This is a genomic window from Sphingobacterium yanglingense (genome assembly GCF_004363245.1).
Lineage (GTDB): Bacteria > Bacteroidota > Bacteroidia > Sphingobacteriales > Sphingobacteriaceae > Sphingobacterium > Sphingobacterium yanglingense.
In genome coordinates, this window is sequence record NZ_SNYV01000011.1 from 1 (window position 1) to 230,686 (window position 230,686).

Below are 230,686 nucleotides of genomic sequence, written 5' to 3' on the forward strand. Positions count from 1 at the left end.
TATAGATTTTGCAGAAACATTACTATATTCGAATAGGCAATCTGACAATTTTTAAAAACAACCAACTGTCAGATCAAGTAGTGGCTATTACACTTTAGGCCGGATAAAAATTCACGATCATTACCTGCCGTTATTTTTCCTTCTTACCCTTTTCATAATACTGTAATTACACGCTCTGTTTTCTGCGTATTCAATTTTATGTTCAGATAGCAGCTGTACAATTATTTCGTTTGTTTCATCTTCATTAAGTCCCAATTTTTCTCCGAGGTCAATTTCATTGAGTTGACCGTCATTCTCTATTAATGCTCTGTAATATTTGTCTTTATTTTCCATAATTATTTCTTTTTTTGCACAGCTATCATCATGTGTGGGCTAAAGGGTAAAAGATAGCTATCGTTTTCCGTAACCTGAATTAATTCCATTAATGTTCCTCGCTTTTTGTTATTCAGCATATTGGCAAAGTATTCTTTATCCAACCATGCCATACCCTCGACCGCATAAGTATTTAGATAGGTCAAGCCTTGATTTATAAATTCATCTTTTAGCTGTTCTGGCTTATGATAAAATGCTTCCGCCAAAAGCCAAGGGGAATCATCCGGCGGATTGTGCATACCCCTTATCAATTCTTCTTTGCACATTTCAAAAAACGGTTTTTTGTGAATTAAGCCATTCAAAAGACCAACCAGTGTTGATGCCGTATAATTTATGGCAAAACCCAAAATAATCCCATCATTCTTTAAAACACGTTTAGCCTCACAAATAGCTAAATCTCTATCCTCCTTTTTTTGAAGATGATAAAGAGGACCATGCAGTATTATTAGGTCTGCATAATTATCTGGGAATTCCAATTTTCGAGCTTCACCCAAGTGTACAGAAAATCTATTCTTTAATCTATTCGCTCTGTTTTGGGCTATTTGTATATGTTTTGCAACTGGCTCTACCAAATGAACCTGATGTCCTTTTTTAGCAAGCCATTCCGAATACTTTCCCGTACCACCACCAATGTCTATTATTTTTGAAGATGAAGGTGGTATATATTTTTCTACGAGTGATTTGATTCTTTCAAATTCAAATACACCCATTCCTTTGTCAAGTCGAGTTTCTTCGGATGCTCTATTGTAAAATAGCTCTATATCTCTACTTATTAACTGTTTACTATTCATTTTTATTCATCGTGACACCACATTTTGAAATGTTGAATACACCGCAAACGTGATAATGCAATCGATTTGATAATCGTTTGTTTTGTTTAACATTAAGAAATAAGTCGATAGTATTATCTGTGCATTAAAAAGCTAAAAGATTTCAATGCATTAATCACTCTATTTTTAGAGTTGTCTTTCGAGTAAGACCAGATAATATGTTAGATATAGTATAACAGACCACAAAGATAGAAATTTTGGATTAATGTTTAACGTTGAATTGGCACTAATCACTAATACCGCTTTAGAGAAGATTACAGGTGTCCATCAGCGTCAGTTCCAACATTCCATCGGGATTGAAAAAGCCCCGTCAGCCTCAGTTTAAGAAGATAGTAGAGGGCCTTCACCGTCTGGCAGCAGAACTGCAGGCTGTAGAGTTGGTGTAAGGCTATTTCTCTTTTCCTACTTTAAATCCTACCTGCCTATGTTCGGGTATAGTCGGCTTTTGCACTTTTTCCTCTAGTTGATCAATGTAGCTAAATATGAGCTCGATATTCTTGTCATGCCCATCTTGCTTTTTGGATAAATTTTCTACCGCTAGTTTTACTTCTGTAAGCTCCAGATGTATCTGTGTTGTATCATTCAGAAACTGACGCATCTTAGTAAAGATTCGCATGATTTGGATATTTATCTGAATAGCTTGTTTACTTTTCAGAACAGATGATAGCATCGCTACTCCTTGTTCAGTAAATACCATTGGATAATATCTATTGCCACCACGCCCATTCTTTGAGGTCACAATTTGTGACCTCAAAGAATTAAATTCAGAGTCATCCAATTCAAACATGAAATCGGGAGGGAATCTTTCGATATTTCGTCGTATAGCTTGTTTCAAAACTTTAGTCTCCACTCCATAGAGCTCCGCAAGGTCACTATCGAGCACCGTGTCCGACTACCGGCGGATCACCTTCTGCCCACGAAAGACGTATATTCTACTCATCAGTACCTCATCGGGTAGGCTTTTTTGCACTGTATTGTCGATATGCTGTTCCATAATCTAGTTATTTGGTAATACTAAGATAAGGATTAAAAATTAGTAAAGCTAAAAATGTTAGTATTTCAAGGGCACGACTCTCGTTGCTGTAAAGATAGGTATGACGTAGATACTTATTTCGATAGTTTCACCACTCTTTAGGACGGATAAAAATTCTATCTTTAACCTATGTTCCTATTATCCCTTATTCGATTCCCAGTTGATGTACCTATCAGTAATATACAGCAATGGGTCCGTTCCTTGTTCATTACAATATTGACATTTTCTGTAATGGTAAGTTGTACAGATGTTACTGACACCTTCAACAGTAGAGAATTGATTTCGAGCACGGGTGAAAGAATCTATATCAATACGCTTAGTTGGGGTATCACAGACGATACACAACACACCATAGTTACAAAAGATAAGACGCGGTTGATGGAGAGAAAAGATACATTAGGGACTATCAAAGGCTTATCTCCATTCATGTATCGATTTGTGAATGATAGCTTGACAATCTACTCTCGCGAAAGTAATAAAGCAAAATTAGACGAAGGTTTCGAAAGCATACATGTTAGTTATAGGTATTTGAAAAACAGTGATTATATGGATATAACAAATAAGGCATTGCGAGGGATAGAAAGGTTACGATATTTACCTTGATTATACTTACAGGTTTCTATTATCAGAATCCACCATCTCCTTCGGCATCCGCTTTATTTTAAGCAGCAAGCCACAGATAACGCTAGCAATGATATAATAAGAACCTAGAGGCAAGATAAGCCCAGCGTCCAGCAGATACAGTGTCAGAGAAATACCTATCGTAGTCCACAAAATTACGATCAGCTTCACCCATATCGTCTTTAGTGTAGACTCAGCCGCTATATGGTAGACAAAAAGATAAAGTAACAGCGTTGGTAGGGAGAGCATCATACCTACCTGGAAAGCCTCTGGAAACATTTCGAACAATCCGATAGTTTTATCACGATGGATTATTCCTGTATCCTTTATAATCTGTGCAAAGATAGGAGCCAGTAGCAGTGTACCGATCCAATGTTTAAATATATATCCCCAGTCCATTTTCGATAGGTTAAAACATACGATATAACGTTCTCCAAGTAGGGCCAAACACTATTTCAATTCAATAAAATTCTTTTCAAACACCGAGAAGCTATCGTTATCCTTCGGCTCTCTAGCGAATTTAAGATTCAGGATCAGTGGGACACCCGTTACCTCCCCAAAACCGATGATGCGAAAAGTCCCGTCCTTCATCTCAAATCTTATTCCTTTGAAAGGTTGATTTTGAGACCAGAACTTGATCGTTGTTTTGGTTTTATAATCCAGCTGTTGCATCGTCTGATCTAGGAAACTTTTATGAACCCCTTGCTGTACCATTTCTTTACTCAGGTACAGCCATTGAGCCGAGAAGCCATTGCAGTCCAGCAGTTCGTAATCTTGATATTGGCATATTGCAATTCCTTGATGCGTTCCTGTGCCGATGTTAAGATGACGCATAGCAAGAGAGAGATTGTAAATAGAATGTTTTTCATTACTGTTCCATCATATATATCCCGAATATATCCAATCTTTCCTTGTATCACAACAGCATATTTTGTTATTTTTGGTCTTTAAGGGAGAGAACTTATTATGAGATTTGAAGACCTATATTGGCATGATTCCATAATCAAAAACGTAACGATAGACAGAACCAGGCCGGGATATCAGGATACCATTGTTTTTGACATAGATTGGTATGATACAGGCTTAGCAAAGCTTGTTTTCGAAGAGGTCTCTTGGGCACAGATGGAGATGAATTTTGGGATAGTATGCCATGAGGCGATAGACACAGCATTTGAAGCCCCTCCAGATGATACCGATTTAGTCCGTTTTACCCAAAGCCTGTTAGGCTTAGAAAATCCCGATGTGTCATGCTACGTTATCCGAACATCCTCTACAGGGAGTGTCTTCAAAATTATCGCGAAGAGGTTTCGCCTATGGTTATAGCATTTATTCAAATGCTATAACCCTAAGTATCGAAGATATTGTAAAGCAAAGAGCTCCCCTTAACTACCTGAGATAAAAATCAATTCCTGATAACGGATTTTTTTCAAAATATTTTTTCTGTTCATGTATTTTAAAAGCAAATTCAAAGACTGTATTCGCACGTTCAAGATCTTCCTGTTGTGGCATTACAAAATAGGAGGGAGCTTTGTTGATCCACTGTCTCAAATATACCATACTAATTTGTCTAATGTTGGCGTTTTCATCAACAGTACCTAACATAATATCTGCAATTACCTGCCACTTACCGATATTACTAAACAGTAGAAGTATTGATTTTTTTAAATCATCATTACCGTACTTATATACTTCCCTTGCTTTTTGCAGTACATCAGTAGTTTTATAGTTAGAAAGAAAAGCGACGACCAGCTTTCTTATTCCAGCATGTTCGCTATCGAGATTACTTAATGCGTAGTCATATGCACGACTTTCGTCCAATCCGCTTAGCGCCAGAAATGCTGCCTTTTTTACTTTAGCCTTAGGTGAATCAAGAAACGGTATAATCGAATTCACAAACTTCTTTCCATCAGTTTCTGCTAGTCCATATAAAGAGCTGATTACACTTTCATTATTCAACAACTTGTCATTATAGATCCTGGCAAAATCATCGACACTATGTTTCAACGAATACCTAGCTAGTTCACGGATAGACCTAGATCTATCCATTAGAAAAGGATAAACTATTTCTACAAAATTTGGATGATCTTTCAATCTGTGAAGTGTTTTCAGTCGAACCTGTGGAGACTTATCAATCAATAGGCAGTCGATCTGATGTTGGGTTAATTTATCGAAATGACATAACGCTATACTGCGGACTATAAAGTTTTTATCATTCAATAATATCGATAGCTTGTCCACTTCAATCTCCGTTACAATGACCATCTTCTTTGCGATAGTGATACGTACGTCGTCACTAAAGGACGCAAAGTATTCGTTCAAATAGTCCCCATGCTCCACAAGCACAAAATCCATAATCTCAGAATGTACTGCGCTAAGGTCCGCTCGTTGTACACTCTTAATCCATTCGAACAGAGGTAGGTTCTTAACCAATCCATTTACAAACTCATTTTTTTTATAGTTTTCAATTCCTTGTAGAGCCACCTTTCTAACCTGTTCTACCCAATCTGCCAATCTGTAAATGATAAAAGGAATAGCCTTTTCGTTTTTACTGTCGGTCAGATATTTTACAGCCTTTTCTCTCACGAAGCCTTTGCTGTTTAGGGAAGCTATCGAATAGAGCACGACACATTCTTCGTTAGAAAATGTCTGTTGATAGTAATCAATATCTGATTTCGAAATATCACAATGTTTTAATGCATTGTAATACTCCTTTTTAGATGTAATATTCTCAAATAGTTGTGTTATCACGTGATAGGTGCGATTCCGTATATCACTATTGGGATCTTTTAGATAAGGAATCAAATGTTGGATCGAGTACAGGGTTCCCTTTTCAAGAATTTGATCTAGGGCAATTAGTCTGTTCTCAAGATTATCCTTCCTCGCTAACCACCAGCCTTGGCGTTCTTGTCCTAAGATTTGTATGTAATTCCACAGTTCCATTAGTTGTAATATTTAGTCAGCTATTTTCTTTTTGATAATGCAAAGTTGCAAAGCTCTATACGCAGCCGACTTGCGTAGTGTTTATAAAGTAATGTTAGTTGAGTTATGTTATTGGTTATTAGGTTGATATTTATTGAGGTTTGGTCGTTGGCATTTTTGAATTTACAAAACTACGCAACTACATTGCGCAATATTAGTATATGTACATTTAATTTCTACTTTAAAAACTCCCGTATTATTTGGACCGCAGGGCTAGTCAGTTACTGGAGGGACGGATTATAGCAGACCATACTTTCATTTATTACGAGCTGATGAGATATAGCGAATCTATCTATGACCAAGAAGTTTAGCGAAAAAGCCTCTTTTCTTCTGCTGTTTTTCTAGTGCCCAGATTAATTCCGTTTCATGCCTTTTAACGTTATGTATTTCAGAACCAAATTTGCCCCATGCAAATCCAGTTTTATTTGGTTTCGTCCGTAAATCAACAAAGACAAAATTATCGTCGAAGTTTGCACCGAACTCTCGCAGTATTGTATCTTCAGTCTCATATAGCTCTCCATACGTCATAAAGCCATTATTTACCTTCCATATCTTATCCACGGCCTTTTCGTGAACGTCGTTCAAGTGAGATGCCCCTCTTTTTCTTCCAAACTCGTCTACATGCAAAATAAACTCGGCAAGATCATTCGAATGCTTCACCACCACAGCGGGATCATGACAGACATAGAACACATGTCCCCAATCCCCATTTTTAGAAATATCCAATATCCAAAAGTTTCCAAAACCATCACTAGCCAATGGTATAGAATTTGGGAAAAACTCTTCGAAACCAAACTGATTTATCGCATCAAATCGTATCTCATCAAGTCCTTGAAATTCAAAACCTCGACTATATAAAAGGAGTTCTTCAATACTTTGAGGCAAATACTTATCAGGTAGCTGTTCTTTTAACTCATTAATTTCGTTTTCGGTTAATCCCGGTAGCAGTTCGACTTTATATTTATCCCCATCTTCAGAAATATACTGCGTGCTAATAATTGATTCTAACGCTTCTTTTGGTTTCATAATTTCCTATTTATTATATCTAATATATCCAATAATTCCTTGCATCACAATAGGGGGAGAAGCTTTGTTTCAGACGACTGATAGTAGCTCCCATAGAGCAATCTAAAGCTTACTTAATCTCGTAGTACGTTCCTTAACATGGTTTCGACTTCTTTAGCATGAGATATGGTCATAAAATGCCCTGCATTCTTGATAATATGGGTTGGTCTAACATTTTTGATAGGAATGATATGATCCTTGTCGCCATGTATATGTATTACATTCTCAGGGACAATATCGTTTCTCCAATGTATAATCTGATCGATTGCCCATTTCAAAAAAACAGGATCCGTATCAGCTAGAATCTGTTTTAGCATCAAGCTCTCCTCTGGAGATGATGCCCCGAACAGATAGTCAATGAATCGACTATGGTGCTTCAAAACCGATTCCGGAAGGAGCCGATGCAGGTTTAGATTACCAAAAAACCTATTGAATCGAGGTAGTTCTCGATATCCTTTTGCCGAAGCAAGTAAGATAATCTTGTGTACATCGACAATCTTTGCAATTTCCATGGCTACCATACCACCAAACGAGAGGCCTATTATGATAGGATTCTTATCCTTGATCATCTCAGCTATTCTTTTTGCATACGATACCATACTCTCTTTGAGACGAGGAGGTATCCATTCTATATGCGTTACATCGTACATCGAGAGATCCATTTTCGCAAACACTCTACTATCGACGCCTAGTCCACTTAAAATGTATATCTTTTTCATCACCTTTTCTTACGTTTAGATTCCGCAAACAAGATCTTTAGTACATCCATACTATCAGTGTAGCTATCAGTAATGAAATAGTCAGAGCAACTTTAAAGAAATTTACTATCGTTAATGGTCTTATTATATTTAGTCTGATAATTACAAATAAGCCAATTAAGACAGCTAGAAGAGTCAGTGCAAACGATAGTCCGATAAGCCTACTACTAGAGTCAGCAATTGAATAAGGAAGGAGTATACAGCAAACAATCAGTCCTAAAATAAATATCCAGTTGCATACTCTGTTTTGAGAAAGAATATCCTCATTCGAAGATTCTGTCGAGTTATGTCCATTGAAAAGAAGTTCACCTATAGCTTCTAATATTGCTGCTATCATAGCCTGCTGTTAAATTCATTTCTAATATAATCATTCTTCCATTATAACCTCAGCCGTTTACTTCTCTTTCCCGACCTTATATCCGATTTTATCACGTTCAGGTACAGCAGGTTTTTCTATTTTGTCTTCTAGACGGTCTATATAATTAAATATAAGTTCGATATTCTTGTCATGTCCATCTTGCTTCTTGGCTAATTTCTCTACAGCTAGTTTTATTTCTGTAAGCTCCCGATGTATCTGTGTCGTATCATTCAGAAACTGGCGCATCTTAGTAAAGATCTTCATGTTTTGGATATTGACAGCAATTGCTCTCTCAGCATTGAGTACGCTAGATAACATAAGTACACCATGTTCTGTAAAGACTAGTGGTAGGTACCTGTTACCGCCTCGGGCAATCTTTGAGGTGCCAAATTGGCTCCTCAAAGATTGATGTTCTTTTTCCTTAAGCTCGAACATAAACTTACTGAGGCATATTCAGCTTGCTGATAAAGATGACTTAAACTAGGGGGGCAGCAGCAGTGGCTGCATCCGTTTATACCCGTTTATAAACGACTATAAACGTTTAATATACGGCTAATAATTTTAGTTTATGGAGGTTTGCTTTATGAGTTAACATACTATTTCAAAGTAAACTTCCATATTATGCAGAGACGAATTAAAACAAGGAGCAACACAAGCCGGTACATCGAAATCTTGACAGACTTTGGCTGGAAACACTATTTTGGCCGGGAGGAAAACAAAATCAACCTCATCAATTTTTTAAACAGCCTACTGGAGGGCGAGCATGTTATAGCAGATCTCCATTATGCTAATGTCGAAGAGGGAGGCGAGCATAGCGGTGAGCGTAAGGTCGTCTTTGATCTGCGCTGTATAGGGGAGGGAGGTGAGCATTTCCTGGTGGAGATGCAGTTACAGAACCAGGACTTCTTTTTCGACCGTGCTGTCACCTATACCTCACGCACCATCAGTCGTCTAGCCAAGAAAGGAGCTGAGGGCAATGGATATGAATTGCCACCGGTATATTTTGTTGCAGTACTAGGCTTTCAGCTGGACAAGGCCAATTATGAAAAATACTACTACAGCGCCAAGATCGTAGATCAGTTTGATAATGAACTATTGTACGACAAGCTCAGTTACAAGATGCTGGTTCTTCCCAATTTCAACAAGTCATTGACCAACCTATCGAGTATTATGGATCAATGGATGTACCTGATGAAGCATCTCAATGAGAATGAAGAACTACCTAACTATTTGGACAAAAGAATATTCTCTCGTATATTTGAGGTAGGAGAGGTGGCGAATTTATCGCCTGCAGAACACATGGCATACATATCGAGCATAGATCGCAAACGCGATTATAATAATACCATAGCTTATGCAAAGAAGGAGGCAAAAGCTGAGGGACATGTATTAGGTATTGCTGAAGGCGAACGTAAAAAAGCCCTTGAGACCGCTTTGAATCTGAAGAATATGGATATACCTTTCGACAAAATAGCAAAAGCTACAGGTCTGAGTGTCGAAGAAATAGAACGCTTGAAATAGATTCTTTCAACGTTATAAAATACAAAAGCTAGACCCAGGTCTAGCTTTTTGCTTTTACTTAATTTTCTGTAGCAACACTATCAGCTGTGTACTACTTCTCATCACAGCCTTTAATACCTACACATAAGATGATCAAGGTTGTGTTTATAGTCAGTGCTGCACTCGTGATGCTAGCTAGCGTTTTAGACCCACTAGATATAATCAATTTTGTGTTTATAGTCTCACTATTGGTAGCCAGCGCTGTTGCTTGGGTATTGCATAGATTGGCATCAAGTGGATAAGGAACTAAAAGCACTCCTTGCACAGGAGAGCTAGCTGGGTACCCAATTGGCTCCTTAAGATTGATATGTTACATTTGCGCTTGAGGCAGTCGTTTGGCTGCTAAGTTTTATGGAAAATCTCATAAAGCGACATCATTACATTAAATATGAAAACAATCCATATATACATCACAGTCCTGCTACTCAGCCTACCCATATTAGGGCAGGCGCAGACCTATATACAAGGAGAAGATTTTCTTCCTTTCTCTCAGGCTGCCACGAGCAAATATCTGAATCCAAAAACACAAATTTCTCTAGAGGAAGCCTTCATAAAACTTCAAGAAATTGAAGGGGATGAATTTAAAAAGACCTTATCCCAACTGCGCGGAGAGTATTACATGGTTGATAGTATGATGATCTCATTTAGTTGTTCAGAGCTTTCGACCCTTCGTAAACTTAAGTACAGAGGTATTCACTATAGCTATGAGTATATAAAATATGGTTTCGATACCGCCGAGTATTGGCATATCATGTATAAGGATTTAGATACACATAAAACATTGGTTTATTACTCTAGGAAAAGTCAAGTCCTATTTTTCGATCTCGAAAATGACACGTACTCTATCATGGGTACGGTATATGCTCCCGAAGGCAAGATCAGCGAGGCACAGGAGTTTATCGACAAACTAGTGGAGAGTATTTCATTTAAATGAAGAAATTAATGAAAAAATATATTGTAATAGTCCTCACTGTCGTTTCACTTATTTTATCCTTACAGACAAGTTTTGCTCAAGAGATAACTGCAGGAGAGCATACCATCAACAACTCAATTTATAAAGTGGCATTAAGCTCCGATAATTTAAGATTATTAATTGAACTTAAGAATAAACCTCATATCCCAGATAATAAAGAGATTATAGATGGCTTGTATTCCTACGTAATAGATGTCTATGCTACAAACAAAAAAGCATGGCACGAGTTAGTTTTAAATGCTTTGCCGAAAGAAAAAGTGGATAGTCTTAAACAGCGAAAAGAAAAACTAAGCATTTATTTTACAGCTAAACTGTAATCTTCCCTAAAAACAGCTATAATTGTTAATGTAGTTTTAATAAACTAGGGATAATGAAAAATATGTAAAAGCACTCCTTGCACAGGAGCGCTAGTTGGGTACCCAATTGGCTCCTTAAGATTGATAAGTTACATTTGCGCTTGAGCTAGTCGTTTCGCTGATAAGTTTTATGGAAAATCTCATAAAGTGACATCATTACATTAAATATGAAAACAATCCATATATACATCACATTCCTGCTACTCAGCCTACCCATATTAGGGCAGGCGCAGACCTATATACAAGGAGAAGACTTGCTCCCATTTTCTCAAATTGCAAAAAGCACTTATCTACAGCAAAGTAAGAGGATATCGTTGGATGAGGCTCGTGATGCTCGAAGAAAAATACAAGGCAGTAGATTTCGCGAGAACCTAATAAAACTCAATGGGGAATACTTTATGTATGATGGTTTTTTGATATCTGCAGTCTGTTCAGAACTTGCTGTGATCCAAAAGGAAAAATACCCAGGAATTTATTCTAATTATCTCTATTTAAAAAATGACTATAATCCGAAGGATGAATATCTTTCTTATGAAGATTTTGGAACATATAAGACGATGATATCATATAATAGGTCAAGTAATTATCTGTCTTATTATGTCGAAAATTCAACCTATTCGATTATTGGAGCTATATATTCATCGGATGATAAGGTGTCTGAAGCGCAGAAGTTTATAGAGAAACTAGTAGAGAGTATTTCATTCAATAAATAAAAGGGAATATTACATATTTCTAAGCAGATAAAAAGCTAGGCGTCAGTCTAGCTTTTTTTGATATAGGCATCTTGGTCAAGATAATTGATAACCGTTTCTGTAAAGGAATTAAGGTATGCCTGTTACTTTCTCTTGCAGCTTTTAATGCCTACACATAAGATGATCAAAGTTGTTTTTATAGTCAGTGCTGCACTAGTGATGCTAGCTAGCATTTTAGACCCATTAGATATAATCAATTTTGTGTTTATTGTCTCACTATTGGTAGCCAGCGCTGTTGCTTGAGTATTGCATAGATTGGCATCAAGAGGATAAGTAACTAAAAGCACTCTTTGTGCAAAGGAGCGCTAGCTGGGTACCCAAATTGGCTCCTTAAGATTGATATGTTACATTTGCGCTTGAGGCAGTCGTTTGGCTGATAAGTTTTATGGAAAATCTTACAAAGTGACATCATTCCATTAAAAGAAACTTCAAGATTTAGAACCGTGGCTTATACTTACACATGAGAGTAATTCATATATACATCACATTCCTGCTACTCAGCCTGCCCATATTAGGGCAGGCGCAGACCTATATACAAGGAGAAGATTTTCTTCCTTTCTCTCAGGCTGCCACGAGCAAATATCTGCATCCAAAAACACAGATTTCTCTAGAGGAAGCCTTCATAAAACTTAAAGAAATTGAAGGGGATGAATTTAAAAAGACCTTATCCCAACTGCGCGGAGAGTATTACATGGTTGATGGTATGCTGACCTCATTTAGTTGTTCAGAGCTTTCGACCCTTCGTAAACTTAAGTACAGAGGTATTCACTATAGCTATGAGTATATAAAATATGGTTTCGATACCGCCGAGTATTGGCATATCATGTATAAGGATTTAGATACACATAAAACATTGGTTTATTACTCTAGGAAAAGTCAAGTCCTATTTTTCGATCTCGAAAATGACACGTACTCTATCATGGGTACGGTATATGCTCCCATAGACAAGATCAATGAAGCACAGGAGTTTATCGAGAAATTAGTGGAGAGTATCACATTTAAGAACTAAAGAGATTAATGAGGAAATATATTTTAACCGTCCTAGCTTTCATTTCACTTGTTTTGTCCTTACAGACAAGTTTTGCTCAGAAGATAACGGTAGGCGAACATCGCATTAACAACTCAATTTATAAAGTGACATTAAGCTCGGATAAATCAAAATTGATTTTAAGTCTTAAGAATAAACCCTTCATTCCAGAAAACAAAGAGATAATAGATGGCTTGTATTCCTATGATGTCGATGTCTATGCTACAAACCGAACAGCTTGGCATCAATTAGTTTTAAATGCTTTGCCGAAAGAAAAAGTGGATAGTCTTAAACAGCGAAAAGAAAAAATAAGCATTTATTTTACAGTTAAACCGACTGGCGAAATGTATTTTAAATCCTATACATTACCTCACAACACTATATTGACCATGCAAGATTTATCCAATATGGACAGAAAACTGATGAACGATTTCAGGTTTGACTTTAAAAGTACAAAAAACCGGCATCTACAACTATCATTTGTAATGATGAATCTGGATTTGGATTTTGGCAAATTGTAGTTTGTGGTTAAAGCTGTGAAGTCAGATTTAACATCTAACTTTACAATATCGAGGGAAAAATAGACGTACCTAGTGATTCCGAAATTAGCGGAATAAAATACAACTGGGAATGTAATCTTCCCTAAAAATAGCTATGATTGTTAATGAGTTTTAATAAACTAGGGATAATGAAAAATATGTAAAGGCACTCCTTGTAAAGCAGCCCTAGCGGAGGTTTAGGTTTAAATGATTGATTAAGGGGGGATCTTTAACAGAACCTGAATCTATTGGAAATCTCTTAAAGTGTGAAATTAAGGAAAGAAAATAGCGAAACGGTTAGTGCAACTACCCAATTGAAAATTCTTATTTTTGAAACAAGTACAAGTTTAAAATATACCTGTACTTGTTTCTTTATTGAACTAGTTAAATGAATATTATCAGTCAGAATTATTTTGCAAAATCCAATTCTCCATTAATAGCTATCCAATATAGGTGCTTATGACCATTATCCAGACTGCTAAATGTGGCGATATAATTTTTGCGCAAGTCTCTATCTATAGAGGCTATATCAGCTAGTGTCAATACTGTGCCGGTCTTTACACTGAAAGCTATATTGAGTATCTTTCCATCCGGACTAAATTCAAATCTCAATATGAGTCTTTCGCCTGCACGGCTTAGCGCGTCTTGCTTAGTTTTTCCCAGCACCGCTTTGACTCTGTTTCTCCACATCTCATGGTTTGTCACTTTGGTTTCAATATAATCGAGTGCGATATTATCTACGAATTCTCTATTGGGTTTTAGCTTAGGTATATCTCGGCGCCAAATAGGGGTCGAACCATATCTGCTAGGAGCTCCTACTTCATAAGTGATGTCTTTTACGACATATGTACCTTTCTTTATAGCTGTTTCTTGTGCAAGTAGAACGTTCCATGCAAGCATTATAATAGAAAAAAACAAAACCAAAACAATATTATTATTTCTCATGTCTATTAATTTTTAATTTGAACAGTTTGGGCCCATATCTCCGTCAAAAAAATTTTTTAAGGCTTCGGGACCTATAGACTGTACTATATTTGTTTTTGAATATGTTGTATGTCCATACTTTTTAAACGCTTCGAGATGCTGGTGATATTCACTCACAAAGTTAGGATTTCCAGCTAAATTAGGATAAGTAGTCCCATTATTTGTAAGTTCATCTATCCACTTTGTGTAGCTGTCTTGTGCAGCCCGAAATCCATCTTTTTCGCGTTGATTGAACATTGTACCAACAGGATCGGGACCTATTGTTATTCTTTTTGAAATATCTTGAAATACAATCTGCTCAAATTCGATGTTTATATTGCCTGCTTGACCACTATGATAGTTAGAGAAGCTACTTCCATAAATAGCCTGATGCTGATAGGCATGAAACCCCTCATGGGTAAACAGTTCTCTGGATCTAAGGTAATTTTCATCATTGTATAATATTTCTTTTGTAGAAGGCTTATAAAATGCAGCCGTATCACCAGGAGATATTTTTATGGTAACTTCTCCACTATGCTGAAGAAAATCAATAAGTTTTCTGTAGGCACAGCTATTCTTAGCGTAGTCCAACATTTCTAAAAACTCTTCGGATTGTGTTTGAGTTAGAGTACTATCTATGATACCATTTCTTTGTGTCCCCCCCGTACTTCCACCATCACCACCAATTCCTCCACCTGTCCCACCTGGAGGAAATGGATCTGTGGGCGAGTTTTCCTTTCTAATCTCCTCATGACATAGATTAAGACTATTTTTAATCGAAGTAAAATAAAACTCATGTACATAGCACCCTAGATTAGCGCTAGAACCACTGTTATATGCATTTCTTTGATAATAGTCAATAATACTCCAATAATGGTGAATTAGGCAGTCTGGAAGTATTGCTGCCGAATTAATAGCATTCTGTGCTTGAAGGTACAATGGGTATATTTGGCTGAAAATTTCACATGCGTACACGTCTATTGGGTCCATAGATTTAAGTGCAATCTTCCCATTTTTTCGTAAAGATAATAATCCTCCTCTTTTGATAAATTCAAGATTCGAAGTTTTAGAGAGAATACTCATATTTATGCTACTAACGGTAGATGAGGGTTGGTTATTAATAATAGACCATAGAGAGTCCATAGTCGATATATTAGTTAAACTTTCGTTAATAGCTGGATAATGTAAACGATATAAATTATCTAGTTCACTTTTAGAATTTTCAGCTAGACCTAGTTTCTCTATTAGTTTCTTTCGAAGTTGCTTTTCGGCAAGATCTAAGCTAACCACATAACTCTCATAAAGATTATTCATGTCTTTAATCTCGTTTGTATTAGTAGCTTTCATTAGAAGATATGGATACCATCGGCCATTATTCAATTGTCCCCATTCCATTACCATTTTGTTTACCTCGGTCGAGTCAAGGTGTTCCATGTCATTATCGATGTTTTTTTTACACCCGCTTAGTAAGGCGAAAAATACCAGCATTACAGACCATAGTAGAAAGAGTGTTTTGTTGCTAGAAATCATAAAATAAATATATTTGAATATAATTTTATAGAGATATTATTTCATTTATAATCGCTTTGGTGTCTCTTTCAGAAGACTAAGAAGGCCACCGAGCAATCGCCCGAACTAGTCTAACCTAATGCTTTAATCACATCTAACTAGTATAACTGCCTCGAGTTTGTTCCAATAGTTTATTAGGTTGAGTTGTTGTTGTCATGATCAGTTTATTTTGCGTTTAATTACAGTATAATAACAGAAAGCATTATAAACTTACAGACAATAAATTGAGGACCAATACGGGTTCCCGTAAAGCAATAAGAATCATTCCTTATCTTTATTACATATTGATCAATAGCTACTTAAATAGCCTTAAGCTTAGTTATCGAGATTAGAGAAAAGATGCTACAGTCCTTCACCCAAGCAAGCAATGACTTTCGTCGAGGTGCTTTTATGTGTGATTTTAGTTCCTTTCTTCATATTGGGGTTATTAAATGTAAAAACACAATTTAGCGATAACCCACTGTATAATAAAAACCTGTAAAAAACATTTGGAATAATATTTTTTGAAATACAGTAGTAGATATACTACCTTTGTGTTGTGGAGTTCGAAATGTGATTGGTGGTTTAAGGCATAAATTATCCAGACACATTTAAAACTTTTTCGTTATGAAATCAAGTGAGTTCCACAGATTACTGCGAAACAATGGCTGGATCCATATCCGTACCAGAGGATCTCATTACATTTATGAGAAGGGTGGGAAGACCTATCCAGTTCCTTATCATGGTAGCAAAGAGATAGGAGAGGGTCTTCGCAAGAAAATCATGAAGGATCTGGGGCTTTAATTAGCTCCCGATCCCCGTGATATAGGAAAGGAGCAATACTATGAAAATTCTAAAAATCATTATCGAACGCAGCGAAGACATGTTCAGTGCCTATGCAGAGAATGCCGAAGGTATCTATGGAGGCGGTGATACCGTCGAGGAAGCCAAGCAATCTATCTTGGATGCGATAGCGATCATTACCGAGGAGTTCACTGGCGACAATGTACCGTCTATTCTCAAAGGTAAATATGAGATCGTGTACCATTTCGATGCAGAGAGCTTTCTCAATTATTACAAAGGCATCTTCACCAATGCCGCTTTAGAGAAGATTACAGGCATCAATCAGCGTCAACTGCAACATTACTCATCGGGATTGAAAAAGCCACGTCAGCCTCAGCTTAAGAAGATAGAAGAGGGGCTCCACCGTTTAGCTGCAGAGTTACAGGCGGTTGAGTTGGTTTAATAGTATCATTGATCTGGGATATCATCCTATATTTTAAACTATCCATTTCTAGGATGTTGATGGCTAAAAAAGAAAAAGCATGAATGAATTTTGTGCGGGTTGTGTATTTGGTAAACTTTTTTCCAGTTAATTCCTTATGTATTTCTTTTGACCAATTCATAATATTCGATTCGTCCATCTCAAAAAGCGCGTCGTGAGCTAGTTCGTTGCGAATCACATTCAATTGATTTAAACATTTTATTATGAAATTGTGTTTGGTCTTATTTTCGAATGACATTTCTTCGAATATTATTATTTTTTTGAAAAATGACAATTCATTAAACCTGCTTTCCATCTTCTTGGACAAACAAGCTTCCAAAGTACTTTCAATCATTAAATGTCCTTTAAGAAGAATCAATTCTAATTCCTTCTTGTTCGAAAGGTGTCCCCATACAGCCCATTCATATAAAGGATTTAGAGACGGTTTCTTGATTAGTTCATCACTCATCCTAAAATTATTACTTACAGTTCCCTCGCTATAGTTATAAAATCTCCAAGGGATATACCAAGAATAGCCAAGCCAGCGTCGTGTGGATTCTCTAATTTGTATCTACCTTTTGCGGAACCATTGAGCGCATACTGACGCCCTTCAATGATTATCGTACACCAAGTCTTTCGTTCACATTGTAGAGTTACTTTATCAGCGTAGAAGGGCCAGGTCCCTTGATATTCTTCTTTCTTTATCGTTTTGTATTTAACGTTAGGGTTTAAAAACCGATCGATTTCATTCTTAATAGTGAATGGCACTGCAGGTTTCAGCTTTTCGTTATAACTTGCTGTATTAGTTCTATAGTCAGTTAATCCAAACTTATCTTGGTAAAGTAAGCCAAAATTATAAAGCCCAGTTGAGGAAACTTGCTTACCATAGGCGCCTGCTGTATCAAAGATAATCTGTCGTCCGAGTGCTGATACAAAGCTTTCAAACTTTACAATGATATATCGGGCTATTTCAGCATATACTTCGTTTAGGGATTTTGGATCCGGATCAAATATTTTTTCAGCAGGTATTTCCAACCTTTCAATTAGTCGGCTTTCAAAATCCGTCCAAGATTTCACCGTATTGATACTTGGGTTTTTGTGTCCTGTTATAATATCAAAATGGTGATAACGAGCAAATTTGCCAAACTCAGATATAATTGAGAGTAGCTCCCGAAACTCTTTATCGTCATCTAACAGTTTCTGATCTAATAAAAACTGGTATCGATCACTTCTCTTATAATAATGTTCTATAATCTCGTTAAGTAATTTACTTAAATCATGACCTAGTGATTTTATGTATTCATAATTAGGGTATTCTTCATGACGGTGATAGTAAACAGCGCAGATATAAGCCTTCATGGTCCGTTCAAAACCCTGAGATAACAGCTGAAACGGGAGAAAATAGAAATCATTTGTTCCATCTATATTCTGCAGTTCACCAAATCCCAAGCGTATTAATTTATCCGCGGTTTTGAACTCTTCCAGTAGACTGCCATGCTTTTCAAAATCAATCATATTTCGACTGTATTCTATTTATTACTTCCTTATAATATTCCGCTTTGTCATCGATATCGATGACAATAATATTAACGTCATTAGCTTTCAATAATTGAATTTTGTCACTAGAGCTGTTGACATAATTATTTTGGATATAGTAGTATAGTTTATTTTCAATGAAGCTGCTTTTTTTATAATATTTACTGCGAGCCCGGTAAGTCAATAACCACCAAATATCTATTTCTACAAAATCTAACGATAGTCCAAAAATATGAACATCACTCGTGAAGAATAAATCAATCCAAGATTGGAGATTCAGTTTCTCTTGCATTTTAAGCCTTCTGATGAGCGATTCCTTATGTATTTTCTTTGAGGTATAGTTAGGGGCATTCACGACATAATCTCTCATCTTCTGTAGTTGACCACAGTAATGTTCATATCCAAGGTTTATAGAAGCAGGAACATTACAGTCGCCATGAATATGCCAGTAGGCTTTATTACCAACTTTGTACTGCCTAAATACACTGTAAGTAGTCTCTTTTATTAAACTGTTGTTGACTGTCGGAGTCGTTCCCTCAAGACTGAATTCATAATTTGTCGTAAGAATATTGTCAGTCGACAATTCTCTTATTAAACTGTGTATTTCATTTTGAGAGATCCGCGAAATTTCCTCTCCAATATAGATTTTTAGTTGTGTTTCATCAATATTGTTTTCTTTAATAGCATGAAGGAATATCTCCTCATATAGCATCGGGAATGGTTTGCTACCGTTAGCCAGAAGAGGAACGTTATATTTTGTTTTGATATTCGTTAATAAATCTCCCCAACTTACACCAGGGGTGATATTATTGATATCATTACCAACGAGTATAGTATATCTATCCATTCTTTATACCTAATTGTATTAATAAATCATGGGTTAATTTAGAAAGCGGCCGTTTGGAGTGATCATCTAGATAAGCGCTCCAAATAATTCTATCAATCTCTGCTTCGGTTTTTCCTAATCCATTAAAGCTATTGACTAATCCCTCATAGCTTGATTTGTTGTACTGTTGTGCTTTATCCATTAGTTCTTGAACATAATCTTTTTGGTGATTATAAATTTGCTTTAAACCAAGCTTGGTAATGTTGCATGACTCAAGATTTGCTTTTGTATACTCTGATTCCGGGGATATCTCAATATCATTATAGTTGTCACCGAGCCCCAATAGCTGAAGTTCCATCTTATCGTTTTTTCCATAGAGTCTAAATGTGGGCCTAGGATGAGAATCATCATAGGGGTTGTGGGAAATTTCCTTGTTACCCTTTAATTTATTACAAGTATTACAAATAGGAATTAAATTGTAAAAACTAAGAGCGACTAATGGATATTCAGATTTAGGAAAGAAATGATCAAAGTCAGGCTTAGCTTTTATTCCACCTTTATAGTCATTAATAGTAATAGTATAGTTATGGTTGCAAAAGGGACATACTGATAAGCCTAGTGATGATGAGAGCCATCTTCCTATTGATATGTGTGATCCATTCTCAATTATTTTTTCTTGAAAAAAGGATGAATAATAGTTAGTCATAGTGGTTTTGAACCTTCTGAATTGAACCTTATGATTGTCATCATGATTGTTGTATCCGACCGCAGTCAACATGTTTTCCTGCTTGCTTTTCAAATCAAGAGGTGCTGCCGTAATAATCTCTTTGAGATGATTTTGAAAATAATTGAACATGTCACCATACAAAGTACCCTTGTTTTTTCTTGCGAGTTTTTGTGGCTTGCTTCTATCATTGTCATTTTTTGGGTTTTGATTCCCATCATGGATACTTAAAAAGTTCTCTATATGAGAGTAAAACTTAGTCAATATCATTTTAGTCTTTTGGGAGTCCTTATTTATTCCTATCATGTATTATGCTTTCTAACTCTGTAATTCGCTTGATTAATGAGTCTATATTTTTCGATGGTATACGCTCATGGTATTTTTTTAATAGTTGGGATTTTAAGAACGGCTCACCCACCATTAATATCCTCTTTTCTAGATTCGGAACCAGATCAGTCTGTTGATTTAGAGTATCAAACAATTCATTTATTTTATTCTTTGCAAACTCACCTATAGGCACACTATTTAAGAAAAAACCATGCTGTAATAAAGTATGGATATTTGCTCCAAACGTATTCTCAGACATGGGATAGCTTTGTTTACCTTTCTCTAAAAACATCACATTGTTTTTCGGAATATCACTTAATATAAATGGGGAATGTGTTACGAATAGTAAATTAATTGCTTCCAACTGTCGGAAATTTACTTTGGATATCCTATCCAATAGGTCGCTAAGTAAAGTCCTTTGAAAATCTGGATGAAAATATAGCTCGATTTCATCCAGTATTAGTAGAACGTTTTTATATGTGTTTGCGTCACCGTGAAATACCTCTTGAATTGAATCTAAGTTAGTTAAATGATAAATTATAGAACTCAATAATCCTATTTTTTGGTATTCTCCCGAACTAATTGCTCCTAATTTAATAGTTTCTTTTTTATCAGCATCTTTGAGTATTATTGATTTCTTGAATATGCCTGGTGGGTTTAGATATATTTTTAAAATCTTATTGTCAGATAGTCCAATTGCTTCTTCAATAAATGACTTTAATTCAGGTAATTCTACATTAGTCTTCTCTTTTTCATTTTCGAAAAAATTAGAGTAAAATAGCGAAAGCTTACAATCTGGGGATTTTATTACGAGTTTGAGAAGATGTAAGGCTTGGTTGAATTTTAATGAGATGTGACTGTTTTCAAATTCGATGTTGTCAATAAATATATATATAGCATCTTGATATTTTTTGCTTTTTATGAAATTATTGACTGCTTTATATTGTGGATATCTAAGTATCTTGGTTGCTTTAATACAGAGGTATTGAAACAATGAATTGTGTAATTTGCTTTTTATGTCAAATTGTTTCACCATATCATATGCCAATTGAGACATTACCCACATATTTATGATTTCTTCTTTTCCTTGAATGTCTAACCAAGTAAGATAAGTTTTAATACGTTCAATTGGAGTTCCGTTAATAAACTTGAAATTATCGTCGTCAACTGAGACATAATCCATCCAATCTGACCTTCTGTACTCTGGAGGAGTCCAATCATCTATAAATCTATTTAATTGCTCAACAAAATATTTTGCTCCCAATCCTTCGGGGAGTAGATCTAAATTAAATTTATCCTGATCCATTTGCTTATCATGAGTGCTTTCTTCCAATTCATGATTATTTGTGAGATTAGTTAGATGGTTTTGGATCGGGGTTTTGTCAAATTTTTTAAACGAAAATGATTCTACTTTAAGATCTTTGTTTATAAATTCATAAGAAGGTTCAGTTAAGATAAGTGATATAAGGCGCTGATTAATCAGTTCTCGTTCAGTATTTATATCAATATTTCCTTTAATCCGATAGGGATGCAAAGTCATTGGAGTTTGATAACCGTCGTTTCTATGAAAAACTTTATCAATCCATGAGTGTTTTACTCGATTATTGTCTTGATGACTCTCTTTTATGAAATCAAGGCTATTTAAAGAATAGTGAGAATAGTTGACATTTATGACAAAGAAAAGTTGATCAATTATGTTGAGATCTATTACTTCTTTAATATCACCATTTTGATTTAATGTAAAAAGTTCGGCATGTACGTTTTTGTTATTGTCGGCACTTACACTAATACAATATGTTTTTTGATCATTTAGAAAATACAGTTCTGCATATAGATCCTCAATGAAAATTAGCCTTTCTGTTACCTCATGTACTTTTTTTGCTTTATAATAATTGTTGAAAATCCGTAGACATAATTCTGTAAGGCTACTTTTTCCTTCACCATTTTTTCCAACGAGCGCTTGAATATTCACGCTTTTTAACGAGGTATTTGAACTACCGCTATAGAAAAAATGTTCAGGGACGTAATTACTATTAGCTTCCTTTTTCTTTATCCAATCGTTATTTGTTCTGGGTTCATATCCACTGTCGAAAAAGTAGAATTGATCAGTTTTTAAAGCTTTTAATATATGTGAGCTGCATCCTTTTCTAGGACGCACTGCTATTAGTTTAAAATCAATCATTTAATTGTTTCTTAGTAAAAAATAAAATCATTATCCTTTGCGAAATTTCTCGCTTGGTTGAATGTAAAAGGTTTTGACATGTGTTTATAGATTACATTTCTGATACTATTCTTAAGTCCCTCATGATAGAATGTGTTATTTTTTTTAGCATCATCATAAGGTATAATAGCTTCTAAACCATTCAAGATCTTTTCGGATATTTCTAATCCATTTTTGTCTCCAATATTCACTAAAGCTTCAGACACCATATTTATTGGTTTGAACCAAGCATTGAATATCTTATCTAGGTCGTCCAGACTTAAGCAGTATTCAGCAATATCCAATAAAGTCTCTATAGAGGCTGGGTTTGAATACAGCTTATACTCCAAATCATAGTAGGTATCGCCAGCATTGTTAGTAATATTTTTTATAATCGTACTGATTTTTTCAAAGCCTAGAGTCTGGTTTGATTTAATCAAATATCTTATAGCGAGGGATTCTGCTAGTATGGCTTTATTAACAAGCTCCTCATAGTTGTCTGTTACGAAACTTGCAATAAAATCTTGTTCGTTCAGTTCAAATAGTCTAGTGATAATAAATGGGAGAAAATAGTAATCTTCTTCTTTTGTTTTGTATAAGTTTACTATAGATTTTAAAAAGGATACGTTATCAATGTAGAATAACTCAATAATTTTCCTAGCATAATCGTAATTCTTATCTAAGACAGCATTTTTAATTTCCTCTTCTAATCCAAACAGTTTTAAATTAAACGATATATTTTTTGACTTCAGATAGGATAGAAAGGTGATTCTTACTAAGGGTTGAGTCGATAATCTAAGTTCTTTTAGTACTTTTAGACTTACGATATCTGTGTCCAGCATTTCATCGATAAATCCAAAATCGAAGTAAGAGTACTTTATGAAATCGACCAGCTGAAGAAGGAAAATGTCTTCAAATCCTGCAGGTTTAAAATAACGGAGTAGATTTAAAAAAAGAGTTAGAGTCCTTGAGTCATTCTCACTAATGTCTTCTCGAGGACTATCTAAATATTTTTCTACAGTTATTTTATTATTGAACACCCATTCTTTAAGATAGGATTTTTGAGTCTCCGATATGTTCAAAAATGGTTCATCAGTTTTAGGTAGATTCTGATAGATGTCTTCTATTCTGTCTAGTTCGTGTTTTAATACCGACTCTTCAAGATCGTTAATACTTAGCTTTTCATCATTGGGATAGTCTTCTTTTAGAATTTCCCAGAGTAATCGCTTAGCATATTCACTTATCTTTTTCTGTAAGTCAAAATCGTTGTAGTATTTATCCCAGAAGCAATCTACATCTTCAAAAGATAATTCAGTAGCCTCGTAAAATCTAAAAATATTTTTCATTTGTTCTACCAGTAGAGGTAGATTGAACTTAACGTCAAATTCCCGTTGATAGGAGTTCTGGTTGAATAATCGTTTCTCCTCAACCTTAGAATCTTCAATTCTATCTGTATATACAAATGAGGTATTCTCTTCTATATAGTTTTGAAGTCTGATCGCTTCATTGAGATTATTGTATTGTAGTCTATTTCTGAGTTGAATCAAGAAACTAGCAGGCAAAGCACCTGATTTATAAGCTGAGGATATTGTGATGTAATGTTTTTGATTTAATATATCTTCTAAGAAATAGATGTTAGTGTTAGATTCAGTTTCCAACGCAAGTAAGCGGTCAAATAGTTCATCTTCAATAGCGGAATCTTTTACTAACGAGGCCAAAAGAAGCTCCTCCAAATGATAGATTTTCTTAGTTTTAATGATATTAAACACAATTTCTACTAGTTTCCTTTTATCTTTATCATTAGCACTCTGAAGTTTAGACGAACAGTATTGAATAAAGCGTTCTACATTTGCTTCACGAAGTCTATGGTTTGTAAGTCGTTTGCTAATAAAATCAAGTATACTAATCAAAGTTTTTGGGGCATCAATTTGGCAAAAGAGATCGAATATCATCGTTTTCGTGGAGAACACTGAGCCGTATTTCGATCTGTAACTCCATCGTATTTCACAGATTGATTTTTTGAAAATAAGAAAAACAAACTTTTTAAAGGTGTTAAAATTGTATTCGTTTATTAAGCGTATTGCAGTTTGAACAAATTCTCTATAGTCATACTCACTAACAAATTCTGTCACTACAGAGATAATCTCTGTTTTTGTTTCTTCTTTGAGTTTTTTTACTAGAGATAGCGTTCTTCGCATAATATTAAATAGGTCATTCTGATTAGCTTGGAATTCCTCCATGACTTGAACTAATAGTTCTTTCACCCTTTTAGAAGAGTTTTCTGTAGCCAAAGACATCTGCTCTAGTAATACAATTGCAGACAAACGCGTTCGTAGGTTTAAGGTCTTATTTAGGGCCTTGTCAATGAGGTATTCTATATTTGTAATAGTATCTCCAAATTTTCCTACCGAGCCTTCATTATCGATCCAGAGCGTCTTTTTAATACAGTAGCTATGAAAATAAGTCTGCAGGGTATCATTCCGTATTTCATCCGAAACAAGCTCTACATCTGCTTGAAATATTAGTTCAATATTATGTTTAATTAACCAACTTACTAGCTTATCATAAGTTTCTCTTTCCTCAAATTCTATAGCCAACAATAGCGTTATGACATTATGCCATGAAGGATGAACCTTATTAACATTACTATTTACCTTTATAATATTAATTAACTCTTCAAACGCCATTTTTGATAACATATCTGCAACGAGATACTCTTGGATACTTTTAAGTTCAAAGCTCCATTGTTTATCAGAAGATTGTTCTATAAATGGATTTTTAGCAAGGTTGCTCGTGTCATTTATAAATGCTCGTGTTCTTGATTCATCAATACTGGTCACTTGCATTGTCTCCATTGCCAGGGCGAGCGTCTTAGCTTCTTGCAGATGTAAAGTGCTTCTATCTATATCATTTCTGAATTTATCTTTATCGTCATGCTCTAATCTGTGTTTGATATATTGACGAATGAGTTTAGATCGAGACATCTCTAGTCTGCCTGTTTTAAGGTAGTTATTACCTATAAGCTCTAGGTAGAAAGGTGTGTCTAGTAAATCCCTATGTTTCCAAAAGTCAATCCCATGATTTGCTCTCACAAAATCTATGTCAAACTTATCTTTTAGATATCGTAAAGCTTGCCCTTCCGCGATTGGATTAAGATAAGCGGTAGTGAAGCCTTCTAGGTCTTTGACAATTTTGTTGTAGATAGACGTACGGCAACTGATTATAAATTTCAATGTTGTTTTAAGTCTTTCTTTCTTGTACTCTTCTATAAAGCTTCTTAGTTTGTTGCTAAAATCAGTAATGTCATATACTTCATCCAATCCATCCAGTATTATGACAAGAAAAGAAATCTGTCTATATTGAGTAGGAAGTATGCTTTCTATTGTCGAACTAGAATTAAAGTTTTTTAAAGATCTATAAAATGGGATTATTTCATTTTCACCGCGATTGTGCCACAAAGATATCGCTCTATGTTTTATCTCCGATGTCTTTCCAGAACCGGGATTTCCTAGTAAAACAATTCCGAGTTCGCAATCCATCATTATTGTATCAAACTCTACTGTAGTAGAGTTATTCCAGCCATAGATGCCTGGAATCGGATTGCTTCTAAAAGATCTTTCGATATAGTTACTTACAAGGTCTATTGAACCAATATATAATTCCCTGTCGCTATCTTCGATAACAACTTTTTGAAGATTTTTATCAGAGAAGATGACTTTATCGAATTGGTCAAGTAGTTCTTTTCTCTCCTCTACTGAAATAGGATAGGGGCTTTCTTTATATACTTTTTCAAATAGATCAGGATATAGGTTGAGATAATCTTTGATATGATATTCAGGGGTCAGGAATTGGACTGGACATTCAGGAGCTAACTTATCATAAAACCTACCAAGTTTAGCAGGTTCATTAGGATTAGAAAAGTCTTCATAAGGAGATAAAAAAAGCAAGAGATCAATCCTTTGATGAGTGGATACGATATGAGGTATCTTTTCAATTGCTTGTGCATAGCTTAAATTACTAGAGTAATCCTTACATTCAGCATAGATCGTATGGCTTTTATATTTACCTGTTACTATTTCAAGAAGTATGTCATAACCATCTTGAGTGCCAGATTTTTGATTACGCTTTCTAGTGACTGTGTACCCAAGTTCTTTGAAAATCTTTGATAAGAACTCTAAAGTTGTTCGTTCAAAATCTAGTCCTTTTTTTTGCATTATTTGGAATTTACTGTCTTTTTAGGGCTGTAACTGTTCTCATATTATCAAACAAAAAATATTTGATGCTCTTTCACAATAATTTCTTGATTTTCTAATTGAACTAAATATCTGTCATTGAATCTTCTAGCTAAGTCGGGGTTGTTTGGGAGGAAAGTATTAATGTAAAAGGTCCCTCCAAGGTTTTCCCTAAAATATACTTCATAGCCTTCCTTTTTCATAGATTGGTATATGCTTTCGATATTTACACAGTTTCCTGACAGCAACCACGATATTTCTATTTTTTCTGTCTGACCAGTTGGATTTTCAAATGTTTTTTTTACCTCTTCAATAACTTCTTTACCTATCTTAGTACCTACAAACTTGTTGGAAAACTCTAAAAATTGAAATGGCTTGTAAAAATGAATAGTTTGTGTCGTTATAGTTGAAAATTCTTTGATTAGCTCTGGACGTACCGAGATCGTTTTACCATCATTAATTAACCACCAATCTTCTTTTCTATCATCCGTTATAAAAATTATGTCAGTTTTTTCTTCTTTAGCCTTATTCATTATTTCTTTCCAAATAACTAGGTCATTGAATTTTTCAGGTTCTGGTTTATTATCATCTTTGTACCCAGGAGGAATTTTTAATTTATACCTTTTTAATCCATCTTTGTAAGTCTCATTCAGCTCATTTTCTGAGAGCATAGTTCCCACTTTCTTTTCAAACAAACTTTCAATTTTATCATTAATTCTATCATTTTCTCGTTGTTTTTGAACAGCGATAGAAGATAATTTTTGCTCCAATTCTACATCCATTTTATTTATAACAGATTGAAAATCATTTAACAATTTAGAAGAAAAATATGGTCCTCTGTGTTTATTTTCAATCTCTATTTTAATATCATTGATTTTTTTAATAAAATCAGAATATGCTTTTTCTTGTTCATTAAGAACAGTAAGTCTGTTTTTATAGAATTCTTTAGCAACTTGATAGGGAATCCATATTCTAGATTCAAGATTATCTAAAACGCTAAAAATTTCTTTAGAGGTCGTATCTGAGTATCTATAAAGAGATAGCAGTAAATTTGTATCGAAGACAAATAAACTATTACTCCACATTTGTGATATTTTTTCTTTATTAATTTGTTGGTATTCAGGGAATTTGTTTTTCATAATGAGTTTTTTAAAGTTATCTGCTGAATTTTAAAATTTCATTTTATGTGGTAATATTCATTGATAAAGCAATGAATATTAGTTCCATTATAAAAGATAATTTTTTACAAAATATTCTACAGTGTAGAAACCGTTTTGAATTTTTCTAATTATAATTAAATTATGATGTCAATTGATTATTATAGAAAATTTTCTGGACATTAAATTTAGCATTTGTGAAACCAAATTTCCCAAACTTGTAGAGCATGTAATTGGCAATATGCTCTTCATGGGTGGATATAATTAAGTGATAATCAATGAATTCATGACGTAATAGTTCAATAAATGAATGCACATTTAAGTCATCTAATGTTTGAACGGGGTCATCTATGGCAAGGAATTTAAAATGGTTAGGAGCCTCGTAAACTTTGTTCAATGCTAAACAGAATGCTAATGATACTACCGCAAGTTGGCCCGAGCTTAATTGGTGGATGATGTCGTGGTCAGTATCTTCGCTTGTGAGAAAACGGACGCGGCTTGTTGAATCCTTCACGTCTATAAAGATTCCATAGCCCTGTTGATAATGCTGTAAAATCTTTCCAGAATAGATGTAGAAAGGAATTTTTATCTTCTCGATCATCCGTTTCTTGTAATTTTTGATTACAGCCGCATATTGGTTTTTAAGCGAACTAGTCTGGTTGATAATATTTTCAACTAGATCCAATCGGGACCTAAGAATATTTAGTGAGAAAAATTTTGATTCGTTGAATTTTTGATTCAGAAACTGAAGCTTGGCTTCTAGCTGTGTGGGTGTTAATAGGCGTTTTGGGTTGCTGGTATAATATTGTTCATACAATTCGACATCTAACAAGCTACTTTCATCGACAACAATTTCATTGTTTGCATTTTCAAGTATTGTCTTAACCAGTTCTGTGTTTTCAGAAAATTTGCCCAGTGATACAGGTTGCTGTAGGATTAGTCCCGAAAAGTTGATGTCTTGGTTGGAGGCAATAACCATAAAACGCTGAATTGCTTCGAAATTTCCTTTTCTTTCAGAGATTCGTAGATAAAATTCCTGATCTATGAAATTTTCCGGTGCTGTTAGGTAATTGTTGACTGCTGTTTTAATGACACTGAAATATCCGGTTTCAAGAGCATCGTCGATACCTCTTAATATTTCTTGTTGGTTTTGATCAAAGCTGGATAAAAGAATGGTTTTTTGCTCAAAGGCAGAAAGGAGATTTTCTGCGCTTTGCCAATTACTATCACATAAAGGGCAATGGTGCGGTGAGACTTCATTCCCTTTTATAGCTTCGAAATGTTGGATAGTGTTCTGACGGACTGAGTTTAGTTGGCGCAACATTACAGTCGTTTTGTCCATCTGGCTCACTAATTCTTGCCTGGATAAGAGACGTTGTTTAAGCGCTTCGTTGAAATCCTTTCCTAATCCTAGCTGTGAATTAAGGTCATCATCTATATGAAAATTTGAAAGTTGGTCGAGATATTTTTTTAAGCGGTTATTAAATTGAAATTTATTTTGCAGTTCATTGAAAGGCTCTTCCCTAAGTAACGACTGGGCGACAATTGATTCCAGTAATTGTGGGCTTGATATTACTGATTGTAGCTGACGCTTCAATCGTTGCTTTTCGAACTCTTCTACTCTAAATGTCCTTGCAAAAGATAGTAGTCGTTGTATTATTTGTTGATAGCCCTGGTGTAAACTGTTAAGTTGTTCGTTTGGGGCATTTTGGAAAGGTTCAGGTTCATCAAATTGAAACAACTTATCTTCAAATAACCGCTCATGTATGATATTTTCATTTGGGGATACTACTTCTCCCAGTTCTTCGATACGCAATTTTAAGGTGTTGCGAATGGAGGTTGCCAGCCCCAATTTTTCAGTTATGTTATTAAGTTCGTCATCTTCTTTTTGTGTTTGAAAAAGAAACGAAAGTTCATTCTTCTTGCTGTTTTCATCTTTCTTCAAAAAATAGATATTGTCTTCCTGCTGGAGATAGTTGAACAGGGGATACAGTTTTGCCATACTTAGCCTCGCATCCTGGAAGAATAGACTATCTATAAATTGTTGATCAATGCTGCGAATATTGTCGTAAGAAGGGGGGGATTCGAAATCATTATCGTTTTCGCTATAATAGGTGTTGAGGATTTCCCATGAGTCTGGTCGGAAAGGTCGTGATGTTCCAATCTTACCGTCACTTGCTTTGTCTAGTCGTTTGACGATAATGTGGTTTCGATCGCTGTCTTTTAACCAAACCTTAATCAAAACGTCTTCTCCCGCCTTATGCTGATAGAATGGTTTTTTATGCCCACTATTCTTCATTGTCACAAGGTTGTTCGTCATAGTGCGCTCAATTTTTCCGCAGAGACATAGTTCGATGGCATCGAATATGGTGGTTTTTCCAAAACCGTTAGGGCCACTTAGAATTGTTAATTTTGTGGTGTCAAACGGAATAATTGTAGGGCTGTAAACACCCTTGAAATTTTGTATATATACTTTATGTAGCTGGAGCATCACCTATGAATGAATTTATGAATATGTCGAATGAATTGTCGTTGGGATCCAGTACCTTTTGCAGCAATTGGTCTCTTTCATTTTGTTCCAATTGAGGGGTGTCAAGGACGCGTGCTAAGAATAGTTGCTCATTGGTCCCTATCTTTTCCGAAAGCATCGCCGCAATTGTGAAGAAGTTTTCACTACGGTTTATGTTTAAGTTAAGAAAAGGCAGTTTTATATACAGCTGCATGGCAAAAAAATACGGCTCATTCTCGAACATATCGCTATTGAATGCGTCGAAGTTTTTTTCATTGGAAATGGTTTGCTCAATTGAGTTTACAAAATTGTCTTCTGCCGTGAAATTTGACAATGCAATTGGGGTATATGGAATAACGTATTTGCGATAGAAGTATTCATTTTCCTCTATCTGAAGTAAACGGTTCTTGTATTTTGGGCAATCTTCACGGTAACTTTCAAATTCTACAAATATAATCAGGGACGTATTTTTTTCAATGTCTCTTGATTCTCGTTTTTTGTTGTCGAATAGAGCATTAACTATTTCAAATTTTTGCTCTATTTCACTTACTAAACCCGTTTTGTTAATAATGAGTACCAGATAGTATTCAGCGCGATCCTCCTCTGTTCTTGTAAAAAACATGACTTCGCTGTCAGTTTGCGTGTTGGTAAAGCCAAAGGCAGAAAAAAGAGTAGTAATGGATTGTCTCATTTAATTTAGCTTGTTAACCGCGTCTTCACGGGTGATGAATTCAAGTTCCTTTTCGTCCATAAAAGTACCTGTACGAGGTATTTGTTTATTGGCAATCTCGCACAGTTTACCTGACAAGTGTTCATTAATGATATAATCCGTTTCGTATCGCTCAACGTTTAACTTGTCGTTTGTTAGTATCCCAATTGCAGCTTCGCCCTTTTTAATTTCGCGTTTGGCTAATGCCGTCGCTAGGAAATTTTTTTCAGTCTTGTAGTGGGGAAAGGTATCGTCCTCTAAAATAAGCGGCACTGTGTGTATTTGTATGACAGTAAGCAGGAAAGTGCTGGAAAAATCATCCGGCACGAAAAAGTCATGGGTGAGTTCGCAATTACCCAAGGATTTGCCGTGTGTAGTTGCTGGAAACAATTTACATAGGAAGCTTTCTAGCTGATTATCGTTTAGGAGGCAAATTTGGCGGATAAGATCGCTGACTGTCGTTTCATGTTCTTTAGTGATGGTAATACCATTGTCGTCAAGTAGATTTATGAAATTCAGATATTCTCTGTAAAGCTCGCGCCGGATAGCGCAGATTTTTGCATGTCTTTTTGCGCTAGGTGTTACTATGAAAGCTTGTATTTCATCTAATGTAAAGCCAACGTTATAATCAGCTTGATCTTTGGTGGCGTGTTCTATCCTAATGCGTTCATCGAGAAGAGCTAAGTATTCCTGGAAGCAGCCGAGGCACCAACCAGCATTCGCTGCTTCTGCATGATTCAGTGATGTCAAAACTGTTTTTATCTCGTCAACAATTAGGTTGTCAATATCATTAAGTGAGCAGAAACTTTGAGTTGCACGATAGGGATATCTTAGAACATTATATGGATTCTGCGCTGGAGTTAGGTCTGCCCAATTGGTGATTTCACAGATAGTATGCAGATAATTTGCGCCTGGGCATGCCTCGAAGGCGGCTAACGCTGACGTATAACTACCTATTGTACTTTTTGATGCATACGCCTTAACTTGATGTACTTCGAGTATTGTTGTGCCATGGGCTAGTTTAACATCCTCCCTAGTCTCTAGTTCTAGTCTATATTGTCCGAGGTTTTGGAAATTAACGGATTTCATTTGGCGCAGTGCGACAAGCAGACCAATCTTTCCTTGGTGAGCATAGCCACTCCAACTTGCAGTTGCATTTCTTGATGACATTAACTTTGAATAAATAGATTATGAATAAATAGTTTGTAGCTTTTTTTAAGTCATAGATAGCTATTGCTGCAATTTCGATTCAAATAGCTGTGCTTTTCCTGTGTTTAGTTTCGATAAATCCATAATTATTAAGTGTGAATTTGTTGAATAACCCTATGTTTATATGATTTTAATCACTCGGGTATTAAATTTTAACTAAATCAACTATCCCAATACAGTAAATTTCCTGTCTAACTTCTCCGCTTTTCCTATTTTGATTAAATCTTTTTCAATGAGGTTATATATGAACACCTGCTTCAAATAACTTATGCTTTTAGCACCAAAGTCCTTATTTAATTTATTTAATATTTTAAAATAAGCATTTTCATAAAAGCTAGTTTCAATGTATTGCTCTATTTTAGATTCAGTAAAGAAATAGTTGCTAACATCATATCTTGGATAATTAGTTTCATTGTTTTTTTTAAAAAAATCATTTAAAACTTTATTGGTTTTTAGCTTTTCTGCTATATTCAATACTTTAGCTAATACAAGTCGATTTATAAGAAAGTTTGTCACTACTAATAGAATTATTGAAAAAAAGAAAATGTTCAGATAGGTAATGTCAAATGGAAAAAACTCTGTAACATTCTGTTTGATTGATCGCATGTCTTTAAGTAGATTAATACTAATTATTGTTATGGTCGAAACTCCTAAGTATAATAAATTTCGAGGCTTAGGTTTGTAAAATTTTTCGATGTCTTTGCCTAGTTCATTTACATGGTTACCTCTGACCTTTTCTAAGGTGGCAATTAATTCTGAAAGTGTCGAATTCAATTCAGAAATCAGATCTTCCTTCTCTTTGAGTATACTTTTTAATTCGGATATCTGTTCCTCTAAATAAACTATATGACTTTTATCTTGAATAGATTCAATAGTATCTTCGAATAAAATTAACTCGCTTCCACCTTTTTCAAATTTTACTCGATCGATATAAAGTTTTAGTTCTTTTAGAAGACCTGAATATTCAATGAACTTTTCAGTAGCTTCTTTTCTGCTCTCGTTATCCAGGTATTTATCAGGATGGTAAATTGACCGCGTTTTAAAAACAAGATCATATAGATCTACTAGTTCAATTTCTGAATCTATGTTAAGACGCTTTTTAATTTTTTCAATTATAGAAATTTGAATTTCAGCACTCATAGGTTCTTAAAATCTGCTGTTAATATTTAGTTAGTAATCATAAACAAAGGACCATTACTTTTCTCTTATCTTCTTAGCTGAAGATTTTTTCCGATGTAACCTTCATTATTTGGTCTGCTTTTTACCTAAGAATATTATGAATAATAATTCATAATATTTTTTTACATCAGAAAGTCAACACTACTCAACATTTTCCTTAGTCGCGTCTTCCAATGTCAAATTTAGCGCGTCACACACATTTAAAAGTGTCGAAAAGAAAAAATCTTCCTTCCCATTTTCCATGTCGCTTATTTTAGACCTGTCCATTTTAGGAATCTTTTTGGCTAGTTGGTCTTGAGTTAACCCTTCAATTAATCTCTTTTTTTTGAGGTTTTTTCCTACTCTAGTGTAATATTTGGCATGTTTTTGATCCATTGGTAAATATATTTTGTGGTTTTATTGCCACATATTGTTTTTATTCTTATATTTGTTTTAACTAATTGATAATAAGCTGTTCTCTAGGAGGTCAGTTAAAATAATTTACAAGACTCGAAACTTGAGTAACGACCACATTCGAGACGGTAAGAATTGCCCTTTCATTGGAAAGTACTATCTTTGTGCTTCCCTCTAAAGGGGGCATGCCTTACTGGAAAGCTGGAGTGGTGGTCGTTATCAAGCACGAAGGTGAGTACAGTAGGGCTTTGCTTTTTGTACAACCTCTATGTCTTGTTCTACATAAACTAAATATTATGAGAACGAACTATTTAACCATCCAAAAGAAACCCTCAGACTCGATCTTAGATCGCAGTCACTGGTTTTGTCATTCATTACACGTAAAGAACATCATTTCACCACCGGAATAAAACTGCTATCACTGTAAACAGACAAGGGGAGTGAGGCACGGTTATTTTACAATATCTGCCTTTTAGCCCACAGCAACGCATTAAAAATGCCTGTTGTGTTCTTGTCTGCTGCCGACCTATCATACTTCATGCAAAAAGTTGTATAATAGAGCGATATCGCATCTTTATTCTGGAACCTTAAAGATAATGATTAGTTTCTATTGCTACAAATTGTTTTGTACGGAGCAGTATTGTTAGTACAATATGTGAAGGTCGGTTATTGTATTTTTCTTTTTCCTAAGTGTCATATTACCAATGTAAAAGACCAATTATAATTCACGAAAAGTGATGCTTGGGAATTTGTTTTATTTATTAATTGTGTGGCCTGATAGGGGACTGTATTGTCTTTAGACCCGTTCGACTTCTCTGCGTTCCGCTCAGGGTGACGGGGATAGTTTAGGTCGCACCAAAAGTAACCGAAAAATGAAACATTTTTTTAGGGGTGGGAGAGAAATGTCTTTTTGTGAAGGTGAACGTGTTAACATGTTAACCAGTTATCGAGACCTTTCTAGTCGCCCAAAGGAACAGAATTATGATTTTAGACTGCTTCGACCGCTTGGGCGGTCTCGCAGTGACGAAGGGGAAATGGAACGTAATGACGAGCGGGAGTGCAGTGACGAAGGTGGAGAAAGCCTTCATACAGTGTTCGGACTGGCTTCGCCTTTGCTTCGGCCGTACATCACATATTCATCACGTATTCAACACAGATTTAACACCCGTGCATCGAGAATACTCGATGAAAACGTGATAAAAAGGTGTTCCGGAGGTAATGAAACTCCGAAGCTGGTACGAAGCAGGTACGGATCTGATGAGGAGGCAATCGACCTGTCGTCCTTTGTTCCAACTGATTACTTGCCCTATAACTACGATGTCGGTAGGCGAGTGCAAGAAAATCGGAAGACAGTGACGAAAAGAGAGCCTAAGAAGCCCAGAGGCGAGTACGAAGAAAATCAACAAAGATTAATCAGGGAAGGAGTACGTTATGATTTCTAAGCTATTGGAAAAGAACTTCCATTTGATTCTGCCGTTCGAAATGGCATTCAATTTTCCGCATACAGAGGGGTATGACCCAGAGAAGGTTATTGAAGAGTTTTGGCAAAGGTATGACATTAACGATAGTCGAGATTATATCGTTTGTTTATATCTAAAAGCATTGGGTAAAGAGGTAAGTGATCCAGTAAAAGATTATAGTTATGATGAGCTTAAAAGCTATTCCTTAGAGTTAATGCACCTATTGGTGGCTTATTATCTCTGCCATATTCATAATGTGGACCTTTCAGAATTAGATGTGCCTAATCTCTCCCAGGGAAAAATAACAGAAGAAGAGTTGAAATTTCGACAGATTAATTTCGCGCTTTTTGGGAATAAAATAACTGCTAAATAACCTGAACAATGAAAACTAATAAAATTGATATATCCAAAGCTACAAGTAGAGTTTTTAAGTTGTTGTACAGTGCTCAAATAGAGCCGACTTCGAAATCAGCTCGGGGAATCAGTGATTCTGAAGCTCCCGACTTGGCACCGACTGTGTACCAACTTAGTTCTGCCCAGGTTCTACCTTGGTTCTGCTTTTGTTCGAACGTGCTTCGTTCAGCACGTGACCGTTCCGCGATGCGGCTCCGATCATCATCGGAGAACTATCGGAGCGCCATCGGGGAATCATCGGAGCAAGGTGGTACTTGGTTAGGTCTTGGTAGGTACCAAGTAGGGACTTTGTCTACTTATTTATCGCCTTTTGCTCGTGATTTCATTGCCTCCGAGGCAACGGATAGGCAAACAATAGGCAAAGAACAGGCAACGAATAAGCAGAGAATAACCGAAGAACAGGCAAACGAATACCAAACGAAGCCCAAGCCAAGTCCGAAGAAAGAGCAAGGAATCAGTAAGGCTACTGTATTGTCTTCTAATACACTCTTAATACACTGTTATTACTTCGAGCATACTTGGGTAATACTGAGGCAATACACTAGCCGTGCTTCGACTAAGGTAGCTGAAGTTATTGGCAGTGGCTCAGGACAGCGTCGTACCTGCATGCAGTCTTGTTCGACTGCTGTTCGACAGTTGTTCGGGTCCTGTTCGGCGGTACGTCGAAGCCCAGTCGAAGCCGAGTCGAACACCCCCCGAAGGAGTCTCGAAGCAGTCCCGAACCAGTCTCGAAGCGGTGCCGAAGCTGTGTCGAAGAGCTCTCGAAGGATAGTCGAAGAGGAGTCAAAGACCGCTCGAAGCGGGTGTGAAAATATCACTTTTCAAAAAGGGGTTCAAACTAAGGTTGAACTAGCCTTAACACAGCCTATAACTAAGGTTGAACTAGGAATAAACTACCAAACAACTAAGGATGAACTAACAACGAGCATAGAACGGACTAACGTTGAACTAGCAACAGCACAAGAACGAACTAAGGATAAGACAAGAACAAGACAAGAAACACCCAAGCGTGAGACAAGGATAAGACAAGAAAGTCGTAATTCTACTTCAAAAAATATACCCGAAAGGTACTGCAAAGGTACGGGAAAGGTACTGAATAGTGGGGGTAAAGGTACTGGAGAGGTACTAGAGAGCTACCAAAGAGGTACTAAGGAGGTACTAACTGGTAGTAGGACCGTGGTAGGTTTGGATAGGGATCGAGATTGCTTCGGCGTAGTTCCTACTTCTCGCAGTGACGAATCTGTGGTAAATGACCTTCGTATGAATCGATGGATTCTAAGGTCTTTTCGTGCGCTCTGTGAGGAGTTCAGTACCAAAGTGGAGTCTATGGTTCTAAAAGAAAATAGAGATCGGCAAATCGCTTTAAAACAAGCCGATAACAAATTTGTTAATATCCTCCCTCAAGCCGGGAGTGGCTCAATACTTTTCTCGCTCAAGCCGCGAGAGGCTCATACTTTCTTACTTGATAAAGAAAGTATGCAAAGAACTCAAGGCGTTGAATGCTCACCTAAATTTCGAAACAGTCATCTAAATCTCAAAAACTCTCCCAATAAATTGGGATCAAACAGTTTGAGATTTTATACGCCTCCTGATCCGAAATTCTTAACGGCTGCGCATTCAAAGGCCATGTATAGGTTTGCTGCTATTTTAATGATTTTCATGTTGTTTAGTTCGCTTGTAGGTATACAGGCGGTCGCTCAGGTCTCCCGAGGTGAACTCGGGACCTACGGGCGGTCCGGGCATGTACTTCAGGGTGAGGTACGCTCGGCTGCCGATGGGGCGATCATTGACGGGGCTACGGTCAGCAATGGCAAAAATACGGTACGCACGGACGCTAAAGGTATATTTAGTATTACTGTAGATAATCCTCATGGTGTATTAATAATTAGGTTTATCGGGTACAAGGAGCAGCATGTTTCTTATGAGAAGGGATCTACATGGATGCGGGTACTGCTAGAGGCCAATGAAACAGCGATTGAACAGGTGGATGTGGTGTCTACGGGGTATCAGAAGTTGCCGAAGGAGCGGGCTACAGGAAGTTTTGTACAGATCGATAATAAGCTGCTGAACCGCAAGGTGTCGACCAATGTGCTGGAGCGGCTGGCGGATGTGACGCCCGGGCTGATATTCAATAATGGCAAGGGCGGAGCTGCACAGATGCGGGTGCGTGGCGAGACGACATTGCAGTCGAATGCTTCGGTGCTGATCGTAGTGGACAATTTCCCTTACGAAGGGGATATCACCAATATCAACCCGAATGATGTGGAGACGATAACAGTGCTCAAGGATGCGGCCGCGGCCTCGATATGGGGTGCCCGTGCGGGCAATGGGGTGATCGTGATTACGACCAAGCGCTACAATGAGGCTACGGTTCCTCGGCTGAGCTTTAATGCCAATACAACACTGGGACAAAGGCCTGATCTGCATTATCAGCCATTGATGTCTATTCCCGAGTTTATCGAGACGGAGAAGATGCTATTTGGTCGTGGGTTCTACAATACCTACGAGAATTCGCTGAATAAGGTGCCCCTCAATCCAGTGGTGGAGCTGCTGATCGAGAAGCGCAACGATCCTTCCCGTGCGGAGGAGATAGACCGCGAGATCGAAAAGATGAAGGGTTATGATGTGCGCAGCGATTATGAAAAATACCTGTACCGCAGTCCGCTGTTGCAGCAGTATGCCTTACGGGCAGAAGGGGGCAATGGCAGCAACCGCTATTTTGCTTCCTTCGGTTACGACCGTAACCAGTCCGAGGTGATCGGCAATAGTAGTAGCCGCTTTACGGGGACGGCCGGTAATAGCATGGGATTCTTCAAGGATAAACTGACGGTGTCGGCCCAGGCTTCATTTTCCTTAAATAATATTGTTAATAATGGTTTGAAGGATGTTACCTATAGCAGTCATAGAGGTATTCCGAGTACAAAGATCTATCCCTATGCACGTCTGGCGGATGAGCAGGGCAATCCATTAGCTGTGCTCAAAAACTACAGTTCGCGCTACCTGACATCGGTAGCCAATGACGGACTGCTGGACTGGTCATATGTGCCGCTGGCAGATCGGGACGCGTTGGACAATACGACCGTAGCGAAGGATCTGCGGCTGGATGCGGGGCTGAGCTATAAGCTGCTGAAGGGGGTGAATCTGCAGGCGCTGTACCAGTATAGTACAAGCAATAGCCTGAACCGTGATCACAACAGTGTGGATACGTACTACACGCGCAATGAGATCAACCGCTTTTCGATTCGGGACGCGGCTACAGGGGCGATGCAGTACCCAATGCCGATGGGCGGTATATTGGATGAGAACCGCACTGAGGTGTATTCGCACAACCTACGGTTGCAGGGGGATTTTAATTTCGTACTGGCGGATGTACACAGCCTGAATGGTCTGGCGGGGTACGAGATCCGGAATCAAAGGGTGTCGGGTATGAAGTCGCGCCTATACGGCTATGATGAGGAGATCGGGCTGAGCAAATCGGTGGATTATACGAAGTACTATACAGCTTATTTCAATCCGTACAGCAACTATAACGTGATCCCGTATATGAATTCGGAGACGGGGGCCATAGATCGCTTCCGCTCGGTATTTGCCAATGCCTCGTACAGCTATGATGGCCGTTATCTAGCTACAGGAAGCCTTCGCTTTGATGAGAGTAACCTCTTTGGTGTCAACGCGAACCAAAAACGGGTGCCGCTGTATTCGTTGGGACTAGGGTGGAATATCACGAAGGAGGATTTCTTCAAGGTGGAGGGAGTGGATCGCCTGTATCTACGTGCCACCTACGGCAAGAGTGGTAATGTAGACCGCTCGCTCACAGCCTATACAACGGCATTCTACAGCCCGAATGATTACCTCACTCGGCTGCCCTATGCGAGTATCTGGACACCGCGCAATCCGGATCTGCGCTGGGAGAAGGTGGCTACCTACAATCTGGGGCTGGACTTTTCGGTGCTGAAGGGACGGATAACGGCTTCGGCAGACTACTATAATAAGGATGGCCGCGATGTCATCAGCCCGATGAGCATGCCTGCTACGGTGGGGATCAAGACGGTGACGGGCAATTTTGGTCGTACCAATGCGCGTGGATTTGAACTGGTGCTGAATACGGTTCCTATAGATGGGGCAGTACGCTGGAGCAATCAGCTGCTGTTCAACACAGTGCGGGACAAGGTGGTGGAGTATAAAGGGGCACCGCATTATGCGATTAGTGTAATGGGAAGTTCGGATGGACAAGCGGTTTATCCCATAGAAGGAAAGCCTTTATGGGCGTTATACAGCCTGCCCTGGGCAGGCCTAGATCCTACGAATGGTGATCCTATCGGTTATCTGAATGGAGAGCCTTCGAAAGAGTATGCGAAGATTATGAATGCCGTGAGTATGGAAAATATACAGTACAATGGCCCCGTACGACCTACACGCTATGGTTCATTCCGTAATACGATAGCCTGGAAAAGGGTGGAGCTGTCTTTTATGTTGACCTATAGAGGCGGGTATTATTTTAAGAAGGAGACACTCAGTCACTACGATCTGATGACGGGGGTTATTACGCATGCTGATTATGATAAACGCTGGCAACAGCCGGGTGACGAAACTCGTACGCAGATTCCATCGTTCGGAGATCAGACAAATACTCCTCGGGCTCAAATCTATACCTATTCGGATGCCCGAATATTTGCAGCCGATCATATCCGTCTACAGGATATTCGCCTGTCGTATGATCTGCCAATGCGCTATTGGGGCATCAAAGGGATAGAGCATGCCTCGGTATATGCTTACGCCAATAATCTTGGCCTGATCTGGAAAAAATCGAACACAGAATACGATCCGGATTTTGCCAATGTAGACTACCTGCCGATAGGCAGCTTTAGCATCGGTATCAATTTTACGCTGTAATAGGCGAACAACACAACACAACACAACACACAGAATATTATGGAAAGATATATAAAGGGGCTATTACTAGGTCTCGTTATGGCTTCCTCTAGTCTTTTATCCTGCTCAAAGGAATTTCTAGAAGCAAAGCCTCAAAAATCACAGGTTGTCGTCAGGACACTTGACGATATTGTTGCTCTGTTGGATAATGCAGGAGTGATGAACAGAACAGACTTTTTTAAGTTATTATCAGATGGCGATCTGTTCTTTACTGAAAGCCAATTGATGGCAAGTCAGGAGACCAATCGTAATCTATATCTGTGGAAAGCGGATTATGACCCCACGAAGTTCTACAGCTTTGGTTGGGATCTGCCCTACCAACAGATACTCTATGCAAATATTGCTCTAGAGACTTTAGACGAAATCAAACCGGATGCGACGAAGCAATCACTATATAACGAAACAAGGGGGAGGGCGCTGTTTTTCAGGGCTTGGGCACATTACCAGCTGTTACAGGATTTTGCGGAGGCCTATGATCCGCAGCGTCCTGAGCAGTTGGGGGTGCCCATTATTCTCGAAAGTACCTTTCCAAAGCAGGTAAAAAGGGCTCCATTGAAAGAGGGATATCAGGCAATAGTAGCCGATCTTGAAACGGCCGAATCACTGTTGTCGAATATTTCAACTATTAAAACAAGGCCTTCTAGACAAGCGGTGTATAGCTTGTTATCTCAAGTATGTCTTAATATGGCTGATTATCCGCTGTCACTGTCGTATAGCGATAAGGCATTGGAAATAAACAAGCAGCTACTAGATTATAATGAGCTTAGTCCAACAGGTATCATGCCTTTTGATCAATACAATGATGCTAGTCATCCTGAGATTGTCTTTTTTGCATCTTCAAATACATCTTTCGTTGCAAAAGAGGGAATTGAGTGTGTTGAGGATCTATATGATGATTATATGGTGAATGATCTACGCAAACGTGCTTTTTTTAATACGGCAAAGCAGTTCGTAGGTACTTATTCCGGGCGGGCAGACTATCAGTTTACGGGATTGGCGGTAGATGAACTTTACCTCACAAAAGCAGAATGTCTTGTCCGTATGGATCGGCTTGAAGAGGCTCGTAAGCTTATTCAAACGCTATTAGAGCATCGCTATGTGGACAATGTGGTCACGGTCACTATCCCTCAGAACAAGGACGATTTGCTCCGTTGGATACTACTCGAGCGTCGCAAGGAGCTTTTTGGACGGGGTACGCGATGGACGGATCTCAAGCGCCTCAATAGAGAACCTGCGCAGCAGAAAGATCTTCAGCGAACGTATCAAGGACAGGATTTTGAATTGCCTGCTAATAGTAATCGGTATGTCTTCTTTATACCGGATAGTGAGGTGGAGATGTCAGGATTGGAACAGAATAATAGGGATTAAGCATAAGAACCATGAAATATTTGATAACAATATACTTCCTCCTTATGGTCTGGGTAGGAAAGGGACAGGAGATTTTGGTAAATGTAGATGTGGGGGATGCAATACCGCCTACCGCGCTTATGGGGATACAGAACCATCCAACAGGCAAACTTGATCTGGTCAAAGCCTCTCAGGAAAAGCTGATCATTCTGGATTTTTGGGCGACCTGGTGTGGAGCGTGCTTGGCAGGAATGCCTAAACTGGATACACTGATGCGAGAATTTAATAAAGAGCTTGAGGTGATATTGGTCACTAAAGAGGTGCAAGGCTATGTGGATCAGGTGTTCAGGAAGCGTAGGGAACTGGAAGCTTACATACCGCAGTTGCCCATTTATTATGGCGATACAGTCTTAAATCGACTCTTTCTTCATAATACCATTCCAACTTATGTATGGCTTAAAAACGGCAAAGTGATCGGTATTACCGAGGAAGTGACGAAGAAGGCTGTTGAGCTGGCTATAGAAGGAAGGGAGATTGGATTGCGTATGAAAGTGGAGAAAAGCTATGAAAAATTGGATAAAACAAAGGAAACACTACTGCAATTTCTCTATAAACATAGTGCCCCATCATCAGAGGTCTTTAGGACTTACTCTTTTTGGACGGGGTATATAGATAGATTAGGGCCTACCGGTGGTTTTTGGCATCAATTGTCGATAGAGGGAGAGGTGGTGCGTTTTACAGGGACAAACTTCGCAATGGAAAATTTATACCGTACTGCTTTTGGAAGAGCAAGTACCTACATAAATGATGCAGCGGTCGAGATTACATCAAAGAGCCCGTTTTTTGTTTCAAGAGATTTGAGTGGGATGGAATATGAAGATTGGTTAGTGAAGTATGGCCTTAATTATGAAGTGGTGGTGGAACCAGGGAAGGATATATTTGAAAAAATGCAGAGTGATGTAATACAGGCTTTTCCTGAGATACATGCACGTATCGTACCTACATTGGATACCTGTCTGGTTCTCGAGATCTTTAATAATAATCCAGATAAGAAGTGGAAGGTTGAGGATGGTGGGTTCGCGCAGGTCGATGTAAATGGAAGTCAGACGCTGGAAGCAGAGATGATATCCCTAATGATTAAGTTTGAGCACATGATTTTTTATAGATCAAAGTACCCTATAGTAGACAATACGGGGTACTTGGGGAAAGTGAACTTGGTATTGAATGGAAGGTTACAATCGGTAAGTGATGTAAATAGGGAGTTGGAACCTTATGGATTGCGTCTAACAAAAAAAACAGCAACTTATCAAAAGTTGCTGTTGGAAGATAGCCCGATGTGATTTATGTTGCACACTGCTTCTAGCGGATTCTGGAAGCAGTGTGTTATCACCGATTGCTATCCTCGGTGCCTAGAGATAACCGAAAGCAACGGTATTGTACACTCCAGGGCTTATTTGCACTGCTTTACAGTGACGTGTACTCGATGTACAAGGGTTCAAATCTTGAGGACTACCAGGTACGATAGGTTCCCATCGAGGTGTCTGATCTTCCGCATCTAATGGCGTAGCATTATAATGCGTAGCAGTTTGAAGTTTTGAAGCTTCGGCATAGCCGACAGCTGTTGCAGAAAGTATCGCAGCCACTGCGATGCCTTTCCAGAATTTGTTGAACTTAGTTTTCATGATTTCTGATGGTTTCATGACGTTTATAAATAAGTTGTTTGTTGCCTACTCTCTTTACGGTTTTCAGCTTCCCCGTTTGATATTATATAGTTAATGTATAGTGCGATTCCTGTAATGCAGAGCATAGTGGTATTGAATAATAGGTGCCCCTGATAGTCTACCCCCGCAAATATGCCTGCACAGGAGCAGGTCTGTTTTTTATAGATCTCAGTGAGGTAGACGACGATATAAGCCGAAAAGGAGGAGAGGAGTACTACCGATGCCCACAGCCCCCAGCGTACACGGTACAATAACAATCCTGCCGTACCCAACGCCCCGATCGGCACCAGGTAGGCAAGAAAGTCGGAGGCCCAAACGGGAAACAATTGCTTGCGCATGGTATCCATGTTGTACGCCATATTACCCAGCTTCACCACGGCTGTGTAAACCCACAATGCAACCAACAACGTGACTATAATTCCTAATATGTATGTGCGTGTTTTCATTTGTTTTTATTGAGTTATCAAGTTATGTAGTTATCCTGTTATCTAGCCAGCTTCTTTTACGTCACTGCGAATGAAATGAAGCAGTCTGTTTTGTATGTTATTCCCGACCGTGTCGAGACTCCGTTTCACTATGTCTGTTATCTTGTTATCAAGTTATGTAGTTATAAAAGTTATGGAGTTACGAAGGGTTTCTCTTATAACTTTATAACCCCGTAACCTCTGTAACATCATAAATCAAAGGTAGGTCGAGAAATAGAGGAGGTGTTAGGTAGTTTCCGTAAAGCGGTATGGCAGTTTCCGTTATGATGCTATTTAAAGTATCCAGGAGCTTTTCCGGTCTGTGTCTTTACAAATTTGGTGAGTTCGCTGAGGCCGGCAAATCCTGCTTCCAGAGCCGCTTCGAGCAGTTTGTCGTGTTCTTTGATCGCATATATCACATACTTAAGCAGCACGTCATTGCGGTATTGTAGAAAACTATGTCCATAGTACCGTTGATGGAGTCTGCCTAGTGCATCAGGATGCTCGCCCATACTGGATGCCACCTCGCCGATCTGGGCTTTTGCTCCGACCTGGCTGATCTGCACCTTCATCAGCTGCCGCGCAAAGCGGATTTTTTGTTCGGGTGTATGTACTTCCTGCTGCAGGAGTTTCATGCGCGATAGCTTGATGAGGTAGGTGATAAAGCGGACGAGGATGTATTCGGTCTCCAGTTTGGCAACCAGTCTGCCGAAGAGTGTACATAGGGCCTTACGTGTCAAAGGGCCGATACGAAAGGCGGGCCCGCACAATGGTGCACGGGCCTTATTGCGCCAGGCTTCCTGTACAGGCAGTATAAAGGCGTAAGAACGGGTGTCGGGCGGACGGATGATACCGATGTCAAACACTAGACCTGTGATGATATGTCTTCCCGGCGGGAAATCGATGTAGTATTTGCCTTTGGAAATGTAATCTATCTGCGCCTGCCCCTCGAATCGTATACCCTCGCTGTCGGGCTTATTGACCATGATCAGTTGCAACGGGATTTCGGTCAGGTGATAGAGGAGATGACAGTCGCCTTTGCTACTTTTGATCTGTATGGTGAATGGAGAAAGTGCTTCGATCTCGTAATAGTACAGGTAGACGTACCGGCCATCGAAGGTCTGCTCGATAATGCTGCCTAGCTCCGATTGTAGAGCTAAGCATGCTGCATTCTTGATCGGGTAGCTCGGAGCCACATCGTCTGTCTTATGCCATGCGATGTCGGTTCGTACGTTCCATTTGTAGTAGCGCTCCATTCCTTATCGATACCGTATCCATATGGCGACTTGTTCCAATGCCTCATCGGGCTTCTTGCCAAAGGTCTGGCTCTGGCTGCTTTGCCGCGAAAAGATAATGTCCTTTGGGCTTTCGGCTTCTGAGGGTTGGTGGGCCGTGTCTTCTTTATAAAAGCTGATGAGCCGCCCCTGGTCCCAGCTGTCGGCCACGCCTGTAGCGATACGCTGCAGGAAGGTGCTGTCCATCGCTAGTAGCTGTTGGCGCTGGCTGTCCCGTAGATCGAAGGTCTCCTCGATCCAGCGTACCGGTTGGGCACGGAGGTAGTCGGTTTCGAGGCGTCGGCCGCTGGGGGATAGGCTCAGTAATCGGGTCTCTACATGGGAGACACCATGGTTGTCAAATTTCTGTTTCATAACTGTTTGTGTTTAGTATGTCGGCAAATAAGTAACTAAACGCTGCGGATGCAAGTATTGTTGAATAAAAGGGGATAGTGTACCTGTTTTGTACAATATTCAGGTGAATTTTATCATTTTGGAGTTGTAATTTAATTTTGGTAACTTGCTATTTAGTTTCTATTCAGTCATTTGTGAATGGTCTAATGCAACTGCTAACCTATAGGTAACTAAATATGAGGAAACGTCTTTTCAACTATTCGCTTTTTCTGCTATGGTGTATGCTGGCTGCCTACCTGATCAATGTTACGGTCAAGATATTTACGCCTGGAGACCGTATTGGGGCACCTTCATTTATCGGAATCTATATGGGGACGATAGTCCTGATGATGATCTATGTGGGGATTATCAATAAGGCGTACAATGAGATCATAGCAGATAAGGAATTTGAGGATAGGGATGCGGAGCTCATCGGGCTGGGCAACTATCTGCTCTTTGCGGTGGTACCACCAATAATAATCCACCGTATGCTACTACATGTTGCGCTTGTGATAGCGACAAATGGGGAGGTGAATTTTAGCGATATGCTCTTCAATAGGGCGTATTGGCAACAGGATTTTCCTTTTCTGCTGATGTCTTTGTTGGTCCCAGCGCTCTTTTTCTACTACTGGCCGCAGTACCGCCTCTTTGAGAAGGAGAAAGTAAAGGTCTTTGTCGACCGCAAGGTGCTGGTGGAGGCTACCTGGCGCGATTATAAAAATCCGTACCTGCTGCTCGGACAGCTACGCAACGTGCTCGACCTAGAGATAGACTTCAAAGGTGGAAAGATACGCTTGTTCGATATTGTATTTATCGTCTACGAAAACAAAAGCTACTTTGCCATACTGACCGACGGTCGAAAATGTATTCTGCCACGCTTTGAAGCCGGTATGCTCGACGGATTGCTGCTCGGAGGCTGGTTTGTCAAGATAAACAACAACGTACGCGTGAATATGCTATACCTGCAATACCCGATGCAGAATAAAAAGGAGATCCTTCTCGAGGAGACAGTAGCAAATGTCCTCTTCGCCCCAGAAAATGCCTATGATCCCAGTCTACTCCGTATTGGTCGCCGCTGCGTAAAGTATGTCAATGCATTTTTGGAGAGTATGGACGATATCCCCGACAGCGGATGGAATGAAAGAGTGCTGGAGGTTGAGGAGTAAGGAGTAAGGAGTAAGGAGTAAGGAGTAAGGAGTAAGGAGTGGGAGAGTTATCGAGTGAACCTGTTATCGAGTTATCGAGTGAACCACCTGTGCGTCACTGCGAGAGGAGAGGCGCCTGTCCCGATATTTCGGGAAAGCAGTCCTTAGATTATCTCTGATAAAACTTAATCTTCGGAGGTTTCAAAAATAAAAATCTGATCATAGCGGTCGCCATATTTCTTGCGGATACGCTGTTTGGATTTACGCACAGCATCGGTCGTAACACCGAGCAGATGTGATATCTGATGGTTGTCCAGCCCCATCTTAAGTAGTAGGATGATGCGCAGACCGGATTCTGTAATGTCTGGAAGGCAGGTGAGTATAGTCTGATAGGCATCTGCATTCTCAGCCATAAATGCTTTTTTGAACTCAAACCAGCTTTCATCGGTCAATAGGTGGGATTTTAAAAGACTTTCTAACGAGAGCCGCTGTTTTTTTGTATTTGTGCTGCTATTGTCTCTCAGTTTAGTGATTTCACCTTCGAGGCGCTGTATCTGTTGATTCTTATCCTCTAGGTATACCTTGTAAGAGGCGAGTGTATTGTGGGTATTGGAGAGTGTGGTCTCGGATTCTATCTTCTCTATCTGAAAGGAGAGTAACTTTTTTTCAAACTCGACTTGTTGGAGCCTAAGACGTCTTTTGTAGGTAATCAATAAGAGTATAATAATCGCAAGTAGTAAAACACTGACAGCTCCCCAAGCCCATTTGAGGAGTGATGCCCTATTTAACTTAACCTGTTCGGCTTCCAATTGCCAGTGGATACGCTCTTTCTGCGTCTCCCAGTTAACCTTATCGACGATAGAAGCGCCATCAGTGACCGATAGGTGTTGATTGATTTGTTCGAGTCGCCTTCTTAATGCAAGTTCCCCATGGGGATTGTTTTTCGTCCGTACTATGTCAAGCTGTAGCTCCAGGATATCCTTTTCATAGCCTTTTAGATAGTCTTTGGTCTGTGCATATTCAAGTGCATTGGCGAGATAATGCCATGAGCTATCGGTATTTCCGTTTTGCAGATATACACGGCCCAGTTGCATCTGTGCATACATGGTATTGCGGGGGTCGTTGTTCTTCTCAGATAGACTGATGTTTTCTAATAATGATGAAACAGCTTTCTGTGCCTCGCCACGCTGCTGGTACAGTAGGGCGAGTTCGCCAAGTGTTTTTGCATAGCGTAGCGAATCGACATTGGCCTGGGATGATGATAAAGTACGGTTAAAGTAATCTTCCGCATCTTGCCATTGTTCTTTCTTCATGTAGAGCAGGCCTATGGCATAGAGAATCTGCCCATATTCGGAAGATGAGGTATCGGTTATAGCTAGGGCCGACTGTAATAGGTCCAGAGACTTTTCATTATCGTCTATTGTACCAAAGAAGTAGGCATTCTTTATCAGAACCTGATTGGCCTCTGGAATGCGGCCAGTAGATAAAGAGGTTATGTTGCGCGAACTTTCCAGAAAATAAGGAAGTGCGTTGATGTAATCACTGTAGGTGTAATGGTAAAAGCCATAGAGTGTATTTACCCAGATGAGGAGGCCGGTGTCGTTTGTTTTTTTTGCTTCCGCTATCGCTTGTGAAAACAGACTATCGCTGATCGGGGTTTTATGGTCCTTTATTGTGGCATAAGATTCTGCCAAGAGGGAGTGATAGATCGCATTTTGGCTGTTTTTGTTCTTGATTTTGTGTGTATTCAGGATGGATTCAAGCCGCTTGTTAAGCTCGGACTTATCAATTGATGAGATCTCCCCTAGGGCAGTAGCGACGGCAATAGAGAGATTATCGGCAGCATAAAGACTACGGGCAACGCTGAATAGTACAAAGAAATATAATAATCGAAGGCAGATGGTCATCTGTGTTTTGTTTTTCTTATCCGGTTCTACTTGTTCCATCAAAGCGGGATAAAGATAGCTAAACAAAGTTTTAATGCGAAACTAAATGTATTTATAGTGAAAGTTGTTTTCTTAATGTTTTTAAAGTGGGTATGGCTCTTATTATTAGGTCTTTATGCGGGGTTTTGGGATTTGTCCCATATTTGTCCCACCTCTAAATGTACGTTGTAGAGCCGATTTTGGTAGGTTCGTTGTGAATATCCTTTTGCGAGGGCATGAGGATTCCCAAAATAAAAAATATTAACTATGAATCGTATTATCCGTTATCTGTCTATTATCACTTTATTCTTGGTCTTTTGTGTGGAGGGAATTGCCCAAACGGTGCAACCGGATGCTCAAGGGATTATTTATGTCAGGAAAGGATATCAGGGAGATGGTAGCTCTTGGAATAATGCCTTGGGTGAATTGGCAGATGCCCTAAAATGGGCAGATGATAATTACACTCAGGGGTTATGGTCGGAGGGATCACCGTTAAGAATATATGTGTCGGTAGGGATATATAGACCTAAATATACACTGGTAGATAAGTACGAAAATGGCGACCGCACTACCTATCGGGACTATACCTTTAATCTGGTTCGAGATGTACAGATATATGGCGGGTTCGATCCACAGGCAGGAAAGCTGACACTGACCGATCGGTTGTTGCCTAATGCAGATCTAGGAATGAGTCAAGGGACCGTTTTGGATGGAGAGTCTAAGGTGCATCATGTTGTTGTCGGGGCTGGTTATATTGGAGCCGCGACATTGGATGGTGTGACTATTCGGGGAGGAAAAGCGGAAGGTAATGGTCGGTATTTCTATAGTGTTAGGACTGGGATAGATGCTTCCTTTTATAAGGATGAAGGTGCTGGGATAAATCTATATGCTGCGGGGCCCATTCTTTCAAACCTATTGATACTGAACAACGAGGCCTTAAACGGTGGCGGTGTGTATATATATTTAGGGGAACCAAAGATAGATAATGTAAAGATTGTCCGTAATAAAGGCAATAGCGCTGGAGGAGGGATATATCTATGGAATGCTTCGCCACAGTTGCATAAAGTGGAGATTTTAGAAAATACAGCTTACTCGGCGGGAGGAGGCGTGTATAGCAGAGAAGGTAGTGCGCAGTTTAAAGAAGTCAAAATAAACGATAATAAAGCTGGTACTGGAGGAGGGATGTACAATTACCTGGCTTCACCAAATCTAACCGATATCGTTATAAATAATAATGTAGCCGATGCTGGTGGTGGAATGTATAATATAGGTACTGGCGGAAGTGAGCCTACTCCCTATATTTTGAGGGGCATAATCGCCAACAACAGGGCTACAGGAAATCCTGCGGTGAGAGATGCAACTGGTGATGGCGCTGGTGTGTTTAATGATCGGTCTCATCCGACGCTTGTAGGCGTGTTGATTCATAGTAATGTAGCAAAGGATTATGGAGGGGGGGTATTTAGCCGGATGGAAAGTAAACCCAAAATGGTGAATGTGACTATTGCTGGTAATACCGCATCGGCCGGTGCTGGGATATACCAAGAGAATAACCTCGCGGAGGTAGGTAATTCGATTATATTCAACAATAAATCGCCTGGTGGCCGTGATCTGAATGTGCCAGAGACTAACAATGTGAGGATCAATTTTTATAACAGCTTGATTGGAGGTGCTTCTGGATGGATTAATGGATGGGGAGCCGATCTGGGAGGTAATATCGCTACACTGACAGATCCTTTTGTGGCTAGTATGACAGAGGACTATCGTTTAAAGAAAAGTGGAGGTGCTATCGATGGGGGAAAGAATGCGCTTTATACAGATGCGGGAGGAAATCTGGCGGATGACTTGGATATCGCGGGCACCCCTAGGCTGTATGGTGGTATAATTGATATGGGAGCATACGAGTATAAGGAGATTTCGGTTTTGCCTGATGAGAATAATATACTCTATGTGTGTAAAGATATAATCGGAGGGAACCAAAGTGGAGATAGCTGGGCAAATGCAATACCCGAACTAGCCGATGCGCTGAAATGGGCACATGAGAATAAAGGAAATGGACTTTGGTCAGAGGCAGCTCCTTTAAAGATCTACGTAGCCAAAGGTACGTACAAACCAATGTATACACCCGAGGATGGTAAAGATTTCAGTGCAGATGCACAGTATGCCCGTAATCGTACCTTCTTGATGGTGAAAAACGTGCAGCTATACGGTGGTTTTGATCCGGCAAACGGTAAAACAGCACTGACTGACCGTATCCTGCCCGGTAAAGATGGGGCTAATCCCGATGGTACTATCTTGACTGGGGATCTGAACGGCGACGATGTTGTTGGTGCTAACCCTGGTCAGGGAGCTGCGCCGATAACCGGTAATGGAGAGAATGTATACCATGTGGTCGTGGCGGCTGATGCCATTGAGACTGTAAAAGTAGTGATGGATGGTTTTACCCTCATGGGGGGGAATGCAAATGTTTCTTCTAAGATTAAAGTTAACGGACGAGAGGGGTATGGATATAGTGGTGGTGGGATTTATTCTTCTTCTGGTTCTTCCACGTCGGTTACGTTGATGAATTCCTCGGTTTATAATAATAATAGTAATAGCAATAGTAATAGCGGATCTGGTGGTGGGATTTATTCTTCTTCTGCTTCTAATTGTTCTGTTACGTTGACGAATTGCTCAGTTTATAATAATAGTAGTAGTAGAGAATCTGGTGGTGGGATTTATTCTTCTTCTGGTTCTTCCACGTCGGTTACGTTGACGAATTCCTCGGTTTATAATAATAGTAGTAGAGAATCTGGTGGTGGAATTTATTCTTCTTCTGGTTTTTCTTCTTCCTTTACGTTGATAAATTCCTCGCTTTATAATAATATTAGTGGAGAATATGGTGGTGGAATTTATTCTTCTTCTCGTATTTCTTCTTCTTCCTTTACGTTGACGAATTCCTCGGTTAATAATAATAGTAGTGATTATGGTGGGGGGATTTATTCTTATTCTTCTAGTTCGTTAAGACTTTTGAATTCCAGCCTTATTGGTAACAAAGGAAGAGAAACTATTTTTTACAATAGCGGTAGCAATTATCTGGAGGTTTTGAACAGTATTTTGTTCGGTAATAAAGACGCTCAAGGCAACCCATATACTACAGACGATTGGCTGGGAGGCCCCAGTAAGCCCACGGGCATCTTTCTTGTTTATAAGCACAGCTTGGTGCAGGGCGACCAGGATTCGGGGAATGGTAATCTGATTGGTATTGATCCCAAATTTGGAGATGCTGATAATGGTGACTATAGATTGCAGCTGGGCAGTCCATTAATAAACAAAGGAAACAATAATCATTATGCAGGAAATGGTTTGAACTTGCTGACTGACAAAGATTTGGCAGGTAATCCACGTCTCGTGGGCGATAATATTGATATCGGACCCTATGAAAGTGATGTGGTGGATAATACTCCTCCCGAAGTAACGAGTGCAACCGTGCCTGCAGATGGTATGTATGGTGTAGGACAGCATCTTGATTTTACGGTAAATATTTCAGAGAATGTATCGGTAACAGGGACGCCCCGTATCACACTGACAATAGGTAATACGATACGCTATGCAACTTATCGCAGCGGTAGTGGTTCGTCGGCTTTGGAATTTCGCTATACGGTGCAGGTCGGCGATCTGGATCTGAACGGTATTGGAGTTGCAGGTTTACTTGAATTAAACGGTGCCGTAATAGCAGACGGAGCAGGAAATGCGATGAATCTTACGCTGAATGCTATAGGGAGTACAACAGACGTTTTGGTGGATGGCGTGACACCGGATGCGCCCTCTATTCCTACTTTGGATCCGGCTTCGGATTCGGGTATAGTCGGTGATAATATAACCAATGTCACAGCGCCTATATTTACGGGTACAGCCGAAGCAGGTAGTACGGTGAGGCTTTACGATACAGACGGTACGACGATATTGGGCATGGCAACTGCAACAGGTGGTAACTGGAGTATTACGAGTACTACGCTCAATGAGGGATATCATAGCATTACTGCTACAACAACAGACATCGCTGGTAATGTATCTATAGCATCAGGAGCGATCATGATCATTATTGATACGACCCCACCAGTTAAACCTGTTATTACGGCATTGGCTCCAGGGTCTGATACCGGTCAAAGCGATACAGATGGCATCACTAACAATGTTACACCTACTTTCATCGGCACAGCTGAAGCAGGCAGTACGGTGACGCTTTACGATACGGATGCAGCCACAATATTGGGTAGGGCAAATGCAATAGGTGGGAGTTGGAGTATAACTAGTACGGTTCTTAGTGAAGGCGAACATCGTATCACTTCTAAAGCGACAGACATTGCTGGTAATACAGGTGTAGCATCTGATCCGTTTGTGGTCATGATAGATACGGAGGTGCCGACGTTGACTGCTATAACAGATCAGCGTTTGCTACGAGGTGCGAGCACAAATCCACTGAATGTAACGCTATCTGATAACAGTAGTTTACCTGAAAACCTGTTGTTGAAGGCAAGCAGTTCTGATCTGGGAGTAGTACCTGCGGCAAGTATACAGTTGAGTGGAACGGGGGCAGATCGCACCATTACGGTGACAGCATTGGGGTCAGGTACGGCGACGATAACTTTGAGTGTAGAGGATGAAGCTGGGAATATAAAAACGAGTAGTTTTGACGTGGTGGTGAATACAGCCCCCACTATTACAGGAGCGCCTCCTACCACGGTGGGGCAGGATGAAGCTTATAGTTTTACGCCTAGCGCTGCTGATATAGACGCCGACGATGTATTAACATTTAGTATTGAAAATAAGCCATCATGGGCTAGTTTTGATCCGAATACCGGAGCATTGACAGGTACACCGACTCATGTGAATGTGGGTACAACATCGGACATAGTGATTAGTGTTAGTGATGGATCGGAAATAACAAGTCTGCCGTCGTTTGATATCGAGGTGACAACTCGCTTATTTACTGCTGTTACCTTCGAGGATAATACCTTCTCTTATGATGGTAGCGAGAAAGAACTTTCCGTTACGGGCGTAGCTCTTGGGGATATCCAGATCAAATACTCGAACAATGGGCGTACAGAGGTAGGTGAACAGATCGTTACGGTTACTTTAACAGCTAAGGGGTATACTCCTTTGACTTTGGATGCAAAGCTTACGATTATAAAAGCAACATTACCTGCCTTTACTTTTGCTGATGCTACCTTTACTTACGATGGTACGGCAAAATCCCTAGAGGCTACAGGTCTGCCTAATGGTGTTACAGTGAGCAGTTATTTAGGTAACGACCAGATGAACGCAGGCATATATACGGTAACCGCTACAATCGATGGCGGTACAAACTATGAAGGCACTACCAAGACTGCTAAGCTGACAATAAATAAAGCAGCATTACCTGCTTTTACTTTTGCGGATGCCACCTTTACGTATGATGGTACGGCAAAATCCCTGCAAGTTACAGGTCTGCCTAATGGTGCTACAGTGAGCAGTTATTTAGGTAACGACCAGATGAACCCAGGCATATATACGGTAACCGCTACGATTGATGGGGGTACAAACTATGAAGGCACTACCAAGACCGCTAAACTGACAATAAATAAAGCAGCATTACCTGCTTTTACTTTTGCGGATGCTACCTTTACGTATGATGGTACGGCAAAATCCTTAGAAGTTACAGGTCTGCCTGCTGGTACTACAGTGAGCTATACGCAGAATGACCAGACGAATGCTGGTGAATATACGGTTACAGCTACGATCGATGGTGGTAACAACTATTTGGACGGCTCGCAAACGGCTAAGCTAACGATCAATAAAGCAGCATTGCCTGCCTTTACTTTCGCTGATGCTACCTTCACCTACGATGGTACGGCAAAATCCCTAGAGGCTACGGGTTTGCTTGCTGGTACTACAGTGAGCTATACGAACAACGATCAGACGAATGGCGGTGTATACACGGTTAAAGCTACAATTGCCGGCGGTACTAATTATTTGAACGGCTCGCAGACGGCTAAGCTGACGATCGCAAAAGCAACATTACCTGCTTTTACTTTTGCGGATGCTACTTTTACTTATGATGGTACAATTAAGTCCGTGGTCGCTACAGGCTTGCCTATTGGTGTGACAGTGAACTACACAAATAATGATCAAACGAACGCAGGTGAATATACGGTTACCGCTACCATTGATGGCGGTAATAACTATATCGGTACTACAAAGTCGGCTCGGCTAACTATTGCTAAGGCGACATTACCAGCCTTTACTTTTGCGGATGCTACCTTTACGTATGATGGTACGGCAAAATCCCTAGAGGCTACGGGTTTGCTTGCTGGTACTAGAGTGAGCTATACGAATAACGATCAGACGAATGCCGATGTATACACGGTTAAAGCTACAATTGCCGGCGGTAACAACTATTTGGACGGCTCGCAGACGGCTAAGCTGACTATTCAGAAAGCCCAGATTTCAATAACAGTAGATAGGGGGCAGAGCAAGTTGTTAGGCGCTGCCGATCCGATATTTACTTATGCGGTTAGCGGCCTACAGGTCGGAGATAAGTTTTTGGGGGTATTGTCTAGGGATGCAGGAGAAATATTGGGACGTTATGCAATTCGTCTAGGGACACTATCTGCAGGAGACAATTATAACATTAGTTTTACAGGTGCGGACTTTGAGATCATCAATACAACAATCAATGGTTTAACTCTAACAGACGCTAGTTTTGTGTACGATGGAAAGACTAAATCACTTGCCGTACAGGGCAAATTACCGGAAGGTACTTTGGTAAGGTATATCGGAAATGAACAAACGGAAGCTGGCCGGTACACCGTTACAGCGCTGGTGTCGGGAGGTAATTATGTGCCCTTGACGCTAACAGCGAATATGACGATCGACAAGGCGAAGCAGACGATTCGTTTTACTGCACCAGATGTATTGTCGAGAGATGCAGGTACCGTATCGCTGGATGTGAGTTCTAGCGCAGGGCTACCGGTAAGACTATCGGTAGATAACCCTTCAATAGCCACTGTATCGGGTACGGAGCTGAACGTGTTGCGTCTTGGCACGGTGGAGATCACCGCAGTGCAGGATGGCGACCAGAATCACGAAGCAGCTGCACCGGTGACGGTAAAAGTAAGAATAGCGGATAGCAATAGTATACTGCCAGTCCGGTTAAACCAGGCAGTATCGCCGAATGGCGATGGCATAAACGATTTTCTCATGATAGAGGGAATAGAAGGTTATCCAGAAAATAAGGTAACGATCTTTGATAGAGGTGGTGCAGTGCTGGCAGAGATTGATGGTTATAACAATAGAGATAAAGTGTTTACGGGCAAGGATAACCGTGATGGTACTTATTTCTATTACATTGATGTAAAAGATAATGGTGTTTGGAAACGGGAGAAAGGATATTTTGTGATTAGGAGGTAAGGTTATAAGGTTACGGAGGTTACAAAGGGATAGAATGACAATAGTTAACAAGTGAACAAGTTATCGAGTTAACAAGTCAGAAGATAAGCTGGATAACAAGGTCACTGACGTAGTGAAACGGAGTCCCGCCATAGTCGGGGATAACTTGATAACAATATAGAAATGAAAAAACTAAACATAATTATGAGCCTGTTGTCCTTGCTGCCTTTGTGCAGCTTGGCACAACATGGGGTGAGTTATAACCAATTTGGACAGTTGCGCAACAGCTTTAACTCCTCATTGAGTACGATGGATGATAGGGGGAGTTTTGCTGCACTGGGACGTAGCCAATGGACGGGAGTGGATGGCGCGCCTAAATCGGTATGGGTATCGGGGCATGGTATGATCAAGAACCTGGGACTAGCCATAGGGGGCGATTTTAAAAATGCTTCGCTGGGAGTGGTTCGCGAAAATGAAATTACGGCTTACGCTGCCAAAGCGGTACAGCTTGGCGAAAATGAGTACCTGAGCCTTTCTATGGGAGGAGGTCTCTTGTTTTACCAAGGCAACTACCGTCAGCTGGATGATCAGGATCCAGCCTTCTGGGAAGATGTACGCGGTACAGCAGGAGTGCTGAGCGTAAGTACCTCATATTATCAAAAGGATAGGTTTTACGTTGGTGTGGCTATGCCTCGGTTTTCCCTGAAGCGTAACGTAGATAGAGAATACGAATTTAGGGATGTGATCTACGTGACGGGCGGGATGTTGATCCGCTTGGACGATACCTTCAAGCTGCGACCATCGTTTTTGGTGAGCCACATGCAGGAGATGTCACCTCGTTATGATGTCAGTGCAATGGTATTCATGGGGCAGAAGATCGGCCTGGGGATGGGCGTACAGAACCAAGGAGATCTATCCGGATTGATGCAGTTCAACTTTGGCAAGTTCGGTATAGGCTATAGTTATCAGTTCAGCGTAAATGGACACACGTTGAATCAGAAGATATCGACGAATACCCACGAAGTAGGCTTCCGCTACGGTATAGGAGGGATAAGTTTGTTGTAGGGAGTAAGAAGGTGATTGGTATTTAGTATTTAGTACTTAGTATTTAGATTGTAGACTAGTGATACCGAATGATAATAGCAGAGATTATATAAAAATCTGCCCGTCACTGCGAGAGGTAAGTTTTTTTACAAAACACAGCGGAGTTTTAATGACAGTATACGTCACCCTGCTGTGTCCCGAGAATCGGGGAGTGGAGTGAAACGGAATCGAACGGGTCTACAAACTGTATAGGATTAATATATAGCTTCTAGATATCTCCGCTTCGGTCGACATGACGACATAGTTTGTAAACCGAGCTTGCGAGCTCACTAAAGGTAATCTGTCATTGGTAGAGAAACGAAGCAGTCTGTTGAGATGGTGAGGGGGGAGTGGATCAGCTAGTCATTAACGCCGACCTTTTAGCGTATGGAATCAAAGGTCGTAAAGCTATAAATTGCAATTCTTTGTGCCTTGCGCAACCTATGCCATTTTATTTGGATAGTGCTAATAGTACTTCCTTACAAACTAATTTAATGTCGCCCATCTCCGTCATGTCGACCGTAGTGGAGACATCTACAGACTTTATAGGAATTTACCTCCTCGCTCAAGCCGCGAGTGGCTCTTGTTTCCTTCGGAGATTGCTTTGCAATTTATTCCTTGATGAATAAAGAAGCAAACAAATTAAGGCTTGGACAATACGACGCTAAATACTTTTTGACAGCTCTAAACATCTCGGAGTCGTTACGCTTCGCTACACTTCATCGATCTGTTTTTAACGACCTCCAAAAAGTATTCTTAACGCTGTATACCCCTAGGCCATTTTATTTAGGTAGTGCTAATAGCTCTATCTGTACAATATCGAAAATGTCGCCTTCGATATTTTTAAAAATTTGAAGGAGGAGGCACAATCCATTGTTTTAAAAATATCCAGCGACAAGGCTTGGACACTTGGCCGATACCAAGTGCCACGCCCGTCCGGCATGGAGGACAAAAGAAACCTTGACCTCCGCCTGGGTAGTTTTACGAAGCCGTGATGAACATAGGGTAAACAGTCTTGATCTTTGCGGCACTTTCTATCAAGGGAAAGTGCCTGGGCAGTCCGCCAATGAGGACAAAAGAATAATAAAGATCTTCCACTGTATAGATTGCCTACGGTGAGCCCTTCGGGATTGCTTTGTCCTCATACTTTGCGATACTCGGAGCGGGCCGTCCCAATAATGGAACATGAAGTAATCTATTGAAGAGTGACTACGATTATAATATTTAAAAATATATTACTAAAATAATTAGCATTCATGGTTTATTGTTATTATATTGGCATTGTTTTATAGGGACTTATAAGCTTAATGCTATGATTGAATATTATGGTTATGAAGAAATTCTATTGGCTTTAGAGGAACCGATTGAGCGAGAGAAGTATGAGAACCAATATGATTTACTATGGAAAGGGATTCTGGAATCTACATTTTGGCATTTCTTGACGTTCATGTTTCCAAAAGTTCCATTAGAATGGAAGGAAGGTTGTGAAGTCGAGTTTTTGGATAAGGAGTTGCAGCAACTATTGCCTGGGGCAAATGGAAGGAGGGGAGTACGTCATGTAGATAAGTTAGCGAAGGTTAACCTGAAGAATGGGATGTATCACTACTTTTTAATACACGTTGAAGTACAGTCTACGAAAGGAAATGGTGATCTGGCAAAAAGGGTATTCGAATATTGGTATAGACTATACGATAAGTATCAAGTTCCAGTCACTACAGTGGCAATTTTGGCAGATGGAACAAGATCCTATCGACCAGATAGGTACGACGTGAGTTTTATGGGGACAGAGGCTCGCTTTAAATTCAATTCCTATAAGATCTTGGATCAGGACGAAAGCAAGTTGCGAGAGAATCCCAATCCTTTTGCTGTAGTTGTTCTGACAGCACTACTGGCGCTAAAAAATAAGAAGGTAGATGACGAACAGCTTTTATCAATTAAGCGCGATCTGTATAAGCAGATGATCAGAAGGGATATGACAGTGGATTGTATGCGTGGTGTTTACGACTTTCTCGCAAGATATGTTCACTTTGATAATCAGGAAAATATGCTTAAATTTGAGAACCAATTAAAAAGAGACTTTGGAGGAGACACAACTATGGGAATTGCGGAATTATTACTAGAGGATGTAAGGCAAAAGGCAGTCGAAAAAAAGGCTTTACAAATTGCCTCTAATTTATTAAAAATGGGATTGCCTCTGACAGTTATTGCAGAAGCGACTGGCCTGCCTCTTGAAGACCTTAAGAAGTTGCAGTAACTGCTTCTTTCTTAATAGTTTTACCTGCTAGAAGCTCATTAACCACGATACAACTCTATAAAAACCGAATAGAGCTTCTATTTCATAATTACCATACGACCGAATGTACTACAACTGAGATGGAAGGCGATTCTTTCCCGCATAGCACTATAATATCCCTAATTCCTTTAATACTTCGTCCGTAATGGTAATTCTTGCGGATTGGAAATTCTTGGTTTTATCTTCCCGGGATTTTTGGAGCCGGGTTGCAAAAAAGTGAATGTTATCTGCCTTTTCTATATAACCAACCCACCATCCTGAATCTATACCATGGTACCAACCCCAACCCGTTTTTCCACGTAAGATATAGTCTTCGGTTATTGTTTTGGTCATCACGCTTTTAAGGATATCGATATTCCGCTGTGAAAAAGGTAGTTGCCCTTTATGGACCTTTACCAGAAATTCAATTTGCTCGCGTGGAGATATCAGTAATGGACCGAAATTCCAAAAGTCGGGTTCCTCGGAAACCTCCGCATTGCCATACTCGCACCGCTTTAGGTAGTCCTGATAGTTGCCGCGTCCAATTCTCTTCGACAGCTCTATAAATACCCAACCCGCAGATAATTCAAAAGCTTCCTTGACGTTCATATCTCGATAGATATTTGGACGGTACCCATATACGCTGGTATCTGTAGTGCCTCCCCATTTAATGACCTCAAATTGATCTTTGATCACTCCGGTTTCCAAAGCAATAAGTAAGTTGATGATCTTGAAGGTAGAAGCTGGTATAGTCTCCAGCTTGCTATCCAAGCTGTCGCTATACAGCCATTGATTGCTTTTGTAGTCGTACAAGGTGATGCTGCCCTCAACCTGATGATTGCTAAAATGTTGAGCTGATATTTCTTGTGCAAGCGCAAGGATAGGAAGTAAGAAAGCGATAAATACTACGGATAAGATACGATGAATCATGACTGCTGTGCCTATAGTTAGGAGCCTAAGCTAAGATAGAAGTTTTTGTGGTCTTGCGAATAGAAAAAGTAAAAGATCGCCCGATTTTTTTACGAAGAGAAAGGCGCTGATCACTTCGCGTCAAAAATATAATGTATAATTATTGTTGCAATATTGTTGCATTTGAAGTTATTGTTTTTACATTTGCAATATTGTTGCGTTTGCAGGGAAACAAGAATCAAACATTTTATTTATACAACTATGCCAAATTACCACCTTTACCGAATACGGTCTTTTATTGGACTGTGTTGCTTATTATTCCTATTTCCATTTGAAGGAAGTGCTCAAGGCCGGCAAGCCGTACAAGGGCTTGTGACGGAGATAGTGAACGGACAAGTTAGACCGGTGCGCGCGGCTTCTATCGTGCTGCAACCTTTTGGATTTACAACGTTCAGTGATACCGATGGTACATTTTCGTTTACTGCGGTGCCGAATGGAGCAGTGCGCATGCAGATTTCATACGTAGGAAAAGTTACTGTAGATACCCTCATACAAATTCCGTCGCGTTCAAGGATAGATATCATGCTCTCTGATCTTTCCTTTCGCCTACGCGAAGTGGATGTACTGGCACGATCAGTGGATAAAAGTAAGGGATCAACGTCGTATATCGGGCAGAATGCTATCGCGCATTTGCAGGCGAATAGTCTGGCGGATATTATGTCCTTGCTACCAGGGGGACTTACTGCCAATCCAAATCTGACGGGTGCCAAGCAGTTTAATATCCGATCGGTAGCCGATGGTGCTACTGATGCAAATGCCTTTGGAACATCGATTATTATCAACGGCTCCCCATTGTCAAATAACGCAAACCTACAATCGTTATCACCAGTGATGACGGGGGGAGCCGCAGGATTGGGCGGCGGTGGAATTCCTAGAGGTGGAATCGATACGCGTAATGTTCCTATGTACAATGTAGAGTCGGTTGAGGTAATCCGTGGAATACCAGGGGCACGATACGGCGATATCGCTTCGGGAGCGGTTATCGTTAATCAGAAGGCTGGTCGGCAACCGTTACTAGTGGAAGCGAATACCAATCCAAATGTATATAGTATTAATGCATCAAAAGGGATGTTGTTAGGTCGGGACAAAGGAGCGCTTAATATCGGAAGTACGTATGCTTACAATGTCAGTGATCCGGTGCAGTCGTACAGGTACTACCAACGCGCCTCTGTAGACGCTCTGTATAGTAATAGCTACCTTTCAAACCGACTGTCGAACACGTTAGGGCTTACCTTGCATCTCGGTCGAGATACCCGTCGACTGAATCCTGACGATGAGATCACGAGAATTAAGTCCTCTGCACAGGAAAAAGGCTTCTCTATCCATGCTAGAGGGGATTATCGAACAGGAAAGGACTGGTGGAGGGGGCTTGATTATGCGGCAAGGTTGTCCTACACGCACAAGAATGGTGACTATCAGGAACAATATACTGCAGCTACATCTGCCTATGGTATGACCTATCTGGATGGTGCTATACTGACCAATCGGCCGGGGATGCGGCTGTATGATGTCAAGGGTACGGAGATTACCCGGATACCAGAGGGAGAGGAAAGTAAATATGCGGTTTATCTGCCCAGTACCTATCTCGGTAAGCATCATGTCGAGGGTAAGGAGCTGAACCTATTTTTGAATGTAGGAGCACAATTTTTCAATCGGCTGGGAAATACGGCACACAACTGGAGTATGGGTGCGGATTACCGTTCGGACGCTAATAAAGGAGCTGGGAAAAGTTTCGCAGACAGCCTTCCGCCATACCGTAATTTGCAATACGTAAACTCAGCTTACCGTAACAGAAGCTACTCGGATATCCCGGCTTTACATCAATTGGGACTATATGTAGAAGATAATATCGTCGCACGGTTAATGGGGCGTACAGTGAATGTCGCAGCAGGGCTACGTTACGATTATTTCGGACAGGGGAGGTCGGTATGGGCTCCTCGTCTGAATGCAAATATGGAGGTGTTTCCCGGGGTATTGGTATTACGGACGGGATATGGTGTGCTTGCCAAAGGACCTAGCTTACTGTACCTGTATCCTGAGAATGCTTATTTCGACTATGTTAATGTCAACGAGATGGCCACAGGTAGGGAGGATGCCGTATTTATGACAACAACACGCGTGTTTGAAACCCAAAATCCGGAACTGAAGATTGAAACGAATGTGAAGCGTGAATTAGGGCTGGATTTTAAACTGGGCAAATCTAAGCTGAGCCTTACGGGATTTAAGGAAAGTCGACATAACGGCTATGGGATAGGGAATACGATAGAATCTTTCAGACCTGTTCAATTTGTACAGTACGAACGGGTCGGTACTACCGGCACTACGTTTAAAGAAATATCTTCTGATGCAGTATTGGCTAAATTTAATCGGCCACATAACAATAATCGATTGGATAAAAACGGAGTAGAGTTTCAACTGGATCTTGCGCGTATCAATAGCATACGTACGCAGTTTGGGATGTATGGAGCTTATATTCAGCAGAAGGCATACACAGCTGATTATTTTTACTACGATGGGCAAAGTGGGGCTGGAGCGAATAGCCGTACACACATCGGACTGTACGAACCGGAAATGACTCAGGTGCATGAGCGGTCATTGGTCTCGACATTGAAAATGGTACATAATATTCCTAAGATAGGGCTAGCGGTTACCCTTACAGCAGATATTATCTGGAATGAATCCGACTGGACGGTGTACGGCAATGATTCTATTCCGGTTAAATATATCGATAAGAACGATGGACAGGTTTATAATTTTGATCTAGAAAAACGCGATAACCCAGCGTTTAAAGCCTTGTTAAGACCCGTAGCCCGCACTATGGAAACGGTGGAAAGCTACCCGCCAATGGTGAATTTTAATATCAATCTGACAAAGGAAATAAAGGATTTTATGCGGGTTTCATTCTTTGCCAATAATATGTTCCGCTACCATCAGGTGGTGCGTTCTGATAGGGTTCGTTCGGATTACTACCGTCGAAATATTCCATTCTTTTTTGGGTTCAAAATGGGGCTCTATTTATAATAATCTATACAACAATGAAAACGCAATTATATATGCTATTAAAAGCAGGTGTCTTATTATCGGCCATGACCATAATATCCTGTGCAAAGATTAATATGGCTCTAGAGACAGATGATATCAAGTACATCCAGTTGGAGCTGGAGGCGCTCCCCATGCTTGCAGATATCAAATCTACGGCTGGTCTAAAGGTGGTATTGGAAAACTATACCGAAAAATACCGTATCGAACGTGAACTGAATGAAGGAACGACGAAAATTGATAGTATCATACCGGGGCGTTATAGTATAACGATTTCAGGAGAACTGGATAATGGCGGGGACCGCTTTTTTTTGAATGGGAGTCTACCCAACTATATGTTGCTGCCCGGCAACGAAAGGATAAGAGTGAATGTGGATGGAGCAAAAGTGGGACCGCTGGCATTTACCGAAATCTTTTATGCCGGAACTGCTCCGTTTTATTTTAGGAATCAGTTTTACGAGATCACGAATAACTCGGATGAGCTCGTATATCTGGACGGCTTATATTTTGCCAATTTGCATCCTACAATCGCTACGACGACGCTACCGGTTTGGCCAGCGGAAGATAACGGCGCGTATGCCTATGCACAGCGTATATGGAAGATCCCTGGCGCTGGACGGGACTATCCACTGAAACCTGGGGAAGCGGTGACTATTGCGCAATTTGCAGCCAACCACAAGTTGCCCCAGTACAATCCAAATTCGCCTATCGACTGCTCGAAGTCCGAGTTTGAGTTTAATATGGACAATCCCAATTTCCCGAATCAGCCGGCTATCGATATGAAACATGTGTTTTACGATGGCCGAGCGGCCAAAGGATCCATACCGCAATATCTGACCTCTGTGTTTGGTGCTGCTTATATCTTATTTCGTGTTCCAGAAAATGATACCTATGACCCTGTAGGAAATACAAACTTACAAACGAGGGATCTAGGTACAACGTCAGCCACACTGTATGCTAAAGTACCGCTTAAATATGTAATCGATGCAGTAGAAGCTGCTCATAATGAAAGTATGATCGGTGCCAAGCGGGTTCCATCGGTTATCGACGCGGGAATGACTTGGGTGGGTGCAACATATAATTCGCTTGGTGTAAGACGTAAAGTCGTTGGTAGACGCGCTGATGGAAGTCCGATTTTTATGGATACGAACAACAGTACTGTTGATTTTGAAAGACAGGTGGTACCTGAATTCCGTCATTACGGTCAAGGTGTACCGGTATGGTCTAATGCAAACTAATCCACCTACTATATATATTATGACACTTTTAAAAAAAATTATCGCCTGTGGTGCAGTGGTATTGGCATTCGCTATATCGTCCTTGTATGCGCAGGAAATTGTACAGCAAAAGAATGTACTCACCTTGGAAATACTGGATTCACTGGGGACCTGGCGCAACAGTAAGAATGCGGCTGGTCTGATTTGGGATAAGCCTATGGTTTTCTCAAAGATAGAGATGGACTATGCTAGGGAGCAAGGGAATTTTAAACGTCCGGAAGTACCAGCCCGTAGCAATAGTCAGGGGGTATATGGCATCGGAAGTACTTATATAAACGATTCCTATATCCAAGGATTTCTCTCCTACAATAGGCATAAGAGGGAGGACGCTTCTTTCAATGCTTCGCTGATCGACCCAACACGGGATATGCCTTATCGGGTGTTGGATAGCAACGCTAGCGATTGGATTAACCAACATTATAAAATGGGGTTCGATTGGACAAGTCCGGTATTAAGTGACCGTTGGTCTATAGGGCTAGGAATGCGTTATGATGCTTCTAGTGGAGCCAAGCAACGGGATATAAGGGCAAAAATCAGCTCGTATGCGCTGCAGGTATCGCCTGCTGTTGTTTATGCGCTGACCGCCAAGCAACGTATAGGTGCGCATGTTTCCTATAGAAATAGCAAGGAGGAATCGGAAAATAGCAATGTAAATGTGTATGTAGATCAAGGTTACTACCTGCATTATGGCCTTGGCCATGCGATCCCTTATGTAGGTAGTGGTACCAACCTGAATTATAAAGGGGACACTTGGGGAACAGGAATACAGTATGAATGGAAGGGAAATTGGGATTTGTTTGCTTCCTCGGCTTATCATATAGGTGCAGAGCGTGTCACAATGGGCCTTTTAGAGACAAGAAGTGAGGGGCTGTTATTGAAGAAGGATATTTCTACCGAAGTGATAGCAAGACGAGTTAAGGGGCAATATATACATCGGATTACGGTCTCTCACCGCTGGCACGGCAATGTTGGAACTGAATTCTGGAATGAATTTGTCTCGGGGGTGGATAGTGAGGGGTATGTAAACCGCTATCGTGCCAATCGTAGCCGATATGAGGGACAGCAATGGCGAGCCCACTACCTGTGGATGGAGGAGACACCTTGGGGATACCGATGGAAGCTAGATGCTCTTATGTCTTATGATCAACAAAAAGACCGTTACATTTTGCCTGAATCGAGTATGATGATAGCGCATATGAATTATGGGATGGGAGTTTCGAGAGCTTTTAACTGGAATAGGTCGGTGTGGGCTATTGGCGCTAAAGTCTTACGCAAACAGAATCTAAAGGGGGAGTATAGTTATGGCGGTAATAGATCGGACGAATGGCCTGTGACGGAGCTGATGCAGGGCGATCTGCACTATCTGAAAGCGAGCTATTGGCGGTTAGATATTCCATTGACCTATACCGTTAAGTTACCAAAGGTAGACCAGCAGGAACTATACATGCGCGGAAACTTATTTTGGATTGATCCGGCCAGCGGTGGTGGAAAGAACCGAAAGGGAGGAGAATTAGCTTTAGGAATGACATTTTAAATAAGGGAACGGATCTGCTCATCAGTGGATCTAGAAATGATAATAATATATAATATGAACAAAATTATTTTAACGATATTCTTTGGTTTGCTATTGTTGGTAGGATGTCGTGTTGTAAAACCTGTGCAGCTGAAAAATGAAGTAATAACGTCTTCGGTTGTAAGATTGAGAGATTCTATACTGCAGGAGGGATTGGATGGAGAAGCATTATATACGCTGATGGGGGATGTTAAACCCATGAGCAGCGTGGTGTCTTTTTCCTTCCCCATAGGGAATGGAGATAGTAGTATACAGTTGGACGAGATGGTCTTACCGGTAGATTCTTTGCGTTATTTGGCTCGTATAAATCAAATACAACAAGCCGTAAGCCTGATTGATCTTCCCGATCTCAAGTTTGTTCTTGTGCCTTATCGAAGTGCATATTCAAAGACCAGGATACTACAGTTGAGTGTCGTGCGTATCTCCAAGTTGGACAGTCTGTTGGAAGCCAAATCACAATTCTTTGGACAATATGGCTTCGCACCAGGGGCTGATCCTGCAGTGGTGCTTTCAGTAAATGAGTATGAAAAAAAGTATGAGCGATTACGTGGTTATGGATATCTGTTCGGTTATCCGGATTATGCGGTAGACTTCTTTGTGGGGGCCTTTAGGGAGTCTGATGTTACGGGTAAACATGTAAGCCGTAAGTTTTTTCATATACCGACTTTTGAAAGAGCGGAGGGGAATTTTGTATATGCTTATCCGGTGGACTATACGCCCGGATTACAGGATTCTGCCTTGTATCAACGATCTGAAACACTATTGAAGCGGTACAAGCTACTGCGTAGCCGCTATACAAATGGCGTTGATACTGTGCTGAGGGCATATGAACTATTACGGGATGTAGCCCGTAACAAGGTGTAGATGAAGGTATTCGGGAAGAGGCCGTCTGCGGAAAAGCTGGGAGTGGGTGCAGGTATAGCACTCACTGTCTCTAATATGGTTGGAACCGGGGTGTTTACGGGCCTCGGTTATCAATTGTACGATAACAGTTCGATATGGTCAGTGTGTCTACTGTGGATTCTAGGTGGGTTTACTGCTTTTTGTGGAGCGGTAGCGTACTATCGGTTAATAAGTATTTATCCAGGGTCGGGGGGTGAAACACATTTTGTGGCGCAGATGTACGGTAGATGGTTGGGACTTCTAGTTGCTTTACTTTCTGTTGTGTTTGGATTTATGGCTCCGATAGCGCTGTCGGCGATTGCTTTCGCAAGTTATTTGCAGACTTTAATCCCTTGGGATCTAAAAATATTGGCCTGCCTTGCTATCGTGCTGGTCAGTATGGTGCATCTACTGCGCCTGACGGTTAGGGGAGCTTTTCAGACTGGATTGGCTGTAGTTAAGATGGGAATGATAATGCTTTTTATCGTGGCTGGTCTAATGTACGATAATGGTGCGGCTAAATTGGATTGGGCGATTCAAAGAGAAGAAGTCGACGCTATCTTCACGGCTCCTTTTCTGGGAGCGTTGATGTTTGTGCATTATGCATACTCCGGATGGAATACGAGTGTCTATGTCTTTAGCGAACTGGAAAACAAACGAACAGTTTACGTTTCTTTATTTTTTTCGGTAGTATGGATTACGGTGTTGTATGTCCTATTGAATATTGTATTTATGCGCAGTGTGGATATTGATCTCTTGAGAGGGGTGACGGAGGTTGGACAGGTAGTAGGGGATGCAATATTTGGTCCGATCTATGGCGGGATCCTGGTGTCTATCATAGGGCTGCTATTGATCGGAAATGTAAGCGCAATGGTGTGGGCGGGAGCACAGGTGTCGTTAAAATATAAAGAACTTCTACCGATAGGAGGTTCGTCGGGAGGGAAGAACAGTTTGCATGTACTAATTATCGCAGTGGGTAGTATCTTGTTTGTGTTGAAGTATGACTTTGAAAAGCTGTTATTGATTACCTCTTGTATCTTGTCTCTTGTTTCTGTGGCTGTAGTGTTGGGCTTATTTTGGACACCTATAAGACTGCGAAAACCTCATGATCTGACTTTCGGCACTAAGATCTGTGTAATCTTTTATGCGATAATGATGTTATCTTCCAGTATCTATGTTTTGCTTATCTTCTAGCTTGGGTGATGTATATGAGTAAGGAGTAGGAGAGTTATCGAATGAACCCCGACTAAGTCGGGACTTCGTTTCACTACGCATGTTATCGAGTTGTCGAGTGAAGAACCTGGGCGTCACTGCGAGAGGTAAGTTTCGACAGTAAAAGTAACGTCACCCTGAGTGGAGTGAAACGGAATCGAACGGGTCTACAAACTGTATAGTATTAATATTATAGTTCCTAGATCTCTCCACTTCGGTCGAGAGGACGAGATAGATTTACAAACCGAGCTTACCGTAGATAATCTGTCATTGCAAGAGGTTAGTTTTTTAACAAACACAGCGGAGTTTTAATGATAGTGTCTAACTTTAACCGAGCTTGCGAGCTCACCAAAGGTAATCCGTCTTTGCGAAGATCAGCCAGTAGGCGGAAACGAAGCAATCTTAAAACGGATTTACGATATATGGTTTATAGATCGGTTTGCTACGCATCTGCCTTCGGCGGTCGTAGCCTCGCGATGACGACATAGTTTGTAAACCGAGCTTGCGAGCTCAACGTAGGTAATCTGTCATTGGAAACGTAGTGAGGAAGTGAAGAAGTGAAGAAGGCGACGGCCGCTAGGCCGATTATATATACCCAAGGACGAATTGTAAATGGCATGCAACGGATATAAAACAGGTTCAATATTTCTGCAAACAATTTTGTACTTTGTCTTATAGGATGTACCTCTTATTATTTAGGAAGTCTCTGTAATGCGGTTAGCATGTTGTCTGCCAGTAGGTAGTTGTTGGGGCAACAAAATTTCAGCAATTGAGATGAATTAGTTAATTTGGGGTATTTAATGACGTATCTTTCACTTTAATAATTATCATCTATGATCCCCGCTGAAAAAGCCAGAGAGTTTATAACACAACATGATAAGATCTCGATTCCCAAAGAAGATTTTGAGCGTTTTTCTGAACCGTATAAGATCTTAGGACTTTATATCACAAACCAACTTTCAGAGTATTACGACTATTCGTCTAATTTTAGACGCTATCAGGAGCAGTTCGGTACGGATTCGAAAACGAATCCCTGGAACACGAAGGAAGGACTTGAGTTGGCGAACTTGCTTTATGGCACAGGGATAGGCCCCTATATTACCCGGATATGGGATTTTATGGATAGTCTACCTTATCAGGATAGATATACTAAACGCTCGTTTCGGATAGATCCTTCGCAGGCGTATTCGAAGAATAAACTGGGAAGGCTGATTTCTATCTACTATGGTGGGAACAATGGCTTTAACAGTATGGATCCGCTAGATAAGATGCAGTATGATGTGTATCAGAATGTGCAGGATATTGGTTTATATTATGCTTTATTGCTCATGGATGAGCCTGAGAAATACTACCCATTGCTGGAAGAGATTTTTCTTGGCGAACATGAAATCGGAGGAGTGTCTACGGAGCTGATCAGGGCTTTGCTTCTGACAGAAGAGGATAGGAACCATCTTTTGGTGGAGAAGTTGCTATTGGCTGCACAGCAGCAAGAAGGTTTGCGGCAGACCATACTGGAGACCTTGGATTTTACATCGGTCAAAGCGTTGAAGCGTTTTATCAAGCTGATATTGGAACATAACCTGATGCGCTTTTCTTCGGTGGTGCGTGCGGTGGATACCTGGTTCGGTTTTGGTTGGGAGGCGCCAAAGACGGCTACGGTAAAGCGTGTCCTGGAATTGGCGCTACAGTTTTTGGAACATCCGGAGCAGGTGGAGGGGGTATTGGATACAAAGGATAACCTTGAGCTCTATGTGGCACTTTGGGCTAAAGCGATTGAGGATGTAGATAAGGCTAATACATTGGTAGTCGATGTGGTTACGAGCGAATCGTCTGCATTGATGTCAAAGTTGGTGGCATTGTATTTTATGCGGGCGACGGAGCGGACGAATACGGACTTGACGGCTTATGCGGAAATACATGCTGACGAGGATATAGAGTTGGGCTATTGGTTATTGTCTAATCTGGCGATGCATGAGATGTCGGACGGACTGATGGCCAAATTTGTGGCTTTGGCGGGCAAATTGCCAACGGCAGGAAAGGTCTATTCGGAAAGAGGTTTTGCCTGGATGAACTATACCATCAAGCCGGAAGATATCTATGATGCGATGTTTGCCTACCTGCAGCCGCATCAGTTTGCGCAGTTGGCGGATGACCTGGTATCGATACCTTCGAGTTCGCGCGAAAAACTGATGCGCAAATTATTCCCGGATCATTTTACCTATAGCTGGTCCTTTAAAAGTAACGGCGAGAAGGTCACACAGATGGACCTCCAAGCGGACGATTGGCAGCGGAAGGTAATCCGGCAGGCGATAGTAGATCGGAATACCTCGGTGTCCTTTACGGGAATTAATCTGATGCGCTCGATAGCTGTACTGGAAGAAGATGTATTGCTGCTGGAAAACCTGTTGTCCCGTAAAGGGAAGGATATGCGCAAGGCTGCTATCGAGATCTTGCTGCAACAGCCTACTGAGGTGTTGAAAGCTGCGCTGTCCCGCCTGTTGACATCCTCGAATGTGGATCAGCGCCTAGGCGGGTTGGAGATGCTGACGATATTGCAGGATGATGCGGACTGGACTGAATATATCAAAGAACAGAAAGAGAAGTATGCGGCCCGTAAGCTGAATAAGAACGAGTCAATCTTTATCGCTAAACTGGATAATGAGTCTGTTGCTGCGGCTTTTACATTGGCGAATGGCTTTGGTGCTATAGATTATAATGCGCTAACGGATTTTAAGTTGCCGAAAAGTCAGTTTGAAAAGCCTAAAAAGAAATTGTTGAGCTTTAAGAAGTCTGATTTTCTGTTTCCGGATCTGATCGATGCGAAGAAGACGGTGAAAGGTGTGAATAAACTTTATGCTTTATTTGATGCGCATAAAAAGATGGAATATACCTACGAAGGGTATGAGGGAGCTCAGGAAACGACCCTACTGCAGCATAGGATCACGGGAATAAACCGCATTGCAGAGGATAGCGATGCGATGCAGAGACTGGATAATCTTCCCCTGGCAGAAGTTTGGAAATCTTGGTACAAAGAAGTGGAGCTGAATGATTTTGAACTATATGCTGTTATCTGGTATATCAGAGGACGATATAATAGACAAGAGGTGCAAGCTGATCTGAAAGATTTTCAGTTGCAATATATACCTGAATTTGATGGTCTTAATTATGATAAGATAAACTACTTGTATCAGAGTGATTCGAACAAGATAATAACGATAATAAACTATCTATTGGATGTATATGCGGACAAGCCTACCTGGGCTGCGTACAAGCTGGATGTGCTGGAAGATAGTTTGGCACGCTTCCCGGAAGAGTTGAAGAGCGTTACCTTCAATAACCCGGAGTATTTCTACAATCAATCCCTTCGCTGGACGTATATGATAGATGGGATGTTCTACCCGATAATGGATCAGGATCATGTGTATTATGACGAAGCGCAGTTGCTACGCTTGTATCAATTGCGGTTATATATTGCTTGTCAGCAGCTGGGACAGGGACAGGTTATGGGGACTGTAAAGGACGTGGTGCCTTTTTTAAAGAAGCTGTTTGATAATTCGAGCAATGTGAAGGTCGATATTCCAAGTTTTGAGCATATTTTTAAGGCATATAGCCTACAGCTGATCAATAATGATGACCTGCTGTTTTTATCCCTGCTGAACAAGGATATGTTTTTCATATTGGATGGGGGACAGAACTATCATACGAACCGCCTCAAACACTATACGATCCCGGAGATAAATGGCCTGCTGAAGAAGAATATGCTTACGGTGGAGCTGGAGCGGGGGGATATGCCTACGGAAGCGTCGCCATATATTTCGAAGATTCAGGAAGTGGAGGGTACGGAGTACTTCTTTGAGGTACTGCAGCGTATAGGTAAAGAGAATTTTGACAGGGGATATAGCTACGGTAGGGATACGGATAAGAAATATACGTTTAGCCATATATTGAAGAAATGCCATCCTACAGAGGAGGAACCTTTTGAGGAGTTTGCTAAACAACTTAAAGCAAGTAAGCTGGAGAAGAAGCGGCTGGTGGAGGTGTCCTGCTATGCGACGCAATGGGCAGACTGGCTGGGGGACTATATGAAGATTCCGAGTCTGGAAGAGGCGGTATGGTGGTTCCTGGCGCATACGACGGATTATATGGATGCGGAGAAGGAGACTGTTATATCGCGCTATTCGAATGTGCCACGGAATGATTTTCAAAAAGGGGCTATTGATATTGATTGGTTCAAACGGGTGTATGCGAACCTAGGGAAAGCGAACTGGAAGTTGGTACATGAGTCGGCCAAATACCTTTCTGATGGGATGGGCTACCGTAGGGTGAAGACTTATTCGTCGGTGCTATTGGGGGAGACGAAGATTACGGAAACGCTTAAAAAGATTAATGAGAAGCGTGATAAGGATTATGTGATGGCTTTGGGACTGATTCCGATTTCTAAGACGAATCCGGAGGCAGATTTGCTGAAACGCTATAATATATTGCAGACTTTCCTCAAGGAGAGTAAGCAGTTTGGGGCACAGCGCCAAGAGAGTGAAAAGAATGCCGTGGAAATCGGGCTGGATAACCTGGCGCGGAATGCAGGATTTGAAGATAGTGTACGCTTTGTGTGGGCAATGGAAGGAAAGGCTACGCAGCAGATTATGCAGGAGTCGGTCGTGGAGGTGGATGATGTGAGGGTGGAGCTGACGGTGGATGATGAAGGGAAGGCTGAATTACTGGTGAGCAGGAAGGACAAGGCACTGAAGAGTATTCCGGACAAGTATAAGAAGAACAAGCTGATCGAGGCACTGAAAGAGGGCAAGTCTTATTTGACAAAGCAGTTTTCGAGAACGAAGCTGGCTTTAGAGAATTCGATGTTGCGTCGAGACAGTTACTCGGTGGTAGAGCTGCGCCAGATTATGGAGCACCCGATTGTAAAAGCGATGCTCAGCAAACTGGTGCTGTATGTACCGGCAACACAAAAGGCGGGTTTCTGGTCGGAATCGGGCTTGCTGGATACGGATGGTAAGGTCATCCCGGTGTCGGATCAGGATGTATTGGTCATCGCCCATCCGTATGATTTATTTCACTCGGTACAGTGGGATTTGTTCCAGCGCTATCTGTTTGTAAATGAAATGCAGCAGCCTTTTAAACAGGTGTTCCGCGAGCTCTATGTGCCTACTGCGGATGAGATGGAGCAGCGTACGCGGTCTACACGGTATCAGGGGCATCAGATACAGCCCAACAAAACGGTGGCACTACTGCGTGGCCGGGGATGGACGGTAAGCTATGAAGAGGGCTTGCAGAAGGTATTCCACAAGGAGGGGTATCTGGTGACTATGTTTGCTATGGCGGACTGGTTTACGCCTTCGGATGTGGAAGCACCGACATTGGAACTGATATGTTTCTACTCGCTGAAAGATAGGTCGTTATTGCCGTTTGATGCGATCGACCCAGTGATTTTCTCGGAAGTGATGCGGGATATGGATCTGGTGGTGTCTGTGGCTCATGTCGGTGAGGTGGATCCGGAGGCTAGCCATAGCAGTATGGAGATGCGGGCAGCATTGGCACGGGAGAGTGCGCATTTATTTGGCCTGGATAATATTGAGGTCAAAGAACGTCATATTTTGGTGCGTGGTGAATTGGCGGAGTACAGTATTCACCTGGGCAGTGGGATGGTGAGCAAGGGCGGAAGACAGCTTTCGATTATACCGGTACAGAGTCAGCATAGAGGAAGGGTGTTCTTACCGTTTGTAGATGATGATCCGAAATCGGCCGAGATTATCAGTAAGATGCGCTACTTGGCTCAAGATAATAAAATTAAGGACCCAACGATTCTGGAACAGATTAATGCCTAACGCATGGAGCTGATACTACAATTAAAGCGACTGGGAAAGAAGCGGGTAATCAGTGTTCCCTATGTATTGGAAGCGGTACCTGCGACATTGAAGGAATTGATTGTGGCATGTGTCACAACTGAAGTGAAGCGATATAATGCGAAGAGGGAGGAGATACCGTTGGTCTCCTTCCTCAATCCGCAACAGATAGAGGAACAGGCGGAAGCGGGAAAGATTGCTTTTGGTGATATCGATAACCTGCAGCAGGTAGTCGAGGATAAGGCGCTGGACACAGCATTTCAGGCCTTTGAAGATGGTCTGTTTGTGGTGTTTATTGATGGTGTAGAGATAAAGACGTTGGACGAAGAGGTGGAGATTAAGGATCGATCTGAAGTGGCTTTTATACGGTTGACGTTTCTGGTGGGGAGGAGGTAAGGAGTAAGGACACCGTTCGTCACTGCGAACTTGTGAAGCAGTCTATTTTAGCAGAGAAGGTTAAGGAGTAAGGAGTAAGGAGTAAGGAGTAAGGACACCGTTCGTCACTGCGAGAGGTAAGATTTTTTACAGAACACAGCGGAGTTTTAATGACAATAAAAGTAACGTCACCCTGAGTGTAGCGGAGCGGAATCGAACGGGTCTATCAACTGTATAGGGTTAATTATATAGCTTCTAGATACCTCGACTACGCTCGGTATGACGATATAGTTTGTAAACCAAGCTTGCGAGCTCACCAAAGGTAATCTGTCATTGGTAGCCTGTGAAGCAGCTAGTCACTAACTATAATAGATTTTTATGCCGCTCAGTAGCCGCGGCGGGGCCAGTTCCTTTTCTCTTGACAGAAAAGGAACCAAAAGGTCAAGGCTTGGTTGCTCGGCTAAATTGTCTTCTTATTTCTGGCAATAAGACAAACTCACTTCGCTCAGACAAGTCTGATTGTTTATCAGAAATAATCGAAATTCTTTACGCCTTGCGCAACCTAGGCCGTTTTATCTAGATAATGGTAGTACTACCTTACGATTACTCAATTTATCGCCTGTAAAATTTTTGACAATTGTAGTGGGATGCAGAACCTTTGTGTCAAAAGTTTTAAGCGATGAGTTTAGCTTCTCTGAGCTACACTTCGTTCCGGTTTTTGCCTCCTTTTTTGCGGAAAACGACGAAGTCCTCATCCATTCCTTTGAAAACAAACACTTATTGGATAAAAAGGAGGAGCCCCGCCACGGCTCAAGTGGCATAAAAGCTAATTACTCTGGCATGGAGGACAAAGGAAACTTTGGCCCCCGGCTGTGTAGCTTTACGAAGTCATGATGAACATAGGGTAAACAGTCTTGATCTTTGCCTATTTTAACAGAAAAGGTTAAGGAGTGAAGAAAGTGAAGGAGTAGAAAAAAGGCCCACACTCCTGCGGGCCTAGGTTGAAACAAAAATCCTCAGTTTGAGGATTCCTGAAATCTATATCTTACGGGTAAGTCGTTACCACTTTGCTGATTTTCCATCCATCGGCAGATTGTACCATGGTAATGTAATCTACGCGGGTGAAGGTTTCGAATTTCATAGATACCTTAGCTACGGATGTTTTGCCTGCTTGATCTAATATTTCGTAGTCGGTCGAGCAGTTATATTTGACGCCTTTATTTGCTTTTAAGAAACCTAAATAGGCTGCTCTATCGGATACTTCGTTGCTTGCCGAATTGAGGTGCTGAAAATCTGCAGTGAACAGGTGTTTGTTGAAGTCGGTATTGCCAGATGTGATTGCCTCTGCGTAGGTGAGGGTGATTTTGTTTGCGTTTACATCTTTCAACGGATTGACTGTTTCTCGGGCTGAGGCGTTAAATCCAGAAGCGAATGCAAATAAGCTGGCGGTGATGATGGCGATAAGTTTGTACATGGCTGTTGTTTTTTTGTTTATGTCGTTTGTTTGTTAATCTGTTTTCTTTGTTGATAAGACGCCCGTTGTTTCTAAATGGTTGCGTCTGTTATCATTTTTATTTCTTATTTGTTGATTCAAAAGTAGGGGAGAATGGTGAGGTAGGAAATGGACTTTCGACCAAAGGATTTTATTTTTCGGTGAAAAGCGGAAAAAGTCAGGTGAAAATTCAGGAGGGCGACAGTGAAAATAGTAAAGGAGCCTTTATGGGGCTCCTTCGCATTGATATGTTCTCTATTTAGGTAGTTATTGTAATAACGATAGTAGTTCTTCTTTTAATTTGGGATCGGAAGGACGGTTTGCATTCGGTGATACGACATTTCCCTCAGGATCTAAGAGAATAAATCTTGGAATGGCATTGATGTTATAAAGCTGTACAAAATCCGTGTCAAAAGCTTTGTCGGATATGACCTGTACGCCGCCTAGCTGTTTTTCTGCTACGTAGTCTTTCCATTTTTGTTTGTCTTTTTGATCGTCAAGGGATAAGCTGACAAAGGTGATATTCTTGCCATGTAGCTCTTTTTCTAACTTGATGAGGTGTGGGATCTCCATTTTGCATGGACCGCACCAGGTCGCCCATACATCGATATAGACATACTTGCCACGTAGGTCGCTCAGTTTGCTCTGCCCACCGTCAATATTTTCGAAATTAAAGTCGGGCGATGGTTTGCCTTTGCGTACCGCCATCCGCTTGTCGTATATGGCTTTCATTTTTGGTTGGTAGGCTGCATTGGTAGGGTCGCTCATAAAACTCTGGTATAGCTTATCGGCCTCAGCATCTTCCTTGATCAGTTTGAGGTAGGCGCTGGAAAACTGATACCGGTAGTGTCCACCGATGGTAGGATCGTTGAGTTGGGTGTTGGCGATATGGATCTGTGCCAGCTGCATATTTTCAAAACCTTTGCTGCCCAAGAGTCCGCTTTTGTATACACGATCCGATATCCAGCTGTCTAAGAGATTGCGGTATGCTGAAGATTGATTAAATGACTGTACATCATCCAGTCGTAACATCTCGTAGTTTAATGAATCGACGAGTTTCCGTTCGTCTGTTGTAAAGCTTCTGGTATGAGCTGCTTTGTAAGCGGAGTCTATTCGTGCAGTGGCATTGGGGGCCGTGCGGTCTGAACTATCCATGAAGCGGTAGAAATTGGCCAGTTTGACGGAATCGGCTCCGTAGTAGATCCGATAGCTGCGCAGGGCTAGACCTGTTGCAAGGGCTGCCTCGTTGTTGAGTGTAGAAGCAAAGAAATCATCGCGGCTGCCAGCGGCTTGCTTTGCGACAAATGTACGGTATTTGTCAAGCTGGGAAATGAACACAGGAATATCCATGGCATAGGCCTTGAATAGCGGGCCGTCGGGCGAGCTTGGGATAAACCGGGATAGGGACTGGCGGCTGTTGTATAGTTTTTGGTTTTCGGCGGCACCCTTTCCTTTAAAGGTGTTTTTCCCATTTTTATTAACCGTAACCTGTAGCTGGTAGTCAGGAGCAAGATAGAGTTCTCCAACTTTTTCGAGATGGTACAGTCCGGGTTGAAGGGTAGGAAATGTTGCTTTGAAAGTGCCGTCTTCAGCTAATTCAACAGCTGCTTTATAACCATTGACCTGTGATAGGGTGAGTGTCTGCTGTTGTGATTCGGGATTGGGGATGCGCCCCTGCAGGCTGACCTGCTGTGCATAGGCTACAGTGCCGATCGTGGATAGGCCTAATGTGGTAAATAGTAGCTTTATCTTATTATTCATCGTCATGTATCTTGAGTTTGTCCCTGCCCATGAGCAGGGACAATGGTTCTTTAATTATTCTTCGTTAAGGATTATTCCTCTATTAAACTGTTGGACACGTGCAGGGATCTGGAAGGTATACTGCTTGCTTCCTGGTGCTAGCGTAGCCATAACCTTGCCATTGCTCGGGTCGATGCGCTGTACAGTGGGCATTCGGTTTTCGCGATCTAGGCGCTTCATATCCATCCACCTCGGTCCTTTAAAGGCCAGCTCCCGTCTCCGTTCAGCAAGCACGATCTTTAAAGCTTCTTCCTTGTTGCCTGCTGATAAGTCCGTGTAGGCTGCTTTTAAGATACGTTTTTTGCGAAGACTGTTGACAATTTCCAGTGCCTCGGATACTTTGCCTGCGCGGGCTAGGGCCTCGGCTTTGCTGAGGTAGATCTCAGGGTAACTAATACCTAAATTGGAACGCCCCGCAGGTGATACATAAAAGATACCGTTGTTATTTGTCGACGAAAAGAGGAAATAGCGTAGGTCATTGCTGTTGTAATAACTCTTAAGATCTTCGGAGTAAAGCATAAATAAGGGCACGGAGTAATCGCTAGAGCCTTGCATCCATACGCATTCGGGACCTACTTCTTCTTCGGGAAGTTCGTAGACATCTTCGTAATCATTGTAGTCCACAAGGGTATGGGGATTGGCTAAGGTGCGGTCCGCAAAAATCAACGATTTTTCATAGTTGCCAAGGTATAGGTATACGCGCGTCAATAGGCCAAGTGCTGCTTTCTGTGTAACGCGATACCCATTTTTGTTCACCTTTGGAAGGTGTTCTACCGCCGATTCGGTATCATTAAGGATCAAATCCACGACCTCCTGTAGTGTAGCGCGTTGTGGAATCGCATCGGTTACATTGGTGCTGCTTACCAAAGGTACACCCGGTAGGGAGGCTGCAGTCTGCGGATCGTAAGCCTTAGCGAAAGCTGTAAGCAAGTGGAAATAAGCAGATGCTCTATTCACTTTAGCCTCTGCAATAAGCTGCTGCTTTTGGCTGTCCGAGCCGTTGCTGGTACCGGGCACCTGATTGATAATCACATTACAATGGTAAATGAGTGTGTAATAGGGACCCCAGATGACAGGAGGTGTGAGCTCGTTGGGATCTAATCCGGGACGCCAGTAGTAGGAATTGGCTTGCGTCGAACGATTGTGTTCGTCGTAGAGGTCAAAAAAATCGTCTGTCGTGTAGAGAAGCTCCGGCGGAAAGGCCAGTGTCATCTGCTGGGAGAATAACATGCCTTCGTAGTCTTCTATCTTATCAGGTATGATAATGCCTTTGGGCTTGACTTCAAGAAAGTTGTTACAGCTGCTAAGGAATCCAATTAAGATCCCGATAGAGACTAAAAACAAATTGGTTTTGATCGTTTTCATGGGATTAAAATTTGGCAAATAATGAAATACTGTACATCGGAGGCTGACTCAGTAACCTGCGTTGCCCATTTTGTTTGTCGATGGCCTCCGGATCAATGCTGTTGTCGCTAAAGGTGTAGCGCCAAGGATTCTGCGCCTGAAGACGGATCTGCGTCTGGCTTAGTCCCATCTTGCTGAGGAATGCTCCACGGGCATTGTAGGTCACGACTACGTCGCGTAGACGGATGTAGTCTGCACGCTTGACATATTCAGAAGCATACTGGTAGCCGTACAAGGAATATGAACTGAAGTACAGTGGGTTTGATGCATTGCCACGTGCGAACCCAGGGATGCGGGTGCGGTTCTCGTCGCCGGGCTCGATCCAGAAATCAGTACTTCCGGCAAGTAGATTGTTGGGAGCGAGGTTGCCCAGGTTATTCGGATTGGGCTGTTCGACCCGCATCACATGGCCGCCATAGTACATCAAGAGCGCACTGAGTTCCCAGTCACCAACGCGTACACGGTTATTAAGGCCTAGTACGCGTTTTGGTGTAGTAGTTCCATTATATACTAAGTCGTCGAATAGTACATCTACTGCGTTGTTGCCATAGAAATTGAGCACACGGGGGATATTCTCCTTGTTATAGACGAAGGGTTGACCGCGTTCGTTAAGACCTCCATAATTGTAGCTGAACACGGCATCCATCGGGTAGTCTTTGCGGTTGACACCTTTGCTGACGATAAGCTGACTGTTGCTGTATTCTGTCGTCTTGACGGCAGTCACATTATTGTGGTTGAATGATGCGGTGAGGTCCGTATGCCATTCAAACTTGGGCTTACGGATGTTGGCCGAACTGATAATAAACTCTAGTCCCCGGTTCTGTATCGACGCGGTATTGGCATTGTATTGGTTAAAGCCACTCGTCGGATCGGCATCGTACAGACCAAAAAGATCAAATGAATTTTTGATGTAGCCATCTACCGAACCTGTGATTCTATTGTTCCATAATCCGAAGTCTATTCCGGCATTATAATTCCGCGTTGTCTCCCAGCGTATAGACTGGTTTTCGGGAGTGAGGATATTGTTGGCGATGACAGGCTCGTAAGGAACCATATTCAAACGGGACTGCAAGATGAGGAATGGGCCGCTGTCACTGGCAGGTACATTACCATTGAATCCCATGGAAGTCCTTACTTTTAACTCACTGAGCCATTCTTTGTCTGCTAGGAAGTTTTCTTTATGTGCCAGCCAGCTTAAGCCCGCAGACCATAAAGGTTTGTTTTTGTACTTCTTGTCGACCCCAAACAAGTTGGACTGGTCTAGACGTAGACTACCTGTAGCGATGTATTTGCCACTATAGATATAAGTGCCGCTCATGTAATAGGACATAAAACGAGTATCGTGATGTGTCTCACCGATATAATTGTCCATACTGAAGGGGAACAGCATTTTGCCCACTTCGGTAAAGGCCGGGAAAGAAAGGCCGCCCAGCGCCTGGTAATTGACAGGCTTGGATACCAGTACTTGTCCGTCATATCCAAAGAAGGAGTTTTTCGATCCTGTACGAAGTATTCTCCGCTGTTCAATACCGGCGATTCCGCTTAGTTCATGCTGATCACCTCCGAATCTATGGCTGAAGTTGAACTGTCCGCGGAGGGTGTATGAGTTTTCTTTTAAGTGATTGCGGGTCAGTTGGTCACCACGTGGGATGTCAAGGAACTCTGGCGCACCCGTCAGCTTGTTTTTGCGTGCACGGCTGTTGATCATCGCACGTAGCTGGTAGGCGTCTTCGGTGGTGAGCTGGTCATTGACACCGCTATTGCTTTCGAATACACCACCTATCTCGGCCGAAAGCCAGTCGTTGATTTTGCCATTGAGGCGTCCCTGTAGCCGGGCAATGGAACTGTTGCCTTTTTGTGTATTGGCATAGGTCTCGGCGTAAGGATAATAGTATTGATCATACAAGCCTAGGGCCAATAGTTTTTCATTACGCTCCGGCGTAACTGCGTATAGGGAATTATCGCGTTTAGGGCCTAATTTGACGGGTAGGGCATTGCCCTGCTCATCTACCAGACGCTCGTAGGCGTAAAAGTTGTGGTAGTCTACACGGCCACCTCTTTCATTGGTTTTGTAGGTGTATACAGCACGTAGATCGGCTGTAAGACGCGAAGATAGATTGTACGTGTTGGCAAGATTTACATTGACCTGCTTGTTTTTGTCGCCTACGTTATTGAGACGCTCGCCCACATAGTTGACTCCAGCCAGATAGGTGCTCTTGGCGCTGCCTCCGCTGACGTCGAGATTGAGGTTGCTGGTATGCTGTTGCTGGTAGAATAGCCTCTGGTAGTCTTTTGCATTATCGTAGGAAGCGAGCTGAGACAGCTTGCTATTGGCATCTTGTTCGCTAATACGGCCTGCAGCTTTATCAAACATAATCTCATATACCGGATTCTTGACATAGCCTAGTAATTCGTAGGTTGTTTCAGAAGGTTTTAACAGTTCAAATTGTTTGCGCTGTACGTCCACAACCTCAGATGCTGGTGCAAAATTAAGATAGGAGAAATCTGGGCGGGAACGGAATCCGTAGGTCGCACGTACATTGACACGTGTCTTGGCATCCTGTTGGCCACGACGTGTCTCTACGACAATGACGCCATTGGATGCCCGTACACCATAGATGGAGGCTGCAGCAGCATCGCGCAGTACGCTTATGGATACGATATCATTGGGATTGATCGTGAATAAATCCATCTCCATAGGGAATCCATCTACGACGATTAGGGGTTGCTTGACCGCGTCGAATGTGGATACACCGCGAATGGAAAGCTCTCCTGACTGGCTGTTGTAGACGAGCCCTGGAATCTTACCTTCTAGGTTCTCGAGAAAATTTCCGGATACGGAAACACGCTGGTCGTAGGTGGCCTGATTCATGACGGTCGCAGCTCCGGTAAGCCTGGTTTTGTCTATTTTCTGATAACCAGTATTGACCAAAACTTCTTGTATGGCAGAGGAAACACCTCGCAATTGGATATCCCCTAGATTGGGTCTGACGCGTAACTGTGTAGGTTCATAGCCAAGGTAAGAGATGGACAAAGTTGCATTTTCAGGAACCTGATGGATTTCGAAATAGCCTAAACTATTGGTTAGACCGGCGATGTCACGACCGATGACGCGTACCGAGGCTCCGGGGATAGGGCGCTGTAAGGAGTCGATCACGCGGCCTTGTACCCGAATGGTGCCTTGTTGGTTTTCGTTGGGACTGTTGACACTAGTCCTTTGGGAAGGGGTAGCTATGCGTGTGAGGACTACAGTCTTGTCTTCAATTTTAGCATGTAGTGGCTGGCCCTGTAAAACTAGATTTAGAAAGTCGGGCAGGGGCATGTTCTTGACATCTATGGAGACGGGTTTGGCTCCAGCCAGGTGATCAAGGTCTACATAGATGGCGTAGCCGGTCTGCTGTCGGATGGAGCGGATCACATCCTCCAGTTTTGCTTGCTTAACGCGAAGCGTAACAGACTGTGAAAAGGTGGAGGCACTGACGTGTAATAGGCCCACCGATAGAAAGAGCATTAATAGCTTCATGACCCTAGTTAAGTAACGTATATTCATTAACTTTGTTAAGGTTTAGGTAAAAAATAAGTTAGTTTTCATTTAGACCATTTGAGGGGAGTGTTGGTAGCACTTCCCTTGTTTTTGCGACGTCGATCTGCCGTCGGTTATACCGTTGTTATACCCAGCTTATGGTGTGACCTCCTTTCTCTTACTGATAACGAGACGCTGCTTTCCGCTATCGCTTTTTTCCATGCGGTAGTGAATACCGCTATTGTTAAGAAAACGTAACACTGCACGTAGATTGTCTGTGCGGAAGGCATCGCCCATCATGCGGTTTTGGGGCTTTTCGGTTTCATAGATGACTTCGAAACCATACCAGCGGCCCATCTCTTTCATGATCTGATCGAAAGATTTATTATCAAAGCTGAATTTTCCGGACTTCCACGAAATCTCGGTATCTACGTCGACCTGTTGTCGGATGATTTCATCGTTCTTGACAACGGCCTGCTGTGATGGTGATAGGGTCTGCTGTCTACCTGAGCGGCTATTACTGACCTTAACGCTCCCCTCGACAAGGGTGGTGCGCCAGACTTGCTCGTCGGCGTAAGCAGCTACATTGAATTGTGTGCCGAGTACTTGTATCTCCTGTCTGGAAGAGCGTACTTTAAATGGTTTATTAGGGTCTTTGCTGACTTCGAAGTAGGCTTCGCCGGATAATTCGACAAGACGTTGGTTGCCTTCGAAATGATCTGGATAGCGAAGACTAGAAGAGGCATTGAGCCATACCTTGGTACCATCGCTCAGTATGATATGGTAGGTGCTCCCGATAGGGGTGGCAAGTGTCATCCAGGTGGATCTGTTCTTTGACTTTTCGACATCGACCAAAGGACTGCCATCGGCATACGCTATCTTGCGTTGATCAATGACAATAGCGGACTCTTCCTGGTCAAGGAGGAGGGTTCTGCCATCTTCTAAGGTGATGGTAGCTTTGCTTTGAGTCGGGTATATGTTGTCTATTTCGGCGTATTTTTCACTTACTATGCTTGACGTTTCTGTACGCTTCCAAAGAAGTAACGAAAAGGCGGACAGTATGATGATGGCAGCGGCATAGCGGATCCAGATCCGGATGCGCGAGGACCGAGGAATGGATCGCAGCTCCTGCCTATCCTCGTGTCCTGTGATAGTCTCGTGCGAGGGAATGATGATGCTGTCATAGGCCTGTAGTTGCTGAAGGAGGTAATCGGACTCTGCTACGGAGCTAGCGAGCTGGCGGTTGGCTTCGGATTGGTTCAGCCAGGTGTTCAGAATCTCGCTATCCGCATCCGAGAGGGAGTTGGACTGTTTATCTAAAAGCAATCTTGCAATTTCTGCCGCCTTATCATTCATAATATATAATTATTCGTTTTGTATTTCCTTTACGGAGCTTATGAACACTCCGTATTTACTTCATGATGCGTCAACTGATGGATCGGTTTGACTTTTACTAAAACACTTGACTTTTTAAAATCTATCCTCTGAATAGAAAAAAAATCAGGCTTTCAAGTAAAGCAGAACCGTCTTGAAGGTTAGGCGATAAAGATTTTGATAAAAGCCAGATAAAGACGTAGGTCTTTGTTCTTTAGTATCACTCTTAGTTTTTCTACAGCACGTTTCTTGTTGTTGTATACAGCCTCAGGAGTAATATGTAGTTCTTGGGCGATCTCTTCGGTGCTTTTGTCCTCGAAATAGCTTAGTCTGAACACGGCCTGTTGCTTTTCTGGAAGACGTTGCACCTCTTCGGAGACGATGATCATCAGTTCGGTCAGTACGAGCTTGTCAAAAAAATGGTCCTCTGCTGATTGCTGCTGCAAGGCCTCTGCAATATCTGTCCCTTTGTCGGTCTTCAGCTTTTGATGCCTTAGGTGGTTGAGAGCTGCATTGCGTGCGGTTGTAAATAGAAAAGATTTGGCCTGTTCCAGTTGATGAAATCCGTGTCGTTGTCTGTAGTATTTTGAAAAGGTATCTGCTACGAGGTCCTGTGTGTCGAATTCGTCGGTGATCAATTGTTTAGTAAAGAAGAATATAGGACGATAAAAGGTATAGTATACCTCTTCAAAAGAAAGCTCTTTTGAATGGCTTGAGGTATCAGAATCTATCATGCCTTTATTATTCATTTCAGTACAGTATGGTCAGCAGTCTAGAAGAAGTAACTGCAAATATAGACTTTTATAGGTTTTTGTACGTACATGTCTTGTAGAAAATTGATAATATGCTCATTTGGTACGATAACAGGGTTTCATGGTGTCTCCGCTCAGTATGGGATATCTATTTACGTTAAATGCCGTTGACTCTTAGTGTAGATAATAGTTTGTAGGGGGATTGGTAGTTTGAAAAGTGTTACAAAATGTATACAAAATAAATTGTACACCTAGTTTTAGTGTAACGAAAACGTTTTCGTATGGTGCCTTGAAGTATATTTAAGAGACGAATACGCTATTATGTGAATATTTCTAGTATAAAAAGTTTTAAAAATATATTGTATTGTATACATAATATGTATATAATTGTATTCATTATGATGCGTGTCAGTGTAGTGTTTAGAAAAAAAAGCTACTATTTTACTGATTCGTTGGCGAAAGTCAGAATAACTAGAGAATTATAAATCGTTAATTTAAATCATTTTAACCTGAGTATCGATGAAACTAAAGCAGTTTAAAATCAGGGACGTGGTAAATCGGAACTACGCATTATTAGCGGTTCCCTTTATTACATGGAGTGCATTTGCTGGTACGAATCCAGCTCCCCTCAGCGCCCATAGCCCGTTGTCTTCTGTCCTGAGTCCATCAGGATCTTTAACTAATTTTCAACAACAACTAGTTGGTCAGGTATTGGACGAAGCGGGACGGCCGGTGCGTGGTGTAGAGGTGAAGAATCTCAAAACCTCACTATTGACGGTAACGGATGCGGAAGGTAAGTTCCGACTGAGTGGTTCGGCTAGTGACAAGGTGCAGTTTAGTTCGATCGGATTTAAAACCAAGGTCGTGGACGCATCGAATGTCCAGGCAGTGGTGCTGGAATCTAGCGAGAGTGAATTGGAAGAGGTGGTAGTCGTGGGGTATGGCAGGCAGAAGAAAGAGAATCTGACAGGTTCGGTTTCGAGTGTTAAATTTGATGAATCGACTGTGAGTCGACCAAATATGAATCTAGCATCGGCTCTGGTAGGAAAGGCTTCGGGGCTTAATATTGCGCAGACATCGGGAACTCCCGGTGCAGAGGGTTTTAATCTATTGGTTCGGGGTAAGGGAACAATGAATGATGCCTCTCCGTTGGTGGTTATCGATGGTGTACCTGGTACCTTGAATGATGTGAATCCCAATGACGTGGAGAGTATTTCGGTATTGAAGGATGCGTCCTCGGCTTCGATCTATGGTTCGAGAGCGGCAAACGGTGTTATTTTAGTAACTACAAAGCGTGGGAAGGGTGAGGACTTTACGGTGACTTATAATGGATATTTTGGCCGACAACAAGTGGCTAAAAATATCGATTTTATAACTGATATGGCGACTCATATGGAATTGGTCAACGAATCCGAAGGTCGCGAGAAGTATAGCGCAGCGTTGATCGAGAACTGGCGTAAAGAGTCTGCTGCCGGTAATCCACTGTATCCAAATACAGATTGGTATAAGGAGATGTTGAATACCTCGCCATTGACGGAGCATACGTTGTCTGTTAGAGGAGGGGGAGAAAAAGGGAATTTTGCGATGTCTCTGGGCTTCTTGGATAATAAAGGACTGGTCGATAATTCGGAATATAAGAAGTATGATTTTAGAATTAATGCTGACACTAAGATAAAGAATGTGCTGACATTGGGCGGGAATGTGTTTGGTTCCTGGTCAAACCGTGATCCATTGGATGTAGCGAGTTTCTTTAATGCGATCCGTAATACAACACCTGGTGTGGTACCAGTGTATGAGGATGGACGCTATGGTGGCGAGATGTTTCCAGGGATGCCTCAGGGGTCTAATCCACGGGCTTATGTAGATAATGTAAGGGGAGACTATGAGCGTCAGAAACTAGGATTGAAATTCTTTAGTATTGTGAATTTTATGAAAAATCTGGAATGGGAGAGTAGTTTTGGATTCAATTATAATAATAATCGGAATTGGGAGTATGCAAGGCCTTTTGCTTTGTGGAATCTACAGACTGGTCTGGAATATCAAAAGAAGCCAAGTGTTAGCAGTTTGTTCAACGGTAGTATACGTAATTACTCTACGGTGTTGAATACCCTATTGCGCTACCGTGAGACCATAGCGGAAAAGCATAATATCGGGGTTCTCGTAGGTTTCGATCAGCAGTATAACCGAATGGATAAGTTTGATGCGAAAAAGAACGATATACTCGGGGATGACGCGATATATATCTTGGATGCGGGAGCAAATCTGGAGGCAATAAATGGTTCGGGTACTGATGATGCATTACAGTCTTATTTTGGCCGGTTAAATTATGATTTTAAAGGAAAGTATTTGTTTGAAGCGAATGCACGCTATGATGGATCTTCCCGATTTGCGAAGCAGAATAGGTGGGGATTCTTCCCGTCATTCTCTGCGGGTTGGAGGGTTACAGAGGAGTCTTTTGCGGAGCCGTTGAAGGCAGTCTTTGATGAGATCAAAATTAGAGGTTCGTGGGGACGTCTCGGGAATAATAGGATAGGTGATTATACTTACCAAGTTGTATACGGGTCGTACTTGTATCCGTTTGGTGGACAGTTGAATCAGGGAGTGGCACCTAAGGAGATTGCTAACAGCAAGATCAAGTGGGAGACTACGACCATCTCTAATATTGGATTGGATCTGGGGCTGCTGAATAATAGGTTGACATTCAGTGCCGAATATTTTGATCGTAATACTTCGGATATCTTGACAAAACTACCTATCCCTAAAGTCATGGGTAATTTCTTGCCACCTTGGCAGAATGTGGCTGAAATGCGTAATAGGGGAGTTGATTTGCAGGCTGGGTATTTCGGTAAAATCGGAAGTGATTGGTCTTATGGGGTGAATGGAAATCTATCGTTCTTAAGTAATAAGGTGTTGAAATTTAATGGAGACCGGTCTATTAGTGATTACTATATCACTATGGAAGGTAAGCCGTTCAACAGCTTCTATATGTTGGAATTTGATCGTATAATCCAGGATCAGAGTGAGATCGACCAGCTTAAAGCAGATGGTTATACATTTGCTACCTATGTCGGCGGTGAGCCTAAACCAGGAGACATGTTGTATAAGGATGTAAATGGTGATAAAGTATTTAATGATCAGGATCGTGTTATTAAGGATTTTTCGGGATTGCCTAAAGTGACTTATGGACTGAATGTGAGTGTCGGTTACAAAGATTTTGACTTTAATGTCGTGGCTCATGGGGTCAGTGGTGTAAAGCAGTATTGGGGTAATGATGGTTTCAATACGTTTAATATTAATGAAGGATTCTTGCAGAGTAAGGAAGTGTTGAATCGTTGGACACCGGAAAATAAATCTACTGAATATCCTCGCTTGCGTAATTCTGGAAGTGCATTGAATACGGTGTATAGCGATTATTGGTTGCATAATACTTCATTCTTGCGGATTAAATCTATGCAGCTCGGCTATGCATTGCCGAAGGAGACTTCTACTAGATTTAAGGTGGATAGACTTCGGGTGTTTGCTAATCTGGAGAACTACTTCACCTTCACAAAATTCAAAGGTTATAATCCGGAGAATGCGGGTGTTGCGTATCCGTTGATGAAGCAATGGGTAGTGGGATTAAATGTGACATTCTAAAACGAAAAGCCATGATTAAGAAATTTAATAAAATAATAGCTGCTTCGCTTGCTTTTGCTCTTTTGAGTTCCTGTAGTAATTTCTTGGATAGAAATTCGCTGGAGGGGCTATCAGAGGATAGTTTTTGGAAATCGGAGCAGGATGCTGTGATGGGGGTAAATACGCTGTATCACGCCAATAGAGAATTTACGAATAGTATTGTGATGTATGGTATGATGGACGATTATACCGATATTTCATACCAGTCTTTTGCAACGGGATTGACGACAGGTGTGTTTCCTGCAAATGCGGCATTCTATCTGGATTCCTGGGGGATATTTTTTAAAGGTGTGTACCGTGCGAATACGGCACTGAAGAATATTCCGAATATTGCGATGAATGATGCTGTAAAGAGGAGAAGTACTGGGGAGGCAAAGTTTTTTAGGGGATACTTTTACTTTAAGTTATGGGACTTTTTTGGAGGCGTACCGTTGTATGATACTCCTATAAATGTGGATGAGTCTTTCGCGGTCCGCAATACGGAGAAGGAAGTGTACGAGTTTATCGTACGGGATATGACGGATGCGTATGAGATGCTTCCGGATACGTATGATGCATCGAACAAGGGACGTGCTACGAAGTGGGCTGCTCTTGCTATGCGCGGTAAGGCACATTTATGGGCTAAGGAGTATGATAAAGCAGCTGCAGATTTTAAAGAGCTGATGGATAAAAGCGATAGAAAATTGTTTGCTGACTTTCATAACCTGTTTAGAGTAGCGGGTAATAATAATAGTGAGGTAATCTTTGACGTGCAGTATATTGCTGAAAAAGGCCACGGTATCGCTACGGATCGTAATTATGGGAATGCCCGGGGGGCTACAACGGGCTCGCAGCGGACGAGACCTACGCCGAAATTGGTGAACGCATATGAGATGGAGGATGGGACGCCTTTCGATTTTGCAAATTATAAAAATGCAAACGGGGAGGTTTTTAATCCCAATAGTGTCGAGGACTGGAAAGATGAGGCGTCAGTACGTAAATTGTTCGAGAAACGTGACCCACGTATGCATCAGTCTATTGTTGTGCCTTGGTCTACTTTTGTAGGACGTGGCGGTGTGAGTTATCTGTATAAGTTTCCGGTGGCAAGTACTGATCCGAATGCTTATGTTCCGGTGTGGACCAATGGTAGCTATGCTTGGCGTAAATTTGTGGAAACAGGCTCTGTTTACACGTTACAGGATAATATGCCTCAAAATTTCCCTCTAGTTCGGTTGGCTGATGTGATACTGATGTATGCAGAAGCTAAGAATGAGGCTTTAGCAACACCGGATCAGTCTGTTTATGACGCTGTGAATGCTGTTCGTGGACGTGCGAAGATGCCAAACTTGCCAACAGGTTTGAACCAGGAGCAAATGCGTGAGCGGATACGTCATGAACGTATGGTGGAATTGGCAGGAGAGGGGCAGCGGTACTCTGATATACGAAGATGGAAGATCGCAAAGGCAGTGGTGGATAAAGTATGGATGACCGACTTTAATGGTACACAAATAAGACAGCGAGGATTTCCTGATCACTATTATTTGTGGCCTATTCCTCAAGCGGAAAGGGACGTTAACCCGAAATTGACACAAAATCCAGGTTGGGAGTAGTATTACTCCCTCCTTATTGAGGTAATGATTGTATAATTCTGATAGTAAATAGTTTGATGTTGAAAAGGTGTTTTTTGTCGTTTGCGATAGTGTTTCTGATGTCGGTTTCTTATGGGCAGCAGGAGGGAGTATCTGTAGAGCTGAGCCGGGGAAAGGTAAATAAGAAGACGGTGAAGTTGGAACGGGTGACGGGGCAAAAGGAGCGTGGGGTACTGTTGAAGGGCATTGCCCAAGAAGGATATCCAGATCGCTTGCATGATGTGGAATTGCGGCTTGATGTGCCCGAGACCGGTTGGTATGTTCTAGAAGCGGAGGCTTGGCCTAAGGATATGGAGTTGCTAAAAAGAACGGATAAGACCGGGATGCTGACAAAGGTGGCTTATTTTCAGTTGGGGGAGCAACGGGTTACAAAACGCATTGTCTACAACAATATGATGGGAGGGAAGCAGGAGCTCGGTAAATTTGAAATACGGGGCGCTGGTGATAATCTGAAGATATGGTTGCCGGATAATTTAGTTGTACAACGTGTGCGTATCAAACCTTATGTAGCGCCAGTAGCTCCGGCTGAGGCAGAGAATTATCAAGCAAAGGTGATTCCTTCGGTACAAAGGCCGAGACTATGGGTAAATAGTGAAAGTCTGCCTGTCGTCAAGGGACGTCTGTTGGCTGAAGAAAATGCACCAGCTTGGAATAAAGTGAAAGAGGTAGCTGTGAAGCCTTATGCTTTCACAACGGATGACCGTCAGGAAATGTTCTATAATGAAGAGTTGGAGCAGGTAATCGAGAAAAAGGCATTTTACTACCTAATGACTGGTAATGAGAAGGTGGGGAGTGAGGCTGTAGATTTGGCATCAAGGTATTTGTCTGTGTTGGAGTTGGGTAATGTGACGTATGGCGATATAACGCGGGAGTTGGGTAGAGCTATTTATACCGGTGCATTGGTGTACGATTGGTGTTACTCCTTGATTAGTGTGGATGTGCGGGCCAAGATGCGTAAGGACTTTAATCGGCTTGTGATGGATATGGAAGTAGGCTGGCCTCCTTTCTATGGCTTGGAGAGTATCATCAATGGACATGGCAACGAGGCGCAGATCTGTAGGGATATGCTCTCTTGGAGTATTGCAGTGTATGATGAGGATCCAGAGCCTTATAAATATGTATCTTATAGTGTGTTGGAGCAGCTTGTTCCAATGCGCAAATTCGAGTACCAATCGCCCCGTCATAATCAGGGTATCGACTATGGCGGTTACCGTTTTGGTTGGGAGATGCATGGTGCTTGGCTGTTCTACCGGATGTTAGGATATCCTGTATTCGATGACAATATCAAGAATATGCCTTACTACTGGCTGTACATGCGTACTCCGGATGGAAAGATGCTGCGTGACGGTGATATGTTCAATGTGAAATATAATTCCAGTGATGATTTTTATTGGAAGAATCCACAGACTATGTTGCTTTGCTATGCGTACTCTGGAAGTGCGGTGGTAAAGGCTGAGTTCTTGAAACAGGGCGGGCTACCGGATAATCCTGTCCTTTTCTTATTGCTGAATGATCCGAACATAAAACCTGATTTTGACCGGTCGCAACTCCCCTTGACTAAGGATTTTGGGCCGATATTGGGATCGATGGTGGCGCGTACGGGATGGAGTGAAGAGAAGACGAGCAGTGATGTGGTGGCTGAGATAAAAGGAGGCGGTTATCATTTTGGAAACCATCAGCATGCAGATGCTGGAGCTTTGCAGATCTATCACCATGGTATGCAAGTTGGAGATTTGGGCTTGTATCTTTCCTATGGCTCACCTTATGATTTTAACTTTAATAAACGTTCTGCATCACATAGTATGCTTTTAGTGCGGGATCCCAGTGAACCTCTATTGTTCCGTACCAAGACTAATGATGGCGGTACGCGATTTAGTCAGCGTTTTCCGAAGACAAAAGAAGAGGTTCTTAGCGATTCTTGGTACCATACGGGTGAGATTCGGGCTTCAGCAACAGGTAGAGATGCTATCAAACCGAGTTATAGCTATTTTAATGTGGACCTGACAGCAGCATATTCTGCGAAGGTGAAGTCTTATGCGCGTAGTTTTTTGTTCTTGAATATGGAACGGACAGACGTACCGGCTGTAATTGTCCTGTTGGACGAATTGGAAACGAATAATGCTGATTTTGAGCCCTATTGGCAGATTAATACGTTGAATAAGCCTATTGTCAATGAGGATGGTTTTGTTTTGAATAGTCAGTTTAAGGGTAAGAAAGGTGTTGCCTTTGTTGATATGATTAAGCCAAAAGCAGCTGAAAGGGAGGTGGTTTTGCATTCGGGCGATTCTTCTGCTTTCGTATTTGGGGATCTGTATCAGGTAAAGTCACCTTGGCCAGAAGCTAGAGGAACACGCGTCTTGGTCAAGCCAAAGGAAAGGGCGGTTCATACGAGTTATGCCACAGTCTTTCAGATGACAGAAGATGGTGCTCAAAAATTGCCAGTAAAATATAAAGAGTACTCGAATTATTATGCTATACAATTGGCTGATCGTATTCTAATTGTTGCTAAATCAGATCGTTTTCTAGAGGAAGAGGTTGAAATCAATGTACCCGGGGACAAAGAATATGAGGTCATTGTCACAGGAATAAAAGATGGATTCTGGAATATAAATAATACAACAAAAAGTAGTAGATTTAATGTTAATATCCTAAAAGGGAATCATACGACCAGTTGGAAAGCTAAAGGAGAAGTATTTGTATTGAAACCTCTGCGTGTTTATGGTGATTCTGAAGGTCGGTTTTAAATAATGATTTTGTATTCCTAGATTTGGGGTAAATTGTATACAATATCTGAGTGATCGTGTCGCGTAAACACGAAATTAAAAAAGGATGGATATTTCATTCCGATTGTCTTCGACGCAAGGAGTTCGTCGGAGACAGTCGGAACAAGATAATGATAGTTAAAAGTCAAAGTATTATATATGAAAGAAGATTCGCTGGCGAATAAAGTCTATATAGAGGTTCGGAAGAAAATCTTGTCAAGCCAATTGGTTGGCGGCGCACGGTTGGTTGAAAGTGCTTGGGCGGAGAAGCTTGCGGTTAGTCGGGTCGCTGTGCGTGAGGCTTTTATGCGTCTTGCGGGAGAGAGTCTTGTGGAGTTTGGTGAGAAAGGGGGCTGTTTTGTGAAGAAGATGACCGTCGAAGATGTGAAAGATATCCGTGAGTTGAGGGAATTGTTGGAAATTGGAGCGCTTAAGATTCTGTTTGCCAAGAGAGATGAAGAAGTAATCCGTGATCTAGAGCTTATCTGTAGTGATTTTTCGGATATGGTGAGCAAAGGTTACTATGGGGGGGCATGCGAAGCTGATGTTCGCTTTCATGAACGGATTATTGAGGGTACCTGTAATTCGAGACTTATTGCAATTTATAAAAACAGCAATATTCCGTTGTTTCATATGAAGTTGGGGGCTATTCTAGGACAGATGGAGGATTATCTGGATACGGAGCGGGAGCATCGGGCAATCGTCGAAGCTTTGAAGACGGGTGACTGGGATAGTGCTTATGCAACGTTGGTGAGTCATCTTGATCGGGGCGAACAAGAAGCATTGGAGCTGGTTTAGTGTCAGGTTTTGTAATAAAAAAGGCTTATTGTAATTACAATAAGCCTTTTTTATTGGTCTTGAATTGAAGGAGTTGTCCGTTATTAGCTTCTGTAATTATTAATCCCTGTATCCCTGAAGGATCTAGGGCGCAGTTGGTCGGATTGGGGTAACCGAGTGTTATCTCGTCTATTGTCAGCCCTTCGGTATTGAGAACGGTTATTTTTTGACTACCATACAGTGCTACATACAGGTTGTTTTCTGTGTCAAAAGCTATTCCGTCTGGGCCTACATCTCCCCCTACGTAGGCGAATTGCTTAACTTTTTCCAGTTTTTTGTCGTCGACATTCCAGTGAGCGGACCAGATCCATTTACTGCCTGTTTCGGCAATATATAAGGTGTGTCCGTCTGATGAAAAAGCAAGTCCATTTGGATAGTACATACCGCTGTGAATGATATGTAACTTTCTATCTGTGGATAAGCTGCAGAGGTATCCGCTGCCGTCGTCAAGGCGGTCGCCGGGACAGGTGAAAAGGAGATTTCCGTGTTGGTCGAAGCAAAGGTCGTTGGGCATTTTTAGAGGTTTTCCATTGATGGAATCTACGACGGTGCTATATTGCTGTTGTATAGGTACATACTGACGGATTGCATTTTGTTGAGAATCACAGAACCAGATGATGCCATCTTGGTCTATTGCTATTCCGTTGGGGTGGCCGCCAACATAAATGCGTTGATATTGTCCGTTTTTGTAGTAAATAAGGTTTCCGGCTTCTTTTTCTACTAACCAGATGTCTCGATTGTTGTCAAAAGCAGGGCCTTCGGGGAAGTTTAAATCGTTGATCAGTTCTGTTGTCATGTGTTGTAAATATACTTTTTCTTCCTGTGAAGTGTGTGTGCGTATTCTTTTTTTTCCTTCGCAGCATATTTTTTTAAAAAACATTTTAAATGTATACATTATTATTGTATTTTAGTATACATTAAATAACTGGTTATAGATGTGTTTTTCTGCTAAACAGAGGCACCCAATTATAAAAATAACAGCAAAACTATATTAAAGGCATGCAAGGAAATGAAAGATCTGCCGCTATCCTGCGGGAGAATGCAAAATGGATACCAGGAGGAGTGGTATCGTTGAATCGGAAGTCAGATCCAAATATCTGTTTCGTCAAAGGTAGTGGTAGTCAGGTAGAGGATGCCGACGGCAATAGGTATATCGATTATCAAGCGGGGTTTGCAGCTTCCTTTTTAGGACATAATGATCCCGATGTGAATGCAGCGGTATTACGGACGATTGAGCAGCAACAGGTGTTGATGGGAGCGGGGCCTACTTTGTTGGAGGGGGAGTTTGCTCAGTTGTTTTGTGCGTCAGTACCTAACGCAGAGAGTATACAGGTCACGACAACAGGTTCGGAGGCTACTTATCACGCATTGCGTATTGCGCGTGCGGTGACAGGAAGGGATCATATCATCGTTATGCAAGGCGGTTATAACGGATGGCATAATGATGTGGCCTGTAACGTGATTAGTCAGAGGGCGGATGTGGGCGGATTCAGCAGTCCGGGCGAGTATCCTTTTGACGGTTTAAGCGCGGGGGTGCCAAAGAGCCATAGTGATCTCGTACACGTTGTAAATTATAATGATTTGGAGAGTGTACGTTATATCGCGGAGAAGTATCCAGTGGCCTGTATTTTATTAGAGCCTATATTGCAGAATGTGGGGATTGTGAAGCCGAAGTTGGGATACCTAGAGGGGCTACGTGAACTTGCCGATGAGCAAGGGTTTTTATTGATATTTGATGAGGTAAAGACGGGTTTCAGGCATGCGTTGGGCGGGTATCAGTCTATCTGTGGAGTGGTTCCAGATCTTTCGACCTTTGGTAAAGCGGTAGCTAATGGGTATCCATTGGGCGTTATAGCAGGTAAAAAGAAGTATATGGATTACTTTGTAGATCCTGATAAATCTAAGAGAGTGATGATAGCTGGTACGTTCAATGCTTTCCCATTGACGACAGCGGCAGCTATAGCGACCTTGAAGAAACTTTCTAGCGCAGAATATCAGGTGTATACGCATGTAGAGCGCTTAGGAGCGCTTTTGGAGCAGGGGTATAATGAAATATTTCCTAAATTAGGAGTGCCGTTTTATGTCGCTCGTCAGGGATCCGCATTCTGTACGTATTTTATGGATCATGCTCCTGTTCATTATCATGATATTTTAGATAACCATGATTTTGATCTGGATATAAAGTACCGTAAGAATCTAATCAAGGAAGGAATTTTTAATTTTCCTGCGGCAATTAAACAGGGAAGCATCTCTTTTGCGCATACGGAAGATGATATTGTGAAAACGTTGGAAGCAACGGAACGGGTGATCAAAAGTCTGTAAGCCCAATAGAATTATATAAGGAAGTAGCATTGGGCGTCAACGTAGAAGATTGGCCCAGTGCTATATCCAATAAGGTATCGAAAGCCTTAATAGAATACATCGACCTTCCTTTGGTGGGTCGGTACCAAAATAAACCGAATGTGTTGTGCGAATGGATATTTGTTACACTGATACATTCTTAATGATTTTTGCCCTTTAAAATATTGTGTTCTTCTGAAACAGTCATGTCAAGGAGAATAGAGGTAGATAAAATAGGTTATCCTGATGAATAGGCTTTAGGAAGTTTGTTGTGGACGACTGGGCAAGTTAATGATAGTTAGAAAATAAGTAAACCGTATATGAAAATAACCGCTATTGAAACCTATGTGTGCCATGCGCGCATGAGGAATTGGATCTTTGTCAAAGTTGTTACGGACCAACCTGGATTGTGGGGATGGGGTGAAGCTACGCTAGAGTGGCATACACAGAGTGTGGTAGGTGCGATCAAGGATATATCACAATTGTTGGTCGGTGAAGATCCCCGTCGTATCGAACACCTATGGCAGATGATGTACAGGCAGCACTTCTGGCATGGCAATGGGATTGTCCGAGGAACGGCAATAAGCGGTATAGATATCGCGCTATGGGATATCTTAGGAAAGATACATAATGTGCCTTGTCATGAGCTTTGGGGAGGGCGCGTGCGGGATTATATACGTCTTTATTGTCATCTGGGCGGTGGACGTATGGAAGATTTTTATGAAACTGCTCCAGATGATGCAAAACGCTTTGGAGATTTAGCATTGAAAGCCGTAGACGAGGGATTTACTGCGTTTAAATCTATGGCTGTGCCAGAGACTATGCCGTTGGAAGGACTGCGTCCGGTGAAATATGCAGAAGCTTGCGTGCGTGCTATGCGTGATGCTGTGGGAGACGATATTGATATTATGGTGGACTGCCATGCGCGCCCTAGCCCGCGTATGGGGATGTTGTTTGCCAAAGCTTTAGAACCTTATGGATTGTATTTCTTTGAGGAACCTTGTTGGCCGGAGAGTATGGAAGATATCGCGTTGATACAACGGGCGGTACAGACCCCTATAGCCTCGGGAGAACGCTTGGTCGGTTTGCATGCTTTCCGGGATATGCTGGAAAAAAGGGCGGTGAGTGTTATCCAGCCGGATATTACCCACTGTGGTGGCCTGTCAGAAGCCCGGAAGATTGCCGCTTTAGCTGATGCTTATCGTGTGTCGATGGCGCCGCATAATCCGCAAGGACCTGTAAGTACAGCTGCCTCTATTGAGCTGGGATTTGCTACACCTTCTTATATAATCTGTGAGAGTGTTCATAAGGATGTAGAATGGAGACAGGATGTGGTGTCGGAAGGATTCACCGTGCAGGAGAAAGGCCGGATTGTTTTACCAAACAGCCGACCGGGCTTAGGTATTGAAATCAATGAAGAAGAGGTTAAAAAACATCCTTTTCAGCAGGAGATACTGCAACGTACATTCTATAAAGATGGTAGTATAGGGGACTGGTAAACAGAAAAAAACGATGGGTGAATTTGATAAGAAAGTGGTATTGATCAGTGGAGGTCTAGGGGATATTGGTAAAGCAATAACTAGGACTTTTCTGGATAAAGGAGCAATCGTGGCAATATCGGATCGTTTCTCTCCAGCGGTAGCTGCTGAAAGACAGCCGCTATTGAATGATGAATCTGTGCATATACATTATGCACAGGTCGATGTTTCTCAGGGAGAGCAAGTCGCAGATTGGATTGCTGCTGTAAGGGAACAGTTTGGCGCGATTGCAATTGGAATCGCTAATGCAGCCAATGTAACTTTGAAGAATTACAAGGAGCTCTCAGATTCCGAATGGCGGAGTGAAATGAATGTGAATCTAGATGGCGCTTTCTATATGGCTAATGGCTGTGCTAAGCATTTTATTGAAGACACTGTTGCTGGAAATATTATCTTTTTGGGTAGTTGGGCCGGACACGCTGTTCATGCTAACTTGCCTGCATATAGTGTTTCTAAGGCAGCTGTCCGCATGTTATGCCAGAGTATGGCTTTGGAATATGCTGCGCATGGTATCCGTGTCAATGAAATAGCGCCGGGGTATGTGAATGCAGGCTTGAGCAAGGTGGTCTGGGCTAAAAATCCAGATTTGCAACAGGAAGCTGCTTCTGTCGTACCACTTGGTGAAATTCTGGAAGCCGATGAGATCGCACAACAGGTGCTTTGGATGTGTTCGGAACAATGTAGACACTTGACCGGAGCTTCTATCATATTGGATGGTGGTCTGTCACTAGTAAGACCATAACGGGATGGAAGCAAAGAACGCATTAAAGGATGTAAACAGTAATTTTGGTGCCCAGTTTGGCTTGGCAGTACGGGATATAACACCACCTATTGGTATCTATTCACGCAATTGGGGCGCTTCTCCCTTTGATCAAGCCTTAGGGATCCATCAACCGCTATTGATGCACTGCCTGTGTACAGTCAGTGGTGATAGCCGTACCGTTCTGTTGACAGCTGATCTTGGGTGGTGGAAAAATGCCGAGGACGAACGGAAGATCAGAAGTTCGCTGTTGAACTATTTTCAGCTGGAAGAAAGTCAATTGGTCTTTGCGCTGTCGCATACCCACGCAGGCCCCAGTATCTGCTCGACGGATGTAAACATGCCCGGAGGCGAATTGATTCCGGCTTATCTTGAATTTATACAGGAGAAAGCAATTGAATGTATTGAAGAGGGCTTTAGTAAACTCTTTGAGGGGGATATGAACTGGAGCTATGGGGTTTGCGATTTGGCATGCAATCGGGATCTGTTGGTCGATAGTGATTATTTAATTGGCTTCAACCCACTTGGAATACCCGATAATACGTTGTTGGTGGGGCAGATTAGGGACGATAAAGGAGAATTGCGAGCGGTCATTTGTAATTATGCTTGTCATCCTACTAGTTTTGCCCATGAGAATGATCTTATTTCGCCGGATTATGTCGGTGAAATGCGCAATACGGTGGAGCGCGAAATTGGAGTGCCCTGTTTGTTTATACAAGGGGCATCAGGTGATTTGGCCCCCAAGAAGCAGTATGTAAAGGAACCTGCTTATGTAGAAGCAAATGGTAGACAGCTGGGGTATGCTGTGTTATCGACGTTGGCACAGGTTGGAACTGCAGATCGGAATTGGGAGTTTGAGAAAGCGTTGGTTTCTGGGGCACCTTTGGCCTGTTGGAAGGAGAAAGAAGTTTCTCTGAACAGGAATTTGAAACCACGGTTGATTCATGTCGAAGTACCTTACAAGGTGTTGCCCAGCCTAGAATCTATACTTGAAGAATATGAGGCCTGTACAGATCGGGTATTGAAAGATCGCTTATGGCGTAAATATAACACGCGCAAGAGCATTGGCGAAAAGCAAAAGGCGTCGATACCGGTGTGGTTATGGAAATTGGGAAATGCTATTGTCGTAGCACAGGCGAATGAGGCTTATTCCTTGTTTCAGAAAGCGGTGCGGGAAGCATTTCCGAATCATTGCATCGCTTTTATCAATATAGCAAATGGTTATGTAGGATACCTTGCGACAGCAGATTTGTATGATAAGGATATCTATGCGGTGTGGCAGAGCCCATATGCGAAAGGAAGCTTGGAGATACTGATTGAAGAAACGAAGATTGGAATTACAAAACTTTTGAAAGATGAAGCTTGATTGGATTGATATTGTCATTTTCGCAGTTTATATTGTCGGTATCGTAGCATTGGGGCTCTACGCCTCAAGGAAAGGTTCTGATTCGAAAAGAGACTATTTTCTTGCTGGCGATAAATTGCCTTGGTGGATGATAGGGGGAAGTATTATTGCTGCGAATATCAGTAGTCATCATTTGGTAGGCGCAATGGGAGCAGCTTATGACAGAGGTTTTGTTGCGATAACACTGGAATGGGGAGCAATTCTGATCGGTTTTAACGCGTTGCTTTGGATATTTTTGCCGTTTTATATACGTAATGGCTTTTATACTGTACCCGAATACCTAGAGAAGCGGTACGGAGGTGCTACGAGGGTCTTGTATGCGATATTGATATTGTTTACCTACGTATTCGTAGAGATAGGTGCAGTACTTTATCTTGGCGGTCTCTCGCTACATGCTTTATTTGGTATACCTATACTATATAGTATTTTTGGAATGGCTATCCTGACAGGAGTATATACGGTATTGGGCGGGTTGAAGGCTGTAATATGGACAGAGATGGTTCAACTGGTTATTCTGGTATTGGGCGGTGTGATATTGACCTTTGCAACGATCAATGCAGCCGGTGGATTTGAAGCTGTTACGGAGTCTACTAAGGATTGGAAGATGTTCTATCCAGCAAGTGATCCCGACTTTCCCTGGACAATGTATTTGGGCGGTTTGCTGTGTATATCGGTGTTTTATTGCGCGACCAATCAATTTATCGTACAGCGTGTATTGGCCGCAAAAAATGAATGGCATGGTCGGATGGGGGTGATCTTTGGTGACTATCTAAAGTTTTTGGTTCCGTTGATTATAACGATACCTGCATTGGTGGCACCTAGGTTTTTACCAAAATTAGATCAGCCGGATTTGATTTTTGCTACTTTGGTGGAGACTCTGCTGCCTAAAGGATTAATTGGTCTAGTGATGGCCGGGCTGATATCGGCGATCATGTCGCATATCTCCGGAGCTATCAATTCTTGTACGACTATATTGACGGTAGATGTGTACAGTCAATATATCAATAAAAATGCAACTGATGAACAAGCTGTGCGCTTTGGTAAGCGATCTGGCGTGGCGATCATTATATTGGGGATTCTAAGTGCTGTGACCTTGATAAGCTATTCGGATAAACCTGTTTTTCTGTATCTGATGAATCTGTATGGCTTATTTACACCGGGGATAGCTACCATGTTTTTAATGGGTGTATTCTGGAAAAGGACAACTTCACAGGGAGCATTGGCCGCAGGTCTGCTGACTATACCTTTGTCATTGGCTTTAGAATATGCGCTGCCGGAAATGCCTTTCTTTAATAGAACGGGGATTGTATTCTGGAGCTGTATGATCGTGTGTGCTGTCGTGAGTCTCCTGACTCCGGCTGTCAATGCAGATCGCTTACAGAACCTGGTGTTGACAAAAGATATGTATAAGATACCAAGCGAGGAAAGAAAACTGTATCGCGGTATGCGTAACCCTACTATCTGGTGGTTACTAATTACTGTAATGGTGCTGTATTTTTATGTGCGCTTTTTTTAAGATTTCATTTTAATAGGGATCAGTGGTGTGATTCTGAATGTACCTTTCGATAAGGTCAAAATGTGTGTAAGTGGTGTTAAAAGGTTCCGGAATTTCGGAACCTTTTTTATATGCTCTATAAAAGGGGAGAAGTTTTTGTCCTTTATGATTGCTGGTTGAAAGGGAGAATTGTTTTCAATTGATTTGGAAAAATAACGTTTCGTTATGAGGGAAGTTTTGTTAAATTTGGCAGAAATCGGTTATTAATGCTTAAAGTCCGTCCTAAATGCCTCTATTCTTGCCCTGGACATTCCAAATGGAGTGGTTTTTATGGTATTGGAAGTAGTTTTCCTTAATGCTTTTTCGTCTGTAGGGGATGAGAGTCTATAGAAATGAAGGTAAGAATAGCACCATAGGTTTAAGGTATTAACGGATTGAAGGAATCAACTTAAACAAAAATAAAGAAATGACGACTTTTAGAATCGAACACGATTTCTTGGGTGAGAAAGAAATCAGTAATGACTGCTATTATGGCGTGCAGACGATGCGTGCCAAGGAGAATTTTGATATTACTGGAATATCTATCGGTAGTGAACCTTTGTTTATTAAAGCTTTTGGTCATGTGAAAAAAGCAGCAGCTTTGGCTAATAGGGATTTGGGAGTGTTGGACGTAAAGAAGGCGGAAGCAATTGCTTATGCCTGTGACCGTCTGATCGCAGGTGAATTTGCGGATCAATTTGTGAGTGACCTTATCCAAGGTGGGGCGGGAACGTCGACCAATATGAATGCGAATGAGGTGATCGCTAATCTGGGCTTAGAATATTTAGGACATGTTAAAGGCGAATATCAGTACCTGCACCCTAATAATGATGTCAATCTATCACAAAGTACGAATGATGCCTATCCGTCGGCGTTCCGGATTGCACTTTATCTTAAGGCCGCTTCTTTTTTAGCCGCTTTGGAAGAGTTGCAGGTTGCATTTTATAATAAAGGCAAGGAGTTTGACGGGGTTTTGAAAATGGGGCGTACGCAATTGCAGGATGCTGTACCGATGACATTAGGTGAGGAATTTAACGCATTCGCAACGGCGTTGGCCAAGGATGTGGCACATATAAAAGTAGCAGCTCAATCTTTGACCGAAGTGAATATGGGAGCTACCGCTATCGGTACTGGGGTGAATGCACCAGAAGGTTATGCAGAGCTGTGTGTTAAATATTTGGCAGATATTAGCCAAGTCCCTGTGACACTTGCTGCGGATCTAATCGAAGCAACATATGATACTAGTGCTTTGGTACAGATGAGCGGCGCACTGAAGCAGAATGCTTTAAAATTGAGTAAAATATGCAATGACTTGCGTTTGTTGAGCAGTGGTCCAAGATGTGGTATCAGTGAAATCAATCTACCAGCAATGCAACCGGGGTCGTCTATTATGCCTGGAAAAGTAAATCCAGTTATTCCGGAATTGATGAATCAGACCTGTTTCTACGTTATAGGGGCCGATGTAACGGTAACTATGGCAGCGGAGGCTGGACAACTGCAGCTTAATGTAATGGAACCTGTAATGGGGATGGCATTATTTACTTCGTTACAGTATTTAACCAAAGCCTGCAATACGCTCAAAGAAAAGTGCGTGGTAGGAATTACGGCTAATGCGGAACGGAGTAAGAAAATGGTTATGCAGAGTATAGGAATTGTCACGCAGTTGAATCCGATCTTGGGCTATGAGGAATGTTCTTCAATTGCAAAAGAGGCCCTTGCGACAGGCAAATCTATTTATGAGATTGTCGTTGTCGAGCGGCAGTTGATAAGTCAAATGAAATGGGATGAAGTCTATTCTATCGACAATCTGATCCATCCAAAGTTTATTGCTCAATAAGATAATAGAATATATATAAAAGCCTGCATTATGTATTTAGTGCAGGCTTTTTTTGTTGATTCGAGATGTGATGGTTGTTGAATATTCCGTTTACTCAATTCCCCGCATCTGATTTATTTTTTGAGCCAGTTGGGCATTGTAGTGTGCAAAGTCCGCATATTTATCCGTTTTGCTCAATTGAGGTATAATATCGGCAAGTTGGTTCATCTGTTCAAAATACTCCGCTTCCAGCGTTTTGAATGCCGTGTCATCTTTCAGCTCCTTTGCTTTTGTCATTTTGTCAACAAGAAGTTCGAGCTGATCTAGGTAGGCATTTGCTTTTTCGTGGTCTAGTTTAGGACGGCTTATTTCTTTGTTTGTGTTGTCCTTGTTACCGCTGATTTGTTGTTTTTCCTTTACTTTGCTGCCATTTTCTGTCCATTTGGTAATGACGAAAGAGAATACCAGAAACAAGGGAAGAACGATCAATATGACTGCTGGGCGACCTCCATTGTTTTTAAACTTGGCATACGCAGCGTAAAGAAGTGCAGCTCCTAAAATAAGGAGTCCAATGGCTAAACCTATATTGCCCAAGAACTCGTACACAGGGAGTAGTATTCTAGGGATGCGATAGGAGGACTGTTCGCTAAAGTATGAGAAACCTAGGGCGACGAACATGGATCCGATAAAACCCATTGCAAAGGATTTAACTTTTTCAGCGGCGGTCTTTACATTGCTTTCTGTAGTCATTTTTTGTAGTTGCTTTTAGTTGATAATGTTGATAAAACAATTCAAAGGTATGGATAGTATAATAACGGGGCTATAGATGTTTACAAATCGCTATGTGCTATTTATGATTCGCAAGGGACTAAAGTTGTCTGTTAAGAATATATTTCTCCCTGTTTTGAAAACCACATTCTGAAAGATGTCGCTCTATTGCTGATTAAACCTTATTGAGCATTTGTTTATTCTAAAAAAGTAGAATATTTTATCAAAAGATTAGGGAAAACCCTAAATATTTGCTAGCTTACCAGTGCATACCATTATAGAAAATTAGGTTTTGAAGGCAAATGAACATTTGTTTGGTGATGCCCGTTTGTTTAACGAGGTCGCCAGTGTTGGTTCCTATGAGTTTCATGGAGCTGGGAAAGCGTTATATCTGTCACCAAGCGATAATATACTTTATGTCAATAAAAGTGTAAGAGGAGGTAGCGGATCTGGTGCTGATTGGGCAAATGCTGTCACCGAATTGGCAGATGCGTTGCGATGGGCTTTCGAAAATCGGGAGAAGGGAATTTGGACGAAGGATAATCCGCTGCAGATATGGGTGGCGATGGGGGTATACCAACCGCTGTACACTCCGGAACAGGGAAAGGATTTTACTGATGCACCTGAAGATCTGCGGGACCGTGCTTTCTTGCTGGTGAAGGATGTGCAACTGTTTGGTGGATTTCCTACTTCGGGCAACCCGGGCATGGAAGATCGGATATTAAAACCAAAGGGGGGAAGCGGAAGTGTTTTAAGCGGTGATTATGAGGGAGATGATTCTGGTGCCCGGCAAGGGAGGTATTTGAAGCTTACAAATCGGACAGGTAATGCTTTTCATGTTGTTATGACGGCAGGTGATATGGGAGAGAAGTCTCTTCTAGATGGTTTTACGATCAGTGGAGGAGGGAGTGAGAGCAAAGGAACTTTTATACGGATCAATAGTGAATCGTTTTCTAGGTCTTGTGGTGGTGGAGTCTATAATGTGTTGACTGATGGATCTGTCACCTTTCGGAACCTAGAAATTGTTGATAATATGGCATCTTCGTCTTCATCATACGCTTATGGCGGTGGTGTTTATAATGAAAATAAAGGAACTGGGACGATCAGTTGGATCAATAATACGGTAAAAAATAATACGGTCTCTTGTTCATCGTTGGCTGCTGCTACATTTGGTGGTGGGGTATATAACCGGAATTCAAACGGATCAACGATGCTATGGAAGGACAATGTAATTGAGAATAATATAGCTGTCTCTACTTCGTTGGCGTATGGAGGAGGTGTGTATAACGTGAATGAAGGATCCATGTTATGGATAGATAATATTATCGGTTTTAATACCGCTACTTCAGTTGCTATGTCCTACGGAGGAGGAATATTTAATCAGAATGGAGGAATGATGGGGTGGCATGACAATAGAATAAATGGCAATAAGATAACGCCATTCGCTGCTTCTTTCAATGCTGGTGGGGTGTATAATCGGAACTCTGCCTTTGGGACTATGGTGTGGACGCTTGGGGGAGAGGTAATTTTCGAACTAGAGGGCGAAGGTAATCCGATATAACTTTGCATTTTCTTTCTTCATTTACTAAGTTTGGCACTTGATATGCATTTCGTACTAATCAAAAGCTTATCCTTAAATAAATGAAGCCTCCTGTTATTAAAGAAGAGAATTTAGGTCAACTCATTAAAGAGGGGAATAGTTTGGCTTTTGATATGGCTTTTAAGCAATATCGGGAACTCCTCTTTAGGCATGCGTATGGTATTTTGAGGGACATGGATGAAACCGAAGATGTGGTACAGGAAGTCTATATGGATTTATGGGACAAGCGTGAATTTATTCCTGACGGTATCAATATTGCTAGTTACCTCTATCGGATGACAAGAAACCGAGTGCTGAATAAGCTAAAGCACGAGAAGGTAATCGGGAAGTATATCGATCATGCTGTTTATCAGCACCAAATCGAGATGCAGTCTTCGGATGAATGGGGACTGGAGAAGGAACTGGCATCGATCATCGAAGTCGAGATAGGTAAGTTGCCCGAACGTATGCAACAGGTTTTTCTGTTGAGCAGAAAGGATGGGCTTAGTCATAAAGAGATTGCTTCGCTATTGCAGATTACTGAAGGAACCTCAAAACTTCAGGTCTCTAAGGCTTTGAAAATTTTAAAGAATAATGTGTTGAAATCCATAGTCTTACTGATGATGGGTTAGTTTTTTTTGAAAATGTATATATCCTCGGGGTGTTGAAGTTGTCTTATCTATAATTAAGCAATTTTATCATTGACCATGATACCTGAAGAAGTACAGAAATTAATAGCCAAATATAAGGCCGGAGATATTTCAGAAAATGAACTTTCTGAATTATACAGTTGGTACAACCAGCGCGCTCGTGAGCCTATCATGATAGATGATGTTGAGATGCAAATCCGCTTGGAACGTATTGGGCGACAACTACCCAATACCGGTGGAAGGAAAGTTTCATTCTACTCTTGGTACAAGTGGGCAGCAGCAGCGGTTGCTGTAGTCGCTATTGGTATCTCGATATATCGTTACCAGACGGAAGCACAACCTGTCGAATCTAATCTTACCATTGTGGCGGATACAACTGCTTCAGCCCAATTCATTACTGCGGACAATAAATCTATTTCAATTAATAGCATAGCTGTTGGAGATACTGTGGTATCGGATGGACTGTTGTTGTACAAAACTAACGATGGTTATGTTGCATACGAATATCAGGAAGGGAAAAGTGAGACCAATCTGATGCATACGGTTCGCACACCTATCGGTACAGAGAGTAAAATCCTATTACCTGATGGTACCAGGGTGTGGTTGAATGCTGCATCTGAGCTAACATTTGCTAAGCAATTGGGCCGTTCAAACCGGACGGTTTTTCTGAAAGGAGAGGCATATTTTGATGTTACGAAGCAAATGATTGAAGGAGAGGGGTATGCTACTTTTCAGGTGCATTCGGATCAGCAGATGGTGGAGGTGCTTGGAACCAAGTTCCGGATTAAGAATTACCTAGATGAAGCGGTTGCAAGTACGAGCCTATATGAAGGATCGGTGAAATTGCAGACGATGGATGCTGCTAATCGTCTTGATAAGAGCGTATTGTTAAAACCCGGACAGCAAGGTTTATTTGATAGAACGAAGAATATTCTGGATTTTAAAAACATCAGCGAAGGAGAACCACAGACTTGGCGTGATGGGTACTTTAGCTTTCATGGAGCGACGTTGGAAGAGGTATGTCAACAATTGGCGCGATGGTATTCTGTCCGTTTTGAGATTGAAGAAGGTCTTCCTAATGGCGAGTACCATGGTGATATACCAAAGGTATATTCACTTAATGAGGTGCTGAGTATATTGATACAGGACAAGATGAAGTATCGCCTGTATAATAAAGATAATCAGATGGTTGTGAAACTAACACAATAATAAATAATTTAATCTAATCGAATTTTATGAAACAGTTTACCTTTAGGAAAAACTGGCGGTTGTGCCGTGTTCCTGCTGTAAAGCAGTTTGGAACAGCGCTCTTCTGTTTGTACTTACTACAAAGTACTCCCGGTTTTTCGTACGCACAGACCTTGAATGTGCAAGCTAAGCAAAAAAGTCTGAGCCAAATCTTTGAAACTTTAAAGAAGGACAGTGGTTATCATTTCTTCTGGGAGGGAGGTGATTTCTCCGGAACACGTGTGGATGTATCTGTAAAAGGTGATATCAATGAGGTGCTGGATGCGCTGTTTGAAGGATTGCCTCTCGATTATACCTTACATAAGAAGACTGTAATTATTAAGTCCAATACAAATAAGGGTGGGAAAACTATCCGTGCTGTACAACAGGACATAGGTGGACGTGTCATTGATGAAAAGGGAGAATCTATCGCCGGAGCTATTATTAAGTATAGTAGTTCGGGTAAGTACACTACAGTAGTTACGGATACGAAGGGACATTTTCAAATATCAACGGATAAATTCCCATTACACGTACAGATAAGCTATCTCGGATATAAACCACAGGACTATGTTGTTGAGACAGCTAATCAGCCTGTCTTGGTTCAGTTGCGTCTTGCTGAAACCCTGCTTGAGGATGTGGATATTATACATACTGGGTATCAGAGTCTCTCTAAGCTAAACACTGCTGGAGCGACAAATACGATAGACAAAGAATATATTGAACGCCGGAATAATGTCGATCTAGACCATCTTTTGGAAAATGCTGTACCGGGACTGAATAGTTACAAGACTCCTGACGGGAAATCGGATATGCGTCTGCGAGGAGGTAGTTCTTTGAGTAATGGGACAGAACCTCTGATGGTTGTCGATGGCTTTCCATCAACCATGATGCCTGATGTCAATGAGATTGAAAATATCACTGTATTGAAAGATGCAGCTGCAGCGGCAATATGGGGAGCAAAGGCTTCTAATGGTGTTATCGTGATTACGACTAAAAAGGGAAAGGCAGGTACGCAGGTTGTCCAATATTCGGGTAATTTGCGTGTGCAGATGCGTCCCGATTACTTGGCATTGCAACGGGCTACATCGGCAGATGTAATTGATTTTGAAAAAGAGCAGTATGATAAAGGTTATATCATGGCACCGATATTTGACGGTTCGTCGAGTGGGTATTCGCAGTCTATTGGAATTTTTAATGATTATGATCGTGGTGACATAGATTTGGCCGAGAGAGATAGACGTCTAGGACTATTGGCAGGAATGAACAATCAGTCTCAGATAGATAATCTGTTATTGCGTAATGCGGTCAATCAAAAACATTTCCTTTCGGTTTCGGGTGGATCGGATCGATTTGATTACTATAGTGGTGTTAACTTTGGCCATAATGTAGCTGGTACGAGAGAGACGCAGAGTAAGGATATATTGGTGACGAATCGAATGAATTATAAACTTGCTGATTTTGTGACCTTGCGAAGCAATATTGCCATGCAATACGATTGGGGGAACCAGGGCTATAGTGGACTGACGAGTGAAATCCGAAAATTGCAGCCTTACCAAATGCTACAGGATGAAAATGGAAGGCCTGTGTATAACTATTTTGGTTTTAATAAGGTCGAGAACGACCGCCTGTTAGGTTTAGGATACTTAGATAATGGGGTGAATCTGCTACGGGAAAATGAACTTGCAAATAATCGTTCTACAGGTTTTGGTATTAAGACTATCATTGGTGCAGATTGGAAGCTAATGGACGGTCTGACCTTATCTAATAATGTGGTGTATGAGCGAAAGTCTGGTGGTCAACGTAATTTGTATGACACAGAAACAAGCTTTACCCGTAGGTTGGTGAATCAGTTTACGAGTTATGATAAGGCTAAGGATGCTTACGTAAGGAATATACCTTTTGGCGATGTCTTAGATCTACAGAATTCGGCTTATAGAGAAGTGGCAACGAGAAATCAGTTGAACTATGTAAAAACGATTCAAGACAAACATTATGTCAATGCTTTGTTTGGATTTGATATTAGTAAAACAATTCGCGAAGGAAATATACAGCGTTTATTGGGATTCAATGACGATCTCTATAGTTCACTAGATGTAGACGCAAAGGTTCTCGCAACAGGTGTCTTAGATTGGGAAGGAAGAAGACAGATATATAATACTCCTTCTTACAATAAGGCAAATTATGTCGACAGTAGAAAATATTCGTATTATTCCACATTGGCTTATACGTATGATCGACGATACACCATAACGGGAAGTTATAGAACCGATTATTCAGATTTGTTTGGTGCAGAAGCTAAACTGAAAAAAAGGCCACTATGGAGTGTCGGGGGAAAATGGTTAGTGCATAATGAACCTTTCTTTAATGCAGACTTTATTTCGGAATTGAATCTTCGGGTGACCACAGGGCTTACTGGTAACTTTGACGCGGGTAATACAACCACGACTTATCTGACTGCTACTCGGTTCTTTAATACGATAGCGGATGATTATGTGGCGCGTCTGCAAACCCCGCCGAATCCGAAACTACGATGGGAAGGAACAAGAACGTTTAATACTGGTTTTGATCTTGGATTATTACACAATAGGTTTACGCTTTCGTTTGACTATTATGATAAATTTAGCTTTGACTTATTGGGAAGCCAGGAGTTGGATCCGACCGTAGGATTGACAAATGCATCGATTAATGCAGCTGAATTGTCGAATAAGGGTGTCGAGTTGGGGGTATCCGCTGGTATCATCCGGAAAAAGGATTTCAGCTGGAATACCCGTGTCAACTTTGCTTATAACAAGAGCAAGGTACTCTATAATAAGATTACCGATTCGGCACCAGAAATCAACAGGGTTAATAATACCGTGAAGTATCTCGAAGGGTACGAGCGCGAGTCGCTATGGAGTTACCGTTGGGCTGGCTTGGATGAGAAGGGGAGACCACAGACTTATAATGGAGATGGAGAGAAAGTTCGTGTTCCTGTCTTAGAGTCTTTGGAATTGAATGGTACAAGCCGTCCACGCTACAGTGGAGGCTGGAATAATGATTTTAGTTACAAAGGGTTCAATCTATCCATATTCACGGTATTCAACGCTGGTCAAAAAGCACGGATGGAGATGCCAACAATGTATGGATTTGATTGGAATAGTTCGTATAACAACAAAATAGCTGACCGTTGGAGACAGCCGGGGGACGAAAATAAAACGGACATTCCCGCGCTTGCGGATATGGAGGATTTGAGTGATACCTATACCAGAATGGCTACAAGGTCCAGTAATTCGGTTTTTGATGCTTCTTTCCTACGTGTTCGTGAGATACAGTTGGGTTATACGATTAGCGATCGTACTATATTAGGTAAGCTTCCGTTTAAAAGTATTAGAGCGGTAGCACAGCTCAATAACGTATATCTATGGAAAGCCAATAAGTCAGGAATCGATCCAGAAGCTGTATCGGGTACTCTATTGCAGTTGCCTGAACCGAAGGTGTTCACTTTTGGCTTGAACTTTACCCTTTAATTGAAAAACTGATGAAAAAAATATTTTTTGCACTATTATTAGCAGGAGCCATGAGCAGTTGTCAGGATTACCTGAATGTACAACCCAAAGGACCATTTATCCCTAAGACGATGCAGGATTATGAAGAATTATCGTCCAATCCATCCTATAAAAGTAATAGTAATGCCTATTTGGAACGCCTTTCGGACGGTATTTTTGTGCCTGATGCAAATGTGAAGTCGGGCATGAACAGTGCTTCTTCTAAAACATATATCTGGGCCGCAGAATATTATAAAAATACGGAGGCTGACGGAGCATGGAATGGGAATTATAATAATATTTATAATACAAATATTATTCTCCAAAATCTAGATGCTGTTACGGATGGCACAGTGGAGCGTAAGAATATAGTAAAGGGAAATGCGCTATGTAACCGTGCCTATGCTTATCTGAACTTGGTGTTGCTGTATGCGCCGTATTACAATGAGGCTACTGCGGCAACAGATTTGGCAGTTCCGCTGGTGACTGTACCTGATCTGGAAGCAAAGTCGAAGCGGGCTACAGTTAAAGAAGTTTACGATTTGATTCTATCCGATCTAACTGCGGCTTTGCCACTGTTGCCAGAGAAAGGACAAAATGTGTACCGTAATAGTAAAGCAACAGTAAATGGTATTCTGGCACGTGTGTATCTAAATATGGGCGACTATGAAAAGGCCGCAATCAATGCGAAGGAGGCACTGAAGTATAATACGGCACTTTTTGATTTTAATACAGTTTCATTCCAAAATCCTGATCGTCCAGCTCTGGGTTGGGCTACAAGAGAACTCCCGTACCAACATACGGAGATGTTATCTTATTATGTTACATCCTTTGGTTCTATATTAACAAATACCTATATCTCACCAGATCTGCTTCAGGTCGTTGATCCTAAGGATTTACGTTTGAAATTTGGCTGGAGCCCAAGTGACAGACAAGGAGTTCCTGTTAAAGAGCCTTATCCAATTTATATTAATACGGATTTGAACTATAACATCGCAGTACCAGAGATGATGCTGATTGTAGCAGAAAACCATGCTCGTGCTGGTCGTGTGAATGAAGCGATTTCGCAGCTGAATACCCTTCGCAAGAAGCGATTTGCGCCAGCTGATTATAAGGATCTAACCGCTGCAAATAAGGATGAAGCATTGAAGTTGGTAATCAACGAACGTCGTATCGAGTTATTTGGCAAAGGTTTACGCTGGTATGATATGAAACGTTTGGACAAGGATCCGATGTTTGCAAAAGTATACAAACGCGCTAATACGTATCAAGAGTTTAAATTGGAGAAAGGTTCTCCGAACTTCGTGAGTCAGATTCCCGCTAACGTGATGTTGCTCAATCCTGAGATCTTACCTAATCCAAGATAATATATCCAAAAGCCATGGAGGATAGTTGTATTCTCTATGGCTTTTACTTTAACACCATCATATATACATGCAACGAAGATTAATTTATAGCCTGCTGGGCGCTGTTATACTCTCCATAGGTGGAGTTTATGCTCAAAACAATTTTAAGATTAGAGGAGAGGTCAATAGTAGTAAGCCATTGACGTGGGCCTATTTGTATAAATTCGAAGAGGGACGTCAGTTGTTAGATTCAGTTCCTGTAAAAGATAATCAGTTTGAATTTGTGGGACGGGTGGATAAGGCGTATTCGGCGAGCATCGGAGTCAAAGGTATACGTCGTAGTGTATCGTTTTACTTGGAACCTGCGACTTTTTATACTCGTATAGAGGAAGACTGGGCAAAGCCAAGTCCAGTGATCGGAGGAGTTCAGAATGCTATTGCCAAAGGATACGAAGCGGAAAATAAGCGTGTACAAGATACAATGGCAGTACTGGGACGTAAGTATGAGGATGCTGATGCAGAGGGAAAGGTAAAGTTGAGCCTTCTGATGGAAGAGTGGAGCGAACAGTTGGATTCAACTCGTTTTCGGTATATTGAAAATTATCCGAACTCATTGGCTATTATCGAAATCAATAGGCCTTACTTTGCCGTTTTGAACTACCTGAAGTTGCAGCGGATGAAGTCCTTGTTTGACACGAGCTTGAGCTATTCCAGTGCTTATCAGGAATTGGATAAGTATTATGAGCAGAAAAAGTCAGAGTATCTGGTCGGGCAACCGGCTCCAGCGGTACGGACAAAGACGGTGGATGGAAAGAGCTTTGATCTCGCTGCTTTGAAAGGAAAAGTGGTGCTGATTGATTTTTGGGCCTCCTGGTGTGCTCCCTGCCGCGTAGCAAACAGAAAACTCGTACCTACTTATGAAAAGTATAAGACCTATGGCTTTGAGATCGTATCGGTATCGATGGACGACAAAGAGAACCTATGGAAAGAGGCTATAAAGAAAGACGGAATTCCCTGGATACAGGTTTCTGAGCTTAAAGGAATCAAGGGCAGTACTATTGCGGAAGCTTATTCGGTAAGGCAGTTGCCTACACTATTTCTGATCGATGAAAAAGGAAAGGTAATCCATCAGAATATGGACCATGAAGATTTGCTTAATTATTTAAAATCACGATATGAACAGTAAAAAGATTGTTTTGAAGAGCCTGGCACTGATCTGTGGGCTTTCATTTGCCCATGCACAGGAGAAGGCCGTTACGATAAGTGGGCGCTTCGTTGGGCTAGGTAACCAAGAGGTAAAATTGATTGATCCAGTGAAAGGTGTGGTAGCGACGGTAGCTGCTGCTCAAGATAGCTTTAGCTTTCATATCCCATTAAATGTTAGCGATCAACGCTTCTATACGATTCATGTACCAGCTTTGGGGGATTTGGGACCATCGATGAAACGTCCTACTATCTTTTTTATTGCGGGCGTAGATGGAACACGTGTTAATGCAACTATAAAAGATGGTAGTCTGACTGACGAGAAGATAATTGGTTCTAAGGCGATGGATGACTTTAACGCAATTCTCAAAAATCTATCAACTACCAAAATGATAGAAGCTTCATCTAAAACCTATAATAAAGCATTCAACGATTATAATACGGTTGCACAAACGGAAGAAAACCTAAAGGTTCTCAAAAGAGAAGGAGAGAAGTTGGACTCTATTTACAAATTGCAACGCGAGGAGATTATGCAAAAAATCGCCTCGGATAACAACTCTCTGACTTTAGCGACATTTGCATCACAATATGCCGCGCCTCAATCTAGCAAGGAGGGCTTGACTGAGTTTCTTTCAAAATTTGGAAGTCAGGTGAAAAAAGAAAGTTATTATCTACAGCGGTTTCAGTCTCACTTGGACAACTACAACCGGACGGAAATCGGACAGTTAGCTCCGAACTTCGAGTTGGCACAGTTGGATGGGAAAAAGGTAGCTTTAAATTCTTTTAAAGGAAAGTATGTGCTGTTGGATTTCTGGGCTTCTTGGTGTGGTCCATGTAGAAAGGAAATGCCACATGTAAAGGCGGCTTACAATCAGTTTAAGGATAAGAATTTTGAGGTATTCGCTGTATCTATTGATTCGAGCGAGCCCGCTTGGGAAAAAGCTTTGAAGGAAGATAATATGCCTTTTGTTCACGTTTTGGATAGCAAAGACGATGAGGGAGGTGCGAAGTTGCTGTATATGGTACAGGCTATTCCTACAAATTTTCTGATCGATCCAAACGGAAAGATAATTGCGAAGAACCTGCGCGGCGAGGAACTGGCTAAGTTTTTGGCAGCGACATTGTAGTTGTTGCTTTTTACAAAATTGTAATACGATAAATCGCAAAAGCCTTCCCTATGGGAGGCTTTTTTCTTTTTTGCAGAAAGTGAATATTAAGACAGTAAAAAGCCCCGATTATCGGGGCCTAAACAAAAAATCTACAGTAAAAATCAGTAACCCCTTATGGATATGTAGTCACTACTTTGCTGATCTTCCATCCATCTACGGATTGGACCAAAGTGATATAATCTACGCGGGTGAATGTTTTGAATTTCATTGTGGCTTTACCTACAGCAGAGGTGCCTGCCTGATCTAGTATTTCGTATGTTGTCTCACAGTCATATTTAAGCCCTTTGTTCGCTTTTAAGAATGTCAGGTACTCTGATTTGTTGGATATCTGGTTGTTTGCAGCATTGGAATATTGAAAATCAGTAGTGTATAGGTATTTATTGTATTGGATATTACCAGTGGATATCGTTTGAAGATAAGTCAATGCTATAGCCTTGCTATCCATTTTCTTAAGTGGGTTGGCTGTTTCTTTGGCCGAAGCATTGAATCCAAATACTAATGTCAATACTGTTGCGATGGTTGCGATAATCTTGTTCATGGCTGTTTTATTTTTAATTGTTGTCTTAATTGTTGATTCAAAGGTAGGAGAGTGGCTGTAATCGGGGAATGGTATTTCGACCAAACAATTTTATTTTTCGGTGAAACTTAAAAATTCTTCGGTAAAAAATTGAATATTGCGCTGTAACTTCTGCTGATCGAGATACGTGAGTTTGACGAGGGAGATTCTTTGGTGAGAAGCTAGGGAGGTAAAGGAGTTGCCCGAACTTTATGAGCAAGATGATGTATTTAATACTACATGATCAGAAAGCTTTTCCTAGGGTCTGGAGTGAGAAAATATAGCATGAGGGGCACAGATTAGGAATGAACAGTTTTCTCATTGCAGGGCTAAATGCAGTTTGTAGGGATTTAGCCCTGGCCTAAGGAGTACTTAATATTATCTGGACATCGCGTGGATGACTTGTACGTGGGACCGAAATGCTGCCCAAAAAGATTTAAACTCGTTGTATTTGATGTCGTACTCTTGGCAAGTCTGTCTTACGATACGATTTAGAGCAGGGTAGTGCACATGGCTTATCTTAGGGAACAGGTGATGTTCCACTTGATAATTAAGCCCCCCTAGGATCCAGGTAAGAACTATGCTTTTTGTGGAAAAATTGGCCGTAGACTGTATTTGGTGAATCATCCATTCCTCTTCGACTTTAGACTCGTCGATAGTTTTGAATTCTGTTTCTTCGACGACATGAGCGAGTTGGAATACGACGGCAAGACTCATACCACAGACTGTGCCAGCAATCAATAAGCCTATCAGTGTTTGTGCCCAGCCCACAGTATAGATCGGTATAATCACAAAGAGACTACTATGAAGGATCTTGCTGGTCCAAAAAATGAGTTTCTCTCGAATTGGAAAATGAAACTTTTCCGGTCTCATTCCCATCCGTTGTCTAAAATATTTTTCGTAATCCTGATAAAATATCCAAGCGAGGTAGGATATCCCATAGAGTAGCGGGAAGTAGAAGCGTTGGTAACGATGGTGTTTTTTTAGTTTCTGATCATGGTGTATACGCATGAATTTAACTTCAATATCGTGATCTTCGCCATCAATATTGGTGTAGGTATGATGTGCGATATTGTGTTTTAGCTTCCAGAAGTAGATGTTTCCACCTAATAGATTTAAAGAATAGGATAAAAATGTGTTTAGATTTTTATTCTCTGAAAATGAATTATGTCCAGCATCGTGCATAATATTGAATCCTATTGCTGCCCAATTGATACCAAACAAGATACATAATGTGATGCTTATCAGCCAATGTGGCTGAACAAAAACCAATATGCTATATAATAGGACGAAAGTTAACAGCAGAATACCTGCTTTGATAAAAATCTTTCGGTTGCCGGTCTTTTTCTGCGATGTTTCTTTAAAGTATTGATTGGTCTTTTCTTTTAGGGCACGGGAAAACAAGGCGTTTACATTGTTAAACTTGATTGTAGGCGTCATTGAAACTATAGTGGGGGTAAAAGTTGATTGCTTAAGACCAGACAAAATTATCTGGATGGTGTAAAAGTACATTTTTATGTTCATAAATCTAGGAGACAGTCGGTTAAAACACTGTTAAATATCTGGGCTTGACATTATCATGATAGTAGGATGGATGGCTCCTTCTCATTAAAATGCTTTTCTTTATCCCGATTTTTTTATCGAAATTGACTGCAGAATGATATGCAACAGGAAATAGTCAGATTAGAACAAGTCAATAAAGTCTATAAAACAGGAGATAGCAGCATTACTGCACTGAATACCACGGATGTCAGTTTTGAGACAAATAAGCTAACGTTGATTATGGGACCTTCGGGAAGTGGAAAAACAACACTACTTTCTATATTAGGTTGCATCATCTATCCTACAGCGGGTAAGGTGTACTATAAGGGAAGAGAAGTCACAAAACTGAAAGAACGGGAGTTAGCAGCACTGCGCCTGCACGAAATTGGTTTTGTATTTCAGCAATTTAATCTCATAGAGCCCCTTAATGCATTAGAAAATGTGATGCATCCGCTCGTTTTACAGGGGATATCCAAATCAGAAGCCCGAAAAAAAGCTGCGTTAGCTTTAGAAAAAGTGGGATTGTCAGACAGATTTATGAGCCTGCCTAAGAAACTGAGTGGTGGACAGAAACAACGTGTGGCGATCGCCCGTGCCCTGGTGACTGACCCGTCAATGATCCTTTGCGACGAACCTACAGCTTCATTGGATGCACATAGTGCCGAAGTGATTATGACTGAACTGAAAGAATTGGCAGAAGGAGGAAAAGCTGTAATCATAGTGACACATGATTTGCGTTTGCGTAAATTTGCGGACAAGACGATATATGTGGAAGAAGGTATAGTATCTATGAATCTTAAAAATGAACAATATTATAAGTAAAATATCGCTATTGAAAGTGGTGCTGTCTACTATGGTGGTTTGTGCCTGTTCACCGGGGGCTAAAAAATCGGAAGCAGATAAGAAGACTTCTATGGAAGTGCTGGAAGAGGTTAAAGATATACAAGCTGTTGGAAAGATCGTGCCCTCTGTCGCCGACGTAGTGATATCGAGTATGGTGGCAGGTCGTATTAATAAAATTCTTGTCAGTGAAGGTGATTCCGTGCGTATAGGTCAAGCGTTACTTGAGATGGAAAGAGGAGAAGCGGATCTAGATGTACAGCAGGCAAAGTTGCAGTTGGACCGTCTAGGTGCCGATCTAAAAGTGGCTCAGGAAGAAGTACGAAAAGCCGAATTAGTAGTGGACGAGCGTAGACAAAAGTACGAAACCTCCAGACGCCTGCTCGAACGGAATGCAGAGACTAAGGAAACGGTGGCTTTGGATTACTCGAGTTTGCAACAGCAAGAGTCAACATTAAAGGGGCTTAAGAAAAAATTAGAAAGTCAAAAGCTCGCTATGGCTGAACAAGGTATTGTCGTCCAGAAGGCTGCTAAACAACAAAAGGAGCTGCTTGTTAGTGCACTCGGGTCTGGGATTGTCAGTGACTTAAATATGTCCGTAGGGCAGCAGGTCAGCTCAAATGAAGAGTTGGGGCGTATTGTAAAGGTAGATAATCCTATTGTGGAAGCGGAAGTAGATGAACTTTTTGCCAATGAGGTGAAGATCGGACAGGAAGTGCTTATTTATCCTATGCCAAATAAACAGGAAGGAAATAGAGGAGTAATAATCTATGTAAATCCGATATTGTCCAACAAATCAATTTTTTATGAGACAGCGAATGAAGCTCAGGATCGCCGTGTACGAAGGATTAAGATTCAAATTAAGGACCGTACAGATTTGGTAATCAATACCAAGGTAGACTGCGTGATAAAAATCAGATAATGTTAAAGGTCGCTTTCAAGTTTATAAAATACGATAGAGCCAAGAGTATAGGTATCATTACAGCGGTGGTCATCAGTATTTTTCTTATTGGACAACAGTTGAGCTTATTGTTCTTCTTGATGGGACTGATGGGAAATCTAGTGGGCAATGCACCAGTAGGTGATCATGAGCTATGGATTATTGAAGGACAAAGCAAGAACATCAACACGGTAAATCGCTTAGACCAACGGTTGGTACAGCAAATCGGTAGTCTTAAGGGAATTGACGCAGCCTATCCTGTAGTACTTGCACCTGCACAGGCCACATTTTTGGATGGTAAAACGGCCTCCATAACGTTAGTCGGAGCAGCAGCACCTCATTTTGTAATGGGGCCTAACAAAGAGAAGATAGCAGAAGGAGCAATTGGTTCGTTAATCAATCCCAATACCGTGTCCGCTGAAATCTATAGTGAAAAGAGTTGGAATACGCAGTTGTCGCTCGATAAGCCTATTGAAATAAATGGCAAAGCTGCGCGGATAAGCTTACTTACCAAGGGGGCACAAGCCTTTGGTGCTAGTCTTATGTATACTACATTGGAAAATGCACGATCCCTAGCTAATTTGTCTCCTTCCGATATCAATTTGATTATTGTTAAATTAGATCCGAAAGTAGATAAAAGTGCTGTATTGGCAGATGTGGAGCAGCTTTTTCCACAACTACGCGCTTGGGACGCAAAGAAGCTACAGCAATCTACCGTGCGCGAAATTCTGATAACCTCTAATATGGGAATGAGTTTTGGTACACTCGTGCTCTTTGCGATGGTCAGTGGTTTTTTCATTATTGGTCTTACCTTATATTCCTCCGCGTTGGATCGTATTAAGGATTATGGTACATTGAAGGCTATCGGGGCGAGCAATGGCTATGTGAATAGACTTATTGTAGTACAGGCCTTTTTATATGCACTGATAGGTTATGCACTGGCTATGTTACTTCTGCTCGGATTTAAGTTTGGTGTACGTAACTCTGGGCTTATTATTGATCTTTCGTTAGGATTTTCTTTGTTTTTGTTAGGGATTACATTACTTATTTCTGTAGGAGGATCCTTATTTGCTGTTCGTAAAGTTAATAAACTGGAACCGGCCTCTGTGTTTTAATATGAGAATACTTGTTTACATATTATTCCTTTTGATTCCAAGCCTTTGTCAGGCTCAGTCTCTCAGTATTGAAGGCCTCTGGCAGCAGACGGAAAGTGGGATAGCCTATCGGCAACGGACATTGCAGATCGAAGTCCGAAAGCAAGAGTTAAAGGAGTTTCAAACGAACCGGATTCCAGTTTTTTATATCGACGCTAATTTACAGCGTAACTTGATCGTACCGACAACTCCTGTACCGGCCATCGCTTTCGATCCCAACGCTACCGACGGTGCAATAATCCCCCTCAAATTTGCGACAAAATGGTCTTCCAAGGCAGGTTTACAGGTCGAGTGGGATCTCTTTGATCCGAGACGGCGATTGGACGAACAACAGAAATCATTGGAAGTGAAGCGTGCTGAGTTGGATTTGCATCAGCAACAGGTGGATTGGCAGCGCGATGCGACCTTAGCGTACGCAGCGGTAGTTTTAGCGACGGAACAGTATGCACTGGCACAGCTGGATTCGATGGCTTATGAGGAGATTTTGCGTGTTATTCAGGTGCGTTATGAAGAAGGTAGGGAAAAATCAATTAACTATTTGACGGCTCAACAGGAGTTTGAACGAAAACGTATACAACTTCATGAGGCCTGGTCTGTATTGTTGGACGCAGATTTGGAGTTACGTCGATTTGCTGATTTGAAAGCAACAAAAGTATTGATTTCCAATATCGAAGATATTGTCGCTTTTGTTAGGAAGTATGATCCAGAGAATGTCGGCTTACTTGCTTTGGAACTGGACAGGAAGTCGTACGAGTTGCAACATAAGGCTCTGCGGAGTGGGTTGCTTCCTTCGTTGAAAGCAAACGCGTACCTAGGCGAGCAATATTTTAGTAATGAGTTTCGATTGGATCGTGGGAAGGAGTGGTATGGCAGTAGTTATGTAAATCTTGCTCTACGCCTACCGCTATCATCGTTTTTCACTGTTCGGCCTACTTTTGAAAAGCTTCGCATTCAGTCTGAAATCACGTCGCTAAAACTGAGGGAGGAAACTGACAGTGATCGGATCAGTTCGGAGCAGCAACAGGTCAAAGTTGCCGTTGCCCAATCCAAATTGGAACGGTTTAAAACAGTAATGCATTTAGCAGAACAAGTTAAACAGGAACAAGAACAGGCCTATAGAGAAGGACGATTGCTGCTGGTAGATCTTAACCTGTCTATCAATCAACTGAATCAAGCAAAACGGGATGTTTGGCAGGCGGGATATGATTTGATACGGACGCTTATGGAGCAATAGCGATAGATTTTTTAATCTGGTTTGCAAATCAGTATAAGAATATCCCTGTCGATAGAATCGATTTGGTAAACTGCATTTGCTTTAACAAACCTTTTGTCAAAACGTATGATATCACCGCTTATAGTAAATCTACCTTTGCTGTAGCTGCTGTCTGACGGAATTTTATAAGCCTCCCGGTAGGTCCTTTCATATTCCTTCCGGTGGCGCCAGGGATTAAGGTATTTGCGTGTCTTTTTGCCTTCATAAGTTCCTTCTTTCTGTAGGGAGATATCCAAGCTAGTCAACAGATCATAAGATTCAGTACTCCAACTGCTGTCGGGGATACTCGTACTTTTGTATCGATAGACTTGGCCCCAACCATATTTGTCTTGAAACCCTGATGTATTGGAAATTATATTTTGTATTCTATAGTTTTTATTGATACCGTACAATGTGTCTAGGTTCTTGTTTGCCGAAAATGTCCAATCTTCATAGAGGTAACGTTCAATTGGGATTTGTTCACCGACACGTTTGATATAAAGTGTATCTATATTGTCCAATGCCCCTTTTTGTCTCCCGCCACCGTGGCGTTGGAAAAAATCATTCTGATAGCTTTGATATCCCTCTTTTTCAATGTCAAGTGTAAAAAACACTGGTGGAGCTTCCATCGAGAGCATTTCAGTCAGTAAAAAACGGTTTGTTCGCTGTTCTTCGAGATAGAAATAGCCCTGCGCATCGGTTTCGGCTTCAGCAACCTTACAGCCTGCTACGGGGGTATTGTCATAGTTGTAGATATAACCTGTAATAGCGGGACGGCTGAGTCTGGAAATACAGGAGTTGAAAAGGCTAATGCTAATTACAAGACAGAATAAAAAACGAACTTTATGGGACACAATCATCGGCGTTTGCATTTAGATTGGATGTGACAAATATAATGCCGTTTGATTGATAGACAAAGAGAAGGAAGTTAAGGCTAGATTTATTTAAGACGCTATAAAAAACAAAAGAGGCTTATTTTTAACTATAATAAGTCTCTTTTGTGAAGTAAAAGATTAGTTTTGCGTTGCACTTGTGTCTTCTACTTTTGTGGCTTCGTAAAACTTAATCAGTCGCAAGTGGCCTGGGCATTTGGTGATGTCTTTTTTCTTCCATAGCTCGCATTCTAAGAATTGAATTTCTAAAAATTTGGGTACGTCTATCACCAGTTGATCAACACTGATCTGTACACGCTCAGGATACGTTCTATTTAATAATGCTTCTTTTAGTTCATCTATACTCATACCCAAAGATATTGTTTCATTTTTGAAAAGGAAAAGGTATCCGTGTATTAGTCCTGACGATTAAGTGAAATCACTTTTTTTGAGCAAATTAAAGTTAATGGAGAAGGAGAAATAATTGTTATCTTAGCGCCACTGTAGGTATCTGCTAAAAGTATCTATCAGGCAGTCTATCAGTAATATTAGCCATAGCGTGAGTTTAAAATACAAAGCTTTAATCATTTTTGTTTTCTTATCGATATGTGTCAAGCTGCTTTGTGCGCAAGATAGCAGAGATACGTTACGATATATTGATTCTGTAACAGTTAAGAAGAGTGTTCATAAGATTAATGGAGTGAATGTTTTAACGTTGAGCAGAGAACAGATTGAAGCGTCTCCTAAGATGTTGGGAATAGCTGATCCACTTAAAGCAATTCAGTTTCTTCCTGGCTTTGGAAATGGTGGCGATGCTAATTCTGGACTTATATATCGAGGTCTGTCCTCTGGGAATAACGGTTATTTCTATAATGGCGTACAGGTGCATAATCCAGCGCATTTCTTTGGCTTATTCCCTCTTTTCAATACGAACGTAATTAAAGAAGTCAATATATATAACGGTGTTGTCCCGGGGCGATTTTTCGGAAGGCTATCTGGTTATATTGATATAGAAAGCGATTGGGGGATTGGAGATACGACCTTGTTTAGAGGGGAGCTCTCGCTTTTTCATGGCGGCGCAGGCGTGCGGCTTGAAAGAGATTCAAGCAAGTTATTGGAGGTTTTTTGGCGCAGTACTTTCATGAATAAAACCTTATGGCCCCTGGTAGGAACAGTAATGGAGGATCAAAAAGGACTGAACTATGACCTATCTGATTTGAATGTGAATGTAGCGCATGTCTATGGGAAAAATAAATTCAAAGCTTTTTTGTACACCGGTAAAGATAAAGCCAGGTTTGACCTTTTTGAAGGTAATGTAAATAATGGGATGCATTGGGGGAATACGGTATTAGGATTAACCCATGAATTGGACTTGCGCGAAGGACTTCTAGTGGAAAGCAGCATCGGGTACTCTAGATATCATGCAGATGTGGCGCTCGATTTCCTGGGGGATGATTTTACTTTAGCAAACCGACAGCGCGCCTTAAGTCTAAATACTACACTTAGCTACCGGATTAATCAAAGTCGTGTAGAAACTGGATTTGTCTATGCTACCGATATACTGGAATCTGCTTTGCGGATGACTCAGGAAGAGTATGAAAGCGGAGGTAATCGGTATAACGATAGGCAGGGATTACTCAAGTACTTTTTTTCCGTTAATAACCCCTTGTCCGAAAGAATTTCGGTCAACTTATCCACTGCTTTATCTTACATTGGGGGTGATTTGGATAAGTTCCATTTTAATCCCGCATTTGCGTTGACTTATCGTCTTAATACCTATAGCTCTTGGTTTGGAGGTGCTTCTATAGCACAACAAGCAACGCATCATTTGCCTATTACGAGTATAAGCATTCCGGTTGATTATGTTATTCATAGTGGCAAGGATAATTCTAGTTCTAGCATGAGAGAACTTTCGACAGGGTACCGATATGCCAAAGGCGCTGTTGAATTTAGTGTCGATGGATATTATAGGTGGTTGTCTGGAGCCAAGGAATTTGATGGGCATATCATTGATCTCAATGATCGTAAGGATATAAACGGTGGTATTGTGGATGGAAGAGGAGTGACTTATGGTATAGATTTCTTTACTAAAGTATTATTCTTGAGGAATTATTTGTCTGTAAATTATTCCTTTTCCAGGAGCTTTAGGCAGTTTGACGCATTGAATAATGGTTTTTGGTTTCGGTATACCTTTGATCGGCCACATAATCTGAGTATTGTTAATGCCTATAAGCTCTCACCAAGGCTCTCTCTTTCTGCTAGTTATGCATTGAGTAGCGGAAGTAATTACACCCCTGTGTTGGGTATGTATTATTTTAACGAAACCCTAATAGGAGAGTATGGAACTAAAAATAATGCCCGTATGGATACCTATCACCGCCTTGATTTAGGGCTGGAGTATGGTTTGAAGCAAACTGCGAAAAGTAAACAAACCCTAGGCTTTTCCGTTATCAATGTTTACAATAGGAGTAATCCTATATTCAAGCACTTCAGTTATGAACGTGGTTACCTGGAGAATGACGGAGCTTTTAAAATGTCACAAAAAGATGGAGCAAGTATTCCGATATTGCCTGCTGTTACCTATACATTAGATTTTTTATGAGAAAGGTGTTTTTATTAATTTTAGGTACAGTTGCCCTTAGTTCTTGTATAAAGGAAGTAGAAGAGGAGGTCTTTGCTCCAAAGTTTGTTGTAGAAGGGGTGATCGAAGAGTCTGGATATCCAGTTGTAAAGCTAACGCATAATATACCGAAAGGATATATCATTAATAAAGAACAATTGGAGAATCTTATTGTGCGATGGGCAACAGTCAAAGTGTATAGTGATGCCGAAGAAGAGATATTGACTTTGGTACGTGATGATGAGGTGTTTCCTTATTTTTTCTATAAAGGGAGAACGCTAAAAGGTGTGGCGGGGAGAAAGTATAAATTAGAAGTGAAGTATGGAGATGTGGTGCTTCATTCTGAAACAGAGATTCCCGTTTATAAACCAGAGATAGATAGCGTCGGGTACCGCTTATTGTCCGAGGATAAAGTACAGGCCGTGGTGTTTGTAAAGAATATCGAAAAGACGGCACATTATCGGTTGTATACCAAATTGGATACACAGCGTAATTTTTACACCACAAGTCCTAGAGGGTTTAAAGCTGTCGATAGATCTGAGTCCAGTTACTCCGTTGCATTGATGCGTAATCTCTCCTTGCTGGATACTACAGCGTATAAATCGAGGTACTACAGTATAGGAAATAAGGTCGATGTGAAAGTTTCTAATGTGTCGGAAATGAGCTACTCCTTATGGACAAACTACACTCAACAGGGGCTTCAGTTCTCCTTTTTAAATTATTCATCAAATTTCCGTGGTAACATTGAGGGCGATGGAATCGGTATATGGTATGGCGCCAATTCGGCGGTAGTAAGACGAGTGCTACGATAGGATAGAGACAAAAAAAGTGCCCTCTAGGTTATAGAGGGCACTTTGCTTTTAATATTGTTATTCAGACGATTTCTTGAACTTTTTTATTAGATCATTGAAATCATCGATTAGGCTTTGGAATCCTGTGTTGCCAAAAGTATCAAAGCTTACTTTAGAGCCATTACCAAATACCAATAAAGCGTCAGTATAATACTCATGGAAATCTCCGAAAACATTTTCTCCTGCTTGGAATAACAAAGAAGCAATTTTTTCTTGTTTTTTCGTATTGACAACAATAATCTTGCTATTCTCGTTTAATGCTTTAGCAAGAGCTGCATTGTACTCTTTTTCGTCGTTTTCAATATGTTTAACACTACTGTTTACTTTTGCAAAGTCAATCTGTCCTGCCATTGTAATGTCTCTTACAACGATATTAGTGTTGGCTATTAATAAAAGATCTGCTAGGTCGGCCTCGTCATTTGTCAATTTATCAAACGAAATATTGTCAAATGTAGAATTTCCTGACGCCGCAATCAAAGCTTGTCCATTTTTAGCGAAAGTAAACTTAACTGTGGCAGCTTTGTTGTCGTTGTTGACTTCAGTTTGCGCACTGTAAGCGCCGATCGTCATCTTTGCCAGTGCTGATTTTGGGAGATTGTCACCATGGTAGTCGAATGTAGAATTAAGTTCAAGTGCTTTTTTACCTCCTATACTCAATGTACCTAGAACCGAGGCTGGAAGTTCGTAGATTCGCTCCACGTCTGTGTTTTGGGGCTCCCAATTTCCATTATTTTCTATATAGTCATATTCGATATCTTTTTGTGTGAAGGTCTTTCCAGCGTTTTTATAGGTAAAAGCAAGGACAGCATCATTGCTCTTTCCGCCTTTGGTAGAAGGGAAATGGAACTCTATCTTATCGTTTGATGCTGTTTTGTCCCAAGTGCCTGTCGTGCCATTGTATTTATAGATACCAAAAGCATTACTTAGTTTATAAGTTTCCACTTTAGAACCTAGACCAACAGCCTCAGACAAAGCTCCGCTAATCGCTGCAATCTTTTTTGTTGAGGTACCTAGTTTAGTTACAGCGGCTAATGTAGTAGACAATTCCAATTCAGGAAGATCGAGTTCGCTCAGACTTTCTAGTGCATCAAATGCTGTTTCATTCTGGAGACCATCAACTTGCTTGACCAAGTTTCTTCCCTCAGATTCAACAAATGCTTTGTTGGCTTCAACGCTTTCTTTGTTGTAAGGTAGTTCGTAGATATCATCCGGTTCTACTTCCGGATAGGATGATTTTTTACAGGCTGTAAATGTTAACGCACCTGCGGTAAGGATTAATAAAGTTTTTCTCATAATATGAAACTAGTTTGAATTTGCAAATGTACAAAAAAAAGTGTATAATAATATAACTCGTTTTTTCTAAAGGAAATGGATTACGAATAGCACGTAATAAGTAATTATAGGAACATAAATAGTAAATAAGTTGTGGTAGTTTTGTGTTCTTATTTTGATATAAAATAGACATGGATATAAAGGGAATAGCTGCACAGTTAGCGCGTCCAGTAGCGCTTAATGATTATATCGAGTATGGTAGCGTAGGGGCAGCTTTGGAAACAATAGTTGGAAATATTTATACTGGTATCAGTATCGATACCGCCTGTTCTCTTGGACACTGTGCCGAGCATGGAGCTATTGCCGAGATGTTAAAACATGGAGAATACCAGGTTAAAAGCATAGTAGCTGTTGATCGTTTAGGTAATGCGGTTCCTCCGTGTGGACGTTGTCGCGAGTTAATCGGACAATTGTCTTCCAAAAATAGAAACACGATTATCGAAGTGACTAATGGAGTCTTTAAGACGCTGGAGGAATTAACTCCTTTTGATTGGAAGGCCAGTGACGGAAGAGTTTGGTAGTATTATTATAAAGAAAATGAATTACAAGAAAGTCGATATCGAAGATTGGAAGAGAAAAGAACATTTTATCGTTTATCGCGGTGCTGTGAAATGTGGTTTTAGTCTGACTGTCAAGATAGAAATAACACAAGTGCTCTCCTTTATTAAGGAGAAAGGATGTAAATTTTATCCAACGATGATCTATTTGTTGTCTAAAGCTGTAAATAAACATCAAGAGTTTAGAATGGCCATGAAGGACAAGGAGTTGATTATTTGGGATGAAGTGCATCCTATCTATACCGTACTGCATACAGAGTCAGAAGCATTTTCCGCATTGAGCACACCTTATACTGTTGATTTTAATAGATTCCTAGACGATTACGCGGAAACTGCTGAAAAGTATAAAGGGGATTTAAGGTTTTCTCCAGAGGCACCTCCAGAAAATCATTTTAATGTCTCGGCATTACCTTGGATAGATTTTGATGGGTTCAATCTTAACATCGCGGACTTTACCGACTATTTTGCGCCAAGTTTTACTATGGGAAAGTATAAAAAAGTAGGAGATGAAATATTACTTCCATTGGCTATACAGGTGCATCATGCGGTATGTGATGGACTGCATGTCGCAAAATTCATTCAGTCTTTGCAAGGCTACTGTGATGATATCCCTAATCTATCTTAGTAGACTGTAATCCGTACTCTTTCCTATTAAAGTGTATTCCTGCATAAAGGGAATACACTTTTTGTTTATAGACCATTTATTTTGAGTGGACCGGGTTATTGAAGCTTATTGTAGGCCAGCGTGGTACGGGGAGGCTAAGAACGCGGATGAAAAAGAATAAGTAAATAATAGTTAAAAAAAATCATAAAAAGCAAAAACAATATCAACGTATGGTTGTTATGTTATTGTAGTTAGTATATCTACTGGTATTAACTATGAAAAACAATAAAACTGAGATTTAATTTAATTTTTTAGAGTGAGGTTGGGATGCACAGAACATATTGCGGTAGTATGTACAGTGTGTCTCCGGCTAAGGAATACACTACCAGAATAGGTACACTATTCTAAAACTCAACTTGGGGAGGTATAGAAGTCGCTTTCGTTACGATAGCGGCTTCTGCCATTTTATATGCTTTGTCCCTTGTAAAGCATTTTTCCAGCTAATATTTATTGTATAGACCTTAACTAATGCTTTTTTTACTTTTAGGCTTGCACTGCATGATAGTTTGATAAGAAGCCGTAAATGCAGATAAGCTTTTGTAGCCCACCATCAAAGCGATCTGACTGAGTGTATATTGTTGGGTATCTATTAATTCTATACTTTTTAATATCCGGATTAGTTGCGTGTACTTCTGAACCGTTATCCCAGTTTCCTGCTTAAATATACGTTGTAAGCTACGGACAGACATTGCTGCAAGCTCTGCAAGAATAGAGACATCAAAGTTGTATTTATAGTTTGTATTGATGTAATCACAGACCGGAGTCAGTCTTTGGTCTATAGGAATGGGGATTTGCAAAAACTCGTTTTCTTCACAAAAGTAGGGAAGACTATAGCACATCGCATTTAGAAAGGAGGTATGCTCTTCATCTTCTTGTAGTCGTTGATTCCATTTTGCCGCATAACGAAGCATTTCCTTTAATACTGCTGGCGCTTTAAAAACATGTATCTCTCCATAGAATGGATTTTCAGGTACTGTTTTGAATAATATAAGCATAAGATTTACCGTTTTGGCATTTGATGTCGTACGATGTTCTCTAGCTGATGGGATCCATATGACGTGATTTTGGGGGACGAGATAGATTTGAGTGCCGATATGGAAATATTGATATCCCTCTTCCACATAAGTGAGTTGGTAGCGTATGTGGGTATGCTCGTATTTATCATGTTCCCAATTGTTTTCGTACCAAATATAAGCATCGGCCGGTATGGCATCCACCCCTAAGTTCTTCCAATTCGCTATAATTTCGTTATCCATGTTGGCGTTTTGTATGTACTTTTTGGCAAAGTTAATAAAAATGCCATGACTAACTTTGCTTTTGTAATCCGAACAATATCGTCGGATGTCTAAAGTTAGTATAGAAATGAAAAATAAAGTAAGTCTGCTATTACTTAGTATAGCCGTGATTATATTCGTAGGAGGAGGTTTGCGTGCCCCAATAACCGCTGTTAGCCCCGTGTTAAGTGAGATAATAGAGGTTTTGCAACTCAGTAATCTGCAAGGGAGTTTGTTGACGTCAATTCCCCTAATTGTATTTGCCACCTGTTCCGTACTCGTCAGTAAGCTGGCCGTTCGAGTCAATATACATTACAGTTTGATCTATTCCCTCATTTTCTTAATTATTGGCCTCTACTTGCGCGTTTACGGTAATGTGCCTATGCTTTTTATCGGATCATTTTTTATCGGATTAGGAATCTGTATCGGCAATGTTACTACACCCGCGTACATCAAGAATCTTTTCCCTCAAAAAATAGGGATAATGACTGGAGTATTTTCTGTAGCGATGAATCTGACTGCCGCAACCGCCTCTGGCCTAAGTATCGCGATCGGAACGTGGAGCGGAATGGGGTGGAGAGGCTCTTTGGGAATATGGATATTTTGGGCCCTACTAGCGTTGCTAGCTGTTGGGGTGGAAACTTTCTTTGGAAAAAAAGAAACATCGACAAATAATAGCACTAAGAAGACGCAACAAACATCATTTAATGTCTTTCGCTCTAAACAAGCCTGGTATATCAGTATTTTCATGGGAATACAGTCTCTTGTTTACTATTGCCTGGTCGCCTTATTGCCTATTGTTTTGATTGACTATGGTATGGCTAAAGAGGAGACTGGCGTTGTTCTTTTGATTATCCAATTGGCTATGCTGCCTGTTTTATTTATCAGTCCAGTGATTGCGACCAGATTGAAGGACCAACAATGGATGATTTATGGAGTAGGGATATTGATGTTTATTGGCATCGCTATGTTAGTGCTGCTGAAAACTCAATTTATTTATTTAGCCTCTGTTATAATAGGTGTCTCCAGTGGTTTAGCATTCAGTCTTTCCATACTGTTCTTTTCCCTCAAGAGTAAGACCATGGATGGTACCCTTAAGATTTCTGGCAAAGCCCAGTCGGTAGGCTATCTTATTGCGGCTTTTGGGCCACCTATCTTTGGTATGATACACGATTGGGATAGCTCTTGGCAAAGCTCTTTTTACTTCTTGTTACTGATGATTGTCATTATGGTTGTATTTGGAAGGAAAGCCGCCAAGCCTCGTTTTATTGAAGAACACTAGGTGTTCTTATCCAAATAACCTTGAGAAAAGTGAGTTTCAGAGTTTGGGTTGTCGAATTTATCGCGATTGTATTCTTGGGATTTGTTCTTAGCGATAGTCAGTGACTGCCAGTCCTGATTACGGATTAGTTTCCCAATGAATACAATCTGCCCGATATGATAGGGATAATGGCTTAATTGACGATATATCGCTTCAGCTATGGTATGCTCTTGATTCCTAATTTTGACAGATTGCTCAATATTTGTTGTATCGATACCTTTCAAGGTCTGAAATAATACCTCCCAGGCCTTGTTCCATTCCGTGATCAGTGCTATCTTTTCGTATGTCCCGTCTGCGAATTCTTCGTCCCGATTGCGCCAGGATTTCTCCCCATCTTCTGTGAAAAAATCAGTAAAACGGGATAGAAGATTACCTGTTAGGTGTCGCATAAGCATGGCTACAGAATTGCTTTCGGTACTTATTTTGAGATTGAGCTCTTCTTCTGAGAGGCATGAGATTGCTTTTTCAGCAATCATACGATAGTATTCAAATTGTTTCGTTATTCCCTGTAATTCTTTTATAGTCATAGCGTTATTTTTTATTTGAAGTTTTGTGTTCTTTAGCAATGTAATTCCTATTGATAGATGAGCTTCCGATTAGTGCCGTATTATTAAGAGCAGGCCCGGCCTGCCGTTCGCAAACTTGGAGGTTGTTGTTGCAAGCTTTTGGCTAGGCTTCCAATTTGTTTAAGGTCTAATCGGAGTTGTTCTGACCAGGGCAAGCTGATACAGAGGCGTAAGCAGTTGTGGAATTGATCTTGTAGCGTGAAAATCCGGCCTGGCGATATACTTATCCCTTTCTTTAATGCATAATGGTATAGAGTCTGTGTATCAATCTCGTGTGGAAGCTCAAGCCACAACGTTAGTCCGCCCTGTGGGCGACTCACTTTTGTGCCTACAGGAAAGAAATCTGCAATAGCCAAAGCATAATGCTGGTAGTTCTCCTGAAGAGTTTTGCTGAGTCGGCGGAGATGATTGTCATATCGACCTGTCATTAAAAAGTTGGCGATAGCTTCATTGACGACAGTTACAGAGGACAATGAATGTACTAGTTTCAGCCGCAGTAATTTCTCCTTATACTTGCCGGGAGCGACCCAGCCTACACGATATCCCGGGGCGAGGGTTTTAGAGACCGAGCTGCACCATAGTACATTTCCTTCCTTGTCAAATGATTTGCAGCATCTAGGGCGTTCCGGACCAAAGTGAATATCGCCATAAGTGTCGTCCTCGATTAGTGGAATTTCATGTTTAGTAAGCAGCTCTACAATTTCTTTTTTGCTGGAGTCAGGCATGCAATAGCCTAGTGGCGTATTAAAATTGGGTACCAAAAGACATACCTTTATTTGAGGGAGTAGCTTTTTCAAAGCTTCTATTTCTATGCCATATACCGGATGCGTCGCGACTTCCACGACATGCAAGCCGAGGCTGACAGCCAGTTGTAGGATGCCTGGATAGCAGGGGCTCTCGAGTGCAATGGTATCACCAGGTTTGGTCAATGCCATTAGGCACAGCGACAAAGCATTCATACAGCCGTTGGTCGTAATGAGGTCTTCTTCCTTAAGATTTCCCTCCCAGGTCAATGAGCGTGCGGCTACCATTCTCCGTAACTTGATGTTTCCCTGTAGTGGTTCGTATTCGGAGCCACCTTCGCTTAGTCCACGTGTGGCTTGGATTATTTCCTTTTTTAGTTTCGCCAGTGGCAGGAGATTACCCGATGCTACCCCGATTGAAAGGAGGGTGAGGTCGTTACGGCCCATTGTCGAATAGACCTCATTCATCAATTCATCCGGTTCTCGATTCTGGGCGAATGGAATTGGGCTACTGGTCTCTGGTAGAGGTAACTTAAAAAAGGCCAGGTCACTTACAAAATATCCCGACTGTGGTTTGGGCTGTATCAGTGATTGTCCTTCCAGTTCTAGGAATACCCGTTTAGCCGTATTGATACTTATCCCATGCTGACTGCTCAGTTTTCGTACCGAAGGTAACTTTTCTCCGGCTTTGAGCACCCCCAGTTTTATCTTGTTGGCGATATTATTAGTGATTTCGCTGTATAGAAAGTCTTTTTTCATATACTGAGTTTTAGCGTGCTATGTTGGACGGTTCAATCCTCGTTAGCTACTCGTAATTAGTATTGTAAAGATAACTGTGTCTATTGAAATATCCAAAACTGTGACTGTGTTTATTTGTGTTTCTTGTCGATTTTTGTGTCAAAACAAATGAGTATGGCTGAATTATATATAGACAAAGTAAACAGTAGTACAGCACAGGCCTGGATAAATGGCTTAGTAGGAGTCGTGTTATTTAGTGGTTCGTTGCCGGCGACGCGGTGCGCTGTATTAGAATTTGATCCTGTATTTGTAACCCTTGCGCGGGCTACTATTGCAGGTGTATTGGCTCTTACAGCCTTGTTGATATTCAAGGAGAAGCGGCCAAGCAAAAAGCAGTTTGTGTCCCTGATTATTGTGGCGTTGGGAGTAGTTGTTGGCTTTCCTTTATTGAGTGCCTTGGCGTTGCAGCATATCACTTCTGCACATTCCATTGTGTTTCTAGGGGTGTTACCGGTATCTACTGCTGTATTTGCGATTGTCCGGGGAGGTGAACGGCCTAAACCTATATTTTGGCTGTTTTCGGCAATCGGTAGTCTGCTTGTTGTGGGCTATGCAATAGCGCAAGGAGGTACTGCATCACCTATAGGAGACTTGCTCATGCTGGGGGCCATTGTTCTTTGCGGGCTCGGCTATGCCGAGGGGGGGAAGCTGACAAAAGCCCTTGGTGGATGGCAGGTTATCTCTTGGGCGCTTGTTATTTCACTTCCTATTCTATTGCCTTTGTTCTTTATCTATATGCCCGCTTCCTTTGAAGGTGTCAGTATTGCCGCTTGGGGAAGTTTGACTTACGTTGCTTTATTCAGTATGTTTATAGGGTTTATTTTTTGGTATAACGGACTGGCGCAGGGAGGTATTGCAACGGTGGGGCAGTTGCAGTTGCTTCAGCCTTTTCTTGCGCTGGCATTGGCAGCCTGGTTGCTTCAGGAAACAGTCAGTATGGGCATGCTTGCTGTGACAGTAGGTGTTATTCTGTGTGTCATCGGAACGAAAAGATTTGCCAAATAAAAACTTCTATTCATCGTACATAATGAAAATAGCATTAGTAGGTTATCGAAAACAAGAAAAGTTTGCACAGGGCGTGCAGACAGATGAGGATGCAGATTTATTGCAGTTTCTTAAAGGTCGAGGTTTGGATGTGGTCACGACAATCTGGAATGACCATACCGTAGATTGGACTGACTTTAATATCATCATTATTAAGTCCCCATGGGATTATCATAATCATTTGTCTGATTTTTTAGCTTGGTTGGAGTCTTTAGAGATCAGCGGTGTCCGTGTGCTGAATCCCGTAGAGGTGATTCGTTGGAACAGTCATAAAAAGTATTTGCAGGAAATAGCCTCGAGAGAGCTTCCGGTTATTGCTTCAAAGTATCTACAGAAGGGGGAGTTTTTTAACGAGCAATTGTTCAATGATCTATATACTGATCGCTTGGTGTTGAAACCCTGTGTGAGCGCTGGCGCTCAAAATACGATAGTGATTGATAGCACGAATTACGAGAATTATCGCGACGATATTAATCTATTGTTGACTAACGAAGATTTCATTGCACAACCTTTTGTCGATGAGATTGAAGAAGGAGAGTGGTCTTTCCTGTTTTTCAATGGTGTCTATAGTCACTGTGTGTTGAAAACACCCAAGTCTGGAGACTTTAGGGTGCAGCATTATCATGGTGGTCGCATTAGCTATCCAGATCCTAATCCCATACATGTTGCTGAGGCAAAAAGATACATCGATGCCGTCGGGCAGCAAACTTTGTATGCCCGTGTTGACGGTGTGATTGTAAATGGGGGATTCCGGCTGATGGAGCTCGAGCTGATAGAGCCTTACTTGTTTTTCGACGGAAACGAGGCTCTTATGGAAAATTACTACCAAGCATTATTGGCTCTTATGATTCAGGAATAGCAATCCATATTTGAAATGTGTCTGTTTTCCTATAATACGTACCATCTTTTTCGTGCTTAGATCAGCTAACTTAGTGTTGTCTATAATTTAAGGTTGTTTTCTATTTTTTGAAAGCAATCTGTTTTGCAATTTCCTCGGTTCCGGTTGTTGATATGCATTTTGACAACCGGAGCTTTTCTTACGCTCTTTTTTGAAAATTTATCGTTTCGGTTCTTTTTTTATCAAGCGTTTTTCTTACATTAGCGACCTTTTTAATTTTGCGCCTAGAAATGTATCAGTAATGAAAAGTCCTGCTTACTTATCTTGGTTTTATTTTATTATATGAAAAAATCAACAAAAAAAGCAGCTATTGGCTTTATATTCATTACGTTATTGATTGATATTACCGGATGGGGAATTATTATACCTGTGGTACCCAAGTTAATCGAGGAGCTTATTCATAGTGATATCAGCGAAGCTGCCAAATATGGTGGTTGGTTGGGATTTGCTTATGCTTCTACGCAATTTATCTTCTCGCCAGTAGTCGGGAATCTCAGTGACAAGTATGGGAGAAGACCTATTATCTTGATTTCATTATTCGCGTTTGCTGTCGATTATATCTTTCTGGCCTTGGCACCTACGATCTCGTGGTTATTTGTAGGGCGTATTATCGCGGGGCTGACTGGAGCGAGTATCTCAACGGCCAGTGCTTATATTGCAGACATCTCGACTGACGAGGATAGGGCTAAGAACTTCGGAATGATTGGAGCAGCATTTGGCTTGGGTTTTATCATCGGCCCTGTCATAGGAGGTGTTTTGGGTGAGTATGGTGCCCGGATACCTTTTTATGCTGCAGCTGGCTTGTGTATGGTGAATTTTATTTATGGGTATTTTATATTGCCCGAGAGTCTTGATAAAGAAAAACGTCGGCCATTTAGCTGGAGACGCGCGAATCCAATTGGTTCCTTTAAGTTTTTGGGAAAGCATCCCGAAATATCAGGATTGATTGTCGCCTTAATCTTGGTTAATATCGGAGCTCATGCGGTACAGAGCAATTGGAGTTTCTTCACCATGTATAAATTTGACTGGACGGAACGGATGGTTGGTATATCGCTTGGTGTTCTGGGGTTAGTTGTGGGTTTAGTTCAAGGTGGTTTGATTCGTTGGACTACGCCTAAGTTTGGAGAGGAGAAGAACATTTATTATGGACTGACATTTTATGCAATAGGCTTATTGTTGTTTGCATTTGCGAATCAGGGTTGGATGATGTTTGTATTTCTTATCCCTTATTGTCTTGGTGGGATTTGTGGACCAGCACTGCAGTCTGTGATTTCTAAGAACGTACCATCTAATGAACAGGGAGAGTTACAAGGAGCTTTGACCAGTTTAATAAGTGCTACATCAATTATAGGTCCGCCCATGATGACCAATCTGTTTTATTACTTTACCCACGATGAAGCTCCATTTCAATTTTCGGGAGCGCCTTTCTTCTTAGGATTTGTGCTTATGGCAATAAGCGTAGTTATGGTTTATTTTGCATTTCAGCGTAATAAAGACAAAACGCTAGAAAACTAGTGATGAATAGAATTTATACTGGAAAAGGCTCGGTGACACCGAGCCTTTTTTATTGTGCTCCTTATTTTTACGACGTTATGTAGCATGATTGGTACAAGAAACAAAATAGAGAGGATAAAGAGGGGAAAACTGTGTTTTCGTTTCCTTTTCTCTAAAAGAATAACTTATAGTGACCAACTTTTTTGAAAAAATAACTGTTAAAATGCATGTCGGATTTTGTGGTTGAATATGTTTTTTATATCATTGTGTACGTAAACGTTTTTGATTAAAGCTAAATTTTGCCTGCATGAGTAAGCTGTTATTAGAAAATGGTATTCTGGTTTTTGCTGATTTGATTCTCGAAAAGGGATACCTCTATATTGAGGATAGAAAGATTGTTCATTTAGGACAGGGGACTCTGGATGTCGGTGAAGATGTACGCCGAATCGACTTGAATGGGAAGTATATTTCACCAGGCTTTATCGATATACATGTACATGGCGGTGGTGGTTCCGATTTTATGGACGGTACGGTAGAGGCATTTTTAAAAGTATCGGATACCCATGTTCGTTATGGCACAACGGCCATGTGCCCCACTACGCTTACTGCGGAGAAAGACCATATTTATACCGTGATGGATGTCTATAAGGAGGCTTTACCCAAAAACACCAAAGGTTCATCTTGGTTGGGGCTGCATTTAGAAGGACCATACCTGTCGATGGGGCAGCGTGGCGCGCAGGATCCTAAGTACATCCGCAATCCCGACGAAAAAGAGTACCGCGATATATTGGCCTATTCTGACCATATCGTGCGCTGGAGCGCAGCTCCAGAATTGCCGGGAGCATTACCTTTTGCTGGCTATCTCCAATCCAAAGGTGTGATTCCTGCATTGGCACATACCGACGCCTTGTTTGAAGAGATCTTAGAGGGATTCCAAGGAGGTTTTCGGCTAGCCACCCACTTTTATTCGGCTATGTCGACTATTGTCCGCAAAGACGCAAAGCGTTATGCCGGAGTCATTGAAGCAGGCTATTATCTCGATGATATGGATGTAGAAATTATTGCCGACGGTGTTCATGTGCCATCTTCGTTGATGAAACTCATTTATAAAATCAAGGGATCTAGACATATTGCCTTAGTGACCGATGCGATGCGTGCGGCGGCGATGCCGGAGGGACCTAGCGTATTGGGGAGACTTGCAGACGGCTTGCCGGTTATTGTCGAAGAGGGAGTAGCCAAGTTGCCCGACCGATCGGCCTTTGCCGGGAGTGTTGCAACAGCCAATCAATTGGTCAAAAATTACATGCAACTGGCCGACGTTCCACTTACAGAAGCTGTACGGATGATAACGGAGACTCCTGCTCGCATTCTAGGTGTCAGCGATGCCAAAGGTAGTCTACAGCGGCGCAAAGACGCTGACATTGTTGTTTTTGATGAAGACCTGGAGGTATATATGACCATCGTAGAGGGGCAGGTGAGGTATGAGCGCACTACGGCGTCAGTCTAATAAATTGAAGTGAAATAAATACCGGACTTTAGCTATTTCGGTAAAAAACAATAGATATGAAAAAGTATATATTAAGTGCTATTTTATTCCTTTTGGTACAAATTTGCGCCTTGAAGGCACAGGTGCCAGGGGATTTTACTGTTCGTGGGTTTCATTTAGACCTTCGTGTACAGGTAATGAAGATTCCTGCTCTAAAAAAGTTTGCCAAGCAACTCCACGATGGTGGGATCAATACCCTGATTATGGAATGGGAGGCTACTTATCCTTTTGAAAACCATCCGTTGATACCGAATCAATTTGCCTATACCCGAGATGAGGTAAAAGAGTTTGTTGCTTATTGTGAGGATTTGGGGATAGATGTCATTCCGCTGCAACAGAGTTTTGGCCATGTCGAATACATCTTGCGAAATTACCGCTACAAGGAATTGAGGGAAGATCAGAAAGACTATTCTCAGATTAACCCCCTTCGGGAGGAATTGGCCAGAGCTCTTTTTACAGACCTATACAAGGATATGATTAGCACGCACGATTCCGAGTACATCCATATCGGGGGAGATGAAACTTACCTATTGGGGCATTCCAAAGAATCTCAAGCGAAAGTTGCGGCAGTAGGAAAGGGGCGCTTGTATGGAGATTATATTAAGTTACTGTGTGAGATTGTCGTCGGTTTGGGCAAGAAACCTGTTTTATGGGCAGACATCGCGATGAAATACCCAGATGCTTTGCAAGGGATTCCCAAAGAGACCGTATTTATCGACTGGAATTACGGGTGGGATGTAAATATGTTTGGCAAGCACAGCAATCTACTGAATTCGGGCTACGAAATCTGGGGAGCGCCTTCGCTGCGCAGTCACCCCGATAATTATTTCCTAACCCAATGGGAGAAGCATTTTAAAAACATAAGAGATTTCATTCCACAGGCAAGAGCCTTTGGTTATAAAGGAATCATAATGACTTCTTGGTCTACGTCTGGCCTCTATGGAACCACTTGGGAGAGTCCTAAAGACATCGTGGAGCTCTATCCGATAAGACGCGTATACCCACTTTCCGGTTTTAATATTTTGATAGAGGCTTATTTTGAGTCGTTACGTTCGCACAAAGCTCTGGATATAGACACCTTTGTGGCTAGCTATGCAAAAAAGCACTATGGTTTTGGAGGAAATGATGCGACGAAATTCTGGAATGCTTTAAAAGCCAATCCTTATGAGATTAATCAAGGGGTGGTGAGTACTGCTTCGGTTTCCGTAAAAACGATGAAAGATAGCGCCGAGTGGGTATTGCGGGAGTTTAAACAACTTAAACCTAAGAAGAATAAAGACGAATACGAACACTATGTGCTGATGTCACAGATCAGATTGCGCTATCTGACCTACATGGAGGTAGAGATGCGCTTGAATAGTCCAGAGTTTACCTCAAGTGAGTTACCCGAGATGAAACGGGTAATTGCCACATTACGTCTCGAAAATCTAGATGAGGCATTTGCTAAGCTGAATAGTGATTGGATGTATAATGCCGAAATACAACAAGAAAATGAGCTTAGAGAAAGTAAGATAAAACTATTAGAGGCTCGTCTTAATAGATTAGGAACGCTAGAAAATATTTAGTCCTGATGGACATTGGTAGGTATCACTGTAATAACTACCTCTCAAAAATAAGGGGTGAAGGAGTGATGAATAAAAAAAATAGTAAGGATGAAAATTAAACTCTTATTGATAGTAACCTGTCTGATCTGGCAGGTAAAAGATAGCAAAGCGCAGACGGCTGGACAATCACCGCTTCAGATCAGCTGGCAGCCTTTGCTGAACAATTATGATGGCAAAGAGCAGGCTTTATCGGAATTGATTATCCGAAATGTCAGTGATAAGCCATTTCCGTGGCAAGGGTGGAAGCTATATTTTAACTTTATAAGATTGGCAGAACCAGTTGACAATCATCAGTCTTTGGATGTGCATCATATTAATGGAGATTACTTTTACTTTGAGCCCAATGTAAAAGGAAAGGTGTTGGCACCAGGAGAAGAAGTAAAGTACACGATGATTTCCAAATCGTGGGTTGTTAATTTTAACGATGCTCCCCAGGGCTTTTATCTGGATTGGGGCAATGGACAGTTGCAACAACTTCCAGCAGTCAAAGCCCTTCTTCCCAAGGATGAAAAAGTATTCTACAGAGTTGGAGGCGACCGGGAAATGAACGCACAGATGATCTATGATAAAAATGAACGTTATCAGTGGACGAAGCGACTGGATGGAGTTAGTATTCTGCCTACTCCGGTTTCTGTGCAACCGGGAAAAGGCAGTTACGACCTTGGTAAGAGCGTAACCATCAGCTATGAACCGCATTTTGAAGGCGAAGCCACGCTATTGGCAGAAGAGTTGGGGAATATATTTGGTTTGTCCTGCCGCATCGCTTCCTCAACAAGTGCAAGTAAACAAGGAATACAGTTGGTCGAAGATAAATCGTTGGAAGATGAAGCATATAAGTTATCTGTTGCAAAAAGCGGTGTTAAGCTTTCGGCCAGTAGCGGCGCAGGCATGTTTTATGCGATTCAGTCTTTAAAATTATTAGTAGATCCCACATGCTACGACCCTAAGAATACAAAGGGTATTACTTTGCCCTTCGTACAGATTTCAGATAAGCCTCGTTTCGGGAGCAGAAGTTTAATGTTGGACGTTGCGCGAAATTTTCAGACAAAGGAGCAGATTTATAAAATGCTCGATATGATGGCTCTTTACAAGTTGAATACCCTGCACTTTCACTTGAATGATGACGAAGGTTGGCGTTTAGAGATCCCTTCTATCCCTGAGCTTACAGAAGTAGGTTCCCGTAGAGGGCATTGGGAGGCAGGCAAAGAGAATGACTGGTTGCCACCGTCTTATGGTTCAGGTCCGTTCTTAGATAATCCACGGGCTAGTGGTTACTATACAGCACAGGATTTTATGGATATTCTTAAGTATGCACAGCGCAGACATATACAGGTTATTCCCGAGGTGGAGACACCTGGGCATGCTCGTGCCGCTATACAGGCCATGAATGTACGCTACCGTCGATTAATGACACAAGGTAAAGAGCAGGAAGCTTCCAAATACTTATTGCAGTCGGCCGGAGATTCATCCGTCTATAGGTCTGTTCAGAAATGGAACGATAACGTAATGGATGTGTCGCTCCCTTCGGTTTATATATTTTTGGAGCAGGTGACAGACGATATTATAGGGATGTACAAGCAAGCGGGCGTCGAACTGAAGACCGTACACTTCGGTGGAGACGAAGTTCCGAATGGTGTATGGGAACATTCTCCTGCCTTTGCAAACTTCAAGAAGGAAAATCCAGCGATTAAAGAGACGGCAGATCTTTGGGTACGTCATTTTGATATCCTATATAAGATGTTGAAAAAAAGAGACCTGCTGCTGTCTGGCTGGGAAGAGGTTGGTATGGAAAAAGTTATAGTAGATGGAAAGAAAAAATGGATTCCTTTTGCGGGATTGCAAGATAGTGATGTTCATTTAAACGTGTGGAACAACCTTGGTGGAAATGAAGATTTAGCCTATCGTCTAGCAAATGCAGGATACAAAGTGAAGCTTTCTTTCGTTAGTAACTTCTATATGGATATGGCTTATTACAAGCGTTTTAGTGAGCAAGGTTTCTACTGGGGTGGTTTTATAGATTTAGAGAAGCCTTTTAGTTTTATTCCTTTCGATTATCTGCACAACCAAAAGCAGGACTGGCTGGGAAGAACACTGCCTGATCGTGTGTTGAACGGAGCAGAGAAGCTAACCGAAAAAGGGAAGCAGCATATAGTAGGTATTCAGGCACTACTTTGGTCCGAGACCATCAAGGACGAAGAGCAAATGGAGCGCATGATATTTCCGCGGTTGTTAGCCTTTAGTGAACGCGCTTGGGCACAGGCTGGACCCTGGGAAACCGAAACTGTTAGTAATGGACCGAGTTATCAAGACGCTTTGAAAAAGTTTTTTGCTGTTGTAGGACTACAGGAGTTACAACGTTTACCTTTTCTGTATGGCGGTATTAGTTTTAGAATACCTACCCCTGGCGTAAAAGAAATCGATGGTAAGATCTATGTTAACATGGAGCTTCCTGGTTTTGAGGTGCGTTATGCAGCGGATGGCAATACTCCGGATAGGAATAGCACATTGTATACAGGAGCTATCCCATACAAAAGTAATTTAGTGTTTAAAGCATTTAATAAACATGGAGATTCCAGTCTTCCGATAAGCCTAGATGTCGAATCCGCCAAGTAGTACATCGGAGATATATCATAATAAGAAAGCCCCATAAAAGGGGCTTTCTTGTAGTATAATAATCTGGTTGTTTAGTTTTGCTTCCGGTCAGAAGAACCTCTGACGATTAGTTTTGTTTTGATGATGATCTCCTGATAGTCTAACACCTGCATTTCTTTGTCTTCTATTTGTTGGATCAGTATTTTGGCTGCTACTAGTCCCATTTCATAGGCGCTGTCATCGATGGTCGATATCTGCGGTTCTAGGATAGAAGAGATTGGATAATTACTAAAGCCGATGATTGCCGCCTTTCCAGGGATTGCGATGCCATTATTCCGAAATACCTTTAATGCCGCTGCCGCCGTATAGTCATTGGCACATACAATTCCGTCGGGTATTGGTGTGTTTAGGAGCAGTGCTTCCGCAGCCTCTTTACCTTCTTCGTAGGTCAGATTCTTCGTTTCCTTGACAAATTGCTCCTGAAAGGGGAGCTTATACTGTTCCAGTGCCTTTTTGAAACCTGCTAGTCTCGATTTGAAAATATCTACATTTTGATTCCCGGCGATGTGCGCCAGGTTTTTACAGCCCTGTTGTATCAGGTGAACTGTTGCATTATAAGAGGCTTCAAAGTCGTTGATAATAACCTTACTTGCTTTCAGCTGTTCACTGGTTCGGTCATAGAGGACTAGGGGTATATTTGATTTTCCGAGTTTTTTGAGATGCTCATATCGTTTTGTTTCCAGCCCCGGACAGATGATTACGCCTGCTGCAAGTGAGTTTTCGAGCATTTGCACGATTTCCGTTTCCTTAATATAAGAGTCATGGGACTGGAATATTGTAATTTGATACCCCTGCTTATAGGCGTATTCTTCTATACCACTGATTACTTTGGAGTGAAAATCGATGTCTATACGTGGACATACCACACCGATAGACTTTGTTTTTTTACTCCGAAAACTAGACGCAATAGGATCGAGCGAAAAACCCATTTCTTTGACCTTGTCATTGACTATTTTTTTTGTGCTTTCACTAATTGCCGGGTGGTTGGATAGCACACGGGATATAGTGGCAGCAGAAAGATTGAGTGCTTTTGCAATATCCTTTATGGTGATGCGTGCTTCCTTTTTTTTCATGTATACTTACTTCTTGATCCTACTAAGACTGATAAACTCATTATCTGCCTATTAGCAATTCGTACTGTTTTATCAGTTTAGGGGATGGATTTTTAAAAAAATAAATTGACCGAAGTTAATTCAAATTTTTATAAAAACAAATAAACTACATCATCTAGTTTTGTGCAATTGTTTGCATGGACTATTTTATTGTTTAACATTGCAAACGATTGTTTTGTTTATTTTTTAGTGCAAATGTTTGCATGATTTTTGTTTTTTGTCTACCTTGGCTCCGATAAACAACAGATGATATAAACTCAAAATCTGCATTATGATATTTACTGCTTACCATCGTAAATTTAAATGGAGTGCAAATGCGTTTTCCCTTACATTTTTGTTTTTTGCTCTGCTTTTGGTTATTCCAGAAGGTGCGTTTGCACAACAGAAGCGAATCTCAGGTAAGGTGATAGATGCCAGCACGAAAAAGGCAATACCTGGAGTGAGTGTGAAACTTACCGGGCAAGCCGCCGGTGCAAGTACCGATGACCAAGGTGCTTTCGTTTTAAACGATCTGTCCGAAGGGCAGTCTGTCGTGTTTTCCTTCTTAGGATACACCAGTCAGACCCTAAAGATTGATGCACGAACAACTTATTTGATTGAGCTAACTAGCCTCGCTACGGAGATTGAAGAAACCGTAGTTGTGGGGTATGGCCGTCAGAAAAAAAGAAACTTAACAGGTTCTGTAGTGTCTGTTGGCTCTGCGGAGATTGAAAAGACAACACAGCAAGATCCGATTTCAATTTTACAGGGAAGGGCCGCTGGGGTACAGGTTTCGTCCAATTCTGGAGCTCCGGGAGGGGAGATGACAATCCGCGTACGTGGTAATTCTTCGCTTAACTCTGGAAACAACCCTTTGTTTGTGGTCGACGGTATTCCGATTGAATCGAATTCAATTTCTGCGTTAAATGGTACTGAAGGTTCGGGATTAAATCCGTTAGCAGATATCAATCCCAATGATATCGCTTCCATGGAGATCTTAAAAGATGCAGCATCTACCGCTATCTATGGGTCGAGAGCGGCCAATGGTGTCGTTATGATCACCACCAAACGTGGGGCAGCCGGCAAACCTGAAGTTCTTCTTAATGCAACCACAGGTGTAAGTACACTTACGAGAAAACTAAGTGTCTTAAATTCACAACAGTATCGTGAGGCGGTATTGGATTCCTATAATGCCTTAACTAATCCAGAAGAACCTTATTACACCATTATTGACTCTTTGAATCCAATGAATAATGGGGATGTCGATTGGCAAGATGCTTTGATGCGTTCTGCAAAGCAGTACAAAGTAGATTTGTCTGTGCGTGGTGGTAATGAAGGTACCAAGTACGCTTGGAGTTCTTCTTACCTGGATCAAGATGGGGTGATTTTAAACTCGAACTACAAACGTTTTACATCGAGACTAAATGTCGATTTCAATATTTCGGACCGTGTACGTATCGGACAGAGTGTCTCGTATACCAATGCGGTAAACAACCGGACGAATGCGGGTGGAACGGGCAATTTAAGTATTATCCGCAGTCTATTGGTCAGACCTCCCAATATGTCGATGTACCTGCCTGATGGCTCCATCAATGGGTATATGATCGGACAGCGAAATCCAGTCGGCATGGCCTTGTATGCGACCAATCTTAACAAAAGTAATCGCATCATCGGTAGTCAATACCTCGAGATAGACATTCTGAAAGATTTGAAATTCAGAAGTAATGTCAATCTAGATTACATCGCCATGAAAGAAGATGAGTTTATGCCTTCTATATTGGATTATAGAGAAGGGTATAATACAGGAGCGGTCCGTACGTCTGGCAATCTGACTTGGGGCAACGAAAGTTACTTCACTTACAGCAAAAGCATTGCTAATGCCCATAATATTGGTGCAGTAGCCGGTATGAGTTTTCAGAGATGGCGATACGACCGCACTGGCCTAAACGGTTCTTACTTTGCCAGTGACGATATCCGTACCTTAAATGGCGCCTCTGTTATCTCCGGGCAAGACGTAAATGTAGCTTCAGAACATGCGATGCGCTCCTACTTTGGACGATTGACCTATGACTACTTCGGTAAATACCTATTAGAGTTTAACCTACGTGCTGATGGTTCATCTCGCTTTGGTAGCGACAAGCGTTTCGGCTTTTTCCCATCCGCATCCGCAGGGTGGCGTTTCGTGGAGGAGAATGGAATTAAAGATCTAAGCTGGCTTAGTGACGGTAAGTTGCGTTTTAGTTTAGGTAGTACAGGTAATGAGGCAATTGGTGATTACACTTCGCAGGGAGAGTTTACACTAGGGATGAATTACCTTGATTTTTCAGGAGCTGCACCTACCGTAATGCCCAATGCGAGCCTTACTTGGGAGACCACTCACCAATACAACCTTGGGTTAGAGTTAGGCTTTTTGAATAACCGCATTTTGTTCTCTACAGATGCGTATTTGAAAAAGACAAAAGACCTATTATATAATGTTCCGCTCCCAAGCACAACCGGATTCGAGTACGTAACAAGAAATGTCGGTTCTATCGAGAACAAAGGACTTGAATTCAGTTTGCAGACGCGCAATCTACAGGGACCATTCACTTGGAGTACCAATATTAATCTCAGTTTGAACCGTAACAAAGTGACGTCACTTCCAGAAGATGTATTGACCAATGGTTACATTCAAAACGGAGCCTTTCACATATTGCAGGTAGGCAAACCCATCGGTGTATTTTATGGGTGGCAGTTTGACGGTGTGTATGCGCGTGATGCGGATAATGTCAATGGACTTACCCATGGAGCCAGTGGACCTAAGTTTGTCGGTGGTGACCCAATCTGGCGAGATCTGAATGGTGATGGTATCATCAACGAAGATGATAGACAGATTATCGGATATGCTGAACCGAAGTATTTCGGAGGTATTTCCAATGACTTCAGTTATAAAAACTTCCACCTTAATGTATTCTTCCAGTACTCTGTAGGCAACGAAATATACAGTGAACTCAATCACCAGCGTAATTCTATCGTTAGGTACAACAACCTTTCTACAGACGCGCTATCGAGATGGCGCCAACAAGGAGATGTAACAGACTTCCCAAGATTGATTCGTGATGATCCGAAGCAATCCGACAGTAGAGTGCAAAGCAGATGGGTAGAGGATGGTTCCTATATCAAGTTGAAAAATGTGAACCTAAGATACTCCTTGAATCCAGACTGGGTAAAACGTATTGGTCTACGTAAAGTTGATGCTTTTGTAACTGGTACGAATTTGATTACCTGGACAAAATACACAGGCTTCGATCCAGACGTAAACTCCTATTCTGGACTTCGTGTAGGTCTCGACGAAGGAGCGTACCCACAGGCCCGCACCTTCATGTTTGGTTTAACACTTGGACTTTAATTTGTTAGTCATGAAAAGAACGTTTAAATATATATTTGGTAGTGCTTTAATGCTACTAATGGTTTCTTGTTCGGATTTGGATAAAGAGCCAATCAGTAATTTTTCGGGACAGGGATTTTACAAAAAACCTAGCGATGCTCAAGCTGGCGTCACCGGAATATACAATAGCATGCAATCCACCTTCCGTTTGAATTTTGCTTATTGGGGAGAGGGGCGCGCAGACAATGTGACGACCAAGCATTCTGGCGATCCGTTGGCTTTGCAAACCAATGCATTGACACCGATTATCACATCGGCCCGTTGGGATAGCTTCTACACCCTGATATCCCGCGCCAATTATGCGATAAAATATACCCCCGGAGTTTTCGGCGAAGGCGAGAGCCAATTGAAAAATGAGCTTTTAGGACAGGCACATGGACTACGCGCTATTGCCTACTTTTACCTAACTCGTATCTGGGGCGAGGTACCATTGGTCACAGAACCGTATGAAAGCGTAGATCAGAATGTATTCGTAAATAAAAACAGCACCCAAGAGGTGTTGGCCAAAGTGGAGGAAGATCTGCTATTTGCTGCCGAGAACAGCTCAAAAAGCTATTCTGGTGCCAAGAACCGTGTGATATTCACTAAAGGCACAGCTTATGCATTCTTGACGCAACTGTACATGTGGCAAAAGAAATACGATAAAGCTATTGAGATGGCCGATAAGTTGATGAGCGATTCGCAGTACTCCCTAGTTGCTATGAATGATTGGAACGATATCTTCGTCAAAGGCGTAAGTACGGAGAGTATCTTCGAAGTCGGGTATAACGAGGTGCAGACCAATGCGCTACGTATTCTATATGCCCTTGGTTCAGATAGCGACTATGTACCTAGCGGCAGATTCATCGCATCGATCGAAACTGGTGACTTACGTAAACCGCGTATTTATGATGTGACGGAGGCGCAACCGCGTAAGATATGGAAGTTTTTTGGACAGGGCTTTAAAGATGAAAGTCCAGAGCTATCATCCAATAACATTGTATTGACAAGACTGGCAGATATCATCCTTTTAAAGGCCGAGGCTCATGCTAATCTGAATCAGCCTACAGAAGCGTTAGATTTGTTGAACCGTATACGCAGACGTGCAGGTCTTACCGTATTGGATGAGGCTACTGCTATCAGTAAGTATAATAGTGTAGTTGATGCAATATTACACGAGCGTTCGGTTGAGCTTTGTTTTGAAGGACATCGCTGGTTTGACCTTGTGCGCACCGGTAAAGCTATTTCTACCATGAAGCCTATTAATGGACTATCCAATGAAGGCAATCTGTTGTGGCCACTACATGAAAGCATCAGGTTAAGAAATCCAAATTTGAAACAAAACGAGTTTTATAACTAAGCATATGAGAAAGATAAAATATACAATTACGAGTTTCCTGATGGGAATAAGTATGTTGGTCTCCTTATTTAGTTGCGAAATCCAAGAGAGCTTTGACTACGACCATGCCCCAGATAATAGTAAGTTGAATATGTCGGCTTTGGCCTACATCAAAAGCAATGATTCGCTGTCATTATTTAATGAGGCGATCGAGCGGGCTCAATTTCAGGCAATGTACGAAGAGGGAGGTGGACGAACGTTTATTGCTCCAAACAATCAGGCTTTCAGAACCTATCTTAAGGAAAACGGCTATAGCTCGATTGCAGCGATTCCACTTCCTATTTTGAAGAATATATTACGTTATCATACGGTAAAGGCTGAAGTCAATTTTAATAATCCCGACCTGGCACCTAGTAATAGACCTATAGCTTACAACACGGAGAATGGACAGATCATGTACCTATCTCATAGTAGTACTTACGTAGGGCTTATCAATGAGGGTACTAACAGACAATGGCAGATCCGTACATCCAATCTGGTACCGAACAATAGTGTGATGCATGTTGTGAATTTCGTGGTTTTTTATTCCGCACCTACAGGAGACGCGAATGCCGAGAATCCGAATTTAGTCCGGGATACCATTTTTGTGAAGCAAGATGCCTTTGTAAATGGTGGTGCCGAGTCCAATAAGAACTTTGGATTGGAGCCCTTACTAAAAACAAAAAACGTAACTAACAATGGGGATTACGATCGCAAGACCTTCCTGATGTTCGATTTCAACGACTTTAAGAAAGACGGTGTAGTTACCGACCTTCGATTAGAGTTGGCTGTAAGTTTTACAGCGGCTAAGGGAGTAGACCTTAATCTATTCGAGACTCCGAGTACCGATTGGAAGGAAGCATCGCTCAACTTTAACAATGCGGTATTCCCGACGACACCACGTATTGCCTCGATCAGAACAAGCAAGATTAACGTCTTCAAGTTTGACCTCACCGATTATTATAAGGCGGCAAATCCAACAGGATTGAAATCGTATATGGTCGATGGGCAGGCAAAGTCCGATGAGACCGACGAGTTTGGATCTAAAGAACACGCTACCCTGGCTACACCGATGCTGATTGCGACATTGGCTAGTGGTAATAGCCAGCTTGTACTGGAAGGTAAGAAAGATTTTGAAGTCGAGAATGGCGGTATGTATGTGCTTTCCAATGAGAACCTACTTGTCAGCGGTGCTTCGGCTGGAGACATTATCTATACGGTAGAAGAGTTACCTGCTTTTGGCTGGTTGATCAAAGGTGCTGAGGTCTTGAAAAAAGGAAGTCGCTTTACACAGCTCGATTTGGATCTCAAGAATATGGTCTTTATTCACGACGGTCAGACTGTGGGAGCAGGTGCTTTGGTACTGGCTGCTAGAGACAAAGCAGGAGCCATATTAGAGAATCTTAAAATCAATATCGCTGCAAAATAGTATGGGAGATAAAAATCGGATATTTTATATTTTTGCTGTTGTACTGCTTTTTATAAACTGCAGCAGTTCTTCATCCGAAATAGATCCTCCTGTAGTTCCTACTGACCGGCTTATTCAGTTTTCTGGGATAGACTGGGTGGTGCGTGCGAGCAAAGAGAAAAAAGAAGGACCGGGGCCGAATTTATTTTCGGCCTCGGACAAAAATGTATGGGTCGATGAACAGGGTAGACTTCATTTGAAGATACGGCAAGAAGGAGGCTATTGGTACTGCTCAGGTATTACTTCTAGGCGTTCATTTGGACATGGCAAGTATACTTTCTACGTCAACTCGGATATCACCACACTCGATAAGAATGTGGTTGCTGGACTCTTTACTTATCTGAATGATGAAGAGGAGATTGATATTGAGTTTTCTAAATGGTCGATTGCCGATAATCAGAATTCCCAGTTTGCATCACAACCCTCTGCCGTTGTTGGGAATAAGGAGCGATTCAATATACTCCCTGGCCTTGGGCAGACTACACACTCTTTTGATTGGCAGACCAAGCGCATTCTTTTTAAGAGTAGCTACAAGAACGCTCTTGGCGGAGAACAGGTTATTCACCAATGGAATTACGAAGGAGGGCATGTCCCCAAGGAGAAAGAGGAGAAGCTAAAATTGAATTTATGGCTTTTCAAGGGGCAGATGCCTTCTGATTTAAAGGATCAGGAAATCGTGATCGACAGCGTGCGTTTTACAGCTGCTTAGGTATCGGTTTAAGGTGTTGTATTGTTGTTGTTCTTTTTAATAAATAGGTATAAATATGCTTTTAGAAAATTTGAGAATTGATATTTCCGAGACAGCTCGTGAGGCAGGTGAGAAGGCAGGAAGGGCCGTCGAAGCTAAGTTGTTAGAATTGCAAGCGGTGCAGGATGAGATACGCGTTATTTTTGCTGCTGCTCCTTCACAGGATTATATATTAGGATATTTGAGCCAATCAAAACAGATTGATTGGTCTAAAATCGTAGCCTTTAATATGGATGAATATATTGGCTTGCCTAATGGTGCCAAGCAGGCGTTTTCTAATTATTTGGAGGACACACTTTTTAAATTTGTGACACCTAGAGCCAAGTATTTTATCAATCCTTCTGGTACGGTAGATGAAGAGTTGTCCCGTGTTACCGCACTGATCGCCGAAAAACCTATTGACGTCGTGTGTCTTGGTATAGGGCAGAATGGACATATTGCATTCAATGACCCGCCCGTTGCAGATTTCAATGATCAGCAGGTGATCAAAGAAGTCGAGTTGGATCAGGTGTGTCGCATGCAGCAGGTTATTGATGGTTGTTTTGTTGACATCAACCAAGTGCCAACTCATGCATTGACATTGACTATCCCTACAATTATGAAGGCTTCCAGTCTGTATTGTGTAGTGGTCGGTGAGCATAAGGCCGAAGCGGTAAAGCATACCATATCCTCGGAAATAACTACACGTTGGCCGTCCACGATATTGCGCGAGCATGCCGATTGTCAGTTCTTTTTTGACGAGGCGGCTTGTCCACAAGTATAAGTTTCTAGTTTAAATGTGTTTTTTAAGTTTAATGCATAGCTCTTCGGAGCTGTGCATTTTTATTAATGACTTAAATTCTCAAAACCAGACCAATTAATGGGGCATCTAAGTTAGTTTTTAATTTAATGATTTAAGTTGTTTTGAACGTATCAGAGTTAAAAATCCACTTGACTATATCAAGTGGATTTTTATTCATAGTTAGTCTACCTGGTGATAGACTAGAGTTTTGAGATTCTTAACAAATAGTGGTCTTCGCTATTTCAAGTAAGATTTCAGTTGCTGGATTAGCGCTGTTCCATCACTAGGACGTAGGGCATCCCAGTTGACGATATCGCCTTTGTCGTTTACAATGAGATAACGTGGGATACCGGTGAATTTCGGTACCTCCTGGTTAATACCCTTATGTAAAGCCTCACCGGTACGCATGTTAAGTCCCTTCAGCGGAAAACCCTTAACCATTTCTTTCCATTTTGTATCTGCTTTTTCATTGTCAAGGGATAAATATAATGGAGTGAAGCCAACTTTTTCTAGTTCATCATGTAGTTTGATACTGTACTGTAATTCCGCTTTACATGGGCCACACCATGTCGCCCATAAATCTACATAATAAAACTTGCCTTTGATACCTTTCATGAGTTCCTTCAATGAGGTGTAATAATCTACATTTTCCAAAAAGATTACACCAGGAGTATCAATCAATAGTTTAGCATGATAGTCTTCCACTGATTTTAAGGCAGGGGCTAGGATAGGAGTAATCTTGCTATTTGGGAATTGTTGTTTAAATTCTTCAAAATTTGTTAGCCAAATAGCTTCATTTTCATTGTTTCTCAATCCTAGGATAATGAAGTTTGCCCAGGCACATTCGAGCAGCTTACCCTTCAATAATGGTTTTAATTTTTCAAGTTCGGTCAGGGCCCAAGGCGTATTATTGTTCTGCTCACGGGGGTGACCGATGGACAATAGACTACTGTAGCGAGACATCAATCTGGTGAAGAAAGGCGATCTAGCCCAATCCTCATCGACATCACTATACATTTTCTTCCATGCAGTCACAAACTCAGGGGCTACTTTTGAGGACGATTGGTCTTCACCATACACCAGAGGACGGCAGGTAAAGAAAAGATCCGTAGACCATAGTAAGCGATAATACATTTCGGATTCAGATTTTAATACCTTAGTAAATTCCGGATCGATATTTCCTTTATTGACAAGTGTTAGAATAGCATTATTGTCCACTTGTCGCATACTATCCAGTTTCAGTAACCGCCCAGATACAGTCGGGGATCCATCCAGTTCTTCAAATCTTGAACGGGTATTATCTGCTGTAATACGATTGTACAAATATTGTCCATCAGCATTTTCTCCTTTGATAGCGAGTTCTCCGTTTTCCAAGAAAGAGATTTCGGCACGTTGTCCAGGCCGAACAATTAGTTTTGCCTCTCTGTAGTCGTTGTGTACACTTATTATAGATGTCCCATCTAATGGGATTTGCTGTGTACTATAGAAGGAACTGCTGTCAAGATTAAAGTGTCTGTTGTTACCATCGAAGTAATACCCTTCAACTGGAGTTGTAACAGTTACCATCGGATTTTTGCTGTTAGGGGCATGAACAGTAAGTGTCATATGCCCTTTTTGGGCAAAGGAAGCGGAGATGGAGCCTATGATTAAGGCTCCGGATAATAGATGTTTAAATGCTTGCATATAATAAAACTATGGGTTTTGTATAATACCGTCAGTAATAGCTGGATCTGGTATAGAGAGAACATATCTAGGGCTACTCGGCGTTAATTCGATAAATGTTCCATCGCTCAATTCATGTTTAGCCGTAAATCCAAAATCAGGGTCGCTGTTGAGACGGCGCATATCGAACCAGCGCAGCCCCTTAAAGAGAAGTTCTCGTCTGCGTTCTTTATAGATGATATCGAGTACAGCATTCTTATTTGTGCTTATGATAGGTTGGTAGACTTCAGCGGCAATCCTGTTTTTACGTAGGAGATTCAATGGAATCAGAGCCTCAGTTAGCTGTCCGTTGCGTGCGAGACCTTCAGCCTTGATTAAGTGCATTTCGGGTGTAGCGGGACCAGCACTATATTCGTAGCTGCTATAACCCATATACATGTATTTTTTGTCCCATTGGGCATAAGGCTTACCATTGGAAATGTAGCTCGGGACAAGGTTGATACGACGCAGGTCTTTTGGTTCAAACAATAATTCAGTTTCTCCAGCTATGTATTGGAAAGCCATACCTCTGGTATAGCCATAGTATACTATATTGAGATTTTCAGGCTGTTCAATAGGCCGTGTAAAGATATGACCATTTTTAGGAGTGTAGATAGCCGGACCTTCTTCAGGTTGAAAAACAGCATACTGGGTATTGTAATCTACTAGTGTGTTATTTATTTTGAGAGCTTCTTCTGCAGCTAACGCAGCCTCTTTGTACTTGTTCATGCTCAGGTAGGTACGAGCTAGCCAGCCATAGGCACCTGCTCTATTGATTTCGAAGTTTGTCAATGAAGTTACAGGTAGGTTAGGAATACCTTCCTCAAACCCTTTTATAATGAAGTCAAAAGTTTGTTTTACAGTCCCACGTGTAGGTAGCTTTTGAGTGATATCATTACTGGTCACTAGAGGTATACCTGAATCACTTGTTGCACTGGCCTCGTTATATTGTTGACAGTAGAGATTAGCTAAGTAAAAGTAGCATATTGACCGACCGACCAATGCCTTAGCTTTTGCAATTTTTTTTCTTTCTTCGGTTGCGCCCGTAGCCTTGTCGATACCATTTAAGATAGCATTATATTGATAGATGGCGGCATACATTATGTTCCAATAAGAATAGTAGGAATAGTCTTCGGGTGTTGTGTAAGGTTGTGGTAGCCAGAAATACAAGCGATAGTCAACCTCCTGGATACGATTGTCCTTAACCAACTCTGGATTGTAAAAGTCGTCTGCAAGCTTTTCAATGCCGTCTGAAAGTAATTTGGTCATTTTAGCATTGTTCAATATACGCTCATATTCTTCCACAGTCTGTGGTATCACATAGCCTTTTGGTTTGATGTCTAGGTATTTCTCACAGGAAGAGAGTAATAATATGCCTATTCCCGCTAGTGTCGATAATATCTTCATTTTCATGTTTTTTCCGTTTGTAAGATTAAAATTTAACATTTACTCCAAACGCAAATGTCGGTGATAGCGGGAGTGTACGCATTCCTCCTTGGAAAGCTTCAGGATCTATTCCCTCCTTATTGCTACTCCAGGTCCATAGATTCCGGGCTTGGGCATTGAACTGTAAGGCTTTGATATACTTCTGACCTTTCCAGTTTTCCATCGGAAAATTGTAGGTGAGGATTACTTCTCTAAGTTTGAGATAGTCCGCTTTGAATACATTTACGTCGAGGATATTGCGATAGTATGTATATCTATACCAATGTGCATTATCTATTATTACATTCGGGATATGCGTGTTGTTTTCATCTCCCGGTTTTTGCCATGCATTTGCCAATCTACCATCTTTAGAGTCGATACCGTAGTAAGGAGATGGCATGTTCTGACGCATGATATGACCCAGATAAAAGACAAACATGGCGTTTAGCTCAAAGTTTTTGTACTGGAAATTATTAGTAAATGCACCATTGCTTACAGGTCTTCTATTGCCTGAGTAGTAGGCCATTTCCATATTGCTCGTAAGGCGATCTGGTTCGAGATTGCCATGTTCATCCAGAATCTGCAACTGTCCTTTATCTGCCGTCAGGCCTCCGTAACGGATACTGTACATGGCGCCATAAGGCTTGCCAACCACATAGGGAGTGCCCGAAGCCATGCTACGCGGATTAGTGTAAGCTGAGGCTAAGGCAACTTTGGTGATCTTATTGCGGTTATTGGCAAACATAAATGTGGTTGTCCAAATAAAGTTTTTGTTGCGTATATTCTGGGTACTGAGCTCTATCTCAAATCCATCATTATTCATGCTTGCGGTATTTATGGAAGCGGTTGAAAAACCATAAGTAGGATTGATTTCTTCATCCCCAAGCAAATCCTGACTACGTCGTAGGTAGTAGTCGATCTTTCCGCTGACTCGGTGATCAAATAGCGCAAAGTCTAAGCCGAAGTTCGTAATCGCTGTCTTTTCCCAGCGTAATGCATTATTCTCCGGATTGTAGATGTCCAGACTTGGGAGTTTTGACCAGTAATTGATATCGGCCCTAGCAATCATGAAGGGGCCTGAGTTTTTAGGAATGTTCCCGTTGGTACCATAGGTCGCTCTTAAAGACAATCGGTTGAATGGCAGTTGTTTCATGAAGTCTTCCTTGCTGATATTCCAACTCAATCCCGAAGACCACATTGGACGGTATAAATATTGAGGATCGGTACCAAACATATTGGTTTGATCCAGTCGGATACTTCCTGAATATACATATTTACCTTTATAGGTATATGAGGCATTTGCAAATGCAGAAACAAAGCGATCTTCTGTATAGGCAAAATTGTCATTAATAGGAACGCTCGGCTTTATTCCTGATATATTTGATAATACCGGCGTTACGTAATTTAAGTTCTCGTGATCAATTTGCACAAATTGCAATGTATTGTCATCATACCCGTATTTGGTGATTGCGTTTGCAGAGGTTATTACTTTTTGATTCTCTAGTCCCAATATTCCTGCTATTTCGTGATTACCAAAAGCTTTGTTCAGTTGCATTGTGCCGCGTATTACGTGGCCTGTAAAATCGGAACGACTTTCATTCAATCTTCCTCCTTGTGGGAGATTGTACTTCGGTGACTTTAAGGTTCCATCTGGGTTTGTTGAGATACTTCCGTCAGGATTGAGTGTTGGAGAGGTATAGTCGTTAATCAGTTTGACCAGATTAGCTTGGTTGCGGTGTGCATAGTTTTTTTCGTAAGCATTACCTTTTTCCAGCTGATAGCTCAGATTGAAATTGATACCATCGAATAATTTATAGTTGAGCTCAGCCTGTAGTCTTTGCGCTGCACGTCTAGCATTTATCTCGGTACGGTCCAATTCCAACAAAGGATAATAGGCTTCATCTTCTAATCCCCAGGCCCGTCGTTGTGCAATGGTGTAAATATTACTATCAGATTGTCCAGAAGAGCCTGCTTGCCTGTTCATACTCAAAGGATTCCCGTTATTGTCTGTTATCATATCATAGGGTTTGAGCCTAAATATTCCCATAGCAGATACTGGTGCTCCACGACTGTTTCCAAAATTGAGGTTAGTATTAATTCCAAGTTCCAGCTTCCGGCTAATCTGAATTTGAGATTTGAAAAAGAACGTATGGTTTTTTCGGTTGTCTAATTTGTCATAATCACGACTGTCCGAATAATTGTACGAACCATAATACTGTACTTTATCCGAACCTCCATTAAGTGATAGACTATGGTTCTGTACAAAGGGGGATTGCATCAGCAGGTCTTTAATCTGTTGTGTATTGTCTAAGTTTTTCAATATTCCTACACGCTGTCCAAATTCCTGTGCTGTAATCCTACCGGTCAACGAATCTAGGACCAGTTGTGCATATTGAGATATTGGTGTCCCTTGCGTACGTACGCGTTGTTCAAATTGGGCTGTTCGAGGCACTAACTTACTCTCTATATCAATATCATCAGCTGATGAAAGACGATTGAGGTAGCCGATATTAGGTTTCGGTTGGAACTGAAAACTATTCGTGTATTGAAATTCAGTGCCCGAGTTTTTTCCTCTTTTTGTCGTGATGACGATGACCCCGTTGGCAGCACGGGCTCCCCATATCGAAGACGCTGCGGCATCTTTCAGTACCGTTATGCTCTCCACATCATTCGGATTGATGGATTGTATATCTCCTTCAATGGGAAAGTTGTCAACAACAATCAGCGGACGTTTTGTGCCAAATAGTGTTGACACACCACGTATAGTAAGACCATCTTCACCTTTGTCTTGACCATTGATCATCATCAAGCCTGGTACCATCCCTTCAAGACGCTCAAGTACATTGGTTTGTAGTTTGTTTTCTATTTTTTTGCCTGAGACCACATCAAACGCTCCTGTCGCACGCTCCTTAGATATACTTTGGTACCCCGTATGTATCAAGACTTCATCCAATTCCGAGTTGTTACTGCTCAAGACGATATTCCCCATCTGAGACTTGATGCTGACCACTGTACTTTTCATCCCTACATAGGAGATTTGGAGTTTGGTCAGATTATTAGGGATATTATCCAGACGAAAGTAACCATTTTGATCTGTCGAGGCACTGTACTTCCCATCGAGTACCTGTATACCAGCTCCTACAAGGGGATTGCCATTCTCGTCTATAACACGCCCAGTAATGCTACGCTGGAGATTGTCATCCCCCTTAGACTGTATCACAATAGTTCTATTCTTGATCTGATACTGAAACGGTTGCCCTTCGAGGCAGTATGTCAGTATGCTATGGATACTGGCATTCTTCATATCAATCGTAATAGCCGGTACATTGTCTATTTCTTTGCTGTTGTAAAGAATATCAAAATCGCTTTGTTCGCTTAATTTTTGGAATATCTGGGTTAGTTTCAGGTTTTTTCCAAAAATGCTTACCGTCTGGCCACTAGTCTTAGCTACGACCTGAATTAGACAGATACATAGAAATAGAGAAACCAATTGCATTTTCATAAGAATGTGTTTTATAGCATTGTGGTCAAACTTATGCTTGTACGGGGTGCGCGAAAGCACAGGTTTTAGTCCAAAACTTAAGTGCATAAGTATCCTGGACAAATGTTTTTTTATACTTTTGTTCATAATAAGGTTTTAAAAATGAGTGTTTACGTCAAAAACTTGTTGTAAGGCCTTGTTTTTCTATCGGGGGTGCTTCCAACACCTCCGATTTTCATTAAGCCTATAATTCAATTAAGGCGCTCGTTCCATCGTATCAATTGTTGTTTGTTATGATTAGTTTCTTCTTTACAGATTTATCGTCCAATAGAACTTTAATTTCTCCTGTCATTTCCAAGATCTCAATTGCCTTTTGCAGGTCTTCTTTACGGGATATCCTGCCACCAAATGTGAGCTGTGCTACACTAGGGTCTACGGCAATTTCTACATCATACCACCTCGATAGGCGTTTAGCCAATACATCGAGACTTTCATTCTCAAATTTGTAATATCCCGATGTCCAATCTATGGAAGCAGACCGTTCTATGGAGTTGAATGTCAGTTCTCCTTTTTTATTATCTAATGTTACTTTTTGACCAGGTTTTAGGATAATGGATTCTCGTTTCCCGGATAATGCCTGAAGTTCGACCGATCCTTCGAGCAATGTTGTATTACTGAAAGAATCACCGTCGTAGGCAAAAACATTGAAATTAGTTCCCAGAACCTTGATTTTTTGCCCTCGACTGTTTACAATAAAGGGACTTTTCTCTCCTTGCTTATTAAGTAGCCTGTTGACTTCAAAGTAAGCTTCTCCATTGAGCGTAACGATGCGATTCTCATTCGAGAAGTCACTTTTAAACACTAGAATAGAGCCAGCATTTAGGTGTACCTTCGTGCTGTCAGGCAGTATAAATCTGTATTGACTGGCAGGGGGAGTGACTATTTTGACTTCCTGTGGAATAGCTGTTGATAGGCTGCTGTAGTATATTTCCCCGTTATTGTTGCGCTCTATAGACATTCCGTTGAGACTCGCCTTTTCGCCCAATTCTAGCCCAGATAGGTTCAGGCTGTCCCCGCTAGAGGTCAGGATGTACGCCTTTTCTTGATCCAGTAATACAATTTTTTCTACGATAGCAGGAGCTTTTCTCAAGTAGCGTATGCCAAATAGCAAGGATACAGCTACAGCGATAGAAGCAGCTACCGTATACGGACTTTGATACCATTTAACAGTTTTAACTTTCGTCTGATCGAATAGTTTCAATTTTATTGTATCCAGATTATGTGCGAATGTGGCTTCATCCAGTTCTTCCGAAGTAGCACTCAAACCCTCATACCAAGTTTCTACCAGCTTCTTTTCCGAGGCTGTACAGCTACCTTCTAGATACTTTTTCAAAAGAAGATTACTTAATTTCGTATTACGCTTCATAAATCTATGGGGCTACAGTGGTCCCTTTAGTATAGTAGTCTTTTATAAAGGGGAGAGGGGGTAGAAAAAAAATAAAAAAATGTTATTTGTCTCTACTATCGATAGTGGGACAGTGTGATTAAGATCAACAGAAGAAGTGTAACCCCTAGGTGTATACGTAATCTTCTGAGAGCTTGTTTTATATGCGAACGTACCGTATCTGTTGTAATCCCCATTTTTGCAGCGATCTCTTCATGACTAAGATGCTGCTCCCGGCTCATTAGATAGACCATGCGCATTTTTTCGGGCAATCGACGCACCTCTTCATTTATTAGCTGTTCCAGTAGTGTGCTACGCACCTGATGGTCAGTACCAATGTAGTCCTTCTGTAAGAGGTAAAGGTAGTTCTCAAGCAATTTTTCCGTTTTACTTTTTTTTGAGATATGATCGATGATTACATAGCGCAGTGACTGGAAAAGGTACGCCTTCAGATTATTAATGTTTGCTTTCTCTCGGTTTTCCCAAAGGCTGAGAAATATATCGTGAATTATATCATTGCATAGATCGGAGTCAGCGAGTCGCTTAAAGGATGTTCTGTAAAGAATAGCACTATACTTCTCATATATGGAGTTAAAAGCAGTCCTTTCCGAACGCTTTAGTCCCGATAAAAGCTCCATGTCAATGCTGAGGTCCTGCGTTTCCAATGGTTAGTGATTAAAATCTTACAGTTAGTTTTGACAAATATACAAGAGTTCTCTAGATTTTAGAGAGGAGGTGTGTTTTTTTAGCAATGTGAGTGCACCGATTTAGTTTCAGGTATATGCATTAGGAAGTATACGTAGGAAGGATTCCACTCCTTATTACAATCATTTCGAAATGTTCATCCGAAATCTAAAAAAACACGTACCATGCTAACACAATTTTACTGTTTAGTCGTTATTAATATAGACAGGTGTTCTGTTAGATTTATTTAACACAGCTTTAAAATGTAATTATGGTAAATGAAATCAGATTGTATATGTTTCAGACGGGCGTTCTGAAATGTAAAGAGAACAACATCAAAATGAACGCATCTCAAGACCCTTACGAAATTCCCGTTCCTTGGTATTTGATAACACATCCTAAAGGCAATATTATTATTGATGGAGGAAATGCGGTACAATGTGCTACTGATCCGGTAGATCATTGGGGGGATATTACACAGGTGTATTGGCCCGTTATGAAAGAATCAGAAGGGTGTGTTAATACTATTAAGCAACTAGGTATTGACCCATCGAGTGTTAAGTATGTGATTCAATCTCATTTACATCTAGATCATACCGGGGCTGTAGGGAATTTCCCTAATGCAACACATATTGTTCAGCGAAAAGAATATGAATACGCTTTCACTCCCGATTGGTTCGCGGCAGGCGGTTATATCCGTAAAGATTTCGACAAACCAGGGCTGAAATGGCAGTTTTTAGAACTTGATTATAACGATTCTTACGATGTATACGGTGACGGTGTAGTTCGGATTATTCCGACGCCTGGGCATTCTCCGGGACATTGTAGTTTTATGATTACACTCCCTGGTTCCGGGTCAATTATCCTAGCGGTAGACGCCGCTTATACTACGGATCATTGGGATGAAAAAGCATTGCCTGGATTTTTGGCTTCGACAGTTGATTCTGTACGCTCTGTAAAGAAACTGCACGAATATGCTGACAAATATGATGCCTTGGTGGTTACTGGGCACGATCCTGTCAAATGGGATGAATTTAAGAAAGGTCCACATGAATTTTATAATTAATATCAAATTATGATGAAAACAAAAGCGGCCGTCCTTCATCAGGTTGGAGGACATAAGAGGCCATATTCTGATTCGAAACCATTGAAAATAGAAGAAATAGAACTTGGGAAACCGGGTAAAGAAGAAGTGATTGTGCAGGTCAAAGCAGCAGGACTATGTCATTCCGATTTATCTGTAATCGATGGAAATCGGCCTAGACCTATGCCTATGGTATTAGGGCATGAAGCTGCAGGAGTTATTGTCGAATTAGGGGAAGATGTAAAGGGGTTTGAACTGGGCGACCATGTCGTTTTTGCGTTCTTGCCTTCATGTGGTCATTGCGAATACTGCATGTCGGGTAAAGCAGCGCTTTGCAACCCGGGCGCAAAAGCAAATAATGAAGGCGTTTTGCTGAATGGAGACATCAAAATAAAGAGCCAAAGTGGCGAAACTTATCATCATCATCTTGGTGTTTCAGGGTTTGCCGGATATGCGATCGCTTCGATTTATTCGCTTGTGAAAATTGATAAGTCTTATCCTTTTGAAATAGCTGCTCTTTTCGGCTGCGCTGTGATGACAGGAGTCGGGGCGGTCGTTCATACCGCACAAGTACATGTAGGAGAGTCTGTTTTGGTAGTCGGATTGGGAGGAGTGGGCTTGTCCGCTATTTTAGGAGCAAAGGCAGCGGGGGCCTCCAAGATAATTGCAGCAGATGTTAGCCACTCTAAACTTGATGTAGCCAAGGAGTTTGGAGCTACTCATACCATTAATTCGGGGAAGGAAGGAGCGCTTGAAGAACTAAAACAGGAAATTACAGTAAGTGGCGTTGATAAATCGGTCGAATTTGCTGGAGCTATGCCTGCACTGGACTTTGCCTTCAATGCAACCAAAAAAGGCGGGGTCACTGTAACTGGAGCATTACCCCATCCAGATGCGCGCCTGAGTCTTAACCCTTTGACTTTGGTTGGACAAGAAAAGTCCTTGAAGGGTTGTTACCTAGGTAGCTGTGTACCTTCTATCGATATACCAAACTTTTTAGAACTGTACAAAAACGGGAATCTTCCGGTTGATAAGCTTATCACACATCGCCTAAAGCTAGAGGATATAAACGAAGGTTTTGAAAGATTGGCCAGTGGGGAAGCAATCAGGCAAGTCATTATTTTTGATTAAATTCACCTCCAAAATGAATACGTACAAAGAATTATTATTTGATAGATCCTTCGTCAATGGAGAATGGGTAAATCAGGGGACGGCTAGATTTGAAGTTAAAAATCCTTTTGATTTATCTGTTATCGGAGAAGTCCATGACGAAGATAGAAGTTTTGTTGCCAAAGCGATTGATGTCGCTCATGCCGCTTTTAGGATGTGGAAATCGAAATCGGCCAAAGAGCGAAGTGCTATCCTGTTAAAATGGTTTGACCTTATTCATCAGCACAAAGAAGAGCTAGCCCAGATCATGACCCTAGAAAGCGGTAAACCGCTAGGCGAGAGCAGAGGCGAAATAGATTATGGTGCTGCATACATCCAATGGTTTGCCGAAGAAGCCAAACGAAATTATGGAGATGTCATCCCAGGGTTTACTGCAGATAAGCGTATAATAACACTCAAAGAACCCGTCGGTGTTGTTGGTGCCATTACTCCCTGGAATTTTCCGCTAGCGATGATAACCCGTAAAATTGCACCAGCTCTTGCTGTAGGTTGTACGGTTGTTGTTCGTCCTAGTGAGGAAACACCCTTTACTGCACTTGCCATAAATTATCTGGCCGATTTAGCTGGATTCCCTAAAGGGGTGTATAATACCGTTGTCGGAACAGATGCTTCCGAAATGGGAAAAGAGCTTTGTGAAAACAAAAAAGTCGCTAAAATATCCTTTACGGGATCCACAGCAGTTGGGAAGATATTGATGACGCAAAGTGCCAGTACACTCAAAAAAATGAGTTTGGAGCTCGGAGGAAATGCACCGCTTATCGTCTTTGATGATGCAGATGTAGATCTGGCAGTAAAAGGAGCCATAGCCGGAAAATTTCGATTTGCGGGCCAGACCTGTGTCTGTGTCAACCGAATTTTGGTTCAGGAAGGAATCCACGATTTGTTTGTTAAAAAATTTACAGATGCCGTCAAAAAACTGAAACTTGGGAGTGGGCTGGATTCCGAAGTCAACATTGGACCACTTATCAATCAAAGAGCCATCCGACGGATGGAAGACATGACACAAGATGCGCTAGCAAAAGGTGGTAGTGTCGTAGCAGGGGGGAATTCCCTAGCACCTCAGTTTTTTGAACCTACGATTGTCGTCAATGCAAATGAGTCTATGGAATTTGCTCAAAATGAAATCTTTGGCCCTATTGCACCGATATTCAAATTCAAAACAGAGCAGGATGCCGTACGAATGGCTAATGATACTATTTACGGATTGGCGAGTTATTTTTATACAAACGATCTAAACAGAAGCTGGCGAGTTCGTGAACAGTTGGAATACGGTATTGTCGGCATCAATGAAGGGCTTATTTCCTCCGAAGTTGTTCCTTTTGGAGGTGTTAAAGAGTCCGGACAAGGTCGTGAGGGGTCTAAGTACGGATTAGACAGTTATGTAGATATAAAGTACGTCTGTATCGGTAATGTTAGTTAGCTCTTATGGATTTCTGTAGTACCAGTTAGATTAGGCTCTCCTTTTTATTTTTCCTAAGGAGACCAGAAATCAATACTACAGCATAGGCAAACATAAGCCAGGCGCCAAAGGTTTTACTATATATCCCAGGCATATTCGGAAATACTATTTCAAAAAACTGTATACAAAGGCTGTCCATTAGCATACCCGGTAAAACCATAATGACGGCAGATTTTATACTTTCGAGATTGCCTAACTTAAATTTGTTAAACAGCCAGGTAGAGAGGAAACCTAGTGCCGGTATGAGTAGGATGTAAAGACCGACCATTACTGGCACATTTTCCACAATGAAAAAATGATGGCCCGCTATCCTAAATAATGCTGTTGCCGACAGCCATACCAAAAAGCCTACGATGAAACTAACAAACAGATAATTTCCTTTACGTGTTTTCATTACTAATGAGTTAATTTTCAATTGAAATGTCAGACTCAAACATACATAAGTTCGCCTTTACAGGCAATATAATTGCATTATAATATAACAGCGATTTTTGTAGCTTTTTCTCATCCACTTAGATTCTTTTATAGAGAAAATAGATTAAAAAATACCTCTTCCGGTTGGCTTTATAAGGCATCTGTAAGCTACATTCCATTTAGCCACTATTTTATCTTTGTGTAGGTAAAGCCATTGTTTTGTAAGAGTAGGTCGGTTTACTTTTTATGTTTCTTAACCATTTATTGTTTTGTGTAACCGAATTGTAGGTTCTGTTGTCCAATAGTCAGAAAGATCTCAGAAGAATATGAGCATTGATCGGATATTACAGATATATAAGCAAATAGATGGATACTAGTAAAATTAAACTGACTGGACTTTTGATAAACATTTACCTCTTGTTGTTTTGTGGGGGGACTTTTTGTCAAGAAAAGGTCGAGAATAGGATAGAAGAAAGGAATAGTACGACTATTGTCGGCTGTACGATTGATTCTTCACAGCGGCCAGTGGCCTATAGTACGGTCAGACTATACCGCTCAGGTAGACTACTTGGGACAGTTGTAGGTGACCACTTTGGTGCGTTTATTCTCACTATATCAGAGATTCAGGAAACCGATTCCTTAAAAATATCCAAAGTAGGATACAGAACCCGGCAGGTGAGCATAAACGAGGAAATCGATGATGATCTTTTTAAAGTTGTCATGGTGCCCGAAGATAATATTATGGAAGCGGTAGAAGTTATAGGTCAGAGAAGTCCCTATCAACGTTTGGCCGATAGAACGGTGGTACATGTCGAAGGAAGCATACTTGAAAGCGGTCTTTCCACTTTGGACTTACTACAACGTTCACCAGGCCTTTGGGTGGACCACAATGGAGGTATTAAGATCCGGGGTAATCAAGGAGTGCTAGTTATGATCAATGATATCGTTCAGCGTATGTCATCCGACGAACTAGCCGAATATCTACGGATGTTGCCATCTGAAAGTATTAAGAAAATTGAAATCATTCCCAATCCAGGTGCAGAATACGAGGCACAAGGGAGTGGAGGTATTGTTCGGATACAGCTCAAAAGAGGAGTAAACGATGGTGTAAAGGTGCAGTTATTGGGGCGTTACAAACAGCAGGTACACGATCCCTACATTAATGGAGGTACGTTGTACGAGTATAAGAACCGAAAATTTTTCCTGTCAGGTGCTATTGCCTATAAGCTTGACAAACAGCGATATTCCAGTAATCATCAGATATCATATCCAGATTTATCAGCATATAAGTCTGATACCAAAAGGTTTCGTGATATCAAGGGGTATAACGCCCGCATTACCAGTAGCTACGATATTAGTGATCGGCAATCTGTCGCATTGCAATCAACCTGGGCACTTTCACGTTCTGATCAGACATTTTATACCTACAACACACATTTTCTCAAACAAGATACGCTCAACAAGATCAGCTATAACCACTGGCTTAATAAACCCTTTATGCTCAACACCACTTTAAATTATAGCCTTGTTTTAGATACATTAGCGTCTACTTTAAAATTTAGTGCAGATCACCTCTTTAGCGACAATAAAGAGTCGAATGAATATCGTATCATATCGCAAGGAGCCCCCGACGTTCGGCAATACCATAATCAATCACCCAATCGGACAAATATTTATAGTGTACAGGGAGATCTTAATATCAATCATAAGGCTAATACCAGTTACTCATTCGGCGCTAAATTTGTGGGCACAAGTAGAGACAATATCGTAATAAGAACTGACAATATTGATGAGCAATGGGTAGAAAACCCATCATATAGCAGTCGGTTTAGTTATTGGGAAAACATTGTTATGGGGTACTTCACCTTTAGCAATAAGTTTGACCGATTGTCTATCAAAGGCGGACTACGTGCTGAGCAGACCTTCGTTCGTGGATTATCACACACGAGCTCTCAAGAAGTAAGACGAGATTATCTCAACCTTTTTCCTTCAGCTTTCTTTTTATATGAAATTGGAAATAGATCAAGCTCATTACACTTCAACTATGCCAAGCGTTTGCGTCGTCCATCTTTCAAAGATCTTAATCCCTATACCTTACAGATTGATGATTTCATCCTCATTCAGGGTAATGAAAATCTTATTCCAGAATATGTACATCGCTTAGAAGCAGGTATCTCTTTCAAAAATGGTATCAATGTGGATTTATTTTATTCCAATACACAAAATAAGATCGTCCAGTTTTCCGAAAGTATCGGAAATCAGATGATAAAACATAAAAGCATAAATTTCAAGAGCGGTACGGATTATGGGATCAATACATTTATACCAGTCAAGATCAGTCGATTATGGAATATTCAAAATAATATATCTTATTATCATTCAGCGTTTAGCTACCAAGAGATTGAACGGTCTCAAGCGGTATTTGAAGCAGGAATATCTAATTTTTTAAAAATACCAAAGTGGTTTGATTCAAATATTAATCTAAGTTATCGTTCGGCCTATTATATAGGTAATACGAAATATGCAGACCAGCTTTACAGCAGTCTGATGATCTCTCGGGCTGTATTAGGGGGCAAAGGTAAGTTATCATTTGTTATTGATGATATTTTTGATACTGCGCGGGAGCGCGAATACACCGATTATCAAGGTACTGTTATTAATTTTTATCAGAAACGCCCTACCCGGATATTCGGATTGAGTATCTCGTATACAATACAGAAGGGTAAAAGTTTTAAGGAAAAGAAAGTATCCCAGTCTAATCAGGACGAAGCAAATAGGATAAATTAGACGCTAAGATTGAATTTTATACAGTGAAGTATTTCATGTTTTTAACTTTTTAATTATACATTTAGCGTCAGCTAGAATACGGAGACTTCTTTGTAAAGCTATTTCGTGTTAGTTGTAAGCGTTAATATAATATCGAGCATAAATGAAGAAAGGTAAATACCTCATTATAGGAATATTGATACTTGTAGTAGTAATGGCAGTTGGATTTTTTATATTTCTTGGTGCACTAAGTGGTATGGGCAATCCTACAGGAGGACGGGGGCCGGATTACCCTTATTTTATCACGACCGAACCTACAAGTGTTAAAAATATTATCGTGCCGAAAGGAACAAAACTGACCTACGAAGAGCAGTTCTTCAAGGAGGGCCAGCAAGATAGAATAATGAACGAAAAAGAGCTTATCTATATAGAACTGCCAGAAGGTCAGACGATAGATTGGGGCGGTGTTCCGGTATATATGTTTGTCAAGTTTTTTAATCCTGAAATGCTTGGGTTCTCTGTATATGCAGATTTTGACAAGTTAAGCGACGACAAAAAAACGAAGTTTTCAGAGCTCTGGCAAAGTTGCCAGAGTGACTTAGGTGTTCTAGTGGAAAATACAAATGACTGGACCTTTAGTACCCCAAATATTGTTGATATTACCAGTTGTGGGGTGAATTATCAGCGCTATTTCAAGGAGGATAGGAGACAACAACAGTTTTTAGATTCATTATATAGAGAGTTCAAAGAAATCAAATTTTAGTTGTCCCAACTTTTATTGTAGAATTTCTAAATGCTTTGCAAAAAGTAGAGCAGAAAGAGGTAGGGCACATTCTGCTTCATCAAGTGCGCTTTTGGGTGGCATAGGTCAAGTCATCCTAGCTTGCCAATGGCCTTTGTTTTAATATAGGATACCCACAATTTGCATAGATTATCTTATTATTGTAGTAGCTCTATTTCGGTATTACTTAGAGACACTACTAGTATTAGAAAAACTATGGCAAACGATAGAAAATATTTGATTTTTGAAGATGTAAAGAATGATTCCTCTTTACGTAATATATTTGACGAGTGCGTAGGGGATATTTTAGAAGATAAAGCGAGACTATCAAAAACGCGAAATCAGTCTGGATATCCATCCTATGAATGCTTTAGGATTCAAGGCCGCGAAATATTAGTTAATGCTGCGTTTGAGTATTATTTATTTAAAATAGGCGGTGCCGATTTTGATTACGATATAGCGGTTTTATTCACTGAAAAAATGCGCAAGCTTTGTGGCTGGAGCTGGGATGTAGACGTCACCCTGCGCTATTGGGTAGAGCGTACCGTTCGGAATCCGTTTTTCGAGGAGATCAAAAACGACGAAGGTTATCGTGAGTGGAAGCTCAAGGCCGGCGAACCCAGCTGGGAGCTACCAGAAAGCTATTTAAGATTTGCATGCTATATCGCAGTCTGTAATGTAAAATATAAAGGGGGCGATGGGCAGTATCAAGCTGGGGAAATATTTAAGATCGTTACTGCTCTCGGTAGTAAGTTGCCCGCGGATTTAAAGAAGAATGGTTCAGGAGATCTGCCGCTAGGAGTGAGGCAATATAAAAACGACATTGTAACCTGTACAGCCAATGATGTATTTGCTACGATCAGGATCAGCGTAAAGGAAGAGAGTGAAGAAGCCTATCGACAGGTACTAGATTTTCTATACCAACTGTTATCCTTTGGTTTTCCCGCTTCCTACTCAGTCAAATTCAGTAGTCCCGAAAAAACATGGCTTCCGATCAAATCCCTACCGAAGAAAGGTATTCATCAGCTGTTTGCTAATGCAGTAAAATGGCCAGCTCTATATCCTAAGATCGAAGAGTACGCAAAGTTAGCGATGAAAGAGTTTGAATGGTACAACGATCTAGAAGCGGAGTACTGCGCTATGCCCGGAACCTTTGCCGTATTTGCATTAGGCTTATTAGGCGAAGCCTATCATCCGCTTGTTTGTGATTATCTAAGTACTTGCGATGGAGAGCACCAGAGTGTGCAAGGTGATTTCGTGCTTGCTTACATCGAAAACTACGGCTTTACAGAAAAAGGCCTTGAATTATATAATCTGTGCGACCAGAATATCCAACACTTACCTAAAAAACTGAGTACCCTTTATGCAAAGCGAAAATAGGGGACAATAGTTTTCTAGGACTTTACTTATTAGAATAGATGATGTATGAGAGTAGGTTTTTTTCAATATGCAGTTGTTTGGCGCGATAGGGATGCCAATTTATCTTATATCGAGTCGAGAATAAAAGGAGAGAAATTCGATCTATTGGTACTACCCGAGTTGTTTACAAGTGGTTATGCTTATGATGACAGAGAAGAGTTACTTCCTTTTGCAGAAGATTTATCGAGTAGTCCTACAGTAAAGTTCTTGACCGAATTAATGCAGAAGTGTGGAGGTTACATCACAGGAGGTATTCCAGAACTTCATGATGGGAAGCTGTATAACTCGTCGATTCTTGTAGGTTCCGATGGATTAGTGGCTTCATACCGAAAGATCCATGTAACAGACTACGAAAAAAGAGCTTTCACAGCTGGTAGTGAAGTGATTTGGGGACAATGTCAAGAAGCAAAAGTAGGCCTGACCATCTGTTTCGATGCTTGGTTTGCCCCACTTTCTTCTATACTGAAAGCGCGAGGCGTTGATATTATCTGCAACTCTGCAAATTTTGGAGGCGACGTTACGCCGACAATTATTCCCGTTCGGGCCCTGGAAAACCAGTGCTTCTATATCAATTGCAATCGAGTCGGAACGGAGTTTTTTGAAGGAGAAGAAGAGGCCTATCGTGGCGAAAGTCAGATTGTTAGTCCTGATGGGAAAGTATTAGCTAAAGCCGATAACAAAGAGTCATTGACCTTGATTAATATAGATTTGGCAGAGGTTAATCATCCCGCATTTGGTAGTTTGATTGCCAAAGATTTTGAATCAGAACACCATAAATATAGAGTGGAAATTCAAGCCGAAGGATTATAGTATAATTTATGAATAACTATGCTGGGACTAGGAGTCACTTTTGGCTTTAGAAAAAATTACGATATTTAAACATGAACGATAGAATTGAACTCAACACTGTTCCTTTATTTCCGGCTCTAGACATCAAGCTTATAGAGCTACTTAGATCTCTTAAGAGGAACGCTTCTAAATTAGGGTTGAAATGCTGAATAATGCTACATTTTGATTACTCTTGTAATTAATATTTTCATTAATTACTATGTCAAAAACGAAACTCACTATTAACAATAACGGATCAGTAAAGATCGAAGGCGATTTCGAAATCGTTGATAAAAGCGGGAATGCATATGGACTTCAGGGCAGGACCGTACTTTCTATCTGTCGTTGTGGACTATCCAAAAACAAACCCTTCTGTGACGGTTCCCACAATGGTCACTTTGAACACGAGGCAGTAGCTTTTGATCTCCCTCCCAAAAAAGTATAGACAGCTTTTGTAATCAACAAAGATTACGAGTGAGGTATTAAATCGGACAGTGTCTTATAAAACAACTAATATTTGGCACTGTCAGATTTGCCCTGACCTAGAAACCTATGTTATTTGCTTGGGTATTTGCTGTTTTTGCATACTTTCCACAACTATGTCAATACGTTTTTGTCTAGTTTCTTGTCGTTTAGCAAGAACAATCCAACTTAGTATTATTTTTTTTGTCGACTTACTCAAGCCCAGGAAAAAGTCTTTTGAACCGTTTTCTTTATTAAACGCCATTTCTAAATTATCTGGTATTATCAATTCTTCTACCTCATCCAAAATAGTCCAAGGACCGTTCTGCTTTGCAATTTCAATACTTTCAAAACCCGCTTTGGTCATTTGGTTCTTATCAATGAGCATTTGAACAATCTCTTTATTTATTTTAGACCATATACTCTTAGGCTTACGTTTACTAAAGTATTGGATGAACGAAGAATCGTCTACTTTTTTTGTGGTACTGTCGATCCAGCCAAAACAAAGTGCTTCATCTACAGCTTCCCGCCAACTAACTGAGGGGATATTAGATTGTTTGGTGTAATAAACCAACCATATAGACTGCTTAGATTCATGGTTGGTCTCTAGCCATTTCCTCCAGTCTGCTCTACTTTGTGGATAATATTTTTCTATTTCTTTAGTCATTTTGAGTTCTAACCATCTTTACAAACTTATCACCTCCCAATGACAGCCCTATGGCAAGAATTAAAAATAAATCACAACCTTCATAGATCAGGCCCCGACAAGTATTCTCTTACGTTATGTATTTCTGATTTATGTTTATATTAGCAGCTAGTTTTAGTGAACTATAGATACTAGATGTTTTTTTACGAAGCTTCAATCTACTGTATTTCTTTAAAAAATCAAGTTTAGTACAGCACCGCTAGCAAAACTAAATCTTACAATCTAGTGTTATTAAACTTCGAAATGGAAACTACAAAGAGTATACGGACCATATTTCTAGAAGCCTGTCATGAAATCGCAAACTTACTGGAAGATAAAGACTTCAAAGTTCTACAAAAAGGGCAAACTTTAAAAAAAGTTTCGGCTGGCAAAGATTTGTATTATGAAATCTACTTTCAATCAAGTGACCGAAATTCCAATTGGGATATTACAGTTCTACCACATATAAATATTTATTCAAAAAAACTTAAAGAGTGGCAAATCGAACAGACAGGAAACCAATACAGCCAAGGAGCGGTCTATTCAAATACCTTAGGCCATATTAGTCCTTGCGGTTATAGAAACTGGAATGTTGCCGGAATGAGCGGTACTATCGAAATAAATCGCATTGCCGAACTAATAAATAAATACGCTTTACCCGTTTTTCATTTATTTGACAATATCCAAGACGCTATTGATTTCTTGAGCGTAAATGGAACACGGTTTAATAAATACGTTGAAGATAGTATTATGCCTCTAGATTTTTTGATTTACTATGCAGCTAAAGAAGTAAGTGAGCAATTCTTTAATAACTTCATTAGAAACTGTTCTTACAAAGGGAAAATAATTTCGCTCTACAAGGAGCTAGGAGTCAATAATGATATCAACCTTAACTATTCTGAATTTTATGGAGCAGACAAAGTGAAATTAGCATTTATCAACGAACTCAGAATAACCTTATAAGTTACAATGCAAGGCAGACCGAATACGGAGCTACGGGATAGCATTACCTATAAAAACTCACCTCTATCAGGGATGTTTTTATTCAAAAACTATCGCGACCTTTAGCGAGACGAATAATAGAAGTAAGACAGTATAATAAAACTCGAATAGTATAAAGCATGGAACTAACAACTTATGCTCCTAAACTAATTAACATCGATCTTACGGCTGTTGCCGATTTTGATAAAGCAGCAGTGTTTGTTGATTCTGTTACAAAATCCCGCCTCTCTTATTGGACAGATGGACGTCACATATACTGGCGTACGACGAAACTCAACGCCGTCCCACCATACTTTTTCGTATTCAATACGATTTTTGCAAAGGATGATAAACATTGTTTTATGCAGAATGAAATACTGAACCATGCCGACGTAAACAGTTTTCGGGCACTCAATTATTGTTTTGCAAAAGACCATCAGTTTGCATGGTGTTTGGGGGGCAGATTCCGGCGTTATGACATTGAAACGTTTGAAGTCTGTGATGACGGTTTCAATAAGAATCTGATGTGCACTACGTTTTGTTTTTCAGATGGGAGCACAATGGCTGGCGTGGTTTATATTTCCTCTGGATATGCTAAGGATAGACATCAGGTTTATTGTTATGACCATGTTGGCAAAGTGAAAGTAATGAAAATTGCTGACCCCCAGACCTTCGTTTCCTGCAATAATGGTAAATTTGGCAAGGACAATCGATATGTTTACTATTATCATCATGTGATAAAAAAAGCAGACCCCAGAACCTGGAAATTGTTGGATGCAAAAGAAGGCTATTCCTGTGATTCAAAGCATGCTTTCCGTTTTAAAACTTGTTTTGAGAATGTAGATATTGAAACTTTATCCATTTGCGAGTTCACAGCTAAAGACGGAGAAGTAATAAAACTTTTAAAAGACAAAAATGGATTGTTTGGTTTGGATGGATCACGGATTACAGAAGATGAGGTACAACAAATCTAGTTACTGAACCGAAGAGCCAACGAATAGAAAAATCAACATGTATATAGGAAGTACAGCAAAAGAACGATTAGATCATTTTGTGGTCATCGAAAAGGGAGATACCGCGGTAGCTGTCTTAGCCCTGATGAAAGAGAAGCAGATATTCAATCTTATTCTGGATGGAAAAACCTGTGAAGCGGCAGTTTTCGAACTGCCAGATTTCGGCGAAGTTTTCGAAAAGAGTAATATCGTTTACCTATCCAATTTTACTATTTACAAAAGCTCATTTTTGTATGCTCTGAGAAATGCCGTACGTCTCGAGGTCAAACATTGTACCTACAAAGGCATGGAGCCGATAGATTGGCTGGTTTTTACACGCTTGACAGAGATTTTTACACCTTATTCCAAACGTTTTGTCAACTTGTTTACCCACCCTGTACTAAAGACCATATTTATCGATAAATTTACTGAGGAAGGCTATCAGTTTCCCGAAAACAATGTTTTAGAGGCATTTTCCATAGCTGGAAGTGTTCCCTGTGATTGGGCTACACTTTCCCATTTTACTAAGCTAGAGGCTTTATACCTGTCGGAGATTAAGTCACTGACAAGCATTTCGTGGCTTATTAATTTAAAGGCCCTACAAGAGCTGGATTTAAGTCTTTGCAAGAATGTCGAATTTATCATGGAGGATATTTCGAAAGTCAAAAGGCTTAAATCCCTCCATATATTTCAGAGCGGTGTTATAGAATCATTGCAAAGCTTAGCGGAGCTTACTCACCTACAGGAATTGACTATCGAGAATAAAGGTAAGTTGTTGGATAAGAACAGCTCTTTTCTCAATCAATTTCCAAGTCTAGCGTACAGCATTGAAATCGGGAGTTTTGCCATAGGGAATGATGTTTAGTAATCAATAAAATACTTTCACCGTGACTTCGATAAATAATCTAAATATTATGGATATAAAACTAATTTGTGGCCTTGCACTTGTCTTGATGGGATCTTGCAGTATCTTCAAAAAGCAAAAAGAAGAGTTCCCTCATAAAGCCCATACAACAACAACTGCCACAGATGTTCGAAGTCAGAATAGTGTAAGTAGCACTTCCGGTGGTTTTCAGCCCTTTACCATAGATAGAGTAGATGGTTTTTATGTAGTCATTTCGTTTACCGAACCTTACCCTTATAGCGATGTCGTGCTTGGAGATCATCCATTGGTCAGTAGAGCTGAGATCAAAGAAGCAAAGGCTACTGTAGAACAGTATCAAAATCATCCTATCGTGGACATTGAGTTCTCCAAAGAAGGGGCAGAAAGGTTTGAGAAGCTAACAGAAGAGAATATAGGAAAACCCATCGCTATTGTTGTCGGAGGCAAGGTCGTATCTATGCCTGTTGTACAGGGAATTATTTCAGGAGGGAAAGTTCACATTTCAGGGGGATTCTCCATGGAAGAGGTCGTGAGGATGGCAAAGATATTGAATACGAGATAGAGTCCTTAGTCATAGATGATTCGCTTTAAACACCCTATTTTTTGTTTTAATCTCCGATTGTATATGATGAAGTTACAGATTAGTAATTTTAGTACACGCGAGATAGCTCAATTGACAAAAGATATCATCTCTTAGATAGGTTTAAGACCTGGCAGTGAGAAAAATATCCTTTGTCAAAACTGTAGATTTTGTGGAGTCTAAACCCTACATTTCTTGATTGTCTTTAACTGCTTCTTCCAAAAATTATGTCATTATCATTTTGTTTTTCTTGTTGAGTTCCAGCCTCGATTTATAATGCCCGCAAGGTGCGATTTTACCGAGTCTCTAACCTTCGTCCGTAGCGAAACCATGCGCTTTGAGTACATCCTCTGGGACACCGCTCCAGACACCCGGTCTGTTACCTACGTATCCCAGATCTTCAATACCTATTTTGGATGTATAGAAGCCAGAGGCTGTTAGGTTTCGAAGTGTTTTAAAGAAACTCGTGCCCTGTTCGACTTCAGGCGTGCTACGAGAGGGGAATGCTATCTCATCCAACAGGCTTTTCTGATCAGTTGGTTTACAATTGATGAATATTTGACCATATTTTTTCTGAGCACGGATATCTATCCATTTAAGCCCTCCACGCATGGGCGTTTTATAATCTGGCATATCTTTAACAATAAATTCTATAAAGTCTGGTACTCCCGCTTCCGAAGCACTGCCAGAAAAATCATCCTTGGGTATAATGTAGTCAACAAGACAAGTGATAGTAGCCATTTCGTGAGTCGTAAAAAACTGCTCTTCCAGTAGTTTTTGATTTCGCTCATGTTCAAAATCTTGTACCCCAGGTAACTTCTCAGCAAGCGCCTGATCAACAGTTTTTTTATCTGTTTCAGATTTGCATGATGAAGCAGCTAGAACTCCTGTACCTGCGGCCAATAAACCTAGTGCTTTTAGTGTCTCTCTTCTGTTCATAGGTCTAACTGTTTATTTTTTGTCTTTCTTGCAATATATATTCTGCCGTACGCATGGATAGTGCCAGGATGGTCCATGTCAGGTTTTTATCACCTTGCTGAACAAACGGACCAGCATCGACTACGTATAGATTTTTACAATCATGTGCCTGTCCCCATTTATTGAGTACAGATTTTTTTGGATCATTCCCCATCCGGGTGGTGCCACCTTCGTGAATAATCTTACCAGGAGCTTCTAAGCCATAAAGGGTCTCAGGTCCATGGATTTTTGAGGTTATGACTGCCCCCATCTCATGCATGATGGATTGAAATGTCTCCTGCATGTGTTTTGCTTGTAGGATTTCCTCATTGGCCCACTTGTAATTGAACCGTAGCACGGGAATACCAAATTTGTCTACTTTGTTTGGATCTATTTCACAGTAATTATCCTTTCTTGCTATTGCAGTACCACGACCAGCCATACCTACACTCGCACCATAAAATCTTCGGTACTGTTCTTTTAGACTAGAACCGTACCCCGCTTCACCCATGGGTTTCCCATCTTTTCCCGGGATTTTATCTCCTAGTTCGGCTGTCCCTCCAAAAATACCGAAAGATGGCATGCGCATTCCTCCTCCATACTCAATATGATAGCCACGTGGGAAGTCCAGTTTTTTATTGTCTAGCCACCAAGGTGAATAAATATGGACACTGCCTACACCGTCCTCATTGTATCGTTTTCTGTCAAGAAGTTGAGGTAAGAAGCCGCCAAGACCGGCGCCTGTTGAGTCGTGTAGATAGCGACCTACCAGGCCTGAGCTATTACCTACGCCCGAAGGATGTGCACTGGATTTGGAGTTCAGCATCAGACGTGCGCTTTCGCAAGCGCTGGCACCGAGTATAACCGTTTTAGCCTTAACGCTATACTCTTGAAGGTCTTTTGTATTAACGTAAGAAACACCGATCGCTAGTCCTTCATCATTCGTCAGCACCTCGCGAACCATCGCGTTGTCGATTACTTTGAGATTACCGGTTTTCATGGCAGGGATTACTAAGCAAGACGACGATGAAAAATCGCCATATACTTTGCAGGCACGCCCACATTGACCACAATAGAAACAGGTACCTCTATCCTTAACACCCGGTAAAGCTTCTGTAAGTACTGAACCTCTGCCAGCGATGACAGGTACACCCGCTTTCTGACCTCCTTTACGGATATATAACTCATTAAGACGAGGCTTTGGTGGTTTTAGGAAAATTCCATCAGGCTCGTTGTGAATCCCTTCTACAGTGCCATAGATACCGATCATGCGATCTACGCGGTCATAAAATGGTTTGATCTCATCGTACGTGATAGGCCATGGATCGGTAACTCCGTCTTTAGGCTGAAAGTCATCAGGTCCCATACGTAAGGATATACGTCCCCAATGGTTGGTACGGCCGCCCAGCATTCGTGCTCTGAACCATTCAAACTCAGTGCCATCGACCTTCGTGTAGGGCTCGCCATCAATTTGCCAACCACCGTATGCAGCATCAAAATCTCCAAAAGGACGTGTTGTGCTAGCTCCCCGTCGCGGAGATTCCCAAGGCCAGCGCAGTTGCATAGCATCTTTAGCAGGATCGTAAAATGGGCCGGCTTCCAACATGAGTACTTTCAGGCCGGCATGAGCAAGTATATAGCCAGCCATACCGCCGCCAGCACCAGATCCAACAACTATTGCGTCGTAAACTTCTGGGGATTCAATGATTTGAAATGCAGTCATAATTCGGTTTAAATAAATTAAAAGCTTTGTCTAAGTGGTCTTTGCTGTAAGTTAGCAATAAACATCTACAAATGGAATGAAAAAGTGTCAGTTTATTTTCCCGGAGATGTCGAAGGTGTATATTTTCAAGATAGGTTGAAGTTGCTTTCTTAAGGTTACCTTTTGTTAACGAATGGGATTAACAGTAAACCAGTATCAGTATGTTTATAGCAGCTTTGAAACTATTTATTACACAGTGCCTTATTTTTTGGCTAATTCTGTTCCCGATGTGGTATATATTTATTGATACTGATACAATATATTTGCTGTTATCCCAAATAGCTTTTCTAATATTCGGCTTATTATTTTTTTTAATGGGATATGTCATATTTGGGTTTTGGAAATTGCGCCCCAAACTATTCTCTGTTTTATCAGGTTTTTTACCTTTACTTTTCCCCTTTTTTATGTTCCCTATAAAAATTAGCGATCGACTAATAGTATTTTCCGTGTCTCTAGTGGCGATGCTTTGTATATCTTACTTTTTTCTTTGGTTTAGAGACAAGAGGAAAGAGCCAGCAGAGTGAATTATATTCTTTTTCATTATCTCCATCTTGTTTCAGATTTAGCGATTCTTTGTATCTTCGCACTTGATTATATTCCTGTAATCTTTGCTTGAAACTATTAATATGGATATATTTTTTGAATTTTTAAACAACCTTTCCAATCCGGATTGGATCGTATCGCATGGAGGATTGTATCTTTTGTTGTTTATTGTTTTTGCCGAAACAGGAATTATGATTGGATTCTTACTTCCTGGAGATCCTCTACTTTTTATCGCTGGAATGATTGTCTCCAATATGACACTTTCTCCAGGAGCCGAATTGCCTACACTCTTAAGTTGGATCTTGCTTATCTCACTTTCTGCCGTTTTGGGTAATTTTTTGGGCTATTGGTGCGGTAAGGTTTTTGGCACCCGCATAATGGGAATGAAAGATACCTGGTTTTTCAAAAGGCACTATATTGTTAAAGCCCAGGAGTTCTACGAAAAGCGAGGCGGTGGTGCGATTGTTTTGGCTAGATTTCTTCCGGTCGTGCGTACATTCGCACCCATCGTGGCTGGTATTGTAAAGATGGACTTTAAGAAATTTGTCATTTATAATATCCTCGGTGCGGTTATATGGGCCGGAAGTTTGATGACCTTAGGTTATTTGCTGGGTGAAAATCCGTGGGTACAACGTAATCTAGAGTTCGTTATCTTGGGGATAGTACTCCTTGCAACTGCTCCTGTCATCTTAAAAGCCGTTGTTGGGAGGGGCAAAGTAAAGACTTCGGTTCGTGATGCTGATTAGCCAACAGCCTATCTTTTTTGATTAGCGTTCTTCCTATTTATTTACACTTTAATAAAGCATCATTAGACAATGATAGATAATATAAAGATCTTAGAGACCGAAATTCTGTCCGACAATTGGTACATCCTTAAAAAGATAACCTACGAATATGTTAAAAAGGATGGCAGCAGATCGACCCAGAGCAGAGAATCTTATGACAGAGGTAATGGTGCGACGATTTTACTTTATAACAAATTACAAAAGACAGTCATACTGACCAGGCAATTTCGCTTACCGACATTTGTTAACGGCAATGAGTCAGGTATGTTGATCGAATCTTGTGCAGGCCTGTTGGACAAAGACAATGCAGAAGATTGCATCAGAAGAGAAACCGAAGAAGAGACGGGCTATAAAATTACTGATGTCCAAAAGATTTTTGAAGCCTATATGTCACCGGGTTCAGTCACCGAAATTTTATATTTCTTTATCGCTGAATATTCGAAAGAGATGAAGGTCACCGATGGTGGTGGTCTTGAAGAAGAGGAAGAAAATATTGAAGTGTTAGAACTGGGAATTGAGGAAGCGATGAATATGCTCAAGTCCGGAGAAATAAAAGATGCTAAGACAATTATGCTTCTTCAATACATTAAGCTTAATAATATTTTATAGCCACTTGTTTTCTATCTCTTTTTACCTTTCTCTCAGACCACAGAAGGCTCTGGACCTATAGAATATACGCGCTTCTGTTTTTAATGATTAATAGAGGAGCGAGGATAATGGGATTATCAAAATGCCACGTGCCTAAATCTTTATTCCTCCTCTCCGTAAACTACTCCCTGTTCTCTAAGTACATTTTTCTCTCTTTCTATTTCTGCTTCGAGTTCTTCCTCCGATGGGAGGTAGGGTAGATATTTGCTTGCAAATAATTGCTTATTCTCGTTCAACACTGAATATTTAGCAATAGTGCGATCTGTTTCCGTACACAGTAGTAATCCTATGGTGGGGTTGTCATCTTCTTTTCTTTCCAAATCGTCAAACATGCGGACATACATATCCAATTGACCGATATCCTGGTGTGTAATCTTGTCTGTTTTCAGTTCAATCACGACGAAGCATTTTAAAATATAGTTGTAGAATACCAAGTCAATGAAAAAGTCGGTTGTCTCCGTACGGATATACTTTTGTCGCGCAACAAAAGCAAAACCTTTGCCCAGTTCTAGTAGAAACTGTTGGAGATTATCTATTAGCAATTGTTCAAGTTGCCTCTCTGTGTAGGCACGATTAGTGGGAATGTTCAAGAACTCAAGTACTGTGGGGTTACGTATAAAGTCACGGCTATCAGGTTTTATATCCTTTATGTTTTCAACCATTTCATCAATGACAGGCTGTTTATTTGTTGAGGATACTAAACGTTGATAGTAGAGTGTATTTATATTACGTTCCAGTCGCCGCACACCCCAATTTTGTTCAGCCGCTTCTTTTAGATAATACTTTCGTGCATTAACGTCAATCACTCTTGTAATAGTCCGAATATGAGACCATTCCAATTTGGCACACGCGTGTGCCAAATCTTTCCATTCGGGAAAAGTTAGATAACATTTGCGCATATCCCGCAATGTTCGGGTGCTGAATCCAGTACCTAGACCATTTGATAGATTCTGCAGTACTTCCTTGCCATAAGTAGCTCGATTTTGTCCTTGCTGCTCTTTTTCTACTATGCGTCTTCCTATTTCCCAATAGCATTCTATCATCGTGTAGGAGGTCGCGGCATAGACTTTTTCTCTTGCCTTTTCAAGTAGAATCTTTATTTCTTGAACAAATTCTTTCATGGCTCTTATGTGTTAAAAATTGCTCTTGTTTTTTACTTCTCCCTTTTATTACTTGCTGCTTTAGTTTCCTCTGGGGCTATCGTAATATCTACAACAACTGAATCGAATAGCTTGGGTCTGAATATAAGTTTACGAATAATGTATCAACACCTAAGATATTGATATTCCGTCTCCTTAGACTACCTAAAGCTATTAAAAGATTTATGAATAATCAACTATTTTTGAAAAATAGAGCTACCTATAGTCGATATTGCCAAACGTACTGGACTTTCTGCAGAAGAATCCCGAAGGGCTCTACGAAGTAAAATTGAGAAGCTCTAGACAGAGCCTATGATATAACATATCGAGCCGTTCTAGATTTGGAACGGCTTTTTTGTATCTCCATATCTCTGCTTATTTTTAAAGGGAGTAGGAGCTGGGGCAAGTGTAGAAGGTGTAATCAAGGGGTAGGTACTTTAGATATTGAATCGCCAACATGGAGGCCTACATTTTAATTATGGCGAATTCGCCGTAATTAAAATCTGGATTGTATACACTGTCCCATATTCCGAGATACTCGATAGTGTTTCTGTTACGAAGCCAATCTGAAATAAAGAAATCGCCATCTTTGGCTTTTAACATATCTGTCAATGAAATATATTCTTTTTCATTGTCCAATATGATAGTTATTTCTTTGCCCTCTACGTTAATCTTTTTGTTCTTGCTCATAACTCAATTATATTTATAATAGCGTTGTTAAGCTAAGATACATATAAAAACCGAATTACTAAAAATATTAGTTTCGTTTTTTGTGTCAGGTTTTTTATTCCCTCTTCTTCTGTTTATTGCTGGCAGCCTTAGTCTCCTCCTCAGCTAGCACAATATCTACCACTACAGTCTCGAATAGCTTGGGGGCGTGTCATCCGTTCTTTTCTCAGGTTGCTTTTTGTGATGTATGACGATTTACAGGACACCACTCGAGGATAGTGACGCTAGCGGTGATGATAAAGCGTAGGATGGATAAGCACACCCGTCAAGGCTTGTATAATTTTTTGACTTACTACGTAAGTTTTGATAATCAGGGTAGTTTGAGTATCTTTGAGGAAGAAATAAAAGAAAATCCCAAAGGGCTCTTGATGGCCATATAAAATAAACATTATCATCAAAACTTAGGAAGGAGCGACATTATGGGCACTCAAGAATATTTATTGGATAAGGCCAAAAAGGAAGGTAAAATTGCTGGTAAACTAGAAGGCAAAATAGAAATGCTCAAAGAGCTAGGCTTCACTATTGCTCAGGTCTGTGAAAAACTAGGATTGACTAAACCTGAGGTCGAGAAATATTTTAAAGGGGCATAAGACCAAAAGCTTTAATTCTATAAAGATTACATAGCCGTTCCAGATTTGGAGCGGCTTTTTAGTATCTTCATATTTCTACTTATTTTTAAAGGGAATAGGAGCTGGGGCAAGTGTAGAAGGTACTCCTTGCAAAGGAGCACCAGCAAGGGGACGAAACACAGATCAGTAAGCCTGTATCCATGGACCTACCCGCTGATCTAATGGATATGGCACAGCTGAAACGGTCTTTTGAAAAGCAGGGACTGCGGTTGGTCAAGGAAATCAGAAAAATTGAAGTGGCCATTATCACTGATCCTAAAACAACCAACTAAAGAAACTAATATGTTTGATGATACGGGATTTGCAATTTTTTTGCAAAACTATCCCTTTGGTTCCTTCGTTTATCAGCTGGAGAGGATTTACGGTATACCTTTTATTAATAGAAAGAATATAGATAAGTCAGTCTGTATGAGTCTTCCTATAGATTTTCAAAATGCTGAGCGACTCCAATTCGCCTTTGAAGGACAAGGTTTGAAGTTGAAAAAGGAGAATAGAAAAATTAAGGTTTTGGTAATTTACAAAGCTTGATATAAGCCTACTATACATTTTAACTAAATTCGTTTCGAAGTTGCTTTGGATTAAACATCTGTAATATAATAAGATGCAGTGCAACTGTAAAATGGGGCTATCTCTATTATTTTGGGATAGCCCTTTCTATTTCAAAAGTTTGTTTATTCATACTTAATTGTACGCTTCTAGTCTTTCTATTCTCAAGATATTTAATCGAGTTAAAAAAATAGGACATAGTACTGTTTTTAAGCCTATAAATTCTTAAACTTGTGCCACTAATCCAGATTATGGGCACTAAGCATACGGACCGAAATAGCGCAACTGACTTTTCTCAGTTCTTTGATACCTACAAAGAGCAGGTTTATGGCTATGTGCTGACCATCATTAAGGATAAAACAGTAGCCGAGGAAATCACACAAGATGTTTTTATGAAGCTATGGACCGTCAGCGACCTGCTGCCCACGATCCGCAATATCGATAATTATATTTTTATCACCGCGCGAAACCGTTCTTTAAATCACCTGCGAAAAGTAAAGCACGATCACAAAGCCTTAGAAGAGCTTCGGCGCCATCTTGTAGAAGCCCATAATCCGGTCGAAGAACATGTCTTACTGCGTGATTATGAGCATTTGGTTGAGCGTGCAATAGCAGGTCTGTCTACCCAAAGGAAGATTGTCTATCAGCTGAGCCGTGACGAAGGATTAAACCTGAACGAGATTGCAGAGCGCTTACAACTCTCACCCAATACCGTAAAAAACCACCTTATTGCCGCTTTAAAACATATACGTCAGTATCTGGAGCAACACGGAGGGATAGCTATGCTCCTGGCCGTTTTTACGTTTTTATAATTTTTTTTATTTCCGATTAGTCCTAAGGAGACCTCCACGGTGTCTTTAGTATAGATGGCTGTACTACATGGTACCCCTGCTGACTGATTTTTTAACATCATATAGTTCTGTTATGAAGGACCAACGTATGCAACATATTTTTCGAAAATACCTGGACAATGACTGTACGGACAAAGAACTTGACGAACTCCTAGATCTACTGGATCAGGAAGACAATACCGTGTTAGATGCTCCTTTACGCCAGTTATGGGAGCGTAAACGCGGATATACTGTGCCGTCCGGACAGATCGATTGGGATACTATGCAGCAACGGATAGTTGGAAGCAAGCACCCACGAGCTACCGTCCCTCGGTTAAGGAACTGGTATAGTTATGCCGCTGCAATACTATTAATTTCTTTTTCGTTTGGTGCTTATCTCTGGTATAAAAATCAAGCTTCACACCTTGAGCTATTGGTCGAATCGGTCGTGCCCATCGTACAGCGGGACACCATTATGCTTATGGATGGCAGTCGTGTAATTCTCAATGCAGGAAGCAGTTTGCGCTATCCCGAGCGGTTCAGCGTTACTATGCGTGAGGTGTATCTAGAAGGAGAGGGCTACTTTGAGGTAACGAAAGACGCCGGCAAACCATTTATCGTACATGCAGGGCCACTAAAGACTAAAGTATTGGGGACCTCTTTCAATATTAATGCGTATGCCGGACAGTCAAAAATGGAAGTTTCGGTACTCACAGGAAAGGTTCAGGTCGAAGAAACCAACAGTGGAAGATCCGTAGATCTGTTGCCCCACGAGAAGGTACGATATACAATAGCGGATGATAAATTTGCCAAAATAGAGGCGGCTGATATAAAGAAGGATCTCGCTTGGAATACCGGCCGACTGGCTTTTGAAGATGCGCCACTCAGCGATATTGTCCAACAATATTATAGGCGGTATGGAAAGAAAATAGAAATAGAAAGTGAAAGCTTAAAGTCCTGTCGATTGAGCCTCGTATTTGACAAGGAAAGTCCTCAGGAGATTCTCAAGATGATTGCTCTATTGACCAACGCCGGTGTTAAAGAAGAGGGCAGTAAAGTGGTTCTGTACGGTAAAGGCTGTAGTGGTTTGGAATAGCAGAAATATGTTTAACAGCAACCTAATATAATCAGTAATATATGGACGGATAAGAAAGTGTGATATACAAAAGGGGAGCATGCGCTCTGACCTGCATACCCCCTGAGTTTTGGCTAGCTAGGCTAGCACGAAACAACCGTGAGAAATACCCTAACACGATTATTTATTGTAATTAAACAACATACAAACCTACATAAATTCAAGGCTAAAAGCAATTTCATTGCTCTGCCTCTTCAATGAATTTATGTAGTTCTCCTCGTCTTTGAGGAGTTTTAAATAGAGGAAACATGGTAAAAAAAACTTTATCCATAGCGACTTATTGCTGGACGATTATGAAGTGGACAACAATTATATATACCTGTATTGCAGTCTTGTTGCTGAGTGCCAAGGCCAATGAAAGCAGTGGTCAGGTCAATTTTGATAGCAAAGTACTGCTCAAAGAGGAGACAATCAGCTTAAAGGCTAGCCTGAAAAAGATCAGCAAACAGACAGGCGTCGATTTCGCATACAACAACCAGTTTATGCCATTGAGCAAAAGCATAACCTGGACAAAAGAGACCAACGACCTAGGCGAAGCATTGGACAGGTTGACACAGGTATTCGATTTAGAATATCGGGTAGTGGGCAAGACATTGCTGCTCTTACCCAAAGAAGAAGCTAGCCAAGGTATTGTACCACAACAAGTGGAGATTAAGCGTTACACCGATGCGGATAAGCAGGAGGATGTGATCGAAGGTATCATATTCAATGCAGAGACCAAGGAACCTATAGAAGGCGCCACTGTGGAATTGGTACGACTCCGACTCCGAACCCAAACTGATGCGAAGGGACATTTTAGGATGGCAGTGCCGGTAGGAAAGGGGGAGAGAAGATGATGAAAATAAACACGTTCTGCCTGCTACTAATTGTTTCGTTTTTCATAAATACTGTGTCAGGACAGGTAGACACCATATCACCGTTAAATATAGGCGATATGATCCCTCAAGAGCTTTGGGATACTCCATTGGAGGTCGTCAACAATCCCACAGGAAAGAAAATCGTAAAACTGAGCGATTACCGTAATAAGAAGCTGATCATATTGGATTTCTGGGCGACATGGTGTGGCAGTTGTATGCAAAGTATGTTGCATATAAGACAGTTGGAGTCCTCATACAGCGGTAAGGTTGCCTTTTTGAAAGTGAATAGCGAAAGCACAAAAGACTCTCCCGAACGGATCGTAAAAGCTTTTGCCAAACTCAAGGCGATGTCTAATGTTGATCTCTCAACAATGGAATATATATATCCCGACAAGTATCTGGATAAATATTTTGCTCATGCCTCTATCCCTCATATGGTGTGGATCTATGATGGCAAATACATAGGCAGTACGTATGCCGAAGGCCTTACGGTAGATGCAATTGATGGGGTGCTTAACAATACTCCGCTTCATGCTCATCTAAAAAATGATAGGTTGGATTTTCAGACGAACACTTCCATCCGCGAGCAGGTCGATCTACGGTTGTCGACCTATCCAGTAGTAGAGGAGCTGTTTACGGGGTATTTAGATGGTCTAAGCCCTAATTTTGGTCAATTTTATAAGAAAGATGGTACCTACGTCTACCGAATGGTAAATCTAAAGCTTAATATCCTATACGCTAATGCTTTCCGAACTCTTTTTTTTGAGGTGCCAAGTTGGGCAATCCATATTGATTCAACAGTAGCCGAACCAGTGCAAAGGGCATTGAATAATGTTGAGTTGCGTAAGGATGTTTTTTGTTTTGAAGTGCAATCGTCAGATACGCTAACAGAAGATGATATCTTGAAAAGGCTGCGTGATTGTCTGTTGTCCAACTTCAAAGTAGCCCCGGTAAGGACAATAGAAAAGACTCCTTTTTGGCAAATGGAGATAGCAGATCCCGATATACTGAAAGCGTCTGTTCGCTTTATTGATAAAAAAGGTAACAAGGAACATATCACTTTCAGGGAGTTAAGATCCAAGATTTATACAAGTCTTAAACTGCCGGTAAATGACCTGATAACAGTAAAATCAAGCCTTTTTGAAGTAGAGATTCCAAAAAATATTGATTGGACTGATATAAAATCCCTTCAGGATTTTCTAGTCACAATAGGTATCCAGTTAATAAAAGTCGAAAAGGATATTCCCACTATTACATTTAAAAAAGTATGATTTGCAAGATGGAAAAAAATGTAGCCCTTCTAGTTTTAATATTTTTTGGAAGTTTACTACCTATTCAAGTATTGAAGGCAAGATCGTATGCTGGTAATTCTAATATACCGTTTATGGATATTGATCAAATAAATTCCAAAGATGTCACAGTTACCGATTCGTTGCGTATTCGTCACATTGGCTATCATGATAAAACTATTTCAATAGATAGTTCTGGTGTCAAATTGACCATAGGTTTGTCCGCCAAGTCAAAGGAAATCGAAGAAGTACGGGTCCAGACAGGCTATCAATCGCTTAGAGCTGACCAGCTGTCCGGATCGGCTCAGGTGCTCAATGAGTCGCAGCTCAATCAAAATGTAGGTAGCAATATCTTGGACAGACTCAACCACGTCGCCAATGCGGTATTCTTTGATAACCAGTTACAGGCCTCGGACAATCAAAAGTTGAATTTCTCGATACGTGGTCTCAGTACAATAAATGGCGTTAGGGATCCCTTGATTGTGTTGGATGGCTTTATCTATGAGGGCGCCATACAGAATATAGATCCTAATAATATTGAAAGCATTACGATTCTTAAAGATGCCGCCGCAAGTGCCATCTGGGGAACACGTGCAGGTAATGGTGTACTGGTCATTAAAAGCAAAAATGCTAAGGCCACAGACGGCCGTACAAATGTGACCCTGAACAAGTCCATTCAATTCGCACAAAAACCTGATCTGTACGATGTATATCAAATGCCTGCAGAGGAGTTTATAGAAATAGAAAAAATGCTCTTTAAAAATGGGTATTATGATCGTAATATACGCCGTAGCCCGTTTAGTGCACTCACACCTGTGGTTAGCCTGCTCCAACAGCATAAGACTGGTAAAATAGACGGTGGACTGCTTGATCAACGTTTGACAGCTCTTAAAAATATAGATAGCAGAAGTGATTATATGGACTATTTCATGGAGTACCCACTACTGGATCAATATGCACTTTCATTATCAAATGGGACAGAAAAAAACAAAATTCACCTCGCGGTAGGTTATACCTTTGATAAAAATCAATACGGTGCGAAAAATAAAAAAATAAATATTGATTTTAATGACCGGATGATGCTCCTGCCCAAGCTTCATCTGGATATTGGTTTTAAATACACCAATGCGAAGAATCATGCTGGTAAACCTGCATTCGAAACATTCAGGTACCGCAATATACGTGCGCCGTATATGGATCTGGTAGACGCTGATGGAAATGGTCTAGTACTTGAAACCACATATGATAAAATATATACAGACAATTACTTGCCCGGTAAACTTCTGTCATGGGACTATGTCCCCTTTGAAGATTACAGATATGTTGACAATAGGTCTATACGCAATGAATATCTAGGGCAGGCACAGTTGTCTTATAAAATATTGCCATTTATCGATTTGGTCCTGGCTTATCAGATCCAGAATCAGATGGCATCCGACAATGTAAGGAATGGATTGGATAGTTACTACACAAGGGTCATGATCAACTCCTATGCGAGCTATAACGAAGCTACAGACCGTATGGAGTATCCCGTTCCCATGGGGGATATTGTATTAAAAAACAATGTAAATATCAGGTCCTACAATTGGCGGGGACAGATCAATGTCAATAAGGTTTGGGACAAGTTCGAGCTATCGGGTATAGTGGGAGCTGAAGTAAGGGAAAGTAAAACTGATGGGGAGTCGAGCACACTTTACGGATATACCTCTGACCCTCTTAACAATGCCGCAATAGACTTCGTATCTGATTTTCCTATAGGGATTAGCTATAGTACCAGCATAATTCCTGGCAGACCCGTACTGAATAGCAGTATAAACAGATTTGTGTCTACTTATTCCAATTGGAATGTGGAATATAATAAAAGACTAGGGGCTACCGCAAGTGTAAGGCGTGATGCTGCGAATATATTCGGGGTGGCAGCAAATGATAAATGGTCTCCTTTTTGGTCAGTGGGAGCCTACCTGCATGTGCCAGATCAGTGGATCAAGGGGGCAAAAGCAGATCGGCTAAAGGTAAGGGCATCCTATGGTGTGAGTGGCAATGTAGATCTTCGAAAAACGGCATTGCCTGTGGCTGAATCGACGACATTCAACTATTCGCCCTACTCTGGATTGATCATCGCTCAGCTAAACGATCCTTATTTGCGTTGGGAAAAGATCAAAACGTTCAATGTTGGCTTAGATCTATCTTTTTTGGATGGCCGCATCCGTGGATCAATTGATCATTATCAAAAGCGTGGTACAGACTTGTATGGTTTGACAGGCTACGATTATACAACATGGGGCTATCAGTCTTTTATCACTAAAAATGTCGCCAGCATGGATGGCCGGGGAACTGATCTTGTGATTGAGACTGATAATATCCGGGGAAAATTTTCATGGTCAACGATCTACAATTTAGCCTGGAACAAAAGCAAAACTAGAACATATTATGCCGCCAATGGAATGAATGTGAGCAGCTTTTTGGACATAGGATCGTCGATTACCCCTGTTCCGGATTATCCATTATATGGCATTGCAGGGTACAGGTCTGCCGGGCTGGATGCAAAGGGAAATCCTCAGGGTTTTCTAAATGGTGTTCCCAGTACTGATTATACCGCTATTAGAAGACAGCCTCTCGATCTAGGAGAAAACGGAAATATTATTTTTAAAGGATCGTCCAAACCGCAGGTATTTGGATCCATAATAAATAAGTTTTCTTTCAAAAATTGGGCGTTGGCGGTGAACGCTTCTTTTTATGGTGATTATTATTTCATGAAAAATACGACCAGCTACACCCAGCTGTTTTCTAATGGAAAGGCCTATGCGGATTTTGAAAAGCGATGGCAAAAACAAGGAGATGAATCACACACTGTAGTACCAGCGCTGATCTATCCAGCTGATCAATTGCGGGATAGTTTTTATCGGTTAGCTGAATCCAATATACTTCGGGCTGATCATATTCGCCTAGAATATGTTCGTTTGTCATATGCAAGTGCTATTAAAAATAGAGCAAAATTGGAATGCTTTGCTAATGTTTCCAATCTGGGATTGTTGTGGGTATCCAATAAAGAAAAAATAGACCCATTGTATCAGGACAAAGTTAAGCCGCCCCTAACATTTACGTTTGGTACATCTGTAAAATTTTAATTTTTTAACATGTTAAGATCAAGACTAATCTATATCCTGCTTTTTTTTATTTTAATGTCCTGTAAAGATTATCTGGACATTAAGTCGAACAGTGGATTGGCAACGCCAGACAATTTCGAGGCGATGCAACGAATATTGGACAATATGGAAGTGATGAACATCAGTACAAATCCACTTGGGGAAGCGTCATCAGATAATTATTTTTTAACCCTTCAATCTTATAATTCCTTAGGGATGCGATCTCAAGAGGCATATACTTGGCGTATCATCGATAATAATTTCCCCAACGATTGGGCAACGAGTTACCTCACTGTATATCATAGTAATATTGTGCTTGATAATTTAAAGAGTATTCAAATTAATGATGCGAATAAAGAAACATGGAGCCAGCTAGCGGGTGCCGCATATTTTTATAGATCTTATGCTTATCTGTCGCTGTTATGGACTTATGCAAAGGGATATGAGGAGAGTGAAAAGGATCTTTATCCCGGTATTGTGCTTCGAGTGGATGCAGATCCATATAAACCGTCTGAACGTTCCTCGATAGCAGCGTGTTATAATACCGTTATCCACGATCTGGAACGATCGATACCCCTTCTGCCGCGGCAATCGGAGCATGTCTTGCGACCATCTAAGGCGGCCGCTTATGGACTATTGGCCCGAACATATCTGTCCATGGGACACTATATTAAATCTGAAATTTATGCAGATTCAGCATGGATGATCTCAGCTAAACTGATAGATTATAATATGCTGGATGCTAATACACAATTCCCCTTTGAACGGTATAATATAGAAACTACCTTTTTTAGTCAGATGAGTACGACCCTGCCAGGAATGAATTATTATAATGCCTTAGTAGATACCACTCTATACAAATCGTACAATAAGGATGATCTGCGTCTGAAATTATTTTTTGCTCAAGGATCAGATGGTTACTATCAGTTTAAAGGTAGCTATGCTGGTGCCTCGGATTTCTTTACTGGAATCACATCCGCTGAGATCTTACTGATGCGGGCCGAATCTTATATTCGTAACGGTCGGATAGAAAGGGGGCTTTCAGATTTAAACCATCTGATGCGCCATCGTTACGCGACAGGGAAATATAAGGATCTGGAGGGACTCAGTCAAGAAGATGCGTTGGAAAGTGTCTTATGTGAACGGCGCAAAGAGTTGCTGTTTCGTGGACTGCGCTGGATGGATGTGAAACGGTTAAATTTGGAAGGGCGAAATATTGTTTTAAAAAGACAGATACTCGAGGGGGTATTAGAATTGGTTCCAAATAGCAACCGTTATGCATTGCCAATCCCGACTGATGTTGTTGACAGGACCGGAATACCACAAAATCCACAATAAATCTTTTAATTCTCTTCTATGTGGTACATTTTTCAACTCATACCTGTTATAAAAATCACTAAGATTTTAAAAGCTGTCCCGCATCTAGTTCGGGATGGCTTTTATAATACTTTTTGTTTTTTTAATTGACGGTTCACATCTTAAAAGTCCCTCAATATGTGCTACAAACGATACATCTTATAAGTCTATTTAAATTTCACTATTTCTAGACACTGCATTACACCCTACCACCGGTTTTCTTGTTTGTTACATTTATTTATTTTTTACTTAGTAATTTTCTTCAAATTGTTTTTTCGAATGCTAGAAATCGATGTCGTGATAGGTCGTGAGGATGGCAAAGATATTGAATACGAGATAGTGTCCTTAGTCATAGATCATTCGCTTTAAATACCCTGTTTTTTGTTTTAATCCCCGATTGTGTAGAATGAAAAAGATAACAAACAATCTAAAATTATTTAACGGAAAAGGCGACTGTGTTTAAATGAATTTCAGCTATTTTATCCTTTATCCAGCACTATTCCTTTGAGTAGTGCTTTTTCTAATCTTCATCTTTCTGGTTATTTTTAAAGGGGATAGGAGCTGGAGCAAGTGTAGAAGGTACTCCTTGCAAAGGAGCACCAGCAAGGCGTCAACCTGCAACGGTTTTGAATAGAGGAGTTACGCGAGCTACTCTGCCTTTTGGTGATCCAATGATTAAAAAAATATATAGAGTGAGAAAATCATGTCGTCTCCCACCTTCCATTATAAATAATACTTTACTTTTACCTACGTTCATTTATGAACACTGCATGTTCATAAATGAACATTGTTTTTATTTATTTTATTATTGTATTTTGTTGATTGTTAGCGCGTTGTGTATTTTGGCATTCTATTTATACATTATCCTTGTAATCAAGTTATTAAATGCGCGTCATGGTGTTGAATGGTTTTATCAAAATTGCTTTTCGTAACCTGAAGAGAACGAAAGGGTTTACGGCAATAAATATTATTGGTTTGGCTGTTGGCATGGCTTCAGCCATGCTTATTATCTTATGGGTTAGTTTTCAGTGGTCGTTTGATAAGATTTATCCGAAGGCAGCTTTACTCTATACCGTTGGATCAATCGAGCCCAGCAACGAGGGATTTGCTGTTTGGTTTTCGACGCCTAAACCATTAGCGGCGGCGGTTAAGAATGAAATTCCACAGGTCCGGGATGTCAGCAGGTTTAGTGGGGTCGACAGATTTCTTTTAACCGTAGGTAATAAAAAAATAATCTCAGGACGTGGTGCGTTTGTAGACTCAACGTTCTTAGGAATGTTTGATTTACCGGTTTTGGCAGGTGACCCCGAAACAGCGTTAGTAAATCCGTCAAATATCGTCTTATCAAAAGGTATGGCAATATCTTTATTCGGTTCCACTGATATAATTGGAAAGACAATCAAAGTGGATAGCGCAGAGGTAGTCCATGTTACGGCTGTTCTGGACGACATACCCAGCAATAGTCGTTTTTCAAAAAGCGAGTATTTTTTGCCATGGACATTCATGGAGAAGATAGGTTTTGCGGACCAAAGTTGGCATAATAGTTCTGTTGACCTATTTGTACTATTACATCCGAACGTCAATTTGGGCGAGGTACAGCAGAAGCTTAAAGGAATAACAAAGAAAAATGCAGATTTAAAGACAGAGAATTTTTTAAAACCAATTGGTGAAAGTTACCTCTATGATCAATATAAGAATGGGATTGCATTAGGTGGTCGTATTGAAATGGTACGGGCCTTTATTATTATAGCTATCTTTATTTTACTGATCGCATGTATTAATTTTATGAACCTGAGTACTGCGCAGAGCGAGAGACGAGCAAAAGAAGTTGGAATACGAAAAGTTGTAGGAGCAGGCCGTAAGTCTTTAATAGGGCAGTTTCTTTCGGAATCTATATTATTGTCTTTTGTGTCTGGAATATTAGCATTACTGATAGCCTACTTCGTCCTACCTTCATTCGGACAGCTTGTAGGGAGTGCACTTATCCTTCCCTTATCAAATGTCTATTTTTGGTTTTCCTTTGTTGGATTCATACTTTTGACCGGCATCCTAGCGGGAAGTTATCCGGCATTTTTTATGTCTTCATTTCAACCTGTAAATGTGTTGAAAGGTAAGTTTATCCACATCCCGCAGAAATTGAATCCTCGAAAGATACTCGTTGTAATTCAATTTTCTATTGCGGTAGTATTGATTATCGCTACGCTAGTTATCCGTCAGCAGCTACTGCATGCGCAGAATAGAGAAGTAGGCTTTGATAAGAAAAATCTTATCTATGTATCCGAGATTGGTGATATACCTAAAAATATGGAGTTGATAAAGAGGACGCTCTTAGAGCAGAATATCGCAATCTCCACCAGTAGAACGATGTCGCCAATAACCCAACGTTGGAGTGGATGGAATGGCTTTATTTGGGAAGGCAAAGATCCCAATAGTATTATTCAGTTTAATAGGCAGGCTACTGATGAAAAAATTGTAGCCACAGTAGGATTACAGTTGATTGCAGGACGAGATTTTGATCTGGTCAAATTTCCAACGGACTCAATGTCTGCGATTATTAATGAAACTGCAGCCAAGGTCATGAATCTAGAAAATCCCATCGGCAATTATATCGTGGATGGTACAGATAAATTCACTATTATTGGTGTTGTTAAAGACTTTATACAAGAGTCTCCTTTCCGACCGGTATTGCCTACCGTCATCGAAGGAGCACATATGTGGTTAAGAACGCTTCATATTAAGTTCAATCCTCAATTGAGCACACAAGAGGCGCTTACTAAAACCGAAAAAATTTTTAAGACTTACAATCCCAATTATCCCTTTGATTACCGTTTTCTGGATACGGAGTATGCGGAAAAGTTTAATGAAACACAAAAAACGGCAAGATTAGCAACTTTATTTGCAGTGCTGACTATCTTTATTTCTTGCCTCGGACTGTTTGGGTTGGCCGCTTATATGGCCGAAAGTAGAATCAAAGAAATCGGAATCAGAAAAGTATTAGGCGCTTCCGTATTTTCAGTTATGGCTATGCTTTCCAAAGAGTTCGTCATTTTAGTAATTATTTCTTGTATAATTGCATTCCCGATAGCTTACTGGGCCATGGACCACTACATCAGTAGTTTTGGATACCGTAAAGAAATTGGATGGGATATTTTTGTAATTACTGGAGTTCTTACCTTGATGGTCGCTGTGCTTACAGTGAGTTTTCAATCTATCAAAGCATCGCTCGCCAACCCTGTAAATAGTCTCCGCAATGAATAGCATCAAATTTGGAGTACAGCATTGAAATCGGGAGTTTTGCCAAAGGTAATGATGTTTATAATCAATAAAATGCTTTCACCGTGACTTCGATAAATAATCTAAATATTGTGAATATAAAAGTAATTTGTAGCGTTGCGCTTGTTTTGATGGGCTCTTGCAGTATTTTCAAACCGCAAAAAGAAGAGTTCCCTCATAAAGCCTATACAACAGCAACTGCCACAGATGTACAAGGTCAGGATAGTGTAAGTAGCACTTCCGGCGGTTTTCAGCCCTTTACCGTAGATAGAGTAGATGGTTTTTATGCAGTCATTTCGTTTACCGAACCTTACCCTTATAGCGATGTCGTGCTTGGAGATCATCCACTGGTCAGTAGAGCTGAGATCAAAGAAGCAAAAGCTGCTGTAGAGCAGTATCAAAATCATCCCATAGTGGACATTGAGTTCACCAAAGAAGGAGCAGGAAAGTTTGAGAAATTAACAGAAGAGAATATAGGAAAACCCATCGCTATTGTTGTCGGAGGCAAGGTCGTGTCTATGCCCGTTGTACAGGGAATTATTTCAGGAGGGAAAGTTCACATTTCAGGGGGATTCTCCATGGAAGAGGTCGTGAGGATGGCAAAGATATTGAATACGAGATAGAGTCCCTCGTCATAGATTATTCTATCCCGAGTTATTTCGTATGAGATATACCTGATAAAGTATACCTAAGTTTCCATTTTAGGTTTCGTCTTCAACGAAGATGAAAAATATTCAAAATCATCGCTCCCTAAATTTTCCTTTTTGAACTGTTCAAAGTTTTCTTTAAAATTGTCCGATAATCAATTTCTCCAAGACGATACACCTGGAATCAAATCACATGCAGCATACCGAAAAGTCAATCTTAGCGTCTATAAAAATGAAAGACAAAAAAGGCTTAGAATCCCTTTTTAGACAGTTTTATAGACCATTAGTGATGTATGCCTGCCAGTATCTGGAGCGGATAGATGAAGCCGAAGACCTCGTTCAGGAGGTTTTTGTTAAGCTTTGGGAACGAGATTCCTTGCAGCAGGTCGATGCCAAACTGTATTCCTACCTCTATACCACCGTAAGGAATGCCTGTTTAAATAAGCTCGTCGTGCTAAAAAAAATCCAACAACAAGAGCTGGACGAACAGATCGATCTCGTCGAAGAGCATCCCCTTGACGAAGAAGCATGGGCCGCTTACATTCAAAAAGTACATGCCGAGATCGAAAAACTACCCGAGCGTACCCAGCAGATTTTTAAAGCCATTGTCCTAGAGCGTCGCAAGTACAAGGACGTGGCTGTCGAGATGGAAATCTCTACCAATACCATCAAGACCAGCCTTTCGCGTGCGCTCACCAAGCTAAGAACCACCTTCAAAGATGACGATATGGCCATGTTTATGTTGCTCTGTATCTGCACCCGTATTTTGAAATAAAAATAAATAGTAAAAAAAACTTCCCTACACCTGTCACCTATTCTATCCAAAAGCTTGTCATACTAGCAGAACGTATCCAATAGGGTTTTCCGATAGAAGAAAAAACAAAACGCTTTACAGTATTACGTTATCCAATTAAAGAAGATAACAGCTTCCGTGGATTAGAGCAGTTCAACTAGTAGAAGATTATGCAAGAGATTATATACGAGCTTATTATTAAAGAAAAGTACGGAAGTCTTTCCGTAGAGGACTCCGCTGTATTGCTTTCTTGGAGGCAAGAGAGCTTAGCGAATGAGCAAGCATATCAAAGCCTATACGGGACATTGGATGATTATACCCTGGTCGATAGGTATCAATCTATCGATCTAGACCATGCTTGGGCTAAGGTTGATCAGCGTATCAGTGAGCAGCCACAAAAAAGCAGATCATTGTACCGTTATTGGGTACGCTATGCTGCGGCCCTGCTTTTATTTTTCTCCATTGGGTTATACTGGTATACAGCCAGACAAGAGCGAGCTATTGACACTTCTGTGATAGGCTCATTAGATGATGTAGTTCCAGGCGGCAACAAAGCGTTAATCACTTTTTCAAATGGTGAGCAGATCTTGTTAGATTCGACACAGTCTAGACTCGAGACCATTGATGGTACATATCGGTATGGCGATGGGCGAGAGGTGACCAATAGTGAGGTACAGTTTGCGACAGTCAGCACACCTATAGGAAGCACCTACGAAGTTACCCTTCCAGATGGTACCAAGGCCTGGCTCAATGCTAGCTCTTCCATTCATTATCCAACACGCTTTACAGGGCAAGAGCGAGCCATCGAGACCACCGGAGAGGTCTATCTTGAGGTCGCAGCAGACAAGAAACATCCATTCATCGTACATAGCGCAAACCAGCGATTACAAGTATTAGGTACAGCCTTCAACATACGCAGCTACAGTGATGCCATCGTGACCACCTTGGTACATGGCAAGGTCTCATTATCCGGTCAGCACACTCACAAAACCGTTTCTTTACAACCAGGGCAACAGGCCATATTATCCGAAAAGCAGATTGCGATTTCGGAGGTCAATGCTTCAGATTATACCGTTTGGATCAAGGGAGTAATCCTTAATAGAGATGCCAGTCTTGTGGATATCTGTCAAGAGTTGGAGCGCTGGTACGGCGTCAAATTTGTTTTTCCAAAAGGGTTTAAGAATGAAGAGCGCGTCATGCTCAGCATAGACCGCAAGGAGCGTCTGTCTACCGTGCTTAGTTCCTTGGAAAAAGCCTATTTCGTACGTTTCGAGATCAAAGGAAAGGAGGTACGGGTGAACTAAGAAAAGATTAAATCATAGTTGATCCCGTAAAACAGAAAAGCCACCCTAACTGCTACATAAGGATGGCTCTATGTCGGACAGCTAAAAAAACATTTTGCAACATATTTTACTAACCAACAGAAAACAAAAATAATGAATTTAACCAATTGCAACAAGGGGATGCGTTGGCTATGGAGCTTGTTTAAACTCCATCGCTGTGGCATTCCTCTTAATACGATTCGCATCATGAAGATAATGACGCTCTACCTATTCGTTCTGTGTACCTGTAGCTTTGCCCATGTCAAGGCACAGAAGGTCAGTCTCTCGGTCAAAAATGCCCTTTTTCAGGAAGTAGCCTTACAGATACAGCAGCAGACCGGTTATTCCTTTGTCAGCAACAAACGGCTTTTGGGCCAGGCCAAGAATGTAACACTAAGGCTTAATCAGGTAGACCTACAATCAGCGTTAAAAGAACTCTTTAAAGAGCAGCCCTTTACATTTGCTATAGACGGACGGTTGATTACCTTAATCGGTCGTTCGACTGATCAAGTGAAAGAACAACAGGATGTTGAAGTGAAAGCTCCCATTCAGCAGTCTATCAAAGGCCGTGTTGTCAATGAAAAAAGCGAGCCTTTGGTTGGTGCATCGATTTACGTACTTGATACTTTTGGAAGACGAACAGCTGTACAGGCTAAAACAGACGAGCGGGGATACTTTGAATTGACTAATACAGAACGAGGATTAACGTTGGAATTGGCTTTTCTAGGATATACCTCACAAAAGGCTATATCTCGGCCTGACATCGGAATCATATCCTTGAAACCGCTATTGGCTGAGGTTGACGAAGTAATCCTTAACGCCGGTTATTACAGTGTTAAGGACAAAGAACGAACCGGAAGCATTTCAAAGATCACCGCAAACGAAATTGGTCAACAACCAGTTGTCAACCCGCTGGCCGCAATGCAGGGACGTATGGCAGGGGTGAACATTACGCAGAGCAGCGGTACCCCCGGCGGCGGCTTCGATATACAGATCAGGGGGCGTAACAGTTTACGCGCCGAAGGAAATGCGCCCCTGTATATCGTTGACGGTGTACCTTTTCCTTCACAGTCTGCTTCAGATATGAACCTTACGGCTATGCTGTTTCCTTGGGGTAGTACAAGCCCGCTGAACAGCATCAATCCCAACGATATTGAAAGTATCGAGGTTTTAAAGGATGCTGATGCTACGGCTATTTACGGTTCGCGTGGTTCAAACGGGGTGGTACTTATTACCACAAAAAAGGGCGGTATAGATAAAACAACGTTCTCCGTTCAATCCACCACTTCTGTCAGTACGATTTCAAAATTCATGGATTTGATGGATACGCAGCAGTACTTGAAAGTGCGTAAGGATGCTTTTGCAAACGATAATATTAGAGAATATCCTGCAAATGCGTATGATATAAACGGTACATGGGATCCCAACCGATATACCGATTGGCAGCGTGAGTTTATAGGGGGCAAGGCGGTATCGCACAATACCCAGTTTTCTGTGGGTGGCGGGGCAGGGCGCACATCCTACCTTTTAAGTGCAGGGCACCGCACCGATGGTACCGTATATATGGGAGACTTTGGTTATAAACGCACCAATTTTTTACTGAATGTGAACCACAGGTCTGCAAACGACCGCTTCGGCTTGCAGGTAAGCGTACAGAAAAGTAACCAGAACAACAGGCTCATGGCCAATGATCTCACCAATTCTATTTTTCTGGCTCCCAACGCACCTGCATTGTATGATGCACAGGGCAACCTGAACTGGGAAAACAATACCTTTGATAATCCGGCAGCAAAACTCAATTCTAAATATTTCTCAAAAGCGGCCGATTATACGGCAAATGTAAATCTGTCGTACAACCTTTTACAAAACCTGCAGATTGGTGTCTCTACCGGTTTTAGCGATGCTTCTACAGAAGAAATTGTTACCGTGCCCCATACCGTTTACAGTCCGGCATACAACTATACCAGCAAGGAATCTGCAATGACCAAATCTAAATTAAATCGTAACAGCTGGATTGTAGAACCGAAAATTGTATGGAATTTAGAACAGGGCAGTAGTGCGTGGAACGTAGTTGCCGGAGGGACATTTGAAACAAGGGAACAGCAGGCGTTCAGTGTGCAGGGCGGTAACTTTTCTTCAGACGACCTTATCATGAACCTAGCAAATGCAGTTACCAAAAATATATTGAACGATACAGAAACGCTTTATAAGTACGTCGCATTGTACGGAAGGGTCAATTATAAGTATATGGACAGGTATATTGTAAACTTTACCGGTCGTCGTGACGGTTCTAGCCGTTTCGGTCCCAACAACCGCTTTGCGAATTTCGGTGCCGTGGGTACTGCTTGGCTCTTTAGCAGGGAAAAGGTATTGAAAAACAGTTCGTGGCTAAACTTCGGAAAGCTGCGTGCCAGTTACGGTATTACGGGAAGTGATTTGATAGGGGATTACCAGTACCTGAATGCCTACAGGATTAGCCATAACCAGTACGATGGTAATGTAGGGTTAGAACCGGCAAGGCTGTACAATCCCGATTTCAGCTGGGAGAGCAACAAAAAACTGGAGGCAGCCTTGGAACTGGAATTTTTCAATGGCAGGCTGGCACCGTCAGTGGCATGGTACCGCAACCGCTCCTCAAGCCAGCTGGTGGGTATCCCGTTGCCGGGTACTACCGGTTTTACAAGCGTTCAGGCAAATCTGGGAGCTTTGGTGGAGAACTCGGGTTGGGAAGTTACCCTGAGGTCTTTGATTGTGGATAAGGAAAATTTTAAATGGAGTACCGATATCAACCTCTCACTTCCTAAAAACAAGTTGTTGGATTTTCCTAATTTGGAAGAATCTACTTATGCCTTACAGTATACGGTAGGATATCCGGTATTTATACAGAAGGTATATCATATAATTGATGTTGATCCTGAAACGGGACTTTACCAGGTGGAAGACCGCAATGGCGACGGTGTGATAACCAGTGACGACCGCTCTATGATCATGCACTTGGGACAGAAATACCACCTGGGCATCGCAAACCAGTTAAATTACAAGAATTTTTCATTGGACTTTCTAGTGCAGTTTGTCAGGCAAACGGTACGTAATCCCGACTATAATGCAGGGTTGTTCGGATCTATGAACAACAGTCATACGCGTTATGCTGATTATTTTCAGCCCGAAAATCAGGGAGGTGTATACCAGATGCCTACAACCGGCGTAAACCGTGCGGCACTGCAGGCAACAGACTACCTTAGAAACAGCAACCTCAGTGTTTCCGATGGATCGTTCATCCGCTTAAAATCGGTACAGCTGCAGTACCAGCTGCCACAGCATTGGCTCAAAGGAACGCAGCAGATATACCTGCAGGGATACAACCTGTTTACGCTCACAAAATTCTGGGGAAGCGATCCGGAAACTGCAACGGGCTACCTACCAGCGTTACGTACCATAGCGGTAGGTGCTTCTTTTAACTTCTAACTTTAACAGCTACGATCATGAAAAAACGAACAATTATATTTGGTTTTCTTTTTTCGGCACTGCTTTTAACAGGCTGCGAGGATTACCTGGAAGTGGGCGAACCTAAAGAACAGATTGGTTCACCAAAGGTGTTTAACGACGACCGCATGGCGGTATCCGCACTAACACATGTCTATACACAGATGCGTGCCAATGGGTTCTTTTCGGGCAACCGTTTCGGCATGGGGTACTATCTGGGCTGCCTGGCGGATGAACTGGAAGTAGTCAATCCGCAGTCAAGCAACCACCGCCTTTTCTACGAAGGGGCGGTCTTGGCAGGCAATAACGGTATTAAGGATGTATGGAATCACACTTATAAACAGCTGTATGGTGTAAACTCCGTACTGGAAGGTCTGCGAGAGAGTTCGGGCGTATCTACTGGAGTAAATAAGCAACTCCGAGGCGAAGCGCTGGCAATACGCGGCATATTGCATTTTTACCTTACGCAGACCTTTGGTAGTGTGCCTTATGTAACCGCTACCGATTACAATATAAACAAAAGTATTGAAAAAATGCAGGTTACAGCGGTAATGGAAAAGGCGGTGGCCGATTTGAAGGAGGCGGAACAGCTGCTTTCGCCCGAGTATCCGTCGGTAGAAAGGGTGCGGATCAACCAGCGGGTGGTACAGGCGTTTCTGTCGAGAATGTATCTGTATTTGCAGCAGTGGAAGCTGGCGGCGCAGTATGCGGAAAAAGTAATCGATGATCCCGCTTACGAAATGGAACCGCTGGAAAAAGTATTTTTAAAAGACAGTAAAAGTGCCGTCTGGCAGTTTAAACCCGACAATCCTGGTAGGAATACGTTGGAAGGTACCGAGTATATTTTTACCGTGATACCGGCTCCACAGTCAAGGCTGTCAATGGAATTGGTAAATTCTTTTGAACCAGACGACCTAAGGGGCGTTGCTTGGATGAACAAGGTGAATGGCAGCACGGAAAACTACCGCGCCTACAAATACCGTCAGCGTACGGCTACATCGGCATCGCAGGAATATTCTGTGCTATTGCGCGTTGAAGAAATGTACCTGATCATGGCAGAAGCTTCTGCACATTTGGGTAACAACAGCGATTTTGAATGGTACCTTAATAAACTACGTGAACGTTGCGGGTTGCCGCTTGTTGGCGCAACTGACATCATTACAGCGATTTATGTTATATTGCAAGAACGTCGTAAGGAATTGTTCTGTGAGTTCGGGCATCGGTATTTTGATCTTAAACGCACGGGAAAACTGGATATGCTGGCAGCTTCAAAACCTGGTTGGAAATCGTATTTCAACTTGTTGCCACTACCGGAAAACGAATTGTTGTTAAATCCGCGTCTGCTTCCGCAGAATCCAGGCTACTAATCTAAGGTATATGAAGATGTTATTTAAAATACTTTTCTTTTGTACGGTGCTTCCAAATCTGGCTGTGGCACAGGAGAAGCAAGCAAGGGTAGAACATATCGCAAACGATAAGGTAAGCCCAGACGGCAGGTACGTAACTTTTTTAAGTGTCAAAGATGGAAAACCCGATCTGATGCTGAAGGAAGTAGCTTCAAACAGGTCTCTGACTTTTGAAGGTATGGGTACTAAAACCGAGTTGACCGATGAGTACTTTTTCGGAATGAACAATAAAAGACAGTTGGTCAAAGTGTCATTGAATGATTTTAACACACAGCAAATAGACGGTGTATTGTCTTACAGTTGGCTGCAAAATCAGCAGAAGCTTTTGTATCTGAACAATGCTAATGGATTGGTACTCCTAAAACCCGATACCGAGCACGAAGTGAAGTTTGAGGATGTTCAGTTCTATGAAGTTTCGCCAAATGGTAACACTGTTTTAGTAGTGAAAGCTTCGGGTGAGGTTCTGAATATGGATAGCCGCACAGGTGGTACCCGACATTTGGGGAACTTGGATAACGGTACGCGGGTAAAGCACGTTCTTTGGAATAAAGACGGCAGTTTCTTTTATTTAATTGCTGCCGATGCTGAAAATCTCGATGTTTTTAAACAATCGAAAAATAAAATCACCTACGTGCTTACGGTAGCAGATTACAAAAAGGTTTTTAATACGAAAATTGATATCTCCCGTATGCAGGTTTCTTTACTTGGTAACAAAAATATCGCATTTTCTGCGGTGGGCAGGGCACCGGATAGGGCACATGAAATAGAGGTGTGGGAGGGAAACAGTGATTATTTGGGACCGGATGAACCTGCTGTCGTATCCTTTGTGGTTGCGGATCTGCAAAACGGTACGGTGTTAAACCTCGCAGAATGCTTTCCTGCAATGCAGTTCCTGGTTCACCCTTTTTCAAAAAGCATATATGCCTACCGCATCAATGACGATCTTACAAAGTTCATCCCGACCAAAACATTTTACAGAATCGACAGCGACTATAAAAAAGCCGAAAAGCTGGCTGAACTTACAGAGGGGTCAAAAACAATTTACCTTATTCCCGATAAACCGTATGCGGTTTATTTTAATAGGAATAACTGGTATCTGTATGATGAAAACAAAAGCACACACAAAAAACTCGGCAGTGAAGCCGATATGGTTGCAGTACATAAAACCTCTTATTTTGAACGCTTTCAACGGAAGGGGTCAGGCATATTTACAGACGGACAAAAAAGCATAACGGTTCCCGTTGGTAATAACATCCTGTATTACAGTTTCGACGGTAAATCATCAGCTGATAGTATTGCAGCTACAACAGACCGCACCTGGTATATGGACGAATGCAACGGAAATACCATATATGACGGCCCCATACCGGGTAAAATAAGTAAAACCGGTGACTATAAAGACAGCGTATTGCGCTGGCATTCTCTGGATCACAGTACAGAAGGCATTGCCTATGCAGGTGCAGATTATAAGGTTCGTGAACTGGTAAAGGGTAACTTTAAGTACGCTCAGCTTAGAAGATCTCAACGTATCATAACCTTTGTGAGGGAAAGCGCACAATCAGCACCCGAGTTATGGTATGTTGATATAGTGACTGGAGATACGGGACTGCTGTATATAAGCAATAAGCACGACAGTATTTCAACGCGGCACGCCGTAAAATATTACAGTTGGAAGAACGGTTTGGGGCAGGAAATAGGAGCAATAGTCCGGTTACCGAAGGGATATGATCCTGCAAAAAAATACCCGGTAATTGTAGATGTGTACGAACAAAAGCTTACAGTTCAAAACGAATATACATCACCTTTTGCACAAAGTATGATAGGTTTTAATTACCACGACTACGTTGGTGAGGGCTATATCGTGATAGAGCCAGATATCTATTATACTTACGGAGATCCGGGCGGTTCGATGCTTAATTGCATAACGGAAGCTTTAAATCAACTGGAGGATAAGGTATCCATTGATCGCAACAATATGGGGATCATCGGGCATTCGTTCGGTGGTTACGAAACCAATTACATAGTCACCGCTACAGACATGTTCAAGGCAGCCGTTTCGGGCGCAGGAATTGCCGATATCGTCAACTGGTATTTTTCGGTAAACTGGGAAAGAAGAAAACCTGAGTTTTGGAGATATTATGAGGAGAGCTTCCGTATTGGTCAAGGCTTTTTTAAGGCAAAGCAATCATATCTTGCCAACTCGCCCATACTTCACGCGGAAAAGGTACAAACACCGCTGTTGCTGTGGACAGGTAGGGAAGACTATCATGTAGACTGGCACCAGAGTGTTTCGATGTTTTTGGCCTTGAAAGATTTGGGCAAACCCGTAAACCTTCTAATGTACCCTAAAGAAGGACATGTGTTGAGTGCAGATGCAAATCAAAAGGATTTGTCGCTAAAAATTAAACAGTGGTTTGATTATCACTTAAAAAGTAACGACAAGCAACAGTGGATGTATGAAAGGAGCAATTAAACTATGGTCGGCTGATTAATAGTTTTGTACTCATTAGTCTTTCAGGTATAAGTGAAATGTTCGGCTAAAATACCAGCATGCTGCTTAAAATCAGTATGTTGGTATTCATGTGTTATAAATGCTGAATTTAATATCTTGCCACGGCTAAGAAGCCATTGAATTTGAAAAAGGAATTCTGTCAGAAAATTTCAACACCCTAAATCCGATCCGTTTCATCTCATCGTAATAGTTCTCCAGTACTGCGCTCTTATCCTCCGACAGCAACAGGAGCGCTTTCCACAGGAGTTTCTTCTTCCCCAGGCCGATAAGCCGAAAAGCACCCGTCTATATCAGGATGATCAGCTGTTCCAACCGGTCGCCAGGATACGTAGCGCCAGTTTATCATTCAGTTTCGTGATTTATTATTTTTAGTTTAAGGCAGACAAAAATATTGGATTTATATAGTTTTATTGGTGCATTCGAAGCCTTCCTGGATTTCAAATATTGAATAAATATAAAAATACACTTTTCGGTAATGCCATCAATAGTTATAAAATTTTGCATCGTAGATCTTAAGTTTATTCCATATTTTTAAGTAGGCACTTTTTGACCTGATTTCTTTTTTTTGAGGCTACGATATCGTTTATTTAGATTTCTATTCTATATTTGTTGGCTATTTATTACGATAGATTAAAGTTTATTCTCCCAGTACGGTAGGAATCTAGCCAACTAATACGCGTTAAAGAATTTGTGATATCACATGATACAAGATTATTCCATATTAGATGATCAACAATTGATAGACTATCTTAAAGAAGGTAATCACTTGGCTTTTAATGAAATCTATAAACGTTTCTGGAGAATGTCAATCAATACCGCTTTTCAACGTCTGAAGTCAAAGGAAATGGCAGAAGAGGTAGTTCAGGAGGTATTTGTCAGTTTATTTATTCGTAGAGCATCCATTCAGCTCAAGTCTTCATTAGAGGCTTATATCCGGTTGGCGATTAAAAACCGGATTATCGATGCCTTCCGTGCACAAAAGTCGCAAGAACAGCTCCAGATTGCTGAGGCTAATAATGAAGAGCCTTCCCCTGCTCAGCCCGATGAAGCATTAGAGTACAAAGAACTGAGAGACAAAATAAAATCCTCCACAGATAAGCTGCCTGAAAAATGCAGAGAAGTTTTTTTAATGAGTAGATTCGAACACCTATCTCATCAGGAAATCTCGGACCGAACAGGGATTTCTATCAGCACAGTAAAAAAGCACATCAATAAAGCATTAAAAATACTAAAAGAAGATTTCCAAGATCAGCATCTAGATATTCTCATCGTTTGCCTTTTTGTTTTTTCACAATCCTGATTTTTAAAATTATTTAACTGTAATACAGTGATTTGTAGTTTTTGTGTCGGATGGAGTAGAACCTCCGTGTTTTTGTTCCGTATACTATGTATATGGCAGCAAGTAAATCAGACGAACAATATATCTTGACCCTCTTAGACAAAGCGAGTCGCCACGAAGCATCAGAAGCCGAGTTGCGGTATCTTGATCTGTGGTACGATTCATTTCAAGAAGCGCCATTGTACACAGATGGTATGTCCCCAGAGGAAGAAGAGCAAGCTATGTCTATGTTGTTCGATCGGATTCATAATCAGATCGAACAGCGAATCCAAGAAGATATATCAATCAAATCTATCCCAATCTATAAGAGGATATTACCATTTTTAAAGTATGCAGCTGCTATTCTTCTGTTTTTAGCTCTTCCTTTATACTTTTTTAGAGATTCTTTACCTCCAGCGGTTACCGAGCTAAAATTGGTACAAGAAGTAAGTGATGTTTTAAAGAAACAAAACCCGCTTACTATTTCAGATGAATTTGCTAAAGAGATACAGTTGGTGCTTTCTGAAGATAGGAGGGTCAATCTGCCAGAAGGAGATGTTCCAGACTATATAAATGCCGAAAAATACATCAATGTTCTGCATTCGGACAATCAAATAACATATACAGTTAAGGACAGCTTATCACAGATAGCTCCTCAAAATCCGATATATCATATCGTAAGGATTCCGTACGGAAAGCGTCTTTCAGTGACATTGATTGACGGCACAAAGGTTTCACTAAACTCAGGAACAGAGCTTAAGTATCCAATCAATGTGCAAAATGAGCAGATGGATCTCTATTTGACAGGTGAGGCATATTTTGATGTCGCCAAGTCGCAGAATAGAAAATTCAATGTACATGTACGAGGAAATCGGGAGAAAAAAGCACATATGGTTCAGGTATTGGGCACACAGTTTAATATCAGAGCTTTTCCAAATGATAAACAAAGTGTTACTACGCTATTTGAAGGAGCAATACAGTTGTCCGGTCTGGATAGAATCCCGATACCGCTACAACCATTAAAACAGATTGCTGTTGGGCAGACGTACGCGATTACGAATGCTGATATGGAAGGCGCGTCTGCCTGGAGAAACAATTTGTTCTATTTCAAAAATACACCCTTAGAAGAAGTGGCTATAGAATTGGAACGTTGGTATGGTGTGAAAATTCAATATAGAAAAACAACTAAATCTAAAAAGTTACTGGCTCAGATCTCTAGGGAAAAGAGTTTAGAACAAGTGTTGGAAATGCTAGCGCAGACCTATGATATTAAATACGAATACCAAGGAAAGGAGGTTGTTTTGAGCGATTAATACCAGAGCTATAATGCAAATGTCAACGAGACTAAGAAATTTTTAAACCACAATTTAAGGACACTAACCAGTCTTTTCTTAAATATTTATGAAGCAATTTTTTCAGAACCGCATGTTCAAGTGCTGCGTATTGTTAATGTGTAGCTTGATACTTACGACCGTTGTCTTCGGACAAGAGTCTAAGGTGACTATCCAGAGAAAGAATATATCTTTGGATGAGCTCCTTACAGAACTTCGTAAGCAGACGGGATTCGATTTCGTATCCCTGACCTCTAAATTTGATTTTTCACGAAAAATCGATGCAAATTTCAAAAATGACGAACTCGATCAGGTATTGGACAAATACTTTAATGTCCAGACAGGAGTAGTCTATGTCTATAAAAATAATAGCATCATCCTTATGGATGAGCAAAAAGCCCAGCTAAGGAAGATTACAGGAGTAGTTTTACATGGAGAGACCGGAAAGCCAATGCCCGGAGTGACTGTTTCTTTTCCTGTCAAAGGTATTCGTGTACGTACCGATGAAGAAGGTAAGTTTGGTATACAAGTCCCTGAGTATGCCCGGCAGCTAGAACTGATTTCTCTCGGCTTTCAAAAGAGAATACTGCCGATATCTTCTGCTTCGAACTACATCATTCATCTGACTGGAAAATCCGAAGATATCGATGAGGTTGTCGTGACGGGGATCTTTGAACGGAAAGCCGAGAATTTTACTGGCGCAGCCAGAACCATATCAGGCGAGGAGCTCAAGAAAATATCGACTAATAATATTTTTGCTGGAATCTCGGCGATAGAACCGTCTTTCCGTATTATGCCAAATAATGTTATGGGAGGAAATATAAACCAACTTCCTGATATACAGTTGAGAGGGCAGAATTCACTACCCAACCTAGCTGGAGAATTATCCTCTAATCCAAATCAACCACTTTTTATACTAGATGGCTTCGAGGTTAATCTACAAAGGATCGTAGATCTGGATATGAATATGATTGCTAGCATTACGATATTGAAAGATGCTTCTGCGACAGCCATCTATGGTTCGCGAGGTGCAAATGGGGTAATGGTTGTCAATACGATTGCGCCTAAGCCCGGGAAAATCCAGGTGACATTGAACAATGATTTTCGAATATCCGCTCCAGATTTATCTGTATACAATTATTTAAATGCAGTAGAAAAGCTAGACTTTGAGCAACGTGTTGGTGTATACTCATCTGACTTTGATCAAAATAAATATAGATTAGATAATTTGTACAATGAACGTTGGAAGAATGTTCAACGCGGTATTGATACCGATTGGAAAAAAATCCCTACCCAAGTTGGCTATAACAATCGAACTTCTGTAAATCTGCAGGGGGGCGATCAGCATATCCGATACGGGATGTTGGCCTCAGCTGATTTACAGCAAGGTGTGATGAAAGGCCAGGATCGTAAAAACTATTCAGGTCAGTTTGATTTAACCTACCTAGTGAGTAAGCTACAATTCAAAAATTCTATACGAGTTTACCAAAACTTAGCAAATGAGTCTCCTTACGGTAATTTTAGCGCTTATTTAAAGATGAATCCCTATTGGACACCCTATGGGGCTGATGGTAATGTACAACGTTATTTAGAAAATTATACAATAGTGGGCTTGCCGTACAAGACGACCAACCCAATGTATAATGCTATCTTAAATTCTGTAAATCAAACGAAATATATTGGGTTTACCAATAATTTTCAAATCCGTTACAATATCACTCCTTCATTATATATAGAATCGAATCTGGGCTTATCGAGGCAGAGTGGAGGTACAGACCAGTTTTACTCAGCGGATGATAGCCGGTTTGAAGAAACTACAGATATTAATAGAAAAGGTTCCTACACAGACAGAAATGATGAATCATCATCATATGAGAGTGTAACTAACTTAAATTATAATTTTAAGCGTGGAAAGCATCAATGGTTTTCTACGGGGTCACTCAATCTATCTAGCAGTACCAATAGCTATACGCAGATTTTGGCCGAGGGATTCCCTTACGATAGGCTGGATAATCTTCTGTTTGCAAATCAATACCAGGAAAATGGAAGACCTACAGGGGATGAAAGTACCGTGAGACGTATAGGCATGCTATACAGTGGTAATTACAGTTACGATAGTCGATTTTTAGTCGATCTTTCTATTAAGCGTGATGGATCATCTCAATATGGAACAGACAAGCGTTTCGGTACATTTTGGTCTACGGGTTTGGGATGGAATATTCATAACGAGCGTTTTTTCAAACAAAATGGTCTTGTGAACCGGCTAAAGCTACGTGGGAGCTATGGAACTACAGGATCCTTAAACATACCGGCCTATTCGGCTCAAACGAGATATAATTTTGGCGTAAGCAGTGGCTACTACAATGAATTGGGAGCGAATATAGGGAACCTAGGAAATCCATTGCTTAGTTGGCAAAATGTCTATAAGCTGAATTTTGGGATAGATGCGATCCTATTCAATGAAAGATTAGATATACGTTTGGATGCATATAGAGATATCACGGACGATGCAATCACTCAGATTACATTGGCCCCGTCCACAGGTTTTACGGGATATTCAGAAAATTTAGGAAAGGTAGAAAATAAGGGATTTGAATATTCTGTACGCTACAAAGCATTAGAAAATAAAGGGACAGGTACTATATGGACGCTATATGTTAATGGATTTACGAATAAGAATGTACTCAAAGAATTGTCTAATGCCCTCAAAGCTTCCAATGATCGTCTGAATGAAAACAACCAGGCACAGACTGTCCCTAATATCCTTTTGCAAGAAGGAAATTCGATGGATGCCATATATGTAGTACGTTCGCTTGGAGTGGATCCTGCGACTGGATCCGAGATATTCCTTACAAAAGATGGTCAGAAAACTTATGAATGGAATGCGGCAGACAAAGTTGCCTACGGAGTGAGCATCCCAAAATGGAACGGCAACTTCGGAACAAATCTTAATCACAAAGGATTTGAACTAGGAATTTTGTTCAACTATCAATTTGGCGGACAGTTATACAATCAGACACTCATAGATAATGTTGAATCTGTAAAACCTAATGTCAACGTGGATAGAAGGGCATACGACTTAGGATGGACTGGTCCAGGAAATATCAGTCAATTCACAAGGATAGGACTTGATACTGAACCTACTCGACTTACTTCACGGTTTGTCCAAAATAATAACACTTTGACATTAAGCACACTCTCATTAGGATATAATTTTTACCGCCAGGATTGGGTAAAGCGAATTGGTCTTCGGAGTTTCCAGCTTACGGCATTGACCAATGACCTGATAAGATTTAGTTCTATTGAGATCGAAAGAGGAACAAGTAATCCATTTGCACGGACTTTCGCGCTGTCGGTCCGAGTGGGTATTTAACAAAAGGAGGAAGAGTAATGCAATATAAATTTACATCAATAATATACGTTGCCATTTCGGTATTGGCATTGTCAGGTTGTAATAAGTACTTGGACGTAGCTCCAAAGTCCAGTATCCCTGAAGAAGAAATGTTTTCTTCTGAGACCGGGTTTAGGCAGGCATTGACCGGAGTATATTCCACAATTGCTAGCAGAGCACTTTATGGAGATAACCTTTCCATGGGGTTTGTTTCCGCATTAGCACAGAATTACAATACATCGGGGACGGGTACGACACCTCTTTTTGTCCCTACACGCAATTATGATTATAGCTCAGAACAGGTTTTGGCTTATACCAAGCAGATCTGGAGTGCAGGATATAATGGTATTGCGGCTGCAAATAACATCATCAAGTTTGCAGACTTAAATAAAAGGATACTGACAGAAGAGGTTTATCAGCAGGTTTTAGGTGAGGCTTTTGCGCTTAGGGCATTTTTACACTTTGAATTATTGCGTATGTTTGCACCTTCTTATTCTCAGGGAGCAAATACAACTGCTATTCCCTATAAAACTGCCGTTGATCATTATTCTGTCAAGCCCTCGACAGTAGAACAGGTATTGACCTTTGCCTTAGAAGATCTTAATAAGGCCGAAAGTTTATTGATCAAATCAGACCCTATAATAAACAATACATTGGATCGAAGGTATAAGATGAATTATTACGCTGTAAAAGGTATACAGGCAAGAATTTATCTTTATGCAGGGAATACATCCGATGCCTACAAAGCTGCTAAGGAAGTCGTAGACTCCGGAAAGTTTCCTTTTGTAAGCAAGAGCAGCGTAGCTGCTGCTGCAGGTACCAAAGACCGATTGTTTAGACAGGAGCTGATATTTGCTATACGGAATCGAGAGTTAAAAACCTGGGCCGAAGATCAGTATTTTACTTTCCGGGCAAGTATCGATTATCGGTTGACAAGGCCAGATGCCGATTTACGTAATATATATGAATATAATACTGTAGGACAAGATGATATTCGTTATCGAAATCTGTTTGAAGATAATCAAGGGTTTAAATTTCCGTCCAAATTCTGGCAAACATCCACAACAACTATAGACAGTCTGCGTCTAGATCAAACCGTGCCTGTGGTACGCATGAGTGAGATGAGGTATATTATTGCAGAAACTGCTCCTACAGCACAGGAGGCTCTGGATGTATTGAATACAGTGAGGTTGGCAAGGACAGTATTAGCATTACCTTCGAATGCTAATAATTTAGACCGGAATTTTATTCAGAATGAGATAACAAAGGAATATCAAAAAGAGATGTATGCTGAAGGACAACTGTTCTTTTACTATAAGCGTTTAAACCGGAACACGGTTCCTTTTACTCCTGCCAACCTCGTGTTTGACCCCAAATTTTATGTGCTACCGGTGCCACAGGATGAATTAGAATTTAACCCTAATTATTAAGAAAATGAGAAGATATTGTATACTATTTGTCTGTCTGATCTCACTGTTGGGATGCAAGCAAGATGAGATCATGTTTTTCCAGAGCAATGATGCAATGAGTATTTATAAAGGCCAATATGAAGCCGATAGTACGAGTTTTTCATTTGCTTATTATTTGCCTGCGGTCACTAAAGATACGATTTGGGTGACAATCAGGGTTCAAGGAAAACGGAGTGCAGAAGATAGAATCGTTGAGATGAAGGCAGTAGAGGGGACGACTGCTCTTCTCGGAACAGATTTTGTCTTGCCTGAGTTTGTTTTCAAAGCAGGGAGCGACACCGCACGCTACCCGGTAGTGCTATTGAGAAATGAAAGCCTGAAATCGACTACCAAAACTATTAAATTATCGGTTAAGCCAAACTCTTATTTTGAGAGAGGAGCATTGGGGCAGGAAATAGGAAAAACGTATAGCATAGAGACCTATACTATACATTTCAATGATTATCTGTCTAAACCAGGATATTGGTCGGCATTGGAAAACTATGTAGGAGCTTTTTCTGTAGCGAAATTTCAATTTATGCTTTCTGTTTATGGAGCAGAGTTTGATTTTGCCGCTCTGTCAACAGCAGAACGCCTCAATCTAAGATTGCGACTCCGAACGGCGCTGGTCGACTATGAAGCTAAAAATGGCCCCCTATATGACGAAAATAATCAAAGAGTGACTTTTTAATCGAAAATTATGAAACGGAATTTAAATATATTGTTTTTCTTATGGGTGATGGTCATTACAGGGTGTAAAGAGGATGAGAAGATTTCCTATAAACCTATACCCGAAATAGGAATCGGTGCATTACCTAATAATTCATTCACCATTGCACAAAAAGATACCCTAACAATCTCACCTGATGTAAACGGTTTAGAAGTGGATAAGCAGTATGAATACGAATGGAAACTATTCGACAACGGAAAGGAAACCATATTATCCACAGCAAAGGATCTGCATGTCAGTATAGATTTTCCATCTGGAAGCAACTATGGTTTTGTTTTTTCGGTAAAAGATGTTGCTACAGGCGTGAAGTCAATCAGTCCTTTATATAGTTTACGGGTTACCGGGGCATTTCCTGAAGGCTGGCTCGTGGGAAATAACATAGGGAGTAAAGGGCAGCTATCGTTTATACGGACTATGGATGATAGGGTATTCTTACAGCCTCTGGATGAAATTAATCAAACATCCTATAACAGTAAGTTAACCTATGTGAAGTCGGGAGTGATATTGGATATATTTGGATCCGGTTTTAAACAACTACTCTATTTTACGGTTGATGGACTCCGTGTTTTTGATCCTGAGACAATGTTGCAGATCTCAGAAAACAATGAATACTTTTACGATCAGAAACAATTTCTATCCAAACCTGGTTATGGAACCAATTATTATAACATGGATCAATATCTTGTACATAATGGTAATTTATATGCAGCAAATGGTCCTGGTTTTGCCGGTAATACCAATTTTGGGAAATTTTCAGATCGTTTCGAAGGAGATTACGAATTATTCCCTTATGTATTTAGGGATAATTTTTCCTTTGCTTATTTCTACGATAATAAGCATAAGCGATTTGTATCTGCATCCTATAATACACGTGAATTGACGTACCCCACTTCTCAGGCAGGTATGTACAAACTTGATGCCGTTGGAAAGACTATGGTCGCTGCGGATTATACTATTGGAGGTCCATGGGGAGCTCATGATTTTATAGGATTGATGAGAGATGAAGGCAATGCCTACTATGTATATCTCTACAAGTTTTATACAAATATTGGACAGGGAGAATTTTATAGTTTGAAGAATGCTGAGGAGATTGAGCAAATGACGGCATTCGCCGGTGCAACCAATTCAGCTCGGGCATATTACAGTTCGAAAAATAAAATTTATAAAATTTCGGGTGCAAATGGCGCAGTGGAACATATTTACACGCTCAAAGATGCCGGAGATATTGTAGATGTGCAGATGCTCCGGGATGGAGATGACGCCGATTATATGCTCGCGGTTGCCGTAAATAATGGGACTCAAGGAAGGGTCGTATATCTGTATCTCGATGATTTTGGAAATACAGACAATACACGGAAGGAAAAAATATTTAATGGTTTTGGTCAGATAACGAATATCAGTTATAGAAATCCTTCCTAATAAAAAGAAGATAGTAATTCATCAGATATACATCAATGAAAAGAATAACACTTACAATTGGCTTATTAGTCCTACTTTTAATAGCGGAAGCACAAGAAAGAAATGAGACTGATAGACGTTCGCGCCTCACTGTACTCTTGGAAACGAAAGATGAAAAGGCAGTTTTATCCTCATTGAAAAAATTGGAGAAAAGTAAGACTGAAGAGGATAAAATGCTAGCCTATGCTTACTACAGCAAAATAGGGAATGAAGAGAAAGTCAACCTACTCAATGAACAGATCGTTAAAGTATTTCCCAATGGTCAACTGGCTCTACAGTCGAAGATAGAGATGATTCGACAGATAACGGATCTTGCGGACAAGGACGCGAAATTTCAATCTTTGCTGAGAGATAATCCAGATGCACCGGTCGGTTTTGATGCTTACAGCATGGCTATGGCTTATGCCGCAGAGGGAAATCTCCCAAAAATGAATGCATATGCAGATTTTTACGGCAGTAAGGTTACAGATCAGTATGGGAATAAAATTGATAAAAGAAGTATAATGGCGGGGTTAGCGCCCTCATTAATGCATTCCAAACCCGAAGCAGCAGTTCCTCTGTTTGCTGATGGATTGGACTATTATCGTATTTCGCTTTCTAAGCCTGAAGAAGGTGCTACTGAAGATATCCGCCAGCAACGCCGGGCTAGAGGCGAGCAGACTTATTATGTAATGCTTGCCAATTATGTGGAAGCATTACTGTCTACAGGAAGAAAAGAAGAGGCTCTACAGATTGTGGCAGCTGTGAGGCATGAGATGTTAACACAGGAGAATAAAGAGAATAGTATCTTTCTAAGTCTTGAGAGTGCTTATCTGAATGCACTATTAGCCAATGAAAGGTACGGGGATGCATTACCTTTGCTTGAAGAGGCATACATTAAAGCAACATCAGGAAGGGGAATAGAAGAGCATTTGAGAAAAGGGTACATAGCTAAGAACGGATCTATAGAAGGGATTGATACTTATCTCGGTTCATTGACTGATGCTAAGCAGACTCATGAGAGTAAAGAACTTATGAAAAAAGCTATTTCTCAGAAAGCTCCTGATTTTCAACTTAGGGATGTTGACGGTAATATCGTAAAGTTGGGAGATTTAAAAGGTAAAGTCGTTGTATTGGACTTTTGGGCGACATGGTGCGGTCCTTGCAAGGCTTCTTTTCCTGCCATGCAAAAGGCAGTAAACAAATACAAAGATGATGTAGATGTTCGTTTCTTGTTTTTGCATACCTGGGAAAAAGGTTCAGGTGACCCTACCGTGGGGGCAAAAAAATATGTGATTGACAATAACTACAGCTTTGAAGTATTGATGGACCTTCGTGATCCAGCAACGACAGAATCTGCTGTAGCAAAAGCCTATGGTGTAAAAGGTATTCCGACCAAGATAATTATTGATCCCTATGGACAGATAAGGTTCAATACATCGGGGTTTTCGGCCGATGAAGAAAAGGCTGTCAGCGAGTTGGCTGCAATGATTGAATACGCTAAGAAAAGTTGATTAGCAATAAATTGATAGCTATGGTAAAGGAGGCGCAGTAGATTAAATTGCGCCTCCTTTGTATCGGCGTAGAGATATAGTTACAATGAAAACATAATACCTCAGAATTTAGAATGAGTTATGTTACCCACAATATTGTTAGATATTAATTTTTTGGATTAGAAATATCTTGCTTTATCTTTGTCGGCATCATAACTTATAAATCTTTCTGTCTGTGAGTAGAGAAAAGAGCATAAAGTCTGACCTGAACCTTTTAGCCGAGCTACGGGATGGTAGCCAGCAGGCCCTGTTAGAAATTTATGACCGCTATTACGATAAGCTGTTTTTTTATGCTTCAAAAGGTCTTTATGATAAATTTATTATTGAGGACTTATTGCAGGATACCTTTAGCTATATCTGGGAGAAGCGGGCTAAGCTTGTTCTTACCCATTCTCTGAGCACTTACTTGCACACCATTGTCAAATATAAAGTGTTTCAACAGATAAAGGCAACATTAAATAGGGATGAAGGGTTGGTCCGTTTTGGCGAACATTTGCAACAGACAAGCGAGCTCACACCACATCAACTGCTAGAGAATAAGGAAGCTCTTAAATTTCTTTATTTCAAGTTAGATGAATTGCCCGGAAAATGTAAAGAAGTATTTATATTGAGCCGCATAGACAGGTTATCACACAAAGAAATAGCTGATAAGCTTGGGATTAGCACAAAAACCGTAGAAAACCATATTACTAAGGCTGTCAAGATTCTAAATATTTCAGCTAGAGTTATCTTCATACTTTTCTTCTCAGAATAGTACTTGCTTTTTGTAAGCGTCTGTAGCGTCTTTTTCTTTCCATTATAACACGAACAGATTTATTTTAAAATAAGTTCACATTGGAGTAGGGGATTTTCTACCCTATGTTATACTAATGTTAAAAAATCATAAACCGTGGATTCACAAAAGCTGATAGAACTCATTGAAAAATATGAGATAGGAATTATTACTATAGAAGAACTATCTCTATTAGAAAACTATTATTCCTCTCTAAATGAGGGAAGTCATCTCAAGGTTGACTATCAACGTAAAGCTGAAATTCGTTTTGCGTTAAAAGAGTCGGTCGAGCTCCCTTCAGTCAAAAGTTATTCCTATTGGAGATATGCAGCTGCCGCCTGTTTACTTGTTTTTCTGGGATTAGGAGCTCTCTTATTAAAATTTGACTTTCCTTCCCTCAGATCCAATGAGGTTGTCTCTTTATCCTCGGATATCACTGATTTGGTCAAGCAGCAGACGATGAATAAGGAAAGGCGAATCATTATATTACCAGATGGGACCAAGGTAATCCTTAACGCAGGTAGTCAGCTTGTTTACGATAAAGAATATGGTCAGGCTAATAGGACTGTCAAGTTGGTTGGTGAGGGATATTTCGATGTAAAACACGATCCACTTCACCCCTTTGTTATTGAGGGAGTCAGTTATAACATACGTGTGTTAGGTACTACCTTTAATCTCAAAAACTATGTCGGTGAGGTTTCAGAAACGAGTTTGATTAGCGGTTCTCTCGAGATTTTAGATAAGACGACACATAAAAGACAGTTTCTGTTAAAACCATTACAAAAATTTGTTTTGGACAGAAATCAACTTTTATCTGAAAGTAAGGTGAAGAATATGGTTCCTATCATTGAGACCAGTAATACAATTATTGGAGAAGTAGCCTGGATGCAAAAACGTCTTGTATTCCAAAATGCCAAAGGCGAGACCATCTTAAAAGATCTTGAGCGTGCATTTGACGTTAAGTTTGATGTACGTTTGACAGAGATACTAGAATACCAGTTTACAGCAACTTTCGAAGACGACTCTTTAGATAATATTTTAGAATCCCTAAAATTTGTCAAGACCTTCAAGACCAAAAAAGAGGGGAATAAAATAGTCATTTACTAAAAATACACTTAAAACTAACTTATAAATATATACTTACCTTAATTATTGATTACATGCATAGAATATTTGCTAAAAAGGCATTGGTTCAATTTGCTTTGGCTTATTTTGTCTCAATAGGTATACCTAGTGACGTTTTGGCCTCAACCCTTCAAAGCCAGACGGTGGGGCAGCGGGTTACAGTAGAACAGTTGCTGAAAAAGATTGAACAGGAAACAAGTTATCGTTTCGTTTATGATAAAAGTATCAGTGATCATATCGTTGTTTTTAACGGTGACCTTAGTAGATCCATCCAAGAAGTGTTAACTGAGACCCTAACCAGGGAGGGCCTCACATTCCAGTCTTTCGGTAAGAACCTGATATCTGTCAGTGCTAAAAGACAAAGTCAGCAAGGGCGGGTGGTGCATGGCTATGTTACTGATGAAGATAAGAAGCCTTTGACAGGAGTCTCTGTTCAGCTCAAAGACGTAAAAGGGCAGGATAGCAACACAGTCACTGATACCCAAGGTTTTTTTACTTTAGTAATTGAAGGAGATAGTCCTGTACTTAGATTTACCTATGTCGGATATGAAGATTATGAAGTGAAAATTGGCGATAAAAGCAGTATTGCTATTATACTTATTTCCAAAGCGAAGGATATTGAGGAAGTTGTTGTGAATGGTATCTTCTCTCGCAAAAAAGAAAGTTTTACGGGTGCGACATCTTCATTCACCCAAGAAGAAATTCTGAAAGTTGGAAATCAGAATGTGATTAAGAGTCTCAGCAACTTGGACCCGTCCTTTCAGTTAATGCCCAATTTTGCTGCAGGGTCAGATCCAAATCAATTACCTGATATACAATTGAGAGGCCAGACTGGCCTTCCTGATTTGTCTGGAGAATACCGGACCAACCCAAATCTACCTCTATTTATTTTGGATGGTTTCGAGACCACTTTACAAAAAGTAGTAGACCTCGATATATATCGAGTGAGCCGCATCACAGTGTTGAAGGATGCGGCTTCCAAAGCGATATATGGTTCGCGTGCTGCAAATGGTGTTGTCGTCATAGAGACACTCAAGCCTAAGCAAGGAAAACTTAACATCTCTTACAATAATAACATTACATTAGAAGCCCCAGATTTAAGTAGTTATAACTTGGTCAATGCGAGAGAGAAATTGGAGGTAGAGCGCTTAGCTGGAGTTTATACTGCTACAGATCCAATACAGCAGTTACGTTTATCAAAAACCTACAATGAAAATCTTCACGCTGTAGAGCGTGGTGTGGATACCGATTGGCTTGCCCAACCTGTTCAGAATGGTGTCGGACAGCGTCACTCAATTCGATTGGACGGCGGAGATGACTATTTTCAGTATGGAGTAGATCTCCTGTATAATAAAGTAACCGGTGCTATGAAAGGTTCAGGGAGGACAGTAGGAGGAGGTGCTATCACATTAAGTTATCGCTACAAGAATTTTGGGTTTAATAATTTGCTTACTATCAATCAAAACAAATCCACAAATTCACCCTATGGAGAGTTTTCAAACTTTGCAAAGTTAAATCCTTATGTCACGCCTTTCGATAATCGCGGGCAATTGCAGAAAATTGCTAATTCTTATCCGGGAGAACTTGGCTCTTCAACAGAAAGCATAAGGGTATATAATCCACTTTGGAATGGACAGATCGGAACCAAAGATTTTACCCAGTATACAGATATCACGAACAACTTTAGTGTCGACTGGCGTGTGATGCAAGATTTACGTGTGAATGGGCGATTCAGTATAACCAAGCAGACGAACGAAAGTGACCGATTTTTGCCTGCAGATCATACCGACTTTGCTAATTATACAGAAGCAACACGAAAAGGAAGTTATGCAAAAGGAAATGGTAAATTGTTGGATCTTCTTGGCAATATCAATGTCAGTTATCTCAAACAGTTAGGAAGGCATTACATAACCGGGAATGCCGGCTGGGATCTCAGTAGTAATAGTAATACGAATCTAGGTTATATTGTAGAAGGATTCATGAATGAAAATCTAAACTTTCCTTCACTAGGATTGCAATATCAAGAAGGGTCAAAACTAACCGGTAGCGAGAGTCTTGTTCGGGATATGGGCGGATTTGTTTCCGCCAACTATTCCTTTGATGATCGTTTTCTTGCTGACTTTTCCTATCGCCTTACAGCCTCATCTCAGTTTGGAGCAAACGAGCGTGTCGGAAAATTTTGGTCTACAGGTTTAGGATGGAATCTCCATAAAGAAGATTTTGTGAAGAAATTAGATTTGTTTGATGAGTTGAAATTACGTGGATCACTGGGATACACGGGCTCTCAAAATTTTAACTCCTTTCTGAGTCTCACAACATTTAATTATTATCAAGACAATTCATATTTAGTTAATAATGGCGCGTTTGTAATCGCGTTGGCCAATCCAGATTTGCGTTGGCAGAGAAAGAAGGATCTAAATATAGGCCTGGATGTGAAGCTCTTCCAAGAACGTACGTCAATGACTGTTGATTATTATCAAAGCGATACCGATGGTCTTCTGTCTGATGTAAGTCTTCCTCCGTCTGCGGGATTTAACTCTTATAAGGCCAATTTGGGGAAAGTAAAGAATACCGGACTTGAAGCAAGAGTAAATCAACGTATTTATCGTAACGTTCAGAATGGTAATTATTTAAATATGTATGTCACTTTTGCCAATAACAAAAACACATTGGTTGAAATATCCAATGGGTTGGAAACATTCAATGAAAAGCAGGATGAAGGGATAAGCAATATACCTGTCGTGCGCTATGTCGAAGGACAATCCCTAAATACTATTTGGGCTGTACAATCTTTAGGTATCGATCCCTCTACAGGTAGAGAGTTGTATCTTACTAAAGACGGTGCACAGACATATGTTTGGTCAGCATCGGATCAGATTGCGGCAGGTAATAGTTTGCCGAAGTACTATGGCAATATAGGATTGGATTTACGTTTACAGGGCTGGCAGTTTAATGTAGGTTTGGGGTATCGTTTTGGAGGCAAAATGTATAATCAGACCCTCGTTGATAAAGTGGAGAATGCCAATGTATTGCAGAATGTCGATCGACGTGTGTTATTGGATCGTTGGCGTTCTCCAGGTGATGTTACCTTTTTTAAAGATATTGCCAATACAGAGCAGACCCAGCCCACGACACGATTTGTCGAAAAGCTCAATGAGCTCACGATGACCTCGATCGGTTTGTCTTATGAGCTTGATCGCTTACATTCCGTGCGGGCTATCGGTTTAAGTCGTCTCCGCGTTGGATTAAACAGTAATAACGTGTTTGTGGCATCATCCATGCGTATAGAGCGCGGTACGGCATATCCTTTTGCACGTGCTTATTCATTCACCCTTCAGGCCATGTTTTAGTAAATAAAATTATGAAAAAAAATAATACATATAGACGTCTTATTTTCCTACTGTTTACTCCATTTGTACTTTTTTCATGTACCAAATGGATTGATGTAAAGCCTCAGACTCAAGTAGAAGAAGATGTTTTCTTTTCCAAAGAATCAGGATTTAAAGAATTGTTAGCAGGTGTATATATCAAAATGGGAGATCCAGCATTGTACGGGCGAGAGATCAATTTTGGGTTGGTCGATGTGCTTGGTCAATATTATGATCTATCATTAGAGCCAGCATTGGACCAGACCTACCAGCGAGCTGAAAAGGGAAACTATACTGATGTCGCTGTACGTACTTTGGTTGATAATATTTGGGGCAATAGCTACAATGCAATTACAAACCTTAATTTACTGCTGCAGAAGTTAGAAGAAGCCGATAAGAATATCTTCCAAGGAGACAATTACAATATCATTAAAGGTGAAGCATTGGGTTTACGTGCATTTATCCATTTTGACATGTTACGTCTTTTTGCGCCTTCATTAGGGGTAGGTGGTGAGCAGAATAAGACTATTCCATACGTAACTATCTATAAAAACCAAGTAACACCACGTGCAAGTTATTCTGATGTTATCTCTTTAATACTAGGTGATTTGGAGCAAGCCAGTACATTACTGAAGGACGACCCATTAGTGACAGGAAGATCGGTCACGGTAGATGATGACAACGGTTATCTCACTAATAGGAAATTACGTTTTAACTACTACGCAGTCCAAGCACTAGAAGCCAGGGTACGTTTATGGAATGGAGATAAAGCAGGCGCACTCCGCGCAGCAGAGCGGGGCATTCAGGTTGTCGATAAATTTCCCTGGGTTCAGAATAGTCAACTTACAGGCACAGCCAATAATATAGATCGAACGTTTACGACCGAATACATTTTCGGATTGTTACAGAATAAAAAGCTGGATAATATTGAAGGCTATATTACGGATCAAGCCTATAATGATCGGCCTCTAGCCATCACACAGGGCACTTTAGATGCTATTTATCCTCCAGCAGAGTCTGCAGCAGATATCCGTAGATCCTATTTGATTAGGTTAGTGTTGAACAATATCTATCTGGGTAAATTATATCAGACCACACAGACGAACCCCAGTTACGCCAATAGAATGCCGCTGATACGCATTCCCGAATTGTATTATATAGCTGCTGAATCGTTGATAGGTATAGACAATGCGAAGGCAGTTGCATATTTAGAAAAAGTAAGAATTGCGCGCGGTGTTAGCAGGCGTCTAGCGCCAACACTCACGCCCGAACAGATCGCTTCTGAAATAGCAATGGAGTATCGTAAAGAAATGGCTTCGGAGGGGCAACTGTTCTTTTATAACAAACGGTTGAATAAAACCCTTGTTCCAGGATTTACAGGTAGTTATGATATAAATCATTATACACTTCCTCTTCCGCTCAGTGAAGTTGAATATGGACGTTAGTCCTATTATTGATATTTTAATACTTCTTTATCATGTATAGATGTAAATTAATAATTAGTTCATTTTTCCTATCACTATTCATCTTCTTTGGATGTAAAAAAAATGAACAGGATCCATTTTTTAATGGAGCTACAGCCTTAAGTATCAGTGGAGATGCTAAACAAGGTGCTGTGGGAGATTCTCTGGTTTTTTCCTTTGGAGTTTTAAATTCGGATGTAACAGACACCCTTATCAAGTTGCACATGCGTGCTATTGGCGCGCCGGTAGATCAGGATAGACAATTTGTACTTTCTGTAAATTCGCAGCTTTCAGATGCACAATCGGACGAATACGAAATTGAAAAAAACTTCATTATACCGGCAAATTCTCTTTCGGCCATCGTCCCTATTAGGATTAAACGCAGTGCACGTACTGAATCCGCCAGCGCAACCCTGGTAATGGATGTGAGTGTTAATGAAAATTTCATCCCAGGACCGAAATTAGAGATTGTAGGTCAGCCCACCTCTGGTCCACGTTTTACCTTACGTTGGACATCACAACTCACCAAACCAGCAGCTTGGGACGATTTCCCGTATGCAGCATTATATTTCTGTCTAGGAGAGTATAGTACAGCCAAGCATCAGATCATCATAGATGCTACGGGTATCACGACATATGATGATGTTATGGCTGTTTCAGATCGATGGTATTATATATACAATAAATGTTTGGAATGGTTGAATACCTATAACCAAGCGCACCCGGATGCCCCATTACGTGATGAAAATGGAGACATCGTCGAATTCCCGATTTTTTAATTGATAACCGACGAATTATGAAAAAAACTACATGTTATATATACTTTTTACTTTTAGCTGGGACAATATTGTTTCCAATGTGTAAAAAGGATAACGGAAACTACAATTATATAGAACTACCTGCTTTTTCAATCGATACTACCGGTGTAGGTCGAGTTAGTGTCGAGCAGAATGCTACATTAGCATTGGCGCCCAAAATTACTTTCAAAGGAGATCACGGCACCCTGTCTTTCCTCTGGCGCATCTATTTAGCTTCAGGAAGAGGCGTTATTGACACCCTATCTACCGCAGACAAATTAGAAGAGACCATAGCTAATGCACCAGGTTCGTACTTTATCGAACTTCAGGTCAAAGAACCTAAGAATGGCATTACGGCATTGGCCGTATACAATCTCACAGTGCAGGAGCAGGATGCGGTACCGTCAGGTTGGTTAGTCTTCGAAAACAAAGACGGCATTCTCGATCTGAGCTTAGTGAGCTCCAACACTTTTATCTCCGGCAGTAATGTGCCCGAATTAGTATACCGGGATCTTTTATATACTCGCAATTTAGAAAACCTTTCGGGTACGGCACGCCAGATCCAACGGAAAAATAGCGAAATTATCCTTTTAACAACAGATGATATGCTCGCTGTCAGCGCATCTACTTTTAAAATAAACAGACATTTTAATCAGTTTTTTTTCAATGCATCAGATGCTCCCTTTGTAAAGGATGCTAAGTCGTATATTAATAATGGCAAAGCTTTTGTCAATGGTACCGATGTGTACCGTGGAAGCGGCAATTTTTTTAATAGCAAGATTATCTCCCCGGATAGCAAAGGATATGAAGCCGCTCCTTATTTAATAGCAGGTTCTTATAATGACTTTTTTTATGATCAGTTGAATGGTCGTTACATCTTGATGAGCGAGGGATCGATAGTAGGGCGTCCTTTTACTAAAAAGGGCGATTTATCCCTTTTTAGTCCTGAAAATACAGGACGAAAAATGTTACTTGGAGGGCAGGGATACCCCATTGTCTCTGATTATTATGAAGAGCTCGTGTTGAGCTCTTGGGGAATATTTACCGATAAAGTAGAGACGGACAGAAGGTACCTAATGATTCTAAACGAAGACAACGGTGCCTTGGCCAACGTAGATGTCAGTAGCGCAGCGAATATAAGGGTGGCAGATCTATTTAGCGTAGGTAATTTAAATTCATTTGCACTTTATAGCGATGGACAGACCATCAGAAAGATTCAGGTGGATATGGTTAAAGGTACTACTGCTATTTTTGGAGATGCTGGATTTATTTCTCCTGGGCAGGAAGTGATTACTGCTATGGAGATTTATAAACCAACAAATCAATTCCTTTTCGTGGCTACTTGGAATGAATTGACCAAAGAAGGCAAGCTTTATTTAGTTCAGATGAATGAAGTATCAGGTGATCTTACCGAAATAGTGAAGGTCTGGACAGGTTTCGGAAAAATTGAGGCTATGGGATCCAAAATAAATTAGATGAGGAATAATATGAAAGCAGCGTTGTTTAACAAAATATGGCTCATTTTTTTCGTTTTAATGCAAACCAAAACCTATGCCCAAAGTCAGGGAGTAGACTTCATTAAAGCCAAAGACTGGAAAGAAGTAATTCAAAAGGCAAAATCAGAAAACAAAATGATCTTAGTGGATTGTTACACTACATGGTGTCATCCTTGCCGGCTGATGGCTTCTGAAGTCTTTTCCAAACCAGAAGTTGGCGACTATATCAATACACATTTTATAGCAGTCAAAATTCAGATGGACTCTACCAAAAATGATTCCGATGCTGTTCGTACCTGGTATGCAGATGCACGAGAGATGATACATCTATACCAGATTCGAAGTTATCCAACATTCCTTTTCTTTGATCCGAATGGTGAATTAGTTCATCGGAGCGTCGGTGCAGTAGCTATCCCTGAATTTTTGCGAATATCCAAAAATGCTTTAGAGCCATCACAACAATACTACACGCTGCTTCATAAACTAAAAAAGAAAGATGTAACACAGGGAGATTATGTTAGCGCGTTCCATGCTGCACGGGATGCCTATGAAATGGATCGTGCAGACAGTTTATTCAGGATATTTTGGCAGAGATCTACACCAGTAGAACGCAATTCCTTACAGGAGTTGACCTATTCTATACCGTTTATTGATACAACAGCGGATCCAGTTTTTCCCTATTTGTGGGATTACGTTATGTCAGAGAATTCAAAGGATCAAAGCGTTTATCTTAATATAGAAAGAAAGGTCAAAAGCCTAATCACCAATGAAATTATAGGCCTTTATAAGCAATCTAGCGGCTCTTCATCATTGGATGATGTAGATAGATTAATCGAAAAGAAATATCAAAAATATTCCTTTGAATTATTGGTCAAAGCGAGAATAGACTATTATCTGAGCCAACGACAGTTTTCAGCTTTTGTTCATACTGTTGAGCGGCATCATAGCGACTTAAGGTCAGGTATTGATTCGAACGAGCTATTAGGTTACGCTTACCAGGTGTTTTATCATTGTGGTGATTCTTCTTCTCTATCGACTGCAAAGTCTTGGTTGGACACAGTTCCAGCCCACTTAGATATATCTGCACTAGTCGTCCGAGGGCTTCTTAATTACAGATTGGGTAACCGCCAAGAAGCGTTGCATCTCATGAATCTTGCCATACAAAAATCCCCCATTAGAGATCAAGAAGATTTGAAGCAGATGTTGGTTCGAATAGAGAAAGGAGAGATTCTTTGGGTACCCACTGATATATGATCAAAAAAGCTATTTAACTATGCAAACAAAGAAAATTTTACTCGTTCTATTAACGAGCTGGATGACAATGCTTCAGGCGCAAAATACAGTTCAAAAGCCCACTTTTGGAATAGGATCCGAAGTTGACCGTTATCCGGAGGTCACTTGGTTACAGGGGACTCCCATCACCAGTTTTGATAAAGAAAAGACCTACATCGTTGAGTGCTGGGCTACGTGGTGTGGTCCATGCTTAGCCGCTATCCCACATCTGAATGAACTGCACCGTACCTATGGAAAGGATATTGTTATCATCGGTCAGAGCAGCATGGAGAATGATTTCAAAAAAGTGGAAAATTTTGTCGAGAGCAAAGGAGACGATATGGCTTACCGTGTCGCATATGCTGGCGGTGCCAGCAGTGACTTCTCCAGACAATGGCTTATTCCTGGGCGGATCAATGCGCTTCCCCATACCATAGTCATTCAGAATAACAAGGTCATATGGATGCCCCATCCCAACGAGCTGACGACAGAAGTGATCGAGATGTTGATCAACAGGACATTTAGTCTGCAACATCTGGAGCAGGCACGCAAGCAGGACCGCATGACAATCGTACGTGGGTTGATCCGTTCAAAAGATTACGAAAAGGCCCTATCCGTACTGGATACTCTGCTGTCCAAAGATCAGGACAATAGGGAGGCTATATCTACTATGAGTACGGTGCTGACACAGATGGGACGATATAGAGAGGCGGTAGAGTTGCTGGAGGCCAAACATGCGGAGGCTCTCTATTCGGATATCTCCTATCGCCTTTACCAGACATTGGAGCAGGGAGGAGATACTATAAAGCTGAAAGCGCTGATTGAGAAAGATATTGATAGAGGACTACAAGTACCAGCCGCACCTATATTGGATGTTGTTTCAGAGGGGTATAAATTATATGCAAGAGAAGGAAATAGCGATACCCTAGCTGATTTTGTGCATCGAATCACGCAACGTAGTACAACACCTAATCCCTTATTGGCCATTCTAGCCATCAGTCCTTATTATCCCATTTCCGATAATAATGGAGTTGTAACCAAAGCATTGTTTAAAGCTGCAGACAAATTTTTCGGTATGAGCCAGATGGAGTTATATTATCTCTATAAAGTGGCAGGCATGTTCTGGGATAACGGTCATCATACAATAGCTTGTCAGATTGTAGAGAAATCTATAGCAGCAGGAGAACGGGATCATTTGCCTCAAAATCGAATAGCGGCCACCGCTACTTTGTTGCTGCAGATGCAGGGCGGCCAATTTCCCTCCGAGGAAGATATTAGGGAACTCATGGAGAAGGCTAAGCAATAAACGGCTGTAGTTTACTCAACTTTCTTCCACTAGATATTTAGGAAAAATTATTATGCGATCAGGCTTTTTAAAATAGCAACACTGCTCTGTAGATCTTCTTTTGTTGCAGAAGCAAATCCAAGCCTGGTCGCATTTTTGTTAAAATTGGCGTACTTATGAATACTGCCATCGGAAAAATATAGCCCCTTTTTGTACGCTATTTTAGCAAGTTTTTCCAGATCTATTTTTTCGTCAAATCGTGCCCATATTGTCATTCCTCCATCTGGTATAGCAAATTCAACCGCATTTGTGAGATTCTGTGTAAGTAAGCTACAGAAATAATCTCGCCGCTCTTCATAGATTTTAGAAGCCTTTCTCAAATACCGTTGTATCGTGCCGTCATTTAAGATCTGTGCCATTGCATTGTCCAATATATGATCGCCCTGCCTATCCAAAAGAATCCGAATATTGGCTAAGTGCGCAATTACATTTTCGGATGCCACCAGATAGCCCATTCTAAATGCCGGCGAAAAGCTTTTGCTAAAGGAACCACAATAGATTACCATACCATTTTCATCTGCACTGGCAAGTGGCATCAGTGGGCGATTGTTGTAGTGGAAATCAAAATCATAATCGTCCTCAAATATAATGAAGCCGTATTCACTTGCTAATCGCAACAATTCTAATCTCCGATCTATCCTTAGCGAAACGGTGGTCGGGTAGTGGTGGTGGGGCGTGACATACACCATCCTCACCGGAGTTTTCTTACATATCTCCCGTAGTTCATCTACTACAATGCCGTACTCGTCTACTGAAATACCTATGTGCCTAGCTCTGGCGTGGATAAAATTATGCTCTGCACGTTGCCACCCCGGTATTCCGGATACAATAACATCTCCCGGACTGATCAGCGCATTGCAGACTAGATTTATGCCCATCAACGTTCCTCGTACAGACAGAATATTTTCAGCTTTAGTCTTTAATCCTCTAGATTCATTGAGGTATTGGGATAAGGCTTCTTTGTAATCATCAGGCCCATCAGGAGAGTTGTAGCTTCCAAACCTATTGTATATACCTCCTCTAGAAAGCTGATTGCGATATGCCCTGTACAATTCTTTGATAGGCGCTAGCCTAGGATCTGGATAGCCATCATCGAGATGGAGTTCCGCTACAGGTACAAAGTATGGATTTACCAGGTAATGCAGCTCATTAAGCTCAAAACCTGCAATATTTTGGGCTTTCGTTGCATTGGTGCCATTTCGTAATTGTTCGGGTTCTAAGTCCGGAATATGATTGGATACAAATGTCCCACGGCCCACAAAGCTTTCCAACCAACCCTGGGTCTGTAGTTCGCTTATGGCTTTGGTGACTGTGATTCTGTTCAGATTCAATAGGTGGGCTATCTTCCTGGATGAAGGGAGCTTTTGGTTGCTCCTGATAATTCCTTTTTTTATTAAAAGAAGAATCTCATCGGCTAACTGTAAATAGATTGCTCTGTGCATTTCCGCACTTAGTTTAATCTCCGTAAATATGTGATCATCAATTGAGGAATCCATTGTACGTTTACATTAAAAACACTGCAATATATCAATAGTTATTTAAAATTCGTTGGTGATTTCGGTTATAGATTTCGCTTGGATGATATTTTAATTGGACTACCCAGTTTATTTATGATGGACTATCAATATATACCAATAACTGGATAGTTTTGTGTGAAAGAATAACAAAATTTATGACACACAAGCAAATCAACATTCGCAAAGCAGTAGAATCAGATAGCGAAAGGCTGTGGGGGCTGATGCGGGATCTGGCCATTTTCGAGAAGTATATCGATGTTTTTGCCATAACTCCAGAAATTGTGAGGGAGAAGGGATTTAGAAAAGATAATCCTGACTTCTATTGTTTGGTGGCAGAATCGGGTGATGAAATCGCAGGTATGCTGGTTTATTACTTCCTCCCTTATACTGCTCAGAACCAGCCGGCCATTTATATGAAAGAACTTTATGTTGAGGCGAAGTATCGGGGAAGAAAAGTTGGTGAAAAATTGATGGAGGCATTGAAACTGGAGGCTGTGCAAAATAACTGTGGTCAGATCAAATGGACTGTAGCACCATGGAATGAAGGCGGTAAACGGTTTTATGAGCGTTTGGGTGCGAATCAAAACAATGAATGGATCAACTACGAGTGGAATGTTTAGCAAACTGTAGTTAAGACCTCAGATTAAAATTGAAAAAGAGCAGAATGAAAAATATAATAATCAAAAAGGCGAGTTTAGCTGATATCGCCCAACTTCAAAAAATAGGGCGAGAGACATTCTCTGAAACTTTCTCGGAGAGCAATTCTGCAGAGAATATGAAAAAATACCTGGAAGAAGGGTTCTCTATCAGTAAGTTAAGTGAAGAGCTAAGTAACGAACACGCTGCATTTTATTTTGCAATGCGTGATAATCAGGTAATCGGTTACCTAAAAATCAACCTCGGTGCTTCGCAAACAGAGTTACAGGATAGTCACAGCCTTGAAATTGAACGTATCTATGTTCTTGCAGCCTATCATGGGCATAAGGTGGGGCAGTTGCTGTTTGAAAAGGCTATGGATATTGCTCACGAAAAAGAGGTAGACTATGTCTGGTTGGGGGTATGGGAAGAGAACCCACGGGCTATACGTTTTTATCTGAAGAACGGATTTATAGAATTTGATAAACACATTTTTGTATTAGGGGATGATCGGCAGACTGACATCATGATGCGAAAAAAAATAAATTGAAGAAGAACTATTGTGTCTAATTTATAGGGTTTGAAATCGAAGATAGATTTGTCAGATATTTGATTTTTTTGCCTATTATAAGCGCTCCCAATCATAATAGGGAGCGCTCATAATTATAAATAGTACAGTGTTATGTTTGAATAAACTTAAGGATTATTTTAATCTTCCCTGTTTATAAAGTGCAAGCTTATTCTTGTATTCTTCGACGGTATAATCCATAACAGTTCCCACCATCGTGCCGTCTTTTAATGCTTGTTCAGCAATTTCGATAGCTTTCTTTTCCATGTTTATCGCCTTAGCAAAGTTATCTCCTTTTGCATAACATGTAGCTAGCGCATCTGCAACTAGTGGATTTTTAATTTCTTCGTCTTCTCGGAATAGATCAGTTACCCACAGATAAGTTTCTGAGGAAAGACCCTCTACTTTATAGACTTCACTCAATATAAGTGGAGGTGTTATGTCTTTTGTAGCTAAAGATTTCGTTGCAAAGAGAACAGCCTCTTTCTCACTTACCTCGTTCACTAAAATTTTGAATCTTGTCAAATCCATCATTTTTTTGAAGTCAGGTTTATCTGCAATTAATTTATCCATAAGAATAAACGCTTTGTCGAAATCTTTAGCCGCCAATGCTTCTTGTATAGGATTGAGAAGAGCCATACGTGCCTCCATAAACTCCCGTTCCTTTTGAGCAGCTTTATCGGCTTCAAGCTTAAAAGATTCTGCGTCAAAACTCCCGTCAAGTACCTTTGGTAAAACAGCATCTATACCTTGTGGATGACCCAACCACACAATACGATTATCTTTTATGATAAAGCTTGCTGGTATACCATTTTGACCGGCCGCCTTTAACCAATTGTTGCCCATATATTGTTCCTTGTCGTCGACGATCACTGTGTACCCCATGTTAGCATCATTTCCCTTCACAAATTTCTCTACATTAGGCACGACGGTTTCATAGCTTTCTCCCTTAGAAATCTTCTCCCATACAT

Annotated in this window: 172 protein-coding genes (1 of these 172 cut by a window edge); 112 read left to right on the plus strand and 60 right to left on the minus strand. The window is 41.0% G+C overall.

All coding sequences use genetic code 11. The annotated features are described in order from the left end of the window. Positions 1 to 120: 120 nt before the first annotated feature. A complete protein-coding gene (locus CLV99_RS02300; protein WP_133582870.1) occupies positions 121 to 333 on the minus strand; it encodes a hypothetical protein in 213 nt (70 codons plus the stop codon). Positions 334 to 335: 2 nt separating this feature from the next. Beyond that, positions 336 to 1,163 carry a class I SAM-dependent methyltransferase gene (locus tag CLV99_RS02305; RefSeq protein WP_133582871.1) on the minus strand — a complete coding sequence of 276 codons (828 nt, stop codon included), beginning with the start codon at positions 1,161 to 1,163 and terminating at the stop codon, positions 336 to 338. Between the two features lie 299 nt (positions 1,164 to 1,462). Here CLV99_RS02305 and CLV99_RS23450 point away from each other — a divergent pair, with 299 nt between their 5' ends. Then, positions 1,463 to 1,588, plus strand: a complete 126-nt coding sequence (locus tag CLV99_RS23450) for a hypothetical protein (protein ID WP_262708266.1) — start codon at positions 1,463 to 1,465, stop codon at positions 1,586 to 1,588. A 2-nt stretch (positions 1,589 to 1,590) separates the two neighbouring features. Here the strand turns inward: CLV99_RS23450 and CLV99_RS02310 are convergent, their stop codons facing one another. Next, complete coding sequence (locus CLV99_RS02310; protein ID WP_262708267.1) at positions 1,591 to 2,085, minus strand: ORF6N domain-containing protein; 495 nt, start codon at positions 2,083 to 2,085, stop codon at positions 1,591 to 1,593. A 279-nt stretch (positions 2,086 to 2,364) separates the two neighbouring features. Here CLV99_RS02310 and CLV99_RS02315 point away from each other — a divergent pair, with 279 nt between their 5' ends. After that, entirely contained in the window at positions 2,365 to 2,838 is a 474-nt protein-coding gene (locus tag CLV99_RS02315) for a hypothetical protein (RefSeq protein ID WP_133582872.1), read from the plus strand. Positions 2,839 to 2,844: 6 nt separating this feature from the next. Here CLV99_RS02315 and CLV99_RS02320 read toward each other — a convergent pair whose 3' ends face one another. Both CLV99_RS02320 and CLV99_RS02325 read right to left on the minus strand, forming a co-directional pair. Then, the gene (locus CLV99_RS02320; protein WP_133582873.1) at positions 2,845 to 3,255 is read right to left on the minus strand and encodes a hypothetical protein; all 411 of its coding nucleotides are present in this window, start codon (positions 3,253 to 3,255) and stop codon (positions 2,845 to 2,847) included. Positions 3,256 to 3,306: 51 nt separating this feature from the next. Further along, positions 3,307 to 3,690 (minus strand): hypothetical protein, encoded by a 384-nt coding sequence (locus tag CLV99_RS02325; RefSeq protein WP_133582874.1) that lies wholly within the window; start codon positions 3,688 to 3,690, stop codon positions 3,307 to 3,309. Positions 3,691 to 3,822: 132 nt separating this feature from the next. Here CLV99_RS02325 and CLV99_RS02330 point away from each other — a divergent pair, with 132 nt between their 5' ends. Next, positions 3,823 to 4,179, plus strand: a complete 357-nt coding sequence (locus CLV99_RS02330) for a hypothetical protein (protein WP_133582875.1) — start codon at positions 3,823 to 3,825, stop codon at positions 4,177 to 4,179. A gap of 63 nt (positions 4,180 to 4,242) precedes the next feature. Here the strand turns inward: CLV99_RS02330 and CLV99_RS02335 are convergent, their stop codons facing one another. From CLV99_RS02335 to CLV99_RS02350, 4 genes are all read right to left on the minus strand, one after another. Then, positions 4,243 to 5,796: a HEAT repeat domain-containing protein gene (locus CLV99_RS02335; RefSeq protein WP_133582876.1), complete on the minus strand. Its 1,554-nt coding sequence runs from the start codon at positions 5,794 to 5,796 to the stop codon at positions 4,243 to 4,245. 327 nt (positions 5,797 to 6,123) lie between these two features. Continuing rightward, entirely contained in the window at positions 6,124 to 6,861 is a 738-nt protein-coding gene (locus CLV99_RS02340; RefSeq protein ID WP_133582877.1) for an SMI1/KNR4 family protein, read from the minus strand. A gap of 113 nt (positions 6,862 to 6,974) precedes the next feature. Further along, positions 6,975 to 7,619 carry an alpha/beta hydrolase gene (locus tag CLV99_RS02345; protein ID WP_133582878.1) on the minus strand — a complete coding sequence of 215 codons (645 nt, stop codon included), beginning with the start codon at positions 7,617 to 7,619 and terminating at the stop codon, positions 6,975 to 6,977. A gap of 433 nt (positions 7,620 to 8,052) precedes the next feature. After that, positions 8,053 to 8,451: an ORF6N domain-containing protein gene (locus tag CLV99_RS02350; RefSeq protein WP_133582879.1), complete on the minus strand. Its 399-nt coding sequence runs from the start codon at positions 8,449 to 8,451 to the stop codon at positions 8,053 to 8,055. Positions 8,452 to 8,637: 186 nt separating this feature from the next. Between CLV99_RS02350 and CLV99_RS02355 the strand changes: the two genes are divergently transcribed. From CLV99_RS02355 to CLV99_RS02380, 6 genes are all read left to right on the plus strand, one after another. Next, on the plus strand, positions 8,638 to 9,537 hold the full coding sequence (locus tag CLV99_RS02355; RefSeq protein WP_133582880.1) for an Rpn family recombination-promoting nuclease/putative transposase: 900 nt from the start codon (positions 8,638 to 8,640) through the stop codon (positions 9,535 to 9,537). A 427-nt stretch (positions 9,538 to 9,964) separates the two neighbouring features. Further along, positions 9,965 to 10,510, plus strand: a complete 546-nt coding sequence (locus CLV99_RS02360; protein ID WP_133582881.1) for a hypothetical protein — start codon at positions 9,965 to 9,967, stop codon at positions 10,508 to 10,510. A gap of 8 nt (positions 10,511 to 10,518) precedes the next feature. Next, positions 10,519 to 10,866 (plus strand): hypothetical protein, encoded by a 348-nt coding sequence (locus tag CLV99_RS02365; protein ID WP_133582882.1) that lies wholly within the window; start codon positions 10,519 to 10,521, stop codon positions 10,864 to 10,866. A gap of 206 nt (positions 10,867 to 11,072) precedes the next feature. Beyond that, a complete protein-coding gene (locus CLV99_RS02370) occupies positions 11,073 to 11,618 on the plus strand; it encodes a hypothetical protein (RefSeq protein ID WP_133582883.1) in 546 nt (181 codons plus the stop codon). A 499-nt stretch (positions 11,619 to 12,117) separates the two neighbouring features. Then, the gene (locus CLV99_RS02375; RefSeq protein ID WP_133582884.1) at positions 12,118 to 12,666 is read left to right on the plus strand and encodes a hypothetical protein; all 549 of its coding nucleotides are present in this window, start codon (positions 12,118 to 12,120) and stop codon (positions 12,664 to 12,666) included. 8 nt (positions 12,667 to 12,674) lie between these two features. After that, complete coding sequence (locus CLV99_RS02380) at positions 12,675 to 13,205, plus strand: hypothetical protein (protein WP_133582885.1); 531 nt, start codon at positions 12,675 to 12,677, stop codon at positions 13,203 to 13,205. Between the two features lie 426 nt (positions 13,206 to 13,631). Here CLV99_RS02380 and CLV99_RS02385 read toward each other — a convergent pair whose 3' ends face one another. Further along, positions 13,632 to 14,168, minus strand: coding sequence for a hypothetical protein (locus CLV99_RS02385; RefSeq protein WP_133582886.1), 537 nt, complete (start codon positions 14,166 to 14,168; stop codon positions 13,632 to 13,634). Between the two features lie 12 nt (positions 14,169 to 14,180). Next, entirely contained in the window at positions 14,181 to 15,620 is a 1,440-nt protein-coding gene (locus CLV99_RS02390) for a hypothetical protein (protein ID WP_133582887.1), read from the minus strand. Between the two features lie 741 nt (positions 15,621 to 16,361). Between CLV99_RS02390 and CLV99_RS02395 the strand changes: the two genes are divergently transcribed. Then, a complete protein-coding gene (locus tag CLV99_RS02395) occupies positions 16,362 to 16,538 on the plus strand; it encodes a type II toxin-antitoxin system HicA family toxin (RefSeq protein ID WP_133582888.1) in 177 nt (58 codons plus the stop codon). A 40-nt stretch (positions 16,539 to 16,578) separates the two neighbouring features. After that, on the plus strand, positions 16,579 to 16,980 hold the full coding sequence (locus tag CLV99_RS02400; RefSeq protein WP_133582889.1) for a type II toxin-antitoxin system HicB family antitoxin: 402 nt from the start codon (positions 16,579 to 16,581) through the stop codon (positions 16,978 to 16,980). Between the two features lie 501 nt (positions 16,981 to 17,481). Here CLV99_RS02400 and CLV99_RS02405 read toward each other — a convergent pair. The 11 genes from CLV99_RS02405 to CLV99_RS02455 form a co-directional block, all read right to left on the minus strand. Then, complete coding sequence (locus CLV99_RS02405; protein ID WP_133582890.1) at positions 17,482 to 18,513, minus strand: hypothetical protein; 1,032 nt, start codon at positions 18,511 to 18,513, stop codon at positions 17,482 to 17,484. Continuing rightward, the gene (locus tag CLV99_RS02410; protein ID WP_133582891.1) at positions 18,506 to 19,381 is read right to left on the minus strand and encodes a hypothetical protein; all 876 of its coding nucleotides are present in this window, start codon (positions 19,379 to 19,381) and stop codon (positions 18,506 to 18,508) included. The genes CLV99_RS02405 and CLV99_RS02410 overlap by 8 nt, the downstream gene beginning before the upstream one ends. Further along, a complete protein-coding gene (locus tag CLV99_RS02415) occupies positions 19,374 to 20,390 on the minus strand; it encodes a hypothetical protein (protein WP_133582892.1) in 1,017 nt (338 codons plus the stop codon). Before CLV99_RS02415 ends, CLV99_RS02410 begins: the two co-directional genes overlap by 8 nt. Then, positions 20,374 to 22,593 carry an AAA family ATPase gene (locus tag CLV99_RS02420; RefSeq protein WP_133582893.1) on the minus strand — a complete coding sequence of 740 codons (2,220 nt, stop codon included), beginning with the start codon at positions 22,591 to 22,593 and terminating at the stop codon, positions 20,374 to 20,376. The genes CLV99_RS02415 and CLV99_RS02420 overlap by 17 nt, the downstream gene beginning before the upstream one ends. 11 nt (positions 22,594 to 22,604) lie before the next feature. Then, positions 22,605 to 26,825, minus strand: coding sequence for an NACHT domain-containing protein (locus CLV99_RS02425; RefSeq protein ID WP_133582894.1), 4,221 nt, complete (start codon positions 26,823 to 26,825; stop codon positions 22,605 to 22,607). A 47-nt stretch (positions 26,826 to 26,872) separates the two neighbouring features. After that, positions 26,873 to 27,982, minus strand: a complete 1,110-nt coding sequence (locus CLV99_RS02430) for a PIN domain-containing protein (protein ID WP_133582895.1) — start codon at positions 27,980 to 27,982, stop codon at positions 26,873 to 26,875. A gap of 160 nt (positions 27,983 to 28,142) precedes the next feature. After that, positions 28,143 to 30,491 carry an AAA family ATPase gene (locus CLV99_RS02435; RefSeq protein WP_133582896.1) on the minus strand — a complete coding sequence of 783 codons (2,349 nt, stop codon included), beginning with the start codon at positions 30,489 to 30,491 and terminating at the stop codon, positions 28,143 to 28,145. Then, positions 30,475 to 31,200, minus strand: coding sequence for an ABC-three component system middle component 1 (locus tag CLV99_RS02440; RefSeq protein ID WP_133582897.1), 726 nt, complete (start codon positions 31,198 to 31,200; stop codon positions 30,475 to 30,477). The genes CLV99_RS02435 and CLV99_RS02440 overlap by 17 nt, the downstream gene beginning before the upstream one ends. Further along, on the minus strand, positions 31,201 to 32,388 hold the full coding sequence (locus tag CLV99_RS02445; protein ID WP_133582898.1) for an ABC-three component system protein: 1,188 nt from the start codon (positions 32,386 to 32,388) through the stop codon (positions 31,201 to 31,203). It lies immediately after the preceding gene. 204 nt (positions 32,389 to 32,592) lie between these two features. Then, entirely contained in the window at positions 32,593 to 33,567 is a 975-nt protein-coding gene (locus CLV99_RS02450) for a hypothetical protein (RefSeq protein WP_133582899.1), read from the minus strand. A 180-nt stretch (positions 33,568 to 33,747) separates the two neighbouring features. Next, on the minus strand, positions 33,748 to 33,981 hold the full coding sequence (locus CLV99_RS02455; RefSeq protein WP_133582900.1) for a helix-turn-helix transcriptional regulator: 234 nt from the start codon (positions 33,979 to 33,981) through the stop codon (positions 33,748 to 33,750). Positions 33,982 to 35,192: 1,211 nt separating this feature from the next. Between CLV99_RS02455 and CLV99_RS02465 the strand changes: the two genes are divergently transcribed. From CLV99_RS02465 to CLV99_RS02485, 5 genes are read left to right on the plus strand one after another with little or no spacing between them, the layout of a single operon-like run. Beyond that, entirely contained in the window at positions 35,193 to 35,441 is a 249-nt protein-coding gene (locus CLV99_RS02465; protein WP_133582902.1) for a hypothetical protein, read from the plus strand. Next, entirely contained in the window at positions 35,431 to 35,832 is a 402-nt protein-coding gene (locus tag CLV99_RS02470) for a hypothetical protein (protein WP_133582903.1), read from the plus strand. Before CLV99_RS02465 ends, CLV99_RS02470 begins: the two co-directional genes overlap by 11 nt. Before the next feature lie 8 nt (positions 35,833 to 35,840). Continuing rightward, on the plus strand, positions 35,841 to 40,766 hold the full coding sequence (locus CLV99_RS02475) for a SusC/RagA family TonB-linked outer membrane protein (protein WP_133582904.1): 4,926 nt from the start codon (positions 35,841 to 35,843) through the stop codon (positions 40,764 to 40,766). A 39-nt stretch (positions 40,767 to 40,805) separates the two neighbouring features. Next, complete coding sequence (locus CLV99_RS02480; RefSeq protein WP_133582905.1) at positions 40,806 to 42,173, plus strand: RagB/SusD family nutrient uptake outer membrane protein; 1,368 nt, start codon at positions 40,806 to 40,808, stop codon at positions 42,171 to 42,173. An 11-nt stretch (positions 42,174 to 42,184) separates the two neighbouring features. Beyond that, entirely contained in the window at positions 42,185 to 43,492 is a 1,308-nt protein-coding gene (locus CLV99_RS02485) for a TlpA family protein disulfide reductase (protein ID WP_133582906.1), read from the plus strand. A 69-nt stretch (positions 43,493 to 43,561) separates the two neighbouring features. Here the strand turns inward: CLV99_RS02485 and CLV99_RS02490 are convergent, their stop codons facing one another. The 3 genes from CLV99_RS02490 to CLV99_RS23095 all read right to left on the minus strand — a co-directional run bounded on the left by CLV99_RS02490 (position 43,562) and on the right by CLV99_RS23095 (position 45,077). Next, positions 43,562 to 43,852, minus strand: a complete 291-nt coding sequence (locus CLV99_RS02490) for a hypothetical protein (protein WP_133582907.1) — start codon at positions 43,850 to 43,852, stop codon at positions 43,562 to 43,564. 5 nt (positions 43,853 to 43,857) lie between these two features. Further along, positions 43,858 to 44,319, minus strand: a complete 462-nt coding sequence (locus CLV99_RS02495; protein ID WP_133582908.1) for a MauE/DoxX family redox-associated membrane protein — start codon at positions 44,317 to 44,319, stop codon at positions 43,858 to 43,860. A 308-nt stretch (positions 44,320 to 44,627) separates the two neighbouring features. After that, on the minus strand, positions 44,628 to 45,077 hold the full coding sequence (locus CLV99_RS23095; protein ID WP_162849978.1) for a helix-turn-helix domain-containing protein: 450 nt from the start codon (positions 45,075 to 45,077) through the stop codon (positions 44,628 to 44,630). Between the two features lie 141 nt (positions 45,078 to 45,218). On the opposite strand from CLV99_RS23095, the gene CLV99_RS23100 reads away from it, so the two are divergent. Next, positions 45,219 to 45,479, plus strand: a complete 261-nt coding sequence (locus CLV99_RS23100; protein WP_162849979.1) for a hypothetical protein — start codon at positions 45,219 to 45,221, stop codon at positions 45,477 to 45,479. 117 nt (positions 45,480 to 45,596) lie between these two features. On the opposite strand, the gene CLV99_RS02505 is transcribed toward CLV99_RS23100, so the two are convergent. Beyond that, positions 45,597 to 45,986 carry a hypothetical protein gene (locus CLV99_RS02505; protein WP_133582910.1) on the minus strand — a complete coding sequence of 130 codons (390 nt, stop codon included), beginning with the start codon at positions 45,984 to 45,986 and terminating at the stop codon, positions 45,597 to 45,599. Positions 45,987 to 46,201: 215 nt separating this feature from the next. Here CLV99_RS02505 and CLV99_RS02510 point away from each other — a divergent pair, with 215 nt between their 5' ends. Beyond that, a complete protein-coding gene (locus CLV99_RS02510; RefSeq protein WP_133582911.1) occupies positions 46,202 to 47,170 on the plus strand; it encodes a hypothetical protein in 969 nt (322 codons plus the stop codon). 164 nt (positions 47,171 to 47,334) lie between these two features. Here the strand turns inward: CLV99_RS02510 and CLV99_RS02515 are convergent, their stop codons facing one another. Continuing rightward, a complete protein-coding gene (locus CLV99_RS02515) occupies positions 47,335 to 49,095 on the minus strand; it encodes a tetratricopeptide repeat protein (RefSeq protein WP_133582912.1) in 1,761 nt (586 codons plus the stop codon). 246 nt (positions 49,096 to 49,341) lie between these two features. Between CLV99_RS02515 and CLV99_RS02520 the strand changes: the two genes are divergently transcribed. The 3 genes from CLV99_RS02520 to CLV99_RS02530 all read left to right on the plus strand — a co-directional run bounded on the left by CLV99_RS02520 (position 49,342) and on the right by CLV99_RS02530 (position 59,818). Beyond that, the gene (locus tag CLV99_RS02520; protein ID WP_133582913.1) at positions 49,342 to 56,502 is read left to right on the plus strand and encodes an MBG domain-containing protein; all 7,161 of its coding nucleotides are present in this window, start codon (positions 49,342 to 49,344) and stop codon (positions 56,500 to 56,502) included. Between the two features lie 162 nt (positions 56,503 to 56,664). After that, positions 56,665 to 57,546 (plus strand): PorP/SprF family type IX secretion system membrane protein, encoded by an 882-nt coding sequence (locus CLV99_RS02525; RefSeq protein ID WP_133582914.1) that lies wholly within the window; start codon positions 56,665 to 56,667, stop codon positions 57,544 to 57,546. Between the two features lie 1,330 nt (positions 57,547 to 58,876). Further along, positions 58,877 to 59,818, plus strand: coding sequence for an RpnC/YadD family protein (locus CLV99_RS02530; protein ID WP_133582915.1), 942 nt, complete (start codon positions 58,877 to 58,879; stop codon positions 59,816 to 59,818). A 147-nt stretch (positions 59,819 to 59,965) separates the two neighbouring features. Here the strand turns inward: CLV99_RS02530 and CLV99_RS02535 are convergent, their stop codons facing one another. Beyond that, positions 59,966 to 60,766: a class D beta-lactamase gene (locus tag CLV99_RS02535; RefSeq protein WP_133582916.1), complete on the minus strand. Its 801-nt coding sequence runs from the start codon at positions 60,764 to 60,766 to the stop codon at positions 59,966 to 59,968. A 240-nt stretch (positions 60,767 to 61,006) separates the two neighbouring features. Between CLV99_RS02535 and CLV99_RS02540 the strand changes: the two genes are divergently transcribed. Genes CLV99_RS02540 through CLV99_RS02560 form a run of 5 tightly spaced genes read left to right on the plus strand, consistent with a single transcriptional unit; the run spans position 61,007 to position 68,770 of the window. Further along, positions 61,007 to 63,826, plus strand: coding sequence for a TonB-dependent receptor (locus CLV99_RS02540; protein ID WP_133582917.1), 2,820 nt, complete (start codon positions 61,007 to 61,009; stop codon positions 63,824 to 63,826). A gap of 14 nt (positions 63,827 to 63,840) precedes the next feature. Further along, the gene (locus CLV99_RS02545) at positions 63,841 to 65,082 is read left to right on the plus strand and encodes a DUF4876 domain-containing protein (RefSeq protein ID WP_133582918.1); all 1,242 of its coding nucleotides are present in this window, start codon (positions 63,841 to 63,843) and stop codon (positions 65,080 to 65,082) included. 19 nt (positions 65,083 to 65,101) lie between these two features. Next, entirely contained in the window at positions 65,102 to 66,655 is a 1,554-nt protein-coding gene (locus CLV99_RS02550; protein ID WP_133582919.1) for a DUF6850 family outer membrane beta-barrel protein, read from the plus strand. 54 nt (positions 66,656 to 66,709) lie between these two features. Next, positions 66,710 to 67,558 (plus strand): hypothetical protein, encoded by an 849-nt coding sequence (locus CLV99_RS02555; RefSeq protein WP_133582920.1) that lies wholly within the window; start codon positions 66,710 to 66,712, stop codon positions 67,556 to 67,558. Then, entirely contained in the window at positions 67,559 to 68,770 is a 1,212-nt protein-coding gene (locus CLV99_RS02560; protein WP_133582921.1) for an APC family permease, read from the plus strand. A gap of 460 nt (positions 68,771 to 69,230) precedes the next feature. Here the strand turns inward: CLV99_RS02560 and CLV99_RS23105 are convergent, their stop codons facing one another. Then, positions 69,231 to 69,407 (minus strand): hypothetical protein, encoded by a 177-nt coding sequence (locus CLV99_RS23105; protein ID WP_162849980.1) that lies wholly within the window; start codon positions 69,405 to 69,407, stop codon positions 69,231 to 69,233. 214 nt (positions 69,408 to 69,621) lie between these two features. Between CLV99_RS23105 and CLV99_RS02565 the strand changes: the two genes are divergently transcribed. After that, on the plus strand, positions 69,622 to 74,628 hold the full coding sequence (locus CLV99_RS02565) for a DUF4132 domain-containing protein (RefSeq protein WP_133582922.1): 5,007 nt from the start codon (positions 69,622 to 69,624) through the stop codon (positions 74,626 to 74,628). 3 nt (positions 74,629 to 74,631) lie between these two features. Further along, positions 74,632 to 75,042: a hypothetical protein gene (locus CLV99_RS02570; protein ID WP_211348387.1), complete on the plus strand. Its 411-nt coding sequence runs from the start codon at positions 74,632 to 74,634 to the stop codon at positions 75,040 to 75,042. A 1,024-nt stretch (positions 75,043 to 76,066) separates the two neighbouring features. On the opposite strand, the gene CLV99_RS02575 is transcribed toward CLV99_RS02570, so the two are convergent. Next, positions 76,067 to 76,495: a nuclear transport factor 2 family protein gene (locus CLV99_RS02575; RefSeq protein ID WP_133582923.1), complete on the minus strand. Its 429-nt coding sequence runs from the start codon at positions 76,493 to 76,495 to the stop codon at positions 76,067 to 76,069. A 47-nt stretch (positions 76,496 to 76,542) separates the two neighbouring features. Here CLV99_RS02575 and CLV99_RS02580 point away from each other — a divergent pair, with 47 nt between their 5' ends. Next, the gene (locus tag CLV99_RS02580; RefSeq protein ID WP_133582924.1) at positions 76,543 to 76,776 is read left to right on the plus strand and encodes a hypothetical protein; all 234 of its coding nucleotides are present in this window, start codon (positions 76,543 to 76,545) and stop codon (positions 76,774 to 76,776) included. Between the two features lie 4 nt (positions 76,777 to 76,780). Here the strand turns inward: CLV99_RS02580 and CLV99_RS23290 are convergent, their stop codons facing one another. From CLV99_RS23290 to CLV99_RS02605, 5 genes are all read right to left on the minus strand, one after another. Continuing rightward, complete coding sequence (locus tag CLV99_RS23290) at positions 76,781 to 78,274, minus strand: TlpA family protein disulfide reductase (protein WP_211348389.1); 1,494 nt, start codon at positions 78,272 to 78,274, stop codon at positions 76,781 to 76,783. 54 nt (positions 78,275 to 78,328) lie between these two features. Continuing rightward, positions 78,329 to 79,678, minus strand: coding sequence for a RagB/SusD family nutrient uptake outer membrane protein (locus tag CLV99_RS02590; RefSeq protein ID WP_133582925.1), 1,350 nt, complete (start codon positions 79,676 to 79,678; stop codon positions 78,329 to 78,331). A 4-nt stretch (positions 79,679 to 79,682) separates the two neighbouring features. Next, on the minus strand, positions 79,683 to 83,240 hold the full coding sequence (locus CLV99_RS02595; RefSeq protein ID WP_162849981.1) for a SusC/RagA family TonB-linked outer membrane protein: 3,558 nt from the start codon (positions 83,238 to 83,240) through the stop codon (positions 79,683 to 79,685). Between the two features lie 156 nt (positions 83,241 to 83,396). Beyond that, complete coding sequence (locus tag CLV99_RS02600) at positions 83,397 to 84,596, minus strand: FecR family protein (protein WP_133582927.1); 1,200 nt, start codon at positions 84,594 to 84,596, stop codon at positions 83,397 to 83,399. A gap of 179 nt (positions 84,597 to 84,775) precedes the next feature. Then, positions 84,776 to 85,363: a sigma-70 family RNA polymerase sigma factor gene (locus CLV99_RS02605; protein ID WP_133582928.1), complete on the minus strand. Its 588-nt coding sequence runs from the start codon at positions 85,361 to 85,363 to the stop codon at positions 84,776 to 84,778. Positions 85,364 to 85,885: 522 nt separating this feature from the next. On the opposite strand from CLV99_RS02605, the gene CLV99_RS02610 reads away from it, so the two are divergent. The 4 genes from CLV99_RS02610 (at position 85,886) to CLV99_RS02625 (ending at position 94,229) form a co-directional block, all read left to right on the plus strand. After that, on the plus strand, positions 85,886 to 89,002 hold the full coding sequence (locus tag CLV99_RS02610) for a SusC/RagA family TonB-linked outer membrane protein (RefSeq protein ID WP_133582929.1): 3,117 nt from the start codon (positions 85,886 to 85,888) through the stop codon (positions 89,000 to 89,002). A gap of 11 nt (positions 89,003 to 89,013) precedes the next feature. Continuing rightward, positions 89,014 to 90,630: a RagB/SusD family nutrient uptake outer membrane protein gene (locus CLV99_RS02615; protein WP_162849982.1), complete on the plus strand. Its 1,617-nt coding sequence runs from the start codon at positions 89,014 to 89,016 to the stop codon at positions 90,628 to 90,630. A 74-nt stretch (positions 90,631 to 90,704) separates the two neighbouring features. Further along, on the plus strand, positions 90,705 to 93,413 hold the full coding sequence (locus CLV99_RS02620; protein ID WP_133582931.1) for a hypothetical protein: 2,709 nt from the start codon (positions 90,705 to 90,707) through the stop codon (positions 93,411 to 93,413). Positions 93,414 to 93,590: 177 nt separating this feature from the next. Beyond that, entirely contained in the window at positions 93,591 to 94,229 is a 639-nt protein-coding gene (locus tag CLV99_RS02625) for a GntR family transcriptional regulator (RefSeq protein ID WP_133582932.1), read from the plus strand. Between the two features lie 34 nt (positions 94,230 to 94,263). Here CLV99_RS02625 and CLV99_RS02630 read toward each other — a convergent pair whose 3' ends face one another. Next, positions 94,264 to 95,064 (minus strand): SMP-30/gluconolactonase/LRE family protein, encoded by an 801-nt coding sequence (locus tag CLV99_RS02630; RefSeq protein WP_162849984.1) that lies wholly within the window; start codon positions 95,062 to 95,064, stop codon positions 94,264 to 94,266. A gap of 203 nt (positions 95,065 to 95,267) precedes the next feature. On the opposite strand from CLV99_RS02630, the gene CLV99_RS02635 reads away from it, so the two are divergent. The 6 genes from CLV99_RS02635 to aspA all read left to right on the plus strand — a co-directional run bounded on the left by CLV99_RS02635 (position 95,268) and on the right by aspA (position 103,682). Beyond that, positions 95,268 to 96,590: an aspartate aminotransferase family protein gene (locus tag CLV99_RS02635; protein WP_133582934.1), complete on the plus strand. Its 1,323-nt coding sequence runs from the start codon at positions 95,268 to 95,270 to the stop codon at positions 96,588 to 96,590. Positions 96,591 to 96,928: 338 nt separating this feature from the next. Beyond that, entirely contained in the window at positions 96,929 to 98,107 is a 1,179-nt protein-coding gene (dgoD, locus tag CLV99_RS02640; protein WP_133582935.1) for a galactonate dehydratase, read from the plus strand. A 13-nt stretch (positions 98,108 to 98,120) separates the two neighbouring features. After that, on the plus strand, positions 98,121 to 98,888 hold the full coding sequence (locus CLV99_RS02645) for an SDR family NAD(P)-dependent oxidoreductase (protein ID WP_133582936.1): 768 nt from the start codon (positions 98,121 to 98,123) through the stop codon (positions 98,886 to 98,888). 4 nt (positions 98,889 to 98,892) lie between these two features. After that, a complete protein-coding gene (locus tag CLV99_RS02650; protein ID WP_133582937.1) occupies positions 98,893 to 100,272 on the plus strand; it encodes a hypothetical protein in 1,380 nt (459 codons plus the stop codon). Continuing rightward, the gene (locus CLV99_RS02655) at positions 100,262 to 101,827 is read left to right on the plus strand and encodes an SLC5 family protein (protein ID WP_133582938.1); all 1,566 of its coding nucleotides are present in this window, start codon (positions 100,262 to 100,264) and stop codon (positions 101,825 to 101,827) included. Before CLV99_RS02650 ends, CLV99_RS02655 begins: the two co-directional genes overlap by 11 nt. 445 nt (positions 101,828 to 102,272) lie before the next feature. Next, a complete protein-coding gene (gene aspA / locus CLV99_RS02660; RefSeq protein WP_133582939.1) occupies positions 102,273 to 103,682 on the plus strand; it encodes an aspartate ammonia-lyase in 1,410 nt (469 codons plus the stop codon). A gap of 90 nt (positions 103,683 to 103,772) precedes the next feature. Here aspA and CLV99_RS02665 read toward each other — a convergent pair whose 3' ends face one another. Then, positions 103,773 to 104,411 carry a hypothetical protein gene (locus tag CLV99_RS02665; protein WP_133582940.1) on the minus strand — a complete coding sequence of 213 codons (639 nt, stop codon included), beginning with the start codon at positions 104,409 to 104,411 and terminating at the stop codon, positions 103,773 to 103,775. 310 nt (positions 104,412 to 104,721) lie between these two features. Here CLV99_RS02665 and CLV99_RS02670 point away from each other — a divergent pair, with 310 nt between their 5' ends. The 7 genes from CLV99_RS02670 (at position 104,722) to CLV99_RS02700 (ending at position 115,088) form a co-directional block, all read left to right on the plus strand. Beyond that, positions 104,722 to 105,990, plus strand: a complete 1,269-nt coding sequence (locus CLV99_RS02670) for a hypothetical protein (protein WP_133582941.1) — start codon at positions 104,722 to 104,724, stop codon at positions 105,988 to 105,990. An 80-nt stretch (positions 105,991 to 106,070) separates the two neighbouring features. After that, entirely contained in the window at positions 106,071 to 106,640 is a 570-nt protein-coding gene (locus CLV99_RS02675) for an RNA polymerase sigma factor (RefSeq protein WP_133582942.1), read from the plus strand. Between the two features lie 75 nt (positions 106,641 to 106,715). Beyond that, complete coding sequence (locus tag CLV99_RS02680) at positions 106,716 to 107,867, plus strand: FecR family protein (protein ID WP_133582943.1); 1,152 nt, start codon at positions 106,716 to 106,718, stop codon at positions 107,865 to 107,867. 26 nt (positions 107,868 to 107,893) lie between these two features. Continuing rightward, a complete protein-coding gene (locus CLV99_RS02685) occupies positions 107,894 to 111,394 on the plus strand; it encodes a SusC/RagA family TonB-linked outer membrane protein (RefSeq protein WP_133582944.1) in 3,501 nt (1,166 codons plus the stop codon). An 11-nt stretch (positions 111,395 to 111,405) separates the two neighbouring features. Beyond that, entirely contained in the window at positions 111,406 to 112,779 is a 1,374-nt protein-coding gene (locus CLV99_RS02690; protein WP_133582945.1) for a RagB/SusD family nutrient uptake outer membrane protein, read from the plus strand. Positions 112,780 to 112,846: 67 nt separating this feature from the next. Further along, positions 112,847 to 113,944 (plus strand): TlpA disulfide reductase family protein, encoded by a 1,098-nt coding sequence (locus CLV99_RS02695; RefSeq protein ID WP_133582946.1) that lies wholly within the window; start codon positions 112,847 to 112,849, stop codon positions 113,942 to 113,944. Further along, complete coding sequence (locus CLV99_RS02700; protein ID WP_133582947.1) at positions 113,934 to 115,088, plus strand: TlpA family protein disulfide reductase; 1,155 nt, start codon at positions 113,934 to 113,936, stop codon at positions 115,086 to 115,088. Before CLV99_RS02695 ends, CLV99_RS02700 begins: the two co-directional genes overlap by 11 nt. A gap of 154 nt (positions 115,089 to 115,242) precedes the next feature. On the opposite strand, the gene CLV99_RS02705 is transcribed toward CLV99_RS02700, so the two are convergent. Both CLV99_RS02705 and CLV99_RS02710 read right to left on the minus strand, forming a co-directional pair. Beyond that, positions 115,243 to 115,668: a nuclear transport factor 2 family protein gene (locus CLV99_RS02705; protein ID WP_133582948.1), complete on the minus strand. Its 426-nt coding sequence runs from the start codon at positions 115,666 to 115,668 to the stop codon at positions 115,243 to 115,245. Between the two features lie 396 nt (positions 115,669 to 116,064). Beyond that, on the minus strand, positions 116,065 to 117,126 hold the full coding sequence (locus CLV99_RS02710; RefSeq protein ID WP_133582949.1) for a fatty acid desaturase family protein: 1,062 nt from the start codon (positions 117,124 to 117,126) through the stop codon (positions 116,065 to 116,067). Between the two features lie 222 nt (positions 117,127 to 117,348). Here CLV99_RS02710 and CLV99_RS02715 point away from each other — a divergent pair, with 222 nt between their 5' ends. Genes CLV99_RS02715 through CLV99_RS02730 form a run of 4 tightly spaced genes read left to right on the plus strand, consistent with a single transcriptional unit; the run spans position 117,349 to position 121,396 of the window. Next, positions 117,349 to 118,050 carry an ABC transporter ATP-binding protein gene (locus tag CLV99_RS02715; protein ID WP_133582950.1) on the plus strand — a complete coding sequence of 234 codons (702 nt, stop codon included), beginning with the start codon at positions 117,349 to 117,351 and terminating at the stop codon, positions 118,048 to 118,050. Continuing rightward, entirely contained in the window at positions 118,031 to 118,990 is a 960-nt protein-coding gene (locus CLV99_RS02720; RefSeq protein WP_133582951.1) for an HlyD family secretion protein, read from the plus strand. Before CLV99_RS02715 ends, CLV99_RS02720 begins: the two co-directional genes overlap by 20 nt. Further along, positions 118,990 to 120,123, plus strand: coding sequence for an ABC transporter permease (locus tag CLV99_RS02725; protein ID WP_133582952.1), 1,134 nt, complete (start codon positions 118,990 to 118,992; stop codon positions 120,121 to 120,123). Before CLV99_RS02720 ends, CLV99_RS02725 begins: the two co-directional genes overlap by 1 nt. A gap of 1 nt (position 120,124) precedes the next feature. Further along, the gene (locus CLV99_RS02730; RefSeq protein WP_133582953.1) at positions 120,125 to 121,396 is read left to right on the plus strand and encodes a TolC family protein; all 1,272 of its coding nucleotides are present in this window, start codon (positions 120,125 to 120,127) and stop codon (positions 121,394 to 121,396) included. Positions 121,397 to 121,407: 11 nt separating this feature from the next. Here CLV99_RS02730 and CLV99_RS02735 read toward each other — a convergent pair whose 3' ends face one another. Together CLV99_RS02735 and CLV99_RS02740 are read right to left on the minus strand one after the other, a co-directional pair. Then, positions 121,408 to 122,268, minus strand: coding sequence for a hypothetical protein (locus CLV99_RS02735; protein WP_133582954.1), 861 nt, complete (start codon positions 122,266 to 122,268; stop codon positions 121,408 to 121,410). Between the two features lie 159 nt (positions 122,269 to 122,427). Continuing rightward, positions 122,428 to 122,655 carry a DUF6965 family protein gene (locus tag CLV99_RS02740; RefSeq protein ID WP_133582955.1) on the minus strand — a complete coding sequence of 76 codons (228 nt, stop codon included), beginning with the start codon at positions 122,653 to 122,655 and terminating at the stop codon, positions 122,428 to 122,430. 331 nt (positions 122,656 to 122,986) lie between these two features. On the opposite strand from CLV99_RS02740, the gene CLV99_RS02745 reads away from it, so the two are divergent. Then, positions 122,987 to 124,888 (plus strand): TonB-dependent receptor plug domain-containing protein, encoded by a 1,902-nt coding sequence (locus CLV99_RS02745; protein ID WP_211348391.1) that lies wholly within the window; start codon positions 122,987 to 122,989, stop codon positions 124,886 to 124,888. Further along, on the plus strand, positions 124,885 to 125,718 hold the full coding sequence (locus tag CLV99_RS02750) for a DUF4249 domain-containing protein (RefSeq protein WP_133582957.1): 834 nt from the start codon (positions 124,885 to 124,887) through the stop codon (positions 125,716 to 125,718). Before CLV99_RS02745 ends, CLV99_RS02750 begins: the two co-directional genes overlap by 4 nt. A gap of 57 nt (positions 125,719 to 125,775) precedes the next feature. Here the strand turns inward: CLV99_RS02750 and CLV99_RS02755 are convergent, their stop codons facing one another. Further along, positions 125,776 to 127,050: a hypothetical protein gene (locus CLV99_RS02755; RefSeq protein WP_133582958.1), complete on the minus strand. Its 1,275-nt coding sequence runs from the start codon at positions 127,048 to 127,050 to the stop codon at positions 125,776 to 125,778. 170 nt (positions 127,051 to 127,220) lie between these two features. Between CLV99_RS02755 and CLV99_RS02760 the strand changes: the two genes are divergently transcribed. Next, positions 127,221 to 127,610 (plus strand): cytidine deaminase family protein, encoded by a 390-nt coding sequence (locus tag CLV99_RS02760; protein ID WP_133582959.1) that lies wholly within the window; start codon positions 127,221 to 127,223, stop codon positions 127,608 to 127,610. Between the two features lie 16 nt (positions 127,611 to 127,626). Then, positions 127,627 to 128,271 (plus strand): type A chloramphenicol O-acetyltransferase, encoded by a 645-nt coding sequence (catA, locus tag CLV99_RS02765; RefSeq protein ID WP_133582960.1) that lies wholly within the window; start codon positions 127,627 to 127,629, stop codon positions 128,269 to 128,271. A 500-nt stretch (positions 128,272 to 128,771) separates the two neighbouring features. On the opposite strand, the gene CLV99_RS02770 is transcribed toward catA, so the two are convergent. Continuing rightward, entirely contained in the window at positions 128,772 to 129,566 is a 795-nt protein-coding gene (locus tag CLV99_RS02770) for a helix-turn-helix domain-containing protein (RefSeq protein ID WP_133582961.1), read from the minus strand. 106 nt (positions 129,567 to 129,672) lie between these two features. On the opposite strand from CLV99_RS02770, the gene CLV99_RS02775 reads away from it, so the two are divergent. Then, entirely contained in the window at positions 129,673 to 130,866 is a 1,194-nt protein-coding gene (locus CLV99_RS02775) for a CynX/NimT family MFS transporter (RefSeq protein WP_133582962.1), read from the plus strand. Here CLV99_RS02775 and CLV99_RS02780 read toward each other — a convergent pair. Beyond that, positions 130,863 to 131,432, minus strand: coding sequence for a DUF1572 family protein (locus tag CLV99_RS02780; RefSeq protein WP_133582963.1), 570 nt, complete (start codon positions 131,430 to 131,432; stop codon positions 130,863 to 130,865). The two genes, CLV99_RS02775 and CLV99_RS02780, sit on opposite strands and share 4 nt — an antisense overlap. A gap of 83 nt (positions 131,433 to 131,515) precedes the next feature. Continuing rightward, complete coding sequence (locus CLV99_RS02785) at positions 131,516 to 132,973, minus strand: aminotransferase-like domain-containing protein (protein WP_133582964.1); 1,458 nt, start codon at positions 132,971 to 132,973, stop codon at positions 131,516 to 131,518. A gap of 153 nt (positions 132,974 to 133,126) precedes the next feature. On the opposite strand from CLV99_RS02785, the gene CLV99_RS02790 reads away from it, so the two are divergent. The 6 genes from CLV99_RS02790 (at position 133,127) to CLV99_RS02815 (ending at position 142,211) form a co-directional block, all read left to right on the plus strand. Next, positions 133,127 to 134,017 carry a DMT family transporter gene (locus CLV99_RS02790; protein ID WP_133582965.1) on the plus strand — a complete coding sequence of 297 codons (891 nt, stop codon included), beginning with the start codon at positions 133,127 to 133,129 and terminating at the stop codon, positions 134,015 to 134,017. Positions 134,018 to 134,039: 22 nt separating this feature from the next. Beyond that, on the plus strand, positions 134,040 to 134,915 hold the full coding sequence (locus CLV99_RS02795) for an ATP-grasp domain-containing protein (RefSeq protein ID WP_133582966.1): 876 nt from the start codon (positions 134,040 to 134,042) through the stop codon (positions 134,913 to 134,915). 321 nt (positions 134,916 to 135,236) lie between these two features. After that, a complete protein-coding gene (locus CLV99_RS02800) occupies positions 135,237 to 136,469 on the plus strand; it encodes a TCR/Tet family MFS transporter (RefSeq protein WP_133582967.1) in 1,233 nt (410 codons plus the stop codon). 286 nt (positions 136,470 to 136,755) lie between these two features. Beyond that, a complete protein-coding gene (gene nagA, locus CLV99_RS02805) occupies positions 136,756 to 137,955 on the plus strand; it encodes an N-acetylglucosamine-6-phosphate deacetylase (protein WP_133582968.1) in 1,200 nt (399 codons plus the stop codon). 56 nt (positions 137,956 to 138,011) lie between these two features. After that, positions 138,012 to 139,559, plus strand: a complete 1,548-nt coding sequence (locus CLV99_RS02810; protein WP_133582969.1) for a beta-N-acetylhexosaminidase — start codon at positions 138,012 to 138,014, stop codon at positions 139,557 to 139,559. Between the two features lie 87 nt (positions 139,560 to 139,646). Then, a complete protein-coding gene (locus CLV99_RS02815; RefSeq protein WP_133582970.1) occupies positions 139,647 to 142,211 on the plus strand; it encodes a family 20 glycosylhydrolase in 2,565 nt (854 codons plus the stop codon). A 71-nt stretch (positions 142,212 to 142,282) separates the two neighbouring features. On the opposite strand, the gene CLV99_RS02820 is transcribed toward CLV99_RS02815, so the two are convergent. After that, positions 142,283 to 143,323, minus strand: coding sequence for a LacI family DNA-binding transcriptional regulator (locus CLV99_RS02820; protein ID WP_133582971.1), 1,041 nt, complete (start codon positions 143,321 to 143,323; stop codon positions 142,283 to 142,285). A gap of 310 nt (positions 143,324 to 143,633) precedes the next feature. Here CLV99_RS02820 and CLV99_RS02825 point away from each other — a divergent pair, with 310 nt between their 5' ends. From CLV99_RS02825 to CLV99_RS02845, 5 genes are read left to right on the plus strand one after another with little or no spacing between them, the layout of a single operon-like run. Next, positions 143,634 to 146,729: a SusC/RagA family TonB-linked outer membrane protein gene (locus tag CLV99_RS02825; protein WP_133582972.1), complete on the plus strand. Its 3,096-nt coding sequence runs from the start codon at positions 143,634 to 143,636 to the stop codon at positions 146,727 to 146,729. A gap of 10 nt (positions 146,730 to 146,739) precedes the next feature. Then, positions 146,740 to 148,107: a RagB/SusD family nutrient uptake outer membrane protein gene (locus CLV99_RS02830; RefSeq protein ID WP_133582973.1), complete on the plus strand. Its 1,368-nt coding sequence runs from the start codon at positions 146,740 to 146,742 to the stop codon at positions 148,105 to 148,107. Positions 148,108 to 148,111: 4 nt separating this feature from the next. Continuing rightward, positions 148,112 to 149,554 carry a CBM96 family carbohydrate-binding protein gene (locus CLV99_RS02835; RefSeq protein WP_133582974.1) on the plus strand — a complete coding sequence of 481 codons (1,443 nt, stop codon included), beginning with the start codon at positions 148,112 to 148,114 and terminating at the stop codon, positions 149,552 to 149,554. A 1-nt stretch (position 149,555) separates the two neighbouring features. Continuing rightward, a complete protein-coding gene (locus CLV99_RS02840; protein WP_133582975.1) occupies positions 149,556 to 150,302 on the plus strand; it encodes a glycoside hydrolase family 16 protein in 747 nt (248 codons plus the stop codon). Positions 150,303 to 150,357: 55 nt separating this feature from the next. Then, positions 150,358 to 151,104 carry a 6-phosphogluconolactonase gene (locus CLV99_RS02845; RefSeq protein ID WP_133582976.1) on the plus strand — a complete coding sequence of 249 codons (747 nt, stop codon included), beginning with the start codon at positions 150,358 to 150,360 and terminating at the stop codon, positions 151,102 to 151,104. 255 nt (positions 151,105 to 151,359) lie between these two features. Here CLV99_RS02845 and CLV99_RS02850 read toward each other — a convergent pair whose 3' ends face one another. The 5 genes from CLV99_RS02850 to CLV99_RS02870 form a co-directional block, all read right to left on the minus strand. Further along, on the minus strand, positions 151,360 to 152,805 hold the full coding sequence (locus tag CLV99_RS02850) for a TlpA family protein disulfide reductase (protein ID WP_133582977.1): 1,446 nt from the start codon (positions 152,803 to 152,805) through the stop codon (positions 151,360 to 151,362). 9 nt (positions 152,806 to 152,814) lie between these two features. Further along, entirely contained in the window at positions 152,815 to 154,236 is a 1,422-nt protein-coding gene (locus CLV99_RS02855) for a RagB/SusD family nutrient uptake outer membrane protein (protein WP_211348393.1), read from the minus strand. A 19-nt stretch (positions 154,237 to 154,255) separates the two neighbouring features. Then, positions 154,256 to 157,750 (minus strand): SusC/RagA family TonB-linked outer membrane protein, encoded by a 3,495-nt coding sequence (locus CLV99_RS02860; RefSeq protein ID WP_162849987.1) that lies wholly within the window; start codon positions 157,748 to 157,750, stop codon positions 154,256 to 154,258. A 256-nt stretch (positions 157,751 to 158,006) separates the two neighbouring features. Continuing rightward, entirely contained in the window at positions 158,007 to 159,122 is a 1,116-nt protein-coding gene (locus CLV99_RS02865) for a FecR family protein (protein WP_211348395.1), read from the minus strand. A 128-nt stretch (positions 159,123 to 159,250) separates the two neighbouring features. After that, positions 159,251 to 159,838 carry an RNA polymerase sigma factor gene (locus CLV99_RS02870; protein ID WP_133582981.1) on the minus strand — a complete coding sequence of 196 codons (588 nt, stop codon included), beginning with the start codon at positions 159,836 to 159,838 and terminating at the stop codon, positions 159,251 to 159,253. Positions 159,839 to 160,128: 290 nt separating this feature from the next. Here CLV99_RS02870 and attM point away from each other — a divergent pair, with 290 nt between their 5' ends. Genes attM through CLV99_RS02885 form a run of 3 tightly spaced genes read left to right on the plus strand, consistent with a single transcriptional unit; the run spans position 160,129 to position 163,531 of the window. Beyond that, positions 160,129 to 160,923 (plus strand): AttM family quorum-quenching N-acyl homoserine lactonase, encoded by a 795-nt coding sequence (gene attM / locus CLV99_RS02875; RefSeq protein WP_211348396.1) that lies wholly within the window; start codon positions 160,129 to 160,131, stop codon positions 160,921 to 160,923. A 9-nt stretch (positions 160,924 to 160,932) separates the two neighbouring features. Continuing rightward, positions 160,933 to 162,072 (plus strand): zinc-dependent alcohol dehydrogenase family protein, encoded by a 1,140-nt coding sequence (locus CLV99_RS02880; protein WP_211348397.1) that lies wholly within the window; start codon positions 160,933 to 160,935, stop codon positions 162,070 to 162,072. A 13-nt stretch (positions 162,073 to 162,085) separates the two neighbouring features. Then, positions 162,086 to 163,531, plus strand: a complete 1,446-nt coding sequence (locus CLV99_RS02885) for an NAD-dependent succinate-semialdehyde dehydrogenase (RefSeq protein WP_133582982.1) — start codon at positions 162,086 to 162,088, stop codon at positions 163,529 to 163,531. Between the two features lie 25 nt (positions 163,532 to 163,556). On the opposite strand, the gene CLV99_RS02890 is transcribed toward CLV99_RS02885, so the two are convergent. Continuing rightward, entirely contained in the window at positions 163,557 to 163,964 is a 408-nt protein-coding gene (locus CLV99_RS02890; protein WP_133582983.1) for a DUF5367 domain-containing protein, read from the minus strand. A 386-nt stretch (positions 163,965 to 164,350) separates the two neighbouring features. On the opposite strand from CLV99_RS02890, the gene CLV99_RS02895 reads away from it, so the two are divergent. The 5 genes from CLV99_RS02895 (at position 164,351) to CLV99_RS02915 (ending at position 170,223) form a co-directional block, all read left to right on the plus strand. Next, positions 164,351 to 166,771 carry an outer membrane beta-barrel family protein gene (locus CLV99_RS02895; RefSeq protein WP_133582984.1) on the plus strand — a complete coding sequence of 807 codons (2,421 nt, stop codon included), beginning with the start codon at positions 164,351 to 164,353 and terminating at the stop codon, positions 166,769 to 166,771. 142 nt (positions 166,772 to 166,913) lie between these two features. Then, a complete protein-coding gene (locus CLV99_RS02900; RefSeq protein ID WP_246032684.1) occupies positions 166,914 to 167,513 on the plus strand; it encodes a hypothetical protein in 600 nt (199 codons plus the stop codon). A gap of 234 nt (positions 167,514 to 167,747) precedes the next feature. After that, complete coding sequence (locus tag CLV99_RS02905) at positions 167,748 to 168,911, plus strand: DUF6138 family protein (RefSeq protein WP_133582985.1); 1,164 nt, start codon at positions 167,748 to 167,750, stop codon at positions 168,909 to 168,911. A gap of 45 nt (positions 168,912 to 168,956) precedes the next feature. Further along, complete coding sequence (locus CLV99_RS02910; RefSeq protein WP_133582986.1) at positions 168,957 to 169,760, plus strand: carbon-nitrogen hydrolase family protein; 804 nt, start codon at positions 168,957 to 168,959, stop codon at positions 169,758 to 169,760. Between the two features lie 238 nt (positions 169,761 to 169,998). Beyond that, the gene (locus CLV99_RS02915; RefSeq protein WP_133582987.1) at positions 169,999 to 170,223 is read left to right on the plus strand and encodes a CDGSH iron-sulfur domain-containing protein; all 225 of its coding nucleotides are present in this window, start codon (positions 169,999 to 170,001) and stop codon (positions 170,221 to 170,223) included. Positions 170,224 to 170,328: 105 nt separating this feature from the next. Here CLV99_RS02915 and CLV99_RS02920 read toward each other — a convergent pair whose 3' ends face one another. Then, positions 170,329 to 170,907 carry a YdeI/OmpD-associated family protein gene (locus tag CLV99_RS02920; protein ID WP_133582988.1) on the minus strand — a complete coding sequence of 193 codons (579 nt, stop codon included), beginning with the start codon at positions 170,905 to 170,907 and terminating at the stop codon, positions 170,329 to 170,331. 282 nt (positions 170,908 to 171,189) lie between these two features. Between CLV99_RS02920 and CLV99_RS02925 the strand changes: the two genes are divergently transcribed. The 4 genes from CLV99_RS02925 to CLV99_RS02940 all read left to right on the plus strand — a co-directional run bounded on the left by CLV99_RS02925 (position 171,190) and on the right by CLV99_RS02940 (position 174,343). Next, positions 171,190 to 171,888, plus strand: coding sequence for a hypothetical protein (locus CLV99_RS02925; protein ID WP_133582989.1), 699 nt, complete (start codon positions 171,190 to 171,192; stop codon positions 171,886 to 171,888). A gap of 158 nt (positions 171,889 to 172,046) precedes the next feature. Next, the gene (locus CLV99_RS02930) at positions 172,047 to 172,880 is read left to right on the plus strand and encodes a DKNYY domain-containing protein (protein WP_133582990.1); all 834 of its coding nucleotides are present in this window, start codon (positions 172,047 to 172,049) and stop codon (positions 172,878 to 172,880) included. 37 nt (positions 172,881 to 172,917) lie between these two features. Further along, positions 172,918 to 173,763 carry a leucine-rich repeat domain-containing protein gene (locus tag CLV99_RS02935; RefSeq protein WP_133582991.1) on the plus strand — a complete coding sequence of 282 codons (846 nt, stop codon included), beginning with the start codon at positions 172,918 to 172,920 and terminating at the stop codon, positions 173,761 to 173,763. A gap of 49 nt (positions 173,764 to 173,812) precedes the next feature. Beyond that, positions 173,813 to 174,343 (plus strand): SecDF P1 head subdomain-containing protein, encoded by a 531-nt coding sequence (locus CLV99_RS02940; protein WP_133582992.1) that lies wholly within the window; start codon positions 173,813 to 173,815, stop codon positions 174,341 to 174,343. Positions 174,344 to 174,667: 324 nt separating this feature from the next. Here the strand turns inward: CLV99_RS02940 and CLV99_RS02945 are convergent, their stop codons facing one another. Further along, positions 174,668 to 175,300, minus strand: a complete 633-nt coding sequence (locus tag CLV99_RS02945; RefSeq protein ID WP_133582993.1) for a gluconate 2-dehydrogenase subunit 3 family protein — start codon at positions 175,298 to 175,300, stop codon at positions 174,668 to 174,670. 4 nt (positions 175,301 to 175,304) lie between these two features. Next, positions 175,305 to 177,041: a GMC oxidoreductase gene (locus CLV99_RS02950; protein WP_133582994.1), complete on the minus strand. Its 1,737-nt coding sequence runs from the start codon at positions 177,039 to 177,041 to the stop codon at positions 175,305 to 175,307. A gap of 665 nt (positions 177,042 to 177,706) precedes the next feature. Between CLV99_RS02950 and CLV99_RS02955 the strand changes: the two genes are divergently transcribed. Both CLV99_RS02955 and nudK read left to right on the plus strand, forming a co-directional pair. Next, on the plus strand, positions 177,707 to 178,369 hold the full coding sequence (locus CLV99_RS02955) for a DedA family protein (protein ID WP_133582995.1): 663 nt from the start codon (positions 177,707 to 177,709) through the stop codon (positions 178,367 to 178,369). Between the two features lie 69 nt (positions 178,370 to 178,438). Next, positions 178,439 to 179,017 carry a GDP-mannose pyrophosphatase NudK gene (gene nudK / locus CLV99_RS02960; RefSeq protein WP_133582996.1) on the plus strand — a complete coding sequence of 193 codons (579 nt, stop codon included), beginning with the start codon at positions 178,439 to 178,441 and terminating at the stop codon, positions 179,015 to 179,017. Between the two features lie 140 nt (positions 179,018 to 179,157). Here nudK and CLV99_RS02965 read toward each other — a convergent pair whose 3' ends face one another. Both CLV99_RS02965 and CLV99_RS02970 read right to left on the minus strand, forming a co-directional pair. Continuing rightward, a complete protein-coding gene (locus CLV99_RS02965; protein WP_133582997.1) occupies positions 179,158 to 180,177 on the minus strand; it encodes a PDDEXK nuclease domain-containing protein in 1,020 nt (339 codons plus the stop codon). A 483-nt stretch (positions 180,178 to 180,660) separates the two neighbouring features. Continuing rightward, positions 180,661 to 180,885 (minus strand): KilA-N domain-containing protein, encoded by a 225-nt coding sequence (locus CLV99_RS02970; protein ID WP_133582998.1) that lies wholly within the window; start codon positions 180,883 to 180,885, stop codon positions 180,661 to 180,663. Between the two features lie 458 nt (positions 180,886 to 181,343). Here CLV99_RS02970 and CLV99_RS23110 point away from each other — a divergent pair, with 458 nt between their 5' ends. The 15 genes from CLV99_RS23110 (at position 181,344) to CLV99_RS03035 (ending at position 204,109) form a co-directional block, all read left to right on the plus strand. Then, positions 181,344 to 181,514 (plus strand): hypothetical protein, encoded by a 171-nt coding sequence (locus CLV99_RS23110; RefSeq protein ID WP_162849988.1) that lies wholly within the window; start codon positions 181,344 to 181,346, stop codon positions 181,512 to 181,514. A 179-nt stretch (positions 181,515 to 181,693) separates the two neighbouring features. After that, positions 181,694 to 181,825: a hypothetical protein gene (locus CLV99_RS23455; RefSeq protein ID WP_262708268.1), complete on the plus strand. Its 132-nt coding sequence runs from the start codon at positions 181,694 to 181,696 to the stop codon at positions 181,823 to 181,825. A gap of 507 nt (positions 181,826 to 182,332) precedes the next feature. Beyond that, entirely contained in the window at positions 182,333 to 182,911 is a 579-nt protein-coding gene (locus CLV99_RS02975; protein WP_133582999.1) for an RNA polymerase sigma factor, read from the plus strand. 112 nt (positions 182,912 to 183,023) lie between these two features. Then, positions 183,024 to 184,025 (plus strand): FecR family protein, encoded by a 1,002-nt coding sequence (locus CLV99_RS02980; RefSeq protein WP_211348398.1) that lies wholly within the window; start codon positions 183,024 to 183,026, stop codon positions 184,023 to 184,025. Between the two features lie 287 nt (positions 184,026 to 184,312). Then, positions 184,313 to 184,900, plus strand: a complete 588-nt coding sequence (locus CLV99_RS02985) for a peptidase associated/transthyretin-like domain-containing protein (RefSeq protein WP_133583001.1) — start codon at positions 184,313 to 184,315, stop codon at positions 184,898 to 184,900. A gap of 98 nt (positions 184,901 to 184,998) precedes the next feature. Then, a complete protein-coding gene (locus tag CLV99_RS02990) occupies positions 184,999 to 186,192 on the plus strand; it encodes a TlpA family protein disulfide reductase (protein ID WP_162849990.1) in 1,194 nt (397 codons plus the stop codon). Positions 186,193 to 186,200: 8 nt separating this feature from the next. Next, positions 186,201 to 189,338, plus strand: coding sequence for a TonB-dependent receptor plug domain-containing protein (locus CLV99_RS02995; RefSeq protein WP_162849991.1), 3,138 nt, complete (start codon positions 186,201 to 186,203; stop codon positions 189,336 to 189,338). A 9-nt stretch (positions 189,339 to 189,347) separates the two neighbouring features. Beyond that, positions 189,348 to 190,694: a RagB/SusD family nutrient uptake outer membrane protein gene (locus CLV99_RS03000; protein WP_133583004.1), complete on the plus strand. Its 1,347-nt coding sequence runs from the start codon at positions 189,348 to 189,350 to the stop codon at positions 190,692 to 190,694. Between the two features lie 912 nt (positions 190,695 to 191,606). Next, positions 191,607 to 193,970 (plus strand): ABC transporter permease, encoded by a 2,364-nt coding sequence (locus CLV99_RS03005; RefSeq protein WP_246032685.1) that lies wholly within the window; start codon positions 191,607 to 191,609, stop codon positions 193,968 to 193,970. A gap of 107 nt (positions 193,971 to 194,077) precedes the next feature. Further along, positions 194,078 to 194,608, plus strand: coding sequence for a SecDF P1 head subdomain-containing protein (locus CLV99_RS03010; RefSeq protein ID WP_133583005.1), 531 nt, complete (start codon positions 194,078 to 194,080; stop codon positions 194,606 to 194,608). 256 nt (positions 194,609 to 194,864) lie between these two features. Continuing rightward, entirely contained in the window at positions 194,865 to 195,407 is a 543-nt protein-coding gene (locus tag CLV99_RS03015; RefSeq protein ID WP_162849992.1) for a sigma-70 family RNA polymerase sigma factor, read from the plus strand. Between the two features lie 188 nt (positions 195,408 to 195,595). Further along, positions 195,596 to 196,729 (plus strand): FecR family protein, encoded by a 1,134-nt coding sequence (locus CLV99_RS03020; RefSeq protein ID WP_133583007.1) that lies wholly within the window; start codon positions 195,596 to 195,598, stop codon positions 196,727 to 196,729. Positions 196,730 to 196,861: 132 nt separating this feature from the next. Then, positions 196,862 to 200,212 (plus strand): SusC/RagA family TonB-linked outer membrane protein, encoded by a 3,351-nt coding sequence (locus CLV99_RS03025; RefSeq protein WP_133583008.1) that lies wholly within the window; start codon positions 196,862 to 196,864, stop codon positions 200,210 to 200,212. A 17-nt stretch (positions 200,213 to 200,229) separates the two neighbouring features. After that, positions 200,230 to 201,597: a RagB/SusD family nutrient uptake outer membrane protein gene (locus CLV99_RS03030; protein WP_133583009.1), complete on the plus strand. Its 1,368-nt coding sequence runs from the start codon at positions 200,230 to 200,232 to the stop codon at positions 201,595 to 201,597. 10 nt (positions 201,598 to 201,607) lie between these two features. Continuing rightward, a complete protein-coding gene (locus tag CLV99_RS03035) occupies positions 201,608 to 204,109 on the plus strand; it encodes an alpha/beta hydrolase family protein (RefSeq protein ID WP_133583010.1) in 2,502 nt (833 codons plus the stop codon). A gap of 247 nt (positions 204,110 to 204,356) precedes the next feature. On the opposite strand, the gene CLV99_RS23115 is transcribed toward CLV99_RS03035, so the two are convergent. Then, the gene (locus CLV99_RS23115) at positions 204,357 to 204,494 is read right to left on the minus strand and encodes a hypothetical protein (RefSeq protein ID WP_162849993.1); all 138 of its coding nucleotides are present in this window, start codon (positions 204,492 to 204,494) and stop codon (positions 204,357 to 204,359) included. Positions 204,495 to 204,848: 354 nt separating this feature from the next. Here CLV99_RS23115 and CLV99_RS03040 point away from each other — a divergent pair, with 354 nt between their 5' ends. The 15 genes from CLV99_RS03040 (at position 204,849) to CLV99_RS03110 (ending at position 226,955) form a co-directional block, all read left to right on the plus strand. Then, positions 204,849 to 205,448, plus strand: a complete 600-nt coding sequence (locus tag CLV99_RS03040; RefSeq protein ID WP_133583011.1) for an RNA polymerase sigma factor — start codon at positions 204,849 to 204,851, stop codon at positions 205,446 to 205,448. 92 nt (positions 205,449 to 205,540) lie between these two features. Further along, positions 205,541 to 206,779, plus strand: a complete 1,239-nt coding sequence (locus tag CLV99_RS03045) for a FecR family protein (protein ID WP_162849994.1) — start codon at positions 205,541 to 205,543, stop codon at positions 206,777 to 206,779. A gap of 88 nt (positions 206,780 to 206,867) precedes the next feature. Continuing rightward, positions 206,868 to 210,170, plus strand: a complete 3,303-nt coding sequence (locus tag CLV99_RS03050) for a SusC/RagA family TonB-linked outer membrane protein (protein WP_133583013.1) — start codon at positions 206,868 to 206,870, stop codon at positions 210,168 to 210,170. 17 nt (positions 210,171 to 210,187) lie between these two features. Then, positions 210,188 to 211,618 (plus strand): RagB/SusD family nutrient uptake outer membrane protein, encoded by a 1,431-nt coding sequence (locus tag CLV99_RS03055; RefSeq protein ID WP_133583014.1) that lies wholly within the window; start codon positions 210,188 to 210,190, stop codon positions 211,616 to 211,618. Positions 211,619 to 211,622: 4 nt separating this feature from the next. Further along, positions 211,623 to 212,327 (plus strand): DUF4843 domain-containing protein, encoded by a 705-nt coding sequence (locus CLV99_RS03060; RefSeq protein ID WP_133583015.1) that lies wholly within the window; start codon positions 211,623 to 211,625, stop codon positions 212,325 to 212,327. Between the two features lie 9 nt (positions 212,328 to 212,336). After that, positions 212,337 to 213,785, plus strand: coding sequence for a PKD-like family lipoprotein (locus CLV99_RS03065; RefSeq protein WP_021070505.1), 1,449 nt, complete (start codon positions 212,337 to 212,339; stop codon positions 213,783 to 213,785). A gap of 35 nt (positions 213,786 to 213,820) precedes the next feature. Next, positions 213,821 to 215,317 carry a TlpA family protein disulfide reductase gene (locus CLV99_RS03070; protein WP_133583016.1) on the plus strand — a complete coding sequence of 499 codons (1,497 nt, stop codon included), beginning with the start codon at positions 213,821 to 213,823 and terminating at the stop codon, positions 215,315 to 215,317. A 214-nt stretch (positions 215,318 to 215,531) separates the two neighbouring features. Further along, a complete protein-coding gene (locus tag CLV99_RS03075; protein ID WP_162849995.1) occupies positions 215,532 to 216,110 on the plus strand; it encodes an RNA polymerase sigma-70 factor in 579 nt (192 codons plus the stop codon). Positions 216,111 to 216,245: 135 nt separating this feature from the next. Next, on the plus strand, positions 216,246 to 217,235 hold the full coding sequence (locus tag CLV99_RS03080; RefSeq protein ID WP_133583018.1) for a FecR family protein: 990 nt from the start codon (positions 216,246 to 216,248) through the stop codon (positions 217,233 to 217,235). Positions 217,236 to 217,288: 53 nt separating this feature from the next. Then, positions 217,289 to 220,603: a SusC/RagA family TonB-linked outer membrane protein gene (locus tag CLV99_RS03085; RefSeq protein WP_133583019.1), complete on the plus strand. Its 3,315-nt coding sequence runs from the start codon at positions 217,289 to 217,291 to the stop codon at positions 220,601 to 220,603. 11 nt (positions 220,604 to 220,614) lie between these two features. Next, positions 220,615 to 222,066 carry a RagB/SusD family nutrient uptake outer membrane protein gene (locus CLV99_RS03090; RefSeq protein WP_133583020.1) on the plus strand — a complete coding sequence of 484 codons (1,452 nt, stop codon included), beginning with the start codon at positions 220,615 to 220,617 and terminating at the stop codon, positions 222,064 to 222,066. A 32-nt stretch (positions 222,067 to 222,098) separates the two neighbouring features. Further along, a complete protein-coding gene (locus CLV99_RS03095; protein WP_133583021.1) occupies positions 222,099 to 222,863 on the plus strand; it encodes a DUF4843 domain-containing protein in 765 nt (254 codons plus the stop codon). Between the two features lie 77 nt (positions 222,864 to 222,940). Then, complete coding sequence (locus CLV99_RS03100) at positions 222,941 to 224,356, plus strand: PKD-like family lipoprotein (RefSeq protein ID WP_162849996.1); 1,416 nt, start codon at positions 222,941 to 222,943, stop codon at positions 224,354 to 224,356. Then, a complete protein-coding gene (locus CLV99_RS03105) occupies positions 224,357 to 225,631 on the plus strand; it encodes a thioredoxin family protein (RefSeq protein WP_133583023.1) in 1,275 nt (424 codons plus the stop codon). A gap of 19 nt (positions 225,632 to 225,650) precedes the next feature. Further along, positions 225,651 to 226,955 (plus strand): redoxin family protein, encoded by a 1,305-nt coding sequence (locus tag CLV99_RS03110; RefSeq protein ID WP_133583024.1) that lies wholly within the window; start codon positions 225,651 to 225,653, stop codon positions 226,953 to 226,955. A gap of 50 nt (positions 226,956 to 227,005) precedes the next feature. Here the strand turns inward: CLV99_RS03110 and CLV99_RS03115 are convergent, their stop codons facing one another. Continuing rightward, on the minus strand, positions 227,006 to 228,436 hold the full coding sequence (locus CLV99_RS03115) for an aminotransferase-like domain-containing protein (protein ID WP_211348399.1): 1,431 nt from the start codon (positions 228,434 to 228,436) through the stop codon (positions 227,006 to 227,008). Between the two features lie 230 nt (positions 228,437 to 228,666). Between CLV99_RS03115 and CLV99_RS03120 the strand changes: the two genes are divergently transcribed. Together CLV99_RS03120 and CLV99_RS03125 are read left to right on the plus strand one after the other, a co-directional pair. Beyond that, positions 228,667 to 229,131 (plus strand): GNAT family N-acetyltransferase, encoded by a 465-nt coding sequence (locus CLV99_RS03120; protein WP_133583026.1) that lies wholly within the window; start codon positions 228,667 to 228,669, stop codon positions 229,129 to 229,131. A 44-nt stretch (positions 229,132 to 229,175) separates the two neighbouring features. Next, complete coding sequence (locus CLV99_RS03125) at positions 229,176 to 229,697, plus strand: GNAT family N-acetyltransferase (RefSeq protein WP_133583027.1); 522 nt, start codon at positions 229,176 to 229,178, stop codon at positions 229,695 to 229,697. Positions 229,698 to 229,850: 153 nt separating this feature from the next. Here CLV99_RS03125 and CLV99_RS03130 read toward each other — a convergent pair whose 3' ends face one another. Continuing rightward, positions 229,851 to 230,686, minus strand: partial view of a TlpA family protein disulfide reductase gene (locus CLV99_RS03130; protein WP_162849997.1) — the 3' portion only. 277 nt of this gene lie beyond the right edge of the window; 836 of the gene's 1,113 nt are visible here — the last part of the coding sequence; its start codon lies off the right edge, out of view; its stop codon occupies positions 229,851 to 229,853.

Coding starts and splice junctions, on each gene's coding strand:
- CLV99_RS02895 (WP_133582984.1), top strand. CDS start 164,351: ATGGATACTAGTAAAATTAAACTGACTGGACTTTTGATAAACATTTAC.
- CLV99_RS02540 (WP_133582917.1), top strand. CDS start 61,007: ATGCCAAATTACCACCTTTACCGAATACGGTCTTTTATTGGACTGTGT.
- CLV99_RS02830 (WP_133582973.1), top strand. CDS start 146,740: ATGAAAAGAACGTTTAAATATATATTTGGTAGTGCTTTAATGCTACTA.
- CLV99_RS02630 (WP_162849984.1), bottom strand. CDS start 95,064: ATGACAACAGAACTGATCAACGATTTAAACTTCCCCGAAGGCCCTGCT.
- CLV99_RS23110 (WP_162849988.1), top strand. CDS start 181,344: ATGGGCACTCAAGAATATTTATTGGATAAGGCCAAAAAGGAAGGTAAA.
- dgoD (WP_133582935.1), top strand. CDS start 96,929: ATGAAAATAACCGCTATTGAAACCTATGTGTGCCATGCGCGCATGAGG.
- CLV99_RS03115 (WP_211348399.1), bottom strand. CDS start 228,436: ATGCACAGAGCAATCTATTTACAGTTAGCCGATGAGATTCTTCTTTTA.
- CLV99_RS02655 (WP_133582938.1), top strand. CDS start 100,262: ATGAAGCTTGATTGGATTGATATTGTCATTTTCGCAGTTTATATTGTC.
- CLV99_RS02720 (WP_133582951.1), top strand. CDS start 118,031: ATGAACAATATTATAAGTAAAATATCGCTATTGAAAGTGGTGCTGTCT.
- CLV99_RS02330 (WP_133582875.1), top strand. CDS start 3,823: ATGAGATTTGAAGACCTATATTGGCATGATTCCATAATCAAAAACGTA.
- CLV99_RS02435 (WP_133582896.1), bottom strand. CDS start 30,491: ATGCTCCAGCTACATAAAGTATATATACAAAATTTCAAGGGTGTTTAC.
- CLV99_RS02495 (WP_133582908.1), bottom strand. CDS start 44,319: ATGAAAACACGCACATACATATTAGGAATTATAGTCACGTTGTTGGTT.
- CLV99_RS02455 (WP_133582900.1), bottom strand. CDS start 33,981: ATGGATCAAAAACATGCCAAATATTACACTAGAGTAGGAAAAAACCTC.
- CLV99_RS02315 (WP_133582872.1), top strand. CDS start 2,365: ATGTTCCTATTATCCCTTATTCGATTCCCAGTTGATGTACCTATCAGT.
- CLV99_RS02770 (WP_133582961.1), bottom strand. CDS start 129,566: ATGGATAACGAAATTATAGCGAATTGGAAGAACTTAGGGGTGGATGCC.
- CLV99_RS02995 (WP_162849991.1), top strand. CDS start 186,201: ATGGAAAAAAATGTAGCCCTTCTAGTTTTAATATTTTTTGGAAGTTTA.
- CLV99_RS02705 (WP_133582948.1), bottom strand. CDS start 115,668: ATGAACAAGATTATCGCAACCATCGCAACAGTATTGACATTAGTATTT.
- CLV99_RS02490 (WP_133582907.1), bottom strand. CDS start 43,852: ATGAAACCATCAGAAATCATGAAAACTAAGTTCAACAAATTCTGGAAA.
- CLV99_RS02945 (WP_133582993.1), bottom strand. CDS start 175,300: ATGAACAGAAGAGAGACACTAAAAGCACTAGGTTTATTGGCCGCAGGT.
- CLV99_RS03040 (WP_133583011.1), top strand. CDS start 204,849: ATGATACAAGATTATTCCATATTAGATGATCAACAATTGATAGACTAT.
- CLV99_RS02300 (WP_133582870.1), bottom strand. CDS start 333: ATGGAAAATAAAGACAAATATTACAGAGCATTAATAGAGAATGACGGT.
- CLV99_RS03035 (WP_133583010.1), top strand. CDS start 201,608: ATGAAGATGTTATTTAAAATACTTTTCTTTTGTACGGTGCTTCCAAAT.
- CLV99_RS02530 (WP_133582915.1), top strand. CDS start 58,877: ATGATTGAATATTATGGTTATGAAGAAATTCTATTGGCTTTAGAGGAA.
- CLV99_RS02590 (WP_133582925.1), bottom strand. CDS start 79,678: ATGAAAACGATCAAAACCAATTTGTTTTTAGTCTCTATCGGGATCTTA.
- CLV99_RS02700 (WP_133582947.1), top strand. CDS start 113,934: ATGAACAGTAAAAAGATTGTTTTGAAGAGCCTGGCACTGATCTGTGGG.
- CLV99_RS03070 (WP_133583016.1), top strand. CDS start 213,821: ATGAAAAGAATAACACTTACAATTGGCTTATTAGTCCTACTTTTAATA.
- CLV99_RS02955 (WP_133582995.1), top strand. CDS start 177,707: ATGGATATATTTTTTGAATTTTTAAACAACCTTTCCAATCCGGATTGG.
- CLV99_RS02785 (WP_133582964.1), bottom strand. CDS start 132,973: ATGAAAAAAGACTTTCTATACAGCGAAATCACTAATAATATCGCCAAC.
- CLV99_RS03085 (WP_133583019.1), top strand. CDS start 217,289: ATGCATAGAATATTTGCTAAAAAGGCATTGGTTCAATTTGCTTTGGCT.
- CLV99_RS02790 (WP_133582965.1), top strand. CDS start 133,127: ATGGCTGAATTATATATAGACAAAGTAAACAGTAGTACAGCACAGGCC.
- nudK (WP_133582996.1), top strand. CDS start 178,439: ATGATAGATAATATAAAGATCTTAGAGACCGAAATTCTGTCCGACAAT.
- CLV99_RS02525 (WP_133582914.1), top strand. CDS start 56,665: ATGAAAAAACTAAACATAATTATGAGCCTGTTGTCCTTGCTGCCTTTG.
- CLV99_RS02985 (WP_133583001.1), top strand. CDS start 184,313: ATGGTAAAAAAAACTTTATCCATAGCGACTTATTGCTGGACGATTATG.
- CLV99_RS02760 (WP_133582959.1), top strand. CDS start 127,221: ATGGATATAAAGGGAATAGCTGCACAGTTAGCGCGTCCAGTAGCGCTT.
- CLV99_RS03025 (WP_133583008.1), top strand. CDS start 196,862: ATGAATTTAACCAATTGCAACAAGGGGATGCGTTGGCTATGGAGCTTG.
- CLV99_RS02385 (WP_133582886.1), bottom strand. CDS start 14,168: ATGAGAAATAATAATATTGTTTTGGTTTTGTTTTTTTCTATTATAATG.
- CLV99_RS23290 (WP_211348389.1), bottom strand. CDS start 78,274: ATGAATAATAAGATAAAGCTACTATTTACCACATTAGGCCTATCCACG.
- CLV99_RS02840 (WP_133582975.1), top strand. CDS start 149,556: ATGGGAGATAAAAATCGGATATTTTATATTTTTGCTGTTGTACTGCTT.
- CLV99_RS02390 (WP_133582887.1), bottom strand. CDS start 15,620: ATGGAACACCTTGACTCGACCGAGGTAAACAAAATGGTAATGGAATGG.
- CLV99_RS02980 (WP_211348398.1), top strand. CDS start 183,024: ATGAAGGACCAACGTATGCAACATATTTTTCGAAAATACCTGGACAAT.
- CLV99_RS02715 (WP_133582950.1), top strand. CDS start 117,349: ATGCAACAGGAAATAGTCAGATTAGAACAAGTCAATAAAGTCTATAAA.
- CLV99_RS02575 (WP_133582923.1), bottom strand. CDS start 76,495: ATGTACAAACTTATCGCCATCATCACCGCCAGCTTATTTGCATTCGCT.
- CLV99_RS02605 (WP_133582928.1), bottom strand. CDS start 85,363: ATGAATAATAAAGGCATGATAGATTCTGATACCTCAAGCCATTCAAAA.
- nagA (WP_133582968.1), top strand. CDS start 136,756: ATGAGTAAGCTGTTATTAGAAAATGGTATTCTGGTTTTTGCTGATTTG.
- CLV99_RS02820 (WP_133582971.1), bottom strand. CDS start 143,323: ATGAAAAAAAAGGAAGCACGCATCACCATAAAGGATATTGCAAAAGCA.
- CLV99_RS03065 (WP_021070505.1), top strand. CDS start 212,337: ATGAAACGGAATTTAAATATATTGTTTTTCTTATGGGTGATGGTCATT.
- CLV99_RS02710 (WP_133582949.1), bottom strand. CDS start 117,126: ATGACGCCTACAATCAAGTTTAACAATGTAAACGCCTTGTTTTCCCGT.
- CLV99_RS03095 (WP_133583021.1), top strand. CDS start 222,099: ATGTATAGATGTAAATTAATAATTAGTTCATTTTTCCTATCACTATTC.
- CLV99_RS02355 (WP_133582880.1), top strand. CDS start 8,638: ATGCAGAGACGAATTAAAACAAGGAGCAACACAAGCCGGTACATCGAA.
- CLV99_RS02505 (WP_133582910.1), bottom strand. CDS start 45,986: ATGAAACAGAAATTTGACAACCATGGTGTCTCCCATGTAGAGACCCGA.
- CLV99_RS02560 (WP_133582921.1), top strand. CDS start 67,559: ATGAAGGTATTCGGGAAGAGGCCGTCTGCGGAAAAGCTGGGAGTGGGT.
- CLV99_RS02550 (WP_133582919.1), top strand. CDS start 65,102: ATGACACTTTTAAAAAAAATTATCGCCTGTGGTGCAGTGGTATTGGCA.
- CLV99_RS02450 (WP_133582899.1), bottom strand. CDS start 33,567: ATGAGTGCTGAAATTCAAATTTCTATAATTGAAAAAATTAAAAAGCGT.
- CLV99_RS02990 (WP_162849990.1), top strand. CDS start 184,999: ATGATCCCTCAAGAGCTTTGGGATACTCCATTGGAGGTCGTCAACAAT.
- CLV99_RS02470 (WP_133582903.1), top strand. CDS start 35,431: ATGATTTCTAAGCTATTGGAAAAGAACTTCCATTTGATTCTGCCGTTC.
- CLV99_RS02650 (WP_133582937.1), top strand. CDS start 98,893: ATGGAAGCAAAGAACGCATTAAAGGATGTAAACAGTAATTTTGGTGCC.
- CLV99_RS02775 (WP_133582962.1), top strand. CDS start 129,673: ATGAAAAATAAAGTAAGTCTGCTATTACTTAGTATAGCCGTGATTATA.
- CLV99_RS03105 (WP_133583023.1), top strand. CDS start 224,357: ATGAGGAATAATATGAAAGCAGCGTTGTTTAACAAAATATGGCTCATT.
- CLV99_RS02535 (WP_133582916.1), bottom strand. CDS start 60,766: ATGATTCATCGTATCTTATCCGTAGTATTTATCGCTTTCTTACTTCCT.
- CLV99_RS03045 (WP_162849994.1), top strand. CDS start 205,541: ATGGCAGCAAGTAAATCAGACGAACAATATATCTTGACCCTCTTAGAC.
- CLV99_RS03020 (WP_133583007.1), top strand. CDS start 195,596: ATGCAAGAGATTATATACGAGCTTATTATTAAAGAAAAGTACGGAAGT.
- CLV99_RS02750 (WP_133582957.1), top strand. CDS start 124,885: ATGAGAAAGGTGTTTTTATTAATTTTAGGTACAGTTGCCCTTAGTTCT.
- CLV99_RS02340 (WP_133582877.1), bottom strand. CDS start 6,861: ATGAAACCAAAAGAAGCGTTAGAATCAATTATTAGCACGCAGTATATT.
- CLV99_RS02615 (WP_162849982.1), top strand. CDS start 89,014: ATGATTAAGAAATTTAATAAAATAATAGCTGCTTCGCTTGCTTTTGCT.
- CLV99_RS02440 (WP_133582897.1), bottom strand. CDS start 31,200: ATGAGACAATCCATTACTACTCTTTTTTCTGCCTTTGGCTTTACCAAC.
- CLV99_RS02445 (WP_133582898.1), bottom strand. CDS start 32,388: ATGTCATCAAGAAATGCAACTGCAAGTTGGAGTGGCTATGCTCACCAA.
- CLV99_RS02645 (WP_133582936.1), top strand. CDS start 98,121: ATGGGTGAATTTGATAAGAAAGTGGTATTGATCAGTGGAGGTCTAGGG.
- CLV99_RS02610 (WP_133582929.1), top strand. CDS start 85,886: ATGAAACTAAAGCAGTTTAAAATCAGGGACGTGGTAAATCGGAACTAC.
- CLV99_RS02555 (WP_133582920.1), top strand. CDS start 66,710: ATGAACAAAATTATTTTAACGATATTCTTTGGTTTGCTATTGTTGGTA.
- CLV99_RS02635 (WP_133582934.1), top strand. CDS start 95,268: ATGCAAGGAAATGAAAGATCTGCCGCTATCCTGCGGGAGAATGCAAAA.
- CLV99_RS03100 (WP_162849996.1), top strand. CDS start 222,941: ATGTGTAAAAAGGATAACGGAAACTACAATTATATAGAACTACCTGCT.
- CLV99_RS02835 (WP_133582974.1), top strand. CDS start 148,112: ATGAGAAAGATAAAATATACAATTACGAGTTTCCTGATGGGAATAAGT.
- CLV99_RS02950 (WP_133582994.1), bottom strand. CDS start 177,041: ATGACTGCATTTCAAATCATTGAATCCCCAGAAGTTTACGACGCAATA.
- CLV99_RS02860 (WP_162849987.1), bottom strand. CDS start 157,750: ATGAAAATGCAATTGGTTTCTCTATTTCTATGTATCTGTCTAATTCAG.
- CLV99_RS03090 (WP_133583020.1), top strand. CDS start 220,615: ATGAAAAAAAATAATACATATAGACGTCTTATTTTCCTACTGTTTACT.
- CLV99_RS02350 (WP_133582879.1), bottom strand. CDS start 8,451: ATGTTCGAGCTTAAGGAAAAAGAACATCAATCTTTGAGGAGCCAATTT.
- CLV99_RS02920 (WP_133582988.1), bottom strand. CDS start 170,907: ATGACTAAAGAAATAGAAAAATATTATCCACAAAGTAGAGCAGACTGG.
- CLV99_RS02940 (WP_133582992.1), top strand. CDS start 173,813: ATGGATATAAAACTAATTTGTGGCCTTGCACTTGTCTTGATGGGATCT.
- CLV99_RS02825 (WP_133582972.1), top strand. CDS start 143,634: ATGATATTTACTGCTTACCATCGTAAATTTAAATGGAGTGCAAATGCG.
- CLV99_RS02725 (WP_133582952.1), top strand. CDS start 118,990: ATGTTAAAGGTCGCTTTCAAGTTTATAAAATACGATAGAGCCAAGAGT.
- CLV99_RS02325 (WP_133582874.1), bottom strand. CDS start 3,690: ATGCGTCATCTTAACATCGGCACAGGAACGCATCAAGGAATTGCAATA.
- CLV99_RS02810 (WP_133582969.1), top strand. CDS start 138,012: ATGAAAAAGTATATATTAAGTGCTATTTTATTCCTTTTGGTACAAATT.
- CLV99_RS02905 (WP_133582985.1), top strand. CDS start 167,748: ATGGCAAACGATAGAAAATATTTGATTTTTGAAGATGTAAAGAATGAT.
- CLV99_RS02755 (WP_133582958.1), bottom strand. CDS start 127,050: ATGAGAAAAACTTTATTAATCCTTACCGCAGGTGCGTTAACATTTACA.
- CLV99_RS02430 (WP_133582895.1), bottom strand. CDS start 27,982: ATGAAAAACAAATTCCCTGAATACCAACAAATTAATAAAGAAAAAATA.
- CLV99_RS02595 (WP_162849981.1), bottom strand. CDS start 83,240: ATGAAGCTATTAATGCTCTTTCTATCGGTGGGCCTATTACACGTCAGT.
- CLV99_RS02475 (WP_133582904.1), top strand. CDS start 35,841: ATGAAAACTAATAAAATTGATATATCCAAAGCTACAAGTAGAGTTTTT.
- CLV99_RS02365 (WP_133582882.1), top strand. CDS start 10,519: ATGAAAAAATATATTGTAATAGTCCTCACTGTCGTTTCACTTATTTTA.
- CLV99_RS02360 (WP_133582881.1), top strand. CDS start 9,965: ATGAAAACAATCCATATATACATCACAGTCCTGCTACTCAGCCTACCC.
- CLV99_RS02675 (WP_133582942.1), top strand. CDS start 106,071: ATGAAGCCTCCTGTTATTAAAGAAGAGAATTTAGGTCAACTCATTAAA.
- CLV99_RS23115 (WP_162849993.1), bottom strand. CDS start 204,494: ATGATAAACTGGCGCTACGTATCCTGGCGACCGGTTGGAACAGCTGAT.
- CLV99_RS02680 (WP_133582943.1), top strand. CDS start 106,716: ATGATACCTGAAGAAGTACAGAAATTAATAGCCAAATATAAGGCCGGA.
- CLV99_RS03110 (WP_133583024.1), top strand. CDS start 225,651: ATGCAAACAAAGAAAATTTTACTCGTTCTATTAACGAGCTGGATGACA.
- CLV99_RS02915 (WP_133582987.1), top strand. CDS start 169,999: ATGTCAAAAACGAAACTCACTATTAACAATAACGGATCAGTAAAGATC.
- CLV99_RS02780 (WP_133582963.1), bottom strand. CDS start 131,432: ATGACTATAAAAGAATTACAGGGAATAACGAAACAATTTGAATACTAT.
- CLV99_RS02935 (WP_133582991.1), top strand. CDS start 172,918: ATGTATATAGGAAGTACAGCAAAAGAACGATTAGATCATTTTGTGGTC.
- CLV99_RS02730 (WP_133582953.1), top strand. CDS start 120,125: ATGAGAATACTTGTTTACATATTATTCCTTTTGATTCCAAGCCTTTGT.
- CLV99_RS02815 (WP_133582970.1), top strand. CDS start 139,647: ATGAAAATTAAACTCTTATTGATAGTAACCTGTCTGATCTGGCAGGTA.
- CLV99_RS02375 (WP_133582884.1), top strand. CDS start 12,118: ATGAGAGTAATTCATATATACATCACATTCCTGCTACTCAGCCTGCCC.
- CLV99_RS03060 (WP_133583015.1), top strand. CDS start 211,623: ATGAGAAGATATTGTATACTATTTGTCTGTCTGATCTCACTGTTGGGA.
- CLV99_RS02370 (WP_133582883.1), top strand. CDS start 11,073: ATGAAAACAATCCATATATACATCACATTCCTGCTACTCAGCCTACCC.
- CLV99_RS02800 (WP_133582967.1), top strand. CDS start 135,237: ATGAAAAAATCAACAAAAAAAGCAGCTATTGGCTTTATATTCATTACG.
- CLV99_RS02420 (WP_133582893.1), bottom strand. CDS start 22,593: ATGATTGATTTTAAACTAATAGCAGTGCGTCCTAGAAAAGGATGCAGC.
- CLV99_RS02795 (WP_133582966.1), top strand. CDS start 134,040: ATGAAAATAGCATTAGTAGGTTATCGAAAACAAGAAAAGTTTGCACAG.
- CLV99_RS02850 (WP_133582977.1), bottom strand. CDS start 152,805: ATGCAAGCATTTAAACATCTATTATCCGGAGCCTTAATCATAGGCTCC.
- CLV99_RS02885 (WP_133582982.1), top strand. CDS start 162,086: ATGAATACGTACAAAGAATTATTATTTGATAGATCCTTCGTCAATGGA.
- CLV99_RS02890 (WP_133582983.1), bottom strand. CDS start 163,964: ATGAAAACACGTAAAGGAAATTATCTGTTTGTTAGTTTCATCGTAGGC.
- CLV99_RS03030 (WP_133583009.1), top strand. CDS start 200,230: ATGAAAAAACGAACAATTATATTTGGTTTTCTTTTTTCGGCACTGCTT.
- CLV99_RS03015 (WP_162849992.1), top strand. CDS start 194,865: ATGAAAGACAAAAAAGGCTTAGAATCCCTTTTTAGACAGTTTTATAGA.
- CLV99_RS02405 (WP_133582890.1), bottom strand. CDS start 18,513: ATGATTGATTTTGAAAAGCATGGCAGTCTACTGGAAGAGTTCAAAACC.
- CLV99_RS02320 (WP_133582873.1), bottom strand. CDS start 3,255: ATGGACTGGGGATATATATTTAAACATTGGATCGGTACACTGCTACTG.
- CLV99_RS02485 (WP_133582906.1), top strand. CDS start 42,185: ATGAAATATTTGATAACAATATACTTCCTCCTTATGGTCTGGGTAGGA.
- CLV99_RS02910 (WP_133582986.1), top strand. CDS start 168,957: ATGAGAGTAGGTTTTTTTCAATATGCAGTTGTTTGGCGCGATAGGGAT.
- catA (WP_133582960.1), top strand. CDS start 127,627: ATGAATTACAAGAAAGTCGATATCGAAGATTGGAAGAGAAAAGAACAT.
- aspA (WP_133582939.1), top strand. CDS start 102,273: ATGACGACTTTTAGAATCGAACACGATTTCTTGGGTGAGAAAGAAATC.
- CLV99_RS02600 (WP_133582927.1), bottom strand. CDS start 84,596: ATGAATGATAAGGCGGCAGAAATTGCAAGATTGCTTTTAGATAAACAG.
- CLV99_RS02480 (WP_133582905.1), top strand. CDS start 40,806: ATGGAAAGATATATAAAGGGGCTATTACTAGGTCTCGTTATGGCTTCC.
- CLV99_RS02925 (WP_133582989.1), top strand. CDS start 171,190: ATGGAAACTACAAAGAGTATACGGACCATATTTCTAGAAGCCTGTCAT.
- CLV99_RS02395 (WP_133582888.1), top strand. CDS start 16,362: ATGAAATCAAGTGAGTTCCACAGATTACTGCGAAACAATGGCTGGATC.
- CLV99_RS02515 (WP_133582912.1), bottom strand. CDS start 49,095: ATGGAACAAGTAGAACCGGATAAGAAAAACAAAACACAGATGACCATC.
- CLV99_RS02855 (WP_211348393.1), bottom strand. CDS start 154,236: ATGAAAATGAAGATATTATCGACACTAGCGGGAATAGGCATATTATTA.
- CLV99_RS02625 (WP_133582932.1), top strand. CDS start 93,591: ATGAAAGAAGATTCGCTGGCGAATAAAGTCTATATAGAGGTTCGGAAG.
- CLV99_RS03000 (WP_133583004.1), top strand. CDS start 189,348: ATGTTAAGATCAAGACTAATCTATATCCTGCTTTTTTTTATTTTAATG.
- CLV99_RS02545 (WP_133582918.1), top strand. CDS start 63,841: ATGAAAACGCAATTATATATGCTATTAAAAGCAGGTGTCTTATTATCG.
- CLV99_RS02415 (WP_133582892.1), bottom strand. CDS start 20,390: ATGATAGGAATAAATAAGGACTCCCAAAAGACTAAAATGATATTGACT.
- CLV99_RS02570 (WP_211348387.1), top strand. CDS start 74,632: ATGGAGCTGATACTACAATTAAAGCGACTGGGAAAGAAGCGGGTAATC.
- CLV99_RS02510 (WP_133582911.1), top strand. CDS start 46,202: ATGAGGAAACGTCTTTTCAACTATTCGCTTTTTCTGCTATGGTGTATG.
- CLV99_RS02970 (WP_133582998.1), bottom strand. CDS start 180,885: ATGAGCAAGAACAAAAAGATTAACGTAGAGGGCAAAGAAATAACTATC.
- CLV99_RS02690 (WP_133582945.1), top strand. CDS start 111,406: ATGAAAAAAATATTTTTTGCACTATTATTAGCAGGAGCCATGAGCAGT.
- CLV99_RS23100 (WP_162849979.1), top strand. CDS start 45,219: ATGTCTTCCCGGCGGGAAATCGATGTAGTATTTGCCTTTGGAAATGTA.
- CLV99_RS02345 (WP_133582878.1), bottom strand. CDS start 7,619: ATGAAAAAGATATACATTTTAAGTGGACTAGGCGTCGATAGTAGAGTG.
- CLV99_RS02900 (WP_246032684.1), top strand. CDS start 166,914: ATGAAGAAAGGTAAATACCTCATTATAGGAATATTGATACTTGTAGTA.
- CLV99_RS02880 (WP_211348397.1), top strand. CDS start 160,933: ATGATGAAAACAAAAGCGGCCGTCCTTCATCAGGTTGGAGGACATAAG.
- CLV99_RS03055 (WP_133583014.1), top strand. CDS start 210,188: ATGCAATATAAATTTACATCAATAATATACGTTGCCATTTCGGTATTG.
- CLV99_RS02565 (WP_133582922.1), top strand. CDS start 69,622: ATGATCCCCGCTGAAAAAGCCAGAGAGTTTATAACACAACATGATAAG.
- CLV99_RS02425 (WP_133582894.1), bottom strand. CDS start 26,825: ATGCAAAAAAAAGGACTAGATTTTGAACGAACAACTTTAGAGTTCTTA.
- CLV99_RS02695 (WP_133582946.1), top strand. CDS start 112,847: ATGCAACGAAGATTAATTTATAGCCTGCTGGGCGCTGTTATACTCTCC.
- CLV99_RS02685 (WP_133582944.1), top strand. CDS start 107,894: ATGAAACAGTTTACCTTTAGGAAAAACTGGCGGTTGTGCCGTGTTCCT.
- CLV99_RS02740 (WP_133582955.1), bottom strand. CDS start 122,655: ATGAGTATAGATGAACTAAAAGAAGCATTATTAAATAGAACGTATCCT.
- CLV99_RS02665 (WP_133582940.1), bottom strand. CDS start 104,411: ATGACTACAGAAAGCAATGTAAAGACCGCCGCTGAAAAAGTTAAATCC.
- CLV99_RS02930 (WP_133582990.1), top strand. CDS start 172,047: ATGGAACTAACAACTTATGCTCCTAAACTAATTAACATCGATCTTACG.
- CLV99_RS03120 (WP_133583026.1), top strand. CDS start 228,667: ATGACACACAAGCAAATCAACATTCGCAAAGCAGTAGAATCAGATAGC.
- attM (WP_211348396.1), top strand. CDS start 160,129: ATGGTAAATGAAATCAGATTGTATATGTTTCAGACGGGCGTTCTGAAA.
- CLV99_RS23455 (WP_262708268.1), top strand. CDS start 181,694: ATGGACCTACCCGCTGATCTAATGGATATGGCACAGCTGAAACGGTCT.
- CLV99_RS02845 (WP_133582976.1), top strand. CDS start 150,358: ATGCTTTTAGAAAATTTGAGAATTGATATTTCCGAGACAGCTCGTGAG.
- CLV99_RS02965 (WP_133582997.1), bottom strand. CDS start 180,177: ATGAAAGAATTTGTTCAAGAAATAAAGATTCTACTTGAAAAGGCAAGA.
- CLV99_RS03125 (WP_133583027.1), top strand. CDS start 229,176: ATGAAAAATATAATAATCAAAAAGGCGAGTTTAGCTGATATCGCCCAA.
- CLV99_RS02400 (WP_133582889.1), top strand. CDS start 16,579: ATGAAAATTCTAAAAATCATTATCGAACGCAGCGAAGACATGTTCAGT.
- CLV99_RS03050 (WP_133583013.1), top strand. CDS start 206,868: ATGAAGCAATTTTTTCAGAACCGCATGTTCAAGTGCTGCGTATTGTTA.
- CLV99_RS02305 (WP_133582871.1), bottom strand. CDS start 1,163: ATGAATAGTAAACAGTTAATAAGTAGAGATATAGAGCTATTTTACAAT.
- CLV99_RS02335 (WP_133582876.1), bottom strand. CDS start 5,796: ATGGAACTGTGGAATTACATACAAATCTTAGGACAAGAACGCCAAGGC.
- CLV99_RS23105 (WP_162849980.1), bottom strand. CDS start 69,407: ATGCCATTTACAATTCGTCCTTGGGTATATATAATCGGCCTAGCGGCC.
- CLV99_RS02380 (WP_133582885.1), top strand. CDS start 12,675: ATGAGGAAATATATTTTAACCGTCCTAGCTTTCATTTCACTTGTTTTG.
- CLV99_RS02520 (WP_133582913.1), top strand. CDS start 49,342: ATGAATCGTATTATCCGTTATCTGTCTATTATCACTTTATTCTTGGTC.
- CLV99_RS03005 (WP_246032685.1), top strand. CDS start 191,607: ATGGTGTTGAATGGTTTTATCAAAATTGCTTTTCGTAACCTGAAGAGA.
- CLV99_RS02410 (WP_133582891.1), bottom strand. CDS start 19,381: ATGGATAGATATACTATACTCGTTGGTAATGATATCAATAATATCACC.